The organism is Aquipuribacter aurantiacus, assembly GCF_051216895.1.
GTDB lineage: Bacteria > Actinomycetota > Actinomycetes > Actinomycetales > JBBAYJ01 > Aquipuribacter.
In genome coordinates, this window is record NZ_JBPKAO010000005.1 from 1 (window position 1) to 230,686 (window position 230,686).

Annotated in this window: 202 protein-coding genes and 2 tRNA genes (1 of these 204 cut by a window edge); 117 read left to right on the forward strand and 87 right to left on the reverse strand. The window is 73.7% G+C overall.

Annotation, left to right across the window (positions count from 1 at the left end; genetic code table 11):
* Positions 1-521: 521 nt before the first annotated feature.
* Complete coding sequence (locus tag ACR80Q_RS08285) at positions 522-875, forward strand: hypothetical protein (RefSeq protein ID WP_435377125.1); 354 nt, start codon at positions 522-524, stop codon at positions 873-875.
* A gap of 811 nt (positions 876-1,686) precedes the next feature.
* A complete protein-coding gene (locus tag ACR80Q_RS08290) occupies positions 1,687-2,754 on the forward strand; it encodes a hypothetical protein (protein ID WP_435377126.1) in 1,068 nt (355 codons plus the stop codon).
* Between the two features lie 105 nt (positions 2,755-2,859).
* Here the strand turns inward: ACR80Q_RS08290 and ACR80Q_RS08295 are convergent, their stop codons facing one another.
* Together ACR80Q_RS08295 and dcm are read right to left on the reverse strand one after the other, a co-directional pair.
* Positions 2,860-3,315, reverse strand: a complete 456-nt coding sequence (locus ACR80Q_RS08295; RefSeq protein ID WP_435377127.1) for a very short patch repair endonuclease — start codon at positions 3,313-3,315, stop codon at positions 2,860-2,862.
* A gap of 41 nt (positions 3,316-3,356) precedes the next feature.
* Positions 3,357-4,784, reverse strand: coding sequence for a DNA (cytosine-5-)-methyltransferase (gene dcm / locus ACR80Q_RS08300; protein ID WP_435377128.1), 1,428 nt, complete (start codon positions 4,782-4,784; stop codon positions 3,357-3,359).
* Between the two features lie 361 nt (positions 4,785-5,145).
* Here dcm and ACR80Q_RS08305 point away from each other — a divergent pair, with 361 nt between their 5' ends.
* The 6 genes from ACR80Q_RS08305 (at position 5,146) to ACR80Q_RS08330 (ending at position 18,176) form a co-directional block, all read left to right on the forward strand.
* Complete coding sequence (locus ACR80Q_RS08305) at positions 5,146-6,348, forward strand: hypothetical protein (protein WP_435377129.1); 1,203 nt, start codon at positions 5,146-5,148, stop codon at positions 6,346-6,348.
* Between the two features lie 314 nt (positions 6,349-6,662).
* Entirely contained in the window at positions 6,663-7,163 is a 501-nt protein-coding gene (locus tag ACR80Q_RS08310) for a hypothetical protein (RefSeq protein WP_435377130.1), read from the forward strand.
* 814 nt (positions 7,164-7,977) lie between these two features.
* Entirely contained in the window at positions 7,978-10,965 is a 2,988-nt protein-coding gene (locus ACR80Q_RS08315) for a hypothetical protein (RefSeq protein ID WP_435377131.1), read from the forward strand.
* Positions 10,966-10,972: 7 nt separating this feature from the next.
* A complete protein-coding gene (locus ACR80Q_RS08320) occupies positions 10,973-16,216 on the forward strand; it encodes a DEAD/DEAH box helicase (protein WP_435377132.1) in 5,244 nt (1,747 codons plus the stop codon).
* Positions 16,198-17,247 carry a PD-(D/E)XK nuclease family protein gene (locus ACR80Q_RS08325; RefSeq protein WP_435377133.1) on the forward strand — a complete coding sequence of 350 codons (1,050 nt, stop codon included), beginning with the start codon at positions 16,198-16,200 and terminating at the stop codon, positions 17,245-17,247. Before ACR80Q_RS08320 ends, ACR80Q_RS08325 begins: the two co-directional genes overlap by 19 nt.
* Positions 17,248-17,528: 281 nt before the next feature.
* Positions 17,529-18,176, forward strand: coding sequence for a hypothetical protein (locus ACR80Q_RS08330; RefSeq protein WP_435377134.1), 648 nt, complete (start codon positions 17,529-17,531; stop codon positions 18,174-18,176).
* A gap of 548 nt (positions 18,177-18,724) precedes the next feature.
* Here the strand turns inward: ACR80Q_RS08330 and ACR80Q_RS08335 are convergent.
* Positions 18,725-19,666: a hypothetical protein gene (locus ACR80Q_RS08335; protein ID WP_435377135.1), complete on the reverse strand. Its 942-nt coding sequence runs from the start codon at positions 19,664-19,666 to the stop codon at positions 18,725-18,727.
* A 5-nt stretch (positions 19,667-19,671) separates the two neighbouring features.
* Positions 19,672-21,153 (reverse strand): AAA family ATPase, encoded by a 1,482-nt coding sequence (locus tag ACR80Q_RS08340; protein WP_435377136.1) that lies wholly within the window; start codon positions 21,151-21,153, stop codon positions 19,672-19,674.
* A gap of 204 nt (positions 21,154-21,357) precedes the next feature.
* Between ACR80Q_RS08340 and ACR80Q_RS08345 the strand changes: the two genes are divergently transcribed.
* Positions 21,358-21,618, forward strand: a complete 261-nt coding sequence (locus ACR80Q_RS08345; RefSeq protein WP_435377137.1) for a helix-turn-helix transcriptional regulator — start codon at positions 21,358-21,360, stop codon at positions 21,616-21,618.
* Positions 21,615-22,796 carry a site-specific integrase gene (locus ACR80Q_RS08350; RefSeq protein WP_435377138.1) on the forward strand — a complete coding sequence of 394 codons (1,182 nt, stop codon included), beginning with the start codon at positions 21,615-21,617 and terminating at the stop codon, positions 22,794-22,796. Before ACR80Q_RS08345 ends, ACR80Q_RS08350 begins: the two co-directional genes overlap by 4 nt.
* A gap of 92 nt (positions 22,797-22,888) precedes the next feature.
* Here the strand turns inward: ACR80Q_RS08350 and ACR80Q_RS08355 are convergent.
* Together ACR80Q_RS08355 and ACR80Q_RS08360 are read right to left on the reverse strand one after the other, a co-directional pair.
* Positions 22,889-22,961 (reverse strand) — tRNA-Lys (locus tag ACR80Q_RS08355).
* 200 nt (positions 22,962-23,161) lie between these two features.
* Entirely contained in the window at positions 23,162-24,208 is a 1,047-nt protein-coding gene (locus tag ACR80Q_RS08360; protein WP_435377139.1) for an NAD(P)-dependent alcohol dehydrogenase, read from the reverse strand.
* A gap of 676 nt (positions 24,209-24,884) precedes the next feature.
* Between ACR80Q_RS08360 and ACR80Q_RS08365 the strand changes: the two genes are divergently transcribed.
* From ACR80Q_RS08365 to ACR80Q_RS08415, 11 genes are all read left to right on the forward strand, one after another.
* Entirely contained in the window at positions 24,885-26,411 is a 1,527-nt protein-coding gene (locus ACR80Q_RS08365; protein ID WP_435377140.1) for an anion permease, read from the forward strand.
* Positions 26,412-26,466: 55 nt separating this feature from the next.
* Positions 26,467-27,900 (forward strand): class II fumarate hydratase, encoded by a 1,434-nt coding sequence (locus tag ACR80Q_RS08370; protein WP_435377141.1) that lies wholly within the window; start codon positions 26,467-26,469, stop codon positions 27,898-27,900.
* Entirely contained in the window at positions 27,900-29,681 is a 1,782-nt protein-coding gene (gene frdA, locus ACR80Q_RS08375; RefSeq protein WP_435377142.1) for a fumarate reductase (quinol) flavoprotein subunit, read from the forward strand. The genes ACR80Q_RS08370 and frdA overlap by 1 nt, the downstream gene beginning before the upstream one ends.
* On the forward strand, positions 29,678-30,478 hold the full coding sequence (locus ACR80Q_RS08380; protein ID WP_435377143.1) for a succinate dehydrogenase/fumarate reductase iron-sulfur subunit: 801 nt from the start codon (positions 29,678-29,680) through the stop codon (positions 30,476-30,478). Before frdA ends, ACR80Q_RS08380 begins: the two co-directional genes overlap by 4 nt.
* On the forward strand, positions 30,475-30,885 hold the full coding sequence (locus ACR80Q_RS08385; RefSeq protein WP_435377144.1) for a fumarate reductase subunit C: 411 nt from the start codon (positions 30,475-30,477) through the stop codon (positions 30,883-30,885). Before ACR80Q_RS08380 ends, ACR80Q_RS08385 begins: the two co-directional genes overlap by 4 nt.
* On the forward strand, positions 30,885-31,244 hold the full coding sequence (gene frdD / locus ACR80Q_RS08390; protein ID WP_435377145.1) for a fumarate reductase subunit FrdD: 360 nt from the start codon (positions 30,885-30,887) through the stop codon (positions 31,242-31,244). The genes ACR80Q_RS08385 and frdD overlap by 1 nt, the downstream gene beginning before the upstream one ends.
* Positions 31,241-32,269 carry a nitroreductase family protein gene (locus ACR80Q_RS08395; protein WP_435377146.1) on the forward strand — a complete coding sequence of 343 codons (1,029 nt, stop codon included), beginning with the start codon at positions 31,241-31,243 and terminating at the stop codon, positions 32,267-32,269. The genes frdD and ACR80Q_RS08395 overlap by 4 nt, the downstream gene beginning before the upstream one ends.
* 80 nt (positions 32,270-32,349) lie before the next feature.
* Positions 32,350-33,498: a serine hydrolase domain-containing protein gene (locus ACR80Q_RS08400; RefSeq protein WP_435377147.1), complete on the forward strand. Its 1,149-nt coding sequence runs from the start codon at positions 32,350-32,352 to the stop codon at positions 33,496-33,498.
* Between the two features lie 99 nt (positions 33,499-33,597).
* Positions 33,598-34,770 carry a N(5)-(carboxyethyl)ornithine synthase gene (locus tag ACR80Q_RS08405; protein WP_435377148.1) on the forward strand — a complete coding sequence of 391 codons (1,173 nt, stop codon included), beginning with the start codon at positions 33,598-33,600 and terminating at the stop codon, positions 34,768-34,770.
* 59 nt (positions 34,771-34,829) lie between these two features.
* Positions 34,830-35,249, forward strand: coding sequence for an ester cyclase (locus ACR80Q_RS08410; protein WP_435377149.1), 420 nt, complete (start codon positions 34,830-34,832; stop codon positions 35,247-35,249).
* Positions 35,250-35,417: 168 nt separating this feature from the next.
* Entirely contained in the window at positions 35,418-35,834 is a 417-nt protein-coding gene (locus ACR80Q_RS08415) for a hypothetical protein (protein WP_435377150.1), read from the forward strand.
* 16 nt (positions 35,835-35,850) lie between these two features.
* On the opposite strand, the gene ACR80Q_RS08420 is transcribed toward ACR80Q_RS08415, so the two are convergent.
* Entirely contained in the window at positions 35,851-37,218 is a 1,368-nt protein-coding gene (locus tag ACR80Q_RS08420) for a hypothetical protein (RefSeq protein ID WP_435377151.1), read from the reverse strand.
* A gap of 176 nt (positions 37,219-37,394) precedes the next feature.
* Between ACR80Q_RS08420 and ACR80Q_RS08425 the strand changes: the two genes are divergently transcribed.
* A complete protein-coding gene (locus ACR80Q_RS08425; RefSeq protein ID WP_435377152.1) occupies positions 37,395-38,228 on the forward strand; it encodes a phytanoyl-CoA dioxygenase family protein in 834 nt (277 codons plus the stop codon).
* Here the strand turns inward: ACR80Q_RS08425 and ACR80Q_RS08430 are convergent.
* The 3 genes from ACR80Q_RS08430 to ACR80Q_RS08440 form a co-directional block, all read right to left on the reverse strand.
* Positions 38,212-40,005 carry an alpha/beta hydrolase gene (locus ACR80Q_RS08430; RefSeq protein ID WP_435377153.1) on the reverse strand — a complete coding sequence of 598 codons (1,794 nt, stop codon included), beginning with the start codon at positions 40,003-40,005 and terminating at the stop codon, positions 38,212-38,214. The two genes, ACR80Q_RS08425 and ACR80Q_RS08430, sit on opposite strands and share 17 nt — an antisense overlap.
* Before the next feature lie 122 nt (positions 40,006-40,127).
* Entirely contained in the window at positions 40,128-41,882 is a 1,755-nt protein-coding gene (locus ACR80Q_RS08435; RefSeq protein ID WP_435377154.1) for an aminotransferase class V-fold PLP-dependent enzyme, read from the reverse strand.
* Positions 41,883-41,887: 5 nt separating this feature from the next.
* Positions 41,888-42,370, reverse strand: a complete 483-nt coding sequence (locus ACR80Q_RS08440) for a nitroreductase family deazaflavin-dependent oxidoreductase (RefSeq protein ID WP_435377155.1) — start codon at positions 42,368-42,370, stop codon at positions 41,888-41,890.
* Positions 42,371-42,451: 81 nt separating this feature from the next.
* On the opposite strand from ACR80Q_RS08440, the gene ACR80Q_RS08445 reads away from it, so the two are divergent.
* Complete coding sequence (locus tag ACR80Q_RS08445) at positions 42,452-43,012, forward strand: mycothiol transferase (RefSeq protein WP_435377156.1); 561 nt, start codon at positions 42,452-42,454, stop codon at positions 43,010-43,012.
* Positions 43,013-43,039: 27 nt separating this feature from the next.
* Here the strand turns inward: ACR80Q_RS08445 and ACR80Q_RS08450 are convergent, their stop codons facing one another.
* The 4 genes from ACR80Q_RS08450 to ACR80Q_RS08465 all read right to left on the reverse strand — a co-directional run bounded on the left by ACR80Q_RS08450 (position 43,040) and on the right by ACR80Q_RS08465 (position 47,245).
* The gene (locus ACR80Q_RS08450) at positions 43,040-44,713 is read right to left on the reverse strand and encodes a hypothetical protein (protein WP_435377157.1); all 1,674 of its coding nucleotides are present in this window, start codon (positions 44,711-44,713) and stop codon (positions 43,040-43,042) included.
* 90 nt (positions 44,714-44,803) lie between these two features.
* Positions 44,804-45,589 carry an amino acid ABC transporter ATP-binding protein gene (locus ACR80Q_RS08455; RefSeq protein WP_435377158.1) on the reverse strand — a complete coding sequence of 262 codons (786 nt, stop codon included), beginning with the start codon at positions 45,587-45,589 and terminating at the stop codon, positions 44,804-44,806.
* A 5-nt stretch (positions 45,590-45,594) separates the two neighbouring features.
* Positions 45,595-46,377: an amino acid ABC transporter permease gene (locus ACR80Q_RS08460; RefSeq protein WP_435377405.1), complete on the reverse strand. Its 783-nt coding sequence runs from the start codon at positions 46,375-46,377 to the stop codon at positions 45,595-45,597.
* A gap of 70 nt (positions 46,378-46,447) precedes the next feature.
* Positions 46,448-47,245, reverse strand: a complete 798-nt coding sequence (locus tag ACR80Q_RS08465) for a transporter substrate-binding domain-containing protein (RefSeq protein ID WP_435377159.1) — start codon at positions 47,243-47,245, stop codon at positions 46,448-46,450.
* A gap of 209 nt (positions 47,246-47,454) precedes the next feature.
* Here ACR80Q_RS08465 and ACR80Q_RS08470 point away from each other — a divergent pair, with 209 nt between their 5' ends.
* From ACR80Q_RS08470 to ACR80Q_RS08485, 4 genes are all read left to right on the forward strand, one after another.
* On the forward strand, positions 47,455-49,239 hold the full coding sequence (locus ACR80Q_RS08470) for a tetratricopeptide repeat protein (protein ID WP_435377160.1): 1,785 nt from the start codon (positions 47,455-47,457) through the stop codon (positions 49,237-49,239).
* Positions 49,236-49,940, forward strand: a complete 705-nt coding sequence (locus ACR80Q_RS08475) for a hypothetical protein (protein ID WP_435377161.1) — start codon at positions 49,236-49,238, stop codon at positions 49,938-49,940. The genes ACR80Q_RS08470 and ACR80Q_RS08475 overlap by 4 nt, the downstream gene beginning before the upstream one ends.
* Positions 49,941-50,034: 94 nt before the next feature.
* Positions 50,035-51,006 (forward strand): S1C family serine protease, encoded by a 972-nt coding sequence (locus ACR80Q_RS08480; RefSeq protein WP_435377162.1) that lies wholly within the window; start codon positions 50,035-50,037, stop codon positions 51,004-51,006.
* Positions 51,003-51,830, forward strand: a complete 828-nt coding sequence (locus tag ACR80Q_RS08485) for a trypsin-like peptidase domain-containing protein (RefSeq protein ID WP_435377163.1) — start codon at positions 51,003-51,005, stop codon at positions 51,828-51,830. Before ACR80Q_RS08480 ends, ACR80Q_RS08485 begins: the two co-directional genes overlap by 4 nt.
* Positions 51,831-52,106: 276 nt before the next feature.
* On the opposite strand, the gene ACR80Q_RS08490 is transcribed toward ACR80Q_RS08485, so the two are convergent.
* From ACR80Q_RS08490 to mug, 5 genes are all read right to left on the reverse strand, one after another.
* Complete coding sequence (locus tag ACR80Q_RS08490; protein ID WP_435377164.1) at positions 52,107-53,696, reverse strand: SLC13 family permease; 1,590 nt, start codon at positions 53,694-53,696, stop codon at positions 52,107-52,109.
* A 112-nt stretch (positions 53,697-53,808) separates the two neighbouring features.
* Positions 53,809-54,516, reverse strand: a complete 708-nt coding sequence (locus ACR80Q_RS08495) for a M23 family metallopeptidase (RefSeq protein WP_435377165.1) — start codon at positions 54,514-54,516, stop codon at positions 53,809-53,811.
* 49 nt (positions 54,517-54,565) lie between these two features.
* A complete protein-coding gene (locus ACR80Q_RS08500; protein WP_435377166.1) occupies positions 54,566-55,111 on the reverse strand; it encodes a DUF8692 domain-containing protein in 546 nt (181 codons plus the stop codon).
* A 137-nt stretch (positions 55,112-55,248) separates the two neighbouring features.
* Positions 55,249-55,629, reverse strand: a complete 381-nt coding sequence (locus ACR80Q_RS08505) for a hypothetical protein (RefSeq protein ID WP_435377167.1) — start codon at positions 55,627-55,629, stop codon at positions 55,249-55,251.
* Positions 55,622-56,194 (reverse strand): G/U mismatch-specific DNA glycosylase, encoded by a 573-nt coding sequence (gene mug, locus ACR80Q_RS08510; protein WP_435377168.1) that lies wholly within the window; start codon positions 56,192-56,194, stop codon positions 55,622-55,624. Before mug ends, ACR80Q_RS08505 begins: the two co-directional genes overlap by 8 nt.
* Before the next feature lie 117 nt (positions 56,195-56,311).
* Here mug and ACR80Q_RS08515 point away from each other — a divergent pair, with 117 nt between their 5' ends.
* From ACR80Q_RS08515 to ACR80Q_RS08525, 3 genes are all read left to right on the forward strand, one after another.
* Positions 56,312-57,430: a ferredoxin reductase gene (locus ACR80Q_RS08515; RefSeq protein ID WP_435377169.1), complete on the forward strand. Its 1,119-nt coding sequence runs from the start codon at positions 56,312-56,314 to the stop codon at positions 57,428-57,430.
* Between the two features lie 72 nt (positions 57,431-57,502).
* Positions 57,503-58,783, forward strand: a complete 1,281-nt coding sequence (locus ACR80Q_RS08520; protein WP_435377170.1) for a fatty acid desaturase family protein — start codon at positions 57,503-57,505, stop codon at positions 58,781-58,783.
* A 63-nt stretch (positions 58,784-58,846) separates the two neighbouring features.
* Entirely contained in the window at positions 58,847-62,224 is a 3,378-nt protein-coding gene (locus tag ACR80Q_RS08525; protein ID WP_435377171.1) for a DEAD/DEAH box helicase, read from the forward strand.
* 10 nt (positions 62,225-62,234) lie between these two features.
* Here ACR80Q_RS08525 and ACR80Q_RS08530 read toward each other — a convergent pair whose 3' ends face one another.
* Positions 62,235-63,308, reverse strand: coding sequence for a zinc-dependent alcohol dehydrogenase (locus ACR80Q_RS08530; protein ID WP_435377172.1), 1,074 nt, complete (start codon positions 63,306-63,308; stop codon positions 62,235-62,237).
* 163 nt (positions 63,309-63,471) lie between these two features.
* Here ACR80Q_RS08530 and ACR80Q_RS08535 point away from each other — a divergent pair, with 163 nt between their 5' ends.
* The 6 genes from ACR80Q_RS08535 to fgd all read left to right on the forward strand — a co-directional run bounded on the left by ACR80Q_RS08535 (position 63,472) and on the right by fgd (position 68,834).
* Positions 63,472-64,317 (forward strand): HpcH/HpaI aldolase family protein, encoded by an 846-nt coding sequence (locus ACR80Q_RS08535; RefSeq protein WP_435377173.1) that lies wholly within the window; start codon positions 63,472-63,474, stop codon positions 64,315-64,317.
* A 104-nt stretch (positions 64,318-64,421) separates the two neighbouring features.
* The gene (locus ACR80Q_RS08540; RefSeq protein ID WP_435377174.1) at positions 64,422-65,618 is read left to right on the forward strand and encodes a DUF418 domain-containing protein; all 1,197 of its coding nucleotides are present in this window, start codon (positions 64,422-64,424) and stop codon (positions 65,616-65,618) included.
* A 335-nt stretch (positions 65,619-65,953) separates the two neighbouring features.
* Positions 65,954-66,202 carry an MBL fold metallo-hydrolase gene (locus ACR80Q_RS08545; RefSeq protein ID WP_435377175.1) on the forward strand — a complete coding sequence of 83 codons (249 nt, stop codon included), beginning with the start codon at positions 65,954-65,956 and terminating at the stop codon, positions 66,200-66,202.
* Positions 66,203-66,301: 99 nt separating this feature from the next.
* Positions 66,302-67,291, forward strand: coding sequence for an LLM class flavin-dependent oxidoreductase (locus ACR80Q_RS08550; protein WP_435377176.1), 990 nt, complete (start codon positions 66,302-66,304; stop codon positions 67,289-67,291).
* Positions 67,292-67,336: 45 nt separating this feature from the next.
* Positions 67,337-67,678 carry an STAS domain-containing protein gene (locus ACR80Q_RS08555; protein ID WP_435377177.1) on the forward strand — a complete coding sequence of 114 codons (342 nt, stop codon included), beginning with the start codon at positions 67,337-67,339 and terminating at the stop codon, positions 67,676-67,678.
* A 142-nt stretch (positions 67,679-67,820) separates the two neighbouring features.
* Positions 67,821-68,834: a glucose-6-phosphate dehydrogenase (coenzyme-F420) gene (gene fgd / locus ACR80Q_RS08560; RefSeq protein WP_435377178.1), complete on the forward strand. Its 1,014-nt coding sequence runs from the start codon at positions 67,821-67,823 to the stop codon at positions 68,832-68,834.
* A 16-nt stretch (positions 68,835-68,850) separates the two neighbouring features.
* Here fgd and ACR80Q_RS08565 read toward each other — a convergent pair whose 3' ends face one another.
* Complete coding sequence (locus tag ACR80Q_RS08565) at positions 68,851-71,001, reverse strand: putative bifunctional diguanylate cyclase/phosphodiesterase (protein ID WP_435377179.1); 2,151 nt, start codon at positions 70,999-71,001, stop codon at positions 68,851-68,853.
* Between the two features lie 337 nt (positions 71,002-71,338).
* On the opposite strand from ACR80Q_RS08565, the gene ACR80Q_RS08570 reads away from it, so the two are divergent.
* Positions 71,339-73,135, forward strand: a complete 1,797-nt coding sequence (locus ACR80Q_RS08570; protein WP_435377180.1) for an FAD-dependent oxidoreductase — start codon at positions 71,339-71,341, stop codon at positions 73,133-73,135.
* A gap of 79 nt (positions 73,136-73,214) precedes the next feature.
* On the forward strand, positions 73,215-74,237 hold the full coding sequence (locus tag ACR80Q_RS08575) for a methanogen output domain 1-containing protein (protein WP_435377181.1): 1,023 nt from the start codon (positions 73,215-73,217) through the stop codon (positions 74,235-74,237).
* Here the strand turns inward: ACR80Q_RS08575 and ACR80Q_RS08580 are convergent.
* Entirely contained in the window at positions 74,224-76,989 is a 2,766-nt protein-coding gene (locus ACR80Q_RS08580; protein ID WP_435377182.1) for an EAL domain-containing protein, read from the reverse strand. The genes ACR80Q_RS08575 and ACR80Q_RS08580 overlap by 14 nt on opposite strands.
* Before the next feature lie 96 nt (positions 76,990-77,085).
* Here ACR80Q_RS08580 and ACR80Q_RS08585 point away from each other — a divergent pair, with 96 nt between their 5' ends.
* Positions 77,086-78,108: a GGDEF domain-containing protein gene (locus tag ACR80Q_RS08585; protein WP_435377183.1), complete on the forward strand. Its 1,023-nt coding sequence runs from the start codon at positions 77,086-77,088 to the stop codon at positions 78,106-78,108.
* A gap of 37 nt (positions 78,109-78,145) precedes the next feature.
* Entirely contained in the window at positions 78,146-80,281 is a 2,136-nt protein-coding gene (locus ACR80Q_RS08590; protein WP_435377184.1) for an EAL domain-containing protein, read from the forward strand.
* A 57-nt stretch (positions 80,282-80,338) separates the two neighbouring features.
* Here the strand turns inward: ACR80Q_RS08590 and ACR80Q_RS08595 are convergent, their stop codons facing one another.
* The 16 genes from ACR80Q_RS08595 to ACR80Q_RS08670 form a co-directional block, all read right to left on the reverse strand.
* The gene (locus ACR80Q_RS08595; protein ID WP_435377185.1) at positions 80,339-81,397 is read right to left on the reverse strand and encodes a CopD family protein; all 1,059 of its coding nucleotides are present in this window, start codon (positions 81,395-81,397) and stop codon (positions 80,339-80,341) included.
* Positions 81,394-82,431: a hemolysin family protein gene (locus tag ACR80Q_RS08600; protein WP_435377186.1), complete on the reverse strand. Its 1,038-nt coding sequence runs from the start codon at positions 82,429-82,431 to the stop codon at positions 81,394-81,396. Before ACR80Q_RS08600 ends, ACR80Q_RS08595 begins: the two co-directional genes overlap by 4 nt.
* Positions 82,428-83,819 (reverse strand): hemolysin family protein, encoded by a 1,392-nt coding sequence (locus ACR80Q_RS08605; protein ID WP_435377187.1) that lies wholly within the window; start codon positions 83,817-83,819, stop codon positions 82,428-82,430. The genes ACR80Q_RS08600 and ACR80Q_RS08605 overlap by 4 nt, the downstream gene beginning before the upstream one ends.
* 157 nt (positions 83,820-83,976) lie before the next feature.
* Positions 83,977-85,038, reverse strand: a complete 1,062-nt coding sequence (locus ACR80Q_RS08610; RefSeq protein ID WP_435377188.1) for an ABC transporter ATP-binding protein — start codon at positions 85,036-85,038, stop codon at positions 83,977-83,979.
* A complete protein-coding gene (locus ACR80Q_RS08615; RefSeq protein ID WP_435377189.1) occupies positions 85,035-85,925 on the reverse strand; it encodes an ABC transporter permease in 891 nt (296 codons plus the stop codon). The genes ACR80Q_RS08610 and ACR80Q_RS08615 overlap by 4 nt, the downstream gene beginning before the upstream one ends.
* The gene (gene modA, locus ACR80Q_RS08620; RefSeq protein ID WP_435377190.1) at positions 85,903-86,724 is read right to left on the reverse strand and encodes a molybdate ABC transporter substrate-binding protein; all 822 of its coding nucleotides are present in this window, start codon (positions 86,722-86,724) and stop codon (positions 85,903-85,905) included. The genes ACR80Q_RS08615 and modA overlap by 23 nt, the downstream gene beginning before the upstream one ends.
* On the reverse strand, positions 86,721-87,119 hold the full coding sequence (locus ACR80Q_RS08625) for a TOBE domain-containing protein (RefSeq protein ID WP_435377191.1): 399 nt from the start codon (positions 87,117-87,119) through the stop codon (positions 86,721-86,723). Before ACR80Q_RS08625 ends, modA begins: the two co-directional genes overlap by 4 nt.
* 90 nt (positions 87,120-87,209) lie before the next feature.
* Positions 87,210-88,073, reverse strand: coding sequence for an ABC transporter permease (locus tag ACR80Q_RS08630; RefSeq protein WP_435377192.1), 864 nt, complete (start codon positions 88,071-88,073; stop codon positions 87,210-87,212).
* Complete coding sequence (locus ACR80Q_RS08635; RefSeq protein ID WP_435377193.1) at positions 88,066-89,016, reverse strand: ABC transporter ATP-binding protein; 951 nt, start codon at positions 89,014-89,016, stop codon at positions 88,066-88,068. The genes ACR80Q_RS08630 and ACR80Q_RS08635 overlap by 8 nt, the downstream gene beginning before the upstream one ends.
* Positions 89,017-89,020: 4 nt before the next feature.
* Positions 89,021-90,349 (reverse strand): LolA family protein, encoded by a 1,329-nt coding sequence (locus tag ACR80Q_RS08640; RefSeq protein ID WP_435377194.1) that lies wholly within the window; start codon positions 90,347-90,349, stop codon positions 89,021-89,023.
* Positions 90,350-90,437: 88 nt separating this feature from the next.
* On the reverse strand, positions 90,438-91,493 hold the full coding sequence (locus tag ACR80Q_RS08645; RefSeq protein ID WP_435377195.1) for a hypothetical protein: 1,056 nt from the start codon (positions 91,491-91,493) through the stop codon (positions 90,438-90,440).
* Positions 91,490-92,236: a GNAT family N-acetyltransferase gene (locus tag ACR80Q_RS08650; protein WP_435377196.1), complete on the reverse strand. Its 747-nt coding sequence runs from the start codon at positions 92,234-92,236 to the stop codon at positions 91,490-91,492. Before ACR80Q_RS08650 ends, ACR80Q_RS08645 begins: the two co-directional genes overlap by 4 nt.
* Before the next feature lie 77 nt (positions 92,237-92,313).
* Positions 92,314-93,429 carry a PHP domain-containing protein gene (locus ACR80Q_RS08655; protein ID WP_435377197.1) on the reverse strand — a complete coding sequence of 372 codons (1,116 nt, stop codon included), beginning with the start codon at positions 93,427-93,429 and terminating at the stop codon, positions 92,314-92,316.
* Between the two features lie 3 nt (positions 93,430-93,432).
* Positions 93,433-93,954 (reverse strand): 2-C-methyl-D-erythritol 2,4-cyclodiphosphate synthase, encoded by a 522-nt coding sequence (gene ispF, locus ACR80Q_RS08660; RefSeq protein ID WP_435377198.1) that lies wholly within the window; start codon positions 93,952-93,954, stop codon positions 93,433-93,435.
* A 7-nt stretch (positions 93,955-93,961) separates the two neighbouring features.
* The gene (locus tag ACR80Q_RS08665) at positions 93,962-94,732 is read right to left on the reverse strand and encodes an IspD/TarI family cytidylyltransferase (RefSeq protein ID WP_435377199.1); all 771 of its coding nucleotides are present in this window, start codon (positions 94,730-94,732) and stop codon (positions 93,962-93,964) included.
* Positions 94,733-94,882: 150 nt separating this feature from the next.
* Entirely contained in the window at positions 94,883-95,365 is a 483-nt protein-coding gene (locus tag ACR80Q_RS08670; RefSeq protein ID WP_380165248.1) for a CarD family transcriptional regulator, read from the reverse strand.
* Positions 95,366-95,605: 240 nt separating this feature from the next.
* On the opposite strand from ACR80Q_RS08670, the gene ACR80Q_RS08675 reads away from it, so the two are divergent.
* Complete coding sequence (locus ACR80Q_RS08675; RefSeq protein ID WP_435377200.1) at positions 95,606-96,148, forward strand: hypothetical protein; 543 nt, start codon at positions 95,606-95,608, stop codon at positions 96,146-96,148.
* Positions 96,149-96,152: 4 nt separating this feature from the next.
* Here the strand turns inward: ACR80Q_RS08675 and ACR80Q_RS08680 are convergent, their stop codons facing one another.
* Positions 96,153-96,833, reverse strand: coding sequence for a winged helix-turn-helix domain-containing protein (locus ACR80Q_RS08680; protein ID WP_435377201.1), 681 nt, complete (start codon positions 96,831-96,833; stop codon positions 96,153-96,155).
* Positions 96,830-98,071: a sensor histidine kinase gene (locus tag ACR80Q_RS08685; RefSeq protein WP_435377202.1), complete on the reverse strand. Its 1,242-nt coding sequence runs from the start codon at positions 98,069-98,071 to the stop codon at positions 96,830-96,832. The genes ACR80Q_RS08680 and ACR80Q_RS08685 overlap by 4 nt, the downstream gene beginning before the upstream one ends.
* Before the next feature lie 91 nt (positions 98,072-98,162).
* Here ACR80Q_RS08685 and phoU point away from each other — a divergent pair, with 91 nt between their 5' ends.
* Complete coding sequence (phoU, locus tag ACR80Q_RS08690; protein WP_435377203.1) at positions 98,163-98,834, forward strand: phosphate signaling complex protein PhoU; 672 nt, start codon at positions 98,163-98,165, stop codon at positions 98,832-98,834.
* Positions 98,835-98,850: 16 nt separating this feature from the next.
* On the opposite strand, the gene ACR80Q_RS08695 is transcribed toward phoU, so the two are convergent.
* From ACR80Q_RS08695 to mshA, 3 genes are read right to left on the reverse strand one after another with little or no spacing between them, the layout of a single operon-like run.
* Complete coding sequence (locus tag ACR80Q_RS08695; protein WP_435377204.1) at positions 98,851-99,609, reverse strand: phosphoglyceromutase; 759 nt, start codon at positions 99,607-99,609, stop codon at positions 98,851-98,853.
* Positions 99,610-99,622: 13 nt separating this feature from the next.
* Positions 99,623-100,192, reverse strand: a complete 570-nt coding sequence (locus ACR80Q_RS08700; protein ID WP_435377205.1) for a type III secretion system chaperone family protein — start codon at positions 100,190-100,192, stop codon at positions 99,623-99,625.
* Positions 100,189-101,529 (reverse strand): D-inositol-3-phosphate glycosyltransferase, encoded by a 1,341-nt coding sequence (gene mshA, locus ACR80Q_RS08705; RefSeq protein WP_435377406.1) that lies wholly within the window; start codon positions 101,527-101,529, stop codon positions 100,189-100,191. Before mshA ends, ACR80Q_RS08700 begins: the two co-directional genes overlap by 4 nt.
* 265 nt (positions 101,530-101,794) lie before the next feature.
* On the opposite strand from mshA, the gene ACR80Q_RS08710 reads away from it, so the two are divergent.
* Entirely contained in the window at positions 101,795-102,607 is an 813-nt protein-coding gene (locus ACR80Q_RS08710; protein WP_435377206.1) for a class I SAM-dependent methyltransferase, read from the forward strand.
* Here ACR80Q_RS08710 and ACR80Q_RS08715 read toward each other — a convergent pair.
* The 11 genes from ACR80Q_RS08715 to ACR80Q_RS08765 all read right to left on the reverse strand — a co-directional run bounded on the left by ACR80Q_RS08715 (position 102,531) and on the right by ACR80Q_RS08765 (position 111,313).
* Entirely contained in the window at positions 102,531-103,655 is a 1,125-nt protein-coding gene (locus ACR80Q_RS08715) for a hypothetical protein (protein ID WP_435377207.1), read from the reverse strand. The genes ACR80Q_RS08710 and ACR80Q_RS08715 overlap by 77 nt on opposite strands.
* A complete protein-coding gene (locus ACR80Q_RS08720) occupies positions 103,652-104,833 on the reverse strand; it encodes an ATP-binding protein (RefSeq protein ID WP_435377208.1) in 1,182 nt (393 codons plus the stop codon). The genes ACR80Q_RS08715 and ACR80Q_RS08720 overlap by 4 nt, the downstream gene beginning before the upstream one ends.
* A complete protein-coding gene (locus tag ACR80Q_RS08725) occupies positions 104,830-105,516 on the reverse strand; it encodes a response regulator (RefSeq protein ID WP_435377209.1) in 687 nt (228 codons plus the stop codon). The genes ACR80Q_RS08720 and ACR80Q_RS08725 overlap by 4 nt, the downstream gene beginning before the upstream one ends.
* 261 nt (positions 105,517-105,777) lie before the next feature.
* Complete coding sequence (gene dtd, locus ACR80Q_RS08730; RefSeq protein ID WP_435377210.1) at positions 105,778-106,236, reverse strand: D-aminoacyl-tRNA deacylase; 459 nt, start codon at positions 106,234-106,236, stop codon at positions 105,778-105,780.
* Positions 106,237-106,554: a DUF2516 family protein gene (locus tag ACR80Q_RS08735; protein ID WP_435377211.1), complete on the reverse strand. Its 318-nt coding sequence runs from the start codon at positions 106,552-106,554 to the stop codon at positions 106,237-106,239.
* Between the two features lie 109 nt (positions 106,555-106,663).
* Positions 106,664-107,602, reverse strand: a complete 939-nt coding sequence (locus tag ACR80Q_RS08740; RefSeq protein WP_435377212.1) for a hypothetical protein — start codon at positions 107,600-107,602, stop codon at positions 106,664-106,666.
* A complete protein-coding gene (locus ACR80Q_RS08745) occupies positions 107,599-108,126 on the reverse strand; it encodes a helix-turn-helix domain-containing protein (RefSeq protein ID WP_435377213.1) in 528 nt (175 codons plus the stop codon). Before ACR80Q_RS08745 ends, ACR80Q_RS08740 begins: the two co-directional genes overlap by 4 nt.
* Positions 108,127-108,210: 84 nt before the next feature.
* Complete coding sequence (locus ACR80Q_RS08750) at positions 108,211-108,798, reverse strand: RsiG family protein (protein WP_435377214.1); 588 nt, start codon at positions 108,796-108,798, stop codon at positions 108,211-108,213.
* Between the two features lie 68 nt (positions 108,799-108,866).
* Entirely contained in the window at positions 108,867-109,727 is an 861-nt protein-coding gene (locus ACR80Q_RS08755) for a beta-keto acid cleavage family enzyme (protein ID WP_435377215.1), read from the reverse strand.
* A 10-nt stretch (positions 109,728-109,737) separates the two neighbouring features.
* The gene (gene ygfZ / locus ACR80Q_RS08760; RefSeq protein WP_435377216.1) at positions 109,738-110,745 is read right to left on the reverse strand and encodes a CAF17-like 4Fe-4S cluster assembly/insertion protein YgfZ; all 1,008 of its coding nucleotides are present in this window, start codon (positions 110,743-110,745) and stop codon (positions 109,738-109,740) included.
* 28 nt (positions 110,746-110,773) lie between these two features.
* Entirely contained in the window at positions 110,774-111,313 is a 540-nt protein-coding gene (locus ACR80Q_RS08765) for a heme-binding beta-barrel domain-containing protein (RefSeq protein ID WP_435377217.1), read from the reverse strand.
* A gap of 133 nt (positions 111,314-111,446) precedes the next feature.
* Here ACR80Q_RS08765 and ACR80Q_RS08770 point away from each other — a divergent pair, with 133 nt between their 5' ends.
* Positions 111,447-111,830 carry a DsrE family protein gene (locus tag ACR80Q_RS08770; protein WP_435377218.1) on the forward strand — a complete coding sequence of 128 codons (384 nt, stop codon included), beginning with the start codon at positions 111,447-111,449 and terminating at the stop codon, positions 111,828-111,830.
* A gap of 57 nt (positions 111,831-111,887) precedes the next feature.
* Here ACR80Q_RS08770 and ACR80Q_RS08775 read toward each other — a convergent pair whose 3' ends face one another.
* The 3 genes from ACR80Q_RS08775 to ACR80Q_RS08785 form a co-directional block, all read right to left on the reverse strand.
* Positions 111,888-112,370: a DUF4395 domain-containing protein gene (locus ACR80Q_RS08775; protein ID WP_435377219.1), complete on the reverse strand. Its 483-nt coding sequence runs from the start codon at positions 112,368-112,370 to the stop codon at positions 111,888-111,890.
* A complete protein-coding gene (locus tag ACR80Q_RS08780; RefSeq protein ID WP_435377220.1) occupies positions 112,367-112,897 on the reverse strand; it encodes a TlpA family protein disulfide reductase in 531 nt (176 codons plus the stop codon). Before ACR80Q_RS08780 ends, ACR80Q_RS08775 begins: the two co-directional genes overlap by 4 nt.
* Before the next feature lie 81 nt (positions 112,898-112,978).
* On the reverse strand, positions 112,979-113,734 hold the full coding sequence (locus ACR80Q_RS08785; RefSeq protein WP_435377221.1) for a hypothetical protein: 756 nt from the start codon (positions 113,732-113,734) through the stop codon (positions 112,979-112,981).
* 74 nt (positions 113,735-113,808) lie between these two features.
* On the opposite strand from ACR80Q_RS08785, the gene ACR80Q_RS08790 reads away from it, so the two are divergent.
* Entirely contained in the window at positions 113,809-114,510 is a 702-nt protein-coding gene (locus tag ACR80Q_RS08790; protein WP_435377222.1) for a response regulator transcription factor, read from the forward strand.
* Positions 114,511-114,600: 90 nt separating this feature from the next.
* On the opposite strand, the gene ACR80Q_RS08795 is transcribed toward ACR80Q_RS08790, so the two are convergent.
* The gene (locus ACR80Q_RS08795; RefSeq protein ID WP_435377223.1) at positions 114,601-116,448 is read right to left on the reverse strand and encodes a bifunctional metallophosphatase/5'-nucleotidase; all 1,848 of its coding nucleotides are present in this window, start codon (positions 116,446-116,448) and stop codon (positions 114,601-114,603) included.
* 220 nt (positions 116,449-116,668) lie between these two features.
* On the opposite strand from ACR80Q_RS08795, the gene mshD reads away from it, so the two are divergent.
* The 20 genes from mshD to ACR80Q_RS08895 all read left to right on the forward strand — a co-directional run bounded on the left by mshD (position 116,669) and on the right by ACR80Q_RS08895 (position 142,820).
* The gene (gene mshD / locus ACR80Q_RS08800; RefSeq protein ID WP_435377224.1) at positions 116,669-117,676 is read left to right on the forward strand and encodes a mycothiol synthase; all 1,008 of its coding nucleotides are present in this window, start codon (positions 116,669-116,671) and stop codon (positions 117,674-117,676) included.
* Positions 117,677-117,688: 12 nt separating this feature from the next.
* Positions 117,689-120,190: an RNA degradosome polyphosphate kinase gene (locus ACR80Q_RS08805; RefSeq protein WP_435377225.1), complete on the forward strand. Its 2,502-nt coding sequence runs from the start codon at positions 117,689-117,691 to the stop codon at positions 120,188-120,190.
* Between the two features lie 174 nt (positions 120,191-120,364).
* Positions 120,365-121,384: a PstS family phosphate ABC transporter substrate-binding protein gene (locus ACR80Q_RS08810; protein WP_435377226.1), complete on the forward strand. Its 1,020-nt coding sequence runs from the start codon at positions 120,365-120,367 to the stop codon at positions 121,382-121,384.
* Positions 121,385-121,478: 94 nt separating this feature from the next.
* Positions 121,479-122,453: a phosphate ABC transporter permease subunit PstC gene (gene pstC, locus ACR80Q_RS08815; RefSeq protein WP_435377227.1), complete on the forward strand. Its 975-nt coding sequence runs from the start codon at positions 121,479-121,481 to the stop codon at positions 122,451-122,453.
* A 1-nt stretch (position 122,454) separates the two neighbouring features.
* Positions 122,455-123,369, forward strand: a complete 915-nt coding sequence (pstA, locus tag ACR80Q_RS08820; protein WP_435377228.1) for a phosphate ABC transporter permease PstA — start codon at positions 122,455-122,457, stop codon at positions 123,367-123,369.
* The gene (gene pstB / locus ACR80Q_RS08825) at positions 123,369-124,307 is read left to right on the forward strand and encodes a phosphate ABC transporter ATP-binding protein PstB (RefSeq protein ID WP_435377229.1); all 939 of its coding nucleotides are present in this window, start codon (positions 123,369-123,371) and stop codon (positions 124,305-124,307) included. Before pstA ends, pstB begins: the two co-directional genes overlap by 1 nt.
* A gap of 195 nt (positions 124,308-124,502) precedes the next feature.
* Positions 124,503-126,614, forward strand: a complete 2,112-nt coding sequence (locus ACR80Q_RS08830; protein ID WP_435377230.1) for an alkaline phosphatase — start codon at positions 124,503-124,505, stop codon at positions 126,612-126,614.
* A 202-nt stretch (positions 126,615-126,816) separates the two neighbouring features.
* The gene (gene cysS / locus ACR80Q_RS08835; protein WP_435377231.1) at positions 126,817-128,340 is read left to right on the forward strand and encodes a cysteine--tRNA ligase; all 1,524 of its coding nucleotides are present in this window, start codon (positions 126,817-126,819) and stop codon (positions 128,338-128,340) included.
* A complete protein-coding gene (gene rlmB / locus ACR80Q_RS08840) occupies positions 128,340-129,383 on the forward strand; it encodes a 23S rRNA (guanosine(2251)-2'-O)-methyltransferase RlmB (protein WP_435377232.1) in 1,044 nt (347 codons plus the stop codon). The genes cysS and rlmB overlap by 1 nt, the downstream gene beginning before the upstream one ends.
* Positions 129,384-129,703: 320 nt before the next feature.
* Positions 129,704-130,477 carry a sugar isomerase domain-containing protein gene (locus ACR80Q_RS08845; protein WP_435377233.1) on the forward strand — a complete coding sequence of 258 codons (774 nt, stop codon included), beginning with the start codon at positions 129,704-129,706 and terminating at the stop codon, positions 130,475-130,477.
* A gap of 68 nt (positions 130,478-130,545) precedes the next feature.
* A complete protein-coding gene (gene ngcE, locus ACR80Q_RS08850; protein WP_435377234.1) occupies positions 130,546-131,979 on the forward strand; it encodes an N-acetylglucosamine/diacetylchitobiose ABC transporter substrate-binding protein in 1,434 nt (477 codons plus the stop codon).
* Positions 131,979-132,908: a carbohydrate ABC transporter permease gene (locus tag ACR80Q_RS08855; protein WP_435377235.1), complete on the forward strand. Its 930-nt coding sequence runs from the start codon at positions 131,979-131,981 to the stop codon at positions 132,906-132,908. Before ngcE ends, ACR80Q_RS08855 begins: the two co-directional genes overlap by 1 nt.
* On the forward strand, positions 132,905-133,816 hold the full coding sequence (locus ACR80Q_RS08860; protein ID WP_435377236.1) for a carbohydrate ABC transporter permease: 912 nt from the start codon (positions 132,905-132,907) through the stop codon (positions 133,814-133,816). The genes ACR80Q_RS08855 and ACR80Q_RS08860 overlap by 4 nt, the downstream gene beginning before the upstream one ends.
* 16 nt (positions 133,817-133,832) lie before the next feature.
* Positions 133,833-134,996, forward strand: a complete 1,164-nt coding sequence (nagA, locus tag ACR80Q_RS08865; protein WP_435377237.1) for an N-acetylglucosamine-6-phosphate deacetylase — start codon at positions 133,833-133,835, stop codon at positions 134,994-134,996.
* Entirely contained in the window at positions 134,993-136,042 is a 1,050-nt protein-coding gene (locus ACR80Q_RS08870) for an N-acetylglucosamine kinase (RefSeq protein ID WP_435377238.1), read from the forward strand. The genes nagA and ACR80Q_RS08870 overlap by 4 nt, the downstream gene beginning before the upstream one ends.
* Positions 136,039-136,821, forward strand: coding sequence for a DeoR/GlpR family DNA-binding transcription regulator (locus ACR80Q_RS08875; protein ID WP_435377239.1), 783 nt, complete (start codon positions 136,039-136,041; stop codon positions 136,819-136,821). The genes ACR80Q_RS08870 and ACR80Q_RS08875 overlap by 4 nt, the downstream gene beginning before the upstream one ends.
* 81 nt (positions 136,822-136,902) lie before the next feature.
* On the forward strand, positions 136,903-138,726 hold the full coding sequence (locus tag ACR80Q_RS08880; protein WP_435377240.1) for a glycoside hydrolase family 3 protein: 1,824 nt from the start codon (positions 136,903-136,905) through the stop codon (positions 138,724-138,726).
* Positions 138,723-140,105 (forward strand): exo-beta-N-acetylmuramidase NamZ family protein, encoded by a 1,383-nt coding sequence (locus ACR80Q_RS08885; RefSeq protein ID WP_435377241.1) that lies wholly within the window; start codon positions 138,723-138,725, stop codon positions 140,103-140,105. The genes ACR80Q_RS08880 and ACR80Q_RS08885 overlap by 4 nt, the downstream gene beginning before the upstream one ends.
* Entirely contained in the window at positions 140,102-141,898 is a 1,797-nt protein-coding gene (locus ACR80Q_RS08890) for a serine hydrolase domain-containing protein (RefSeq protein ID WP_435377242.1), read from the forward strand. Before ACR80Q_RS08885 ends, ACR80Q_RS08890 begins: the two co-directional genes overlap by 4 nt.
* Complete coding sequence (locus ACR80Q_RS08895; RefSeq protein WP_435377243.1) at positions 141,888-142,820, forward strand: MurR/RpiR family transcriptional regulator; 933 nt, start codon at positions 141,888-141,890, stop codon at positions 142,818-142,820. The genes ACR80Q_RS08890 and ACR80Q_RS08895 overlap by 11 nt, the downstream gene beginning before the upstream one ends.
* Here ACR80Q_RS08895 and ACR80Q_RS08900 read toward each other — a convergent pair.
* Together ACR80Q_RS08900 and ACR80Q_RS08905 are read right to left on the reverse strand one after the other, a co-directional pair.
* Positions 142,817-144,079, reverse strand: coding sequence for a DUF4032 domain-containing protein (locus tag ACR80Q_RS08900; RefSeq protein ID WP_435377244.1), 1,263 nt, complete (start codon positions 144,077-144,079; stop codon positions 142,817-142,819). The two genes, ACR80Q_RS08895 and ACR80Q_RS08900, sit on opposite strands and share 4 nt — an antisense overlap.
* Before the next feature lie 101 nt (positions 144,080-144,180).
* Positions 144,181-145,311: an ABC transporter ATP-binding protein gene (locus tag ACR80Q_RS08905; RefSeq protein WP_435377245.1), complete on the reverse strand. Its 1,131-nt coding sequence runs from the start codon at positions 145,309-145,311 to the stop codon at positions 144,181-144,183.
* 376 nt (positions 145,312-145,687) lie between these two features.
* Here ACR80Q_RS08905 and ACR80Q_RS08910 point away from each other — a divergent pair, with 376 nt between their 5' ends.
* The 5 genes from ACR80Q_RS08910 to ACR80Q_RS08930 are packed head-to-tail and all read left to right on the forward strand — an operon-like array spanning position 145,688 to position 151,211.
* A complete protein-coding gene (locus ACR80Q_RS08910) occupies positions 145,688-147,295 on the forward strand; it encodes an ABC transporter substrate-binding protein (protein ID WP_435377246.1) in 1,608 nt (535 codons plus the stop codon).
* The gene (locus ACR80Q_RS08915) at positions 147,296-148,237 is read left to right on the forward strand and encodes an ABC transporter permease (protein WP_435377247.1); all 942 of its coding nucleotides are present in this window, start codon (positions 147,296-147,298) and stop codon (positions 148,235-148,237) included.
* Positions 148,234-149,127 (forward strand): ABC transporter permease, encoded by an 894-nt coding sequence (locus tag ACR80Q_RS08920; protein WP_435377248.1) that lies wholly within the window; start codon positions 148,234-148,236, stop codon positions 149,125-149,127. The genes ACR80Q_RS08915 and ACR80Q_RS08920 overlap by 4 nt, the downstream gene beginning before the upstream one ends.
* The gene (locus tag ACR80Q_RS08925; protein WP_435377249.1) at positions 149,120-150,160 is read left to right on the forward strand and encodes an ABC transporter ATP-binding protein; all 1,041 of its coding nucleotides are present in this window, start codon (positions 149,120-149,122) and stop codon (positions 150,158-150,160) included. Before ACR80Q_RS08920 ends, ACR80Q_RS08925 begins: the two co-directional genes overlap by 8 nt.
* Complete coding sequence (locus ACR80Q_RS08930) at positions 150,153-151,211, forward strand: ABC transporter ATP-binding protein (RefSeq protein WP_435377250.1); 1,059 nt, start codon at positions 150,153-150,155, stop codon at positions 151,209-151,211. The genes ACR80Q_RS08925 and ACR80Q_RS08930 overlap by 8 nt, the downstream gene beginning before the upstream one ends.
* Here ACR80Q_RS08930 and ACR80Q_RS08935 read toward each other — a convergent pair.
* Together ACR80Q_RS08935 and ACR80Q_RS08940 are read right to left on the reverse strand one after the other, a co-directional pair.
* A complete protein-coding gene (locus ACR80Q_RS08935; protein WP_435377251.1) occupies positions 151,201-152,793 on the reverse strand; it encodes a hypothetical protein in 1,593 nt (530 codons plus the stop codon). The two genes, ACR80Q_RS08930 and ACR80Q_RS08935, sit on opposite strands and share 11 nt — an antisense overlap.
* Positions 152,769-153,536, reverse strand: a complete 768-nt coding sequence (locus tag ACR80Q_RS08940; protein WP_435377252.1) for an ABC transporter ATP-binding protein — start codon at positions 153,534-153,536, stop codon at positions 152,769-152,771. Before ACR80Q_RS08940 ends, ACR80Q_RS08935 begins: the two co-directional genes overlap by 25 nt.
* Before the next feature lie 62 nt (positions 153,537-153,598).
* Here ACR80Q_RS08940 and ACR80Q_RS08945 point away from each other — a divergent pair, with 62 nt between their 5' ends.
* Positions 153,599-155,485, forward strand: coding sequence for a serine/threonine-protein kinase (locus ACR80Q_RS08945; RefSeq protein ID WP_435377253.1), 1,887 nt, complete (start codon positions 153,599-153,601; stop codon positions 155,483-155,485).
* A 13-nt stretch (positions 155,486-155,498) separates the two neighbouring features.
* On the opposite strand, the gene ACR80Q_RS08950 is transcribed toward ACR80Q_RS08945, so the two are convergent.
* Positions 155,499-156,185: a nucleoside/nucleotide kinase family protein gene (locus ACR80Q_RS08950; protein ID WP_435377254.1), complete on the reverse strand. Its 687-nt coding sequence runs from the start codon at positions 156,183-156,185 to the stop codon at positions 155,499-155,501.
* 35 nt (positions 156,186-156,220) lie between these two features.
* Entirely contained in the window at positions 156,221-156,523 is a 303-nt protein-coding gene (locus ACR80Q_RS08955) for a hypothetical protein (RefSeq protein ID WP_435377255.1), read from the reverse strand.
* 267 nt (positions 156,524-156,790) lie between these two features.
* Between ACR80Q_RS08955 and ACR80Q_RS08960 the strand changes: the two genes are divergently transcribed.
* The 7 genes from ACR80Q_RS08960 (at position 156,791) to ACR80Q_RS08990 (ending at position 163,179) form a co-directional block, all read left to right on the forward strand.
* Entirely contained in the window at positions 156,791-158,971 is a 2,181-nt protein-coding gene (locus ACR80Q_RS08960) for a fibronectin type III domain-containing protein (RefSeq protein ID WP_435377256.1), read from the forward strand.
* Positions 158,972-159,207: 236 nt separating this feature from the next.
* Positions 159,208-159,933 carry a DUF3592 domain-containing protein gene (locus tag ACR80Q_RS08965; protein WP_435377257.1) on the forward strand — a complete coding sequence of 242 codons (726 nt, stop codon included), beginning with the start codon at positions 159,208-159,210 and terminating at the stop codon, positions 159,931-159,933.
* Positions 159,934-160,139: 206 nt separating this feature from the next.
* A tRNA-Thr gene (locus tag ACR80Q_RS08970) sits at positions 160,140-160,215 on the forward strand.
* Between the two features lie 96 nt (positions 160,216-160,311).
* Positions 160,312-160,878 (forward strand): hypothetical protein, encoded by a 567-nt coding sequence (locus ACR80Q_RS08975; RefSeq protein ID WP_435377258.1) that lies wholly within the window; start codon positions 160,312-160,314, stop codon positions 160,876-160,878.
* A gap of 765 nt (positions 160,879-161,643) precedes the next feature.
* Positions 161,644-162,177, forward strand: coding sequence for a hypothetical protein (locus ACR80Q_RS08980; RefSeq protein WP_435377259.1), 534 nt, complete (start codon positions 161,644-161,646; stop codon positions 162,175-162,177).
* Between the two features lie 160 nt (positions 162,178-162,337).
* Complete coding sequence (locus tag ACR80Q_RS08985) at positions 162,338-162,700, forward strand: hypothetical protein (protein ID WP_435377260.1); 363 nt, start codon at positions 162,338-162,340, stop codon at positions 162,698-162,700.
* A 212-nt stretch (positions 162,701-162,912) separates the two neighbouring features.
* Positions 162,913-163,179, forward strand: a complete 267-nt coding sequence (locus ACR80Q_RS08990) for a hypothetical protein (protein WP_435377261.1) — start codon at positions 162,913-162,915, stop codon at positions 163,177-163,179.
* A 210-nt stretch (positions 163,180-163,389) separates the two neighbouring features.
* Here ACR80Q_RS08990 and ACR80Q_RS08995 read toward each other — a convergent pair whose 3' ends face one another.
* On the reverse strand, positions 163,390-163,728 hold the full coding sequence (locus tag ACR80Q_RS08995; protein ID WP_435377262.1) for a cupin domain-containing protein: 339 nt from the start codon (positions 163,726-163,728) through the stop codon (positions 163,390-163,392).
* Positions 163,729-163,933: 205 nt separating this feature from the next.
* Here ACR80Q_RS08995 and ACR80Q_RS09000 point away from each other — a divergent pair, with 205 nt between their 5' ends.
* The 9 genes from ACR80Q_RS09000 to ACR80Q_RS09040 are packed head-to-tail and all read left to right on the forward strand — an operon-like array spanning position 163,934 to position 173,105.
* Positions 163,934-164,611, forward strand: coding sequence for a GntR family transcriptional regulator (locus ACR80Q_RS09000; RefSeq protein WP_435377263.1), 678 nt, complete (start codon positions 163,934-163,936; stop codon positions 164,609-164,611).
* 42 nt (positions 164,612-164,653) lie between these two features.
* Positions 164,654-165,691, forward strand: coding sequence for an ABC transporter substrate-binding protein (locus tag ACR80Q_RS09005; protein ID WP_435377264.1), 1,038 nt, complete (start codon positions 164,654-164,656; stop codon positions 165,689-165,691).
* A gap of 5 nt (positions 165,692-165,696) precedes the next feature.
* A complete protein-coding gene (locus tag ACR80Q_RS09010; RefSeq protein ID WP_435377265.1) occupies positions 165,697-166,530 on the forward strand; it encodes an ABC transporter permease in 834 nt (277 codons plus the stop codon).
* The gene (locus tag ACR80Q_RS09015) at positions 166,530-167,384 is read left to right on the forward strand and encodes an ABC transporter permease (protein WP_435377266.1); all 855 of its coding nucleotides are present in this window, start codon (positions 166,530-166,532) and stop codon (positions 167,382-167,384) included. The genes ACR80Q_RS09010 and ACR80Q_RS09015 overlap by 1 nt, the downstream gene beginning before the upstream one ends.
* Before the next feature lie 39 nt (positions 167,385-167,423).
* Positions 167,424-168,185: an ABC transporter ATP-binding protein gene (locus tag ACR80Q_RS09020; RefSeq protein ID WP_435377267.1), complete on the forward strand. Its 762-nt coding sequence runs from the start codon at positions 167,424-167,426 to the stop codon at positions 168,183-168,185.
* A 14-nt stretch (positions 168,186-168,199) separates the two neighbouring features.
* Positions 168,200-169,786 (forward strand): aldehyde dehydrogenase, encoded by a 1,587-nt coding sequence (locus ACR80Q_RS09025; protein ID WP_435377268.1) that lies wholly within the window; start codon positions 168,200-168,202, stop codon positions 169,784-169,786.
* A complete protein-coding gene (locus ACR80Q_RS09030) occupies positions 169,786-170,526 on the forward strand; it encodes an enoyl-CoA hydratase/isomerase family protein (RefSeq protein ID WP_435377269.1) in 741 nt (246 codons plus the stop codon). Before ACR80Q_RS09025 ends, ACR80Q_RS09030 begins: the two co-directional genes overlap by 1 nt.
* A gap of 18 nt (positions 170,527-170,544) precedes the next feature.
* Positions 170,545-171,570: an amidohydrolase family protein gene (locus tag ACR80Q_RS09035; RefSeq protein WP_435377270.1), complete on the forward strand. Its 1,026-nt coding sequence runs from the start codon at positions 170,545-170,547 to the stop codon at positions 171,568-171,570.
* Positions 171,567-173,105: a CoA-acylating methylmalonate-semialdehyde dehydrogenase gene (locus ACR80Q_RS09040; RefSeq protein WP_435377271.1), complete on the forward strand. Its 1,539-nt coding sequence runs from the start codon at positions 171,567-171,569 to the stop codon at positions 173,103-173,105. Before ACR80Q_RS09035 ends, ACR80Q_RS09040 begins: the two co-directional genes overlap by 4 nt.
* A 45-nt stretch (positions 173,106-173,150) precedes the next feature.
* On the opposite strand, the gene ACR80Q_RS09045 is transcribed toward ACR80Q_RS09040, so the two are convergent.
* Positions 173,151-173,942, reverse strand: a complete 792-nt coding sequence (locus ACR80Q_RS09045) for an RNA polymerase sigma factor (protein ID WP_435377272.1) — start codon at positions 173,940-173,942, stop codon at positions 173,151-173,153.
* 160 nt (positions 173,943-174,102) lie between these two features.
* Here ACR80Q_RS09045 and ACR80Q_RS09050 point away from each other — a divergent pair, with 160 nt between their 5' ends.
* From ACR80Q_RS09050 to ACR80Q_RS09060, 3 genes are read left to right on the forward strand one after another with little or no spacing between them, the layout of a single operon-like run.
* Entirely contained in the window at positions 174,103-175,137 is a 1,035-nt protein-coding gene (locus ACR80Q_RS09050; protein ID WP_435377273.1) for a TIGR03885 family FMN-dependent LLM class oxidoreductase, read from the forward strand.
* A complete protein-coding gene (locus tag ACR80Q_RS09055) occupies positions 175,134-176,825 on the forward strand; it encodes an alpha-amylase family protein (RefSeq protein WP_435377274.1) in 1,692 nt (563 codons plus the stop codon). Before ACR80Q_RS09050 ends, ACR80Q_RS09055 begins: the two co-directional genes overlap by 4 nt.
* 52 nt (positions 176,826-176,877) lie before the next feature.
* The gene (locus ACR80Q_RS09060; protein WP_435377275.1) at positions 176,878-178,095 is read left to right on the forward strand and encodes an MFS transporter; all 1,218 of its coding nucleotides are present in this window, start codon (positions 176,878-176,880) and stop codon (positions 178,093-178,095) included.
* Between the two features lie 46 nt (positions 178,096-178,141).
* Here the strand turns inward: ACR80Q_RS09060 and ACR80Q_RS09065 are convergent, their stop codons facing one another.
* A complete protein-coding gene (locus ACR80Q_RS09065) occupies positions 178,142-179,689 on the reverse strand; it encodes a glycoside hydrolase family 3 N-terminal domain-containing protein (RefSeq protein ID WP_435377276.1) in 1,548 nt (515 codons plus the stop codon).
* Between the two features lie 55 nt (positions 179,690-179,744).
* On the opposite strand from ACR80Q_RS09065, the gene ACR80Q_RS09070 reads away from it, so the two are divergent.
* Positions 179,745-180,137, forward strand: a complete 393-nt coding sequence (locus ACR80Q_RS09070) for an MmcQ/YjbR family DNA-binding protein (RefSeq protein WP_435377277.1) — start codon at positions 179,745-179,747, stop codon at positions 180,135-180,137.
* 21 nt (positions 180,138-180,158) lie between these two features.
* Positions 180,159-180,884, forward strand: a complete 726-nt coding sequence (locus ACR80Q_RS09075; protein ID WP_435377278.1) for a hypothetical protein — start codon at positions 180,159-180,161, stop codon at positions 180,882-180,884.
* Positions 180,885-180,897: 13 nt separating this feature from the next.
* On the opposite strand, the gene ACR80Q_RS09080 is transcribed toward ACR80Q_RS09075, so the two are convergent.
* Positions 180,898-182,862: a S8 family serine peptidase gene (locus ACR80Q_RS09080; RefSeq protein WP_435377279.1), complete on the reverse strand. Its 1,965-nt coding sequence runs from the start codon at positions 182,860-182,862 to the stop codon at positions 180,898-180,900.
* Between the two features lie 319 nt (positions 182,863-183,181).
* Between ACR80Q_RS09080 and ACR80Q_RS09085 the strand changes: the two genes are divergently transcribed.
* Both ACR80Q_RS09085 and ACR80Q_RS09090 read left to right on the forward strand, forming a co-directional pair.
* A complete protein-coding gene (locus tag ACR80Q_RS09085; RefSeq protein WP_435377280.1) occupies positions 183,182-184,522 on the forward strand; it encodes a glycosyltransferase in 1,341 nt (446 codons plus the stop codon).
* Positions 184,515-185,444, forward strand: a complete 930-nt coding sequence (locus ACR80Q_RS09090) for a hypothetical protein (protein WP_435377281.1) — start codon at positions 184,515-184,517, stop codon at positions 185,442-185,444. The genes ACR80Q_RS09085 and ACR80Q_RS09090 overlap by 8 nt, the downstream gene beginning before the upstream one ends.
* Positions 185,445-185,490: 46 nt before the next feature.
* On the opposite strand, the gene ACR80Q_RS09095 is transcribed toward ACR80Q_RS09090, so the two are convergent.
* Entirely contained in the window at positions 185,491-188,028 is a 2,538-nt protein-coding gene (locus tag ACR80Q_RS09095) for a hypothetical protein (RefSeq protein ID WP_435377282.1), read from the reverse strand.
* Positions 188,029-188,247: 219 nt separating this feature from the next.
* Here ACR80Q_RS09095 and wecB point away from each other — a divergent pair, with 219 nt between their 5' ends.
* Together wecB and ACR80Q_RS09105 are read left to right on the forward strand one after the other, a co-directional pair.
* Positions 188,248-189,333 carry a non-hydrolyzing UDP-N-acetylglucosamine 2-epimerase gene (gene wecB, locus ACR80Q_RS09100; RefSeq protein WP_435377283.1) on the forward strand — a complete coding sequence of 362 codons (1,086 nt, stop codon included), beginning with the start codon at positions 188,248-188,250 and terminating at the stop codon, positions 189,331-189,333.
* 148 nt (positions 189,334-189,481) lie between these two features.
* Positions 189,482-190,753: an ATP-binding protein gene (locus ACR80Q_RS09105; RefSeq protein WP_435377284.1), complete on the forward strand. Its 1,272-nt coding sequence runs from the start codon at positions 189,482-189,484 to the stop codon at positions 190,751-190,753.
* A gap of 3 nt (positions 190,754-190,756) precedes the next feature.
* On the opposite strand, the gene ACR80Q_RS09110 is transcribed toward ACR80Q_RS09105, so the two are convergent.
* The gene (locus ACR80Q_RS09110; protein WP_435377285.1) at positions 190,757-192,112 is read right to left on the reverse strand and encodes a TrpB-like pyridoxal phosphate-dependent enzyme; all 1,356 of its coding nucleotides are present in this window, start codon (positions 192,110-192,112) and stop codon (positions 190,757-190,759) included.
* 41 nt (positions 192,113-192,153) lie between these two features.
* Positions 192,154-193,230: a fatty acid desaturase family protein gene (locus tag ACR80Q_RS09115; RefSeq protein ID WP_435377286.1), complete on the reverse strand. Its 1,077-nt coding sequence runs from the start codon at positions 193,228-193,230 to the stop codon at positions 192,154-192,156.
* 175 nt (positions 193,231-193,405) lie between these two features.
* On the opposite strand from ACR80Q_RS09115, the gene ACR80Q_RS09120 reads away from it, so the two are divergent.
* The 4 genes from ACR80Q_RS09120 to ACR80Q_RS09135 all read left to right on the forward strand — a co-directional run bounded on the left by ACR80Q_RS09120 (position 193,406) and on the right by ACR80Q_RS09135 (position 199,396).
* Complete coding sequence (locus ACR80Q_RS09120; protein ID WP_435377287.1) at positions 193,406-194,134, forward strand: response regulator transcription factor; 729 nt, start codon at positions 193,406-193,408, stop codon at positions 194,132-194,134.
* Complete coding sequence (locus ACR80Q_RS09125) at positions 194,131-195,165, forward strand: HAMP domain-containing sensor histidine kinase (RefSeq protein ID WP_435377288.1); 1,035 nt, start codon at positions 194,131-194,133, stop codon at positions 195,163-195,165. Before ACR80Q_RS09120 ends, ACR80Q_RS09125 begins: the two co-directional genes overlap by 4 nt.
* Positions 195,162-196,697: a DUF4153 domain-containing protein gene (locus ACR80Q_RS09130; protein ID WP_435377289.1), complete on the forward strand. Its 1,536-nt coding sequence runs from the start codon at positions 195,162-195,164 to the stop codon at positions 196,695-196,697. Before ACR80Q_RS09125 ends, ACR80Q_RS09130 begins: the two co-directional genes overlap by 4 nt.
* 119 nt (positions 196,698-196,816) lie before the next feature.
* On the forward strand, positions 196,817-199,396 hold the full coding sequence (locus tag ACR80Q_RS09135; RefSeq protein WP_435377290.1) for a glycoside hydrolase family 2 protein: 2,580 nt from the start codon (positions 196,817-196,819) through the stop codon (positions 199,394-199,396).
* 20 nt (positions 199,397-199,416) lie between these two features.
* Here the strand turns inward: ACR80Q_RS09135 and mftF are convergent, their stop codons facing one another.
* Genes mftF through mftA form a run of 7 tightly spaced genes read right to left on the reverse strand, consistent with a single transcriptional unit; the run spans position 199,417 to position 205,397 of the window.
* Complete coding sequence (gene mftF / locus ACR80Q_RS09140) at positions 199,417-200,892, reverse strand: mycofactocin biosynthesis glycosyltransferase MftF (RefSeq protein ID WP_435377291.1); 1,476 nt, start codon at positions 200,890-200,892, stop codon at positions 199,417-199,419.
* Positions 200,889-201,698 (reverse strand): mycofactocin-coupled SDR family oxidoreductase, encoded by an 810-nt coding sequence (locus ACR80Q_RS09145; RefSeq protein WP_435377292.1) that lies wholly within the window; start codon positions 201,696-201,698, stop codon positions 200,889-200,891. The genes mftF and ACR80Q_RS09145 overlap by 4 nt, the downstream gene beginning before the upstream one ends.
* A 5-nt stretch (positions 201,699-201,703) precedes the next feature.
* The gene (gene mftE, locus ACR80Q_RS09150) at positions 201,704-202,462 is read right to left on the reverse strand and encodes a mycofactocin biosynthesis peptidyl-dipeptidase MftE (RefSeq protein WP_435377293.1); all 759 of its coding nucleotides are present in this window, start codon (positions 202,460-202,462) and stop codon (positions 201,704-201,706) included.
* Entirely contained in the window at positions 202,459-203,646 is a 1,188-nt protein-coding gene (gene mftD / locus ACR80Q_RS09155) for a pre-mycofactocin synthase MftD (RefSeq protein WP_435377294.1), read from the reverse strand. The genes mftE and mftD overlap by 4 nt, the downstream gene beginning before the upstream one ends.
* A gap of 52 nt (positions 203,647-203,698) precedes the next feature.
* Positions 203,699-204,883, reverse strand: coding sequence for a mycofactocin radical SAM maturase (gene mftC, locus ACR80Q_RS09160; protein WP_435377295.1), 1,185 nt, complete (start codon positions 204,881-204,883; stop codon positions 203,699-203,701).
* Complete coding sequence (mftB, locus tag ACR80Q_RS09165) at positions 204,880-205,215, reverse strand: mycofactocin biosynthesis chaperone MftB (protein WP_435377296.1); 336 nt, start codon at positions 205,213-205,215, stop codon at positions 204,880-204,882. The genes mftC and mftB overlap by 4 nt, the downstream gene beginning before the upstream one ends.
* A gap of 2 nt (positions 205,216-205,217) precedes the next feature.
* Positions 205,218-205,397, reverse strand: coding sequence for a mycofactocin precursor MftA (gene mftA / locus ACR80Q_RS09170; protein ID WP_435377297.1), 180 nt, complete (start codon positions 205,395-205,397; stop codon positions 205,218-205,220).
* A 270-nt stretch (positions 205,398-205,667) separates the two neighbouring features.
* Between mftA and mdo the strand changes: the two genes are divergently transcribed.
* The 4 genes from mdo (at position 205,668) to mftM (ending at position 210,728) form a co-directional block, all read left to right on the forward strand.
* A complete protein-coding gene (gene mdo / locus ACR80Q_RS09175; RefSeq protein WP_435377298.1) occupies positions 205,668-206,960 on the forward strand; it encodes an NDMA-dependent methanol dehydrogenase in 1,293 nt (430 codons plus the stop codon).
* A 104-nt stretch (positions 206,961-207,064) separates the two neighbouring features.
* Positions 207,065-208,258 carry an AAA family ATPase gene (locus ACR80Q_RS09180; protein WP_435377299.1) on the forward strand — a complete coding sequence of 398 codons (1,194 nt, stop codon included), beginning with the start codon at positions 207,065-207,067 and terminating at the stop codon, positions 208,256-208,258.
* A gap of 26 nt (positions 208,259-208,284) precedes the next feature.
* Positions 208,285-209,790, forward strand: coding sequence for a VWA domain-containing protein (locus ACR80Q_RS09185; RefSeq protein ID WP_502306125.1), 1,506 nt, complete (start codon positions 208,285-208,287; stop codon positions 209,788-209,790).
* A complete protein-coding gene (mftM, locus tag ACR80Q_RS09190; RefSeq protein ID WP_435377301.1) occupies positions 209,787-210,728 on the forward strand; it encodes a mycofactocin oligosaccharide methyltransferase MftM in 942 nt (313 codons plus the stop codon). Before ACR80Q_RS09185 ends, mftM begins: the two co-directional genes overlap by 4 nt.
* Here the strand turns inward: mftM and ACR80Q_RS09195 are convergent.
* Genes ACR80Q_RS09195 through ACR80Q_RS09205 form a run of 3 tightly spaced genes read right to left on the reverse strand, consistent with a single transcriptional unit; the run spans position 210,725 to position 214,048 of the window.
* The gene (locus tag ACR80Q_RS09195; protein ID WP_435377302.1) at positions 210,725-211,375 is read right to left on the reverse strand and encodes a MadR family response regulator transcription factor; all 651 of its coding nucleotides are present in this window, start codon (positions 211,373-211,375) and stop codon (positions 210,725-210,727) included. The two genes, mftM and ACR80Q_RS09195, sit on opposite strands and share 4 nt — an antisense overlap.
* On the reverse strand, positions 211,372-212,802 hold the full coding sequence (locus ACR80Q_RS09200; protein WP_435377303.1) for a histidine kinase: 1,431 nt from the start codon (positions 212,800-212,802) through the stop codon (positions 211,372-211,374). The genes ACR80Q_RS09195 and ACR80Q_RS09200 overlap by 4 nt, the downstream gene beginning before the upstream one ends.
* Positions 212,803-212,830: 28 nt before the next feature.
* Positions 212,831-214,048, reverse strand: coding sequence for an iron-containing alcohol dehydrogenase (locus tag ACR80Q_RS09205; protein ID WP_435377304.1), 1,218 nt, complete (start codon positions 214,046-214,048; stop codon positions 212,831-212,833).
* Positions 214,049-214,354: 306 nt separating this feature from the next.
* Here ACR80Q_RS09205 and ACR80Q_RS09210 point away from each other — a divergent pair, with 306 nt between their 5' ends.
* The gene (locus tag ACR80Q_RS09210) at positions 214,355-217,249 is read left to right on the forward strand and encodes an FAD-binding and (Fe-S)-binding domain-containing protein (protein WP_435377305.1); all 2,895 of its coding nucleotides are present in this window, start codon (positions 214,355-214,357) and stop codon (positions 217,247-217,249) included.
* An 88-nt stretch (positions 217,250-217,337) separates the two neighbouring features.
* On the opposite strand, the gene ACR80Q_RS09215 is transcribed toward ACR80Q_RS09210, so the two are convergent.
* On the reverse strand, positions 217,338-218,933 hold the full coding sequence (locus tag ACR80Q_RS09215) for an NAD(P)/FAD-dependent oxidoreductase (protein ID WP_435377306.1): 1,596 nt from the start codon (positions 218,931-218,933) through the stop codon (positions 217,338-217,340).
* 126 nt (positions 218,934-219,059) lie between these two features.
* Between ACR80Q_RS09215 and ACR80Q_RS09220 the strand changes: the two genes are divergently transcribed.
* The 6 genes from ACR80Q_RS09220 to ACR80Q_RS09245 are packed head-to-tail and all read left to right on the forward strand — an operon-like array spanning position 219,060 to position 223,945.
* Positions 219,060-219,587: a gamma-glutamylcyclotransferase family protein gene (locus ACR80Q_RS09220; RefSeq protein WP_435377307.1), complete on the forward strand. Its 528-nt coding sequence runs from the start codon at positions 219,060-219,062 to the stop codon at positions 219,585-219,587.
* Positions 219,588-219,598: 11 nt separating this feature from the next.
* Positions 219,599-221,041 carry an NADP-dependent phosphogluconate dehydrogenase gene (gene gnd / locus ACR80Q_RS09225; protein WP_435377308.1) on the forward strand — a complete coding sequence of 481 codons (1,443 nt, stop codon included), beginning with the start codon at positions 219,599-219,601 and terminating at the stop codon, positions 221,039-221,041.
* On the forward strand, positions 221,041-221,829 hold the full coding sequence (locus tag ACR80Q_RS09230) for a DsbA family protein (protein WP_435377309.1): 789 nt from the start codon (positions 221,041-221,043) through the stop codon (positions 221,827-221,829). The genes gnd and ACR80Q_RS09230 overlap by 1 nt, the downstream gene beginning before the upstream one ends.
* A 1-nt stretch (position 221,830) precedes the next feature.
* The gene (locus tag ACR80Q_RS09235; protein ID WP_435377310.1) at positions 221,831-223,081 is read left to right on the forward strand and encodes an amidohydrolase; all 1,251 of its coding nucleotides are present in this window, start codon (positions 221,831-221,833) and stop codon (positions 223,079-223,081) included.
* A gap of 37 nt (positions 223,082-223,118) precedes the next feature.
* Positions 223,119-223,499, forward strand: coding sequence for a FluC/FEX family fluoride channel (locus ACR80Q_RS09240; RefSeq protein WP_435377311.1), 381 nt, complete (start codon positions 223,119-223,121; stop codon positions 223,497-223,499).
* Positions 223,496-223,945, forward strand: coding sequence for a CrcB family protein (locus ACR80Q_RS09245; protein WP_435377312.1), 450 nt, complete (start codon positions 223,496-223,498; stop codon positions 223,943-223,945). Before ACR80Q_RS09240 ends, ACR80Q_RS09245 begins: the two co-directional genes overlap by 4 nt.
* 20 nt (positions 223,946-223,965) lie before the next feature.
* On the opposite strand, the gene ACR80Q_RS09250 is transcribed toward ACR80Q_RS09245, so the two are convergent.
* Positions 223,966-224,652, reverse strand: coding sequence for a uracil-DNA glycosylase (locus ACR80Q_RS09250; RefSeq protein ID WP_435377313.1), 687 nt, complete (start codon positions 224,650-224,652; stop codon positions 223,966-223,968).
* A 25-nt stretch (positions 224,653-224,677) separates the two neighbouring features.
* On the opposite strand from ACR80Q_RS09250, the gene ACR80Q_RS09255 reads away from it, so the two are divergent.
* The 3 genes from ACR80Q_RS09255 (at position 224,678) to ACR80Q_RS09265 (ending at position 226,107) form a co-directional block, all read left to right on the forward strand.
* Complete coding sequence (locus ACR80Q_RS09255) at positions 224,678-225,097, forward strand: DUF6992 family protein (protein WP_435377314.1); 420 nt, start codon at positions 224,678-224,680, stop codon at positions 225,095-225,097.
* Positions 225,098-225,177: 80 nt separating this feature from the next.
* Complete coding sequence (locus ACR80Q_RS09260) at positions 225,178-225,435, forward strand: DUF3263 domain-containing protein (RefSeq protein ID WP_435377315.1); 258 nt, start codon at positions 225,178-225,180, stop codon at positions 225,433-225,435.
* Positions 225,436-225,510: 75 nt separating this feature from the next.
* Positions 225,511-226,107, forward strand: coding sequence for a LytR C-terminal domain-containing protein (locus ACR80Q_RS09265; protein WP_435377316.1), 597 nt, complete (start codon positions 225,511-225,513; stop codon positions 226,105-226,107).
* Here ACR80Q_RS09265 and ACR80Q_RS09270 read toward each other — a convergent pair.
* Positions 226,073-226,570 (reverse strand): hypothetical protein, encoded by a 498-nt coding sequence (locus tag ACR80Q_RS09270; RefSeq protein WP_435377317.1) that lies wholly within the window; start codon positions 226,568-226,570, stop codon positions 226,073-226,075. The genes ACR80Q_RS09265 and ACR80Q_RS09270 overlap by 35 nt on opposite strands.
* A 201-nt stretch (positions 226,571-226,771) precedes the next feature.
* Here ACR80Q_RS09270 and ACR80Q_RS09275 point away from each other — a divergent pair, with 201 nt between their 5' ends.
* A complete protein-coding gene (locus ACR80Q_RS09275) occupies positions 226,772-226,975 on the forward strand; it encodes a cold-shock protein (protein ID WP_380165426.1) in 204 nt (67 codons plus the stop codon).
* Positions 226,976-227,127: 152 nt separating this feature from the next.
* Here ACR80Q_RS09275 and ACR80Q_RS09280 read toward each other — a convergent pair whose 3' ends face one another.
* Together ACR80Q_RS09280 and ACR80Q_RS09285 are read right to left on the reverse strand one after the other, a co-directional pair.
* On the reverse strand, positions 227,128-227,691 hold the full coding sequence (locus ACR80Q_RS09280) for a type 1 glutamine amidotransferase domain-containing protein (protein WP_435377318.1): 564 nt from the start codon (positions 227,689-227,691) through the stop codon (positions 227,128-227,130).
* Positions 227,688-227,834 carry a hypothetical protein gene (locus ACR80Q_RS09285; protein ID WP_435377319.1) on the reverse strand — a complete coding sequence of 49 codons (147 nt, stop codon included), beginning with the start codon at positions 227,832-227,834 and terminating at the stop codon, positions 227,688-227,690. The genes ACR80Q_RS09280 and ACR80Q_RS09285 overlap by 4 nt, the downstream gene beginning before the upstream one ends.
* 297 nt (positions 227,835-228,131) lie before the next feature.
* Here ACR80Q_RS09285 and groL point away from each other — a divergent pair, with 297 nt between their 5' ends.
* Together groL and ACR80Q_RS09295 are read left to right on the forward strand one after the other, a co-directional pair.
* Complete coding sequence (gene groL, locus ACR80Q_RS09290) at positions 228,132-229,760, forward strand: chaperonin GroEL (protein ID WP_435377320.1); 1,629 nt, start codon at positions 228,132-228,134, stop codon at positions 229,758-229,760.
* Between the two features lie 129 nt (positions 229,761-229,889).
* Entirely contained in the window at positions 229,890-230,258 is a 369-nt protein-coding gene (locus ACR80Q_RS09295) for a hypothetical protein (RefSeq protein WP_435377321.1), read from the forward strand.
* Between the two features lie 58 nt (positions 230,259-230,316).
* Here the strand turns inward: ACR80Q_RS09295 and ACR80Q_RS09300 are convergent, their stop codons facing one another.
* Positions 230,317-230,686, reverse strand: the 3' portion of a protein-coding gene (locus tag ACR80Q_RS09300; RefSeq protein ID WP_435377322.1) for a hypothetical protein. 104 nt of this gene lie beyond the right edge of the window; only the last 370 of its 474 coding nucleotides appear in the window; its start codon lies beyond the right edge, outside the window; it ends in the stop codon at positions 230,317-230,319.

The window sequence follows — 230,686 nt, forward strand, 5'->3', positions numbered from 1 at the left end:
CGATGGTGCAAGAGGTGTGTGCCAGATGATCTTGGTCCTTCGATCCAGGGGGGACGAAGGACCTCGAGGGTGAACGCGGTCGGCCGGCGCGACGTGACGCCGCGCGCTCGGAATGCCCTGAGCAACGACCCGCCACAGTCCAGGGCTCGAAACGTTCACAGTCGCGGAATTCGACGCGTGCGGTCCCGCACCGGCCCGGCTCTGGCTGGGCTCGAACTCTGGCGCCCGTGGATGACCACCGGGCCGCCGGCTCGCCCCTACTCAGGTAAGGGCCGTGCGGCCAGCGTGATCGTGACGCAGATGCCGGGTCGGCTGGTCGTCGAGCGGCGCGACTCGGTACCGGCCACAGCGCGTGGCGAGGGCCCGGTGCGGAGCTAGAGAAGGAGGAGCGCATGAAGCGCCAAGACAACGGTCATGACGGGCCCTCCGTCCGGGTTGGCGCAGTCAAGAGCCAGGCTGTGGCTGGCCTCGGACCGTCGCCCCGTGCGCGACGGGATGGCACGGAGCCAGAGGCGACGGTCGTGCTGGCGCAGGTGCGATGGCTCCTGCAGGACGCCGCGGAGCAAGTTCGCCTGCAGGCGCAAGCAGAAGGTCTCTCGTCGGCCGGGCATCCGCTCGCCCTCGGGGCGGAGCTCGCCGCCTGCGAGGCGGCCAGCCTCCTCCCGGAGCCGCCTGTCGACGACTACGGGCCGGAACACCTCCCCGCCGGAGCCCTCCAGACCCTCTCCGCCGCGGAAGCCCTTTGTCGTTCGCTGCCCATAGACGCGTTCCCCGCCGGCATGTCTGGACTCGTGGTGCGGATCTGCGACCTCCTCGCCGAAGCCACCGTCTTTCTGGGCACCGAACAAGCGGGCTCCGTGAGGGGACAACCGTGACCTCGGCTGGGTGGCCGCGCCCGCCGGATCTCAACGACGACCCACACGTCGCCTGGGCCCATGACCGTCGCAGCGTCGGCGAGCTGCTGCGAGACGCGGACCACCTCGCCCGCGACCTCCTCCTCGACCTCAACGGCGACCAAGCCGCGGCCTTGCTTCGGACCTGGGGCGAGACGGTCCAAGCAGCAGCCGAGCTATGGCGCAGCCTTCCGGCGCCGACCCCCACCGCTCAAGGACGTGCAGACGCGGAGATCCTGACCCGCCTGCAGGCGCACGCCCAACGCATGCACCGCCGCCAACTCACCGTGGGCTGGCCCGGGGACGGGCCCGCCGACGAGCGGCTGCTCCGCATCGCGGAAACCTTCACCCGCGCCGCCGGCCTCGTGGACCGGTTCCACACGCAGCCCCCGAGGCCCGGCNCGTCGGCGAGCTGCTGCGAGACGCGGACCACCTCGCCCGCGACCTCCTCCTCGACCTCAACGGCGACCAAGCCGCGGCCTTGCTTCGGACCTGGGGCGAGACGGTCCAAGCAGCAGCCGAGCTATGGCGCAGCCTTCCGGCGCCGACCCCCACCGCTCAAGGACGTGCAGACGCGGAGATCCTGACCCGCCTGCAGGCGCACGCCCAACGCATGCACCGCCGCCAACTCACCGTGGGCTGGCCCGGGGACGGGCCCGCCGACGAGCGGCTGCTCCGCATCGCGGAAACCTTCACCCGCGCCGCCGGCCTCGTGGACCGGTTCCACACGCAGCCCCCGAGGCCCGGCCTGCTGCCTGCCGTGCGTGCGGACGTGTTGGCGGCGCGGACCAGGGTGATCCACACCCTGCACGTGGCCAGCCACGGCACCGGGCTCGCCGTGCGGCAGCACGTGCAGGACGAGCTACGCCGGACCCACGGCTCCCGCAACCTCAGAGAGACCCGCGCCGTGCCCCGGGGCACCGAAGCCCTCAGGCGGCTCGAGGTCTTCGAACGCCTCGCCGGTGCCTACGTCGGACGCCGCTTCGTCACCGCAGCAGAGGGTGAACACCAACCCCGCATTAACGGCGTCGGACGCCTGCACGCGGCGCTGGTCCGATGGGACATCCACGCCCACCGCGCTATCGCGTACGCACCCGCTCCCGCGAACCTCGCTCTCATCGCCGCGACCCAGGTGTACGTCAGCGCCGCCGCCTTCGCCGTCATCCGAGGCGGCGTAGACGCCGGGGAGCTCGACCCCTCCATCCGGCTCCGTGCTGAACCCGCCCTCGAGGCGACGCAGGCGGCCTGGGCCGACGTGGCCGCACAATGGCGCCGACTCACCGACGCCAGCACCGCCCGCACCGACCCAGACCTCCTCGCCACCGCAGCCGAGGTCCGTGCCGCCCTGCTCGAGATCACCCACCGCACCACGTCCCCGGAAAGCCCGGCCAGGATTGCAGCGCGCGTCGACCTCCCCGAGGCCGCCGACGGCCTGCAGCAGGCCCTCACCGCGGCCGCAGACTTGGCGCACCACCTCCAGGACACAGCGCCTCAGGCCAACGCCTACGTGCCGGCTCGGAACGCTCTCACCGCATACTTCGCCGCCGATGCTCCAGTCCGCGAAGGTGAACCCCGCAAGCGCGACGGACATCTAGGAGCTCTAGCCAGCCCCGTGGATCCAAGAGCGCTTCGCCACAACGACCTCGTCCCTCTCCCGCCCCCCGTGGCATCTCGGATAGGTGCGGCTACCGACGGCACGGTCACCGCAGCCGCAACCGCCATGTCAGCAACATCAGGTCTCGAACTCGGCAGACGAACGAGGTTGGGAGATGACCACGTGAGGCAACCTGCCGGCAGGCGCCTCGTTGACCTTCACGTCCAGACCGTGCTGCCACTCCCCGAACCTGGGTGGGCCAGGTAGCGGGGCAGGAACTCGTGCAACTGTGAGGACGGTCCCTTCGACGCAAAGCCTCCTGTATGCCTGTTGCCACGACCGAGGCATGTGGCTCCCGAGTGAACGTTGCGCCTATCGAACGCGGGGGCTCAATCCCCGTGCGCGGAGGGCGGCCTGCACGGCTGCCGTCGCGTCGTCCAGGTCGGTGTGCTCCCAGATCCGCACCACCTGCCAGCCAGCGGCGGCCAGGTGTGCGTTGGTGTCCAGGTCTCGGGCCACGTTCGCGCCCAGCTTGGTGGCCCACCACGTGCTGTTGGACTGTGGGCTGGTGCCGTGCTCGGGGCACCCGTGCCAGAAGCAACCATCCAGGAACACCGCGACCTTGAAGCGGGTGAACGCGACGTCAATGGATCGCCGGTTCAGGCCCGGCACGGGGTAGGACACGCGAAATCTCAGGCCGGTCCTGTGCAGCGCGCGGCGCAAAGCGACCTCACGAGAGTTGTCGCGTCGGCGCAGCGTCGACATGCGGCGTGAGACCTGCTCGCCGCTAGACCCCGGGTGAACGGGGACGTGGAACGCGGGTGGCATCGGGGTTTCTCGAGCAGCTGCTGCGTCGGACGCCCGCGGTGTCAGCCGGCCGCGGTGAGGCTCGTCCGGCTAAGCAGCGCCCGCCGTACCTCGGTCGTGGGGTCGGCGGGGGCGCTAGTGACGGCGGCGTGGATGGCTCGCCCCCGCTCGGTAGCGAGCAGCAGCTCCGTGTCGCGGCGCACGTGCGCCTTGAGGACGTTCCAGACCACGCCGACGTTGACCCCGTTGCCGAGCTGCTTGTACGTCAGGGCGTCGCGCTGGTCCCCGAAGTCGTACTCGTCGGGCAGGCCCTGCAACCGGGCGGCCTCGCGCGGCGAGAGGCGTCTTCCGCGGGGCCCGAGGATCGGGGTCTGAGTGATCGCGACCAGCGCCGGCAGGTGAGTCATGCGCTTGACGCGCAAGCCTGACGGACGCAGGGAGATGACGCAGTTCCACAACGACGTCTCGTCCTGGGCCTGCCACTCCAGCTTCTGGCGGCTCTCGGGGAAGGTCCGGGTCTTCTTCAGCCAGGTCGCCAGCCAGGGGCCGTCCGCGTCGCGGAGCCGGTCGTACAGCTGCCAGTTCTTCTGCAGGAACACCGCCTTCCACGCCGGCACCTGCACGCCACCCGGGTGCATGAGATCGCGGCGTTGCCGGGCCGACGACACCCAGACGTTGGCCCAGATCGGGAACCCGGGCAGTCGGCGGGCCGGCTCGCCGGCCGCGTCCGCGTCCGCGGCCCGCAGGGCGAGCATGACTTGCACCCACTCCTCCCAGTGCTCGATCCAGGTGACCTCGTCCTGGCTCAGGCCGGTGCCGGGGACGTAATGGGCGTCGTCGAGCGGCAGGTCCTCGGCGAGGTCCCACTCGCGCTGCATCAGGACCTCCGGTAGCAACGACACCGGGGGCACCATCGGGTCGGCGACGTGGCCGTCCGGCACAAGGGTGGCGGTGATGAATACCCGGTCACGGACCTGGGGAGACCCACCGAAGTCGGGGTCGATCTGGTGGGGAGAGAAGATCGCCGGCGTCTCAGACACCTGGTAGCCCTCAGCGCGCAGGCGCTCGATGATGACGGCCCACTCGTGGGTGTGGCGGGGGCCGACGAGGTTGCGGACGTTCTCCAAGACCACGAGGGTCGGGCGTCGCGCCTGGACGACCTCCATGATGTTGAAGAACAGCGTCCCGCGGATCTCGTCCATGCCCTTCTGGGCGCCGCTCTTGGAGAACGGCTGACAGGGAAACCCGCCGGCGAGGACGTCATGGGGACCGACCTCCATCACGGTGTCGGTCGCGTGCGTGGTGACGTCGCCGAGCGGGTCGTGGCCCCAGTTGCGGTGGTAGACCTGAGCCGCGGGGCCGTCTATCTCCACCGCATAGGCGTGCTCGCCACCAAGAGCGTTGAGGGCTGCCGCGAAGCCGCCGATGCCCGCGAACAGGTCGGCGTACCGAAACGGGGACGGCTGGTCCGCAGAAGCTGCTTCGAACACGTGTTGTAGCTTGGCACGGGTTGCCGGGTGGAGCAACATCGCCACGCGCGCAGCAGACGGGTAGGGGTCGCGTACGTCCCCTGGTTGGCCGGCCGGGGACACGTGGCGGCGCCCGCGGCGGCGGGTGGCGGGCGCACGGCTCCCGCCACGAGGTGCCGCGGCAGACGTCCATGCACGAGCGGTCGAACACGCTGTGGACCGGATCGAGGACCCACGCACCCGCCGAGAGGACCAGCGGTCGCGATGCGCGAGACCCCGTAGCAAGGTCAGGGCAACGGCTCCAGAGCGATCCGCTGCAGTCGCACGGCGTCACCGCTACTCTCCACCGGGCCGGGGCCGAGAGGGGGCTGCAGTGGGATCGATGTCAGTCGATCAGATCGGACCGAACGGCGAGTTGATAGAAGACGCCGATACGACCCTCAGCGACGCGCGCAAGAACCAGCTGCTCCTGGACGCGTTGCCAGGATCGGCCGTCACGACCTACGCCGGGGAGCGGGTCGTGAGGTTTGGCGACCAGGTGATCCTGAAGAAGCAAGTGACACACCTCGGGAAACCATGGCCAGGCTTCAAGAAGCGAATCCAGATCCCCACGGGGTGGCTAGAGGTGCAGCGCCAGGCCGCAGTCGCTGGCCTGGTGACACGCTTCGTCGGGATCTACCACTACGGCCAGGTCACGATCTTTGTTGATTTCGCCCCGAGCACGTACGTACGGCGCAAGGCAAACAACTCTGCGGCACACGTCTTAACCAATGACCTCTACCAGGCGCAGACGTCAGGGCAGTTTTCACGTGTTGACCGCAACGGCAACCGCTTGACGAGCGTCAAAGCCGTGGAGTTCGCCCGGTACCTGCGCGAGGGGTATGCGCCCAGGCACCCGCGTATCGGTGTGTTTCAGAAGTTCAACGACGAGTTTCTCAAGATGGGACGGCTGGATGCGCTCGTCACTGTCCAGGAGATGTTTGACGCCAGCTGGCCGGATACGTTTCAGGGCGAGTGGCCAGGGTTTTACCTCGAATACCGCCTTGATCTGTTCATCCGCGCCCACGGCCTCAGCCACCTTGTCGAATATCAGAAGATCAAGGGCAAAGGACAATTCGACTACGACCTCGTCTTCAAGAGCAACGGCGCGCTGGACTATTACGGCGACCTGAAGGCATCGAACGTCAACAAGCACGAATCGCCGGGCAATGACGCCGACGACATCGCACGATGCGTCCGCCAGTTCGGTCGTTTCTGGTACGTGATCTACGAGCACGAGACGACCCATGCTCGTGACAACGCCGACACGGCGACCATCGCGTGGAACGAGTGGAAACGGTCAACTGGCTTCCAGGCTAGGAAAGCCTACGATCCGCTCTCTTACGCCACACGGTTCAAGGAGTCGGTTCGCTTCCTAAAGATGTCCATCTTAGAGATCAACGAGGCCAATTTTCACGTCGTGCTAGGTGACTATGCTCAAGGCAGGCAGCCCGGTGGCGCCGCTCGCGCGCTAAAGGTCATGATCCGGAAGACGAACATCGACAACTTCCTCATCTACTCAGACCCCGCAGGGAGCGCGCCGTAACGTCCGGGCCCCCGTCGACTGCACGGGTCTCGCAGCGTGACCAGCGTGGAGCGAGGGCACGGCCGGTGGAGAGGTCCGACGCCCCGAGATGGGGAAGGCTCCTAGTGGCCATCCGACAATGGCCGTCCTCGCTGGCCGTCCTCGCTGGCCGTCCTCGCCGGCCGTTGTCGTTCAAGTCGCTTCTTCCAAGCCACCTAGACGCCGATGCTCGCCCGGCTGAGTGCCGCTGCGTGGTGAAGGGCGACCGTCGGTACTGTCCGCGAGGCTAACGGACGACCGTACGTCAGGTAAGCACGCGACTCTGGAGGATCAAAATGGTTGCAACCGCAGACGAAGTGATTGAGGCAATTGCGGCCGGTGCCTGGCAGACCGCCGATCTCGTTCGATTGGCTCACGCGGTCGCGAGCAGGGGGATCAACACGACGAGCATCCTCGGTCAGTATGGCGAGGAGCTAGTGGCTCGAGCGTTCGGAGGTCACGTAGAAGGCTTCGACACCAAGGCGTACGACGCGCGAACCCCGTCTGACGGCGACCTGCAAGTCAAGACCTTCTCGCGGGGCAAGCGACCCGGAAATATTCGCTCGTTCACGCACGACGTCATCACGCTCGAAATTGACCCGGCAACTGCGTCGGTGGTCCGAGCTAGGCGGTACGCCGCTGCTGAACTATACGAGTCATTCGGTCGCAAACACCGCGAAAAGTACGAGACCATTGGACATCCTTGGGGTGGCGCTCAGACGGATCGGTTTGAGCGTGGCTGGACGATCGGTCGCGACGTTCCCTTTCTCGATGTGACCGAACTGTTCGTCAGATAGTCGGCAGTTTAGAGGCCCTTGCCATGGCCTATCTCGCTGGCGGGTCGATACAGCGGACTTCGGCTTCGCCGCCGGGTGCGGCTGCCTGAGCGGGCGACAGCGACTCAGCGGCGGGCGGCGACAGAGCGCGTGGCGAAGCAGTCGAGTATCCCATCGTGACGAGCAAGGAAGCGCATAAGCCCGCCCGCTTGCAGGCGTCCGCAGGAGAGCGCCACCCCGACCTTGGCCGGGCAAGGCCAAGAGCGTGCTTCGTCGAGTGTGACCCCTAGGAGTAGGCCCCCGGACGAGTCGACAGCGGTAGGGAAACGACGTGCTGCCGAGCCTCCGCCACCCCCATCTACTGCAGCGATCGGCCCTACCGCTGTCCGGCACGAGCGACCCAGCGGCCCAACCGCCACAGAATGTCAACAGGTTCCAGGGAGCGACGGCGAAGTTGCCCCACCGCTGACCGACGCGCGCGGTTCACACAGGGACGTGGCAGCAGATCTGGTGGTGCTGACGTCGATCAGCCAGGAGCAGGTCCGCGCGAGCTTGGGGCGTTCCCTCCGCTATCGCGGCCCCCGGGTTGGGGGCTGCGTCGGTGCGCACGCATGCTCATGGCCCCAGCCTCGCGTGCAGCAGTTCCCGGTGTCAGGTCCGACTTGGGGGTGACGGAGGAAGACGCACGACGGCTTGTTTGTCAATCTGCCCATGAGGCCACCCGAGGCCCAGGTCGCCGGATAGCGTCTGCTGGAACGTTCCAGGGGTGTTGTGTCGGGGGCCACCGCAAGAGTCCTCTCGCTGTTCCGGTTTGTACGACAGAGAGGTGGAGGCCGTGATGCGCGTGGAGTATCTGCGTTGGAACGCTGCGGTCGCAGACGTCCTGTACCCCGAGCTGACCGAGACGAGCCCCGCGTACCTCGACATCGAAGCCGATGCGCTGGGCAAGATGGCAGCCGACGTCGGTTGTCCCCCCGAGCGCGCCCGGGACGCGCTTGTCGAAGCAGTGCGTGAAGCGGCCCTTCCCGACGGCCGCTGCGATTTCCGCGGCCTCGCACGTGAGCTGGCTCGCTGGCGCCGTGACGACCGCCTCGGCCCCCCACCCGTGCTGGCCTTCCTCGCCGTGACCGTGATGGCCGCTGAAGAGATGGGCCGGAGCGACGGGGACCTCCCTCCCCATGCCTACTACGCCCGGCTTGCACGCATCCTCGGGTTGCCGGACGTGGACGAGCGTCTGAAGGCCCACTACAGGAGCCACGCCGAAGAGTTCTGGTCAGCCGTCAACGGATGGCTTGAGCGGCTGGACGGCCGCCGCGGTCTACCGACCGCCTACGCACTGAGCCACCGCTATGTCAGCCTCCCGATATCGCAGGCCCTGGTGAACCGAGGGGACCGGGCACGACTGCCGTTGGTCTTCGACGACCTGGGTCTCGCTGCCGGGATGCGCTTGTCCACCTCTGACATCGAGCGCCACCTGGAGCAGTACCTCGCCTCTTCGCACCCCATTCTGTCGTCGGCCTTCCGCCGACTCTGGACGAGGGCGGCCAGCAGGGAGCGGCTCGCGTCGCTCGTGTCGGTCGAGCTAGCGCACTGGGACGGCACGCTCCCCGGGACCTCCGAGATCAGGTCCCAGGGCCGTCGCGCCCTCCTCGTGGTGGACGTCCGGCGCACCTTTCGTGGCGCCTCGGTCGACATCGGGATGGCCATGAGGGCTGGCAGCGACTTCGACGGCCAGGCCACGGCGCTGGCGGAGGACGCCTCCTGGGTTCCAGTGACTCTGGTCCCTGCGACGGCCGGGCTCTGGCGGACGATGTCCGGTGCCGGCATCGACGTCTCATCGTTGCTGGACTCAGTCGTCCGCCTCCGGGCTGACGGGGAGGTCGAGTTCACCCACCGCCCACGGAGCATTGTCCCTCTGGTGTACGACGAGCTCCAAGCCTCGTTCGTCGAGCAGGAGCGGGCGCAGCTCGCCGCCGACTCCGTGCTGCTCGTACGGACCGAGGGCGGCAGTCTCGTGCTGGACAGGGTCCGACGCGTGCTCGAGAGCTGTGCACGCCCTGGGTGGGACGTTGTCGAGGGCACGGGCGTCCCGCACGGCTGGGTCCTGGTCGAAGGGGTCCAGCTGTTTGCTTCGCCAGCCGATGCGGCACCGCAAGAGCTGGTCCCGATGTCCAGCACCCAGCTGACGCTCGCGGGCGGCGTCCGGATTCCCTCGCGGGTGCGGAAGTGGGTCGTCTCGGCTCCGCCGGAGGCCAGGGCTGTCGCTGAGGCCGGGGGCGAGGTGCATGTGGTGCTCCGGGAACGGGACTCGCAGGCCGAGCTCCACCGGTGGGCAGGCGACGGCGGGGTCCTGGTCGCTCCCCTCGGCGAGGCCGGGCTTGAGCAAGGCGACTACGACCTCGAGCTCTACACAGCGCTGAAGAGTGCCCCTGTCCAGAGGGTGTCGGTGCGGCTTCGATCGGCTGACGAACCAGACGCAGGTTTCGAGGACGTCGCGGCGCTCGTCTACAGCACCGGTTCGACAGCCGCGGGCGCTCTGTCCGCAACGCCGTTCCACGAGGAGGCGGACACCGTCTACGTCGACGGGTCGGTTGCTGCTGGGGCGATCAACCTAGATCTCGAGCCGCTGGTAGCACCGCGGGGCGCGCCATGGGCGACCCGTGAGAGCGCGGTGCCTGCGCGCCCGGTCGTGCGGCTCGGGTCGGTCGACCCCACGTCGTGCGTCGTCACCGGAGCACACCGGTTCGAGCTCCCTGACTTTCACGGTGGCCGGGCGCAGCGCTACGTGGAGGGCCAGTGCTCCTCCTGCGGGCTCGTGAAGCGGTGGCCCGGATGGCTGCGCTGGGGCCAGACTCAGCAAGCGTCCGCTCGTGTTGCCGAAGGTGTCAGCGTGGCTGACCTGCCACCCGCAAGCATCGACCGGGTCTACGACTGGCCGGCGGCACTCGGGGCACTGGGCCACCTCGGGGGAGGCAGCATCCGGCAGCTCGAGGCGGTCGCCACCCAGCTGGAGGGCACCCCCCTGTTCGTCGGGCAGTTCATCCGCGCCATCGAGGCGCTGGGGCACGTCGACATCCAGCGCGACAGCCGGCTCGTGCCCGTCAGGTGGGCGGTGGCGGGGACCGCGGTGGCCGAGGACTCGACCGGTCGGTGGCACCTCACTGGGTACTGGCCGGACAGCCTCGTCCACGACGTCGGTGTGGCGGCAGCAGCAGCCGGTGGGCTGCTCAGCTTTCTCGAGCGGGGCGAGGACCCTGGCGGGTGGGTGCTGACCGGGCTGCCCGAGGATGCGCTCCAGGGGGTTCTGCCCGAGGACGTGAGTGTTGCCCCCGACGCCGGTTCGGCGGTGGCCAAGACGCTCCCCCCGCTGAGCCAGGTCGCGGCCGCCCTCGAGAGGATCCCTATGCCGGGGTACGACGAGGCGTCCCGCTTCGACGTCCCTGCGGCTTCGTGGGTACTGGTGCACGACACCAGCGGTCCGGGTGCTTACCGGTTGCGGCGCGGCTACGAGACGGTCGACCTATTCCGCGACGAGGCGGATGTGCGGGCAGGGACCGCGTGCAGGGTGGACGTCTACCTGGCCAAGCACCTCGCCGCCAACCTGGAGGGGACCGTCCTGTTCGCGCACCTGCGTGCGTCGGAGCAGCTCGTCCTCCCGCGTGGTTGCCAGCTCCCCGGGCTCTACGGCCGATCGGTCGCACTTGCTTCCGGCGCCCTGGGTGTCGAGTCCCGCCTGAGCAGCGGCACCCGCCGCCACTGCCACCGGTACGCCGACGTGCCCGCTGGGCTCGCCGACCACCTTGCGACCGTCATGAGCAACTAGGAGACCCATGGACCAGCCACTGACACCGATGGGCCTCGCGGAGGACCTGCGGGACGCCTACCTGCGGTACTTCGACACGGCGTTCTGGCTCGCAGACGAGTCGTTGATGCGCGAGCGCCGTGATCTGCTGGAGGCGCCCGGGGCGCTGGTGGGCGAGACGATGATCGAGCCGGTGGTGCCCTACCCCGGGACAGAGGACTTTTCACAGGTCTTGGACCGGATCGGTGCAAGCCGGCGGGCCGGTGAAGCCGTCGCCAAGGCGTTGTTCCCGTGGGAGAAGCGGCTCGAGAACCTCAAGCTCCGCTATCACCAGGCGGTCGCGCTGCAAGGCAACCTGAAGGGCGGTGCCGCCGAAGGTCGCAACGTCGTGATCACCTCTGGAACGGGCTCCGGAAAGACGGAGTCGTTCCTGCTCCCGATCTTGTTGCGACTCGCCGAAGAGGCGACCACGTGGTCTTCCCAGCCGTCCCAGGACGAGTGGTGGGCATCCGCGGATCCGCAGTGGCGGCCGGCCCGTCACGGGGAGACGAGGCCGCCGGCGATGAGAGCCATGGTCCTGTACCCGACGAACGCCTTGGTCGAGGACCAGATGACCCGCCTGCGGCGAGCGGTGGGGGTGCTCCGCACAGAGCTCGGGCAACCGCTGTGGTTCGGCCGGTACACGAGCGGAACGATGGGCACGGGGGCGACCCCGTCACGGGCAGCGGCCCGGGAGGTCGGGGCTGACATCCGAGCCCTCGCCGCCGAACGCGAGAGCCTTGAGGCAGCACGCGCGGAGAGCATCGACCTGAGCCAGTTCGTCGACCCTCGCGGCGGTGAGGTGCTGACCCGGTGGGACATGATCGCCCACACGCCGGACGTGCTCGTAACCAACTACTCGATGCTCAACACCATCATGATGCGCGGGTTCGAGGCGCCCATGTTCGAGCAGACCCGCAGGTATTTGGCAGACGACCCAGCTCGGACGTTCACCCTCGTCGTGGACGAGCTCCACCTTTACCGCGGCACGCAGGGCAGCGAGGTCGCGATGATCGTCCGCTCGTTGCTGCGCCGGTTGGGCCTTGCTCCCGACTCACCCCAGATCCGGGTCATGGCTACCTCTGCGTCGCTCGAGGCCGACACGAAGGGCCTGGCCTACCTCGAGCAGTTCTTCGGCTTGCCGCGGGAGTCGTTCCTCGTCGAACCTGGCCGGCCACGGCCACTGCCCGAGCGGCCGTCCCTGGACCGGGCCGCGGTCCGAACCGGGACTGCTTCCCCCGCGACCGTGTCCGCCGCCATAGCCGCAGCCTGCTCTGACACCGGTCGCCTCCGTGCCACTAGCCCCGCTGTGCTGGCCGCCCGGCTCTTTGGTGATGACGATGACGCCGCCGACCTGTTCTCTCAGGCCGTGCGGATCCTGGCGGCCGCTGGCAGCGGAGACACGGCTGAGCTGGTCCCCCTACGAGGGCACGTCTTCGTCAGGAGTCCGCGAGGGCTGTGGGCCTGCTCGAACCCTGACTGTTCGGGGGCACCTGCCGACAGGTCCGCCGGCGTGGGGCGATTGTACTCCGCACCCACCTCCTCGTGCTCGGACTGCGGCTCGCGCGTGCTGGAGCTGCTCTACTGCTATGAGTGCGGTGACGCCAGCCTTGGCGGCTTTGTGCTGGGCCGGGAAGGCGACGACCTCCTCATCGGGCCGGGGCCGGTGGACGAGAAGCACGCGGGGAAGCTGGTCTTCCAACGGTCCAGCTCGGAGTACGTTTGGTATCGGCCCGGGCTGCTCCCCACGGGCGAGAGCTGGACGAGGGAGGGCGTGACCCTCGCCTTCGCACCCGTGACCATTGACCCGGTCCTTGGCCTGGTCCGGCGGGGCGGGGCCTCGGCAACCGGTCTGGCAGTGGTGCACTCCGGTGCCCACGAAGGCGACCGCATCCCGTCGCTGCCGACCCGCTGCCCCGCCTGCCGGTTCGACTCTCCGGCACAGAGCCGCAACGGCGCCAAGTTCCGCGAAGGGCAGGTGCGCTCGCCGATCCGGGCTCACACCTCAGGCCTGGGAGCGACGACACAGCTGTTCCTCTCCCAATTGGTCAGGTCGTTGGCCGCCGGCAAGGAGGGACGGTCTGCGGTCGAGGACAGCCGCACGATCGTCTTCACCGACAGCCGAGACGACGCCGCGCGCACCGCCGCGGGCGTGGCGCTGAACCACCACCGGGACGTCGTCCGGCAGCTGCTCAGGCGCTCGGTGTTGGACCAGGGCGACCCGCTGGAGGGGCTCGACACGATGGACGTGACCGAGGCCGTGTCCAAGGGGCTGGTGGAGGCGTTCTTCGCGCGGCAGAAGCAGCGCGGCGGGCTCGCGTTGGACGCCTCGGACGAGGCGGCTCTCAGTTCTGCCAGGGAGCTGCTGGGCCTAGACCCGGCCGTGCCCTTGTCGGGCGTCATCGACCGGGTGGCCGAGGAGCTGGTCTCGCTCGGGATGAACCCGGCCGGTCCGAACCCGTACGACCAGTACCTCGAGGCAGAGAGGGCCACACCTTGGTACCGAGCTTTCGCTCCACCGCGGCCAGGGCTGTGGGCAACACCCCCCATCCACACGGGGCGGGAGCGACTGCTTAGCAGCCTCCGCCAGGCAGTGACAGACGCCGTCTTCGACCGAGCGCGGCGTGACCTCGAATCGGTCGGTATCGCCTACGCGGTGGCGAAGGGGTGGCAGCCTGTCGAGGGGCCGATGTCACCGGAAGAGCAGGAGCAACTCCTCGCCAGCATCCTCCGGCTGCTGGGACTCCGGGGCCGCTGGGAGGGTTCACGCCGCGGCGGGGTGGAGCCGGAGGCTGCGGTACCCGCGTTCGTGCGTCGCTACGTCGAACGGTCCGTCGGCACCGGCGAGGGGGTGCTGCAGCAGCTGGAACGCCTCATGTCCGGGACGGAGGTGAACCGCGCGGTCTCGGGCTGGCTGCTGCGGCCGGCCGCGCTCGACACCACCCTCGCCCTGCAGCCCGCGGGCGGGCGCCGCTGGCGCTGCAGGAACTGCCGGTTCGTGCACCTCCAGCCCAGCCTCGGGACATGCGTGAACCCGCAGTGCCACCGCAGCGACTTGGAGGCGCTGGACGGTGCGCCTGAGGTCGACTACTACGCGTGGCTCGCGGGCGAGGAGCCCCGCCGCCTCGCGATCGCAGAGCTCACGGGACAGACGAAACCGCTCGCGCTGCAGCGAGACCGCCAAAGATGGTTCAAGGGAGCACTGACCTTGTCCGAGAACGAGCTCACCCACGAGCTCGACGTCCTGTCGGTGACGACGACCATGGAGGTGGGTGTCGACATCGGCACGCTGCGCGCCACCATGATGGCGAACATGCCGCCGCAGCGGTTCAACTACCAGCAACGAGTGGGTCGGGCCGGCCGCGCGGGGCAAGCGCTGAGTTTTGCCGTCACGATCTGCCGGGACCGGACGCACGACGAGTACTACTTCAGCAGGACCAGCCGCATCACAGGCGACGTTCCCCCTCAACCGTTCCTCGACCTTGCCCGGCGCCGGATCGTCCAGCGAGTCGTTGCCGCGCTGTGCCTCCGCGCCGCGTTCATCTCCCTGCCCACGGGCGACCGGCCCCGGTGGACCGGGGCGAGCAATCACGGCACCTTCGGGCAGCTGGCTGACTGGCAGACCGTCGCTCCGGCCGTCGCGGCTTGGCTGGCACACGACGCCGAGGTCGAGGACATCGTGGTCAGGCTCAGCCACGGGACCGAGCTCACGGAAGCGGACACCCGTGGCATCACGAGCTGGGTCCGTGAAGAGCTGGCGGACCGGGTCACCGAGGTAGTCACTTCGGAGCAAGGAACGGTGGACACCGAACTGAGCGCAGCACTCGCCCGCAACGGCATCCTGCCGATGTTCGGCTTCCCCACGCGCGTGCGTCAGCTTTGGGACAAGCCGATCCGATCCAAGCAGTGGCTCGAAGAGAGGGTGGTCGCCGACCGGCCCCTCCACATGGCCGTGTCCTCGTTCGCACCGGGCGCACAAGTTGTCAAGGATGGTCTGGTGCACGTCGTCGACGGGTTCGTCGCCTATCGGCCCAGAGGCAAGTCCGTCGAGGCGGTCAACCCTCTCGGACCCGGTCATGCTCTCTCGCGCTGTCCGTCGTGCGGGCGGAGCGAGCTGCGCCAGACCACATCGTGCCCGGAGTGCCACGCCGAGATGGACTCGCTGGTCCTCTACGAGCCGCGCGGGTTCAAGACCGACTACAAGGCGCGCCCGTTCGACGACGTGGTGGACCTGTCGTCGTCAGCCGGGATGCCGGTGCTGAGCCCACCGACCCAACCCCATGAGACCGTGCAGTTGCCCCACGCGGACCTCGCCGTGTTCGAGCAGAGCCAGCTCGTGACGATCAACGACGGCAACGGCCGCGGCTTCGAGATGGTGCCATCGCAGGAGGGCGGGATGGACGCCCGGCCCGGGCGCCCGGGTGCGGCTGAGGTGAGCGTGATCGGAGAGGTCCGCGTCACCGACGCGCTGGTGGTCACCCCAGCACGACTCGACCTCCCCACAGGCGCTATCGCGCTGTACGACAGTTCGCAGCCGGCTGGCCGAGCCTGCTACACCTCGTTGGCTGAGGTCCTTCGCCGCGGAGCGCAGTCGCTTCTTGACCTGGACCCGTCTGAGCTCACCGTCGGCTTGTTGCCCAGGCGCGTCCCGGTCATCGGTGCTGCGGAGCCAGACGTGCAGGCCCAGGTCGCGGCCGCGGTCTTCCTGGCTGACACGGCGGAGAACGGCGCCGGTTACGCGGTGGAGCTCGGCGACGAAGCAACGTTCCGGAAGCTCATCGAGACCACCTTCGACGATCTCACCGACCGCTGGGAGGGTGATGGTGGGCACTCTGCGAGGTGCGAGGTGTCCTGCCCGGACTGCCTGCGTTCCTACGACAACAGTCGGCAGCACCCGAGCCTGGACTGGCGTCTGGCCCTCGACATGCTGGAGGTGCTCGGTGGACGCCCGCTCTCCCTTGCCCGTTCGTTGCGCACCGGGGAGCGCGGGGTGGTCGCGGCAGCCAAGGAGCTTGACTGCACGTTCGACGAGATACACGGGGTGTGGATGCTCGCGCGCGGACAGAGCGCTGTCCTGCTGTCCCACCCGCTGTGGCGTACCGACGAGCGCTACCTCGACGAGGTGCAAGCCGATGCGCACGTGGTCGCCGAGTCGCGGTACGGCCGGGTGAGCTGGGTGGATGCCCGGTCGTTCCGTCTCAATCCGCTCGTGGCTTGGCCATTCCTGACATGAGCATCGCGGTTCTCGAGCCTGCGGCTCGACCTCTCAACAACGTGTCACCGTCGATGGCGAGCGAGGTCGAGGCCTGTCCCCGCAAGGTCGGGTACGGCCAGGACCCCGTTTTCCAGGGCCTGCGGAAAGGGACGCCGTCGTCAGCGTTGGGGCAGGTGGTGCATGCCGTCCTCACCACGCAACCGGGCGACACCTTCGAGGAGTCATGGCGGACGGCTGAAGCGACGGCATTCGATCGCTTGCGGCGGGCCTGGTCGCCCGCCACCCCTCCCGCCCCATATCGGTGGCCGGGCTGGGCGCTCGCCAGGGCCAGGGCGAGAGCGCGTTGGGTGCCGATCACGGCGCGGCGCGGGGGTGGTGGGGCCCGTGACGCGAAGGTGGGCGTTCCACCCCTGCCCTGGGTAGAGCGACGCCTCGAGCACCCCGACCTGCCGCTCTTCGGCCAGCCGGATGTCGTGGAGCAGATAGACGGCGAACTGCTGGTCCGTGACTTCAAGACCGGCAAGGTGGATGCAGGACCCGGAGGCAGCAGCTGGCGGCAGTTGCTCCTCTACTGCGCACTCGTCGAGGTTGTTCTAGGTCGACTGCCCGACGTGATGGTCATCGACACGCTGAACGTTCGGCATCGCGCCGATGTCCACAGGCCGGCTGTTGACGACGCGGTTGCGGCCGCGCTGTCTCTACGGGCCGCGTACAACGCGTCCGCTGCAGACGGTCTGGTCGCGGGGGCCCCGGGCCCCGAAACCTGTCGCTTCTGCCCTTTCCGCCTCGTGTGTGAACCGTTTCTGTCCACGGTCGGGGCCGACTGGGGCGTCGGGTTGCCGCTCGTGGGGACAGTCGACGCCGTCGATGAAGCGGTGACTCTTCGGCTGGAATGGCCTAGTTGGTCTCGAGAGCAGTTCGTGACGCTCATAGGCTTTCCCTTCCCCGACGGTGTCGCGCGCGGGCAGAGATGGGGGGTGCTGGGAGCGGCGCCCCGGGGCTCCACCGCAGTGGCGGGCTGGAGCAGCGTCGTCTACCGGTGGTCATGAGCCCGTAGCGATGACCAGCCCCAGGGCGTGACCCGGCCCAAGTCGCGGTGACCACCGAGGTGCGATGGGTCGGCCCGGAGCGGCAGGCGCACAGACGATTGGCGGATTGTTTCGGAAGACCGCTGGACGGCTGGGACTCCGACGGGCACCAGAGGGCAACGGTCCGACAGCAAGTGGTCAAGATCAGCGTCTCCTGGCCTCGACGTGCCCCACGGTCACCTAGGATCAGAAAATCGTGATGCAGACAAAGATGAACGGTCGCATATCAGGCGGGAGCCAGGATGAGTCACCTTGTTGCCTACTACGACGAGAAGCCCGTCGAACTCAAGGGTCAGGTCGAACTGCAGCAGATGCCGATCGTCTCCGCTTCGGCCTTGCGATCGGCCGAAGGCGCCATTCGGGCATCCCTCGTCTACGTTCGTGTTCCCAACGAGACCGGGCCCTTCCTTGTTCCGTTCGGTGAGTTTGACGATTGGTCGCTGCGCGATCGCTACAACGAGGCGATCCGAATCATGAACACGCTCGGGGCGTCTTCCATCATCTGCGAGACCTTCCGCGAGGTGGTCGCCCGCCGCGGGTTCCGCGCACGAGTGTTCACGCGTGGCGGCGTTGAGTTGGTCCAGCAGCGGATCGGTAACACGGGTTTCGACTTCCGGCACAACGGTGCAGGAAGCACGCCACGCGATCCGCGGCCACTCCGTTGGCCGAACGAACCGGGCTTCGCTGCCGCAGTCAGCAGCGTGTTGGAGAACGGGGCAAGCGAGGTCAGCCTAAACATCAAGAACAACCGGGTCTACTCCCTCGAAGGCGAGCTGGGGGTGAAGCTGAAGAAGATCGGGTTCGACCTTGGCGCCGGGACTCAGCACTCTGGCGCCACCAGCCTTCACATCCGCGCTGAGTTCCCTGTCGCCCGGCGAATCTGGAGATAGTTGCGCCACGAGATGCGCTTTGGCGACGGCTCATAGTGTTTACCAGAAGAGAACTCGTACTTGTCCCTACCCTCAAGACGTGCGCCCATGTGGCGTGCACCCCTGATTGGCGGCACACGTCCGCCGCGACAACAATTAAAGAGTAGCCTCTGGCGGCTCCTACTAGTTTGATGGTGAAGCTGACAGGCATGGAGCCGCGGAGGCGGGCGTCGCGTCGGCGCCCGGGTAGAGTTCGAGTCACCCAGGGATGGCGGTTACGGTGCCGCCAATCTCAGAATAGGGCGAAGTGGCCGACGCTACCTCTGTTGCCCCTGACATCATGACGTCTTCCTATCGCGGAGAACTCAGCCTTGTCCTGGCAGACGAGCATCCGCGCCGAACTGAGCGGCGCTCGATCGCGGGGGCGCCGGATCGGCAGGCGGGTTGAAACGGTGAGACTGGACAGCCCGATAATGTGCACTTCGAGGGTGACCGACGTTCTTCCGCGTTTCGCAGTTGCGGCCCCCCAAGGGTCCATATTTGGTCCCCCGCCCTGCGCGAGATTGGCCCTAACGAGCCTTCATCTTGAGTTGATCAAACTTGCGGTGCACCCTTTCAGCTAGGGGCGACACTGCCTTCAATTCAGCTTGTTCACTCAACTTGATGTTGTCGAAGGTTTGTAGGCCGTTGTGCACGCTGAACCCGGCCCATCCCTCGAACGAGAACTCACGCTGATGCTGAAACGCGCCGGGTACCAAAGCAAGGTCGACCTCTAGCGCCCACCCCTGACTTTGAGGCCATTCCTTGATTGTTTGCAGCACCGCGCCAGCTGCAAAACCTTTGTCCCTGACGCGCGCCTCGCTCGTGGCGATGTGCACGCGTCGAACACCCGCCTCCGCAAGGCGGTGTATGAACCATGCGGGCCCACCCTCGGTCAGGCGAGGGTTTCGGCGTTTGGCTAGTATGTCGTCGAACAGCACGTGTCCGAGTTCGCGTTCGACGACGTAGACTTCGCGGCACCGCTTAGCGAACGGCTTGAAGTGGCGTTCCCAGACCCAGTCGCGATCAACCCCCATCTCCAGGGAACTGTCCCAGCGCTTGGCTAACGTCTCCACCGCAAGGCTGTCTGCAGCGGAGTTGAAGGCTGCGAGCTCTGGATTTTCTGACCCTCCCTCTCTCTGAAAAGCCGCCACCTTGGACTCGGTTAGCAGCACCAGGTGAGCCCTTCCTTTCCAGCGAGTGAGATCGCCGAGTGAGACCACTGAGTCAAGGCCAGGGACCCCCGCTGGAAGCTCTTCTGAGCGCGAGCGGGCGGATAGAAGCAACTCAACAACCCTGTTCAAGGAATCGTTTCCGTGGGTCTTGAGCGCCGCCAGAAGCCTTGCGCGTCCCCCGTTCTCGTGAATCAGCACGCTACGGTTGGCAAGCTCAGCCAAGAATGCGCGCCCGATGGAGCGGGCCGTTGGGCTCTGTTCCAGGCCAGCCGGATCGATTCCGACGCGTAGGAGCACGCTAGTCAACCCCCAATTCGGGGTTCGAGTAGAGCGACGAGATCGTCCATGCGGTTATCAAAGAACCCGCCCGGCCACTGGTAATCGAGCTGCCCGTCGTCGTCCACGCCAACTTTATCTAGGGTGGAAGCGAAGTGACTTCTCCGAACGTGCGTCACAGATAGATCAGAGGGGTCGAGGCGTTGCTCGGCAATGCGGCGCTGCAAACGGAGGAGAACGGGCTCACTATGCGTCTCGACAACAAGTACGTTCCCGTACTCTTGAGCGCTCTCAATGAACAGGTCGGCCAGAATGGATTGAAGGCGCGGGTGAACGTGAGCCTCTGGTTCTTCGATCAGTATCGTCCGTTCCCGACTGGCAATTAATTGCACGACAAGCGGAAGCAGCTGACTCACACCGAAGCCGACATCTGGCAACTCGACCCGTTCACCACCACCACTGTGCCGTAGTGCGAGTCCAAAGGCAGCGTCATCGCCGTCGCCGCCGTAGTGGTCTACCTCCAACTCATACGGGATGTCGAACTTTGAGAGCCACAGATCAACGTCTTCCCGGAGCGCTTCGCTTTCATAGAGCCGAGCGACGTAAGGTGCTTCTCTGCGGGCCTGCCCAAGCGTCAAATCGCGGTCTGGAACGCGACGAAAAGGACCAATGTGAGTCAAGCCAGCAAACAGTTCACCCGCCTTGCCTACGACATCACTAATTTCCGAGAGGATTCGCTTGTCCTCTTGGTCCATTGCGCGTCGTTGGGCATCCCGCAAATTGGGGAATCCGGCTTCGTTGCTTTCGACCACGGTTTGCCAAAGTGGAACCGCCGAGTTTTTGTTGTCTGCACCTGTTCGCCTGGCGATGGACCAAGTGGAAGGGCGGCCAGTGGGATTAGTATAGTTGGGGAAAAGAGCAATCGAACTCTCACCGGTCGCGCAGGTTATCAATTGGATAGGCTGCGCCGGCCCGAAGGCCCACCGTTCGTCCTTTGAGGCCATGAGCGATACCCGCCATGCGCCCCAATGTGCCGTCAGGGTCAGTGTCCGATCAAGCTCGTGTCTATGGACTACCCGCTGATGGAATGCAAAAGAGGAACCCCCGCCGATTTCGTAAGCAAACTCAGAAGTTCCCCAGGACTGCTGCATAAGCAGCAGTGCTTGAATAAGGCTGGATTTGCCCGAGGAATTTTCTCCGAATAGCAACGTTATAGGTGCTACGTCGAGTGCTGCAGCATCGAAGATCTTCCAGTTCTCTACGCCTAGACCCGAAACTCGATGTTCAACACGCGGTAGTTCTCGCGGTGCCGATGCGGCCAAGGACCAGCGTGGAGGAACTGATCCGTCGGACGAAAAGTCAGAAAAACTATACAGAATGGAATTGACCTGGCTCCTGTCGACCTCCAGGCCGCGTCGGCGGAGCAAGCCCGCCAGCGAGCGGGCCGGGATGCTTGACCCCTCGCTCAGCAGGGTCAACAACTCTTGACGCAACTCATGCCCCTTCATCGGCACAACACTACGACCGAAGGCGCACTCTGCGGCGGATGTCTTCGATCAGTGATCACCAGTGGCACCACGTTTCCCTTGTAGTAGTACAGGTGGTTGCATCCGTGGCCCGCGGTTGACAGATGGGACACGGTGATCGGCCTGCCTGTGGACGGCTGCTGGGCATCCCCGCACAGCGGCAGGCTGACACTGGAGGTGGGCAGCATGGAGCAGAACATGATCGGGGCGCGGGTGGTGAGCCCGTCGGTGAAGCGGATCCCGACAGGTCCGACGGCGCCGGAGGACCGGCTCTGGACGGTGCACGACGTCTCGTCCTTCCTGGGCGTACCGGTGTCGACGCTGTACCAGTGGCGGGTGCAGAGCCGGGGCCCGGCGTGCAGGCGGATGGGACGTCACCTGCGGTACCGGCCGGAGGACGTGCGGGAGTGGGTCGCGGGGCTGGGTGATGCCCGGGTGGCCTGGTGAGCGCCCGTCGGCTGGTGATCGGGGAGCACGGCACCATCGGGTTCCGGGAGCGTCCGGGGGGCGGCTTCACCGCTTCGACGTACTACCGGGACCCCCGCGGGTTGCGTCGTCGGCTCGAGGCGTCAGCGCCGTCGAAGTCGGTGGCGCGGCGGCGGTTGCTGGCGCGCTTCGAGGAGACGATGCGTCTCGGTGGGTCGGCCGGCTACGACCCGCGCACAACGCTGAAGGACGTAGCCGAGGAGTGGCACGCGGGCATCGTCGAGCGGGTCGAGGCGGGCCGTCGGTCGCCGACGACGGCGGCGCTGTATCGCCACGCTCTGGACCGCCACCTGCTGCCCGAGCTGGGGGCGTTGCGGCTGTCGGAGCTGACGACCGCACGGCTCGACTACTGGCTGCACGACGTTCGTCGCCGGAAGGGGCACCCGACGGCGAAGCTCTGCCGGTCGGTGCTGTCGGGTGTCTGCGGCTACGCCGTGCGCCGCGACGCGATGCGGGTCAACCCGGTCCGGGACGTTTCGCCGTTGGAGAGCGACCTCGGCGAACCGGCGCGGGCTCTGACGAAGGCCGAGGCGGTGGAGTGGCTGGCCCTGCTGGACGGCGACGAGTACGCACGCCGGATGGATCTGCCGGACCTCGTGCGGTTCCTGCTTGGCACCGGGCTGCGGATCGGGGAGGCGGTGGGTGCCCGTTGGGACGACGTCGACCTCGACCGGGGCACGTTGTCGGTGCAGCGGACCATCGTCCGGGTGGTCGGCGTCGGCCTTGTCGCGCGCAAGCCCAAGACGCGAGCCGGGGTGAGGGTGCTCGGCCTCCCCGGCTGGCTCGTCGACCTCCTCCGCGCGCGGCGGCAGGTGTCGGCCCAGTCCCTTGAGGAGCCGCTGTTCCCGGACGCGCTGGGTGGCTACCGGGACCGGAACAACATCGAGGCCGCGTTCCGCGCGGTGCGCTCTGGGACGGCGTTCGAGTGGGTGGTGCCGCACACGTACCGCAAGACGGTCGCGACGTGGATGGACGCCGAGGGTCTGAGCGCACGGACCATCGCGGACCAGCTGGGGCACTCGCGCATCTCGATGACGCAGGACGTCTACATGGGCCGGCGGGCCGTCGACGCGTCTGCGGCGCGGGTGCTGCAGGCGGTCGAGCTGCCCCCTCGGATCGTCGCCGAGGAGTCGGCGTGACCGCGTCAGGGCCGCGTGACCGCATGGTGACGGCCGAGGGTGATCGAGGCGCTGAGAGGGGAGACCATATGGCCGTTGACCTGCGATAACGGTGGGCCCCGTGGGGCTCGAACCCACAACCCGCGGATTAAAAGTCCGCTGCTCTGCCAGTTGAGCTAGAGGCCCCGACCACGGAAGGGAGCCCGACAGCAAGGCAAGGAACAACCGGGGGCTCGCTTCCGTCCACGAGGTTAGCGTCGGACCGGGAGCGCGGTCGCTCCGTCCCGGGACAGCGGCTCAGCCACCAAGCAGGCCGTCCAGGGCTCGGCTGAGCGTGGAGCCGGTGACGGCACGGAGCAGCCGGTTGGCGACGGTCCGCGACCCGACTACGGGACGAGCACCGCGCGCCCGGCCACCGTGCCCTCGACCAGGCGCCGGTACACCTCGGCGTGGTCCTCCAGCCCGAACGTCGTCACCTGGGGCGTGAGCAGGCCCCGGGCCCCCAGGTCGAGGACCTCGACCAGCTCGGGCCGGCTGCCCCAGTAGGTCGTGGCGATGGACACCTCGTAGGGCACGGCGAAGAACGACACCGGCAGCGTGCCGCCGCCGATCCCGACGATCGTCAGGTCGCCCATCACCCGCACGCACGCAGCGCCCAGCGCCAGGGTGGCGTCCGCCCCGACGCAGTCGATCACCACGTCCGCGCCGCGCCCGCCGGTGGCCTTGCGGACGGCGTCCGCGGTGCCGCTGTCCGAGGTCAGCATGAGGTCTGCGCCGTGCCGTTCCGCGAGCTCGAGGGCCTCCTGGCGGGTGTCGACGGCGATGATGCGGGCCGCGGTGGTGGCCTTGAGGATCTGCACGCCGACGTGGCCGAGCCCGCCGACCCCGATGACCACGGCGGTGCTGCCGGGCGCCAGCTTCGACCAGGAGCGACGGACCGCGTGGTACGGCGTGAGACCGGCGTCGGTGAGCGGCGCCGCGTGCGCGGGCTCCAGGCCCTCGGGCAGCTTGACGAGCAGGCGGGCGTCCGGGACGAGCAGGTAGTCGGCCATCCCGCCGTCGAGCCCGAGACCGCCACCACCGCCGGGCGTGGGGGCGGCGGCGGGGTCCTCGCAGTAGTTCTCCAGGCCGAGCCGGCAGCGGGGGCAGCGACCGCACCCCCACGGTCCGTACACCGCGACGGCGTCACCGACCGCGACGCTGGTCACGCCCTCGCCGACCTCGTGCACCCAGCCGGCGTTCTCGTGGCCCAGGGTGAACGGCGGCCCCCACGGCAGCATCCCGGGCTCGAAGTCGTGCATCAGGTGCAGGTCGGAGTGGCAGGCCCCCGCGCCGCCCACCCGGACCACCACCTGTCCCGGACCGGCGACCGGGTCGGCGACCTCGACCAGCTGCGGTTCGGACTTCCACTCCAGCAGGCGCACTGCACGCATCGGGGTCTCCAGGTCGGTCTCGTCGCTCGGGCAGGCCGCGTCGGCCGCGTCGGTCCAGCGTCCACCGCGCCGGGCGGCCCGGGGCAGGCCCTAGGTCCCGGCCGAGGTCCGCCCCCTCACGCTCGCGGTGTGGTGGCGTGACCGCCGCACCTTCGCAGGTGCCCCTGCCCGGGTGGTCCCGTGCGTCCGCCCCCGCGGCCGGCACCGTTCCTGGTCCGACCGCGGGCCGAGTCATCCTCGTCACTGGATTGCGGGTCCCCGCTGGCACTGGTAGGGGCAGATCAGGAGTACGGTCCGAGCATCACGTCGATAGACGTGACCTGCCCGGACCCGCAGGCAACGCCATCTGCGGCGTGAGGTCCTCATGATCCGTCCGAGCGACGGTCGAGCGGTCCCACCGGGCGCGTCGTGCCCCTGGCCATCGGTGAGTCCTGGCTGTCCGGCCGTCCGGTCGGCGCCCGTCCTCACCGGTGCCGTCACGCCGCCACCCCGGACGTCCGCGCTCGACCGCAGGGGCCCAGGAACAGGCGTTCCAGGTGATGCCGCGTACCAGGTCGCGGACGGCCGCCAACCCCTGGGGGGCCCCGGACCAACGTCCTGACAGGTAGCTCCGCGTCGACCCAAGACTGGCTGCACGCAGGGCCGCTGGCCCGCGTGCCACTAACGAGAGCAGACCATGCAAACGGTCCAAGAAGTGCCCCCGAAACTCACCGGTGACGGCCCCGCTCTCCCCCCGAACGGAACGGATCCCGCTGGACCTCCGCCGGCAACCGGAGGACCACCCCCGGCCAGCGCGCTGTCCCGGATCTCCCTGATCCGCCTCGCCATCCCGCTGGCCGTCGGTGTCGCGCTGTGGTTCGTGCCGCCGCCCGAAGGGGTCTCCGCCGACGCGTGGCACCTCTTCGCGATCTTCGTCGCCACGATCGTCGGTGTCATCGCCAACCCGATGCCGATGGGCGCGGTCACGCTGGTGGGCCTGGTCGCCACGATCGTCACCGGCATCCTGACCCCGGAGATCGCCCTGTCCGGGTTCTCCAACACGACCATCTGGCTGATCGTCGTCGCGTTCCTCATCTCGCGCGGGGTCATCAAGACCGGCCTCGGCAACCGGCTCGGCCTCTTCTTCGTGTCCCGGCTCGGCCGCAGCACCCTCGGCCTGGCCTACGGGCTGGCCGCCACCGACCTGGTCCTCGCCCCCGCCACCCCGTCCAACACCGCTCGCGCCGGCGGCATCATCCAGCCGATGGTGCGCTCGATCTCGAGCAGCTACGGCAGCGAGCCCGGGCCGACGGCCCGCAAGGTCGGTGCGTACCTCACGACGACCTCGTTCCACATCAACGCGGTCACCTCGGCGATGTTCCTCACGGCCATGGCGGGCAACCCGCTCGCGGCCCAACTCGCCGGTGACCAGGGGGTCGAGATCAGCTGGGCGACGTGGGCGCTCGCCGCCCTCGTACCCGGCCTGCTCTCCATCGCCCTGGTCCCGCTCGTCGTCCGGGTGGTCTACCCGCCGGAGCTCAAGCGCACCCCCGAGGCCGCCGTCACGGCTCGCGCCGCACTGGCCGACCTGGGACCCATGTCGAACGCGGAGAAGGTGATGACGGGGACCATCGTCGGCCTGCTCCTGCTGTGGACGATGGGCGACCGGTTCCTCGGTCTGGGGGCGACCACCACCGCGCTGATCGGTCTCGTGGTGCTGCTGGTCTCGGGCGTGCTCACCTGGGACGACGTCAAGAAGGAGACCCAGGCCTGGGACACCCTGGTCTGGTTCGCCGTCCTGGTGATGATGGCCATGCAGCTCAACGAGCTCGGCCTCATCCCCTGGCTGAGCGGGGAGATGTCCGACCTGGTGAGCGGCATGGGCTGGCAGTCCGCGTTCATCATCCTCACGCTGGTCTACTTCTTCAGCCACTACCTGTTCGCCTCGAACACCGCCCACATCTCCGCGATGTACGCCGCGTTCCTGGCGACCGCGATCCTGGCCGGCGCGCCGCCCCTGCTCGCCGCGCTCGTGCTCGGCTTCATCTCGAGCCTGTTCGCCTCCCTCACGCACTACTCCTCGGGACCCGCTCCCGTGCTGTTCGGCGCGGGCTACGTGTCCGTCGGTGCCTGGTGGCGCACCGGGCTCATCGTCGCGATCCTCAACATCGCGATCTGGATGGGCGTCGGTGGCGTCTGGCTGAAGGTGATCGGCCTCTGGTGAGGCCGTGCACCTCGCCCCGCTCGTCCCACCGCTCCACGTTCTGAGGACATCTCTGATGCGCACCACCAACGAGTTCCGTATCGAGCACGACACGATGGGTGACGTCCGCGTCCCGGTCGAGGCCAGGTACCGCGCCCAGACCCAGCGGGCCGTGCAGAACTTCGCGATCTCCGGCACCGGGCTGTCCCGGCACCACATCGCAGCGCTCGCCCAGGTCAAGCGGGCCTCCGCCCTGGCGAACGCCGAGCTGGGCGTCCTCGCCCAGGACGTGGCCCAGGCCATCGTCGAGGCCGCCGACGAGGTCATCGCCGGCCGCTGGGACCAGGACTTCCCCGTGGACGTGTTCCAGACCGGGTCCGGCACGTCGTCGAACATGAACGCCAACGAGGTGCTGGCGACGCTGGCCACCGAGCGGCTCGGCGCGCCCGTGCACCCCAACGACCACGTCAACGCCTCGCAGTCGTCCAACGACGTCTTCCCGGCCTCGATCCACGTCGCCGCCACCCAGGCCGTCCTGCACGACCTCGTGCCCGCCCTGGAGCACCTCGCAGGCTCGCTGGAGTCGAAGGCGGCCGAGTTCGCGGACGTGGTCAAGGCCGGACGGACCCACCTCATGGACGCCACCCCCGTCACCCTCGGACAGGAGTTCGGGGGGTACGCCGCGCAGGTCCGCCTGGGGGTGGACCGCCTGCACGCCGCCCTGCCGCGCCTGGCCCAGCTGCCGCTGGGCGGCACCGCGGTCGGCACCGGCATCAACACCCCGGCCGGGTTCCCGCAGCGCGTCATCGCCCTGATCGCGGAGCAGACCGGCCTGCCGCTGACCGAGGCCGGCAACCACTTCGAGGCCCAGGGGGCGCAGGACTCGCTCGTGGAGACGTCCGGCGCGCTGCGCACCGTCGCGGTGTCCCTGGTCAAGATCTGCAACGACCTGCGCTGGATGGGCTCCGGCCCGCGCAGCGGGCTGGGCGAGATCTCGCTGCCCGACCTCCAGCCCGGGTCCTCGATCATGCCCGGCAAGGTGAACCCGGTCATCCCCGAGGCCGTGCTCCAGGTCGCGGCCCAGGTGATCGGCAACGACGCCACCGTGACGTTCGCCGGGGCCTCCGGGGCCTTCGAGCTCAACGTCATGCTCCCGGTGATGGCCCGCAACCTGCTGGAGTCCGTCACCCTGCTGAGCAACGCCGCCACGCACCTGGCGGACAAGTGCGTCGACGGCGTCGTGGCGAACCGGGACCGCTGCCGTCAGCTCGCGGAGTCGTCCCCGTCGGTCGTAACGCCGCTGAACCGGCTGATCGGCTACGAGGCCGCCGCCAAGGTCGTCAAGCACGCCATCGCGCAGGACCTCACCATCCGTGCGGCCGTCATCGACCTGGACCACGTCGAGCGCGGGGACCTGAGCCTGGACCAGCTCGACGCGGCCCTGGACGTGCTCGCCATGACCGTCGCCCCTGCCGCCCCGGCGGCGCTCGCGGTCGCGGCGGCCCGCTGATGCGGACCGTCAAGGCCGACGTCGTCATCATCGGCGGCGGTGGGGCCGGCCTGCGGGCCGCGATCGCAGCGACCACCGCGCAGCCCGACCTCGACGTGGTCGTGATCTCCAAGGTCTACCCGATGCGCTCGCACACCGTCGCGGCCGAGGGCGGCTCGGCGGGCGTGATCGGCGACGGCGACTCGCTGCAGGCCCACTTCGACGACACCGTGTCCGGCGGGGACTGGCTGTGCGACCAGGACGTGGTCCAGTACTTCGTCGAGCACGCCACGGAGGAGATGTACCAGCTGGAGCGCTGGGGCTGCCCCTGGACCCGCAAGGACGACGGCAACATCGAGGTCCGCCGCTTCGGCGGCATGAGCCAGCCCCGTACCTGGTTCGCCGCGGACAAGACCGGCTTCCACCTGCTGCACACCCTGTTCCAGACCACCCTGCAGCACGGTCGGGTCACCCGGCTGGACGAGCACCTCGCCCTGGAGCTCGTCGTCGACGAGGGCCGGGTGGCCGGGGTGCTCACCTACGACCAGCGCGACGGCTACCCCGTGCTCGTCGAGGCGGGCGCCGTCATCATGGCGACCGGCGGCGCCGGCCGGGTCTACGCCCAGAACACCAACGGGGGGATCGTCACCGGTGACGGCATGTCGATGGCCTACCGGGCCGGGGTCCCGCTGCGCGACATGGAGTTCGTGCAGTACCACCCGACCGGTCTGCCCGGCTCCGGCATCCTCATCACCGAGGGCTGCCGTGGCGAGGGCGGTGTGCTCACCAACGCCGACGGCCGCCGCTACCTGCAGGACTACGGGCTGGGCCCGGAGACCCCGGTCGGCGAGGCCAAGAACAAGCACATGGAGCTCGGCCCGCGCGACCGGCTCTCGCAGGCGTTCTGGCACGAGCAGCAGGCGGGGCGCACCATCCAGACGTCCCGCGGCGACGCGGTCAACCTGGACCTGCGCCACCTGGGTTCGGCCTTCCTCAAGCAGCGGCTGCCCCTGATCTGCGAGCTCGCCGAGCAGTACGTCGGCATCGACCCCGCCAAGGAGCCGATCCCGGTCTGCCCGACCGCGCACTACACGATGGGCGGCATCGAGACCGACGTGACGACGCAGACCTCGCTGCCGGGCCTGTTCGCCGTCGGCGAGTGCGCCTCCTCCGGGCTGCACGGCGCGAACCGGCTGGGCTCCAACTCCCTCGCGGAGCTGGTCGTCCTGGGCCGGGTCGCCGGTGAGAACGCCGCGCAGTTCGCCCGCGCCAACCCGGTCGGCCCGTCCGCGTCGGTCCGCTCCGACGCCGCGGACACCGCCGCCCGGTACCTGTCGATGATGGGTCGCGGCACCGAGCGGCCCGCCGCGATCCGCTCCGAGCTCGGCCGCGCCATGGACGACGGCGTCGGCATCTTCCGCACCGCCGAGGGCATGGCCGCGGCCGCGGCCACGGTGACCGAGCTGCGGGCGCGCTACGACGACGTGCAGGTGGTCGACACCTGCCCGGTCTTCAACACCGACTGGGCGTCGGTCGTCGAGCTCGGCGCGATGCTCGACGTCGCCGAGTCGATGGTCCACGCCGCGATGGCGCGTGAGGAGTCCCGAGGCGCGCACATGCGCCTGGACCACACCCAGCGCGACGACGAACGCTTCCTCGTGCACTCCCGGGCCTGGTTCCGTCCCGTGGGTGCCCCGGTGGTCACCCACGCCCCGGTCACCATCACCACCTCGCTGCCGGCCGCACGCGCCTACGGCGCCGCCGGCGCCACCACCAAGCTCCCGGAAGGAGCCTCGCGATGAGCACCGTCGAGCAGGCGGCCCGGAGCACGCACGACGTGCTCGGGACCATGACGATCCAGGTGCAGCGCTACCGTCCGGACGTCGACGCGGCACCCCGGCTGGACTCCTACCAGGTGCCGTGGGGCCCGGACACGTCCGTGCTGGACGCGCTGTGCTGGATCAAGGACCACCTCGACCCGTCGTTGGCGTTCCGCTGGTCCTGCCGGATGGCGATCTGCGGCTCCTGCGGCTTCATGCTGAACGGGGAGCCGAAGCTCGGCTGCGAGCAGTTCGTCCGGGACTACGCCCCGGGCCCGCTCCGGATCGAACCGCTGAAGAACCTGTCGGTCGAGCGCGACCTCGTCGTAGACCTGGAGCCGTTCCTGGAGTCGTTGACGGCGGTCAAGCCGTACATCATCCCGGACCCCCTGACGCCGCTGGACGGGCCCGGGAACCTGCAGACCCCGGAGCAGATGCTCGCCTACCACGACTACTCGATGTGCATCAACTGCATGCTCTGCTACTCGGCCTGCCCGCAGGTCGAGCTGAACCCGGCGTTCCTCGGGCCCGCCGCCATCACCGCAGCAGTGCGCTACGACCACGACTCCCGGGACCACGGGGAGGCCGAACGGCTGCCCCTGCTGGACCAGGACGACGGGCTGTGGTCGTGCACCTTCGTCGGTGCCTGCTCCACCGCCTGCCCCAAGGGGGTCGACCCGGCCGCCGCGATCCAGCAGGCCAAGGCCGCCGCCGCGGCGTCCTGGGCGGCCGAGTTCGTCCTGCCCCACCGCGGGCGCAGCGCGTCGGACGAGCGATGACCGGGTCCCTGCCGCTGAGCGCCCGGCGGCCCTACCGCGCACCGACAGACCGCTGGTGGTTCCTGCGGACCCGCGAGTACCGGTTGTACGCGCTGCGCGAGTTCTCCTCCGTCATCGTCGGGCTGTTCGTCTTCGACCTCGTCGTGGGCCTCGTCAGCATCAACCGTGGGCTGGAGGCGTGGCGCTGGTGGGTGGACCTGCAGACGCACCCCTTCAACCTCGTGCTGACGGTGATCGCCCTGGTGATGTCCCTGGTCCACGCGACCACCTGGTTCCAGGCCACCCCCAAGATCATCAAGATCCGCCGCGGTCGGCGCTACGTCGCCGACGGCTGGGTCGTCGCGCAGCACTACCTGCTGCTCGCGGTGTTCGCCGTGATCGTCTACGTCTGGCTGGGAGGCCTCTGATGCGTCGCTGGGAAGGGCGGACCAACGAACCGCTCCTGTGGGCCTTGTTCGGCGGTGGCGGCATGCTCGCGGTCTTCACCGTGCCCGTGCTCGTCCTCGTGTTCGGCCTGATGGTCCCGTTCGGTGGCTTCGGCGGCGCGGACGGCACCTACGACCGGATCGCCGGGTTCCTCACGCACCCGCTGGTGTCCCTCGGTGGGTGCGTTGCGCTCGGGCTCGTCCTGTGGCACTGCCTGCACCGCACCTACCACGCGCTGCACGACCTGGCGCTGCACCCCCCGGAGGTGGTGCGGGCCGGCATCTACGGCATCGCGCTGCTCACCCCGCTGGTCGCCTACGCCCTGATCCTCGCCTCATGAACGTGCAGTGGGCCACCGCCGCGCTGGTCCCTCGTGCCGTGCGGGCGGCTGTGCGCGACGCGACCCTGGCCGCCTCGGTGCACAACAGCCAGCCGTGGCAGTTCGTCCTGTCCCGCTCCCGGGTCGAGCTGCGGGCGCCGGGGCAGGAGGACCGACCCCGGGTGGTCGACCCCGACGGGCGGTGGTGGCTCGCCTCGCTCGGCGCCGCGACCGCGAACCTCGAGCTCGGCCTGCGCCGGAGGCTGCAGCGCGACGTCCAGGTCGTCGTGGACGCCGAGGCCGCGGGCACCCCGGGGCCGGTGGTCGTCGCGACCTGGGGTTCCGCCCGGGCCGAGCTCGACCCGGCCGAGGTGCGCCTGCACGACGCCGTACCGCTGCGCCGCACCGACCGTTCCTCGCTGCAGGGGCCGGTCGACGCCGTGGACCTGGCGGCGGTCGTCGCCGCAGCCGAGCGCGGCGTCGGTACCGGGCCCGCCGTCCGGGTCGTCGTGCCCGACCCGGCCGGCAGCGCCGAGCTGCTGGGGCTGGCGGGGGACGCCGACCGCCGCTGGCGGGACGACCCCGCGTACCTGGCCGAGGTGGGGCGGTGGACCCACCGCGACGACGGCCGCGGCGTACCGGCCTCGACGCACGGGGCCGGTGACAGCTCCGGGCAGGTGCCGGGGCGCGACTTCTCCGCGGGGCTCACGTCCCCCGGCGGGGACCGTCCGCAGCAGGACTTCGGGGGACCGGTACCGACGTTGCTGGTGCTGCTCACCGACGGGGACGGCCGGGCCGAGTGGCTGGCGGCCGGCGCCGCCACCGAGCGGGCGATGCTGGCGGCGACCGCCGCCGGCCTCGGGGTCGGTTTCGTCGGCCAGCTCGTGGAGCAGGACCAGACCCGGGACCGGGCGGCACGGGTGCTCGGCCTCCCGGCCGCGGCTGCGGTCGGGGCGACGGTGCAGCAGGTGCTGCGCATCGGCCCGCGCCCCCTGGAGCAGGGCGGTCGGACGCCCCGGATGTCGCCACCGGACGTGCGCGGCTGAGGGCCCCGGTCGACGTCCGCGGGTGGCTGGTGCCCCGGCTCCTACGCTGGGCGTCCCTCCACCAGCGACAGGGGCCGACGATGCCAGGACGCGGTCAGATCCCGGAGCGTCTCGACGAGCGGTTGTCCAGGCTGCTCGCCCGGGCGGTCGAGCGGCGTCGCCACGTCCGCCACGGGCTGCTGGCGGTGGCGCGGGTGGACGGGGCGTGGGAGTGGCACGGCAGTCACGGGGTGGCCGACGCGGCCGGCTCACCGGCCACGACCACCGTCCGCTACCCGATCGCCAGCATCACCAAGCTGTTCACCGCGACCGTCACCCTCCGTCTGGTCGAGCAGGGGGCCCTGTCCCTGGGCGACCGGATGGTGGACCTGCTGCCGCCCGACGTCACGCGGGGCCTGCACGTGCGCGACGGCGTCGACCGCACCGACGAGATCACCGTCGAGCACCTGCTCGGGCACACCTCCGGGCTGCCCGACTACTACGAGGAGGCGCCGCGGGGCGGTCGCAGCGCCCAGGCGAGGTTGTTGGCCGGTGAGGACGCGCCGATGCCCTTCGAGGAGGTGGTGCGGTTCGTCCGCGACGAGCTGACCCCGCACTTCCCGCCGCAGCCGCTCTCCTCCGCCCGACCCCGGGCGCACTACGCCGACACCAACTACCAGCTGCTCGGGGCGGTGGTCGAGCAGGTCGCCGGCGAACGGCTCCACCTGGTCGTCGAGCGGGCGCTGTTCGCCCCGCTCGGTCTCGACGACACCTCGTCGTACCCGCATGCGCCCCGATCGGGCCGGCCACCCGGGCCCGGGACCGACGTCTGGGCCCGCGACGTGGTCCTGCAGCCGGACGGCGCGCTGCGGCACCAGGTGCCCGACGGGGGCATCGTGTCGACGGTGCGCGACCAGGTCCGGTTCATGACCGCCCTGGTGACCGGTCAGGTGTTCGAGGACCCGGGGACATGGCCGCGGATGCAGCGCCGTCTCGCCCGGGTGTTCTTCCCGATCGACTACGGCCTCGGCGTGATGCGTTACGCCCCGCCGCGATGGATGTCACCGGTGTTCGCCGTCCCGCCGGTCGTGGGGCACACCGGTTCCACCGCGACCTGGCTCTTCCACTGCCCGCAGCTGGGGGTGGTCACCGCCGGAACCTTCGACGTGGCCCAGCCCGCCCTGCCCTTCCGGTTCCTGCCCCACGTGCTCCGCGCCGTCAGCACGCTGGATCCCTCCGGAGGTCCGTGAGACAAGTGGTGTCGGGTCCGCCGGGGGCTGCACCGGCCTGCCGTCGGGACCGCCGTGGCCTAGCCTCGGACCCCCGTCCGTCCGACAAGCGAGGACCTCATGGAACGACTCACCATCGGCGTGGTCGGCACCACCCGCAAGACGGACGAGCGCCGGCGTCCCGTCCACCCCGCCCACTTCGAACGGATCGACGAGCAGGTCCGGGCCCATCTGCTGGTCGAGCAGGGGTACGGCGCGCACTTCGGGGTCGGCGACGACGAGATCGCCCGCTGGGTCGGCGGTGTCGTGGACCGCGACGAGCTGACCCGACGCGCCGACGTGGTCCTGCTGCCCAAGCCCGTGGCGGCCGACCTCGCCGGGATGCGCGACGGTCAGGTCCTGTGGGGCTGGCCGCACCTGGTCCAGGACCCCGCCCTGACCCAGCTGGCCATCGACAAGCGGCTGTCGGTCATCGCCTGGGAGGCCATGAACCACTGGAACTCCGACGGCTCGTTCTCGCTGCACGTGTTCCACCTGAACAACGAGATCGCCGGGTACGCGTCGGTCATCCACGCGCTGCAGCTGCGCGGGACCACGGGTCACTACGGCCGCCCCCTGAACGCGGCCGTCATCAGCTTCGGCGCGACCGCACGGGGTGCGGTCCGCGCGCTGAACGCGATGGGGGTCCACGACGTCACCGTCCTGACGCAGCGCGACCGGTCCGCGGTCGCGGCCCCGTTCTCCGGCGCGGTGATGCAGCAGTTCGAGCGGCTCGAGGCCGACCCCCGCCGCACCCGCGTCCTCACCGCGGAGGGCCCGCAGGACACCGGCGAGTTCCTGGCCGGGCACGACGTCGTCGTCAACTGCATGCTGCAGGACACCGACGCACCGCTCGTCTTCGTCGACGACCCGGCCTCCCTGGCGCCCGGCACCGTCGTCGTGGACGTCTCCGTCGACGAGGGGATGGGCTTCGGGTGGGCGAGGCCGACGACCTTCGCCGACCCGATGTTCGAGGTGGGGGACCGGGTGCACTACTACGCCGTCGACCACACCCCGTCGCTGTACTGGGAGTCGGCCACCTGGACGATCAGCGAGGCCCTGCTGCCGTACCTCGACGCCGTGCAGCGCGGTCCCGCGGCCTGGGCCGACAACGCGACGCTGGCGCGGGCGGTCGAGATCGAGGGCGGCGAGATCCGCAACGAGCGCATCCTCGCCTTCCAGGGGCGCGCCGCCGGGTACCCGTACCCCCTCGGCGTGGGACCAACGTCCCGCGACAGCCCGGTGGGGTCCTGACGAGACTCGTCCCGAGGCCCCTCGGCCGTCGGGGGGCGGACGAGCCCCGGGAGGGATCCGTGCGAGCCGAGGACAACCGCAGGATGATGGAGGGCTACCTCGCGGCGCTGCGCAGCGGCGGGGACTTCGCCCAGTACTTCACCGAGGACGTGCGCTGGACGACGGTCGAGACCGGTGACCAGCTGCGCGGCCGCGACGCCGTGCGCGACCACATCGTCGCCCTGCACACGCAGGCGCTGGACGCCCACCCCGAGGTGAGGAACCTCGTCGTCGGCGACGGTGGTGCCCTCCTCGAGGCCGACCTGGTCGGTACCCACACCGGCGAGTTCGCCGGGGTCCCGGCCACGGGCGCGAGCGTCCGGGTGCCCTACGCCGTCGTCTACGACCTGTCGCCGAACGGCATCACGGCGATACGGGCGTACCTCCCGGTCATGCAGATGGCGCAGCAGCTGCGGGAGGCGCAGGCGCCGGCGCGATGACCGCGAAGGACGGTCGGGCCGTGGCGACGAGCACCTCCGACGCGGCGACGCGGCGGTCGGGCGGCGGGGACGGGTTCCTGCCCTGGTCGCCGTCCTGATCCTCGTGAAGGTGGTGCTCGGGGTGGGGTTCCCAGGTCCGGGTTCCCCGTGGTGCGGCACCATGGCGCCGTGCCCGAGGACTGGACCGACGAGCGCTCCCGCATCATCGCCGCGCAGGCCGCGGCCGCCGAGCGGGCCCTGGCCAAGGAGACCGCGCAGGCGCAGGCCCTCGTCGACGCGTTCGTGGTCGAGGCCCGCCGCCGGGGCGTGGCGCCCACACCGCTGCTCGCCCCCGGCCGCCGCGAGGGCGGTCGCCGCTACCGCACCGGGCTGACGGGCTGGTACCTGTCCCGTGACGACCGGGTGGCGGTGGACACGGAGGGCCGCTACTACGTTCTGCGCGCCCAGGGCGGCCTGCGGGAACGCCTGACGGGGGCGACGGTCCAGCCCAGCGACCCCCCGCTCGTCGTCGGCCGCGGCGCGCGCGACGGGGAGTCCATCGACCTGCAGCGGCTCCTGCAGCGCCGCCTGGACGGGGCCGGGTGAGCGCCCCCGCGGCTCGTCAGCCGATCGTGATCGACCGCCAGGTCTCGGCCACGACGTTGCCGCCCGACCACGAGTTGGACGTGACCGCCCGGTCGCGGATCCGGAAGAAGATGACGTAGCAGCAGGGGTCCACGCCCTCGGCCCACGGGTCCCACGGGATGTCGATGCCCGGCGCCGGTGCCCCCCGCTCGGCGAGGTCCCCGTCGTAGGTCGCCGAGTAGATCCCGCTGCTCACGCTGCAGCCGCCGTACAGGGTCACCGACAGACTCGAGTAGTGCAGGTCCTCGCCCTCGACGTGGACCACGATGGGCCCGCCGTCCCGGGTGACGGTCTCGCAGCAGTCGAGCTCGCGGTCGCCCTGACGGATGGTCATCACCGGTGTGCCGCCCGGCCCCGGCCCGTTCGGTCGGGTGTTGTCGACCACGACGCGCACCGGTGGGCTGACGCGTTCGGCACCGGACCCCGTCCGCACCACCACCCGGACGTCGTACTCGCCGTCGGCCACGGTCCGGGTGTCCCAGTCGGTGAGGTAGTCGGTGCCGAGCAGTCCCATGGCCGCGATCGAGTACCAGTCGGCCGTGGTCGCCCGCGTGTAGTAGACGTACAGCGGTTCGCCGGGTCCCGGCCACGCCGGGTTGAACCGGTAGTCGGTGACGGCCGTCGTCACCGCGAACGGCGCACCCCCGGCCACCGGTGTCACGTCGACCTTGTACTCCACCGCTCCCGTCGTGTTGAAGACCCCCTTGATGTTCGCCGTGCCCCCGTACGGGTGGTCACCGACCCCGCCGGGGGACTTGACGTCCGCCGGGGTCGGTCCGGGAGGGAAGCTGGGCCCCGCGGCGAGCCCGGTCGAGGCGATCTGACCGCTGGGGATCAGCCCGACCGCGGTCACCAGCGGCGGCGGGGGGCACAGGACCCGGCAGACCAGCCGGCACCGGACCCCGCACAGCCAGTGGCACAGCTGGTGGGCGAAGGACACCGCCTGGAGCTCGGTGAGGACGGCCTGGAACGTCTTCTCGTCCTCGCGGTCGACGACCTCGACGAGACGCCTGAGCAGGCTCTCGTCCTCGGTCAGGCGCTGCGTGAGCTGGGCGAAGCGACGCCACTCGTCGACGTCGAGCTCTGCGCGGCCCTCCTGCCGCCCGGCGAGCTTGTGGCAGACGAACACGCAGTGCTTGCTGCACAGGTACGAGCACACGACCCGGCAGTGGTCCAGCAGGCCGAGGCGTTCGAGCACGCCCTGGAAGCGCTGCGCGTCCTGGGCCCGGAAGGCCTCGACGGCCTCGGCGAACGCCTTCGGGTCGTCGGCCAGCTTGCCCATGACCTGACCCGAGAGCCTCAGCTCGTCGAACCGGTCCCGTCCTACGTCGTCGGTGGTTCCCATCGTCGTCGCCTCCCTGGTCGAGCGGTCCACGCGCTCGGGCGGGGCCCGGGTCAGCGCGTCCCTGCGCTGTGTGATGACACCGAGGAAGAGCCGTCCCGACGGCGCCCGATACCCCTCGGCGCGAGCCGTCACCGTTCAGGCTGGTGGTAATCGTTGGAAACGCCTAGCCTGCGGCGATGTCGACGATGACTGCACCGACGTCCCCGGAGCTGGCCCAGGCCGTGGCGGACCTGGCGCGGGACGGGATCACCGCCCGACGCGGCGCCTTCGACCCCGCCTGGGCCGATCGGATGCACGACGACGTGATGGCCGCGTTCGAGGAGGCCCGCGGGCGCGAGGGCGGGGCGGTGGGCCGCGGCCCGCAGCGCTGGTACGTCGAGATCCACCCCGAGCAGCTGCACGGCTTCGTCGACCTCGTAAGCCACCCGTGGGTGACCTCGGTCTGCGAGGCGGTGCTGGGGCCGGACTACCGGGTCGTCGAGCTGGGGTTCGACGTCCCGTTCGCGGGGGCCAAGGACCAGCCGTGGCACCGCGACTTCCCGTCCCCGCCGGAGACCTACGAGCAGGGCCGGCTCACCTCGCTGGCGTTCAACCTGACGGCGGTCGACACCACGCCGGACATGGGGCCGTTCGAGGTCGCCGTGGGCACCCACCTGGAGCCGGGGGACGACTTCGAGCACGGCATGTTCCCCGCACGCAGCGAGTGGCCCCGCCTGGTCGGACGGGCCCAGCAGAAGCTGCCCCGCCGCGGTGACGTGTCGGCCCGGTCGGCGTTGACCCTGCACCGCGGCACGGCCAACCGCTCCGAGCGCGCCCGTCCCGTCCTGGTCCTCGGGGTCGACGCGCCGGGCGCCGGGCACGACGAGCTGCACGACATGATGCTGACGCGGGCCTTCCACGACGGCCTGCCCGCCGAGGTCCGTCGCCACCTGCACGCCCGGGTGGTCGACGAGCTGGTCCCGATCGTGCAGAAGCACACGATCGAGGGGCTGGTCATGGGCGAGGAGTGACCGCGGGCCCGGTGCCCACGTGCTCCAGCACCAGGGCCCGGCGGCGGACCAGCTCGGCCACGTCGTCGTCGAGCGTCTCCTCGGCCTGCTGGACGCGGGCCTCCGTCGCCTCGTCCTGCAGCGCGCCCAGCTCCGGCTCGTCCGGGGCGGGCTCCTCGGGCACCTCGAACGGGACGAAGACCGGTGCGTCCTGCTCGCACACCACGTCCTGGGGCGGGACCTGTGAGGTGAGGAAGTACTGCGTGGTGATCGCGTCGGCGCACAGCGACAGCCCGAGGGCCGTGTGCCCCCAGCCCTCCACGAGCACCAGCCGGCTGCTGGGCAGCTCGTCCCGCAGGGCGAACGCGCCCGACACGTCCGTGGCGGGGTCGTAGCGGGTGTTGAGGATGAGCACCGGGTTGGACGTCTCGGCGTCGAAGGGGCCCAGGTACACGTCGTCCTGCGGGACCTGCCACGCCTCGCACGCACCGTCGCTCCAGGTCCAGTACGGGCCGAAGTAGCCGACCGAACGGTCCGACGCGGCCTGCCAGGCGCCGATCCGGTCCGGCGTCACGCCGTCGGCGCAGATGACCCCGGAGAACTGCGCCCAGGCGCCCACGTAGTCGGGGACCGGCACCGTCTCCTGCCGCAGCCGGGCCCGGTCGCCGGCCGTCCCGGCCTCGGCCAGCGGCACACCGGTCGCCAGGTCCTCCACCAGCTGCAGGACCAGGCCGAGGTCGGTGAACCCGAACACGCTGTTGTAGAGCGGGCCGAGGCTCAACCCGACCAGCAGCTGCTCGTCGATGACGAAGTCCCCGAAGTCCGGGTCGGGGATCACCAGCGGGTCGGCGGCCAGCTGGTCGTGCAGGACCGCGTAGCGCGCGGCCGAGTCGCCCGCGAAGGCGCACCGCTGCGTCCCGACCTCGTCGCAGAGCCGGAAGAACTCCTCCAGCGTGGCCTGCGCGCCGACGTCGCTGTCCAGCCGCGCCGAGGTGGGCCGGCGGTCGCCGTCCCGACCCGTCGCCCAGTCGACCGGGTCGATGACGGCGTCGACGACCAGGGCGCCGACCCGGTCGGGGTAGCGGGCGGCGTACATGGCCCCCAGGTAGGACCCGTAGCTGAAGCCGATGAAGTTGAGCTCGTCCTCGCCCAGGGCCCGCCGCATCAGGTCCAGGTCGTCGGCGACGGCCGTGGTGGACATGTGGTCACGGACCGGCCCCCCGTCGCGGTCGCAGTCGCGCTCCACCAGCGCGTTGGCGCGGAGCACCGGTCGCAGGTCGGCGCGGGTCTCCGGCCAGAAGAACGGGTAGTAGCCGAACTGGCCCTCCAGGCCCGTGGCGCAGTCCAGGCCCGCGCTGCGGGCGATCCCCCGCGGGTCGAAGCCGATGACGTCGTAGCGGGCGTTCACGGCCGGGGGCAGGATCGCCTCGCCCGCGAACAGGACGAACTCGAACCCCGACCCGCTGGGCCCTCCCGGGTTGACGAAGACGCTGCCGAGCGTGTCGTCGGGCTCGTCGGCGGGCCGTTTGATCAGCGCCAGCTCGATGGTCCCGGCGCTCGGGTCGGAGTGGTCGAGCGGCACGGGGTGCAGAGCGCACTCGTACCCCTCGGGGACGACGTCGACGGGCTCCTCACCCGGTTCGGGCTCGGGCACGAGGTCGGGGATGTCGCACTCGCCCCACTCGATGGGCGCCGCGCCCGCCGACGGCTCCGGGGCCGGCGGGGCGACCGGTGGCTGCGCGGTGGCGGTCGGGCCCGGCAGCAGCAGGGTTGCGGTCACCGCCGTCGCGACGAGCACGCTCGGAACAGGACGGCGACGACTCATGGGGCCCCCTCGGCCACGGCCGGCGACTGCCGGGATCTGCCTCGACCGCGGCGACGCTAGCGCGGGTGGCGTCCGGGGCGAAAGGGGTTTTTCGGTCAGCCCCGGGGGACCGGCGCGACCAGGCAGGCGGCAGGCAGCTCGAACCACCGCAGCCGTTCGAAGTCCTCCGACACGGCCGACCCGACCGACCCCGCCGACCCCGGCGCTCGCGGGGTCGGCGGCACCTCGGCGGCGCGGGCCTCGCGACCGGCCACCAGCCGCTCCGCCTCGAGCAGGTACCCGGCCAGGGCGCTCTCGGGCACCGGCTCGTCGTGGTGGGGGTAGCGCATCTCACCGGTGTCCGGGTCGTAGGTCACCTGGTCGAGGCGCAGCGGCGGCTCGACGGGGCCGTCCCGGTGCCGCCACAGCCCGGTCACCGGGTCGAAGGAGTAGTCGCCGAGCAGCCGCCAGCCGTGGCGGGCGACGAACGCCACGGCGGCCAGCAGGTAGTCGACGACCGCCTCGGACAGGAAGTAGTTGAGGTTGACCCGGACCCAGCCCGGCTTGATCCCCTCGCAGCCCGACGCGGCCTCGCGGTCCAGCGCGTGGGACCGCTCCAGGTCGATGCCGAGCAGCCGGTGCCCGTACGGGCCGGCGCACGAGCAGCCGCCACGGGACTGGATCCCGAACAGGTCGTTGAGCAGGGCCACGACGAAGTTGTGGTGCAGGTGGCGGCCCGGCCGGCCGTCGGGGCCGAGCCGCCGCACGACGAACGACACGATCGACAACCGCTCCGCGTCCAGGTTGCCGAGGATCTCGATCTCCGGGACCTCGTGCCAGAGGCCGACCGCGCGCCGGAGCAGCGTCTCCTCCCGGTCCCGGATCACGTCGACCCCGACGGCCTGCTTGAGCTGGAACACCAGTCCCGCACGGATGGACTCCACGATGGCCGGCGTCCCGCCCTCCTCGCGGTGCTCCGGGTCGGCGAGGTAGCGGTGCTCGGCCGCGTTGACGAAGGCGACCGTGCCGCCCCCGGGCACGACGGGCACCCGGTTGTGCAGCAGGTCGCGGCGCACCGCGAGCACGCCCGGGGTGCCCGGACCGCCGACGAACTTGTGGGGCGAGCAGAAGACGGCGTCCATGCCGACCTCGGCCATCCGCACGTCGACGTACGGTGCGGCGGCGGCGAAGTCCCAGAACGACAGCGCCCCGTGGCGGTGCAGCAGGTCGGTGACGGCGCGGGTGTCGGTCATGATCCCGGTGACGTTGGACGCCGCCGAGAACGAGCCGATGCGCAGCGGTCGGTCGGCGTGCACGGCCAGGGCCCGCTCCAGGGCCACGAGGTCGACGTGCCCGTCGCGGTCCTCGGGGATGCGCACGACGTCGGCGATGCTCTCGCGCCAGCCCAGCTCGTTGCTGTGGTGCTCGAACGGCCCGATGAGGACCACCGGGCGCTCGGCGGGCGGCACGTGCGAGGACAGGTCGTACGCGTCGTCGAGGCCGGCCGGCACCCGCAGCGCGAGCAGGCCGATCATCTTGTCGATCGCGGCGGTGGTGCCCGACCCGCAGAAGATGACCGCGACGTCGTCGTCGCCGCCGAGGCCGTCGCGGACCAGGCGGCGGGCGTCCTCGCGCAACCGGGTCGTCTGCAGGCCGGTGCCGCTGGACTCCGTGTGGGTGTTGGCGTAGCGGGGGAGGACCTCGTGGCGGACGAAGTCCTCGATGAACGTGAGCGCCCGACCGCTCGCGGTGTAGTCGGCGTACGTCACCCGGCGCGGGCCGTACGGCCCGTGCATGACCTGGTCGTCGCCGATGACCGACTCCCGGATGCGGCGCAGCAGAGCCGGCTCGCGGTCCTGCGTCGTCGGCACGTCGCTCACCCCCCGGCCCGCGCCGTGCGGACGACGAGGGCCTGCCGGATGCCGAACACCCGACCGACCCGCCGCTGCGAGGGGGTGAACGCGTCGGCGACCTCGTCGACGTCGGCGACCGCGGCGGTGAGCACGCGGTGCTCCGTGCCGTCGTGGACCACCGTCGCCGGCCCGCCGGCCACGACGTTGCGGACCCAGTCCGTGTCGGGCCCGTAGACCATCGCCACGACGAAGCCGTCGGAGGTGCGGACCGCGTCGACGGGGGTCTCGTAGGTCCGCCCGGAGCGTCGCCCGGTGTGCCGGACGAGGGCGGTGGTCGACCCGGGGGTGCCGGCGGTGCCGCGCACCCGGACGTTCATGTGGTCCCGGTTGATCCTCCGCTGGACCCGGACCACCGTCGAGTCCTTGTCCCGCATGCCCACCAGCCACAGCAGCACGAGCCCGACGACCGCCGCCACGACCGCCGCCAGTGCCCGCATCACGCTCATGGCTGGCCTCCGGGGTCCGTCCCGCGACGTGCGTCCAGGTCGATGCTCCCGCAGCGCGGTCTCCTTCGCTACCGTCGAGACGTGTCGGAGACCGACGACCGTCCGCCGTGGGAGCCGCCCCTCGCCGGCGACGAGGCCGCGCACCTGCTCGGTGCGCTCGACCGCCAGCGCGCCACCTTCCGCTGGAAGGCCGACGGCCTGGACGCGGCCGGGCTCGCGGTCCGGGTCGGTGCCTCGACGCTGACCCTGGGTGGTCTGCTCAAGCACCTGGCCGCCGTGGAGGAGGAGATCTCGACGTGGCGGCTGGCCGGGGAGCGACCCGGTGAGCCGTTCGACGTCGAGGCGGGGCACGACAGGAGCTTCGAGACCGCCGCCGAGGACCCGCCGGAACGGTTGTACGCCTGGTACGACGAGGCGGTCGCGCGGTCCCGGCGGCGGTTCGCCGCGGCGGTCGTCGACGGTGGTCTCGGTCAGCGCGTCCACCTGGGCGCCCCGGAGCTGCACGTCAGCCTGCGGCGGCTGCTGTGCGACCTGCTCGAGGAGTACGGCCGGCACACCGGTCACGCGGACCTGCTGCGCGAGGCCGTGGACGGCCGGGTCGGGGAGGACCCGGCGGAGGACTGGCGCCCCGCCTGGCTGTGACGGGCACCGGTCCGCGGGGGCGCACCGTCATCGCTCGGTCACCCGCCGCACCAGCACGTCCAGCTGCTCCGCGGACTCCCGCGCGGTCCGACGGGCCAGGTCGAGGCCGACGGCCACCCCGCGGGACAGCACCTCGTCCAGACGCTCGTCGAGGTCCTTCTCGTCGACCCGGCCGTCCTCGGCGAACGCCTCGTGGACGGCGGTGACCGCGGCCCCCAGGGCCAGGTCGAGCACGGGCGTCGGGTCGAACCAGGGCACCGGCTCGGGCTCGGGCCGACGCCCGTCCTCCCGGGGCAGCCACGGGTCGATCTCGGGGAACCGCTTCGGTAGGGCCTCGGCGTAGACCAGGTCGAGGACCAGGCGCACGGTCTGACAGGTACCCGTGCGGCGGCCCAGCACGTCACGCGCCTGCTTACCGATGTGCCACAGCAGGACGGGGTGGGCCTTGGTCAGCGCGACCTGGTCGGCGGTCGCGACCGCCTCCACGACGCGGTGGTGCCAGACCAGGTCCCACAGCAGGCGCCGGTTCATGCAGCGGATCGAACCGGGCGGGCTGAGCCACGTCGCCACGTTGCGGAAGTACGTCTGGATCCGGGCGAGGTGGGCCTGACCGGTGGCCGTGGCGAGGAAGCCCAGGTTCTTGGGTGGCACCGCACCCGCCTCGCCCACCAGGTTGATGTTGACGAAGTGGTGCCACGTCGCGTCCGTGACCACGCGTCCGACGCCCGCCAGGTGCCCGTCGTACGCCGCGATGCCGCCGAAGGTGTGGCCGTCGGTCGCGGCCTTGGTCCCGGACGTGGTGCCGGCCAGCACGGTCGACGTGGCGATGACCTGGGGGAGGGGCCGGGGGCCGCTGGTGCCCGGCGGGTACTCGACGAACGACGCCCCGCCGACGGTCACCGTCTGGGAGGTGTCGGTCGGGGCGTGGCACTCGCCCTCGTGCGGGTGGTCCGGCATCACCGTGATGGCCCCGTCGGGGCCGCACAGCAGCGGGTGGGGGTAGACCGCCTCGAAGACCCCCACCCGGGTCCGGTACCAGCGGGGCCGGATGGTCTGGGGCACGTCGTCGGACTGGTCGTCGAAGGTCGACTGCGCGTCGTGGCCCCGGCGGTTGGTGTCGTTGCGCCGGTGCCCGCCCATCGACACCTCGTCCACGCCGGGGGTGGAGTCCCACAACCGCATGGAGCGGACCCGGGGCACGCGCCCACCCATGGCCTGCCCCAGGGCCGCGTGGTCGCCGGTCGCGAAGACGCCCTTGCCGGCGTCCATGAACTCCGCGACGGCGCGGACCTCCGCGTCGGTGATGCCGGGTGCGGTCTCGATGCCGAACATCCACAGCTGGTCGTAGTCGTCGGTGCCGAAGTGGCTGGTGTCGTCGAAGCGGAAGTTCGGGATGCGCCGCTCGATTCGGGCGTCACCGTCCATCATCGAGTCGCCGTGGCGGGACCGGCGGTGCGCGAGGGTGACGTCGAACCACGCCGGGTAGGTGCCGCTCAGCAGCGTGCTCACGAACGTGCGGAGCCCGAAGCCGCCGGAACCGAAGTCCAGGCCGCCGTCGGTGACCAGCAGCACGCGCACCTTGCACGGTCGCCACCAGCGCAGGTGCAGCAGGTCGGGCTCGAGCACGTGCAGGGTGTCCCGGCGTTCGACGAAGTCCCGGAGCTCTCGTTCGGCGAACGGTGTCAGTCCTGGCTGGTCCATGGTCGTCTCCTCGCGGGTGCCGCGCCTCGGTGCGCGGTCGAGGGCAGGAGGCGCAGGCGGGCGAGGTCGATACCTCGCGGCGAGGAGGCCTCAGCCGGCGTCGGGCTGCGCGTGCGTCGGGTCCAGCACGCGCTGCAGGAACGACCTGGTCCGCTCCTCGCGCGGCGCGCCGATGACGTCGTGCGGCGGGCCCTCCTCGACGACCATGCCGTCGTCCATGAACACGACCCGGTCGGCGACCTCGCGGGCGAACGCCATCTCGTGGGTGACGACGACCATCGTCATGCCCTCCTCGGCCAGGCCGCGCATCACCGACAGCACGTCACCCACGAGCTCGGGGTCCAGCGCCGAGGTCGGCTCGTCGAAGAGCATCAGGTCGGGGTCCATGCTCAGCGCCCGGGCGATCGCCACCCGCTGCTGCTGGCCGCCGGACAGCTGCGACGGGTAGGCGTCGACCTTGTCCGACAGCCCCACCCGGTCCAGGTTGCGCCGGGAGACCTGCTCGGCCTCGGCCTTGGACCGCCTGAGGACCTTGTGCTGGGCGATGCTGCAGTTGCCGAGCACGCTCAGGTGGGGGAACAGGTTGAACGACTGGAACACCATGCCGACCCGCCGCCGCACCCGGTCGATGTCGCAGTCGGGGTGGGTGACGTCGGTGCCGAGCAGGTGCACCTGTCCCGCGCTGGGTTGCTCGAGCAGGTTGAGGCAGCGCAGGACGGTGGACTTGCCGGACCCCGACGGGCCGATGACGCACACCACCTCGCCCCGGTCGATGCGCAGGTCGATGCCCTTGAGCACCTCGAGGTCGCCGAAGGACTTGCGCAGCCCGGTGACGGTGACGACGGCGTCGGGGGTCGTGGTGCTCGTCGTGCTCATGCGGCTCACCGGGCCTTCTTCGTGCTGGCCTCGAGCCGGCGGGCGAGGATCCCCAGCGGGATCGTGATGATGAGGTACGCGCTGCCCGCCACCAGGACCGGGGTCAGGCTGCGGTACTCCGTCAGCGCCTGCCGGCCGAACTGCGCCAGCTCCTGCTGGGCCAGCGTCGAGCCCAGCAGGTAGGCCAGGGACGAGTCCTTGGTCAGCATGATGAACTCGTTGGTCAGCGGCGGCAGGACGATGCGGAACGCCTGCGGGATGACGATGGACACCATCGCCCGCCCCGACGACATGCCCAGCGAGCGGGCCGCCTCGACCTGCCCCTTGGGGACGGCCTCGATCCCGGCGCGCAGGGTCTCCGCGATGTAGGCCGCCCCGACCAGGCCCAGGGCCAGCATGACGATGACGTACCGGTTGAGGAACGTCCCCGGGAACGCGAGCGGGACGCCGGTGCCGATGGCGATGAACACGAGCAGGGCCGGCAGCCCGCGGAAGAACTCGATGTAGATGATCGCCAGCCAGCGGTACGGGCCGACCGTCGACAACCGCATCAGGGCCAGCACCAGCCCCAGCACGAGGCCGAACGCGAACCCGAGCAGGGTGTAGGCCACCGTGTTGGCCAGTGCGATCGTGATGACGCGCGGGAACTGCGCGACGATCACCTCGGGGTCGAAGAAGGCCCGCCGGATCTGCCCCCAGTCGGCGACCAGGGCGAAGGCCACCAGCACCACCACGAGCACGACGTACTGCGTCGCCCGCAGCAGCTGGCCGCGCCGACGCGGGGACATCCGTGGTGTGTCGACGACCGCAGCGCTCACCGTCGCGCTCCTTCCGTGGGCAGTGGGGCGGGGCGCGGGCTCAGCTGGTGGGGGTGGTGCCGAACCACTCCTCGTAGATCTCGTCGTACGTGCCGTCCTCCTGGATCCGGGCCAGGGTGGCGTCGACGGCCTCCAGCAGCGCGGCGTTGTCGGTCCGCACGCCGATTCCGTACGCCTCGCCGGTGTCGAACTCGGCGGTGACCTCGACGTCGTCGTTGTCGACGACGAAGTCGAGCAGCACCGAGTTGTCGTTGATGGCCGCGTCGACCTGGCCGGACTGGACGGCGGTCAGCAGCAGGCCGAGGTCCTCGAAGGTGACCAGCTCGGCGCCCGCGGCGTTCTCCTGCGCGTACTCCGCGCCCGTGGTGCCGGACTGGATGCCCAGCCGCAGCCCCTCGAGGGACTCCAGCGAGTCGTAGCCGGAGCCGACCGGGGTGATCAGGGCCTGCGTGGCCTCGAAGTACGGCTCGGAGAAGTCGAGGTTCTCCTCGCGCACGTCGTTGATGGTCATGCCCGCAGCGGCCAGGTCGCACTTGCCGGCGTTCAGGTCCTCACCGGACTGGATGGTCTCGAACGGGGTGTCGATGATCTCCTGCTCGACACCCAGGTCCGCGGCGATCTCGTCCACCACGTCCACGTCGAAGCCGACGATCTCGCCAGCCTCCTGGAACTGGAACGGCTCGTACGGCAGGTGGGTGCAGGTGACGAGCGTCCCGGCCTGCACCAGCTCGACGCCCGACTCGGTGGTGGCGGCCTCGTCGCCACCGCAGGCGCCCAGCGCGAGGGCGGCGGTGACGCCGACGGCAAGGGTGGTGATGGTGCGGCTCAGGTTCGGCACGTCGGTCTCCAGGGTCGTCCACGGCGGGTGGGCCCCCGCCGGCGTCGGACATGCTCCCACTCCCGGGGGTGCCGCGGAGCCGCCGTCCGTCCGGTACGTCCCGGTTCAGGAGGGGTGCCCGCGGTGACACCCCGTGGCCCGTGACGGACGGGAGCCGCCGTGTCACCATCGGTGCGGCTCAGGGACCACACCAGGAGGGCGACGGCAGCATGGCGGTGCTGGACGTGGTGCGTCGGGAGTCCGTGCTGGTCAGCGCCGACGTCGCGGGCTGGTCCCGGCTGCTCGCCGACGACGACCTCGCGACCATCCAGGCCATCACCACCTTCCGCGGCGTGGGCGAGGCGGTCGCCCGGGACCACGGCGGCCGCCTGGTGGACTCGCCCGGCGACAACCTGCTGTTCGCGTTCGCGACGTCGCAGTCCGCGCTGGACGCGGCGCTGTCGTTCCAGGCCCAGGTGCACGCGGCCAACGCCGACGTCCCCGCCGCCCAGCGGATGCACTTCCGGATCGGGGTCGACCGGGGTGAGGTCGTCGAGCAGGACCGACGGGTCTACGGCCACGGCGTCAACGTCGCCGCCCGGCTGGAGCGTCTCGCCCGTCCCGGCGGGATCTGCCTGTCGCAGGCGGTGCGGGAGGCGCTGACGGACCACCCGCCGCTGGAGGACATCGGCGAGCAGCGGGTCAAGAACATCCAGCACCCCGTCCGGGCCTGGTTCGTGGACGTGCCGGGGCAGGTGCGGACCGCGGTGGCCGCCGGGGGCGCGCGACCGACCGTGGCCGTCCTCCCCTTCGACGACCTCGGCGAGGCCCCGGCCCAGGAGTACTTCGCCGACGGGCTGGTCGAGGAGCTGCTCACCTCGTTGGCCGCCGCACGCCACTTCCCGGTGATCTCACGCAGCTCGTCGTTCGCGCTGCGCGGGTCCGGCTACGACACCCAGCAGGCCGGCACCGCCCTGGGCGCCCGCTACGTCGTCGTCGGCAGCGTGCGACGGGCCGGGGACCGGGTGCGGATCACGGCCCGGCTCGTCGACGTCGACGACGGCGTGCAGGTCTGGGCCGACCGGTGGGACACCGCGGTGGCGGACGTGTTCGACGCCCAGGCCGAGGTCGCCGAGGCCATCGCCGTCGCGCTGCGCCCGGAGCTGCTGCGCGCGGAGTCGGTCCGCGCGTTGCGCCGGGCCCCGGCCGACCTGGACGCCTGGGACTACGCGCTGCGGGGGCTGTGGCACCTGCACCGCCCCGGCGCCGAGGACAACGCGCGGGCCCGTGAGCTGCTCCAGCGGGCCGTCGACCAGGACCCCTCCTCGGGCTTCGCCCACGGGCTGCTGGCCCACGCGCACTACCTGTCGCTCACCCACTCCTGGACCGACGACGTCGAGGCCACCGTCGCGCAGCTGGCCGTGCACGCCGACCGGGCCGTGGAGTGCGACCCGCGGGAGGCCGGCGGGCACCTGTACCGGGGGCTGGTCGCGTCGGTGGCCGGCCGTCTCGGTGACGCCGTCGCGTCGTTCCGCCGGGCCGTGGAGCTCAACCCGAGCCTGCCCGTGGCCCGCTCCCTGCTGGGCCAGTTCCTGGCCGTCGGCGGCGACCACGAGGCCGGCGCCGCCGAGGTCGAGCACGCCATCCGGCTCAGCCCCGAGGACCCGCAGCTGGCCGCGCTGCTGAGCGGGCTCGGCGTGGTCCACTTCCACGCCGGGCGCCTCGCGGAGGCCCGGGCGGTCTGCGAACGGGCCCTGGTCGTGACCCCCGGCTTCGCCCCGGCCCTGACGACCGTGGCGTCCACGTCGGCGCTGCTCGGTGACCTGGACCGCGCCCGCACCGCCGCCCGTGCGCTGGAACGCCTGGCGCCGCGGCTGACCGCGGAGACGCTGCGCCGGGTGAGCGCCAGCGGTCGCCCCGAGATGGTCGAGCAGCTGCTCCGCGGGCTCGAGCTCGCGGGTTTCCGCGGGGCGACGACCGTCGCCGCGCCCGCCGTCACGAAGGAGACCGCGTGAGCACCCTGCTGGACCCGACCGTCCCGCCCGTCCCCTACGCCGACGTGAGGGGCACGCTGCAGACCGGCGACGTGCTGCTGTTCGCGGGTGGCAGCACGCTGGACTTCATGATCCAGACCCTCGACGAGGTGCAGGGGCTCGCCCCCTACTCCCACGTCGGGATGGTGGTCCGCGACGGCGACGACCTGTTCCTGTGGGACGCACCCGGCCCGCCCGGGCCCGACAACCCCGGTTTCCCCGACCCGTGGGCCGCGAACCCCGGCAACCGGGCCTACCCGCAGTCCGGCGGGCACGACGGCTGCCGGATCGCCCCGATGGACGCCGTCCTGTCGTTCTACTCCGGGCCCGAGCTGGGCACGGCCTGGGTGCGTCACCTGTCGCCGGGGGTCAGTGACGCGCAGACGGCCGCCCTGCGGATCTTCGTCGACCGGGTGGACGGGCTGCCGTTCCCCACCCCGCTGAACACCGCGTTCCCGGCCAACTACGCCGCCGGCCTGGGCGGCGGCACGCTGTACACGGGTACGTTCTTCTGCTCTCAGCTCGTCGCCGCGAGCTACCAGCACATGGGGTTGCTCTCGATGGATCGCTGGCCGGCCAACAGCTACGTGCCCGGTTCGTTCGCCACCGACGACCCCACCAAGCTGCCGCTGGTGCCGCCCGCGTCGCTCGGTCCGGCGGTGCACTTCGCGCTGCCCGGGTGATCGTGCCGGGAGTGAGGCCGAAACCCCTCCGGACCTGCGGAGCGGCGACCTAGCATCGCTGCGGGCGCGGAGGTCGTGTCCCGAGGGGGGACACATGACCGACACCACCCGGACCGCCGACGGTTCCTCCGCCGGCCGCCCCACCGAACCGCAGGACCCCCGCGGTCCTGCCACCCCTCCGGTCCCCGACGCCACGGGTGACGTCGCGCCGGTCCCCGAGGTCACCGCTGCCCCCGGTGCCCGGCGTCGACCTGCTGCCTGGGTGGCGGGCGTAATGGCCGTCGCCCTGCTCGCCGCGGCCGCGGGACTGGTCCTGGTGCACCAGCAGCTGACCCGTACGCAGGCCGCGCTCCAGGCGCTCGAGTCCCGGGTCGGCGCGGCGGAGGAGGTGGCCTCGGGGGCGGACGAGCGGCTGGGCGCGGCGGGCAGCAGGCTGGCCGAGGTCGACACCGAGCTGCAGGTCCTGCTGGGTGAGCAGGACGAGTCCCTGACCGCCGGGCTGGACGTCGCCCTCGTGGTCGCCGTGGCGGAGGACTCCGTCGTCACGGTGCTGTGCGGTGACTCGCTCGGGTCGGGCTTCGCCGTCGAGGCCGACGTCCCCGACGGCTACGCCTCGGCCGTGCTGACCAACCACCACGTGGTGCAGGCGTGCACCGACGGCGACAGCGAGCTCGCCGCCGGTCGGAGGGACGACGAGTTCGGTGCCGCGGCCGGTCCGACGGACGAGGACAACGACCTCGCGCTGGTGTACGTGACCGAGGCGCTACCCCCGCTCGAGCAGGCCGCGGAGGCCGCCGAGGTCGGGGACCCCGTCGTCGCGATCGGCTCCCCGTACGGCCTGGAGGGGACCGTGACCTCGGGCATCGTGAGCAACGTCGACGACCTCACCTACCAGACCGACGCCGCGGTGAACCCAGGCAACTCGGGAGGACCGCTGCTGGACCGGGAGGGTCGCGTCCTGGGCGTGAACACCTTCGTCGTCGGCGGCACGGGGCTCAACTTCGCCGTGCGGCTCGAGGCCGCCTGCGAACAGCTGTTCCCCGACGGCTGCGGGTGGACCGTGTGACCGGGGTCCGTCCCGTGGCGGCGTCCGCGGGCACCCTCGCCGCCGCCCTCCTGATCGCGGCGACCGCGTGGCTGTGGGACGGGTCGCGCGCCGTCGCGGCTGACGTGGAGGACCTGCAGGGGCGGGTCGGCGCGCACGAGCAGGGTTCGACGACGCGGGAGACGGCGCTGGACGACCTCGACAGCCGCTTCGCCCAGGTGGACCGGGCCGGGTTCCAGGTCCGGTCCGCGCAGGCGTCCGCCGAGCAGTCCACCTTCGACGCGGCGGCCCTCGCGGCCGACGCCATGCCCTCCGTCGTCCGGGTCACCTGCGGCGACGTCGTGGGCTCGGGCTTCGTCACCGACGTGGTGCCCGCCCCCGGTCACGCCAGCGTCGTCCTCACGAGCCTGGCGGTGGTCGACGCCTGCACCTACGACGACGGGCCCGGGTTCGCCGTGGAGCAGGCCGGCCGGTCGCTAACCGGTGAGCTGTGGTCCTGGGACGAGACCAACGCGCTCGCGCTGGTCATGGTCGAGGAACAGCTCCCGGCGCTGCCCGACGGGCTGGGTGCCCCTTTCGTCGGCGACGACGTCGTCGTGATCGGCAGTGCCCTGGGGATCGAGAGCACCGTCACCGCCGGTCGGGTCACGAACGTGCTGGACGGCCTGGTGCAGACCGATGCGGCGATCAACCCGGGCAACGAGGGTGGGCCGATGCTGGACCGCAGCGGTCGGGTGCTCGGCATCAGCGCAGGAGCCCTGGAGGCCGACGGCGTCGGGTTCGTCACGCGGTTGGGGGCCATCTGCGCCGAGCTCATGGAGTGCGACGCGCGCGTCCTGCCCTGAGCGCGACGGTCACGTGGCCCAGCTGGACGACGAGTCGACGACGACCTCGACCTGGGCCCGCTGGCCGAGGGCTGGCGCACCCAGCGCGACACCGCGGCCTACGCCTCGGTCTACGCCGCCGACCCGACGGACTGGTCCCAGGGGCCCCGGCCGGTGACGGCGCAGGAGCCGGCCGTGAAGGCCGCCGGGGCGCGCCGCTACCGGGACTCCTGAGGCTGCTCGACCGGGCGGGCCGACCCCGTCCGGTGGTCCGCGGTCGTCACCGAGGAGACGCGGTCAGAAGGCGACCCCCAGCACCCACGGCCCGAGCAGGTACACCGCGGCGGTGATGAGCAGCACGCCCAGCACGTTGAGCACCACCCCGGCCCGCATCATCTCCCCGATGGTCACCCGTCCCGTGCCGAACACGATCGCGTTGGGCGGGGTGCCGACCGGCAGCATGAACGCGCAGGTCGCGGCCATGGCGGCGGGGACGAGCAGCAGCAGCGGGTCGACGCCGATGCCGGTCGCGACCCCGGCCAGCACGGGCAGGAAGGTCGCGGCGGTGGCGGTGTTCGACGTGATCTCCGTCAGCAGCAGGACGCCGAGGGTGACCGAGGCGACCAGGAGCACCGTCGGCAGCACCGACAGGCCCTCGAACTGCGTGCCGATCCACTCGTCCAGGCCGCTGGACTGGATCGCCGCCGCGATGGCCAGCCCGCCGCCGAACAGCAGCAGCACGCCCCACGGCACCCCGCGCTGCACGGTCGGCCAGTCCAGCGCCGCGACCCCGCGGCGACGGCTCACCGGCACCAGGAACAGCGCGACCACGGCGGCCATGGCGATGCCTGCGTCGGACAGCCGGGCCACGAAGGGGAACGCCGCGACCAGCCACGCGGTGTCGGCCAGCACCTGGCGGAACACCCAGAGCAGGGCGGTGACGACGAAGATGACGGCCACGGTGATCTCGCCGCGCGACATCCGCCCCAGCTTCGACAGCTCGTCCCGGATGACGCCGCGTCCGCCGGCGATCTCGGTCATGCCGGTGCGGAACATCAGCTTCGTCAGCACCAGCCAGGCCACGACCACGAACACCGTCGCCAGCGGCACGCCGACCGACATCCACCCCGCGAAGCTGACCTCGACGTCGTAGCTCTGCTCCATGACGCCGGCCATGATCACGTTGGGCGGGCTGCCGATCAGGGTGCCCAGGCCCCCGATGGACGCCGAGTACGCCACGGCCAGCATGAGGCAGGTCCCGAACCGTCGGACGTCGCGGTCGTCGTCGCCCGAACCGGTGACCAGCCCCAGCACGCTGATCGCGATGGGCAGCATCATCAGCGCGGTCGCGGTGTTGGAGACCCACATCGACAGGAACGCGGTCGCCACCATGATGCCCAGCACCAGCCGAGACGGCTTGGTGCCGAACGCGCGCATCGTCACCAGGGCGATCCGGCGGTGCAGGTTCCAGCGCTGCATGGCCAGCGCGATGGCGAACCCGCCCAGGAACAGGAAGATGTTGGCGTCGCCGTAGGCCGCGGTCGCCTCGCCGATCTCCAGCACGCCCGCCAGCGGGAACGCGACGATCGGCACGAGGGCCGTGGCCGGCAGCGGGAGCGCCTCGGTCATCCACCAGACGGCGACGAGGGTGACGACGGCCGCGGTGACCCGGCCCGCCTCGGGCAGCGAGCCGTCGCCGGGCAGCAGCAGGTGGACGAGGACCGCGAGCACCGGCCCCAGCGGGATGCCGACCCACTGCCGGGTGGTGCGGACCTTCTCGGTCCCGGTCGGGGACTCCACCGGCAGCGCCCCGCACTCGGCGGCCTCCGGCGGCGGGGCGCCCTCGACGGGGGGTCCGGGCGTGGGGCGTTCGACGGTGGACGCCATGCGTGCTCCTCCTCGAGCGTGGTCGCCCCGTCACCGGTCCCGGCACGGGCGCTGCCGGGACGATAGTGACGTAACGGGCGCGGGGCGAGCACGCAGGAGGGGCCAGCAGCGGTCAGTCGCGGGCCCCGGCGCCGGGTCGGATCGTCTCGACCACCTCGGCCTCGCCGGGCACGCCCCGACCCACGACCCGTGCCTCCCCGCCGCGTAGGTACACCCGGTAGTCCAGGAACACCACCGGCAGCCCGCGGGCCGTCGTCCCGTCGGGGCCGTCCATGGCCTGCAGGTGCACGTGCGGCTCGGTCGAGTTGCCCGAGTTCCCGCAGGCGCCGAGCGGCTGCCCGAGCGCCACCCGGTCGCCGGGGGCCACGCGGAGCGACCCGCGGCGCAGGTGGGCGAGGAGGACGTGCGCGCCGCCGACGTACAGCCGGAGCACCACGTGGTTGCCCGCGAGGCCCGCCGCCCCACCTCGGGCCCGGGACCCCTGCGTCAGCGCGTAGGGGACCAGCGCGACCTGCGAACGGCGGGCCTCGTGATCGGGCTCGCCGTCGTGGACGTCGACGACCGTCGCGGCGGCCGGGGCGAGCACGGGGGCGCCGAAGCCGACGAACCGTTCGGGTGGCTCGGTCGCCAGCCACGTCCGCCAGTCGCGGGTCGACCCGCTGCGTCGCCGACCGTCCACGGCGACGAAGTCGATGGCGTAAGTGGTCGCGAACAGGTGGGTGCCGTGGCTGGGCACCCGGCGCGCCGGGCTGTTCTGCGTGAGCCACGTCCCGTCGAACGGCAGGCGGAGGGCGACCGCGTCGGCTCCTGCGGCCTGCACCCCACCACCCTTGCAGCAGGCGCTGCGGAGCAACACCCGCCGTTCCCCCTCAGTCGGTGCGCTCGCGCAGGTGGTGGTGCAGCAGCACCGGGACGCACACCCACACCGCCGTCCCGACGAGCATCGGTGCGAACTCCAGCAGGACGGCCCCGGGGCTGTCCGCCCCCCGCAGCTGGTCCACCACGAGAGAGCCCGCCAGCAGGCCCCCGGCGGCCAGCAGCGCCCACCCGGCCGCGCCGGTGCGGGAGGGGCGGAGCAGCCAGGCCACGGCGAGCCCACCGACCCCGTAGCCGAGGAGGAACAGCTGCTCGGGGACGCCCAGGCGCTCGCCGTAGGTCTTGACCTGCAGCATGTCCTCGACCATCAGGGCCAGCGAGAGCCCCGTGAACAGCAGCAGGCCCGGGCGGGAGCGACGGTGCAGCGAGGCGACGAAGCCGCCGAGCGCTGCGGCGACGCCCCAGAGGGTGGCGTTCAGCATCGCCCCGACCCCGACGACCAGGGACGACTGGAAGGTGGTGCTGGGGTCGCGGACCAGCATGCCCACGTCGCCCTCGCCGACGCGGGCCAGGAGCCACACCGCGGCGACGACCGCCACCGCCGCCGCGGCGGACGACAGGGGGAGCCACCAGGGTGACCGAGCGCGGACCTGACCCTCCCGGTGGCGGTCGGGGGCGGGCTGTCGTGTCGTGCGGACCTGGGGCATCTGCGTCCCGTACCCACCCGGGGGCCCGCTCACTCCTGCCCGATCCGGTCCAGGAGCCAGCCGGGTCCCCGGGCGCGGGTCCCGCTCGGCAGCCGCGCGAGCAGACCGCGGTCGGCGGTCACCACCGTGCACCCGGTGCCGAGGCGCTCGACCTGGGCGACCACCTCGTCGTCGCCGGACCCGGCTGCCCGCACCACCTGCAGACCCGGCACGTCCGGCACCGCGCGGGCCCGGCCCTCGACGACCGCGACGACCGGGTCGATCCCGACGAGCTCCGCCGCCGCCACCCGGGTCAGCAACCGCTGCGTGGCCCCGGCCCGGTCACGCCACCAGCCGTCCGGACGCGACCCGACGACGTTGGCGACGTCCACGACGAGGGGGCACGGCGACCAGTCGCCGGTCTCAGGCACCGTCGGCCTCGACGGCGGTCCGCAGCTCGCCGAACAGCCCCGCCAGGGACGTCGGGGTGTGGTGCGCGTTCAGGCCGCTCGGGTTGGGCAGCACCCAGACGCGGGCGTCGCCCACCGGGTCGTCCTGCGGCCCGAGCACCGCCTTGGGCCGGTCGAACGCCTGCCGGTAGGCGGTGATGCCGAGCACCGCGAGCCACCGCGGCCGGTACGTGTCGACCTCCCGCCCCAGGCGCAGCGCCCCCGCACGCAGCTCGTCCCGGGACAGCTCGTCGGCCCGGGCCGACGCCCGGGCGGCGACGTTGGTGATGCCGAGGCCCAGGGTCAGCAGCTGCTCCTGCTCCGCGGGCGCCAGCTGCCGGTCGGTGAACCCGGAGCGGTGAAGGGCCGGCCAGAACCGGTTGCCCGGCCGGGCGAAGTGGTGCCCGGTCCACGCCGTGTACAGGCCGGGGTTGATGCCGCAGAAGAGCACCCTCAGGTCGGGCGCCAGGAGCGGGGGGACGGTCCGGTCGGCCGCGGCCAGCAGCTGCCCGTGGTCGGGCCCGGTTCGTCGGGGACGGTCGGTCACCGCCCCAGCATGCCCGCGCGCGGTCACGGTGCCTGCAGACCTAAACCCCGAGACGCTGTGGGATACCGCACTACCTACGGCGTCGTAACTTACGCCTCCGTAGGTTAACGTCGTGCCGTGCCTCTCGCCGCCGCCCTCCTCCGTGCCGACGCCGGAGGTGGCTCCCGCCGCGGCCGTCGACGCCGCCTCGGTCCTGCGCTGCAGCGGATCGCGGCCTCCGCCGTCACCCCGCTGGTGCCCGGTGACTACCTGGACCTGTTCGCGCCGCTGCGCTCCGGCGCCCCGCTGCGGGCCCGGGTCGTGCAGGTGCACCGCGAGACGCGTGACGCCACCACCCTGGTGCTGCGCCCCGGCAAGGACTGGGCGGGCCACGTGCCCGGTCAGTACGTCCGCATCGGTGTCGACGTCGACGGCGTCCGCCGCTGGCGGGCCTACTCGCTCACCTCGCTGGTCGACGCCCCCGACGGCCTGGTCGCCGTCACGGTCAAGGCCATCCCCGACGGCGTGGTCAGCGGCCACGTCGCCCGGCGGCTGCGTCCGGGCGCCCTGCTGCACCTGGACCAGGCGACCGGGGACTTCACCCTCGGTGCGCACCGCGGCCCGACGTTGCTCGTCACCGCGGGCTCCGGGATCACGCCCGTGATGGGGATGCTGCGCAACCACCTGCACGAGCTGTCCGACGTCGTCCTGGTCCACTCCGCCCCCACCTCCGCCGACGTCGTGTTCGGCGCCGAACTGCGAGCCTGGGCCGCCGAGGGCCGGCTGCGGCTCGTCGAGCGGCACACCTCGGTCGACGGGCTGCTGTCGGTCGCCGACCTGACGGCGCTGGTCCCGGACTGGCGCGACCGTCAGACCTGGGCCTGCGGGCCGACCGCGATGCTCGACGACGTCGAGGCCCACTGGGCCGCCGCCGGGGTGCCCGAGCGGATGCACACCGAGCGCTTCCGCCCCACCGTCGTCGCCACCGGCGAGGGCGGCACGGTCACCTTCGCCGCCAGCGGCACCGTGGTCGAAGCCGACGGCGGCACGACGCTGCTGGACGCGGGCGAGGACGCAGGCGTGCTCATGCCGTCCGGCTGCCGGATGGGCATCTGCTTCGGCTGCGTCGTGGGGCTGCGCGAGGGCAGCGTCCGCGACCTGCGCTCCGGCGACCTGACGACCGCCGTCCCCGAGGACGGCATCCGGATCCAGACCTGCGTCTCGGCTGCGGCCGGACCCTGCGAGATCGACCTGTAGACCCACGGTCGACAGCCCCACCCCGCCCGAGCGACGAGTACGACGCACCGCCCACAGACCCGAGGAGTCCCCATGGCCACCAGCACCCGGCTGTCCACCGTGACCACCGAGCGCACGCTCACCCCCAAGCGCTCCGGCAAGCCCGACCCGACCGCGCACCTGGACGCCGAGCAGGTCGAGGCCCTCGGCCGCGAGCTCGACGCGCTGCGCAAGGAGGTCTTCGACTCCCGTGACTCCCACGACGCGGCCTACATCCGCCGCGTGATCAAGGTGCAGCGCAGTCTCGAGCTGAGCAGCCGCGCCGTGCTGCTGTTCTCGCTGTTCCCGCCGGCCTGGTTCGTGGGCACGGCCGGGCTGAGCGTGGCCAAGATCCTCGAGAACATGGAGATCGGCCACAACATCATGCACGGGCAGTGGGACTGGATGCGTGACCCCAAGATCCACTCCACCGCCTACGAGTGGGACCACGCGTCGCCGTCGGAGCTGTGGAAGCACAGCCACAACGAGCTGCACCACACCTTCACCAACGTGCTGGGCCGCGACAACGACCTGGGCTACGGGATCATGCGCGTCGACGAGGAGCAGCGCTGGTACCCCGCCTACGTCCTGCAGCCGTTCTGGAACTTCCTGAACGCCTGCTTCTTCGAGTACGGGATCGCGTCCTACGACCTGGAGCTGGGCAAGAAGATCCGCGAGGGTGGGCTCGACGACCCGGAGTTCAAGGCCGACGTCCGCAAGGTGCTCACCAAGATCCGCCGCCAGATGACCAAGGACTACCTGGTCCACCCGGCGCTGTCCGGGCCGTCGTTCCTGCACACCCTGGGCGCCAACATGGTGGCCAACCTGGTCCGCAACGTCTGGACCCACTCCGTCATCATGTGCGGCCACTTCCCCGAGGGCGTCGAGACGTTCGCCAAGGAGTCCATCGAGGGCGAGACCCGCGGCGAGTGGTACCTGCGCCAGATGATGGGCTCGGCCAACATCCGCGGCAGCAAGGCCATGCACGTGATGACCGGCAACCTCAGCCACCAGATCGAGCACCACCTGTTCCCGGACATGCCCAGCAACCGCTACGCCCAGATCGCCCCCCGGATCCAGGACATCTGCTCCCGCTACGGCATCAGCTACACGACGGGGACGCTGCCGCAGCAGGTCGCCAGCGCGTGGCGGCAGGTCATCAAGCTGTCCCTGCCCGACGACACGAGCGCCGCGCAGACCGCGGCCATGCTCGCGCGGGGTGCTGCCACGGGCGTCCGCCGTCGCGTCGGGGCGCTGCTGCGCTCCCGCAAGGGCTCCCCGGCGGGCCCCTCCGTGACGGCGGTCGTGCGCGAGCGCCTCCCCGCGGCCGCCTGAGCCCGGGACGCCCGACCACGGGTGCGGACCGCCGTGACCCCGGCGGTCCGTAGCCTTGCCCCCGTGACGGTGCACTGGACGGAGGCGATCGACGACGACGCCATCCGTGCCGTCGTCGGCGAGGCGACCTTCGACCGCGGCGAGGCCTACGCCCGCGAGGGGCGCGTCCAACGGGTCAGCGGCACCGGCGGGGGAGCGCTGCTCGGCGAGGTCCGCGGCAGCGGGCGCGGGACGTACTCCACGCTCGTCACCCCCGCCAAGGCCCCCACGGCGCGACGCCCCTGGACCGGCCGGTGCTCCTGCCCGATCGGCAGCGACTGCAAGCACGCCGTCGCGGTCCTCATCGCGGCCCGGGCCGTGTCACCCGGCTCGGCGTCGCGCGAGCAGCCGGCGGGGCCCGGCTGGGAGGACCGGATCGGGCGGCTGGTCCGCTCCGTCGCCGAGCCCGAGGCCGAGCCCCAGGGGGCGCCGCTGGCGCTGCAGCTGAAGGTCGTCGACCCCGCCCCGGGCCTTCGGGTGCTCGGTCGCTCGCCCGACGCGCCTGCGCCGCCGCGGCGGCGGGTGCTGCTGCGCCCCGTCGTGCAGGGCCTGCGCGGAGCCTGGGTGCGCGGCGGTGCGTCCTGGCGCGAGCTCGAGCACGGGTTCTCCGCCTACGGCCGTCCCGTGCCGGACCCGCGGCACCGCGAGGCGCTGCTGGAGCTGTTCGGGCTGCACCAGGCCCGGGCCCGCAGCCGCTACGGCGTCAGCGGTGAGCCGACGGTGCACCTGGACGAGGTGGGGCCGTCGGTGTGGCAGGTGCTGCTGCGCCTGCTCGACGCCGGCGTGCAGCTGCTCACCACGGACGGCGACGGCGACGTCGTGGTGGCCGACGCGCCGGGGGCCGCGTCGGTGGACCTGCGCCGGGACACCCCGGACGGCGACGCCACCCTCGAGGCCGTGCTGACGCTGGCCGGCGACCGGTTCACCGCCGACGCGGTGTGCGTCGTCGGCTCACCGGCGCACGGCTTCGTCGTCGAGGCGGGGCGTCGCCCGGGCACCGGGGCCGGGTCGCTGCTGGTGGACAGCCTGCTGCCCGCCGGGGGGCTGCTGCTGGTCGGTCTCGACGCCCCGGCCACCCCGCAGCTGTCGCAGATGCTGCACGAGGGGCACCGCCTCGACATCCCCGCCGACGACCTGCCCCGGTTCCTGCGCGAGTACTACCCCGGCCTGCGGCAGGTGCTCCCGGTCACCTCCTCGGACGACTCCGTCCCGCTGCCGCAGGTGCAGCCGCCCACGCTCGTGCTGGCGCTGACCTACCTGGACGGGCACCGCCTCGCGCTGTCCTGGCAGTTCGACTACCGGGTGGGTGAGGAGGCCGTGCGCATCCCGCTGGGGGCGGACGCCACCACCGGACCGGTCCGCGACCGCGTCGGCGAGAGCGAGGTCCTCCGGTCCCTGACGTTCCCCGACCGCCTCGACGCGATCGACCGGGCCCCGCTGCCCCAGCTGTGGACCGAGGTCGGCGGGGACCGGCTGCTGGTGCCGCGGCTCACCCTGGCCGGCCTGGACACCGTCGCCTTCACCAACGACGTCCTGCCGGTGCTGCGGGACGGTGAGGCGGCCGGCGAGCTGGCGCTGGAGGTGTCCGGGACGCCGACGGACTACCGCTTCACCGAGGTCTCCCCGGTGATCGAGCTCCGGACGACCGAGTCCGGCGAGCGCGACTGGTTCGACCTGGGCGTCACGGTGTCCGTGGACGGCGAGGACATCCCGTTCGAGCCGCTCTTCGTCGCCCTCGCCAACGGCGAGACCCACCTTGTCCTGGACAGCGGGACCTGGTTCAGCATCGACCGGCCCGAGCTCGAGCAGCTGCGCGTGCTGATCGACGAGGCCCGCGGTCTGCAGGACAAGGACACCGGTGGGCTGCGGATCAGCGCCTACCAGGCCGACCTGTGGGACGAGCTCACCCACCTGGGGGTCGTGCAGGAGCAGAGCGAGCGGTGGACCCGCGCGGTGCAGGGCCTGCTCGACGTCGCCGCGGTCCCCGAGGTCGACGTCCCCGACGGGCTGGACGCCACGCTGCGGCCCTACCAGGTCGAGGGGTTCCAGTGGCTGGCGTTCCTGCAGGAGCACGAGCTGGGCGGGGTGCTGGCCGACGACATGGGCCTGGGCAAGACCGTGCAGGCGCTGGCCATGGTGCTGCGGGCCGTCGAGCGGGGGGAGCGTTCGCCGTTCCTGGTCGTGGCCCCCACGTCGGTCGTGCCCAACTGGGTGCACGAGGCCGCCCGGTTCGCGCCGGGACTGGTCGTCCGCGAGGTCACCCGGACCACCGCCAAGTCCGGGGTGCCGCTGACCGAGCTCGCCGACGGCGCCCACGTCGTCGTCACCTCCTACGCGCTGTTCCGCCTCGACAACGACTCCTACGAGGCGCTCGACTGGGCAGGCCTGCTGCTGGACGAGGCGCAGTTCGTCAAGAACCACCAGGGCCGGACCCACGTCTGCGCCCGGCGGCTGCGGGCGCCGTTCAAGCTGGCCATCACCGGCACCCCGCTGGAGAACAACCTGATGGAGCTCTGGTCGCTGCTGTCGATCGTGGCGCCCGGGCTGTACCCCAACCCCAAGCGGTTCGCCCAGCAGTACGCCACCCCGATCAGCAAGGGTGACCCCGAGGCCCTGGCGCGGCTGCGTCGTCGGGTCCGTCCGCTGATGCGCCGGCGGACCAAGGAGCAGGTCGCCACGGAGCTGCCGCCCAAGGTCGAGCAGGTCCTCGAGGTCACCCTCAACGCCCGGCACCGCCGGATCTACCAGACCCACCTGCAGCGGGAGCGGCAGAAGGTGCTGCGCCTGATCGACGAGCCGGACCGCAACCGGTTCGCCATCCTGCGCTCCATCACCCTGCTGCGTCGGCTCTGCCTGGACCCGGCCCTGGTCGACGACACCTGCGCCGGCGTGGCGGCCAGCAAGGTGGACGTGCTGTCCGAGCGGCTGCACGAGGTGATCGAGGAGGGGCACCGGGCGCTGGTGTTCAGCCAGTTCACCGGGTTCCTGGCCTCGGTGCGCGCCCGCCTGGACGCCGACGGCATCGCCTACTCCTACCTGGACGGCAGCACCCGTGACCGGTCGCGCCGGCTGGAGGAGTTCCGGGCCGGCGACAACCCCGTCTTCCTCATCAGCCTCAAGGCCGGCGGCGTCGGGCTCAACCTGACCGAGGCCGACTACTGCTTCATCCTCGACCCGTGGTGGAACCCGGCCGTCGAGGCGCAGGCCGTCGACCGCACCCACCGCATCGGTCAGGGCAAGACGGTGATGGTCTACCGGCTCGTGGCCACCGACACCATCGAGGACAAGGTGATGCAGCTCAAGGAACGCAAGCTCGAGCTGTTCAGCTCGGTGATGGACGACGGCGGCGCCCTGGGCGGGGCCCTGACCGGCGAGGACATCGCCGGCCTGCTCGAGCCGTAGCCCCGCCGGCTCAGCGCCGGGGGTCGACGTGCACCTTGGGGCCCGGGCCCGCGCCGGCGGGGCGGCGCCCGGCGAGGACGTCGGCCACGTCGTCGAGGCCCACCGTGGCCGAGACCAGCGGGCGCGGGTCGACCGCCCCCGAGGCGTAGTGGGCCACGGCGTCGGCCAGCCCGCCCGAGCCGCTGAGCACGCCCACCGCCGTCACGTCGGCCAGCAGCAGTGACCGGGTGTCGAGCAGGCTCGGCGCGGTGGCGATCCCGACCAGGACGACGCGACCGCCCGGCTCCACCACGTCGACCGCCCAGGCGGGTACGTCGGGCCCGGTGGAGGCGTCGACCACCGCGTCGAAGCCCGCAGCGACGCCGGCGTCGTGGCCCGTCCCGAGCGCGTCCGGACCGACGCCCCGCCGGCCCGGTCCGAGGACCTCCGTGCGCGAGCCCGACGTCTCGAAGCCCAGCGAACGGGCGAAGGCCAGCGACGGCTCGTCCAGCCCGAGCAGCCGCACGTCCGCCCCCTCGGCCCGGGCCACCAGGGCGACCAGCAGGCCGATGGTGCCCGGGCCGACCACCAGCAGGCGTCCGCCCGGTCGCAGCGCCGCCCCGCGCACGGCCCGGACGGCGTTCGCCCCGGGCTCGACCAACGCCCCCGCCACGTCGTCGACGGTGTCGGGCAACGGTTGCAACGACGTCGCCGGGACGGCCAGCCGTTCGGCGAGGGCCCCCGGGCGGCCGTTGCGGATGCCGACCTCCTCGCGTCGGGCGCAGACGTGCTGGCGTCCTGACGTGCAGCGGTGGCAGCGGCCGCAGCCGAGCATCGTGTCGCCCGTGACGCGTCGACCGAGCCAGGCCGGGTCGACCCCCTCGCCGACCTCGGTGACCACGCCGCACCACTCGTGCCCCAGCCGGATGGGGTAGCGGGCCTGCCCGGAGGCCAGGTACGCCATCTCGCCGGTGAAGAACTCCACGTCGGTGCCGCACACGCCCACCCGGGTGACGTCGACGACGACCTCACCGGGTCCGGCCACCGGATCGGGCACCTCCTGGACGCCGGCCTCGCCGGGGGCGGTCACCACGAACGCGCGCATCGCCCTCCCCGGACCGACTTCCTCAGCAGGCACCACCGCGTGGTCCGGGGTCGATGCTAGGCGGGCAGCACCTCCCGATCCGGGCCGGGCGGCCGGTGCTAGACAGACCGTCCGGCGAACCGTCGTCCGACGAACCGTCGCCGGCCCGAGACCAGGAGCGCAGATGACCAGCGGCACGAGCGGCACCAGCGGCAGCAGCGGCACCAGCGGCACCAGCGGCACCAGCGGCACCGTCGCCCGCAGCAGCGGGCGGCTCCGGGAGGCGTGGGCGCAGGGCCGGCCGGCCGTGGGGGTGTGGAGCATGCTGGCCGACCCGGTCGTGGCCGAGCTGCTCGGGGCCTGCGACGCGGACTACGTCGTGCTCGACCTGCAGCACGGCGCGGCGACCTGGGCCGACCTGCCGTCCCTCTGCCAGGCCATGCGGGCCGCGGGCCGGGCCCCGCTGGTCCGGGTGCCCTGGAACGAACCGGTGCACCTGATGCGAGCCCTGGACTGCGGCGCCGCCGGGGTCGTCGTGCCGTTGGTCGACAGCGCCGAGGACGCCCTGCGCGCCGTGCGGGCCTGCTCGTTCCCGCCGTCGGGGGACCGCAGCTGGGGGCCGATGTGGGGTGACGTCCGGTCCGACGGGGCGCTGCCACCGGCCGAGCAGGACGCCGGCGTGCTGTGCGTCGTCATGGTCGAGACCCGGGCCGGGGTCGACGCCGTGGCCGAGATCGCCGCCGTGCCGGGTGTCGACGCCGTCTACGTCGGACCCAACGACCTGGCGCTGGGCTGCGGCCACGGGCGGGCCACGTACCGGGACTCGACCGAGGTCGACGCCCTGCTGCAACGGGTGGTCGACGCCTGCCGGGCCGCCGGGACGGTCGCAGGCCTGCACTGCTCCGACCCCGAGATGGCCGCCCACTGGGCCGGGCGCGGGGTCGGCATGGTGACCACGGCCACCGACACCACGGTGCTGCGGCAGGGCATGGACGCGGCCGTCGCGGGGGCGTCGCGCACCGGCCGCTGACCGGGCGTCACCGCGAGAAACGGGTTCCCCCGGCACCCCGGCCCCGTGTTGACTCACTCGGAGGCCCGTCCGGGGAGGGCCTGCCGACACCCAGGGAGATGACCGTGACCCAGCAGCAGGCGGCCGACCGTGTCACCTCGACCGCGCTCGCGGACCGGGTCCTGGCCCCGGACCTGGCCCGCGGGTCGATGCTCCTGCTCATCGCCCTGGCCAACGCGCACTTCTTCCTGCACGGTCACGAGATCGGGGTCCGCAGCTACCCGCTGGAGGGGAGCTCCGCCGACCGCGCGGTCACCTGGCTGCTCATGACCTTCGTGGACGGTCGGGCGTACCCGCTGTTCGGCCTGCTGTTCGGCTACGGGATGGTGCAGCTGGCCCAGCGGCAGGAGCGGGCGGGGTCGTCGGTCTCGGCCACGAAGGCCCTGCTGCGACGGCGTTCCCGGTGGCTGCTGCTCTTCGGGCTGCTGCACGCGCTGCTGCTCTTCTCCGGCGACATCCTGGGTGCCTACGGGCTGCTGGGTCTCGTCCTCGCGGGCATGGCCGTCACCGCGTCGGACCGTCGGCTGCTCGTCGGGGCCGCGGTCGGGCTCGTCCCGCTGGCGCTGCTGGGCGTCGGGCACGTCATGACCCCGGCCGGGGCGACCGCGGCGTTCTGGTCCTACGGAACGACCGACCCGCTGTGGGCCGCCGGTTTCCGGGCCGGGGAGTGGGTCATGCTCACCCTGTTCATGGTCCTGAGCGTGGCGGGGGCGGTGCTCGCCGGGGCCTGGGGTGCGCGTCGCCGGTTGCTGGGCGAACCCGCCCGTCACCGGCGCCTGCTGCGGGTGGGCGCGGTGGTCGGGCTCGGGCTGGCGGCCCTGAGGGCGCAGCCGCTGGCCCTGATGGCGGCACAGGTCTGGACGGACCCGCCCGTCGCGGTCGTACTGGCCGCCGCCGTGCTGCACGCGGTCAGCGGGTACGCCGGAGGCGTCGGCTACGCCTGCGTGGCGGGTTTGGTCGCGGTGGCGGTTCCCGACCGCCGGGGCCCGGTGGTGGGGGCCCTGGTCGCCACCGGGCAGCGCTCCCTGACCTGCTACTTGGCCCAGTCGGTCGTGTTCGTCGCCCTGCTGGCCTCCTACGGCGGGGGTCTGGGCGACGACCTGGGGGTCGCGAGCGTGGCCGTGGTCGCGGTGCTGACGTGGCTGGCGACCGTGGCCATGGCCGTCCTGATGGCGAGGGCGGGGATGCGGGGCCCGTTCGAGCGGCTCCTGCGGCACCTGACCTACCGCCCGACGAGTCGGCCCGGGACCGCGACCGCCTGAGGGGTGGGGCCGGGCGGACCGACTTCCGCCGTCGAACCGGACTCGTTGCTGTTGATCGGCAACGCCACGATGCTGCTCCGCGTCGGCGGGTTCACCGTCCTCGCCGACCCGACCTTCGTGCACCGGCACGCCTCGGTCGACCTCGGTTTCGGGATGAGCACCACCCGGCTCACGGACCCGGCCATGGACGTGCCCGACCTGCCGCCCCTGGACCTCGTCCTGCCGGACGTCATCGGCAGCGTGCTGGAGGGGTCGACGCCGCAGGGCGAGGTCCGGACGCTGTGCATCAGCGGGGACACCCTCGTGCACGACGCGCTGCACGAGGTACCCCTTCGGTGGCCCGACCTGGACGTCGGCGTCCTCCACCTCGGGGCACCCGCGTCCTCGGGCTGCTCGTCACCATGGACGCCGAGCAGGGCGTCGAGGCCGCCCGGTTGGTCGGCGCCAAGAGGGTCGTACCCGTCCACTTCGACGACTACGACGTGTTCACCTCCTCGCGGGAGGACTTCCTGGTCGAGGCGCAGCGGGCCGGGATCGCGGACCGGGTGCGCCCCGTCGACCGCGGCGAGACGATCCTGCTCTGACCGGCGGGGCTGGTCGCACCCGGTTCGGAATAGACGCGACGCGCAGACGGCTGGGAGTGAGTGCGGTCGAACCGGCCGCCGTCACCCAGAAGGGCTCCGATGCGACTCCCGATCTCCGTGCTCGACCTCGCCCCCATCGGCCGGGGGCAGACGCCCACCGACAGCATCGCGGCCAGCGTGGCGCTCGCGCAGGCCGCCGAGGAGCACGGCTACCGACGGGTCTGGTACGCCGAGCACCACAACATGCCCAGCATCGCCAGCTCCGCGACCAGCGTCCTCATCGCCCACGTCGGCGCGCACACCCGCGAGATCCGCCTCGGGGCCGGCGGGGTCATGCTGCCCAACCACGCCCCGCTGACGATCGCCGAGCAGTTCGGCACGCTGGAGGCCATGTACCCCGGCCGGATCGACCTGGGGCTGGGGCGGGCGCCCGGTTCGGACCAGAACACGATGTACGCGCTGCGCCGCGACCCGTCGTCGTCGAACGCGTTCCCGCAGGACGTCCTCGAGCTGCAGGCGTACCTGGCCGGGCAGACCCGGGTCCCCGGGGTCGACGCCGTACCGGGCAAGGGCACGCACGTCCCGCTGTACATCCTCGGCTCGTCCATGTTCGGGGCCTCGCTGGCCGCCGCCCTGGGCCTGCCCTTCGCGTTCGCCTCGCACTTCGCCCCGGCGATGCTCACCGACGCCGTCGCGTCCTACCGCCGCGAGTTCCGCCCGTCGGAGCAGCTGGACGCCCCGCACGTCATCGCCGCGGTCAACGTCATCGCGGCCGACACCCCGGAGGCGGCGGCCGAGCACCGCCAGGCCGCCCGGCGGATGCGCGTGCAGGCCCTGCTGGGCCGGGGGCGTGAGCTCTCCGACGCCGAGGCCGACGCGATGCTCGACAGCCCGGGAGGCCGTCAGGTCGACCAGATGTTCAGCTACGCCGCGGTCGGGACGCCGCGCGAGGTCGGCGACTACCTCGACGGGTTCGTCACCCACGCCGACGCCGACGAGCTGATCGTCGCCCACCAGCCGACCACCACCGAGGGCCGGCTCCGCTCCGTGGCTCTGCTGGCCCAGGCGATGGACACCGTCGCCGTCTGAGCCGTCCCGGGTGTGGCCGCGGCCGCCCCGGGGTACACCTGGCAGGTGGAGCAGGACGGAGCAGGGGGCGGCTCCGACGTGGAGCGGGTCCTGATGGCGGAGGCCGACGCGGGCCCCCGGCTGCTGGCCTCGGAGGCCCTCCGGCTGCGTCAGGTGGTCCGCCGGCTGGCCTCCGGCCACGCCCTGGTGCTGCTGCGCCTGGACCAGGTGGTGGCGTTCGACGCCGCCGGGATCGGCCTGCTGCTGGGCCTGCACCGGCTGGCCCGGCTCAACGGGGCCGGGCTGGTCCTGGTCCGCCCCGCGCCCCGGTTGATGGACGCGCTGCGCCGTCGGGGGCTGCACCGCGTGCTGGTCGTCGACACCTCCACCGCGCCCGAGGCGCGCTGAGCGACCCGCCCCGCGACGACCCGGCCCGCGACGACCCGGCCCGCGCCGACCCGACCCGCGCCGACCCGACCCGCGACCTGTCCCGACCGCTGAGAGACTGTCCCCGACCGGGGCCACTCCCCGTCAGCGAGGAGGCGGCAGCATGGTGCAGGCACTCAGGTTCGGCTACAAGGCGTCGGCGGAGCAGTTCGCGCCCCAGGAGCTCATCGACTACTCGGTGACGGCCGAGCGCGCCGGCTTCGACTCCGTGTTCGTCAGCGACCACCTGCAGCCGTGGCGCCACACCGGCGGGCACGCCCCCGCCGCGCTGCCGTGGCTGGGGGCGCTCGTCGCCCAGACCGAGCGGGTCGCGGTCGGCACGAGCGTCCTCACCCCCACGTTCCGCTACCACCCGGGGGTCATCGCCCACGCGTTCGCGACCCTGGGCTGCCTGGCCCCGGGACGGGTGATCCTTGGCATCGGCTCCGGCGAGGCGATGAACGAGGCGCCGCTGGGCATCCCGTGGCCGGACGGCAAGGAGCGGTTCGCCCGGTTCAAGGAGTCGATCCAGCTGATCCAGGAGCTGTGGGCGGGCGAGCGGGTCACCTTCGAGGGCACCCACTACCGGACCGAGAGCGCCACGATCTACGACCGTCCCGACGTCCCCGTCCCGATCTACGTCGCCGCGTCCGGACCCGCCGCGACCCGCCTGGCCGGTCGGCTGGGCGACGGCTTCATCACCACGTCGGGCAAGGGGCGCGAGCTCTACACCGACACCCTGCTGCCGGCGCTGGCCGAGGGGGCGGCCAAGGCCGACCGCAGCGTCACCGACATGGACCTGATGATCGAGGTCAAGGTCTCCTTCGACCGCGACCGCGAGCAGGCGCTCCGCGACACCGGCCACTGGGGGGCGCTGGCCCTGTCCAGCGAGGAGAAGACCTCGGTGGAGGACCCGATCGAGATGGAACGCCTGGCCGACGCGCTGCCGGTCGAGCGCACGGCGTCCCGCTGGATCGTGTCCGACGACCCCGAGGAGCACGTGGAGCGGATCTGGGAGTACGTGGACATGGGGTTCACCCACCTGGTGTTCCACGCCCCCGGACCCGACCAGGCCCGCTTCATCTCCCAGTACGAGGAGCTGGTGCTCCCGCGCCTGCTGGCGCGCGCGGGGCGGTAGGTCGCACCCGGGCACCTCACATCGGGGTCGGCCGCCCCAGCAGGAACCCCTGGGCGTACCGGGCTCCCGTGGCCCGGACCAGGTCCAGGTGGTGCCGGGTCTCGACCCCCTCGACCAGGCACTCGGCGCCGACCGCCCTGGTCAGCTCGACGGCCGAGCGGAGCACCGCGACCCGGCGCGGGTCCTCCACGCCGACCAGGAAGCTGCCGTCGACCTTGACGATGTCCACCGGCAGGTCGGCCAGGTGGCTGAGGCTGGAGTAGCCGGTGCCGAAGTCGTCCACCGCGACCCGCACGCCCAGGGCCCGGAGCTCCTCCAGCTGGGCGAGCACGCTGGTGCGCGAGGGGAGCAGCTGCGACTCGGTGATCTCCACGACGAGCGAGCCGGCCGGGGTCGAGGTGGCGGCGAGCGCGTCGCGCACGGTGGCGACGAAGTCGCTGCGGACGAGCTGCTGGGCGGCGACGTTGATGGTGACCAGGCCCGCCGTCGGCGAGGAGCGGGCCAGCGCCTCCCGGACCAGCCACGCGCCGACCTCGACCAGGTGGCCGCCGGCCTCCAGGCCCGGCAGGAACGCCGTCGGCACGAGCAGTCCCCGCGAGGGGTGCTCCCAGCGCAGCAGCACCTCGTGGCCGACCACCTCGTCGGTACGCACGTCGACGATGGGCTGGCGGTGCAGGACGAACTGCCGCTCGGCGACCGCGGTCCGCAGGTCCTCCTCGAGCGTCGCCTGGTCGAGGACGGCGCGGCGGTGCTCCTCGGTGAACACCGTGTAGCGGGCCTTGCCGTCGTTCTTGGACGCGTACATCGCGATGTCGGCGTTGCGCATCACGGCGTCGGCGTCGACCTCGCCGGCCGGCGCGAGCACCACCCCGGTGCTCGCGCGCAGCGACACCAGCTGGCCCTCCACCTGCAGCGGCTCGGCCAGCGCGCGGGAGACCCGTTCGTAGGCACGCTGCCAGCCGTCCTCGTCGACGCAGCCCTCCAGGACCAGGACGAACTCGTCGCCCCCGAGCCGCGCGACGGTGTCGTGCTCCCGCACGCTGCGGCTCAGCCGGTCCGCCACCTGACGCAGCACCTCGTCGCCGAAGCGGTGCCCGCGGGTGTCGTTGACCAGCTTGAACCCGTCGAGGTCGAGGAACGCGACGGTGACCGCCCCGCCCTCGCGCTGGCCCCGCTGCAGCGCGTGCTCGATGCGGTCGCGCAGCAGCACCCGGTTGGGCAGGCCGGTCAGGGCGTCGTGGGTGGCCGCGTGCAGCAGCCGCTGCTCGTCGCGCCGCTCCCGGGTGACGTCGCGGAAGGTGCACAGCGCGCGGTCGGCGTCGATCGGGACGACGACGTTCTCGAAGACGCCGGGCCAGCTGCCCTCCGGGCCGACCTCGACCAGCACCCGTTGGGTCTGCTGGGTGCGGAACGCGGCCATCGTCGCCGCGTGCAGACCGGTCTCCTCCGCCTCGGGGAAGTAGTCCCGCATCGAGCGGCCGGTCAGCTCCTCCAGCGGACGGCCTGCGGCCCCGGCGCGGCTCATCCGCACCAGGCGCGCGTCCACCACCACGCCGTCCTCGTCGCGGTGGGCGTGGAACAGGCTGAGCCCCTCCGGGCTGACCTCCAGCGCGGCGTCCAGCACCGACCGCTCGGCCTCGACCGCCGCGAGCAGCTCGTCCGAGACCAGCGCCGCGCGCGCCTCGGCCTCCACGTCCGACACGTGCAGCACGACGTGGCGCACCTCGCCCCCGCGGCCCTCGGTCACGGCTTCGGCCCCGTCGGTCCCGTCGGTCCCGTCGGTCCCGTCGGCCCCGTCGGCCCCGTCGGCCCCGTCGGCCCCGGGCACCATCGACCACGCGACCCGGGTCCAGCGGTGCTCGCCCGCGGCCGTCACGAGACGGCAGGTGACGACACCGGAGTCCCGACCCGAGTCGCGCGCGGCCATCTCGACCGAGAGCAGGTGCCGGTCCTGCGGTGCGACCAGGTCCACCAGGTCCGTCCCCGGCAGGCCCGAGGGGTCCTGGACGCCCATCACGGCCGCGAAGGCCGGGTTCGCCGCCACGACCCGCCCGCCCGGGCCGGCGACGAGCGTGGCCAACGGCGAGCTGCGGAAGGCCGCCTGCAGGGCGGCAGCCTGCACGACGTCCTCGTCGAGCCGTCCGGGACCGTGCGTGACCACTGCCATCCACCTCGTCCGTAGGCCGGCCCGGGGTCGGGACCGGCACGGGGATACACCTTGGCGTGCCGGCGGGCGATGAGCCAGCGCCCGCGCGTCCCACGCCCCCAGGACGTCCGAGATGTCCAGGTCGCACCCGTCCGCACCCGTCCGCACCCGTCCGCACCCGTCCGCACCCGTCCGCACCCGTCCGCTCCTGTCCCCCGTCGGTGGCGGCCCGGTCGTCCCCCTTGACAGCGTCCTGGCTCCGTCGCATGGTTGCTTCAACATTCAAGCGACCACCAGGCGGACGATCGTCCGGTGGACGCCCATCCCCACAGCGCGGTCGGCGATGGAGGCACCCAGCATGAGCACACCCCCCAGCACCACTCCCGGTACCCCCCAGGTGGACGTCCTGGTCGTCGGGTCCGGCCCGGCCGGTGCGTCGGCCGCGGTCTTCCTGGCCACCTACGGCGTGCAGGTCATGGTGGTGACCAAGTACGGCCGGTTGTCGGACACCCCCCGGGCGCACATCACCAACCAGCGCACCATGGAGACGATGCGTGACATGGGTCTGGAGGAGACCCTGCTGCGCGAGGCCACCCCGTGGGACCTGATGGGCAACACGACCTTCTGCACGAGCCTGGCCGGCGAGGAGCTGGGCCGGGTGCTGTCGTGGGGCACCGACGTGCGTCGCCACGCCGACTACGAGCTGGCCAGCCCGACGTCCATGCTGGACGCGCCGCAGACCGTCACCGAGCCGATCCTGGTGCAGGCCGCCCAGGCCCGCGGGGCCCGGATCCGGTTCGACACCGAGTACGTGGGCCACGTGCAGGACGACGAGGGCGTGACGACGACCGTGCGGGACCGGCTCAGCGGGGTCGAGTGGCAGGTCCGGTCGCAGTACCTGGTCGGGGCCGACGGCGCCCGCAGCAAGGTGGCCGCGGACCTCGACCTGCCCTACGAGGGGCCCGGTGCGGTCGGCGGCGCGCTCGGCATCATCTTCGAGGCCGACCTGTCCCGGTTCGTCGCCCACCGGCCGTCGGTCCTGTACTGGATGCTGCAGCCGGGTGCCGAGCGCGAGGGCGTCGGCCTGGGCGTGCTCCGCATGATCAAGCCCTGGACCGAGTGGATGCTGATGTGGGGCTACGCCGTCGCCGACGGCCCGCCCGACCTCACCGACGACTACATCCGCGAGCTCGCGGTCAACCTGGTCGGCAGCGACGACTTCGAGATGACCATCAGGTCACGCTCCCCGTGGACCATCAACCACCAGTACGCCACCACGATCGCCCAGGGGCGCGTGTTCTGCGCCGGGGACGCGGTGCACCGGCACCCGCCGACCAACGGCCTGGGGTCCAACACGTCCATCCAGGACTCCTACAACCTGGCCTGGAAGATCGCCCACGTCCTGCGGGGCACGGCCGACCCGGCGCTGCTGGCCTCCTACGACGCCGAGCGTGCGCCCATCGCCCGGCAGGTGGTCGAGCGGGCCAACCAGTCCATCGCCGACACCGGGCGGATCATGGCGGCGCTGGACCTGGACGACACCTCCGACCCCGACCGCCTGGCCGCGGCGCTGGACGCCCGCACCCGGCCCGGGCCGGCGGGGGAGAAGGTGCGGACCGCGCTGCGGGAGGCCATCGCCTACAAGTCCTACGAGTTCAACGCCCACGGGGTGGAGCACAACCAGCGCTACGCGTCCGGCGCCGTGGTGGGCGACGGCACCGACATGCCGCCCTACCGTCGCGACCCCGAGCTGTACGCGCAGCCGACGACGTGGCCCGGGGCCAAGCTGCCGCACACCTGGGTGACCGAGCAGGGACGCCGCACGTCGACCCTCGACCTGGCCGGCGGCGGCGAGTTCAGCCTCTGGACCGGGATCGGCGGGGAGGCCTGGGTCGAGGCCGCGGCGCGCCTGGGGGCCGAGCGCGGCCTCGACCTGCGACCGGTCGTCGTGGGGCCCGGGCAGGCGGTCGAGGACCCGTACGGGCTCTGGGCGGACCTGCGCGAGACCGACGACGGCGGGGTGCTGCTGGTGCGTCCGGACCTGTACGTCGCGGCCCGTCACCAGCAGGGCCCGGCCTCGCCGGAGCAGGCGGAGGCCTGGCTGCGCGGGGTGCTGGAGCAGGTGCTCGGGCCGGTGCGGGTGGAGGCGTCCTGACCGCCGCGAGGCGGCCGCGATGTCGGCGTCCTGACGGATACCCCTCGCACGACGCGGCCGGGTCGGGGAGGATCGAGCGGTGGACTGGTACCTGAACACCGCCGACGCGGCGGCGCTGTGGGCGCTGCGGCAGGAGGTCCGGGCCTACCTGCGGCGCCACGCGGAGCCGGGCACGGACACCGGGGACGCCGACCTGGTCGTCGAGGAGCTCGTCGGCAACGCCGTGCGCCACGCCGGGGGACCGGTCTGGGTCTCGCTGTCGTGGCGCGAGCTGAGCCCGACGATGCGGGTGCTGGACCTGGGGCCGGGCTTCGACCCGTCGCTGCTCGGCGAGGTCAGCGCCGCGCCCGTGGCGCGCCCGCCGCAGCACGTGCCCGAGTCCCTGGAAGACGTGGACCCGCTGCTGCTGGCCGAGAGCGGGCGCGGCCTGTTCCTGGTCTCCCACCTCGCGGAGTCGTTGCAGGCCCACACCCGCGACGCCGGTGGCATGTCCGTGCAGGCCGTCCTGCCCGTCAAGAAGCGGTTCGCCCTCAGCCACGACCCGCCCCGGCAGACGGTCGGCGCGCTGCCGCTGGCGGAGGAGTCCGCACCCGACGGGACGTTCGGCAAGGAGTCGTTCCTGCGGGCGCTGGTGGTCCAGCTGGCCCGCACCGTGGAGTTCCAGCACGGACCGGACGCCGCCGAGGCCGCCGTCGCCCAGGTCGGCGCCGACGTGGGCGGCCGGATGGAGGAGGAGTTCCGCCGCGCGGAGCAGGTCGTCGACCGGCTCAGCCCGCAGCAGGTCGGGGACTGCTACGTCCGCCTGAAGCACGCCATCGACGGCGGCTTCCGGCTGGAGCACGCGGACGAGGACGTCGTCGTGCTGACCAACGACCGCTGCCCGTTCGGCGACGTCGTCACCGCCGCGCCGTCGCTGTGCCGGATGACCTCCAGCGTGTTCGGCGGCATCGCCGCCCGCAGCTCGCCCACCGGGACGGCGGCCGTCCTGCTGGAGGAACGGATCGCGATCGGGGATCCCGGCTGCCGGGTGACCGTCTACCTGGGCGAACCACCCCCCGCGGTGCTGCCGCTGGTCCACGCCTACCGGGCTACCCGGGTCTGAGCGCGGGGTCGGCCCCGCCGGACGGTGCCTCGCCGGCCGGCGCCTCGCCCCCCAGCGCGCCGCCTCGCAGCACCGCGGTGAGCGCGGCCGCGGGGACCGGCCGGGAGAACAGGTAACCCTGCCCCTGCTCGGCGCCCGCGGCCGTGACCGCCCGGGCCTGCCGGGCCGTCTCCACCCCCTCCACCACCAGCGGCACCTGCAGCGAGCGGGCCAGCGCCACGGCGGAGCGCAGGGCCGCGAGCCCGCTGGGCTCCTCGAGGCGGCCGACGAACACCCGGTCCAGCTTGATGCCGTCCAGCGGCAGGGAGCCCATCCGCTCCAGGGTCGACCAGCCCGTCCCGAAGTCGTCCAGGTACACCCGGATGCCCTGCTCACGGACCTGCTGCAGCACCGTCGCGGCCATCGCGGCGTCCCTCAGCGCCGCGGTCTCGGTCACCTCCACCACCAGGGCCCGCCCCGGCAGGCCGTTGCGGGCCAGCAGCCCCGTGGTGCTGCCGACCAGCGACGGCTCGCAGACCTGCAGCGCGGACAGGTTGACCGTCACCGGGACCTCGTCGCCCCGGCGCCACCACGTCGCCGCCTCGGCCAGGGCCCGGGCCATCACGTGCTCGCCGAGCGCGATCGCGAGACCGGCCCCCTCGGCCACGTCGACGACCTCGACCGGTGACACCGGGCCCAGGGTCTCGTCGGTCCAGCGCAGCAGCGCCTCGACCGCGACGACCCGCCCGTCCACCAGGGACACCACGGGCTGGTAGGCCAGCTCGAGGCGACCGTCCAGGTCCAGACGGCCGCGCCCGTCGGCCGGCGCGCCGAGGGCGCCGCGCAGGTTGGAGGCCAGCACCATCCGACGGGCGGCGACGTCGTCGCTGCGGCGGTAGGCCCGGACCACCTGACCGGCGCGGCGCGCGCCGTGGACCGCCACCTCGGCCCGGCGCAGCAGCTCGGCGACCCCGGTCCCCGTGTCGACCGGGTGCTCGGTCGTGGTGCCGACGGCGGCGTCGAGGTCTGCGGTGCCCACGCTCACCTCGGGCAGGACCGTCACGGCCCGGACCCGGACGGGGCGGCCGAGCAGACGGGCCGCGGCCCGCGCCCACCCGGTCGACACGCTGCGGTCGGCGTACCCGACCAGCGAGAACTGGCCGGCGCCCACCCGGGCCAGCACCTCCCCGGTGCCCGGCAGCAGGGTCCGGAGCCGGCCCGCACTGACCCTCAGCAGCTCGTCGCCGACCTCGTGGCCGAACGACTCGTTGGTCTCCCCGAGCCCGTGCAGCCGCAGCGTGGTGATCCGCAGCGGGCGTCCGGGGGCCGCGGCCTCCAGGGCCGCGACCTCCTGCTCCAGACCGACCCGGCTCAGCAGCCCGGTCAGCGGGTCGGTCCGGTACGCCTTCTCGAGCTGGGCCTGGGCCTCGCGCACGTCGCTGATGTCGATGAGCGAGACCACCCAGCCGGAGACGTCGGCCCCGGTCGGGCGGACGGGGACCGCGCTGGCCCGCCAGGCCCGGCCCAGCACCTCCAGGTCGAAGCGGACCGGGCCGGTACCGTCGTCGGTGCCGCCGGCCGTGCCGCGGTCGCCGCCGTTGCTGCTGTTGCTGTTGCCGTCGTCGCCGCCGACCCGCAGCCGCCGCGTGACCTGGTGCCCGAGGACGTCGTCCAGGGTCATGCCCACCAGGTCGGCGCCGCCCAGCAGGCCGTGGCCCTCCGTCCGGCGCACCACCCCGGCCAGGTCGACCTCGAGGACGGCCACCGTGGCCTGGCTGAGGACCGCGTCCAGGCCCGCCTGCACCCGGGTCTGCGGACGCAGGTCGCGCAGGCTGCCGTTGTACCTGGTCCCCGCGGCGGACTCGCTGCGCGTGACCGACAGCTCGATCGGGACGAGCTCGCCGTCGCGAGCCAGGGCCAGGACCTGCAGCGGTCGGCCGACCACCACGTGCTCCCCGCCGCCGCGCACCCGGTCCAGGCCGAGGTCGTGCGCGGCCCGCATGCCCTCGGGGATGAGCACGTCGGCCACCCGGCGGCCGACCACGTCCGCCGGCTCCCAGCCCAGCAGGGCGGTCAGGGCGGGGTTGACCTGCAGCACGACGCCACGGTCGTCGATGACGACCGAGCCGGACAGGCTGCCGCTGACCACGTCGGCGTGCAGCCGGAGCATCTCGGCGTCGCTCCGCCGCTCCTCGACCAGCGCGACGTGCTCGCCCAGCAGGTGGGCGAGGTCCTCCATGGCCGTGACGTGCCCGGGCGTGAAGTCCCGCGGGTGGTCGTCGAACACCGACAGCGTGCCGATGACCGCGGCGTCCCCGGCCCGGAGGGGGACGCCGAGGTAGGCCACCAGGCCCAGCTGCCGGGCGGCCCCGGCGTGCGCCGTGCGGGGCTCCAGGGCCAGGTCGCGCACCACCATCGGTGTCCCGGCCCGGACCACCCAGCCGCACGTGCCCAGGGCGGCCGGCTCGGTGGCCCCCGCCTCGAGGCCGGTGGTGCGCCCGTCGGACGCCGCGACGACGACATGGGTCGCGGACACCACGGTCACCAGGGCCACCGGGGTCCCCGTCACGACCCGGGCCAGGCGGGCCACCCGGGTCCACTCGGGGTCGCCCAGGACGGTCGACATCCGGGTGTCGTCCACCCGTCGCAGCCGGTCGGGGTCCGCGAGCGGGTCGTCGACCCCTCGGACGCGGGCGAGCGCCTCGTCCAGCGCCGAGGCCGGCGCGTCCGGGGCGGGGGTACCGTGATGGTCCGAGGAGGTCCCGTGGGACACCGTCCGCACGTCCTTCCCTGGTGTCGGCCTTCCGTCACCCCCCGGTGCGGGACGGTGGACCCGGCCCCGGGGTTCAGGGTGCCCCACCCGGTGCCGATGGGAAAGCGGAACGGCTCGACCCGCGACGACGACGAGGAGCAGAAGGTGACCACGTCAGCAGGGCCTCCAGGGCTCCCGGCCCCGGGGTCGCAGTTCGCGGCCGCGGTGGAGTCCGTGCTGGCCCACCTGCGCGACCACCACCCGATGACGCTGTGGGCCGTCACCCGGGTGGAGGGCGGGGCGCAGACCCACCTGCACCTGGGCGAGAACGGCTACGGCCTGGTGGCGGGGGACAGCACGCCGTGGGCGGGGACCCTCTGCCGTCACATGGTGGCCGGCGACGCGCCTGCGGTGGCGCCCGACACGTCCCTGGTCCCGCTGTACCGGGACGCGACGGTCCAGCAGCAGCTGAGCATCAACGCCTACGCGGGCGTCCCGATCCGCGAGCCCGACGGCACGCTGTTCGGCGTGCTGTGCGGCCTGGACCGGCGCCCGCAGGACGAGGTCGCAGGACTGCTGCCCCTGCTGGAGCTGCTGCAGGGCATGCTCGGGCACGTCCTGGCCGCCGAGCGCGAGCTCGAGCGGGCCAGCCGGCAGACCTCGCACGCGGTCGAGGCGTCCGAGACCGACCCGCTGACCGGTCTGCTCAACCGGCGGGGCTGGGACCGGGCCGTCGCCGAGGCCCAGCAGCGCCTGGCCCGGCTGGGGGACCCGTCGGTGGTGGTCGTCGCCGACCTCGACGGCCTCAAGCGCATCAACGACGAGTCCGGCCACGGTGAGGGCGACCGCCACCTGGTCCGGACGGCGACCGTCCTGCGTGAGGCCGTCCGGCCCACGGACGCCGTGGCGCGTCTGGGGGGTGACGAGTTCGGGATCCTGCTCGGCGGGTTCCCCGGGACGTGCGCCTCCCGCAAGGTGGTCGAGCTCGCCGACGTGCTCGGCGCGGCCGGGGTGCCCGCCTCGTTCGGGTGCTCCGCCGTCCGGGTGGGCGGTGACTTCGCCACCGCGCTCGCCCTGGCCGACGCCGCCATGTACGCCCATAAGCGCAGCCGGCGTGAGGCGTCCACCGGTGCGGCCTAGGCGCAGGGACGGGGGGTCACCGGGCACCATGGCCGACATGCCCCGCCAGGCGTCCGGCCCGCACCCGTCCTCCGCGCTGCCCGGTGGTGGTCGGGGCCCCGCCGCGGACCTCCTGACGGGGCTGCCCGGACGGGCCGCGCTGACCGGTCTGCGGGGCGGCGCCGAGGCCGTCATGCACGTGGACCTCGACCGGTTCGCCGACGTCAACTCCCAGCACGGCTACCAGGTCGGCGACGCGGTCCTGGTCCAGTTCGCCGACCGGCTCCGGTCGCTGGTCGCCCCCGGTGACGTCGTGCTGCGCCTGGGGGCGGACGAGTTCGCCCTGCTGCTGCACCGTTCCCCGACGGAGGAGTCCGCCCGCAGCCTCGCGGAGCAGGTGGTCGACCGGGCCTCCGCACCCTTCGTGGTCCGGCTGCCCGGTGCGGGGGAGGTGGAGGTCCGGCTGGGGGCCTCGGTGGGGCTGGCCCGGCTGCCGGACCGCGACCCGGCCGGGACCGGGGCCGGGGACGACGTCGCCGACCTGCTGCGCGACGCCGACCGCGCCATGCGTCGCGCCAAGTCGGGCGGGCGGGGGACGGTCCGTGGCCCCGGTCCCCGTCGAGGGGGTGGTCCGGACGCAGGGGCCTCGCGCTCCCCCCACGCCGTCGAGCGCCGGCTCCGGGTGGCGCTGGACCGCGGTGACCTGCAGGTCCACTTCCAGCCCGTGGTGTCGCTGCCCTCGGGAAGGGTCGTGTCCTACGAGGCGCTGGCGCGGTGGACCGACGACGAGCTGGGGACCGTGCCCCCGGACGAGTTCATCCCGGTCGCCGAGCGCGGCGGCATGATCACCGACCTGGGGCTGTGGGTGCTGCGCCGGGCCTGCGCCACGGCGACACGGTGGCCCGCCGTGCCGGCCGCCGGGGAGGGGCCGCTCCTGCCCGGGTCGGTCCAGCCGGGGCCCCCGACCGTGGCGGTCAACGTCTCGGCGGTACAGCTGGCCGACCCCCGCTTCGCGGACGACGTCGTCGAGGTGCTGCGGGCGACGGGGCTGCCCGGGCACCGGTTGTGCCTGGAGGTGACCGAGACCTCCGACCTGGTGGACCTCGACCTGGCCGTGGAGCAGCTGGCCCGGGTGAGGGCCGAGGGGGTCAGGACCGCGCTGGACGACTTCGGCACCGGCCGGGCCGCGCTGTCGGTGATGCGCCGCCTCCCGCTGGACGTGGTCAAGATCGACCGGGACTTCGTCGCGGGGCTGGCGCGGGACGCCACCGACGCCGTCATGATCCGGGGCCTGGTGGACGCCGCCCACCACCTGGGCCTGGAGGTCTGCGCGGAAGGCGTGGAGGACCTCGAGCAGGCCCAGGCGCTGGTGTCGTTGGGCGTCGACCTGGCGCAGGGCTGGTTGTTCGGCCGGCCGGTGCCGGAGGTGTGCACGGCGGGGGCCCGTGCGGTCGAGGTGCCGCCGCCGGTCGTCGACGCCCACGTGGTGGACGAGTTCGTCGTCGTCGTCGACGCCGCCCGCCTGGTGCGGTTCGCGTCGTCGGGCGCGCGCTCCGTGCTCGGCGAGACGGTCCCCCTGGGGGCGGGCGCGATCCGCCTGGTGCACCCCGAGCACCGGACCGGGTTCACGGACCTGGTGGCGCGGGCGGCCCCCGGGACGACGTCGGAGCTGACGCTGCGGACGGCTGACGACGCGGCACGCGGGTCGCGGTGGCTCAGGGTCCGGGCGCAGGCGTTCCGGCGGCCGGGCTCGGACGAGCAGGAGGTCGTGCTGACCGTCCGCGACGTCCACGACCGGGTTGCGGCGCAGACCGCCGCCGCCGTGCTCGACCACGTCCTCAGCGCCACCATCGACGTCGCCCCGGTGGCGATCGCCGTGTCCGACCTGGCCGGTCGGCTGCTGCGGACCAACGCCGCGTTCGCGAGCATGGTCGGGCGTCCCATCGACGGCGACGACGGCGTGGTGGGCCGCACCGTCGACGACCTGACCCACCCCGAGGACCGTGGGCAGGACGCCGCCAACCTGGAGAAGGTGCACGCGGGCGAGCACCGTCAGGTGGTCCGCAAGCGCTACCTGCACCGCGACGGGCGGGTGGTGCCCGCGGTGTGCGAGGTGCTCGTGGTGCACGCGCCCTCCGGCGCCCCGGTGGCCGTGGTCGCCCACGTCCGCCCCCAGGCCGGGGTCGACGGCTGACCGGGTCGGACGGCTGACCCGGTCGGACGGCTGACCCGGTCGGACGGACGAGGTCGGTCAGAGCCCGGGCGGCGGGGCGGTGCGCGACAGGACGACGGCCGCGGCGATCGTCAGGACCATGACGAGCAGCTCCACGACGACCAGGCGCAGGAACGCGCCGCGACCCGCGTCGGTGGACATCGCCTGGAGGCTGCGGCGGCGGTGCCACCAGCCGAAGCCCACGAGCACCGCGAGCAGGACGGCCTTGGTCAGCAGCAGCAACCCGTAGGTGGACCCCAGGAGCGCCTCGACCGAGGTGACCCGCAGCGAGCCGTTGAGCAGCCCCGAGACCCCGATGACGACCACGCTCCACAGCGCGAGGGTGCTGTAGGACTCCAGCGTCGGCCGGGCCCGGTCCGTGCGCGCCCGCCGGTCCGCCAGCACCAGCACCGCCAGGACCGCCAGCCCGCCGACCCACAGCGCGCCGGCCACCAGGTGCACGGCCACGCTGGCCACGGCCAGCTCGTGGTCCTCGGCCGAGGCGGAGTGCCCCACGAACGCGGGCGGCACCAGCGCGGCGGCGGCCAGGACCAGCAGCACCCGGGAGGTGACGGCGCCCGAGGCGACCGGCAGCCGGGAGGCGACGAGGAGGACCACGGCGGCGAGCACCACGAGCAGCTGGGAGCGCGCCTGCGGGAGCGAGACGAAGGCCCCCTGCACCTGGGCGGTGAGGACCATCGGGAGCGGGCGGCCGGACAGGTCCGACGCGGTCAGCTGGTAGACCAGCAGGGTGACCAGGCCCCAGCCGGCGGCGGCCGGGCCCAGCAGCGCCCGGGCCCGGGCCCGCAGGTCGTCCCCGGCCGGCCCGGACGCGATCGCGGCGACCAGCGTGCACCCGACGACCAGCACGCCGAGCAGGTCCTGCAGGTAGCGCGCCAGCGGCAGCCCGGACGTGGTGGCGGGGCCGGGGTCGGCCAGCGTGGTGGACGTGGCCCCGCCGGTGAGCGCCAGCAGGCCGATGGTGACCACCGCCCCCGTGACCAGCAGCAGCAGGCCCACGGCCAGCACCGTCGGGACGTCGGGTCCGCGTCCGGACGCGCCGCGGGGACCGGTCGTGGTGCCCTCCCGGGTGCTCATCGGTGCGCGGGGTCCTTGACCTCGCCGATGAGCTCCTCCAGGGCGTCCTCCAGGGCCACGATTCCCAGCACGGTCCCACCCTGCACCACCCGGCCCAGGTGCGAGCCCGCGGCCCGCAGGACCTGGACGACCTGTTCCACCGACGCGGACGCCTGCACGTCGGGCAGGTGCCGGCGGCTGGCCGCCGGCACCGGCGCCTGCGGCACCCGTTCGCCCTTGACGGGCAGCACGTCCTTGACGTGGACGTAGGACACCGGGACACCGGCGGGGTCCAGCACGGGGAAGCGCGAGAACCCGGTCTCCACCGCCGCGGTGTGGACGTCGTGGGCCCGGGCGTCGTCGGGCACCGACCGCACGTCCTCGTTGGGGATGAGGATGTCCGCGGCCGAGCGGTCCTGCAGGTCCAGGGCCCCGCCGAGCAGGTCGGCCTCCTCGTCGTCGAGCAGTCCCTCGCGCTGCGACTCCGTGACCATGGTGGCCACCTGCTCGCGGGTGAAGACCGAGGAGACCTCGTCGGCCGGGGTGACCCGCACCAGGCGCAGCAGCAGGTTGGCGCCGCCGTTGAGGAGCAGGATGAGCGGCTTCAGCGCCGTGACCACGCTGTACAGCAGCGGGCCCAGGACCAGGGCGCTGCGCTCCGGGCCGGCGATGGCGATGTTCTTGGGCACCATCTCGCCCAGCACCATGTGCAGGTAGACCACCACGGACAGCGCGATGGCGAACGAGATGGGGTGGACGAACGCCTCGGGCACGCCGAGCAGCTCGAAGCCGGGCTCGAGCAGGTGCGCCACGGCGGGCTCGCCCAGCGCGCCCAGGCCGAGCGAGCAGGCCGTGATGCCCAGCTGGGCGCCGGCCATCATGAGCGAGACGTTCTCCATCGCCTTCAGGGTGGTCCGGGCGCCGAGCCGGCCGGCCTCGGCCAGCGGCTCGATCCGCGAGCGGCGCGCCGAGATGAGCGCGAACTCCGCGCCCACGAAGAACGCGTTGCCCAGCAGCAGGAACAGCGAGACGACGATGGCGGCCTGGTCGCTCATCGCGGCACCTCCTGCTGCGCGGTGCCGGCGGGTGACCCGGCACCCTCCAGGTCGTCGGGCAGCAGCGGCTCCGGCTCGGGGGTGTCGTGGTGCTCCTGCTCCACCGGCGGGGTGGCCCGGACGAGGTCCACGCGCATCCCGTCCATCAGGACCACCCGCAGGCGCCAGCCGGCCAGGTCGACCTCGTCGTCGGCCCGCGCGATCCGGCCCAGCAGGTCCACGACCAGCCCGCCCAGGGTGTCGTAGTCGCTGTCGTCGTCGGCCGGGATGCCCAGCTCGCGCAGCTCGTCGGTGCGGAGCAGGCCGGTGAGCTCCAGCGAACCGTCCTCGTGGCGGACGACCCGCGACTCGGGCTCGTCGTGCTCGTCCTCGACCTCGCCGACGAGCTCCTCGACCAGGTCCTCCAGCGTGACCACCCCCGCGGTGCCGCCGTACTCGTCCACCACCACGGCCAGGTGCGACTGGGTGCGCAGGACGACGAGCAGGTCGTCCAGGTCGATCGACTCGGGGACCACTACCGGGGCGTCCATCACGGCGTCGGCCGCGGTGGTGGGGCGCTCCTCCTCGGGGACCCGCAGGCAGAGCCGCAGCGACACGACGCCCACGACCTCGTCCGGCCCGCCGCGGCCCGTCACGGGGAAGCGGGAGTGCCCGCTGGTGCGCGACAGCTCGACCACGTCCTCGACCGTGGTCCGGGTCTCGATGAACAGCACCTGCCCGCGCGGGGTCAGCACGTCAGCGGCGTCGCGGTCGCCGAAGGACAGCGACCGCTGGAGCAGGGCGGCCATGGGGCGCTCGAGCGTCCCCGCGTCGGCGGAGCGGCGCACCAGCGACTGCAGCTCCTGGGGCGAGCGGGCCGAGGCCAGCTCCTCCTGCGGCTCGATGCCCATCCGGCGCAGCAGCCAGTTGGCGTTGCCGTTGAGGAACCGCAGCAGCGGGCCGGCGACCCGGCTGAACGTGCGCTGGAACGGCACCACGAGCCTCGCCGTGCGGAACGGCATCGCGATGGCGATGTTCTTGGGGACGAGCTCCGCGACGATCATCTGGAACGCGGTGGCCAGGACCAGCGCGAGCGCCAGGGACACCCCGGTGACGGCCGTCCGGGGCACCCCCAGCGACTGCAGGCCCGGCCCCAGCAGCGCGGCCAGCGACGGCTCGGCCAGGAACCCGACCAGCAGCGACGTCACGGTGATCCCGAGCTGCGCGCCCGACAGCTGCGTCGACAGCGACCGCAGCCCGGCCAGCACCCCGGCGGCGCCCCGCTCCCCGGCGGCGGCGCGGTCCTCGACCTCGCCGCGCTCGACCGTGACCAGGCTGAACTCCGCGGCGACGAAGAGGGCGTTGGCGGCGATCAGCAGCAGCGCCGCACCGAGGAAGACCCACTCCATCACGGTTCCCGGCGGACGGGGCGGAGCAGGGCGCGCCGGGCGGGGCGCGACGGGGCGGTGGTGTCCGACGGGGGAGCTGGCTCGGGGGTTCCGCTCATGGTGACCTCGAGTATGCGGGATCCCGGCGGCTGCTGCCGGTGCCGCTGCCTCCGCGGGGTCAACCGGGGTAGGCGCGGACCTCGGTGGCCTTGATGCTGGCCCAGACGTCCTGACCGGCGTCCAGGCGCAGGTCGGCGACCGCGGCCGTCGTGACGTCGGCGAGGACGTCGGGGGCGCCGTGCAGCCGGACCCGGACGGTGTCCCCCTGGTGCTCCAGCGCCACGACCCGCCCCGGCCAGGCGTTGCGGGGCGAGCCCTCGGGCCGGTGGCGGTGCAGGGCCACCGCCGACGGCGGGAACACGACGAGGACCTCGCCGGTCAGGGGGTGGGCCGTGGTGAGGGTGCCGCCGCCGACCAGGTCGACCGCGCTGCCGCGGGCGGTGCCGCGGTGCAGGTTGAGGCCCACCAGCCGGGCGACGTAGGGCGTCCGGGGGGTGCGGGCCAGCTCGGACGGCGTGCCCCGCTGCACCACCCGGCCGTCCTCCAGCACGACGACCTGGTCCGCCAGCACCATGGCGTCCAGCGGGTCGTGGGTGACCAGGACGGTGCACCCGGGGTAGCCCGCCAGGTGGTGGCGGAGGTCGGACCGGATGCCGGGACGGGTGCTCGCGTCCAGCGCGGACAGCGGCTCGTCGAGCAGCAGCAGGTCGGGGTCGGTGACCAGCGCCCGGGCCAGCGCGATCCGCTGGGCCTGCCCCCCCGAGGTCTCCCCCGGGCGGGCGTCGGCCAGGTCGGCCAGGCCGACCCGCTCCAGCCACGTCGCGGCCGCCCGTCGCGCGGCGGGGCGGCGCGTGCCGCGGACCTGCAGCCCGAAGGCGACGTTGTCGAGGACGCTCAGGTGGGGGAACAGCAGGTAGTCCTGGAAGACCATCCCCACGCGCCGCCGTCGGGTGGGGACCAGCCGGCCGGCGCGCGGGTCGTCCAGCACGCGGTCGCCCAGCCGGACGTGGCCGTCGGTCAGCGGCACCAGACCCGCCAGGGACGCCAGCGCCGTGGACTTGCCGGCCCCGTTGGGACCCAGCAGGGCGACGACCTGGCCGGGCCCGACCTGCAGGGCCACGTCCAGGCCGAACCGCTCGCGCACGAGGACCAGGCGGGCGTCCAGACCGCGCGCGCTCACGTCGCCGTCCCGCCGACCCAGCGGTCCCGCAGGCTGGCGAGGACCAGGACCGACACCGCCAGCAGCACCAGCGACAGCACGATCGCCGCCTCGGGGTTGGTCTCCAGCGCCAGGTACACCGCCAGCGGCATCGTCCGGGTGACGCCGGGGAAGTTGCCGGCGAAGGTGATGGTGGCGCCGAACTCGCCCAGCGCCCGGGCGAAGCAGAGCACCGCGCCCGCGGTGATGCCGGGCGCGACCAGCGGCAGCGTGACCCGGCGGAACACCGTCCAGCGGGACGCGCCGAGGGTGGCGGCGGCGTCCTCGTAGCGCCGGTCCGCCCCGCGCAGCGCGCCCTCGACGGCGATGACCAGGAACGGCAGCGCCACGAACGCCTCCGCGACGACGACGGCCGCCGTGGTGAACGGCAGGCTGATCCCGAACAGGAGGTCCAGCTGCGCCCCGAGGAGCCCGCGCCGCCCGAGCAGCAGCAGCAGCGCCACGCCCCCGACGACGGGCGGCAGGACCAGGGGCACCGTGACCAGCGCCCGGACGAGGCGCCGGCCGGGGAACTCGGCCCGGGCCAGCAGCCAGGCCAGCGGGACGCCGAGCAGGATGCACAGCAGCGTCGCCAGCGAGGCGCACAGCAACGACAGCCGCAGCGCCTGACCGACCTCGGGGCTGGTCAGCTGCGCGGGCAGCGTCGACCAGGGGGCCCGGACCAGCAGCGCCACCAGCGGCAGCAGCAGGAACGCCAGGCCCAGCAGCGCCGGGACCAGCAGCAGCAGCGGGATGCCGCTGCTGCGTCGCCCGACCTGCCGGCGGCGGCGGGCCAGGCGGCGGGCGGTCGACCCGGTCGGGACCGGCGCGACGGACCCGGTGGTCTCAGGGGGTGCCGAAGCCGGCATCGGTGAGGACCTCCAGCCCGGCGGGGGACAGGACGTGGTCGACGAAGGCCTGCGCCGCCACGGGGTCGGCCGCCCCCGCCAGCGTCGCCACCGGGTAGTCGTTGACGACGGCGGACGACTCCGGGAAGTCGACGCCGAGCACGGCGTCGCCGGCGGCGATCACGTCGGTGCGGTAGACCAGCGCCGCGTCGACCTCACCCAGGCCCACCTTGGTCAGGGCGGCCCGCACGTCCTGCTCCAGGGTGTCCGGGGCGGGGGTGAGGCCGGCCGTGTCGAAGACCGCCCGCGCCGCCGCGCCGCAGGGCACCTCGACCGCGCACAGGGCGACCGTCCGCGCCTCGTCCGTCAGGTCCACCAGGGCCGTCACGTCCCCGGGGTTGTCGGGCGGGACGGCGATCTGCAGGGTGTTGGTGACGAAGGTCGTCGGCTCGCCGCTGACCCCGCCGGCGTCCACGACGGTCTGCATCGTGGCCGGGCTCGCGGTGGCGAGGACGTCGCCCGGTGCCCCCTGGACGACCTGGGTGGCCAGGGCCGAGCTGCCGGCGAAGCTGAGCACCACCGTGGTGCCCGGGTGCTCGGCCATGAAGTCCTCGGCGATCAGGGTGAAGGTGTCGGTCAGCGACGCCGCCGCGTGGACGACGACCTCGCGGTCCACCTCGGTGCCTCCGCCCTGCGGACCCGTCGTGGGGCCGGCGCCGCACCCGGCGGCGAGGAGCGCGACCAGCACGAGGACGCCGAGCGGGGCCGTGCCCCGCGCGGCGGCGGTGCCCGCGCCGGTCGCGGCGGTGGCCGCGGTCACGGGGCCTCGACGACGACCGTGGTGGCCTTGACGCTGGCCACCGCCAGGCAGCCCGGCTCCAGCCCGAGCTCGTCGGCGGCCTCGCGGCTCATCAGCGACACGAGCCGGAACGGCCCGGCCTGCATCTCGACCTGGGCCATCACGGTGTCGCGGGTGACCTTGGTGACCAGGCCGCGCATCCGGTTGCGGGCCGACACGGTCGACGCGCCCGGCTCGTCGTGGCTCGCGGCGAGCGACTGCGCCAGCGCCGCCAGCGCCGTGCCGTTCACCACCTGCCGCCCTCCTGCCGACGGTTCGAGCCGCAGCCGGCCGGCGTCGGCCCAGCGGCGCAGCGTGTCGTCGCTGACGCCCAGCAGGGCGGCGGCCTCCCGCACGGTGAACTCGGTCGTGGCCACTGGTCGCCCCTCCTGCCGCAGGTGCGGCTGCAGGAGGAGATTAGCAGCGCATCTGCGGCGTCGAAGGCGGGGCGGTCCGGGGTGCCGGTCTCAGCTGAGGACGTCCTTGGACGTGAACCTCGCCCAGGCGAGCGCCGAGAACACCGCGACGTAGCCCGCCTGCAGCAGCGCGTTGAGCCGGAACGACTCCCAGGCCACCGGGTCCCGCAGCACGTCGGCCACGTCGAACCAGCGGTAGGTCAGCAGCCACGGGTGCAGCCAGTCGACCTGCGGGATCTGGCCGAGCACCTGCGCCACGACCGCGAGGGTGACCGTCGCCGCCATGGCACCCACCGGGACGTCGGTGAGGGTGGAGATGAAGAGCCCGACCGAGGCCAGCCCCAGCAGCGACACCGTCACGTAGCCGGCCGCCAGGAGCGCCCGTCCCACGGAATCCCACGGGGTGATCGTGCCGCCCGACAGCACGGCCACGTCCTGCGCGCCGAACAGCGCGAGGCCGACGAGGGCGCCGACCACCACCACCGTGAGCGTGGCCGCGGTGCAGAACACCGCGACCCCGGCGAGCTTGACCGCCAGCAGCCGGGTCCGTCCGGCCGGGCTCAGCAGCAGGTACCGCAGGGTGCCCTGGCCGGCCTCGCCGGCGACGGTGTCACCGGCGACCACGCCCACGGCCAGCGGCAGGAACAGCGGCACGCAGATGACGAGGGCCGTGATGCCGACGAACAGGCCGTTCTGGGTGACCCGGTCCAGGAACGGCGGGCCGTCACCGGAGTCGGGACCGTCGAAGAACCGGACGGCCAGCGCGATGAGCACCGGCACGGCCGCCAGCACGCCGAGGATGGCCAGGTGCCGCCAGCGGCGGAACATGATCTGCAGCTCGCTGGCCAGCAGCGAGGACCCCGGCCGCAGCCGACGGGACGGTCGGGACGAGGTGCCGGGGGCGGTCTCAGGCAACGACCTCGAACCCCTCACCGGTGAGCGCGACGAAACGGTCCTCGAGGCTGTCGCGGCGCACGTCGACGCCCTGCACCCGGACCCCGGCCGCCACCAGCGCGGCGACCAGGTCCTCGACCGCCGGACCGGGCCCCTGCCCGGGTGGCGGCAGCAGGGCGCGGACGGTGCCGTCGGCGGCCGCGACCGGCGACAGGCCGGTGCCGGCCAGGGTACGGGCGGCCTCGGCGTGGTCCGGTGTGCGGAGCACCAGGGTGGCGTCGCCGCCCGCACCGAGCTCGGCCAGGGTGCCCTGGGCGACGAGCCGGCCCCCGCTCATCACCCCGACGTGGGAGCAGACCTGCTCGATCTCGGCCAGCAGGTGGCTGGACACCACCAGGGTGGTGCCGTCCGCGGCCAGCGACCGGACCAGGCTGCGCACCTCGCGGGTGCCCTGCGGGTCCAGGCCGTTGGTGGGCTCGTCCAGGACGAGCAGGTCGCGGGGGCGCAGCAGGGCGGCGGCGATCCCGAGCCGCTGCTTCATGCCGAGCGAGTACGCCTTGACGCGCTTGGCCCCGGCGTTGGTGAGCCCGACCCGCTCGACCGCCTCCCCGATCCGGTCCCGACGGGTGCGGGCGTCGGCGTCGCGGTCCGCGGCGTCCAGCCGGGCCAGGTTGGCCGGTCCGGACAGCCAGGGGTAGAACGCCGGTCCCTCGACCAACGCACCCACCCGGGGCAGGACGTGGCGCCAACCGGAGGGCATCGGCCGACCCAGCAGCTCGACGTCGCCGGAGGTGGGGGCGGCCAGGCCGAGCAGGACCCGGATGGTCGACGTCTTGCCGGACCCGTTGGGTCCCAGGAACCCGTACACCGCCCCGGTGGGGACCGCCAGGTCGACGTCGTCGACGGCGACCTGGCGGCCGTAGGTCTTGCGGAGCCCTCGCGTGCGGACCGCGAGGTCGACCACCGCCTCAGCCCGCGTAGGACTGGAGCGTGGCCGCGTCGACCGGGCCCACGAGCACCCGGCCGTCGTCGGTCAGCAGCACCGTGAGGAGCGCGCTGGTGAGGACCCGGCCGCCGTCGACCTCGGTGGTCAGCTGCTCGAGCAGCGCGGTGGGGTCGAGCTCCTCGCCCCCGGTGGCGAACGGGTCGGTCTCCTCCGGCGCCGGGGCGGAGGTCTCGGCGCCCTCGGCGGCCGCGTCCTCGGCGGCCGCGGTCAGCTCCTCGACGGGCAGCGCGACCTCGACGGCGGTGGACCAGCCCTCGCCGTGCACGACGGGCTCGGTCTGCTCCCCGGCTGCGGGGGCCGAGTCGGGGCGGTCGGTGCGGCCGGCGTCGGGAGCCTCGGCGGCCTCGGCCTGGGCGGCCTCGAGCGCGTCGACGACCGTGGTGCCGGGGGCCGGGCTGAACGCGAACACGTCGGCGGCCGGAGCGGCCAGGTCCAGGTCGGTGAACCCGGTGACGAACGCGGGCGAGGACTGGTCGCGGGCGCCCACCTCGACCTGCAGGACGACCCCGGTCTCGGCGTCGACGGCGACCTCGATGGTCCCGACGAGGGTCGCGTCGTCCCGCGGGGTGGCGGTCAGCGTGTAGGCGTCGCGACCGGCCACGACCTGGGTGTCGCCGACGGCGACCTCGGTGGTCTCGTCGGCGTCGGCCAGCAGGGTGCGGGCCAGCTCGGCCGGGGTCAGGTCGGCGTAGGGGGACTCCTGCTCGGTGCGCGCCCGGGCCTCGGCGGCCTCGAGCTCCTCGGCCAGCTCGGCGGCCTTCTCGGGCTCGGCTGCGGCGAAGTCCTCCTGCGCCTGCGTCAGCCCGGCCTCGACCTCGGCGGCGATCGCCGGCAGGTCGTAGAAGGTGGCGGTGTCGTGGCCGGAGGAGTAGGTCCAGAGCTCGTCGCCGTCGCGGACGACGTCCAGCTCGGCGAAGTCGTCGAGCAGGGAGACCCGCTGCTGCTCGGGCCCGCCCACCCACACCCGCAGCTGGTTCTCGCCGGAGGCCAGACGCATCAGCACGGACGCGGGGTCCGTGGCCTGCTCGCCACCACCGGGCCCACCGCCGTTCGCGCCGCCGGCCATGCCGGCCAGGTCGCCGAGCGCGGGCAGGCCCAGGTCGGCCACCGTGCGGACCGTGCCCGAGAACGGGGTCGGCTCCGCCTCGTGGACCGCGACCAGCAGGTCCTCGGCGGAGACCTCGGGCAGGTCGGGGCTCGCGTCGGACGCGGCGGAGGCGGCGACGCCCCCTCCGACCACGAGTGCGGTGACGGCGACGGGGACGATCCAGCGAGCGTTGACAGCGGCCATGTCCCTACGGTACGTCGCCGAGGCGCGGCTCACCCGGGGGGTACCCCCCGAACCGGTCGGGGGAGCGCCGGACCGGGGTCCGTCGGGGTCAGACCCCGCGGTCGTCGGGCCGTGGGAAGCCCAGGTGCACGTGGTCCTGGTGGACCAGGTCGGTGAAGGAGCCGGCGGCGGGCTGCAGCAGCTCGGGCCCTCCCACGCTGCTGGCCCCGGCCTCGCGGGCCGCCTCCATGAACGCGCGCCACGGGGAGGCGGCCCGGTCAACGACGGGGATCCCGTCCAGGGCCCACACGTCGACGGCCCGCCCGACGGTGTGCGACGAGGGCCGGGTGGTGGGGAACACGTTGACCGGGTGCGCGGAGTAGAAGACGTGGACGGAGATCCGCCACGTCTGCGCCAGGGTGAGCAGCGCCGCCGCGACCGGGGCGGCGACCACGCCGGAGCGCAGGTCCGCCGCGGCGATGCCGGGCAGCTCGACGCGCTCCTCGCCCAGCAGCGTCTCGATCGCGGGGTCCAGGGGCGGCAGCGGTGGGTCGGGGAAGGCCGGGGTCGCCGACGTCACGACCCAGGCCCCCTCGACCAGCAGCAGCCGGACGTCGGCGGCGAACGGGCGTCGGACCAGGGCCCCCTCCTGGTCGAGCAGCAGCTGGTCGCCGACGACCATCTGGCTGGCGACGTCCTGGTCGGGCCCCAGGCCGCCGTACTGGGAGTAGCGCACCGCGAGCGCGGCCGGCCCCGACCCCGGCAGCAGGCCGAGCAGCGGCAGCGCCGGGCCGGGCGGCTGGCCGGTGGGCTCGAGCCGCTGCGCCAGCGCGTCGTCGTCGCGGCCGCCGTCGTCCAACGACATGGCCGCGACGAGGAAGTCGACGGCGGCCTGCTTGCAGGCGGGCAGGACCTCGCCCGCCGCGACGGTCCACGGCTCGGGGCGCTCGGGCAGGGTCGGGACCGGTGCCGGTTCCGGCGTGACGGTGACGGTGGTGGTCGGCCCGGGCGACGGCTCGGCCGTCACGGTCGCGGTGGCCGGAGCGGCCGCGGTGGCGTCACCCCGGGCGGAGCACGCCGCCAGCCCCCCGCCGCCGGCCGCGGCGGCGGCGATCAGCAGGCCGCGACGTGACCACCGGCCGTCGGCGGGGGTGCGCGGGCTCATGCGGTCCCCGGCTCGGACCCCGGGCGGTGCAGCGCGAGGCGGTACTCCGCCACCCAGCGACCGTCCCGGTGGCGCCGGACGGCCTCGCGGTGCCAGCCGAGCCGCTCGTACATGGCCGCGGCGCCCGTCGCGGCCGCGCCGGTCGACGGGTCCTCGACGTCCGTGACCAGGGCGACGTGGTCCGCGCGAGCGCGTCGCGCGGCGTCGGCGAACGTGTCCAGCAGCGCGCGGGCGCACCCGAGGCCACGGGCCTGCTCGCTCGTCGCCACGGCGTGGACCACCGCGACCCGGACGCGTCGCTCGTCGCGACCGCCGGGCGGGCCCTGGTCGGCGGTCCGCCTCGTCGCCCCGGTCCCGGGCAGCAGGTGCCGGGCATAGGTCCGGACCCGGGTCCGCAGGAACCGGAGCAGCACGTGCGGGCGGGCGAGCAGACCCAGCGCCCCCCGCCACATCAGGGCCCGCCGGTGGTGGCGCAGCGTGTGGTGCAGGTACAGCCGCTGGTCCAGCGAGCCCAGCAGGAACGCGACGACCTCGCCGTGGTGGACGACCGCCAGGCCCGTCGCGGCGGGGGTGTCCAGGAAGGTGCCGTGCCAGTGGCGCATGAACCGCGGCCCGAGCCCGGGGAACAGGCCGTTCGGCAGCAGCCGCCGGTGCAGCCGGGCGGTCGTCGCGGTGTCGCCCGTGCGCAGCCGTCGCAGGAGGTAGCCGGCAGGCAGTGTGGCGGCGGGCAGGTGGGCGGTCATCACGGACGACGGTACGCCAGCACCCTCCGGTTCTGGTGACAGGCCGCAGCGGGTGGTGGACGAAGCGTGGCGGGAGGTCAGTGCGCGTGCGTCCGTGCCAGCAGGTCGTCGAGGTCCCAGGTGTTGACGACCCGGGAGGCCTCGACCCCGGCGCGCTCGACCCGCTCGCAGCCCAGCACCTGCCAGTCCAGCTGTCCGGGGGCGTGGGCGTCGGAGTCCACGCTGAACACGCAGCCGGCGGCGTCGGCCACCGCGAGCAGGGCCATCGGGGGGTCGAGCCGCTCGGGGCGGGCGTTGACCTCGACCGCGGTGCCGTGCTCGGCGCAGGCGGCGAAGACGGCCTCGGCGTCGAAGCTGGACGGCGGTCGTTCCTTGCTGCCGCGGCTGGCCCCGGGGGAGTCGGGGTTGCGCCCGCCGAGCAGCCGTCCGGTGCAGTGGCCCAGCACGTCGACGAGGGGGTCGGACGCGGCGGCGACGAGCCGTCGCGTCATGGCGGGGGACTCCATCCGCAGCTTGGAGTGCACCGAGGCGACCACGACGTCGAGGCGGGCCAGCAGGTCACGGTCCTGGTCGAGGCTGCCGTCGTCCAGGACGTCGACCTCGATGCCGCTCAGCACCCGCAGGTCGACCCCGTCCGCGTCGAGCCCGGCCTGCACCTGCTCGACCAGCTCCAGCTGGGCCAGCAACCGTTCGACGGACAGCCCGTTGGCCACCCGCAGCCGGGGCGAGTGGTCGGTGACGGCCAGGTAGCGGTGGCCCAGGGAGGCGGCGGCGCGCGCCATCGTGCCCAGGTCGCTGCCACCGTCGCTGGCGTCGGTGTGGCTGTGCAGGTCGCCCTGCAGGGCCGCACGCAGCTCGTGGCCCCCGGCGACCAGGGGTCCCGCCAGCTCCTCGAGGTTGTCGCGGTACCCGGAGCGGCCGTCCGTGACGGCCTCCCCGATCACCTGGGAGGTGCGTTCGCCGATCCCCGGCAGCTCGCGCAGGGTGCCGGCGGCCACGCGGTGGGCGAGCTCTCCGGCGGGCAGGCCGGCCACCACGGCCAGCGCGCGTCGGAAGGCCTGCACCCGCGGCGTCGCGGCGGCCGCGCGCTCCAGCAGGAAGGCGATCCGGTCGAGCTCGGCGACCACCGTCTGCTCGGCGCCGGGACCGGTGCCGGGACCGCCGTCGGTGCCGCGGCCTGCGCCCTCGGTCACCGCTCAGCCCCGCCGCAGCAGCGCCGTGGCGACCGCCGCCGCACCCTCGCCCCGCCCGGTCAGCCCCAGCCCGTCGGTCGTGGTGCCCGAGACCGTCACCGGGGCGCCCACCGCGTCGGACAGCACCTGCTGGGCCTCGGCCCGCCGGCCACCGATCCGCGGTCGGACCGCGATCACCTGCACCGACACGTTCACCACCGACCAGCCGGCCTCGCGGACCAGGCGCGACGTCTCGCCCAGCAGGGCCGCGCCCGAGGCGCCGGACCAGCGCGGGTCCGACGTGCCGAAGACCGCGCCCAGGTCGCCGAGGCCGGCCGCGGCGAGCAGGGCGTCGCAGGCGGCGTGGGCGGCGACGTCACCGTCGGAGTGCCCCGCCAGCCCGACCGGCTCGTCGGGGAAGTGCAGCCCGGCCACGTGGCAGGGGACGCCGTCGGCGAAGGCGTGGACGTCGACGCCGGTGCCGACGCGCAGGTCGACCGGGGCCGCCGGCGGGGGTGACGTCGGCGGCGCCGGCTCGGGGGTCATGGTCACATCACAGCAGGTCGGGTGCCGTCGCGCCCAGGACCTCGGCCAGCAGCAGGTCCTGCGGCACGGTGATCTTGAGCGCGTGGGGGTGCCCCGGCACGACGTGCACGGCGTGCCCCGCCGCCTCGACCATCCCGGCGTCGTCCCCGGCCCCCGGGCCCTCGTCGGCCGGGGTCGCGCCGTGGACCTCGCGCAGCAGGTCGGCGGTGAAGCCCTGCGGCGTCTGCACCTGCACCAGCTGCGCCCGGGGCAGCGTCTCGCGCACGAGCCGCAGCCCCGGCCCGGCGACCTCGTCGGACGACCCGGCGCGGTCGGCCACCCGCTTGATGGTGTCGACCACCGCCAGCCCGGGGACCACGGCGACGACGGGGCCGGCCACTGCGGCCGCCACCTGCTCGACGAGCTCGACGGGGGCCAGGGCGCGAGCGGCGTCGTGGACCAGGACCACCGTCGTCGCCTCGTCCAACCGGGCCAGACCACGGGCGACGGACGCCTGCCGGTTGGCGCCGCCGTCCACCACGGACACCACGGCGGGGTGCCCGTCGGGTCGTTCCCGCTCCAGCAGCGCGGCGACGTCCGAGCCGTGGCCGGCGGGCACGACGACGGCGAGGGACGCCAGCAGGGGCGCGCCGTCCGGGGCGCGGGCCGCCATCAGCCGTCGGAAGGCGTGGACCAGCAGCGTGGTCCCGGCGACCTCGACGAAGGCCTTGGGTCCCGCCGCGCCGAGCCTGGTCCCGGACCCCGCAGCGACGAGGACGCAGCCAACGACCCGGATCATGGGAGCTCCTCGCGTCGACCGGCTCGCGGGCCGGGAGGTCGTGGACCGGCGAACCCACCCCCACCTCGGGGGCCACCGCGGACGCGGGGGGCCTCGGAGGCGAGGGTGGGCTGCGGACGGCCGGTGGGCCGGTGGTTCAGCGGTGACCGCTCAGGACGACAGGACCTCGTCGAGCATGGTCTCCGCGGCGACCTCGTCGGTCTTCTCGCAGAGCGCGAGCTCTGACACGAGGATCTGGCGCGCCTTGGCCAGCATGCGCTTCTCGCCGGCCGACAGACCCTTGTCGCCGTCGCGGCGGTGCAGGTCACGGATGACCTCGGCGACGCGGATCACGTCACCGGACGCGATCTTCTCCTGGTTGGCCTTGAACCGGCGCGACCAGTTGGTCGGCTCCTCGGCCTGCGGCGACCGGAGGACGGAGAAGACCTTGTCCAGCCCCTCCTTGCCGACGGCGTCCCGGACGCCGACGAGGTCGACGTTCTCGGCGGGGACCCTCACCGTCAGGTCGCCCTGAGCGACCTTGAGGACGAGGTACGCCTTCTCCACCCCCTTGATGGTCCGGGTTTCGACGGCTTCGATGAGAGCCGCTCCGTGGTGTGGATAGACGACGGTCTCGCCCACTGCAAACGCCATAGTTTTAGGCCCCTTTCCGAAGCACAGAGTACCACCGTCCGGACGGTCGGTGAAGATCGCATCAGTGCATCGCTGCTGGTCAGCGCCCCAGATGGCTCAGATGGAGGTCTTGACATCGAAGGACCGCGCCGCTACGCGCGCCCGGTCCCGGGCCGATCCTCACGTCCGCGGCGGACGTGACGGGGGTCCCACCGGCGGTGCCCACGACGGGCCGGGCCCGCTGATCGCTAGCATCACGGGGTGACCAGCCTGACCAGCACGACCTCTCGCCCCGGCCGCCGCGCCCTCGCCCCCGTCGCGGCCGCCGTCGCCGCCGGCCTGCTGCTGGGCGGGTGCTCGTTCACCTCCCGTGACCTGACCCTCGAGCCGTACGCGCCCTCCGACGGTCTCCAGGTGGACCTGGGTGAGGTGCTCGTGCGCAACGTGCTCGTGGTGTCCGAGGGCAGCGGCGCCCCCGGTGTCCTCAGCGGGGCGCTGGTCAACCGGGGCGACGAGGACGCCGTCGTGCAGGTGGAGGTCGGCGCGACGCTGGCCGAGGTCGACGTGGCCGCGGGCGAGACCGTCTTCATGGGGCCGTCGGGCGAGCAGGAGGGCGAGCTGGTGCTCGTCGAGGCGGTCGACACGGTGGCGGGGGGCGTCATCGCGGTCGGCTTCACCGACCCGGCCTCGGACTCCGCGACGCTGGAGGTCCCGATCGTCCTGCCGGAGGGCCCCTACGCGGAGATCACCCCGCCGGCCGGGACCGGCGGGGACGAGCCCGGAGCCGCGCCCACCGACTCCTGAGCGCTCAGGTCTCGAACTTGTAGCCCAGCCCGCGCACCGTGACGATGTGCCGCGGGCGGGACGGGTGCGGCTCGACCTTCGACCGCAGCCGCTTGACGTGCACGTCGAGCGTCTTGGTGTCCCCGACGTAGTCCGCCCCCCACACGCGGTCGATGATCTGGCCCCGGGTGAGCACCCGGTCGGCGTTGCGCACGAGCAGCTCGAGCAGCTCGAACTCCTTCAGCGGCAGGGCCACGGCGGCGCCGCCCACCGTGACGACGTGGCGGTCCACGTCCATCCGCACCGGGCCCGCCTCGACGAGCGCCTCGCTGTGGTCGTCCGTGTCCTCCTGACGCCGCAGCACCGCGCGGATCCGGGCGACCAGCTCCCGGACTGAGTACGGCTTGGTGACGTAGTCGTCCGCGCCCAGCTCCAGGCCGACGACCTTGTCGACCTCGCCGTCCTTGGCGGTGAGCATGATGATCGGCACCTTGCTCCGCTGCCGCAGCTGCCGGCACACCTCGGTGCCCGGCGTGCCCGGCAGCATGAGGTCCAGCAGCACCAGGTCGGCGCCGTCGCGGGCGAACGCAGCGAGCCCCTCGTCACCGGTCTCGGCGACCGTGACCTCGTACCCCTCCCGCGTCAGCTGGTAGCTGAGCGCCTCGTGGAACGAGGGCTCGTCCTCGACGACCAGGATGCGGGTCACGCTGCTCCTCCGTGGGGGGCTGGGGCGGGTGGTGCGGGGGTGTCTGCGGGGGGCCGCGAGGACCCTCGACCGCCGGGCGGGTCGCCGTCCGGGGGAGGGGGGGCGGCGTCGGGCAGCCTGAGGGTGAAGGTCGAGCCCTGGCCCGGGCGGCTCCACAGGGTGATGTCGCCCCGGTGCTGCTCCGCGATGTGCTTGACGATCGACAGCCCCAGGCCCGTCCCCCCGGTGGCACGGGAGCGGGCGGGGTCGACGCGGTAGAAGCGCTCGAAGACCCGCTCCTGGTCCCGGACGGGGATCCCGATGCCCCGGTCGGTCACGACCAGGTCCACCCGACCCTCGCGACGGCGGACCGCGCACGACACCCGGGTGCCGGACGGGCTGTACGTGACCGCGTTGACCAGCAGGTTCCTGGCCGCGCTGAGCAGCAGGTCGGGGTCGCCCTCCACCACCCCGCCGGGCCGAACCCCCGCCACCAGCTCGATGCCGGACGCGTCCGCGAGCGGTCGGACCTGGTCGACGGCCTGCAGGGCGATCTCGTCCAGGGGCACCTGCTCGCGGCGCGGTGGCCCGTCGTGCCCCTGCACCCGGGACAGCTCGATGACGCCGATGACCAGCCTGGACAGCCGTGAGCACTCCTGCTGCATCCGCGCGCTGAAGCGACGGACCGCGTCCGGGTCGTCCGCGGCCTCGGTCATGGTCTCGGCCAGGACGCTGATGGCCCCGACGGGGGTCTTGAGCTCGTGGCTGACGTTGACGACGAAGTCCCGGCGCACGGCCTCGACCCGTACGGCCTCGCTGCGGTCCTCGACGTCGAGGAGCACGTTGCCGTCGGCCAGCCTGCTCGCGCGGACCTCGACGTGCATGGCCACGGGGCTGAAGGCCCCCACCTGGACCACCTCGCGGGCCGGGGTCGGGCGACCGTCCGTGGCGGCGAGCGCGGCCGAGGCCGCCGCCCGCAGGGCCGGCTGGCTGACCTCCTCGCCGCGTCGCAGGCCGACCTCGACCGCCTCGCCGGAGACCGCGACCACCCGGAGCCGGGGGTCGACCACGGCCATCGGCCGGCGGACGTGGGGGAGGATCTCACCGGCCGGCGACCGGTCCTGCTCGCCGCGGCCGGCGACCGCCTGGCGGTGGCGACGGGCCCGCCCGGTGCCCGGCAGGGACCAGCCGACGACCGTGCCGACGGCGAGGCCCAGCAGGCACGCGACGACGACGATCAGCACAGACGGGCTGTCCACGGACCCGAACGATACGGGTCGGGGGATCGTCCGCCGTCCGTTCTGCGTCCGGGCGGGACATCGAGGGCGCGATGCACCAGGATGGTGGTCCGTGAGCCGCTTCGACGAGGACCTGGCTTCGCTGACCGCGGGCATGGTCGAGATGACCGGCCTGGCAGCGAGGGCGATCTCGCGTGCCTCGACCGCCCTGCTGGAGGGTGACCTCGAGCTGGCGGAGAGCGTCATCGCCGACGACGAGCGCATCGACGCCTGGCAGTGGAGCCTGGACGACGACATCGTCACGATGATGACCAAGCACGGCGCGCTGGTCGGTGACCTGCGCCGGCTGGTGTCGGGGCTGCGCGTCACGGCCGACCTGGAGCGGATGGGGGACCTGGCCCGCCACCTCGCGCAGGTGACCCGGCTGAAGTACCCGGAGCCCGTCGTGCCCGAGCCGGTGACACGGCACATCGCGCACATGGGCGAGGTGGCCGAGCGGATCGCGTTCAAGACCGGGGACGTGCTGGCCCGCCAGGACGTGCAGCTGGCCCACGAGGTCGACCGGATCGACGACGAGATGGACCGGCTGCACCGCGAGCTGTTCACCGTGATGCTGTCGCCGCGCTGGGAGCAGCCGGTGTCGGTCGCCATCGACGTGACGCTCATCGGCCGGTTCTACGAGCGGTTCGCGGACCACGCGGTGAACGTGGCCAACCAGGTGCTCTACCAGGTGACGGGGCAGGACCCCGACCGCATCAGCGGCCGGGGCCTGCCGCCCGTCTGACGGGCCTGCCGACCGCTCAGCGGCCCTGGTTGGCGACGGCCGCGATCGCGTCGGCCGCCGCGGCCGGGTCCAGGTAGGTCCCGCCCTTCTGCGTCGGGACGAGCTCGCCGTCGACCTCGGTCAGCGTGTACACCAGCGGGATCCCGGTGGGGATGTTGAGCCCGGCGATGGTGGCGTCGTCGATGCCGTCCAGGTGCTTGACGAGCGCGCGCAGCGAGTTGCCGTGCGCGGCCAGGAGCACGACCTTGCCGGCGCGCAGGTCCGGCACCACGTCGGAGGTCCAGTACGGGAGCATCCGGGCCACGACGTCCTTCAGGCACTCGGTGCGGGGCATGTCGTCGCCCAGGTCCGCGTAGCGGGGGTCGTCGGCCTGGGAGTACTCGTCGGCGGCGTCGATGGGCGGGGGCGGGGTGTCGTAGGACCGACGCCAGAGCATGAACTGCTCCTCGCCGAACTCCGCCAGGGTCTGCTTCTTGTCCTTGCCCTGCAGCGCGCCGTAGTGGCGCTCGTTGAGCCGCCAGGACCGCTTGACGGGGATCCAGTGCCGGTCGGCGGCGTCGAGCGCCAGGTGGGCGGTGGTGATCGCCCGCCGCAGCACGGAGGTGTGGACGACGTCGGGCAGGATCCCCGCGTCGGTCAGCAGCGTGCCGCCGCGCGAGGCCTCGGCGGTCCCCTTCTCCGACAGGGGGACGTCCACCCAGCCGGTGAACAGGTTCTTGGCGTTCCACTCGCTCTCGCCGTGGCGGAGCAGGACGAGGGTGTACGTCTGCGTCATGGGGCCGAGTCTGTCAGCCCTGCCCGGCCTCGTCAGGTCCGGTCTCGTCAGGTGCGGTGTCGTCGGGTGCGGTGTCGTCGGGTTCGTCCACCAGGCGCTGGAAGGCGGCCAGGTTGGCGGAGTCCATCCCCCGCTCGGCCCGCCAGCGCGCCTCCCGCCGGATCGAGGACGCGAACCCGAGACGCAGCAGGGAGTCGAACGCGCCGTCGGCGGTGTCCAGGACCGTGCCCATCAGGTCGTCCAGCACCGCCGGGCTCATGGCCGCGGTGGGCAGCCGACCCACCAGGTACACGTCGTCGTCGGGGTCGAGCGCGAAGGCCACGCCCCGCAGCCGGGTGTTGCGCTGCAGCAGCCAGCGCATCACCGCCTCGTGGTTCTCCTCGGCGTGGCGGACCACGAACGCGGACACGCTCACGGTGTGCTCGCCGACGAGCACCGACACCGTCGTGACGAGCCGGTGCTCACCGGGCAGACGGACCACCAGCTCGCCGGGGCGCAGGCCCCGGTCGTGGTCGACCCCGGTGTCGGCCAACCACTCCTGCGCGACGGCCAGGGCGCGGGCCGCGTCGGGTCCCGGGCTCACCCGGAGGCCCGCAGCAGGTCCAGCGCCGGCACGGACGTCGCGGGGCCCGCGACGGGCGCGACCGGCACGACCGGCGCGGGGGAGGGGCCGCCGACGGGGCGCCGGCCGGGTCGCCGGGCGAAGGTCTGCTCGGCCCGGTCGTACTGCTCCAGCATCCGCCGCGCGGTCACCTGCCAGCCGAAGCCGGACGCGTGCTCGACGGCGGCCCGACCCAGGTCGGCTCGTCGCTGCGGGTCTGCCAGCAGCGGGCCGATCGTGTCGGCCCACCGCTGCGGGTCGTGCCCCTGGACCAGGACGCCGGACACCCCGTCCCGGACGGCTGCCCGCAGGCCGCCCACGGCCGCGGCCACCACGGGGGTCCCGCAGGCCTGCGCCTCGAGCGCCACCAGTCCGAAGGACTCGTTGTAGGACGGCACGGTGACCAGGTCCGCCGCCCGGTACCAGTCGGCCAGCTCGGCCCTCGGCACCGGCGGCCGGGTGATGAGGACGTCGTCCAGGCCCAGGGCGGCGGCCTGCTCCAGCAGGGCGGTGGGCCTGGCGAGGCCGGAGCCCGACGGCCCGCCCAGCACCACCACCACCAGCGGGCGGGCCGAGGGGCCGCGGTCGGCCCGCAGCCGGGCCGCGGCCGCGACGAGCACGTCGGGCGCCTTGAGCGGCTGGATCCGGCCGACGAACAGCAGGACGTCCGCGTCGGCCGGCAGCCCCAGCCGCGCCCGGGCGGCTCGTCGGTCGCCCGGGCGGAAGAGCTGCAGGTCCACCCCCGGGGGGACCGTGCCCACGTGGGCGGGGTCGGCGTCGTAGTGGCGCCCCAGGTCGGCGGCCTCGTCGTCGGTGTTGGCCACCAACCGGTCGGCGGCCCGGACCACCTGCTCCTCACCGATGAGGCGACCCCGGGGCTCGGGGACGTCCCCGGTGGCCAGGGCCTCGTTCTTGACCTTGGCCATGGTGTGCATGGTGTGCACCAGCGGGACCCCCCAGCGCTCCGCGAACAGCCACCCCACCTGACCGGAGAGCCAGTAGTGGCTGTGGACCAGGTCGTAGTGCCCGTCGGGGGCCTCGGCCGCGGCCCGCATCAGGCCCGCGGTGAACGCGCAGAGCTGGCCGGGCAGGTCCTCCTTGGCCAGGCCCTCGTAGGGCCCGGCGTCCACGTGCCGGACCTGGACGCCGGGCGCGAGGTCGACCACGTCGGCCTGGGCGCCGGAGGTGCGCCGCGTGAACACCTCGACGGCCACGCCCAGGGCGGCCAGGCGTCGGGACAGCTCCACGACGTAGACGTTCATGCCGCCGGCGTCCCCGGTCCCCGGCTGCTCCAGGGGCGAGGTGTGCACCGACAGCATGAGCACCCGACGACCGGCCCACCGGGACGCGCCCTCGGTGCTGCCGGTGCTGCCGGTGGTGCCGGTGCTGCCGGTGCGGTCGCCACGGGGGGCCGGCTGCGGCCCGTCGAGGTGTGTCGCAGTGCTGCGGCGTGCCCTTCCCACCCGAGGACCGTACGCCCGCCGTGGGGCCACGCGCCCCCCGAGGAGTCCCGGGGCCGTACCCGGGGCCCCGTGCAGTGCGGTCCCGCGTCCCGCCCGGCCCGCGGCTGCCTAGGCTGGACCGGTGCCCGACAGGACCCGTGCGGCGCGGCGACCCGCCGGCCGGATCACCCGGGGCACCACCAACCCCAACCGGCTGCGCCGCTTCGACGGCTGGTTCGTCCGCCGTCACTGGCCGCTGCTGCGGACCGCGCCCGACCCGCTGGTCGTGGACCTGGGCTACGGCCGGGCCCCGGTCACCGTGGTCGAGCTGGCCGCGCGGCTGCGCGTCGTCCGCCCGGACGTGGAGGTGCTCGGCGTCGAGATCGACCCGGAGCGGGTGGCGGCGGCGGCGCCGCTGACCGCGCCCGGTCTCCGGTTCGCCCACGGCGGCTTCGACCTGGCGCCGTTGCAGGGCCGCAGGGCGACCATGGTGCGGGCGTTCAACGTGCTCCGTCAGTACGACGAGCCGGAGGTCGCCGGGGTGTGGCAGCAGCTGGGGGGCTCGCTGGCCCCCGGCGGCCTGCTGGTGGACGGCACCTGCGACGAGCTGGGGCGGCTGGCCTCCTGGGTGGTGCTGGACGCCACCGGCCCGCGCTCGCTGGTGCTGGGGTGGCGCCTCGCCGGGCTGCAGCGACCCGGGCTGGTCGCGGCCCGCCTGCCCAAGGCGCTGATCCACCGCAACGTGCCCGGAGAGCCCGTCCACTCGTTCCTGACGGCGCTGGACGCCGCCTGGGACGGCGCGGCGTCGTTGCAGTCGCTGGGGGCCAGGCAGCGCCTGTCCGCGGCGGCAGCCGGGCTGCTGGCCGAGGGCTGGCCGGTCAGGCGGGACCCGTGGCACTGGCGACGGGGGCTGCTCGAGGTGTCCTGGCGGGCGGTGGCCCCCGCCGGACGGTGACGACGAGCTCGTCCGCGGCCTCGCTGACGTGCTCCACGTCCACGTGCGTCCGGTCCTGCCCCTGCTGGGCCAGCCCCGCCCGGCAGGTCTCGGCGAGCTCCGCCGCCTGGTCCCCGATGACCACCAGGGTCGCCTCGTCGGGCCCGGACAGCCGGACCGTCACCACGCCGCGCTCGAGCTTCTCGACCAGCTCGACCGTGCAACGGCGCACCACGTCGGCCACCTCGGGCGCGTCCGCACCGGCCTCGGTCCCGGAGTCGTCGAGCAGCGTGACGTCCACCCCGCGGGTGCGCGCCGCCCAGAGCGTCTCGCGCACCGCCGGGTCCACCAGGTGCCGGCCGCGGATCCCGTCGCGCAGCGCCGCCTCCAGCAGCCGGCACTCGGTCGCCAGCCGGTCGTCGACGGGGCCGCCGTCGCGCAGGCGCAGCAGGACCGGGGCGGCGATCTGCTCGATCTGGGCGAGCCGGACGCGCCTCTCCTCCTCCGCGGCCCTGGCCCCGGCGGACAGCCGGGCCGCCTCCAGCTGCTCGGCGTGGGCCTGCTCGACCACCTGGCCGTAGTGCCGGACCAGCCGCTGGATGCCGACGGCGACCACCACCGCGGCCGTGGGGGACACCACCCGGTAGATGCCGTCCTCCAGGCCCACGTCGGGGGCCAGGTGGGCCCAGGCGAGCGTGGTGGCGACGCTGATCGCGGTCCCCAGCAGGGCCAGGGCGGGCCAGCCGCGCAGGGCGAGCCCGCTCAGCGGGATCCACACGAATCCCGGGTACCAGAGCGCATAACCGGGACGCCCCGCCGGGAGCACGGCCACGACGGCCACGCCGAGGGCCACGACCGCGACCACCACCCCGACCGCGACCCACAGGCCATGGCGCGGCGGCCAGGGCAGCAGCACCGCCACGACGGACCCCAGCCCGAGCAGCAGGGCCAGCACGTAGAGGGCGGGCATGGTGACCGCACCGATGCTCAGCGCGCCGAGCGCTCCCATCGCCACGACGAATCCGATGATGCCGAGCACCACCACCCGGCCGGGCAGCTGGCCGATCACGAGGCCTCCTCCGGTCGCCAGGTCAGCCGGACCGTCGTGCCCGATCCGGTCGCGGTGACGACGTCCGCGCGGCCGCCGACCCGCGCCATCCGGCCGACGACGGACACCGCCAGGCCCATCCGTTGCGGGGGGACCAACGACGGGTCGAAGCCGACGCCGTCGTCGACCACGACGACCTCGAGCCCGCGGCCGTCGTCGGTGCCGGACACGAACACCCCGATGTCGGGGACCGTGCCGGCGCCGCCGCCGTGGCGGCGGGCGTTGCGGGCGGCCTCCAGGGCTGCGTCGACCAGCGCCCTGGCCGCGTCCGCCGGGACGTCCGGTCCGGGCCGGACGTCCAGGTCGGCGTCCGGCGCGACCGCGCCGAGGCACTCCTGCAGCCGTCGGCCCACCTCGACCGCCGGGACCGGGCGCAGCCCGTCGACCCGGTGGTGCCGGGCGCTGTCGAAGGTCTGCAGCGCCCCATCGGCCAGCCGGGGCAGCTCCCCGGCCCGGGGGTCGCGGACCGCGGTGTGCAGGGCGGCGAGGACGGTGTCGTGGACCACGGCGTCCAGCTCGCGCCGGGTGGCCACGGCGGCCGAGGCGCGGGAGGCGGCCGCGCTGGCCTGGGCCGCGTCGTCGGCGATGGCGTCCAACCGGGCGGCAGCCCGGGAGGAGCCCACCACCAGGACGGCGGGACCCACGGCGAGCGTGAGCAGCAGGAACGCCTCGAGCACGGCGACCGGGACCGACGTGGACCCGCCGATCGGCTGGAGCCGCAGCAGGCCGTAGACCACTCCCACCGTGGCGCCGTAGACCGTGCTGAGCGCCACCGAGCCCACCGTGGCCAGCACCGCCAGCGTGAGCGGGAGCACCAGCCACAGCCACGGCAGCCCCTGGTCGGCCCCCTCGACGTCCACCACCCCGGGCGGCCACAGCAGCAGGCAGAGGGCGACCCCGGCGGCCAGGGCCACCGACGGCAGCCGGACGTCCGTCGTCCGCCACGACGCGAGCACCAGCCAGACGGCCGGCCCGCCCACCACGAGCAGGGCGAGCAGGTTCCACCACAGCGCCAGCAGGGGCTGCTGGTCCACGGCGGACGCCACCCAGGCCGGCGCGGTGAGCACGACCAGGAGCCCGGCGAGCCGCTGGGTCATGCGGCGCACGGCCACGGTGCCCGGCCGGGCCGATGAGGTCATGGCGTCCGGTCCTGCGGCACGGCCGCCAGGCCGGGGGTGCTGACGTAGCCGTCCTCGACGGCCCGGTGGTAGAGGTCGAGCTTGGTGGTGGCGGGGCGGTCGACGTCGGCGTACTTGCGCCGCACCCGCAGCAGGTACTCCCGGAAGGAGCCCAACGAGATCTCCATCCGCCTGGCCGCGGACTTCATGGGCAGACCGCTGGCGTAGAGCGAGAGCGCCTCGGCCTCGCGCTCGGACAGCGCGGGCCGGCTGTCCCCGCGGGCCGCGTCGAGGGTGGCGGCCCACTCGGTCGTGAGCAGGGGGAGCCCGGCGGCCACGTCGCGGATGGCGTCCAGGAGCGCAGGGGTGTCCTGGCCCTTGTGGACCACGCCGAGCGCCCCGGCGACGAGCGCCTCACGCAGCAGGCCGGCGTCGGTCAGGCTGGAGTAGACGAGCACGTCCATGCCCGCCGCGACCAGGCGCTTCACGTTGCCGGCGGGGCGTGAGCCGTCGGCCAGGTGCAGGTCGAGCAGCACGACGTCGACCGCCGGGTGCACCAGCAGCTCGTCGACCGTCCCCACCGTGGTGACCACCAGGACGTGCGGGCTCTCGGCGAGCATCGCCGCGACGCCCCGTCGCACGGGTACGTGGTCGTCGACGGCCGCGACCCGGACCGGGCCGTCGGCATCGCTGCCACGCGCCATGGGTCTCCTCCTGCTGATCGGCTCGGGCCAGCCTGCCAGGGACCGCCCGCGTCCACCCGGCGACCGGCCGTCACCGCCGGTGACAAGTAAGGGCGGTACCCGAGGCTCTCGCCCTGGATACCGCCCTTGCTTCCCCTTGCCCCTGCCTGCCGGCTGGTAGGTCAAGAGTACGACGATGTCGCAGCGAGCAACACCGGTCCGACGACCGGATCGTGTCCTCTCTTTTGCGGACGCGCAGCCCAGAGCATGTCGAAGGAGTTGTCATGGTGTGTCGATGACAAGGGTGACCGGACCGTCGTTGACCAGGTGCACCCGCATGTCCGCCCCGAAGGAGCCCGTGGGCACCGCGACGCCCCGGTCGCGGAGCGCTACCGCGAGCGCGTCGACGAGTGGTTCGGCCACCCGGGACGGCGCCGCGGCCGACCAGGTGGGGCGTCGGCCCTTGCGCACGTCTCCGTGCAGGGTGAACTGGCTGACCAGCAGCACGCCTGCGCCGGCGTCCAGCACCGACCGCTCGTCCCGCATCACCCGCAGGCCCGCGACCTTGTCGGCGAGCCAGGCGACCTGCGTGGGGCCGTCGTCGTGCCCGACACCCACCAGCAGGACCAGCCCGGGGCCGGTGAGCTCGCCGACCCGCCGGACCGAGGGCGGGCCCTCGTCCGAGCCGGGGTCGACGACGTCGACGTGGGCGCGCTCGACCCGTTGCAGGACGGCGCGCACTCAGTAGCCCCCGTACGGCCCCCGGCTCGGTCCGCCGCCGTACGTCCTGACGGCCGGCCGGACGTCGGCCAGGTAGACCCCGGCGGCGACGACGGACAGGATCACGAGCAGGCTGACCCCGCGGCCGATCGACACGAAGGCCAGCGCGAGGGCGACGCCCAGCAGGATCGACCAGAACGTCTTGGTCTTCTTGCTCGCGTACTCGAACGCCGCCGCCGGGCGGCGCAGGGCGTCGACGAACGAGTAGGCCGTCAGCGCGAACGCGGCCAGGGTGAGCACGAGCATCACGATGCTCTGGGCGGAGTCGATGACGGGCACGGACCCAGAGTAGGTCAGCGGGCACGACCAAGGGCCCCGGCACCTGGGGGTCCCCCTGGTCGGGGGGGCCGCCCGGGTGGTGCCGGGGCCCTTCGGTGGGACGGGTGGGTCAGCTGCCGATCTTGTCCGCGCCGTCCTGGACGGCGTCGGTCGCCGCGTCGGCGGCCTTGGTCGTGGCCGTGGTCGCGGCCTTGACGGTGGACTGCGCGGTGGCGGTCCGCTCCGCGGCGGCCTTGCGGGCGTTGGTCGCGGCGGCCTTGGCCGGGGCGGCGGCGGCGCGGGCGGCCGTCGCCTTGCGGGGGCTGGTCGCGGAGGACTTGCGGGCGGTGGCCTTGCGGGTGGTGCCCGTGCCGGTCGAGCTCGTCGTTGCGGCCGCCGTCTTCGTGGCGCCGGTCTTCTTGGTGGCCTTGGTGGCCTTGGTGGCCTTGGTGGTGCCCGAGGTGGTCCCACGCGTGGTGGTGGTGCTCGCGGCCGTCTTCTTGGCGGTGCGCTTCGCGGTGGTCGTGCGGGCGGTGCCGGTGGTGGCGCGGGTGGTGGTGCGGGTGCCGCGGCGGGCCTCGGCGGAACCGCGCGAGGCGACGTCCTGGGCGGTGTCGGCCGCGTCGGCCGCGAGGGTGGCGGCGCGGGCGGCGGCCGTGGCGGTCCCGGCGGCGGCGGTGCTGGAGGCGGCGCCGCGGACGGTGGTCACGGCGGCCTTGGTGCGGCTGACCGCGACCTGGCTGCGACGGACCAGCTCGTCGGTGGCCTTCTGGCCGCGGATCCGACGGGCGACGTCCTTGCCGCGGGCGGCGAGGTCGTCGTAGGACTTCTCGGCCCGGCCGGCCAGGTCCAGCGCGGTGCTGACGGCGGCGGTGGGCAGCGACTGCAGCTGCTCGACGGCCTTGGTGGGCAGGGTGCGGACGTCGACGTCCTTGGCCTGGGCGCCGCGGAGGCGGGCCACGACGAGGTCGGTGGCGCCGAGCGCGGCGTAGGCGCCGGACGTGGCGGCGTCGACGACGAGGTTGCGGGAGCCGGTGGTGTCGGCCTTGCGGGTGGTGGTGGTGGTCATGGGGTCCTCCTGGTGCTGGTGTGGTGGTCTCTGTCGGTGTCCGTCGGGTGGTCGCGGTCGGCCGTGGCCGCCGCGACGAAGCTGGCGTAGACGTCGAGGAGCGCCCGTTTCTGGCGCTCGTCGAGGTGGGGGTCGGTGGCGATGGCGGCGGGCACGTCGCTCGCGCCGACCTCGTCGAGCAGCCCGGCCCGGACGTACAGGGCCTCGGCGGAGATGCGGAGGCCCTTGGCGATCTGCTGCAGGACCTCGGCGGAGGGTCGGCGCAGGCCGCGCTCGACCTGGCTGAGGTAGGGGTTGCTGACCCCGGCGACCTCGGCGAGCTGCCGCAGCGACATGCGTGCCTGCTGCCGCTGCTCGCGCAGGAACCCGCCCAGGTCCTCGACCTTGGTGCGAGCGCCGTCGACCGCGCCGCCGACCGATCCGGCCACCGTGCCGGCCATGGTGCCCGCGACCGATCCGGCCGCTGCTCCTGCCCGCTCGGCCTTGCCGGGGCGACCCGGGTCGGCGCTGCTCTCGTCACTCACATGACCAGTGTGCAAGCAAAGTGCTAACAATTGCAAGCGAAACGCTGGTGGCGCTGGTCACACGGACCGGCCCGCCCGTCGAGGTCAGGTGCCGGTGGTACCCGGGTCCTCCCGGTCGAGGACGTCCTCGACGTGCAGCACGCCCTCGCGGTAACGACGGCCGAGCTCGGCGCTCAGGGCGTCCGAGGCCCGCTGCACCGCGGAGCGCATCTCGCCGATCTCCTGCTGCAGGGAGTCCAGGTGGGTGATCGCCCCGATGAGCTGCTCGTCGTCCAGCCCCGCGGGGTCGCTGGTGGCCGGGTCGGCGACCGCGGCCTCGGCGGCCCGGCGGTGCTCGCCCACCCGGCTCGGCTCGGCGACGACGTGACGGCCCAGGCCGTGGCTGGGTCCCGGCGGGTCGGCGAGGGTCCGGGACAGGCTGGCCACCAGCTCCTCGGTGCCCGAGCCGGTGCCGGACCCGGGACCGCCGCCGGCGGCACGCGCCTCCTGCTCGGCCTTGAGCAGGTCGATGCGGCCGTGAAGCAGGCGACGGGCGAAGCTGAGGTCGGTCTCCTCCTGCTCGGCCTCGGATCGCCGCGAGCGGAGCTCCTCCACGGGGATGTCGCGCAGGCCCGTGAGGAAGTCGTCGGACAGCACGTGGTCGATCCGTCGGCGGCCCCCGGTCTGCTGCATGCTCGCGATGGTAGGCCCTCACCACCGTGGACGCGGGGTCTGCGGCGAGTCCGACCGGCCCGGCGGCGCTACCGGGCCGGCAGGCCCAGCAGGTCGCGGGCGGCGTGGACGGCCATCGGTGGACGCTGCAGCTCGGTCGCCACCCGCGCGGCCCGGTGCACCAGGTCGGCGTTGGAGGCGACCGGGACGGGACCGTCCGGTCCACGCCCCCACACGACGGTGTCCTCCATGCCGACACGCAGGTGACCGCCGGCCGCCAACGAGGCCGCCAGCACCGGCAGGTGGCTGCGACCGATGCCGGTGGCCGACCACGACGTCACCTGCTCGGGCATCGCGGCCACGCAGGCCACGAGCGCGTCCGCGGTGCCGGGCATCCCGCCGGGGACGCCCATCACCAGGTCGACGTGCACCTTGTCGCCCGCGGGCAGGCCCTCGCGGTCCAGCAGGCGGCGCAGCGTGCTCAGCTGGCCCAGGTCGAACACCTCGAACTCGGGCACGATGCCGCGGTCGCGGCTGCGGCGGAACAGCTCGACGACGAACCCCCAGGGGTTCATGAAGACGTCGTCGCCGAAGTTGACCGTCCCGAGCGTCAGGCTGCAGGAGTCCGGCTCGGCGTCCAGCACCGCCAGCCGGGCGTCCATGGGGTCGTGGACGCTGCCGCCGGTGGACAGCTGCACGACCAGGGAGCAGGCCTCGCGGACGGCGGCGACCGTCTCGCGGACGCGGGGCAGGTCCAGGGTGGGGGCGTGGTCGGCGTCGCGGACGTGGATGTGGATCATCGCGGCGCCCGCGGCCTCGCAGGCGGCGGCCTCGGCGGCGATCTCCTCCGGCGTGGTCGGCAGCCGCGGGACGTCGGCCCTGCGGCTCTCCGCACCGGTGGGGGCCACGGTGATCATGGTCGTCGCCGGTCGGACGAGGAAACGGCTCACGTCGGGTCCGTCACGGTGCGACCAGCACGTCCTGCGAGGCGGCGACCCCGCCGGCGTCGAGGACGGCGTCCACGGGGGTGTTGCGCTTGACGACGGCGAGCGCGATCGGGCCGAGCTCGTGGTGACGCACGACGGTCGTCAGCCGCCCGACGACCTTCTCGCCGTTGCGCAGCTCGTCGCCCTCGGCCGGCAGCGTGTGCCCGGACCCGTCCAGGTGCAGCAGGACGATGCGACGCGGCGGGCGGCCCAGGTTGTGCACCCGGGCGACCGTCTCCTGCCCCCGGTAGCAGCCCTTCTGCAGGTGGACCGCGGTGCGCAGCAGGTCCAGCTCGTGGGGGATGGTGCGGTGGTCGGTCTCGTGGAGGTGGCGGGGGCGGCCGGCGGCCACCCGCAGCGCCTCCAGCGCCCAGGTACCGGCGAGCGGTCGGTCACCCAGCGCGGCGCCCAGGTCGGTCCGCGGGACGAGCACCTCGCGCCAGGCCCAGCCGAGCCCCGGGTGGAGGTCGTCGGGGCTGCCGTAGGCCACGGACAGCGGGCCGGTGCGCGGCCAGGGGTCCACCCAGGCCAGCGGCTCGCCGTCCACCGACTCCCGGCCCACCGGCTCGCCCAGCACGGCCCAGCCGTCGGTGACGTCGGCCACCTCGACGCGCAGCATGAACCGCATCCGGTCCAGGTAGGTGACGAGGTCCGCGGTGGTGCTGCCCTCGACCACCAGCCAGGTGGTGGTGCCGTCGTCGACCACGTGCAGGTCGTGCTCCACGTGCCCGTGCGGGCTCAGCAGCAGGGCCTCGACCGAGCGGCGCGGGGTCAGGTCGTCGAGCTTCTGGGTGGACAGGCTGTTGAGCCAGGTCAACCGGTCCGGCCCGGTCACCGTGACCACGCCCCGGTGGCTGAGGTCGACGACGGCCAGGCCCTCCTCGAGGAGCTTCTGCTCCTTGAGCGGGTCGCCGTAGTGCGCGGCCACCCCGGCGTCGGGGCCTGCGGCGCTCGTCACGGCGTCGGCGGCGGTGCCGCTCATGCGACTGACCTGATCATCGTGACCGACCTCATGCGACCTTCTTCAGACGGGCGGAGGCGTGCGAGCCCATGCCGTGCCCGACGGCGACCATGTCCATCGCCCACAGCAGGTCCCCGGCGACGTAGCCGTACAGCCGTGTGGCGGCGGAGTACTCCTTGGCGTCGCGGGACCGCGCCACCAGCTCGGTGCTCAGCTCGATCTTGCCCGCGTGGGCCTGGCCCAGGTACTGCTCGACGTAGCCCATCGGGTGGGCCAGGAGCAGCTCGACCTCGGTGCCGTCCAGACCCGCCTCGCCCGAGGGCACGCGCCAGAAACCGGTCTCGGTGGCCAGGGGCTCCGCGAGCGCGCCGTCGTCGCCCAGGGCCCAGGTGCGGGAGTCCCACCGCAGGAACGCCCGGCCGTCGTGGCTGACCACGACCTCCTGGCCGAACGGGACGGGGGCGTCGATCGACGGGTAAACCACCTCGCCGGCGCCCTGCCAGGTGCCCACCAGCCAGCCGATCGCCACCAGGGGACGGGCGAGGTCCTCGGGGAGCTCGATCGGTCGGGGGCCGGAGGGGTCGCCCACGCTCAGCGCTGGCCGGCGAACAGCTTGTAGAGCACGACGAGGCTGACCCAGCCGATCGCCAGCGACGACAGGACCAGCAGTCCGGTGAACACGACCTCTAGCCACAGCACCTGGGCATCGTAGCCTCGACGGCATGACGACGACGGCCCCCGGGGCGCAGGCGGCACGGCTGGTGGTGAAGGTCACGTGCGGGGCGGAGGCGCCCGAGCGGTGCAACCAGGCCCTCACGGTGGCGGCGACGGCGCTCGCGGCCGGGGCGGAGGTGTCGCTGTGGCTGACCGGGGAGGCGGTGGACCTGGCCCGGGTCGGCGCGACGGGGTTCACCCTCGAGCACGCCGCCGACCCGCTGGAGCTGCTGGCCGCGGTCCTGGCCGACGGTCGGGTGACGGTCTGCACGCAGTGCGCGGTCCGCCGTGGGCTGGCGGGTGAGGACCTGCTGGCGGGTGTCCGCATCGCCGGCGCGGCCGTCTTCGTGGCCGAGGCCCTCGACCCGGCAGCCACCGCCCTCGTCTACTGACGACCCGCCCGCCCGACCCGCCCGCCCGACCCGGCAGCAGGGCGGGGCGGGACGTGGTCAGGAGGTGACGGGGGAGCGGGTGGGCAGGCGGAGGAGGAACCGGTACACGGCGCAGCCCAGGCAGATGCCGAAGACGGCGTTCAGGCCGGCCGCGAACAGGGCGACGGCGGCGGAGGCGACGACCGCCCCGGGGACGCCGAGGGCCGCGAGCAGCAGGCCCACCCCCACCACGAGCAGCCCGACGAGCTGGGCGAAGCGGGGGGCGGCGGGGTCCTCCCACCAGGTCGGCGGCGCGAGCCGCGGCCGGACCAGGGTGCGGAAGAGCACGCCCCAGGGGCCGCGGCCGGGGCCCAGGGCGACGGTCGTGGCGAACAGCAGGGCCTGCAGGGCCAGCAGCCACCACGCGCCGGTGACCACGACGGCGGCCAGCACCAGTGAGGTCATGACCGCGGCGAAGCGGGGCCCGCGGGGGTCGATCGCTCCGGGCGGTCGGGAGCCGGGGGTGGCACCGCTCGCCGGGGGGCCGCTCGGCGACGTCACCGGTTCACCACGGTCGGGTCGGGGGCACCGGCGACGTCGGAGCCGGCCGCGGCGAACGGGGTGCGGCCGGCGGCCAGCGCGACGAGCGCCTGCCGGGCGACGTCGGCGTCGACGGGGCCGGGGTGCACGCCGACCACCTGGCCGTCCGCGTCGGCGAGCAGGACCGTCGGGGCGGTGCGCACCTCGAACCGGTCGACGAGCCCCGGTGCCCGTTCGGCCAGGACGTGGTGCACGGCGACCCCCACGTCGTCCTGCACCTCCCGGCGCAGCAGTGCGAGGGTCCGGGCGCAGTCGCTGCAGCTGCGGGTCCCGACCACGACCAGCGTCGCGGTCCGGCCCAGCCCGCCCAGCCCGGCCGGAGCCGTCTCGGTCGGCAGCACCAGCGGCCGGGTGCGGGGGTCGTCGGCGGGCGGGGCGAACGCCTGCCGGCCGCGGCGGTGCTCCCGCACCCGCCAGAGGCCACCGACCACGAGCACGACGGCGATCACGCCGACGAGGAGGAGGAGACGTTGGGAGAGCGGGTCCACGGCGGCGCCAACACCCGCCCCGGGCCCGGTCTTCCCCGGGTGTCCGAGGCGTGGGACGGCCCGCCCCCTACGTCAGCCCGGTCAGCCCAGCGTCAGGCGGGCGCCGACGTGGACCGCGAGGCCGGCCGCGAGCACGCAGGCCGCGCCCGCGGACACCGCGGCGCGCCGGTGGGACGTGGTGGGCTGGCGGTACAGCAGCACGTGCAGCCCCGCGGTGGTGACGCCGGACACCGCACCGATCACGAGGGCCTCCAGGACGCCGACGGGCAGCGAGGGCACCGACGAGGCGACCGCCCCGGCCAGCAGCCCGCCGCTGAGCACCGACAGCGGCAGGGTCAGGGCCCGCGGCCAGGGCAGGGTCATGGTGAGGGCCGCCGCGGTGCAGCCGAGCCCGCCGGCCACGGCCGGGCCCACGCTGCCGGTGCCCGCGTCGGCGACCAGCCAGCCGGTGCCGAGCAGGACGAGCGCCTGACCCGTGACGCTCGCCGACACGGACTCGACCAGCCGTGGCCGCCCGTCCCGACGTCCCATCTGGTGGACGAACGCGGCGATCACCCCCAGGGCGAAGGTGGTCGGGATCCACCGGAGCCCGTCCTCGCCACCGACGCCGACGACGAGCGCGCCGACGGCCCCGGTGATGGTGACGACCCAGCCGACGCCCCAGCCGACGGGCACCTGCAGCAGCCGCGTCCAGCCGTAGCCGACGGCGGCGACGACGGCCACGAACGCCACCGGGGCCCACCAGCCGCCGTAGGCGCCGCGCGCCAGGAGCGGGACGAGGGCCACGGCGGCTACCGCCACCAGCGCGCCGAGCAGGACGAGCAGGCGGGCGAGCACGCGGGCATCGTGCCACGACCGCACGCCCTATCCTTCGACCGCAGCGGGGGGACACCGGTAGCGAGGAGGATCGTGTGGCACGACTTGTGCTGCTCGGCGACGCGCTGAGCCCGTCCGCGCGAGCCCTGCCCGCACTGGCGCTGCTGCCGCACCGGGTCGACGTCCTGCCGGGTGTCCCGGGGGCGCTGGTGGACCTGGGTGACGCCGACGTCGTGCTGGTCGACTGCCTGCGTGACCTGGCCGCGGCCCGCGCCCTGTGCCGCCTGCTGCGCACCACGTCCCCGGAGCTGCCGGTCCTCGCGGTCATGACCGAGGGCGGCCTGGCCGCCGTGTCCGGGGACTGGGGCCTCAGCGACGTGGTCCTCAGCGACGCCGGGCCCGCCGAGGTGGACGCCCGGCTGCGCCTGGCCGTCTCCGTCCGGGTCGCGCAGGCCTCGGTGGACGAGACGCCGGGGGAGGTGGTGGCCGGTGACGTCGTCATCGACGAGAGCACCTACACCGCCCGGGTCCGACGTCAGGTGCTCGACCTGACGTACAAGGAGTTCGAGCTGCTGAAGTTCCTGGCCACGCACCCCGGTCGGGTGTTCACCCGGGCCCAGCTGCTGCAGGAGGTCTGGGGCTACGACTACTTCGGCGGCACCCGGACGGTCGACGTCCACGTCCGTCGGCTGCGGGCCAAGCTCGGCCCCGAGCACGAGCACCTGATCGGCACGGTCCGCAACGTCGGCTACCGGCTCGTGGTGAGCCGGGCGGCCGCCGAGGAGGACGCCGGCTGAGCCGGTCGTCCCCGCAGCAGCACCCCCCCCCGACACGAGGAGGGCCCCGACCGTCACCGGTCGAGGCCCTCCTGCTGCGTCAGCCGTGCGTCACGGCAGGATCGTGATCCTGCCCTCGCCGGCCACCGGGTAGTCGGCCGCGGTGACGACGCCACCGAGGTCGCCGGTGAGGTACTGGGCCAGCGCCTGCTGGTACTGCACGCCCAGGCGGACGAACGCGCTCGGCGGGTAGGCGTCGCCGCCCCCGAGCGAGAAGTCGTTCGAGGCGACCGACAGCGTGCGGTCGAGCACGACGACGCCGTTCTGGACGACGACCGTGCCGTCGTCCAGGACCACGCTGCGGATCCGGTCGCCGGGGACCGTCTCGACGAAGTTCGGGGCGCCGGAGTGCACGCGCGCCTGCCGGGACGGGTCGATGACGTAGGACGCACCGGAGATCTGGACGAACGCCCCGTCACCGGTGGAGGGCAGCGACGCCGCGCCCTCCTCGAGGATGCCCTTGAGGACCTGGGGCGTCATGGCGGGGGCGATGGACACGAAGTTCGTGAACGCCGCGATGCGGAACGTGTCGGCCTCGGTGAACGGGCCGACGGGCTGGTCGACGTTGCCGCGGATGCCGCCACCGTTGTGGAAGGCCAGGTCCGGGGCGGGGACGCCGAACTCGGCGGCCCGCTTCTCGGCCGCGGCGAACATCATGTCCGCCATCAGGTTGCCGCCGTTGGACTCCCGACCACGGACGTCGGGGGTCTCGAAGTCCAGGTTGACCTCGCTGGTGGCGAGCACGTTGGCGTCGAGGGCGTCCAGGTACGCCTGGACCGGCGCCTCGACGTCGGCCAGCAGGAACGCGTCGGGCTCGACGGCGTCCGGGCCGACGGGGCTCACCCGGTTGATGCCGGAAGCGGCCTCGTCGACGCTGATGACCTCACCGTCGCGGTCGAAGTTCAGCACCAGCTGGCCGGCGTACTCGTAGTTGCCGACCGTGGTGACGACCGGGACCTCGACGCCCGCGGCGTCGGTGGCGTACAGCGGGTACTCACCCGCTGCGGTGTCACCGGGGACGAGCAGGTCGCCGGGGGAGGCCAGCAGCTCGGCCCCGCCGCCGCCGATCACGGCGTCGACGCCGGTGACTTCCTCGACCAGGGCCAGCTCGGCGTCCAGGCCCTGCAGGTGCGACTGCAGGATGATGATGTCGACGCCCTCGGCGGTGAGCGCGTCCACCTGGGCCTGCGTCACGGCGACGACGTCGGGGTCGACCTCGACGGCGCCGGGGGAGGAGATGCTGGCCAGGGCCGGCGTCGTCAGGCCGATGACGCCGATGCGCTCGCCCTTCTCCCGCACGATGGTGCTGGCCACGATCCGGCCGTCGTCGGCCAGCGCGGCGAGCGCCGGCTCGCCGGAGACGTCCAGGTTGGCGGACACGAACGGCGTGCCCTCGACGGCCTCGATGAACTCCGCGAGGGTGTCGGGACCGAAGTCGAACTCGTGGTTGCCGATGGCCAGGACGTCGTAGTCCAGGTACTCGATGGCGACGGCGTCGTAGAACGGCGCCCCCTCCTGCTGGCCGGCGTTGAACGTGGCCCCAGCGAGGTAGTTGTCACCGGAGTTGAGCAGCAGGAACCCGCGCTTGCGCGACTGGCCCGCCGGCGGGCGACCCGTGACGGACTCCCGCTCGATCCGGTCGATGACCGACGCGAACCGGGCCACGCCGCCGTAGGCGTTGCCGTCGGCCGCCTGGGTCGGCACGAGGACGGACTCGCCGTCGTTGTTGTGCGCGATCGTCAGCGTGAACGCCGGCGTCGTGGTGCGCGCCTGCTGCGCGGCGGCCTTGCCGCGTTCGTTGCCGGGGGCGGCGGAGGCGGTACCGGCGGTCGCGGCGCCGGTGGCCGCGAGGGCGACGGCGGCGACCACGGCGACCGTGCCGCGTAGAGCCTGAGACATGTTTCTCCTGGGGGGTCGGTGACACGGGGTCTGACCCGGCCGCCCGGGGAGGGCGGGCCGGACATGTGCACACCCAACCTGGTGCATCCGGGTGAGCACCGGGTGAACGCTGCGACAACCCGGCCGGGAATTCCAGGGGCCTCGGTGAGCCATGACGCTGCGTGTCCGTCTGCTCGCTGCGCGTGGGGCCCTCGTCGGGCGGTCCGGCTAGGGTCCACGGATGGTCCCGCCCACGTCCGGCCGCACCCCCGACGCCCATGACGAGGTCATGGTCGAGCAGGTGGACCGGTTGCCGACGGACGACGTGCGGGACGTGCTGGCCCTGGTCGCCCGGGCCACGGCGGTCGACGGCGTCGCGCCGCTGTCGGAGCACGTCCTGCTGCACCTGCGCCAGGGCGGGCAGGAGCCCGGCCGCCACCTGCTGGTCCGGGACCAGGACCCGGGCCGGTCGACCGTGGTCGCCTACGCGCACCTGGACCCCACGGACCCCGTCGAGGGTGCCTCGGCGGAGCTGGTGGTCGACCCGGACCACCGCCGTCGCGGCCACGGCCGCCGGCTGGTCACGTCGCTGCTGGAGCTGTCGCGGGTGCTGGCCGACGGCCGGTTGCGGCTGTGGGCCCACGGCGAGTCCCCCGACGCGGGGGCGCTCGCGTCCGCCATGGGGTTCGACCGGGTCCGGGAGCTGTGGCAGATGCGGCGCAGCCTGTACGCGGCCCTGCCCCAGGTGCAGGTCCCCGACGGGGTCGCGCTGCGCTGCTATGAGCCCGGGGACGCCGACGCGGTCCTGGCGGTCAACACCGCCGCCTTCGTGGACCACCCGGAGCAGGGTCGGTGGACCCGCGCGGACCTGGACGCCCGGCTCCACGAGGACTGGTTCGACCCCGCCGGGCTGTTCCTGGCCGTCCGCGCCGACGGCTCACCGGCCGACGGCGAGCTGCTCGCCTTCCACTGGACGAAGGTGCACGGGGCCACCCGGCACGGCGACGGGGAGGCCGAGCACGCCCACGAGGCGATCGGCGAGGTCTACGTCGTGGGGGTGTCGCCCGCGGCGCAGGGGCGGGGTCTCGGTCGGCTCGTGACGCTGGTGGGGCTGCGGCACCTGCGCGAGCGCGGGCTGAACCAGGCCATGCTCTACGTGGACGCGGACAACCGGGCCGCGGTACGCACGTACGAGGGTCTGGGCTTCGCGCGCTGGGACGTGGACGTCCAGTTCTGCCGCCAGGTCTGACAGCATCGCCCCATGGCAACCGCGCGCCGACCCGCCCGTACCCCCTCGCCCGCGACGAAGCGGGCCCCCGCGGCGAAGCGGGCCCCCGCCAAGAAGACCTCAGCCAAGAAGGTCGCCGTCGAGAAGGTCCCCGTCGACAAGGTCCCCGTCGAGGAGGTTCCCGTCGAGACGGCCGCCACCGGGCACCCCGCGGCCACCGGGCTCACCTCGGGCGAGCCGGTGCTGGCCACCCAGGTCGACCCGGGCGCGGAGCCGTCGAGCACCGCCCGGGCGAGGCGGGCGCCCGCGCGACGGGCCACCGACGTGCCCGCCACCGACCCCCGGGGCGGCGACGACCTCGCCGAGCACCTGGGCGCGCCGTCCCCGCCGCACGCCGAGGAGCCCGACGACCTCCCCGAGGACCGCTTCGCCGACCGCGAGGTGTCGTGGCTGGCGTTCAACGAGCGGGTGCTCGAGCTGGCCGAGGACCCGGACATGCCGCTGCTGGAGCGGGCCCGGTTCCTGGCCATCTTCGCCAGCAACCTGGACGAGTTCCACATGGTCCGCGTGGCCGGGCTCAAGCGGCGGATCGCGACCGGGATCGCCGTCCGGGCCGCCTCCGGGCTGGAGCCGCGCGAGATCCTGCACGAGATCTCGCAGCGCACCGACACCCTGATGGCCCGCCACGCCCGGGTGTACCGCGACGACATCGCCCCGGCCATGGCGAGCCAGGGCATCACGGTGCTGCGCTGGGACCAGCTGGACGACCACGCCTGCTCCCGGCTCACCGAGCTGTTCCGGGCCCAGGTGTTCCCCGTGCTGACCCCGCTGGCGGTCGACCCGGCGCACCCGTTCCCCTACATCTCGGGGCTGTCGCTCAACCTGGCCGTGGTGGTGTCCAACCCCGCCACCGGCAAGCAGCACTTCGCGCGGGTCAAGGTGCCGCCGGTGCTGCCGCGGTTCCTGCGGGTGCCCCACGAGCTGGGCGAGGACGACGACCGCGCCGACTTCGTCCCGCTGGAGGACGTCATCGCCGCCCACCTGGGGATGCTGTTCCCGGGCATGGACGTCGTCCGGCACTCCACGTTCCGGGTCACCCGCAACGAGGACCTCGAGGTCGAGGAGGACGACGCGGAGAACCTGCTCCAGGCGCTGGAGAAGGAGCTGCTGCGCCGCCGCTTCGGTCCGCCGGTGCGCCTGGAGCTGGCCGACGACATCGCCGAGGAGGACGCCGAGCTGCTGCTGCGCGAGCTGGGCGTCACCCCGGACGAGGTCTACCGCCTGCCCGAGCCCTTGGACCTGCGTGGTCTGTTCATCATGGCCGACGTCGACCGGCCCGAGCTGCAGTTCCCGACGTTCCTGCCGCGCACCCACCGCGACCTGGCCGAGGTCGAGTCGGCCAAGGCCAGCGACGTGTTCGCCGCCGTGAGCCGGCGCGACGTGCTCCTGCACCACCCGTACGACTCGTTCTCCACGTCGGTGCAGGCGTTCCTCGAGCAGGCCGCCGCCGACCCGGACGTGCTCGCCATCAAGCAGACGCTGTACCGGACCAGCGGTGACTCCCCGATCGTCGACGCCCTGATCGACGCGGCCGACTCGGGCAAGCAGGTGCTGGCCCTGGTCGAGATCAAGGCCCGTTTCGACGAGCAGGCCAACATCAGCTGGGCCCGCAAGCTCGAGCAGGCCGGTGTGCACGTGGTCTACGGCATCGTCGGGCTCAAGACGCACTGCAAGCTCAGCCTGGTCGTGCGGCGCGAGCCCGGTGGGCTGGCGCGGTACTGCCACGTCGGGACGGGCAACTACAACCCCAAGACGGCCCGGCTGTACGAGGACCTGGGTCTGCTGACCAAGGACCCGCAGGTGGCCGACGACCTGGCCGTGCTCTTCAACCAGCTGTCCGGCTTCGCGCCCAGCTCGTCCTACCGGCGTCTGCTGGTGGCCCCCCGCACCGTGCGCCAGGGCCTGGTCGACCTGGTCGAGCGCGAGATCAGCAACCACGAGAAGGGGCTGCCCGCGGGCATCCGGCTCAAGCTGAACTCGATCGTCGACGAGGCCTTCATCGACTCGCTCTACCGGGCCTCGCAGGCCGGGGTGGACGTCGACCTCGTGGTGCGCGGCATCTGCGCCGTCCGCCCGGGCGTCCCGGGCCTGAGCGACAACATCCGGGTCCGCAGCATCCTGGGGCGGTTCCTGGAGCACTCGCGCATCTTCGCCTTCGTCGGCGGCGGTGACCCGGTGGTCTACATCGGCAGCGCCGACATGATGCACCGCAACCTGGACCGCCGGGTCGAGGCCCTGGTCCGGCTGGGGGACCGGCGTCACGTCGACCAGCTGATGACCCTGCTGGACACGTCCATGGACCCCGGCACGGCGTCCTGGCACCTGCAGCCGGACGGGCAGTGGGTGCGGCACCACCTGGACGACGAGGGCCGGCCGCTGGCGGACCTGCAGACCATCATGATCGCCGCCCACGGCGGGCGTTCGTCGGCGCGTCGAGGGGCCCGACGGCCGTCACCGGGCGTCCGGAGCCGGTGACTCCCTGACGTGTTCGTTATCGGACCGTGACCACGGTCCGGTGTGGTCGGGCAAGGTTCGACCTCCGTTCACCTCCTGGACATCTGAGGGGCTCTGCAGGGCTCTGCGGCGCGGTTAGTTTCGTGCTGCACCAAGCCCCAGCCCGGCCCTGACGGGCCCCCCCAGGAGGTAACTGTGAAGCGCTCCACCCTGACCCGCGGCGCCATCCCCGTCGCCGTCGTGCTGTCCTTCGCCCTCGCCGCCTGCGGTGACGACGGCGACGCGACCGACACCGCGACCGACGCCGGCGCAGCCGGCGCCGAGGACACCGAAGGCGGCGACGCCGGCGGCGAGGCCGTCAGCGGCTCCATCGCCATCGACGGGTCCTCCACGGTCGGCCCCCTGACCGACGCGCTGTCCGAGGAGTACGCCGCGGTCCAGCCCGACGTCATCATCAACCTCGGCATCTCCGGCACCGGCGGCGGTTTCGAGCGGTTCTGCGGTACCGGCGACACCGACATCTCCAACGCCTCCCGCGCGATCGAGGAGGACGAGGTCGCGCTCTGCGAGGAGAACGGCATCGAGTTCACCGAGATCCGCGTCGGCACCGACGCCCTGACCATGGTCGTCAACCCGGCCAACGACTTCGTGACCTGCCTGACCACCGACGAGATCGTGTCGATCTGGGGTCCGGACGGCGTCAGCAGCTGGGACCAGGTCAACCCCGAGTTCCCGGCCGAGCCGCTGGAGGTGTTCGCCCCCGGCGCCGACTCCGGCACCTACGACTTCTTCAACGAGACCATCCTCGAGCCGAGCGAGATCGAGGAGCCCCGGCAGGACTTCAACGCCTCCGAGGACGACAACGTCATCGCCCAGGGCGTCATCGGCACCCCCACCGCCTGGGGCTTCTTCGGCTTCTCCTACTTCCAGGAGAACACCGACACCGTGAAGGCCGTCGAGTTCGACGCCGGTGAGGGGTGCGTCGCGCCCAGCGTCGAGGCCGCCCAGGACGGCAGCTACGGCCTGACCCGTCCGCTCTTCATCTACCTGAAGAACGAGGCCCTGGAGCGTCCCGAGGTCGCCGACTTCGCGACGTTCTACCTGGACACGGTCAACTCGGTGATCGAGGACGTCAACTTCATCCCCGCCACCGACGAGGAGATCTCCGAGGCCCAGCAGAACGTGGCCGACGCGATCGCCGCCTCCGAGGGCTGATCTGCCCCTGGCCCCCGCCGAGAGGGTTCTCTACTCTCTCGGCGGGGGCCGACGGTCGTCCGCCTCCTACCAGCCGCTGGGAGAACCCACGCGCATGTCTGTCACCACCGCACCTCCCCGCACCACCCCGGACCCCGAGGGCGCCCGGCTGACGGCCCGCAAGCCGCGCTACGGCGAGAAGGTGCTCACGGCGCTGCTCTTCGCCTGCGCGGCCGTGTCCGTGTTCACCACGGTCGCGATCGTCTACGTGCTGTTCGAGGAGGCCATCGACTTCTTCCGGCTCGACACGATCTCGTTCGTCGAGTTCATGACCGGCACGGTCTGGCAGCCCTTCGGCGACCCCGAGGGGAACGCCTTCGCCGTCGGCGTCCTGCCGCTGCTGAACTCCACCCTGCTCATCACCGTCATCGCGATCCTCGTCGCCACGCCCCTCGGCCTGGGTACCGCGATCTACCTGTCGGAGTACGCCAAGCCCAAGGTCCGCCGGGTCATCAAGCCCGTGCTGGAGCTGCTGGCGGGCATGCCGACCGTCGTGCTGGGCTTCTTCGCCCTGACGTTCGTGACCCCGCTGCTGCGCGACCTGCTGGGCATCGACCGGGTCCCCATCTTCAACGCGCTGAGCGCGGGCCTGGTCGTCGGCGTCCTGATCGTGCCGACCATCGCCTCCATCTCCGAGGACGCGATGACCGCCGTCCCTCGTGCGCTGCGTGACGCCGGCTACGGGCTGGGTGCCTCCCGCAGGCACGTCGCCCTGCGGGTGGTGTTCCCCGCGGCGCTGTCCGGGATCGCGGCCGCCATCCTGCTCGGCTTCGGCCGGGCGATCGGTGAGACGCTCATCGTGTCGCTGGCGGCCGGCAACCTGCCGCCCCGGGACATCCCCACCGCGGACCCGCTGCAGCAGATCCAGACCATGACGGCCTACATCACCCAGGCCGTCGGCGGCGAGAGCTCCCGGGGGTCGGTGACCTTCCAGTCCATCTTCGCCGTGGGTGCGCTCCTGTTCCTCATCACGTTCCTCATCAACCTGATCGCCATGCGGATCGTCCGTCGCTACCGGGAGGTGTACTGAGATGGTGCTCACCAGCCCCGCCAGCGTCGTGCGCAAGCACAACGAGAACCTGGACCTGCGCCCGCCCGCCGGGCGCAAGGTCCGCGAGACCACCACCGTGACCGTCCTGGTCGTCGCCACCGCGCTCGCCCTGGTGGTCCTCGGGACGCTGATCATCGACATCCTCATCGACGGGTCGGGGCGGTTGAGCCTCGACTTCCTCACCACCTACACCTCTCGCGACCCGGACGTCACCGGGATCCGGGCGGGCCTTACCGGGACCCTCTCCCTGATGGTCCTGGTCGCCCTCATGACCTTCCCGGTGGGGGTCGGGGCCGCCGTCTACCTCGAAGAGTTCGCCCCCAACAACCGGATCACCCGGCTGCTGGAGACGAACATCAACAACCTCGCCGGGGTCCCGTCCGTCATCTACGGGCTGATGGGTCTGTCGATCTTCATCGTGACGTTCGGCCTCGGACGGTCCTTGATCGCCGGAGCCCTGACCCTCACGCTGCTGGTCCTGCCGGTCGTCATCGTGGCCAGCCGCGAGGCCCTGCGCTCGGTCCCGCGGGAGATCCGCAGCGGCGGCCTGGCCCTGGGGGCGACCCCGATCCAGGTCGCCTTCCGGCAGACGCTGCCCGCGGCGATCCCGGGCGTCATGACGGGGACGATCCTCGCGCTGTCGCGGGCCATCGGGGAGACGGCGCCTATCCTCGTGGCCGGCGCGGTGTTCTCCCGACGGGCCGACAACGAGCCGTGGAACCTGTCCGAGGCCTACACGGCGATCCCGATCCAGATCTACGACTTCATCAAGCGGCCGCAGGCGGAGTTCCAGATCGAGGTCGCCGCCGCGGCGATCATCGTCCTCATGGCGCTCCTGCTGCTCATGAACTCGACGGCCATCTTCATCCGCAACCGCTACACGAGGACCTACTGATGAGCGACAGCATGGACACCAAGACCTCCGTGACCGCCCAGGGCTCGACGGCGGCTGCCCCCGACACGACGGGAGCGGGCATCAACCTCGACGTCAGCGCCCCCGTCACCCGACGGGTCCGCTCCGACCGGCCGGCCATCGACCCCGGGCACTCCGGTGACGACGTCGTGTTCGGCGTGGACAAGGTGTCGGTGCACTACGGGTCCAACCTGGCGCTGACCGACGTGTCGATGAAGATCAAGCGGCGCGAGATCACCGCGTTCATCGGCCCGTCCGGCTGCGGCAAGTCGACGTTCCTGCGGTGCTTCAACCGCACCAACGACCTGATCAGCAGCGCCAAGGTCGGTGGCCGGATCGACTACCACGGCCAGGACCTGTACGCGAAGGACGTCGACCCGGTCGAGGTGCGTGCGCGGATCGGCATGGTCTTCCAGAAGCCGAACCCGTTCCCCAAGTCGATCTACGACAACCTCGCGTTCGGGCCCAAGGTCAACGGGATGAAGATCGACATGGACGCCACGGTCGAGTCCACGCTCAAGCGGGTCGGCCTGTGGGACGAGGTCAAGAACAAGCTCAAGGACAACGCCTACAACCTGTCCGGCGGCCAGCAGCAGCGTCTGTGCATCGCCCGCGCCCTGATGGTCGAGCCCGAGGTCATCCTCATGGACGAGCCGTGCTCGGCCCTGGACCCCATCGCCACCGCCAAGATCGAGGAGCTCATGCACGAGCTCAAGGGCGACTACACGATGGTCATCGTCACGCACAACATGCAGCAGGCGGCCCGGGTCAGCGACCGCACGGCCTTCTTCACCGCCGAGGTCGAGCAGGAGCACGACGTCCGCTTCGGCCGGCTCATCGAGTACGGCGACACGACGAGCATCTTCAGCAACCCGGTCGACCCGCGCACCGAGGACTACATCTCGGGCCGCTTCGGCTGAGCTCCACCCGTCGCAGCACGGCCGTCGGGGCCGCCACCGTCACGGTGGCGGCCCTGCTGCTGTCCGTCCCGGCCCGCCGGGGGGCCCTCCTGCGTTCGTTGTCCAGACGTTTGTCATGCGTTCACCCGGATGGATGCGCTCCTGCATAGGTTGCGGGAGCAACCCGACCTGGCAACGCGACGAGAGGGGTGTCGGGTGACCGACAACCAGAAGCACGACGGCACGCACGACGACGACCACCAGCAGTCCGGCCGCGGGTTCTCCCGGCGCGGCTTCCTCGGCGCCGGGGCGGGTGGCCTCGCCTCCGCCGTGGTCGTCGGGACCGGCCTCCGCCCGGCCGGTGCGGCGGTGGCCCCCGCCGGGGCCTACGTCCCGCAGGGCGCGCTGAGCGCCGCGGACCCGCACGCGGCCACCGCCGCCCTGAGCCCGCGCGTGGCCGCCCGTCGCGCCGCCCGGGAGGGCCTGGGCGTCAAGATCCTGCCCCTCGACCGGGCCACGTTCCGCCCCGGCGCGCGTTTCGACCTGCGCGTCGAGGTCACCGGGGTGGACCCGGAGTCCAGCCGGATCCGGATCACGGTCGAGGGCCCGAGCGGCCCCGTCCCGCTCCTGACGGGCGACCCGGTCCGCACCTCCAACCTGCCCGACAGCGTCGAGGTCGAGTACGAGGGTCTGTCCTACCCGGACGCCGGCACGTTCACCGTGTCGGTGAACGTCAACTCCCGCACCGGGCGTGGCGTCGGCAGCGTCACGCACGAGGTGCTCGCCCTGGACGCGCCGGCCCGCCCGGCCAAGAACGTCATCTTCTTCCTCGGTGACGGCATGGGCGCGGCCCCCATCACCGCGGCGCGCATCCTGTCCAAGGGCATCACCGAGGGCAAGTACAACGGCTTGCTCGAGATGGACCGGATGGACTACCGCGGTCTGGTCATGACGTCCGGCGACGACTCCATCGCCACCGACTCGGCCAACTCGATGTCGGCCTACATGACGGGGCACAAGTCGTCGGTCAACGCCATGGGCGTGTACGTCGGCAACTCCCAGGACCCCGACGACCACCCCCGGGTCGAGACGCTCGCCGAGATCCTCAAGCGCACCCGCAACATGGCGGTCGGGGTCGTGACGACCAGCGAGATCCAGGACGCCACCCCGGCCGCGGTGTGGGCGCACACCCGCCGCCGCGCGGAGTACGTCGACATCATGGACCAGGCCCTGCTGCCGGAGCAGATGCCCGACGTGCTCCTGGGTGGTGGCCGGGCGTCGCTGCTGCCCCGGTCCACGCCCGGCTCCCGTCGGCAGGACGAGCGCAACCTCATCGAGGAGTTCCAGGACGAGGGGTTCGCCTACGCCGCCGACCGGAACCAGCTGTCCGCGGCCCTGGGCGGCAACCCCGAGAAGCTCCTCGGGCTGTTCCACAACGGCAACCTCAACGTCTACGTCGACCGCGAGGTCACCCGTGACGCCGCGGTGCTTGGTCAGTTCCCCGACCAGCCCACCCTCATGGAGATGACCGAGGCCGCGCTGGAGGTGCTGTCGCGCCGCGACGAGGGGTTCATGCTCATGGTCGAGGCGGCCAGCATCGACAAGATGTCGCACCCGCTGGACGGTCCCCGTGCCGTCTACGACACCATCGAGTTCGACCAGGCCCTCGGCGTCGCCAAGCGCTGGGCCGAGGCCAACGGCGACACCCTGGTCGTCGTCACCGCCGACCACAACCACTCGATGAGCATCGTCGGCACCCACGACCGCCGCGACGACCCGACCCCGGACCGACAGGGCAACGGCGTGTACGCGGAGGCCGGCTTCCCGACCTACACCGACACCAACGGTGACGGGTTCCCCGACGACCCGAACCCGGACGTGCAGCTGTTCTTCGGCTGGTCCAACCACCCCGACCACTCCGACGACTTCCAGCACAACGCCCGGTTCGCCCAGCCGGCGCTGATCGACGCCACCGGCCGCGCGGTCGACAACCCGGCGCGCGACCCGGGGGCCCTGGTCCAGATCGGCAACCTGCCCTACAACCAGACCAACTGCGTGCACACCGTCGAGGACGTGTACGTCATCGCGTCCGGGGCGGGGGCCGCGAAGTTCAACGGCGTCCTCGACAACACCGAGGTGTTCCACGCCATGGTCGACGCGCTCGGGCTGGAGATCCCGCAGGTCGCGGGGGCGTCCGCGCGGGCCGCCAGCGCGACCACGACCGCGGCGCCGGTCACGCCCGCACCCGCCACGCCCGCACCCGCCACGCCCGCACCCGCCGCGCCGGCGCCGGCCGCCACGCGCGTCCCGGCCCGCAGCCGGGGCTGACCCACCCGGCACCGCACCGCACCAGCGGCCGCGCCGCCCTTCCCGGGGCGGCGCGGCCGTCGTGCGTGCGGACCCGGTTCGCCGTCGCCTCGCCCGCGTCGACGGCGTCGGGCTCACCGTGGTCGTCGACGTGGTCGTGCGCCCCGCCGCGGCGGCTGCGTCAGCGGCGCGGCCGCACCCCGCTCGCCCGTACCCTGGGCGGGTGCCCGAACCGACCGTGTCCTCCGGCCTGCGCCTGCACGACAGCCTGAGCCGCACCACCGCCCCGCTGGACCCCGTGGTCCCCGGTCACGTCGGCATCTACGTCTGCGGCGCGACCCCGCAGACCAGCCCGCACATCGGCCACGTGCGCGCCCAGGTCGTCTACGACGTGCTGCGCCGCTGGCTGCTGCACTCCGGCTACCAGGTGACGCTGGTCCGCAACGTCACCGACGTCGACGACAAGATCCTGGCCAAGGCCACCGAGGCCGGGCGGGAGTGGTGGGCCCACGCCTACCGCTACGAGCGCGAGTTCACCGCGGCCTACGACGCGCTGCGGGTGCTGCCGCCGACGTACGAGCCGCGCGCCACGGGCCACGTCACCGAGATGGTCGAGCTGATGCAGCGTCTCGTGGACGCCGGCCACGCCTACGCCGTGCCCGGCACCGCCGACGTCTACTTCGACGTCCGCAGCTTCGCCGCCTACGGCCGGTTGACCCGGCAGGGCCTGGACGAGCTGGAGCCCGCCGACGACACCGACCCCGCCCTCGCCGGTCGCAAGCGCGACCCCCGTGACTTCGCGCTGTGGAAGTCCGCCAAGGACTCCGAGCCCGCGACCGCGTCCTGGCCGACGCCGTGGGGCCGCGGCCGGCCCGGCTGGCACCTGGAGTGCTCGGCCATGGCCACCCGCTACCTGGGCGCGGAGTTCGACGTCCACGGCGGCGGCCTGGACCTGCGCTTCCCGCACCACGAGAACGAGATCGCCCAGTCCAACGCGGCCGGGGACCCGTTCGCGCGGGTCTGGCTGCACTCCGCCCTGCTGACCACGGCGGGGGAGAAGATGAGCAAGAGCCTGGGCAACTCGCTCGGCGTGGCCCACCTGCTGCAGCAGGTCCGCCCCGAGGTGCTGCGCTACTACCTGGTGTCCGCGCACTACCGCAGCAACCTGGAGTTCTCGGACACCTCGCTGACCGAGGCGGCGGCGGCGTGGGAGCGAATCGAGGGGTTCCTGCGCCGGGCGGGGGAGCTGCTGGGACCCGACCAGGTCGGGCCCGGAGCCCCGGCCCCGGACGTCGTCGCCGCGGGCCGACCGAGCGACGACTTCGTCGCCGCGGGCCGACCGAGCGACGACTTCGTCGCCGCCATGGACGACGACCTGTCGGTCCCCTCGGCCCTGGCCGCGCTGCACGGGGTGGTCCGGGACGGCAACGCCGCGCTGGCCGCCGGTCGGCGCGACGCCGTCTCCGCTGCCGCGAGCAGTGTCTGGGCCATGGCGTCGGTGCTGGGGATCGAGCCGTCGAGGCTCGACGCCGGCTCCTCGGACTCGAGGACGGCGCTGGACCGGCTGGTCCGGGCCGAGCTGGACGCCCGAGCCGCCGCCCGCGCCGCCAAGGACTGGACCACCGCCGACGCCGTCCGGGACCGCCTGGTCGCCGCGGGCGTGGTCATCGAGGACACCGCCGAGGGCGCACGCTGGTCCCTGGCCGACCGCACCACCACGAGCACTTCACAGCAGGGAGACAGCTGATGGCTGGCCAGACCGGACGACGAGGTGCGGTCCGCCGCGGCAAGAAGGGCCCCAGCGTCGGCAGCGGCGGGCAGCGTCGCAAGGCGCTGGAGGGGCGCGGGCCCACGCCCAAGGCGGCCGACCGGCCCTCGCACCCGGCCAACGACCGCAAGCTGGCCATCGAGTCGGCCGAGAAGAAGGCCGAGCGCGACGCCAAGGCGCTCGCCGGCATGCGCAAGGGGCGGCCCGGCAGCGGGCCGGGCGGCTCGGGCGGCGGTGCGTACCGTCCCGGTGGGCGACCCACCCGGGCCGGGCAGGGTCGTCGCTCGGGCACCGGCTCGGAGTACGTCGCCGGTCGCAACTCCGTCCTCGAGGCGCTGCAGGCGGGCATCGGGGCGACCGGCCTCTACCTGCAGGACGGCCTTGACTCCGACACCCGGGTCCGCGACGCCGTCCGGCTCGCCTCGGACGCCCGGATGTCCGTGCTCAGCGTCGGCAAGGGCGACCTCGACCGGCTCACCGACGGTGCCGTCCACCAGGGCATCGCGCTGCAGATCCCGCCGTACGACTACGCCCACCCCGACGACCTGCTGCAGGGCCGCACACGCAGCGACGTCGTGATCATCGCCCTGGACGGCGTCACCGACACCCGCAACCTGGGCGCCGTCGTCCGCTCCGCCGGGGCGTTCGGCGCCGCCGGCGTCGTGGTGCCCTCGCGGCGCAGCGCCGGGATGACCGCCGGGGCCTGGAAGGCCAGCGCCGGCGCGGCCGTCCGGGTGCCCGTGGCCCGGGCCGCCAACCTGGCCCGTGCGCTGCAGGCCTACAAGGACGCCGGGCTGATGGTCGTCGGCCTGGACGCCGAGGGCGACGTCGAGCTGCCCTCGCTGGACGTCGAGGGCACCGGGGTCTGCCTGGTCGTCGGGTCCGAGGGCGAGGGCCTCAGCCGGCTGGTCCGGGACCTGTGCGACACCGTCGTCTCGATCCCGATGGCCGCCGAGACCGAGTCGCTCAACGCCGGCGTCGCCGCCGGCATCGTCCTGTACGCGGTCGCCCAGCAGCGCTGAAGGCGCCCCCGCAACACCGCTCCACGAACGCAGCACGCCCCCGACCGGCCGGTCGGGGGCGTGCTGCGGTGACCCCTCCCGGCGTGCCCTGACCGCGGGGGGACAACCGTCTGCGGGCGGGTGGCAAGGATTGACCTGATGGGCACCTCGATGGAAAGTTTTTACCCAAAGGTCCTTCCGGACCGCGTGCGGCCGGTGCTAGCGTCCGGAAGCGATCGAACGTCAGAGATTCGATCAGAAGCAGTCATCAGGCGCATGACTACGGGCGTGCCCCCGCGCTGTCCGTCGTCCCGCGACGCCACGACCCCTGGAGCCCCCCTGTGCAGCCCTCGGCACCCACCGGCCACGTCCCCACCTTCGAGCACGAGGTCGTCAGCCGGCTGCAGCAGCTGTCGGTGCTCGCGGAGGACGGGGGCCTGGACGCGGCCGTCGAGCTGCTCGCCACCGCCATCGCCCGCGGTGGGGTGGTGCACGCGTTCGGCACCGGTCACTCGGAGGCGTTCGCGATGGAGGTCGCCGGTCGCGCCGGGGGCCTGATCCCCACCAACCGGATCGCCCTGCGCGACGCGGTGCTGTTCGGCACGCACGCCCTGGACGAGCTGGGCGGCAACCCCCCGCTGGAGCGCGACCCCCGCATCGCCGAGGACCTCTTCGCCACGGTCCGCCGCGAGCCCGAGGACGTGTTCGTCATCGCGTCGAACTCCGGCGTCAACGGCTCCGTGGTCGGGATGGCGTTGCTGGCCAAGGAGCACGGCCACCCCGTCGTGGCCGTCACCAGCCTGCTGCACACCGCCGGCGTCGTTCCCAAGCACCCCAGCGGCAAGCGGCTGTCCGAGGTGGCCGACGTCGTGCTGGACAACCTCGCCCCCTACGGCGACGCCACGCTCGACCCCGTCGGTGGGGTGCCGGTGGGGGCCGTGTCGTCCATCACGTCCGCCTACCTCGCCCAGCTGCTGACCATCGGGACCGCGACCCGCCTCGCCGAGCAGGGCCTCGAGGTGCCGCTGTACGTGTCGGCGAACGTGCCGGGCGGCGACGAGCACAACCACGAGCTCGAGGCGAGGTACGCCGGACGCATCCGGCGCGGTGCCTGACCCCGGTGCCCGGCCAGCGGGCCGGGCAGACGACCTGACCCACCCACCACCGACCGACGGAGCCGACGATGACCGACACGACCGCCCGAAGCCCCTTCCACCGGCGACAGTTCCTGCGGGCGTCCGCGGCCGCGGGGGTGGCCGCCCCGCTCAGCATCACGCTCGCCTCGTGCGCAGCCTCCGGCAGCGGGCCGTCGACCCCCGAGTCCGGGGCGGCGGCGCCCGCGACGGGGCCGGTCGACGCCGACAACCCGTTCGGCGTCACCGAGGGCAGCATCGACGCGGTCATCTTCGACGGCGGCTACGGCGTGGACTACGCGGAGTTCGCGGGCGGTGTCCTCGGTGAGCTGCACGCGGGCTCCACCGTCGACATCACCGCCTCCACCACCATCGCGCAGCAGATGCAGCCGCGCTTCGTGTCGGGCAACCCGCCGGACCTGCTAGACAACTCCGGCGCCGGCGCCATCGGGCTGTCTGCCATCGTCGACGACCTCGAGGACCTCCAGCAGGTCATCGACGCACCCAACGTCGACGGCGACGTCATCGCCGACACCCTGTACCCGGGCGTGCTGGACGTCGGGATGTACAACGGCAAGCTGGCCGCCATCAACTACGTGCTGACCGTGTACGCACTCTGGTACTCCCAGTCGCTGTTCGAGGCCAACGGCTGGGAGCCGCCGCGCACCTGGGAGGAGGCGCTGACCCTGGGCGCCGCCGCGCAGGAGCAGGGCAAGTACCTGTTCACGTGGGGCACCGAGGCCGCGTCCTACTACCTGACCCTGGCCGTGGACTCCGCCATCAAGCAGGGCGGTGACGAGGTCCGCCTCGCCATGGACAACCTGGCCGCCGACGCATGGAGCCTGCCGGCCGTCACCGACGTGCTGGCCGCGATGGAGCAGGTCGTCGAGCGCGGCTACATGCGCCCCGGAGGTGCGGGCACGCAGTTCACCGCCGCCCAGGCCCAGTGGAGCCAGGCGCAGGAGGCGCTGCTGTACCCGTCGGGGTCGTGGATCGAGAACGAGATGAAGGAGCAGACGGCCGAGGACTTCGTCATGACCGGTGCACCCGCGCCCCTGGTGAGCGACGACTCCGCGCTGCCCTACGAGTCCATCCGCAACACGCCCAACGAGCCCTACGTGGTGCCCAGCGACGCCGCCAACGTCGCCGGCGGCAAGGAGATGCTCCGCGTCATGCTGTCGCCGGAGACGGCCACGGAGTTCGCCCGCACCAAGCTCGCCTCCACCATCGTGCGCGACACCGTGCCGGAGGACGCGTTCGGGTCCACCGCTCTCGCGGCCCAGATCGACATGCTCGAGGCCGCCGGCGACCAGACGTTCTCCTGGAACATGGTGTCGACCTACGGCATGACGGCCGAGGTCAACGTGCTGTTCAACAGCTTCCTGTCCGGGGAGTCCGACGCGGCCACCCTGGCCACCGGCATGCAGGAGCTGTTCGACCGGATCCGTGAGGACGACGCGATCGTGAAGATCGAGATCGCCTGATGGTCGGGCGGGCCGGGTTCGACCGGGTGAGCATGATCGTGGTGTTCCTGGGCCTGCCCTTCGCCCTCTACGTCCTGCTGGTGCTGTACCCGTTCACGCAGGCGGCGTACTACTCGCTGACCGCGTGGACGGGCTTCAGCGCCGAGCAGCCGTTCATCGGGCTGGGCAACTACGCGCGGCTGGCCTCCGACGACCGGTTCCTCACCGCACTCGGCAACAGCGCGACCCTGCTGCTGGTCGTGCCCGTCGTCACCCTCGTGCTCAGCTTCGCCCTGGCCGTCCTCGTCACGTTCGGCGGGTCGACGCACGGCGGGGTGCGCGGGCTCGGCAGCTCCGGGTTCTACCGGGTGGTCTCGTTCTTCCCCTACGTGGTGCCGGCCATCGTCATCGGCATCATCTGGAGCCAGATCTACAACCCGGCCAACGGCCTGCTCAACGGGGCCCTCACCTCGCTGGGGTTCGACCGGTTCGCGGACTTCGCGTGGCTGGGGGACCCCGACACGGCCATGACCGCGTCCATGGTCGTCATCGTCTGGTCGTTCATCGGCTTCTACATGGTGCTGTTCGTCGCGGCGATCAAGGGCATCCCCGCCGAGCGGTTCGAGGCCGCGCGCCTGGACGGCGCGGGGCGGTTCCGCTCGGCGGTGCACGTGGCCCTGCCCGGCGTGCTGGGCAGCGTCCGCACGGCCTACGTCTACATGGGCATCCTCGCCCTGGACGCGTTCGTCTACATGCAGGCGCTCAACCCCAGCGGCGGCCCCGACAGCTCGACGCTGGTCATCACCCAGCAGATCTACACCACGGCGTTCTCGCAGGGTCAGTTCGGCGTGGCCTGCGCCATGGGCGTCGTGCTGGCCCTGGTGACGTTCGGCTTCGTCACCGCCGTGCTGTCGGTGTCCCGCCTGCTCGAGCGGCGGCTCGGCGCATGAGCGCCACCGACGTCCGCCGGCCGGGGACCCACCCGGGTCGCGCCGGGCGCCCCGGTCCCGGACGCACGGGCGCCGTGCCCCGGGGTGAGCGCGCGGTCTCGACCACGTCGCACGCCATCCTCGTGGTGTGGACCGTCCTGGTGATCGCCCCGCTGCTGTGGACCCTGATGTCGTCGCTGAAGACCTCGCAGGAGATCTTCGCGTCGCCGTTCTCGCTGCCGGCCTCACCGCAGTTCGGCAACTACGTCAGCGCCTGGAACACCGCCGGCATCGGCCGGTACTTCCTCAACTCGGTGCTCGTGGTGAGCAGTGCGCTGGTCATCACCATGCTGCTCGGGGCGATGTCCGCCTACGTCCTGGCCCGGTTCACGTTCCCCGGCCGGGCCGTCGTCCGGACCCTGGTCGTGGCCGGGCTCACGTTCCCGGTGTTCCTGGCCGTGGTGCCGCTGTTCTTCATCCTGCAGCAGCTCGGGGTGCTCAACACCCTGCCCGGCCTGATCGCCGCGTACGCCGCCTACGCCTACCCGTTCACGGTCTTCTTCCTGATGAGCTTCTTCGCGGACCTGCCGGGCGAGATCGCCGAGGCGGCCGCGCTGGACGGGGCGGGGGAGTGGCGGACGTTCTTCCAGGTGATGCTGCCCATGGCGCGACCGGGCATGGCGTCGGTGGCCATCCTCAACTTCGTCGGGCTGTGGAACCAGTTCCTGCTGCCGGTGGTGCTCAACTCCGACCCGGACTCCTACGTCCTCACGCAGGGCATGGCCTCGTTCGCGTCGCAGGCCGGCTACTCGGTGGACTTCGGTGCGCTGTTCGCCGGGGCGGTGCTCACCATCATCCCGGTGCTCGTGGTGTACCTGGTGTTCCAGCGCCGGCTGCAGGGGTCCGTGGCGCAGGGGACCCTGAAGTAGTGCGCGAGGTGCAGCCGTGACCCCGGGCCGGCCCGGGGCGCCGCGGGTCGTGCGCTCCACGACGGTCGTGGACGCGGCCGGGACGGTGACCGACGCCTGGGTGAGCAGCCGCGACGGCCGGATCACGGCCACGGGGTCCGGGGACGGCTGGCGGGAGCACGCCGACGGCGCCGAGGTGGTCGACGGCGGCGGTTGCTACCTGGTGCCGGGCTTCGTCGACCTGCACGTGCACGGCGGTGGGGGCCACTCCCACGAGGACGGCCCGGCGGGCGTCCTGGGGGCCGCGGCCGCGCACCGCCGCCACGGCACCACCCGGTCGGTCATCAGCTTCGTGTCCGACACGGTGGACGCGCTGTGCGAGCGGCTGGCCACGGTGGCGGAGCTGTCGCAGACCCACCCGCAGGTGCTCGGCAGCCACCTCGAGGGGCCGTTCCTGGCGCAGGCGCGCAAGGGCGCCCACGACCCGATGCGGCTGGTGGACCCCACCCCGGAGCGGGTGCACCGGCTGCTGGACGCCGCCCGGGGCACGCTGCGGCAGGTGACGCTGGACCCGCTGCGTGAGGGCGCCGAGGCGGCGGCGGCGACGTTCCGCGAGGCCGGCGTGCTCGTCGCGGTCGGGCACACCGACTGCGACCACGGCACCGCCTCGCGGGCCTTCCGTGCCGGGGCGAGCCTGCTGACCCACGCCTTCAACGCCATGCCGGGCATCCACCACCGTGCGCCCGGTCCCGTCGTCGCCGCCCTCGACGACCCCTCGGTCACCCTGGAGCTGATCCTGGACGGCGAGCACGTGCACCCGCGCGTGGCTGCCGTCCTGCTCGCGGCCGCGCCGGGCCGGGTCGCCCTGGTCACCGACGCCATGGCTGCGGCGGCGGGCGAGGACGGTCGTTACGACCTCGGCGGGCTCGAGGTGGTCGTCGCGGGCGGGCGCGCCGTCGTCGCCGGTACCGACACCCTGGCCGGGTCGACGCTGACCCTGGACCGGGCGCTGCGGGTCGGCGTCGCGGCCGGTCTGCCGCTGGTGGACCTGGTGGCCGCGGCCACGTCCACCCCGGCGCACGCGCTCGGGCTGGGGTCGGTGCTCGGCCGGGTGCAGACCGGGTTCGTCGCCGACCTGGTCCTGCTCGACGCGTCGCTGGAGGTCGTGCAGGTCCACTCGTCCGGGTTGCGGCTGCCGTGACGAGGCCTCCGGGAGCCGAGACGGAGGACCGGAGGCTGCTGCTGGCCGTCGACGCGGGCGGGTCCAGCACCCGGGCCGTGCTGGTCGAGCCCGACGGGCGCTGCCTCGGGTACGGGCTCGGTCCGGCCGGCAACCCCACGTCTGCCGGACCGCAGGGGGCCCTGGCGGCCATCGCGGGGGCCGCCGGGGCGGCGCTGGCCCAGGCCGGGCGCCCCGCCTCGGTCGTCACCGACGTGCTGGTCGCCCTCGCCGGGGCCCGCGGGCTGCTGCCCACCGACGTGCTCGCCGGCTCGCTGGGGTTCGTCGGACCGCCTGAACGGCTCCGGACGGTTTCCGACATCCTCGCGATGTACCACTCGGGCGCGCGCGAGCCGAGCGGCGGCGCCGTGGTCGCCGGCACCGGGTCGGTGGCCGCGCGGGTGGTCGGCGGCGAGGTCGTCCGGGTCCACGGTGGCTCGGGCTGGCTGCTGGGCGACGCCGGGTCGGGCTTCGACGTCGGTCACCGCGTGGTGCGGGCGGTCGTGGGCGAGCTGGACGGCATCGCCCCGGCCACCGTCCTGACGCCCCTGCTGCTCGCCGAGCTGGGGATCGACCGCGACGACTCGCTGCGACGCGGGCGGGTCGTGGCGTTGGACCGCTTGATGGGCCTGCTCTACCAGCGACGGCCGGCTGAGCTGGCGCAGTACGCCCCGCTGGCGTTCGCGGCCGCGGGTGACCCGGTCGCGGAGGCGGTCGTCGAGCGGGCGCAGGACGACGTGGCCGTGCTCGTGAGGGTGGCGCGGGCCGGCGCCGGGCCGCTGGTGCTGGGCGGCGGGGTGATGCTGCACGGCTTGCTCGCCGCCGGGCGCCCGCGGTCGGCGGCCCTGGCCGAGGCCATGTCGGGTGCGGACGCCCGGTACGCCCGTGACGGCGCGGTCGGGGCCGCCGTCGCCGGGCTGTCCCGTCCCGGCTGGCCGCTGGACGCGACCGTCTTCCAGCGGCTGCGGTCCGGCGTGGCCGATCAGGAGCAGGTCCGGGTGGCGGTCGGGCCCGGTCCGGACGCATGAGGTCGGAGCGCCTGGTCCGGGTGCTGGGCATGGTGGAGGAGGCGGGCCAGGTCACCGTCGAGCAGGTCACCGACCGGCTGCAGGTGTCGGCCGCGACCGCCCGCCGGGACCTCAACGCCCTGGCCGAGCGGCGGCTGGTCCTGCGGACCCACGGCGGCGCCGCGGCGGCCCGACGCGGGTACGAGGTTCCGCTCGGGGCGGGTTCGGGCGTCCGGGCGCGCGCCGAGCGGGCGATGGCCCGGGCCGCGGTGGCGCAGGTGGGGGTCGGCGACGTGGTGGGGGTGAACGGAGGGCCGGCCACGGCCGAGGTGGCCCGCCAGCTGGCCTCGACCGACCGCCTCGCACCGCCCGGCGGACCCGGTCTGACCGTGGTGACCAACGCCGTCGACATCGCGTACGCGCTGTGCGCCCGGCCCCACGTCCGCCTCGTCCTGACCGGGGGCACGGTGCTCCCGCGCTCCTACGAGCTGGCGGGTGGGGCCGCCCGCCGAGGCATCGAACCCCTGGTGCTGGACGTCGCGGTGCTCGGGGCGCACGGGGTCAGCGACCGCTTCGGGGTCACCGCGTCCGGCACCGACGAGGCCGACGTGGCGCGGGCCCTGGCGGCCGCGGCCCGTCGGGTCGTCGTCGTCGCCGGCGCCGCCACCCTGCAGGTCGACGCCCCGGCCCGGTTGCTGGGGCTGGCCGGGGTCGACGTCCTCGTCACCGACACGACCCCCGACGCCCGACTGCGCGACGGGCTGGACCGCGCCGGGGTCAGGGTCGTCGTCGCCGGGTAGCGCCGCGACCGGAACGTGAGGCCGTTGACCTCAGGTGTGCCGGGAGGTAATTTCCCTTGTCATGCAGATTGAGGGAACAAAGTGACAACGCCGTCCGGTCCCTGCGCCCCCAGCCGTCGTGGTGTCCTGGGCGGTCTCGCCGCGCTGGCAGGCGCCGTGGCGGTGGGCGGCCCCGCGGCCGGGGCGACCGCTGGGCCCGGTCGTGCGCCGGGCCGGGAACGGGCCTACGCCCGCACCACCATCCGGCGGATGACGCTGGAGCAGAAGATCGGCCAGCTCATGACGGGCTACGCCTACGGCGCCACGCCCGACACCGCCGACGCCCGCAACGTCGCGCTGTACGGGGTGGCGACCCCGGCGGAGGTGGTGCGCGAGTTCCACCTGGGTGGGGTGATCTACTTCGCCTGGACCGACAGCGTGCGGGACCCCCGGCAGATCGCGACCCTGTCCAACGGCCTGCAGCAGGCGGCCCGGGGCAGCGGTGCCGGCGTCCCGCTGCTCATCTCCACCGACCAGGAGCAGGGTGTCGTCACCCGCGTCGGCCCACCGGCCACCCCGTTCCCCGGCTCCATGGCGCTGGGCGCCGGCCGCAGCCCCGACGACGCCCGCACCGCTGCGGCGATCACGGGACAGGAGCTCGCCGCGATCGGCATCAACCAGGACTTCGCGCCCGTCGCCGACGTCAACGTCAACCCGCTGAACCCCGTCATCGGGGTGCGGTCGTTCTCCTCCGACCCGGACCTGGTCGCCGAGATGGTGGCCGCCCAGGTCCTCGGCTACCAGCGCGACGGCGGCATCAGCGCCTGCGCCAAGCACTTCCCCGGCCACGGCGACACCGCCACCGACAGCCACACGGCGCTGCCGACCATCGACCACACCCGCGCCGAGTGGGAGGAGGTCGACGCACCGCCCTTCCGTGCCGCGATCGAGGCCCAGGTCGACAGCGTCATGACCGCGCACATCCTGGTCCCCTCGCTGGACGCCTCGGGAGACCCGGCCACGTTGTCGGCGCCGATCATGAGCGGGGTCCTCCGCGGTGAGCTCGGCTACCGCGGCGTCATCATCACCGACAGCCTCGAGATGGCCGGGGTGCGGCAGCAGTACGGCGACGCCGAGGTCGCGGTGCGCGCTCTCGAGGCGGGCGCCGACGTGCTGCTCATGCCCGCCGCCCCGATGGCCGCCCGGCAGGCGCTGCTGGACGCGGTCGCCTCGGGCCGGTTGACCGAGGACCGGCTCGACGAGAGCCTGGAGCGGGTGCTGGCGCTGAAGTACCGGCGTGGCCTCGTGGCCGGGTCGGAGGTGGACCTGGCCGGGATCGCGGGCGTGGTGGGGACGGCCGAGCACCTGGCGACGGCCCAGCGGGTCAGCGACCGGACGGTCACGCTGCTGCGCAACGCCGACGACGTGCTGCCGCTGACCGCCGGGGCCAGGTCGGTGCTGGTCACCGGTTGGGGCGTGGCCACCACCGCCGCCGTGGGCCAGGCCCTCGGTCGCCGCGGCCACACCCCCGTCGTGCTCGAGACGGGTGCCCGGCCGACCGCCGCCCGGATCGCGGCCGCCGCGGCCGACGCCGCCACCCGCGACCTGGTGGTGGTCCTGACGCAGAAGGCCTGGGACGCCGGGGTGACCGACCCCGGGCGGCAGCAGCAGCGGTTGGTGGCCGAGCTCGTCGCCACCGGGACACCGGTGGTGCACGTCGCCGTACGGGACCCCTACGACATCGCCTACCTGCCGGACGTCACCACCTCGCTGGCCACGTACTCCTACACCGCGGTGTCGATGGAGTCCGCAGTGAGGGTGCTCCACGGCGAGACGCCGCCCGAGGGCCTGCTCCCGGTCGACGTGCCCGTGGCCGGCGAACCCGACGAGGTCCTGTTCCCCTTCGGCTTCGGGGGGACCTGGTGACCGGGCCCGCGCGCCCCGGCCCGGACCACGGCTCCTCGGGCGGCGCCCCCACAGCCGGCATCGGCCGGCGTGGGCTGCTCGGGGCCCTGGGGGCCGCCGGGGCGCTCGTCGCCCTTCCCGGCCTGTCCACCCCGGCGGCGGCGTCCTCCGCCGGCGCGGCCACCCGTCCGGGCGGCGTGCGACCGGGGCGGGTCGTGCCAGGGGTCGACGTCCTCGCCGCCCGAGGGTGGTCCGACCTGGCCGGGCAGCGGGTCGGTGTGATCACCAACCCGACCGGCGTCCTCATGGACCTGCGCCACGAGGTCGACGTCATGGCCGCGAGCGGCGTCGTCGACCTGGTCGCGGTGTTCGGGCCCGAGCACGGTTTCCGGGGCACGGCCCAGGCCGGCGACTCCGAGGGCACCTACGTCGACGAGCGGACCGGCGTCACGGTCTACGACGCCTACGGCGCCGACGCCGCCGCACTGGCGGAGCTGTACCGCACGGCCGAGGTCGACACCGTGGTCTTCGACATCCAGGACGCCGGCTCCCGGTTCTACACCTACATCTGGACGATGTACGACGCCATGGTCGCCGCGGCCCGCACCGGCGTCCGGTTCGTCGTCCTCGACCGCCCCAACCCGGTCGGCGGGTACGCCCGCGGTCCGATGATGACGACGCCGTTCACGACCTTCGTCGGCAAGAAGGAGATCGTCCAGCAGCATGGCATGACCGTCGGCGAGCTGGCGCGGTACTTCGACGCCGAGTTCCTGCCCGCCGAGGCCGGCAACCGGTTGAGCGAGCTGCACGTCGTGCAGGTCGAGGGCTGGCGCCGCGAGATGGTGTTCACCGACACCGGCCTGCCGTGGGTCGCCCCCAGCCCCAACATGCCCACCCCCGACACCGCCCTGCTGTACCCGGGGACCTGCCTGTTCGAGGGCACCCTCAGCTCGGAGGGCCGCGGCACCACGCGGCCGTTCGAGTGGGTCGGCGACCCGGCCTTCGACTCCCGCTGGGCCGAGGCGGTCGGGACGTACGACATCCCCGGGGTGGCCGTGCGGGAGGCCTACTTCACCCCCACGTTCAGCAAGCACGCCGGTGCGGTGTGCGCCGGGATGCAGGTGCACGTCACCGACCCGATCCGGGTCGAGGCCATCACCGTCGCCGTCGCCATGCTCGTCGAGGCCCGACGGCTCTACCCGGAGTTCGCGTGGCGCCGGGACGCCTGGGACACCGCGCGGCCCTTCTGGGTCGACAAGCTGAGCGGGTCCACCCGGCTGCGCGAGATGGTCGACGCCGGCGCGAGCGTCGCCGAGGTCGAGGCGGCCTGGGCCGACGAGCTGGCCGGCTTCGAGCGACGGCGTGGACCGCACCTGCTCTACCGCGGGCGACGTCGGTGACGGGCCACCGGGGCGCCGGGACCGGCACGGTGGCCGTGGTCGCCGGTCTGCTGGTGACCGCGTTGCTGGTGACGGCAGCCGGGGTCGCCCCCGTGGCGGCGAGCAACCGTGCGGAGGTTCCTGCCGCCCGCTTCGACGACCCGCACCGGGGCTTCGCGCCGGCCTCGACGCTCCTGCACGACAGCACCCCGGCCGCGGCCGGGCTCGACCCCGCCCCGATCCGAGCCGCGCTGGCCGCGGTCGAGGGCTGGACCGAGCCGTCGGGACCCACCGGTCAGGTGCGCCCGCTGACCGCGGGCGCCATCACGGTGATGGCGCACGACGGGGCCGTCGTGGCCCGCGAGGCCACCGGCTGGGCGCTGCGCTACGCCGACGGCGCGGGTACCGAGCTGCCACGCGAGCAGTGGGTACCAGTCACCGAGGACACCGTCTACGACATGGCGTCGGTGTCCAAGCTGTTCACCTCCGTCGTGGTCATGCAGCAGGTCGAGGCCGGTCGGGTCGACCTCGACGCCCCCGTGGCGACCTACCTGCCCGCGTTCGCAGCCAACGGCAAGGGCGAGGTCACGGTGCGGCAGCTCCTCACCCACACCGCCGGGCTGCCGTCCTGGCTGCCCCTGCACAGCGCCTACCCGGACCGGGCCTCGCGCCTGGCCGCCGTGCTGGCCGCCGCGCCGGTGTCCGGACCGGGGGAGCGGTACCTGTACAGCGACATCGGGCTGATCACGGTGGGCCTGGTGGCCGAGCAGGTCACCGGCCAGGGCCTGGACGAGCTCGTCGCGGAGGGCATCACCGGACCGCTGGGCATGCTCGACACCGGGTACACCCCGACCGGCAGCCAGCGCGACCGCGCCGCCGCCACCGAGTTCCAGGCCGTCCCGGCGCGAGGCATGGTGCGGGGCGAGGTCCACGACGAGAACGCCTGGTCGCTGGGCGGGGTGGCCGGTCACGCCGGGGTCTTCTCGACCGCGGCCGACATGTCGGTCCTGGCCCAGGCCGTGCTCAACGGCGGCACGTACGCGGGCGCGCGCGTCCTGTCCCGCGCCTCGGTCGAGGCCATGGTCACCGACGAGAACGCGGCCTTTCCGGGGCAGGACCACGGGCTCGGGTTCGAGCTCGACCAGCGCTGGTACATGGCTGGTCTGTCAGGTCCGCGCACCGCCGGGCACACCGGGTACACCGGCACCTCGCTCGTCCTGGACCTCGACTCCCGCTCCTTCGTGGTCCTGCTGAGCAACCGTGTGCACCCCTCACGGGCGTGGGGCTCGGTGAACCCCCTGCGTCGTGCGGTCGCCCAGGGGCTGGCGACGGCCATGGCCGTACCGCCCCGCCACGGTCCCACGGCCTGGGCCGCGGCCTCGACCGACTCGACCACGTCCACCCTGCAGGTCCCGCTCGACCTGCCCGCCACCGGTGGTCGGCTGACGTTCGACGTCTTCGTCGACACCGAGAGCACCGACGTCCTCGCGCTGGAGTCCTCCTCCGACGACGGCGACACCTGGCAACCCGTCCCGTTCACCACCCGGCAGCGGGGCGGGAGGGTCGAGCACGACGGCACGGTCGCCGCGTCCGGGCACCGCACCTGGTGGCCCGCCCGGGCGGACCTGCGACGGGCGGACGGGACGGCCGGCGAGCTCCTGCTCCGCTGGCGCTACAGCACGGATGCGGCCAATCTGGGCCGCGGCGTCCTCGTCGACGGGGTCCGGGTCGTGACCCGCGGCGGAGCCGTCCTCGACGGCGAGCGTCGCCCCGAGGCCTTCACGACGACGGGATGGACGGCGGTTGAGCGCTGACACCGAGGCCGACGTCGACGTGGTCCTGCCCGCGCAGGCCCGGGCCCGGACCACGACGACCGCGCCCCTGCTCGTGCGGCTGCGCACGCTGCTGCCGTCGCTGGCCCCGGCGGCGCAGCGGGTGGCCCGTCGGGTCCTGGACGACCCGATGGGCGCGTCGTCGTTGACCATCACCAGGCTGGCCGAGGAGGCGGACACCTCCGTCACCACGGTCAACCGGTTCTGCAAGGCGCTCGGCCTGCCCGGCTACCCGGAGCTGCGGCTGTCCCTGGCCGCCGAGACCGGTGGCCCGGCCCCGCGGGAGCAGGTCGGCGCCGACATCGGTCCCGACGACACCCTCGACGACGTGGTCGCGAAGGTGGCCTACGCGGACGCGCGGGCCGTCGAGGAGACCGCCCAGCAGCTGGACACGGGCGTGCTGCGCGACGTGGTGCAGGCGCTGGCCGACGCGGCCCGGGTGGACCTGTACGGCGTCGGCGCCTCGGCGTTCGTGGCGATGGACCTGCAGCAGAAGCTGCACCGGATCCGGCGGGTGTGCTTCGCCTGGGCCGACCCCCATGTGGCGGTCACCAGCGCTGCGCTGCTCGGGCCCGGTGACGTCGCCGTCGCGTTCTCGCACACCGGCACCACCACCGAGCCCGTCGAGGCGCTGCGCCAGGCGGCCCGGGCGGGCGCCACGACCGTCGCCATCACCAGCCACCCCGGATCGCCGTTGGCCGCGGTGGCCGACCACGTCCTGACGACGGCCGTCCGGGAGACGACGTACCGGTCGGGGGCGATGGCGAGCCGGATCGCGCAGCTGACGCTGGTGGACTGCGTGTTCATCGGGCTGGCGCAACAGGACCTCGAGCGCACCCGAGCGGCCCTGGAGGTGACCTACGCCGCGGTCCGCGACCACCACGTGGACCCCCGGCAGGTCTAGTCCAGGTAGCCGACGATCGGCACGGGCTCGGTGTCGTCGCCACCCAGCACGGCCTTCTCGTCGCGGCGGTGGGGCAGCTGGTCGGCCAGGTAGTTGCGCATCGCCTCGTCCAGGCCGACGTCGTGCCCGGCCGCCTCCGACATGAACCAGCGGTGCTGCAGGACCTCGTGGAACACCTCGGCGGGCTCGAGCTTGCCCCGCAGCTGCGGTGGCACGGATCGGACCGTCGGCTCGAACACCGTGCTCAGCCAGGTGTGCGCGACGATCTCCTCGTCCTCGCCCTGCAGGTCGTTCGCGGCCGAGAACGAGTCCATGTCGTTGAGCAGGCGACGGGCCTGGTTCTCCTCGACGTCCAGGCCGGTCAGGCGCAGCAGCCGGCGGGTGTGGTGGCCCGCGTCGACCACCTTGGGCTGGATCTGCACCGACGTGCCGGTGAAGTCGGTCGTGATGGCCAGCTCACCCACGTCGAAGCCCAGCTCGTTGAGCCGGCGGATCCGGGCGTCCACCCGCCACCGCTCGCCGAAGTCGAAGGACTCCTCGTCGGTCAGCTCCCGCCACAGGCTCTCGTAGCGGTGCACGATCCGGTCGCTGGCGGCGAGGGGGTCGAAGTCGGCGTCGAGCAGCTCACCGGCCTGCAGGTCGAACATCTCGCCGGCGATGTTCACCCGGGCCAGGTCGACGTCGTACGCGCGCTGGCCGTCGGTGAGCGACGGGTGCAGCTCGCCGGTCTCGGCGTCGACCAGGTACGCGGCGAACTCGCCCGCGTCGCGGCGGAACAGCGTGTTCGACAGCGAGACGTCCCCCCAGTAGAAGCCCGTCAGGTGCAGCCGCACCAGCAGCACAGCCAGGGCGTCGATGAGCCGGGTCGCGGTGTCGGGTCGCAGGGTCTGGCTGAACAGGGCGCGGTAGGGCAGCGAGAACTGCAGGTGGCGGGTGATCAGGGCGGCCTCGAGAGGTTCGCCGTCGGCGTCGTGACGCCCGGACACCACCGCCGTCGGCTCGACCGACGGCACGGCGAGTCGCCGCAGGTTGCGCAGCATCTGGTACTCGCGCCGGGCGACGTGCTCGGTGATCTCCTTGACGGCGTAGACCTTGCCGCTGATCCGGACGAACCGGACGACGTGCCGGCTGATGCCGCGGGGCAGCGCGGCGATCCGGTCCTCGGGCCAGGTCTCCAGCGGCAGCTCCCAGGGCAGGTCGAGCAGGCCGCCTTCGGCGGTGGTCGACGTGATCTGCAGGGAGCTGGTCACGGGGGTCATGCTTCCTCATCGTGGGGCGTCGCTGTCGCTGGGGCGAGCGGTGGACGACGACGGGCGCCCCGCGTGGTCGCGAGGCGCCCGTCGTCGAGCATCGGGTCGGCTCAGGCGTTCAGCCGGGCCCCGCTGTTGATGTCGAAGAAGTGGGCGTGGTTGGCGTCGCTGGGGACCAGGTGGACGGTCTCGCCGCGGGTCGGGGGACGACGGCCGTCGGTGCGGGCGATGACGTTGTTGCCGCTGTTCTTGTCCTCGCCGCGCAGGTCCGGGTCGTCGATGTCGACCTTCTCGGCCGCCTCGGTCGTCCCGTAGATGTAGGCGTCCGCGCCGAGCTCCTCGACGACGTCGACCTGCACGGGCAGGCCCTCGCCGGTGGTGGAGATCTCCAGGTCCTCGGGGCGGACCCCGACGGTGACCCGGTTGCCGGACGTCTGGGCCAGCGCCTCACGCGAGATCGGCAGCAGCATGGTGCCGAACTGCGCGCCCTGGTCGGTCAGCGGCAGCGTCATGAGGTTCATCGCGGGGGAGCCGATGAACCCGGCGACGAAGACGTTGTTGGGCTTGTCGTACATGCTGCGGGGGCTGTCGACCTGCTGGAGCAGGCCGTCCTTGAGCACCGCCACGCGGTCGCCCATCGTCATGGCCTCGACCTGGTCGTGGGTCACGTAGACGGTGGTGACGCCCAGGCGACGCTGCAGCGAGGCGATCTGGGTGCGGGTCTGCACCCGCAGCTTGGCGTCCAGGTTGGACAGCGGCTCGTCCATCAGGAACACCTGGGGGCTGCGGACGATGGCGCGGCCCATGGCCACGCGCTGACGCTGGCCACCGGACAGCGCCTTGGGCTTGCGGTCCAGGTAGGGCGCCAGGTCGAGGATCTTGGCGGCCTCCTCGACGCGCTTGCGGATCTCGTCCTTGGCGACGCCGGCGATCTTGAGCGCGAAGCCCATGTTGTCGGCGACGGACATGTGGGGGTAGAGCGCGTAGTTCTGGAACACCATCGCGATGTCGCGGTCCTTGGGAGGCATGTCGGTGACGTCGCGGTCGCCGATGTAGATGCTGCCGCTGGTCACCTCCTCCAGGCCGGCGAGCATGCGCAGCGAGGTGGACTTGCCGCAGCCGGAGGGCCCGACCAGGACGAGGAACTCCCCGTCACCGACCGAGAGGTCGAGCTGGTCCACCGCGGGCGTCTCTGCCCCGGGGTAGAGCCGGGAGGCCTTGTCGAACGTCACTGTTGCCATGACCGTGTGTTCCCTTCACCGGCAGGTACGTGCCGGACGATCCGTCGTGAAGGCGGCCCGGATGTCCCGGGCCTCCCGCCAGGTGCTGCCGTCGTCGTCGACGTGCGCCGAGGAGCGGTACTGGTGGTGCGGGTGGTGCTGCGGTGCTCCGTCGCACGAGGTGCCGGACGGCGGTGCCCGACCCGCTGATCCTGCCCCATAGCGCCTCCGCGGTCCACAGGCCCGCCCCCGACCGTCGGGGTCCGAGGGACGGGACAGGGGTAAAGAAGCCGTAACGAAGGCCGCGCGGGGACGTCGTTCGGTTGGTACGGGCCCGGGCACCCCGGTAGGCAGGACGTCAAGCCCCACGTCCTGCCTCCGACAGAAAGGCTCGACCGTGCGCCCTTCGACGTCAGCCGTACGACCCGTCCGTCCCCTCCGCCGCGCCTCGGTCCTCGTCGCCGGCGCCTCCGCCCTCGCGCTCGCCCTCGCGGCCTGCAGCTCGGGCGAGGGTGTCGACGCGGAGGGCCTCGAGGAGGCCCCCGACCCGACCGCCTCCGCCGAGGACGGCACGGCGGGTGACGCCCCCGAGGGCGTCCTGGTCGCGGCGCTCGCCAACACCCCGGACCAGTTCGACCCGCACGCCACGACCAGCCAGGCCAGCTTCCAGGTGCTCGAGAACGTCTACGACACCCTCGTGGTGCCGAGCGCGGAGGACCTCAGCTTCGAGCCGTCGCTGGCCACGGAGTGGACGACGAGCGAGGACGGCCTGCAGTGGGTGTTCACCCTGCGCGAGGGCGTGACGTTCCACGACGGCAGCGACTTCGACGCGGAGGACGTGGCGTACTCCCTCAACCGGATCATCGACGAGCAGCTGGCGAACGCGTTCCGGTTCGGCAACGTCGCCTCGGTCGAGGCCACGGGCGACCTCGAGGTCACCATCACCGTGACCGCGCCGACCCCCAACCTGCTGGCCAACGTCGGCGGGTTCAAGGGCATGGCCATCGTCCCCAGCGAGTCCGCCGAGCTGGACCTGGCCACGCAGGCCGTCGGCACCGGCCCGTTCGAGCTGGTCTCGACGTCGGCCGGGGGTGTCGAGCTGGCCGCCTTCGACGGGTACTGGGGCGAGGGCCCGAGCATCTCCGGCGTCGAGTACCGCTACGTCGGCGAGTCCGCCGCGGCCCTGACCGGCCTGGAGAACGGCGACATCGACTGGACCGACAACGTCCCGGCGCAGTCCATCGAGACCCTGGCCGACACCGAGGGCGTCGAGCTGGGCCAGACCGGCGGCAGCGACTACTACTACATGGCCTTCAACCAGACCCGGCCGCCGTTCGACGACGTCGAGGTCCGCCGGGCGGTGGCGTACGCGATCGACCGGGAGGCGATCACCGAGGCCGCCACGTTCGGCGCGGGCACCGTCAACCAGACCGCCATCCCCTCGGAGTCGTTCTGGGCCACCGACTACGCCCCGTTCGAGCAGGACCCGGCGCAGGCCGAGCAGCTGCTCGCCGACGCCGGCGCCGAGGGGCTCGAGTTCTCGGTGATGGTCCCCGACTCCGACGAGCCGGCCGTCGCCTCGGCCCAGGTCGTCGCCTCGCAGCTGGCCGACGTCGGCGTGACGATGAACGTCGACACGGTCGAGACCGGCGTGTTCCTGGACCGGCAGGGCCAGGGCGACTTCGACGCCTTCAGCTGGGCCTGGGTGGGCAACATCGACCCGTTCGACTTCTACCAGGCGCAGCACGCCACCGACGCGAGCTCGAACTTCCAGGGCTACAGCAACCCCGAGGTCGACGACCTGCTCGCCCAGGCCGCGGCCGAGACCGACGAGGACGCCCGGCAGGACCTGTACCGGCAGGCCGAGCAGGTCATCGTCGACGAGGTGTCGTACCTCTTCTACTTCAACCCCGACGTGGTCGAGGCCTGGAGCTCGTCGGTGAGCGGGTACACCGCCCGCCCCGACTCGGCGGTCAACTTCGAGACCGTGACGCTGACGGACTGAATGACGACCTACATCGCGTCCCGGCTGGCCCAGGCGGCCGTGGTGCTGGCCGGGGTCGCGGTGCTGGTCTTCTCGATCATGCAGCTCGTCCCGGGCGACCCGGTCCGGATCGCCCTCGGCACGCGCTACACCGAGGAGGCCGGGGCGGCCCTGCGCGAGCGGGCGGGTCTCGACCAGCCCGTCCTGGTCCAGTTCTTCACCTGGGCCGGCTCGGCGCTGACCGGTGACCTAGGGGTGAGCTTCCGTTCCGGCGAGCCGGTGACGGCGCTCATCGTCGAGCGGCTGCCCGCGACCATCAGCCTGGCCCTGGTCTCGATCCTGGTGGCGCTGCTGATCGCCGTCCCCCTGGGCACCATCTCGGCGCTGCGTCCTCGCAGCGTCGTCGACGGCGTCGCCACCGTGTTCAGCCAGGCCGGCATCAGCATCCCCGACTTCTGGATGGGCATCATGCTCATCGTCTTCGTGGCCCCGCTGCTGGCCCTGCCGACCGGCGGCTACACCCCGCTGAGCGAGGACCCGGCGGCCTGGGCGCGCTCGGTCGTGCTGCCGGCGGTCACCGTCGGGGTGACCAGCGGCAGCATCCTCACCCGGTTCGTCCGCTCCGCGCTGCTGGAGGCAGCCGACTCCGAGCACGTCCGGACCGCCCGGTCCAAGGGCCTGGGCCGGGGGACCGTGCTGGGGTGGCACGTCATGCGCAACGCGCTGCTGCCCTTCGTCACCGTGGTCGGCGTCCAGCTGGCCTACCTGCTGTCCGGGGTGGTCGTCGTCGAGATCGTGTTCAGCTACCCGGGCCTCGGCGAGCTGGCCCTGCAGGCCGTGCAGGCGCGCGACTTCCCGCTGCTGCAGGGCGCGGTGCTGCTGTTCGCGCTGGTGTTCCTCGTCATCAACCTGCTCGTCGACCTGTCCTACGCCGCGCTCGACCCGAGGGTGGGCACCCGGTGAGCGGGCTGGCCCGGGCCGGACGCACCCTGCGTCTGGTGGCCGGTCGCGCCGGTGGGGCGTTCGGCCTGGCCGTGATCGCGGCGGTCGTGCTGCTGGCCCTGCTCGACGACCTGCTCGTCCCCGGCGGGCCCAACCAGGTCGACATCCCCAACCGGCTCCAGCCGCCGTCGACCGCCGCGCCGATGGGCACCGACGAGCTGGGACGCGACGTGCTGGACCGCGTCGTCCTGGGCGCGTCGGTGAGCCTGCAGGTGGGTGTCGTCGCCGTCGGCATCTCGCTGGTGGCCGGCGTCCTGGTCGGGCTGCTGGCCGGCTACTACCGCGGCCCGCTGGACGCGGTGCTGATGCGGTCCATGGACGTGCTGTTCGCGTTCCCCGCGATCCTCATGGCCATCGCCGTGCTGGCGCTGCTGGGCCCCGGGACCCGCAACGCGATGATCGCCATCGGGATCGTCTACATCCCGATCTTCGCCCGGGTCACCCGGGCCGCGGTCCTGTCGGTGAGCCAGGAGGTCTACGTCCGTGCCTCGCGGTCGGTCGGCTCCCCGGACGCCCGCATCCTGCTCACCCACGTGCTGCCCAACGCCGCCCCGTCGATCATCGTGCAGACCTCGGTCAGCCTGGCCTTCGCGATCCTCTCCGAGGCGGCGCTCAGCTTCCTCGGGCTGGGGACCCAGCCCCCCGCGTCGTCGTGGGGGCTGATGCTGTCGCAGGGGCGCGGCTTCCTCGAGCAGGCGTGGTGGATGGCGTTCTTCCCCGGGTTCGCCATCTTCCTCACGGTGCTGGCGTTCAACCTGCTCGGCGACGCGCTGCGCGACGTGCTGGACCCGCGGCGCCGGTCCGTGATGACGGCCGGGACCGGCGAGCCGAAGGTGGGCACGGATGGGTGAGTCGAGCTCCCCGGCGCTGCAGGTCGACGACCTGCACGTGTCGTTCCCGACCCCGCGCGGCCCGGCCCACGTGGTGCGCGGCCTGGACCTGGTCGTCGCGCCCGGCGAGACGCTCGCGGTGGTCGGGGAGTCCGGGTCCGGCAAGAGCGTCAGCATGCTCGCGGTGCTGGGCCTGCTGCCCGGCTCCGCCACCGTCAGCGGGTCGGCCGTCCTGGGCGGGCGTCAGGTGCTCGGGGCGAGCGAGTCGGAGCTGCGGTCGCTGCGCGGACCGGGCGTCGGGATGGTGTTCCAGGACCCGATGACGTCGCTCAACCCGGTCCTCACCGTCAAGCGCCAGCTGGTCGAGGGGCTGCGCGCCCACGCCGGGCGCGACGGGGCCCGGCGGGGCACGGACGCCCTGCTGGGCCGGGCCCGGCAGCTGCTGGACGAGGTCGGCCTGCCCGACCCCGACCGGGCGCTGCGCTCCTACCCGCACCAGCTGTCCGGCGGGCAGCGCCAGCGCGTCATGATCGCCGTCGCGCTGGCCCACGACCCCGCCGTCCTGGTGGCCGACGAGGCGACGACCGCCCTGGACGTCACGGTCCAGGCCCAGATCCTCGCCCTGGTGCGGCGGCTGCAGGACGAGCACGGGACCGCGGTCGTGTGGATCACCCACGACCTGGGCGTCGTGGCCGGCATCGCGGACCGGGTGGCCGTGATGTACAGCGGGCGGGTCGTGGAGACCGGCACCACCGACGCGCTGTTCGCCGCGCCGACCCACCCCTACACCCGGGGGTTGCTGGCCTCGCTGCCCAACATCGACGACCCCGCCACCGGCCAGGACCGGGCGGACCTGCTCGCCATGCCGGGCCTGCCGCCGGACCCGGTCGACCCGCCGGCGGGGTGCGCCTTCGCCCCTCGCTGCCCGATCGCCCACCCCGACTGCGTCGGGCACCCGGAGCAGCTGCGCGAGGTGGGCCCCGACCACGCCGCGGCGACCCGCTGCCCCGTCCCGGACCGCACCGACGAGCAGCAGGAGGTGGCCCGTGGTTGAGCCCGCGCGCACCGGGTCGACCGCGGTGACCGGACCCGCCGGCACGGGCCAGGACGACGAGGTCCTGGTCCGTGTCCGTGGCCTGGAGGTCCACTTCGGCGGTTCCAAGCGGCCCCTCCGAGCGGTCGACGGCGTCGACCTGGACATCCGGCGCGGCGAGACGCTCGGCCTGGTCGGGGAGTCCGGGTGCGGCAAGTCGACCCTGGGCAACGCCCTGCTGCGGCTGGTGGAGCCGACCGCGGGCACCGTCGAGCTGGACGGCATCGAGCTCACGACCCTCGGCCGGCGCCGGATGCGGGCCGTCCGGCGCCGGGCCGTCATGGTGTTCCAGGACCCCTACGCCAGCCTGGACCCGCGCCGCAGCATCGGCGACGCCGTCGCCGAGCCGCTCGTCGTCCACCGCCTCCACGGCGACGGCGCGTCCCGCCGGCGCCGTGTGGGTGAGCTGCTGGAGCTGGTGGGGCTGCCCGCGACCGCGGCCGAGCGGTACCCGCACGAGTTCTCCGGCGGTCAGCGTCAGCGCGTCGGGATCGCCCGGGCGCTGGCGGGCGAGCCGGACCTGATCGTGGCGGACGAGGCCGTCGCCAGCCTGGACGTGTCCATCCAGGCGCAGGTGATGAACCTGCTCCGTCAGCTGCAGCGCGACCTGGGCCTGACCCTGCTGTTCGTCAGCCACGACCTGGCGGCGGTCCGCCACGTCAGCGACCGGATCGCCGTGATGTACCTGGGCCGCGTCGTCGAGGTCGGCCCGGCCCAGCAGGTCACCAGCGACCCGCAGCACCCCTACACCCGGGCGCTGCTGTCCGCGGTGCCCCGCCCCGACCCGGTCGCCGAGCGTCGGCGCGAGCCGGTGCTGCTCACCGGGGACGTCCCCAGCCCGACCGACGTCCCGTCGGGCTGCCGGTTCCGGACCCGTTGCCCGAGCGCGTTCGACGCCTGCTCGCGGGTCGACCCGTCCCTGCTGGACGTGGGCCCCGGGCACCGCGCCGCCTGCCTGCTGCACGCCCGTGACCTGGACGACCGGGCCGGCGTCGCCCCCGTCAGCGGCTGAGCCGGGCCAGCAGCTCCGGTCCGCGCCGGTCGAACAACCCGCCGCCCAGCCGCACGCCGACGACCAGCACGACGGTGCCGTAGACCGTCCCGACCGCGACGAGGGCCCAGCCGACGACAGGCGTGAACCAGGCCCAGGCCGCGAGCCCGACCAGCGGGGCCAGCAGCGGCACCAGCACCAGCATGGCCAGGCCCTGCTGCACCAGCGCCGCCGTGCTGGAGCCCGGGTTGCCCGCGAACGGGTTGGACCCGGCCGGCGGCACGGGGAACGGCAGCGCCACCGACGACACCGCCGCGACCCCGTTGCCCACCAGCAGCGTCCCCACCGCCAGCCCCACCGAGGCCGGCACCAGCTCGGCCCGACCGGCGACGAGCGGGCCCACCACCGCCACGAGCACCGTGGAGGGCGCGGCCCACAGCAGCAGGGCGAGCATCCGGGCGCTGCGCTCCTGACGGCCCGTGAGCGCCGACGCCAGCGTGGTCCACAGCCCCGTCCCGTCGAAGGCCAGCTCGTTGAGCATGGTGAAGGCCAGCAGCAGCCCCAGCAGCGGGCCGGTGGCCAGGGCCAGGCCCGCCGGGGCGTCGCTGACCAGCGGCAGCACCAGCAGCAGCCCGACCACCACGGGCAGCGCGATCACCGACACCACGTACCGGGAGTCGCGCACCCAGTACCGCAGGCACCGCTGGACCAGGGCCCCGAGCGGGGTGTCGGGCAGCACGCCGCGCCGGGGCACCACCGCCCGACGCTGCTCCGGCGTGCGGCCGCGGGCCCGGCCACGTCCGGAACCGGTGGGGCGCAGCCGGGCGCGGACGGCGCGGACGTAGGCCAGCCACAGCAGGACCAGGGTCGCCACGGCGACGACGGCGCGACCGGCCACGACCGGCCAGCGGCCCTCGGCCGCCGCCCACGGCATGGACCAGACCGCGCCGAGCGGGGTCCAGGCCATCACCTGGACCGCCGCGTCCACCGCGCCCGTCTGCAGCCGCTCGCCCAGCTCGGCCAGGACGGGGCCGCTCAGCCCGAGCAGCGACACCACGAGGACGCCGATGCCGATGCTCGTCTCCCGGCCCCGGCGCCCCGCCAGCACCGACGCGGCCGACGTCAGCAGCGCCCGCGACGCCAGCAGGCACGTCAGGGTGCCCAGGACCGCGGCGAGCAGCCCGACGAGCCCCGCGGCGACCGGGGCCGGGCCGCGGGCGAACGTCACCGCCAGCGCGAGCGAGGCCACGGCCGTCGCCACCGCGAACGGCGAGAGGGCCGAGGCCACGAACAACCCGGCGGCCAACGACCGGGACCGCAGCGGGAGCAGGGCGAACCGCACCGGGTCGTTCATCACCTCGTCGGCGCTGGTGAGCAGGGGCAGCAGCGCCCACGCGAGGACGACGACCGACCCGAGCACCACCACGCCGGCGCCGGCCAGGTCGAGCGTCGTGAAGCGGAGCGCGACCAGCAGCGCCGCCCCGCCGAGCGCCGTCCCCGCCGCCACCAGCAGGCTGACCACGAGCAGGAGGACCTTCTCCAGGCCGCCGCGGGCCTGGTTGCGCAGCAGCGTGAGCCTCAGCCGGACGAGGACGCCAACCACGACAGGCCACCCCCCAGGTCGCGGGAGCCGCCGGACAGCGCGACGAACCGCTCCTCGAGGCTGCCGTCGCCCCTGACGTCGGCCACGGTCCCCGCGGCCACCACGCGCCCGGCCACGATGACGCCGACGTGGTCGCACAGCTGCTCGACCAGGGCCATCACGTGGCTGGACACGACGACCGTGCCGCCGCCGGCGGCGAACCGGGTGAGCAGGGCGCGGATGGTGGTGCCGGACACCGGGTCGACGGCCTCGAACGGCTCGTCCAGCACCAGCACGCGCGGGCCGTGGACCAGGGCGCAGGCCAGGCCCACCTTCTTCTTCATGCCGGCGGAGTAGTCGACCACCAGGGTGCGGTCGGCGTCGGCCAGGTCGAGCACGTCCAGCAGCTCGGCGGCGCGCTCGGCCGCCTGCGCGCGGGGCAGGCCGTGCAGGCGGCCCGTGTACTCAACCAGCTCGGGGCCGCTGAGCCGGTCCATCGTCGCGAGGCCGTCCGGCAGCACGCCCAGGACGCGGTGCGCCCGCTGCACGTCGGCCCACACGTCCTGCCCGTCCACCACGACGGTGCCGGAGTCCGGTCGCAGCAGGCCGGTGGCCATCGACAGGGTCGTCGTCTTGCCCGCCCCGTTGGGTCCGACCAGGCCGAACAGCGACCCGGTCGGCACGGTCAGGTCCAGCCGGTCCACGGCCAGGGTGGTCCCGAAGCGCTTGGTCAGGCCGTGGCACGACAGCGCCCCCGAGGTCATGGCACGACCGTATCGGCTGGCTCACGCCGTACCGTTGGTCGGGTGAGCGGCAGGAGGGGTCGATGAGCGGGACGCAGCGGGTCGGTCCGTACCGCCTGCTGCGCGTCATCGGCGAGGGCGGCATGGGGGTCGTCCACCTGGGCCTGGACCCCAACGACCGGGCCGTGGCGGTGAAGGTAGTGCGACCGCACGTGGCCGCCGACCCGCAGACCCGGGCCCGGCTGGCCCGCGAGGTCCGGTCCCTGACCAAGGTGCGCCACCCCCGGGTCGCCGAGGTCCTCGACGCGGACTTCGACGCCGACCTGCCCTACGTGGTGATGCGCTACGTCCCGGGCGAGGCGCTGGACGCCGTGGTGCGCCGTGACGGCCCGATGGCCGGGGCCGACCTGCACGAGATGTGCACCGGGTTGTTCGAGGCGGTGTCGGCCATCCACTCCGTGGGCGTCGTGCACCGCGACCTCAAGCCGGGCAACGTGCTGGTGCTGGACGGCTCGCCCGTGGTCATCGACTTCGGCATCGCCCGCGCGCTGGACGACGTGGCCCTGACGTCGACGGGGCTGATGGTGGGCACCCCCGGGTACCTGTCGCCGGAGGTGCTGGACGGTACCGACGTCGGGACCGCGGCCGACTGGTGGGGCTGGGGCGCCGTCGTGGCGTTCGCCGCCACGGGGCGCCCGCCGTTCCGCTCCGGGCCGATGGAGGCCGTCTGGGACCGGGTCCGTCGGGGCGCGGTGGACCTGGACGGGCTGGACCCGGACCTGACGCGGCTGCTGACGGCCACCCTGCGTCCGGACCCGTCCACCCGTCCCTCGCCCGCCGACCTGGCCGACGCGATCGCCGGCCTCACCGGTCGTCGACCGCAGCCGGCCGCGGCGCCCGGCGGCGTCGGCGCGGTCGCGGGGTCCGGGGCCGTGATCGCCGAGCAGGTCGTGGCGGGCACGCGCGTCACGCCGCGGCCGGCTCCGGCCCGGGCGCCCCGCCCCGCCGTCGACGCACGCCCGGACCCCACCCGGCAGGCGCCGCGGCCGGACCCCACCCGGCAGGCGCCGCGCCCGGACCCCACCCGGCAGGCGCCGCGCCCGGACCCCACCCGGCAGGCGCCGCGCCCGCTCCAGCGGGAGCCTGCCCCGACCACGCGCGTCATCGAGCGCCCGCCCCCGCCCGCCCCGGTCCGACCGGCCGCCGGCACGGCCGTGCAGCAGCCGGTCCGGACCGACCCGCGCCCGCCCCAGGTCGGTGCGCCGGCCTCGGCCGACCGGTACCCCGGTGCGGGGTCGTCGGTTCCGGTGGCCGGGTCCGCGCTGGCGCAGGTGCCGTCGGGACCCGGCCCCGCCGACGGCCGTGCCGTGCAGCCCCACGCCCGCTACGGCGAGCCCCCGGTCGCCCCGCTGCCCCGGCGGCACGGGCTGGCCCTGCTGGCACTGGTGGTGGTGGTCGCCGTGGCCGCGGTCACCCCGCTGGGTGCGGCGGTCGTGGGGCTGCTCTGGGCGTCGGTGGCCCGCGCCGTCCAGTGGTCGCGGGTGGCGGCGGCCAAGACCCGCTGGCGCGCCGGACGCCTGGGGGCCGGTGCCCGCACGGGGCTGACCCTGATGTACCCGCTCCGGCTCGTCGGGGCGCTGCTGGCCAGCGCCGGCTACCTCATCGTGGGGGCGCTGGTCGTGTCGCCCCTGCTGCTCATGGCCGCTGCTGCGGTCGTGGTCGTGCGCGACGTCCCGTGGGACGACTGGACGCTGGTCCGGGCCGTGCTGCTGGACCCCCGGGTGCTGACCGTGCTGGTCGCGGTCGGTGCGGTCGTCGCCTGGTACGGACCCGGCGGGGCGGCGGTGCGAGAGGGCTCGCGCGCCATCACCGAGCCCGTCGCCCGGTCCCGCAACGGGCGGATGGTGCTGGCGGGCCTGGCCGGGCTGGTCGTGGTCGCGGCCGTCCTGGTCGTCACCGCCGGCCTCTGACGCCGGATCCGGCTCAGTCCCAGGCGACCACGCCGTCGGCGCGGTGCCTCGTGCCGTCGACGAGGGCCGCGTTGGCCTCGTCGGAGCGCTGCACCCACTCCCGGGCGGCCTCGGGGGAACGGCCGTGCGCGACGTGCCGGGCGAGCAGCCGCTGCAGGCGCAGCCCGGGGTCGGTCGCCACGAACCAGCACCGGTCCAGCAGGGGGCGGACGTCCGCCCAGGCCGCGCTCGCCGGGTCGGCCCCGGCCGGGGTCCCGGCCAGGTCGGAGCGGTCCAGCAGCAGGTAGTTGCCCTCGGTGACGACGACCTGGACGTCCGCCGGCACGGCCAGGGCGGAGCCGACCGACTGCTCCAGGTCCCGGTCGAAGCGCGGGCCGTAGGTGACCGGCTCGCGCCGCTCCCGCAGCCGGCGCAGCAGGGACACGTACCCCGCGGGGTCGAAGGTGTCGGGCGCGCCCTTGCGGTCGGCCCGGCCGAGCCGCTCCAGCTCCTGCTGGTCCAGGTGGAAACCGTCCATCGGCACGAGCGCGGTCGAGGTGCCCCGCGCCTGCAGGGCGGCGACCAGCAGCGCCGCGACGGTCGACTTGCCCGTCCCCGGGGGCCCGACCAGCCCCACGACCACCCGCTCGCGGGCTGCCGCCAGGTCGACCACCGCGCCGACGAGCGGTCGGACGGCGGGGTGCACGGACGTCTCGGTCACGGAGCCGAGTCTGCCGGGGCCGCCACCCGGACGCCTCAGGGGTTGTAGAGCAGCGCCAGGGTCGTGCCCGCGGCCAGGACCAGCAGCACCACGGTGAGCCGGTCCAGCCTCGCCGGGCGGTGGCGCCGCACGGCTGGGATCACCGACAGCCACAGACCGGCCGGCACGAGCCACCAGCCCCAGAAGCCGTGCTCCTCCCAGGGCCAGTGCGACACCTCGCCGGTCGCCATCACCTGCGGGGTGAGCGCGACGACCGAGGCCAGCGGTACGACGACGGCGAGCAGCACCACGAGCGCGGTGAGGTGACGGCGGCGGTCGGCAACAGCTGCGCGGGTCATCGCGGCCTGCGCCGGTGCGCTCCGTGTCGCGTCATCGCGGCAGCATGCCGCAGGGCCCGTGACGCCGACCGCTTCGCGGCGCGGGGGCGGTGGCCCACCTGGGTGTCCCGCTGCGCCTTCATGGGTCTGCGGTCACCCGTTCGGGCGTGATCTGCACCCAGAGTCGCGCCGGTGCGCCCGTGCGGCTCAAGTCCGGCCCTCAGCCGGCCGAGTGGTTCGTGAGCCCGGGACCGAGCCCGGCCGCGTGCCGCCCCAGGAGGGCCACCCATGAACCCCAGGACAACCCGTACGTCGCACCAGCGCCGAGCCCTTCGCGCCGTGGCCGCTCTCGCCGCCGCCGTCGTCGTCGGGAGCACCGGGGTGTCGGCCGCTGTCGCCTCCGGCACCGAGGACGGCGCGGTCGAGGCCGCCGTCGGCTCCGGAGCCGAGGCTGCTGCCGAGCCCGAAGCGGTCGCCGAGCCCGAGGCTGCTGCCGAGCCCGAAGCGGTCGCCGAGCCCGAGCCAGAGCCCGAGCCCGAGCCCGAGCCCGAGCCAGAGCCCGAGCCAGAGCCCGAGGCCGAGCCCGAGCCCGACCCCGAGGCCGTCGACGGGCCTGTGCCTCCGGTCGACGAGCCGGTCGAGGACGAGGTGAGCGAGCCCGTCGCGGACGACAGCAACGAGGAGGGCGGCGTCCAGGGCGAGGGCGGCGACCCGGTCGAGCCGGCCGCGGACCTGGGGCAGGACCCCGGCAACGACCCATCGGACGGGGGGGACGTCGGGCAGGACCCCGGCACCATGCCCACCGACATAACGGCGGTGGTCGAGGACGGTGTCCTCACGGTCACCTGGAAGCACGTCGGCGGCACCGTCATCATCGGGCTGGTGGGGAACGACTCCTGGGCCAGGGACGGGGCGGTCGGGACGTTCTCGACCGCCTTCCCGTTCGTGCCGGGTGACTACACGGCGTTCGTCGAGGACTTCCAGACGAAGGAGCGCGCGGTGATGGCCTTCACGGTGGCACCGACCGTCTACCTCCCCATGCCCCCGGGCGACCTCGCCGCCGGTCAGACCGGTGTCGGTGAGGTGCTGGTCAGCTGGACGGAACCCGGGTGGGACGGCGACGCGCCCCTCACCGGCTACGAGGTCGTCGTCGACGGCGGCGCCCCGGTCACCTACGGCCCCGAGATCACCCAGGCGACGGTGAGCGGCGTCGCCGGTGGCGTGCGCACCGTGAGCGTCAGGGCTGTGAACACCAAGGGGAGGAGCGAGCCGGCGACGACGCAGGTCGAGGTCCTCGCGGCGCCCTCGGCCCCCCGGGACGTCACCACGACCCTCGGCGCGAACCCGGGCGAGGTGACGGTCACCTGGCAGGCCCCGGTCGACCTGGGGCACCCGACCTTCGGCGCGTACGTCGTCACGCTCCAGGGCCAGACCTGGTTCACCGACTCCGGCACCCTGGACCTCACGATCGAGGACCTGGCGCCCGGCACCTACGAGGTCGCGGTCCAGGCCGACTCCGAGGCCGGCATGTCCGCGCCCGCCACCGCGACCTTCGAGGTGCAGGCGCCGGTCCAGGCGCCCACGGACATCACCGCGGTCCAGGTCGGCCCGCAGTCGATGCGCGTCAGCTGGGTCGACGACAGCGACGACGACCGGATCTCCGGCTACCTGGTGGTCGGCACTCCGAGCCCCGTGCTGGGCGACTTCCCCGTGCTGCTGCTCGGGGTCTCCGCCGCGGCGCCGGCACCGGGCACCGTGGCCGCCGAGGTCGGGCCCGCTGACCGGTCGGTCGTCCTGGCCGGGCTCCTGGAGGGGACGCCGTACACGTTCACGGTCACCCCCCTCACCGCCGACGGCACCGGCCCGTCCGGTACGGGCAGCGCCCCCACCGCCGAGGAGTGGCGAGCCCCCTCGGGGGTCCGCGACGCCACGGTGGTGCAGACCGGCCCGCGCCAGGTCACCATCCGCTTCTCGGCCCCGGCCGACCCGGGGACCTCGGCGATCCTGCGCTACGTCGTGGGGCTGTCGAGCTCGCAGTCCGCCGGGTACCAGCCCTTCGACGCCGAGACGCGTGAGGTGGTCATCGACGACCTCGACCCGTTGACGTACGACCTCGGCATCACCCCCGAGAACAGCGAGGGCAGTGGCCCGCGGGTGGACCTCAGCATCACGGTCCGCGCGGACTGGTCGGCCCCGGTGGCCTCTCCGGTGACGGGTCCGGAACCCGCACCGGTCGCGGACCCGGAGACCCCGTCCGACGTGTTCACGCCCGCCACCCCGGCCACCCCGGCGGCCGGACCGTCGGGTGCTCCGGCCGTCCAGGGCCGGGTGGCCCCCGCGGTCACGTCCGAGCGGGCCGAGCTGGCCCGTACCGGCGCCGAGACCGGGACCCTGGCCGCCATGGGCATGCTCCTCGTCGGCCTGGGCGGGGCGCTCGTCGCCGGCACCCGTCGCCGCCGCACCGGCTGACCGCCGGAGGACCGGCAGGACCCCGACCGTCCGGCGGTCGGGGTCCTGCCGCGTCCGGGCGAGGTGAGCGCTCCGCCCGAGGGCGACGCCTGCCGGAAAGCCGCACCCGGGGCCGGCCGGTGGGCCATCCTCTGCAGGTGGACGAGGTGAGGAGCCGCGCGCGTCCGGGCAGCCGGCGCCGCCGCCGATACGGTCTCCCGTCGAAGCGATCGGGTCGGGACAGGTCGCCGGCGCAGGTGGTCCTGGCGTGGCTCGCGGTCGGTCTCGTCTTCGGCGGCCTCGGCGCGTTCGAGCTGCACGAGACGTCGCAGCTGCAGCGGTACGGGACGGTCACGACGGCCGAGGTCACCTACGTGCGGGACGGCAGGAACCCGATCCTGACGGCGGAGTACGAGGCGCAGGGACGCGGCTGGGAGTCCGACACGAGTCGGTTCACCGACGAGCAGGTCGGGGACCGCGTGGAGATCTTGTACGACCGGACCGACCCCTACCGGTTCCAGACGCAGTCCTGGACCGGGTGGACGGAGGACTACGCCTTCGCCGGTGTGTTCCTGGTCGCCGGGGCCGCCGCCGCGGTCGTCGGGGCCGTCCTCGGGATCCGGATGCTCCGCCCGGTGCGGCACCGACGGCGTGGCCCGCGGTGGCGCGGCGCTCGGGGTGAGGCCCTGGCCTCGGCGGAGCTGGTGAGGACGGTCGGGGCGCTGCTGCACCGGCACGACCCGATCGGGCTCACCGCGCGGGGGGCGAGCGACCTCGAGGAGTACCAGCCGGAGGCCCGGACCATCGTGGCCCGCCTCGACGGGGCCCGGTCCACCGCGGACGTGCGCACGGTCGTGCACCAGGAGTTCGTGCACTGGTTCGACCCGGACACCGCCGGCCCGCCGGCGCGCTACGAGCTCATCGCCCGCGAGCTCTGGGACCTGCGGAGTCAGTGGCGGCACGACGTCCCGAGGACCGGCTGAGCAGGTCCGGGAAGGGCGATCAACGGCCACCTCGGTGAGGTGGGGCCGGGCTGATGCGACGGTTGCGGTGCGCGGTCCACGTCGACCGGGGCCGGTAGCCTGCAGTCCACGCCTTCTCCGCGCAGCGGTGGGGACGGCGGGCGGCTCGGTGCGGGCGGGTGAAGCATGCCGGCGTCGCTCCGCTGGTCCGATCACGGTCCGATCCCGCTGGCGTGGCGCAATTGGTAGCGCACCCGACTTGTAATCGGGCGGTTGTGGGTTCGAGTCCCACCGCCAGCTCCACCCTGACCTGCAGGTTTGTCCCCGCCGAACGCTGGCCTCTGCTGGTGACAGCACGACTGACAGCAACGGCACCTCGCGAACGGCAGAATCCAGAGCGTGTCCAGCATCCGTGAGCTCTCGGACTGGCGGCAGGACTTCGCCTTCGAACCCACCCAAGAGCCGATGCACCCGCATGACGGCACCGTTGTCTGCCAGACCATCCTGACCCGCCTGCGGCCCCACCTGGTTCGAGCCGAGGTGGACGCGTACAGCGACTACGCCGAAGACGTCCCGCCCGACGTCCGCGACGTCGAGGCGAAGCTCACCGAACTCGGTCGCACACAGAGCCGGGGACGTCAGGATCCCGGGATGGCCGTGGTGCTCGACCTCCTCGACGTCGAGCAGTGGGAGGCGCTCGTGGCCTACGCAGCGTGGTCGATCAACGCCGAGCTGTGGGGCCCGGACGCCCGGGACATGGGCACGTTCCACGACAGCTCGCAGTCCATCGTCGCCGCACTCACAGCGGCGGACCTCGAAGCACTCAGCGAGCCGCTCCGGACCTACGGTCACTTCACCGCCATAGCGGAGCTCGACGCCAAGAGGCTCGCCGACAAGCAAGCACGACGAGCAGCCCGCAGAGCCAGAAGGGCAGCGTTCCTGCGGGCCCTGATCCGACGCCCTTAGGCTCCCGGAGGGCAAACGACGACCCCGCACGTCGTCACCAGTCCAGCCCCGACGATCTCCTTCACCACGCGCGGATGAACGACAAGCGTCAGGAGCTGCGACACGCTGGTGTGCCGGAGGTCGTGCAGACGCACACGCGGGACGCCGGTCGCCTTGCACCAGCCGCCGAAGCGACGGGAGGAGTTGTTCGGGTCGACAGGGGTCCCGATGGTGGTAACGAGCACCAGCTCCGCCGGTGGCCACGGGGGCAGAGACGCGGCACGCTCGGCGGCCTGTCGCCCGCCGTGCTGCCCGAGCGCATCGGCGCACAGGTTCGGTAGCGGCACCGTCCGCCGGGACCGGCGCGTCTTGGGAGGCAGGAACTCCAACTGCCCTCCGGTCCAGTGCAGGCCTCGGCGCCCCGGAGGACACCGGCGTCGACGTCCTGCCACCACGAACCGAGGTCCCCGCGGAGCACGTCCTCGAGCGCCACCCTGAGTGTCGCGTGCCCGTACCGCGTCGACCGACACGTGCGCCGCAGGTCTGTCCGGGCACGATGGCGTCCATGCAGATGCGGCCACCCGTAGACGACACTGCCGAGCCCCCGCGCGGGCTGGAGGTCGCGCCGCTCAGCGCGGTCTCGAAGTCTGCGAGTCCGCCGCCCCGGCCTGACTGCCCGAGATGGTGAGGGCGGACCCTGACGACCCGGGAGCCGACCTCCGTCCTCAGTGGACGAGTAGGCACGTCCGTCCGTCCCCGTCCCCGGCGCAGGCCCGACGGCGCGATGTGTTCGCCACGGTCGTCATGGTCGGTGGTCTGCTGGCGGGCTTGGTGGGCCTGGCGTCCATCCCCCTGTTCTTCGTCATGGCCAACCTGATGAGCGCTCCGGAGCCAGGTTCCGTCATCGGGCTGACCGTTGATGAGGAGGGTCGGATGACCGCTGCCGTGGCGGTGTGCAAAGGCGAAGCCGACATGCTCGATCTAGCGAAATGGTCGATCAGTCAGAAGGCAGGTGACCGGATACGCGAGTGGCCCATCAGCGCCGACGGAGGACTTCGACTGGTCCAGCTGGCGGAGGACGGGTCTGTCGGCCGAGCAGAGCAGCTCGGCATCGACCTGGACCAGGGGGCCATGCTGAGCGCCTACTACTCGACCCGGTGGGGGAGTGACAGCCTGGTGTTCTACGGAGCCGACCTGCAGGCTGTCCGCGAGGGCCAGGTGTGGCTGAGGGGGACGCCTGGAGGTGAGCAGGAGGGGGAGGAGGAGCTCATCCCGGTCGACACGTTCCACGCGGTCGCATGCGAGCGGCTCGCGCCCTGATCGACAGCTCTGGCCGGAGCGACTGAGAAGGCCCCGCGGCCCTCGCCGAGTCGGTCGAGCTGGGGTGCGCGTGCGGCGCAGGCGCCTTTCGCGCCCCCCGCTCGGCTGAGTGTGATCATCCGGGGGCCCACGACTGCTCGTCTGCTGCCACGCTGGTTGCATGTCTGCAACCGGTGTCGACGTCGTCGCCTCGCCGTGGGGACCCTGGCGGGCACGGCTCATCCTCGTCGGGCTGATCAGCTGGCTCGGGGGCTGCAACTTCATGCTGCTCAACGTGTTCGACGAGGTCCGCTGGGTCTCCGGTTGGTTCGCCAGCGTGATCGGTCTGGGTCTCGCTGTTGCCACGCTGCTGAGCGCCCTGGTCAGACGCAACCCGACGCGCTGGTCCTTCCCGGGCACCGTCTTGGCGGTCCCACGGGCGGCGGGAGTGCCGGCCCGGGTGTACTTCACCGTGCTGGCGCTGTTGGCCGCAGGCATTCCGATTCTCATGGGTGTGTTCCTGCTGCGCCTGATCGCGGACTGAGGGGCTCCACCCCGAACCCCGGGTCTCCCCCCCCCGGAGTGCGGGGAAGCCTCAGGTGGTCGGCAGGACCGAAGTTCGCGCGCCCGTCGCTGGCCCCGAGTCATCATGACCACGTGGCGGGTGGAGCGTTCCGAATCGACGGGGTCGAGGTTGGAAAGGAGTGGTGCCGGCTCGTCCTCTTCGCAGTCGACCGGCCGAGTTTCGTAGCCCGAATGGGCAGTCTCGACCTACGACTACCGCGCGGCTGGCGCAAGACACGACCCGAACCTCTGATCGACCACACGTGCGGACTCGACGAGCTGGTCCACCTGTCGCCGATCGAGGACACTCTCCAGAGCTACGCCGGCTCGCTGGCGGCCCTCACCGCATTGCTGGCCGCCGCTCAGGAAGACCCCGAGCGAGGGCCGGCGTGGTGGCGCATCGAGCAGGCCGCACTCGGCGCGAAGGGCGTCGTGCGGTGCGAGGTGGACCACACCTAGCAAGTCCGGCGCCGGCACCTGGTCCACCGGTGACAGCAGAACTCGACAGCAACGCCCCCGCCAAACCGTGCACTCACGCGGCTGTTCTGACCGGATCGTTGCAGGTCAACGACCTGTACTTGCCCGGGACTCGCCGGCGCGCTGTGATCGGGCGGCTGCGGGTTCGAGTCCCACCGCCGGCTCCACCCCCTTGGGGTCGGCCGCCGTGGCTCAGGCCAGCTTCTTCACCACCGTGAGCAGCACCACGGAGTCCTCGCTCGCTGCCAGGCTGTGGCGTCGGTCCGGGACCACCAGCACGTCACCGGCGGCACCCTCGACCGACTCCTCGTCCGAGGCGAGCGTGACGCGGCCCTGCAGGACCTGGACCGTGGCCTCGCCGGGGCTCTCGTGCTCGTCGAGGCCGCGGCCGGCCGCCAGCGCGATGAGGGTCTGGCGCAGCGAGTGCTCGTGACCGCCGTAGACGGTGACGGCGCTTCGCCCGGCCGAGGCGTCGTGCGCCTTCGCCAGGTGCTCGGTGGCCAGGTCGGTCAGGGACAGGGCGGCGGTCATCGTCGGTCCTCACGTCGGGGGTGCACGGGCCCATCATCGGGCCGCGGTGAGGACCGGACGGGGGACCAAGGTCCATGGCCCTTCCCGTCGGGGGTGAGCGTGCGCCACCGGCCTTCACCCACCCGCCGGCGGGTCTGGACGCGCGCTGCCTACACCTGTATACAGGTGCATGTCAGATCCCATCAGCGTAGACAGGATCGAACGGATGAGTACAGCCGCTACCCGCGTCGCCGACGCGCTGCGCAACGACATCCTCGAGGGACGTCTGGGGCCCAGCTCGAAGCTGTCGCAGGTCCGGCTGGCTGAGCAGTACCGCTGCAGCCGCATCCCGGTCCGTGACGCCCTGCAGTCGCTGTCCGCGGAAGGTCTGGTCGACCTCGTGTCGGGCACGACCGCCGTGGTGCGCGGCATGTCCATCGACGAGCTGCAGGAGCTGTACGAGATGAGGCTGGCGCTGGAGCCCGTGGCGACGCGGCTCGGCGTCCCGAACATGGGGCGCGCCGCCCACCTGCGGATGCAGCACGAGTTCGACGTGATGGGCAGCACCGACGAGGCGCCGGTGTGGCTGCGGGCCAACGCCGCGTTCCACGCCGCCGTCTACATGCAGGCCAACCGACCGCGGATGGTCGAGCAGATCGAGCGGCTGCGCAAGCTCACCGACCGCTACCTGCTGCTGCACCTGGAGGTCATCGGTCAGACCGACCACCTCCAGCAGGAGCACGCCACGATCCTGGCCGCCGTCACCGCCGGCGACGCCACCCAGGCCGCCGAGGTCACCCGGGTCCACCTGGAGACCTCGCACGAGTTCATCCTGCGCTACCTGCTGGAGAACGCCGTCTCCCCGGACGGCGAGCACGCGCAGCTGAGCACCCGCACCGACTGACCGCTCCTGCCGGAGCGGCTGTTCTCAACGAGGAGGACCCCCGTGACACGTCACACCTGGACACCCCGCGCGGTCGTCGCCGCCACCGCGGTCGCCGCGCTCGCCCTCGCCGCCTGCGGGGGTGGCGCCGCAGCGTCGGAGGCCGAGGGCGGTGGCGACGACGTCGTCCGCTTCACGTTCGCGCCCGACCCCGTCTGGGACTACATCACCGACGAGGGGATCCTCGCCGAGATGGAGGAGGAGCGGGGCATGCGGGTCATCGCCTCCTCGACGTGGGACGAGTTCGGCATCTTCGCGGGCGGTCACGCCGACGTCGTGTCCACCGCGACCTACGAGATCCCGATCATCGAGGAGCAGACCGGTCGCGACACGCTGACCATCGGTCGCTACAACAAGGACCGCAGCGTCATCATCGCCCGCGCCGACAACCCGGCCGAGACGCTGGAGGACCTGCAGGGCGAGGACATCTCGGTGTTCACCGCGGTGTCGGCCACGCTGGTGTGGAGCGCCTACGCCCAGCAGATGCACGACGTCGACTTCCGCACCGGCGGTGGCGACTACAACCTCGTCGTCGCCGACCCGCAGAACCAGGCCGACCTGGTCGAGCGCGGCGAGGTGGCCGCCTGCGTCTGCCTCCCGGAGTTCGCGGCGCCCGGCCTGCGCAGCGGTGAGCTCAAGGTCCTCTACGACGGCCGGTCCTCCAGCGACCTGTACTCCGAGCTGGTGGTCGAGGGCCACGAGGGCCCGATGATCAACGTGTTCCTGGCCGGCAAGGACTGGGCCGAGTCGCACCCCGAGGAGGTCGAGTTCTTCCTCGACGTGTGGCAGCGCGGGCTGGAGGAGTGGGAGGCCAACCAGGCCACCATCATCGAGACCTACCCCCAGCACTTCGCCGTCGAGGAGCCCGAGGACGTCGCGTTCGTCCAGGAGTACGTCGCCGAGCACGACTGGTTCGTCGACGACGTCCGCTTCGACGAGGCCTGGGTCGAGGGCGAGTCCGGGATCTTCGACCTGCTCCAGGACACCGGCCACATGGACGAGGGCCAGGAAGCACCCGACTTCCTGACCTCGACGAGCTGACCCGCGTGGCCGCCGTCACCGAACGGCCGCCCGCCCGGTCGGAGGGTCACCCCTCCGACCGGGCGCCCCGGCCCGGTGTTCCCCCGTTCGTCCGCCGCCTCGGCTCGGTGCTGGTCGGCTACGTCGCCCTGCTGACGGTGTGGACGTTCTTCTCACTGGTCGTCTTCACCCCCTACGTCCTGCCCGCCCCGTGGACCGTCGCGGCGAAGATGTGGGAGCTGCTGCTCAGCGGCGCCGCCTTCGTCCACTTCGGGTCCTCCATCGGCAAGATCGTCGCCGGTTTCGCCCTCGGCGCGGTGCTGGGTGGACCAGTCGGTCTGCTCATGGGCCGCAGCCGCTACTGGACCAACTTCTTCACCCAGCCCGTCCTGGTCCTCGGCAACGTCCCCGGTCTGACGTACGCGGTCTTCGCCCTCATCCTGTTCGGCATCGGGGCCGTCGGGCCCGTGGTGGCGGTGGCGCTGGTCTCCATGCCGTACGTCGCGCTCAACGTGGCCGAGGGCGTCCGTGCCGTCGACCCGCGGCTGCTGCAGATGAGCACCGTGTACGGACGCAGCCACGCCGACGTCGTGCGTTCTGTCGTCGTCCCGACGGTCCTGCCCTTCCTGTTCGCCGCCCTGCGCTACGGCTTCGCCATGGCGTGGAAGGTCGAGGCCCTCACCGAGGTCTTCGGCGGCCGCAGCGGCATCGGCTTCATGATCCGGGCCGAGTACCAGGAGTTCTCGGTCACCGGGGTGCTCGCCTGGACCGCGTTCTTCGTCATCTTCATGCTGTTCATCGAGCGGGTCGTGCTCGCCCGGCTCGAGCAGCGTCTCTTCGCCTGGAGGGGGAGCCGCTGATGGCTGCCGACACCACGACCGCCCATGCCGGGGGCCCCGCGCCCGACACGACCCGACCCGGACGCGGGGGACTGCGCGAGTTCCTCGTCGGGCCGACCGGGGCCTCGCTGACGGCCTTCGTCGTCTTCCTGCTGGGCTGGGTGCTCCTCGGCCTGCTCTCCCGGACCTTCCCCGGTCCGCTCGAGGTCGTCGCCGCCATGGTGGCGGAGACGGTCGACGGGCAGGTGGCCGCCAACTTCCTGATCAGCATGCAGCGCTTCGGCATCGGCATGCTGCTCTCCGTCGTCATCGGCGTCGTGCTCGGCCTGGCCATCGGCACGTCGAGGATCGCCGCCGACGTCCTCGGTGACATCAACCTCACCGGCCTGGCGATCCCGGCCGTGATCTGGGCGCTGCTGTGCGTCATGTGGTTCGGCTTCGGCAACACGGCCCCGATCGTCACGGTCGTGCTGTCGGCGGTCCCGTTCGTCGCGGTCAACGTCGCGGCCGGCGCGGCGGCGATCCCCAAGGACCTCACCGAGATGAGCGCCTCGTTCGGTGTCGGGCGCCGGCGACGCACCCGGCACGTCGTGCTGCCCGCGGTCTCCGCCTACGTCTTCAACGGCATCCGGTTCGCGGTGATGTCGGGCTGGAACGGGCTGCTGCTGTCGGAGTGGTTCGGCGCCAGCGAGGGCGTCGGCTTCCGGGCCCGCTACTGGTACGACGCCAGCCGGATGCCGGGCTTCCTGGCCTGGGTCGTCCTGTTCATCGTGTTCATGCTCGTCCTGGACCGCTTCGTCCTCGAGCGCATCAGCCGTCGGGCCTTCGCCTGGCGCGACTCCGCCGACCTGCCTGCGCAGCGTGCCGCGGCCTGACGCCGCAGCGCCCACCGACCCCCGAACCGAGGAGCCACCATGGCCATCGTCTCCGTGCAGAACCTGACCAAGACCTTCCGCTCCGCGGGCGGCACCCAGACCGTCCTGGACGACATCAGCTTCGAGATCGCCGACCGGTCCTTCGTGTCGCTCGTGGGCCCGTCCGGCTGCGGCAAGACCACGCTGCTCAACATCATCAGCGGCGTCGACCACGCCAGCGACGGGGCGGTGCGCCACACCGCGGGCGACCACGAGGCGAAGCTCGCCTACGTCTTCCAGGAGCCGCGCCTGCTGCCGTGGCGCACGGTCGCGGACAACCTGATGTACGTCCAGCCGCAGGGCGACCCGCAGGCCCACGACCGGGTGATGGAGGCCCTCGAGCTCGTCGGCCTCGCGGACTCCGCCAAGAAGTGGCCCTCCCAGCTGTCCGGCGGGCAGCAGCAGCGCATCGGCATCGCCCGGGCGTTCAGCGTGCAGCCGGACGTGCTGCTCATGGACGAGCCGTTCAGCCACCTGGACGCCATCACGGCCCGCGGCCTGCGCGAGCACCTGCAGGAGCTCTGGGGCCGCACCCGCAAGACCGTCGTGTTCGTCACCCACGACGTGGGGGAGGCCGTGCAGCTGTCCGACCGGATCATCATGCTCGCCGGTGGCCACGTCGTGGAGGACCTCGCCATCGACCTGCCCCGTCCCCGGCGGGCCAGCGACTCCGACGTCGCCGTCCTGGAGTCGACCGTGCTGCGCCGCTTCGAGGAGCTCGAGGCCGCCCGCCGCACCCCCGCCATGAGCGCCCGAGCCTGAGGAGACGCACCGTCATGACCACCACCACCACCACCGGCAGTCCCGCCGAGGCCGGCGAGAGCCGACGGTCGGTCCAGGACGCCGTCCTACCCCCCTCGACCGACGGCGTGCAGCCCCACGTGCACGGTCTCCTGATCGACGGCCGCGACGTCGACGGTCACGGCGAGGTCCTCGAGCTCGTCAACCCGGCGACCGGTGCCGTCTTCGCGCGGGCCGCCTGCGCCGACGCCTCGGACGTCGACACCGCCGTCCGGGCCGCCCGGGCCGCCTTCGACCGCGGCGAGTGGCGGACGATGCCGATCCACGACCGCGCCCGGGTCACGAACCGCTTCGCCGACCTGCTCGCCGAGCACATGGAGGAGCTGTACCTGCTGGAGACGGTCAACAACGGCCGGCCCATCACGGAGACCAAGGCGCAGATCACCCGGCTGCCCGAGTGGTACCGCTACAACGCGGCCCTGCTGCTGGCCGACCGTGACTCCGTGGTGCCGATGTCCGGTCAGTACCACTCGTACACGTCGCGGTTCCCGATCGGCGTGGTGGGCATCCTGTCCAGCTTCAACCACCCGTTGATGATCGCGTCCAAGAGCCTCGCGCCGGCGCTGGCCACCGGCAACAGCGTGGTCCTCAAGCCGTCGGAGCAGACCCCGCTCACCGCGCTGCTGGTCGGGCGGCTGGCCCTGGAAGCCGGCATCCCCGCCGGTGTCCTCAACGTCGTCCCCGGGCTCGGCCCGGTCGCCGGCGCCGCCCTGGTGGAGCACCCGCTCGTCGCCAAGGCCGTGTTCACGGGTGGGACGGAGCCGGGTCGCGCCGTGGCCGTCGCCACCGCCCGCCGGTTCGCCAAGTCGACCGTCGAGCTCGGTGGCAAGAGCCCGGTGCTCGTCTTCGACGACATGGACCCCGACGTCGCCGCGCGCGGCACGGCGTTCGGCGGCTTCATCGGCGCCGGGCAGACCTGCATCGCCGGCACCCGGCTCATCGTGCAGCGCAGCATCCACGACGAGTTCGTCGAGCGCCTGGTCGCCCAGGCCGAGCGGATCGTCGTCGGCGACCCGTCGCTGCGAACCACGCAGCTCGGGCCCGTGATCTCCGAGCGGGCCCGCACCCGCATCCTCGACTACGTCCAGGTGGGCGTCGCCGAGGGGGCCACCCTGGCCACCGGTGGGCACCGCGTCGAGGTACCCGGGCTCGACGGCTACTTCGTCGCGCCGACCGTCCTCACGGGCGTGACCAACCAGATGCGGGTCGCCCGCGAGGAGATCTTCGGCCCCGTGCTGGTCGTCATCCCGTTCGAGGACGAGGACGAGGCCATCGCCATCGCCAACGACTCCGACTTCGGCCTGGGGTCGGGCATCTGGACCCGGGACGTCGCCCGGGCCCACCGCGTCGCGTCCCGCCTGGAGCAGGGCATCGTCTGGGTCAACGACCACCACCGCCTCGACCCGTCCAGCCCGTGGGGCGGGGTCAAGGACTCCGGCCACGGTCGTGAGGGCGGGTGGGAGTCCTTCCACGACTTCACGCACGTGCGGGCGGTCACCGTCCGCACGGCGGTCGACGACGTCGACTGGTACGCCGGCCGCGCGCAGGAACGGCTCAACTGATGACGACGCAGACCGACCCGCCGGCGACGGCCGTGGCCACCGTCAGGACCGCCCTGACCGTGCGGACCCAGGGCGCCGTGGTCACGGTCGAGCTCGACCTGCCGGACGGGCTGCTCCCGCTCGCGGCGGCCACCGAGCTCGCCCAGCTGCTCCGCCGCCCGCCGCAGGGGGCCCACGTGCTCGTCCTGCGCTCGGTGGGCGACGCCTTCTGCCTCGGCCGCGAGCGGACGGCGGCCACCGCCCACGAGCTGCCGGGCGAGGTCGACGTCCTCGTGGAGGTCAATGACGCGCTCGCCCGGTCCTCCCTGGTGACCGTGGCCGTCGTCGGCGGGGACGCGGCCGGGTTCGGGGTGGGTCTGGCCGCCCTGTGCGACGTGGCCGTGGCCGTGGACACCGCCCGGTTCTGCTTCCCGGAGGTCGGCATCGGTCTGGCCCCCACCCTGGTCCTGGCCTGGCTCGAGCGGGTCGTCGGCCGCCGGCAGGCGTTCTGGCTGACCGCCACCGGCGAGCAGGTGGACGCGGCCCGTGCGGTCGAGCTCGACCTGCTCAACGAGGCCGTGCCCGCCGCCGAGCTCGAGCAGGCGGTCCAGGCTCGCGTGCAGGCGCTGCTGCGGCACCGGCCGCGGGTCCACGCCGAGATCCGCGACATGCTGCGGGTCGCCGCGGGCCTCGACGCCCAGCAGGCCCACGAGCTGGCCCGTGACCGGCTCGTGGTCGGCTCGCTGCGGCGGGGCGGCTGAGGCGTGACCCCCGCAACCGTGACCGCGGGGCCCGCGTCGGACGTCCCGGTGGTGGACGCGCACGCGCACCTGCTGCCGCGTGAGGTGTGGGACCTGCCCCACACCGCGGCGGGCCTGCGGTCCGAGGGCGACCGCGTCCTGCTGGGCGCGTTCGACCTGGCCGTCACGCCCGCCCGGCTGGCGGAGGTGGACGTGCTGCTGGCCGACATGGACGCCCACGGCATCGACGTCCGCGTGGTGTCCCCGCCGCCGTACGCGTTCCCGGTGGGGGTCGAGGCCGCAGCGGCCGCGGACTGGTGCGCCCGGGTGAGCGCGGCCCTCGTGGCCGCGTGCGCCACCGCACCGGACCGGCTGGTGCCGTTCGGGTGCGTCCCGACCCAGCACGAGGACGAGGCCGTGAGCGCCGTCCGGGCCCTGCCGGGTCTCGGTGCGGCCGGCGTGGCCCTGCCGCCGCTGGTCGGTGACGTACCGGTCGGCGAAGGGCCGGGCGCCGCCACGGTGCTCGCGGCGGCCGCGCTCGGGCTGCCCGTGCTGCTGCACCCGATGCAGCAGCCAGGCCCCGGGCTGTCCGCGCACTACCTGCGCAACCTGCTCGGGAACCCGGTCGAGACCGCCGTCGGTCTCGCGTCGCTGCTGCTCGGCGGGCTGACCGCCACCCCGGGCCTGCGGGTGCTGGCCGTCCACGGCGGCGGCTGCGTCCCCGCGGTCGTCGGCCGGTGGGACCACGGTCGGCGGGTGCGGGGTGAGACCGGTGCCGGCCTGGGGGACGACCCGTCCCGGCTGCTGCTGAGCCACGAGGTGTACGCCGACCTGCTGACCCATGACGCCCGCACCGTCGCGACGACCACCGGCGCCTTCGGCGCCGACCACGTCGTGCTGGGTTCGGACTACCCGTTCGACATGGGCGACGCCGACCCGCTGACCACCGCCGTCCGCGCCGGGGTCGACGTGACCGCCACCACCCGCAACGCCCGCCGCTGGCTGGGCCTGCCGCTCGACACGACCCCTACCCCGACCGCACGCGCCCTGGAGGCCATGACATGACCAGCTCTGCACTCCGCGAGCACACCGACGACGTCCGCGACGGGCTGCCCGTCCGGGGCCACTGGCTGTCCGGGCAGGAGGTCGAGGGCCGCTCCGGGCGCACCCACGACGTCTACGACCCCGCGACCGGGCAGGTGGCCTCCCGCGTCGCGCTCGCGGACGACGCCGAGGTGGACACGGCGGTGGCGACGGCCGTCGCGGCCGGGGCCGAGTGGGGACGGCTGTCCCTGGGCCGGCGCAACAAGGTGCTGTTCCGCTTCCGCGAGCTGCTGGAGACCCACGCCGAGGACGTCGCCGCCGTCATCACCGCGGAGCACGGCAAGGTCCTCAGCGACGCCATGGGCGAGGTGTCCCGCGGGCTCGAGGTCGTCGAGTTCGCGTGCGGGCTGCCGAGCCTGCTCAAGGGCGAGGCCAACGAGAACGTGTCGACCCGCGTCGACATCCGCAGCCTGCGTCAGCCGCTCGGCGTGGTCGCGGTCATCACCCCGTTCAACTTCCCGGCCATGGTGCCGCTGTGGTTCCTGCCCGTGGCCATCGCCGCCGGCAACGCGGTCGTCCTCAAGCCCAGCGAGCGCGACCCGGGGGCCGCGCTCGTGCTGGCCCGGCTGTGGCAGCGCGCCGGTCTGCCCGACGGCGTCCTCACGGTGCTCAACGGTGACGTGCAGGCCGTCAACGGTCTGCTGGACCACCCCGACGTGGCCGCGGTGTCGTTCGTCGGGTCCACCCCGGTGGCGCGCGCGGTGTACGAGCGCGGCACCCGTGCCGGGAAGCGGGTGCAGGCCCTCGGCGGTGCCAAGAACCACATGGTCGTCCTGCCCGACGCGGACCTCGACCTGGCCGCGGACGCCGCCATCAACGCCGGGTTCGGCTCCGCGGGCGAGCGGTGCATGGCCATCTCGGCCGTCGTCGCGGTGGGTGGCGTGGGTGACGAGCTCGTGTCCCGCATCGCCGACCGCGCTCGCGGGCTGCGCACCGGTGACGGTCGGCGCGGCTGCGACATGGGTCCCCTGGTCACCGGGGAGCACCGCGACCGCGTCCGCGGCTACGTGGACGCCGGGGTCGAGGCCGGGGCCCGGCTCGTGGTGGACGGGCGCGACCCGGTGGTCGACGGTGCCCCCGACGGCTTCTGGCTCGGCCCGACCCTGTTCGACGCCGTCACCCCCGACATGACGATCTACACCGACGAGATCTTCGGCCCGGTGCTGTCGGTCGTCCGGGTGGACACGTTCGACGAGGCGCTCGACCTCGTCAACGCCAACCAGTACGGCAACGGCACGGCCGTGTTCACCAACGACGGCGGGGCCGCGCGCCGGTACACCGACGAGGTCCAGGTGGGCATGGTCGGCGTCAACGTGCCGATCCCGATCCCGATGGCCTACTTCTCCTTCGGGGGCTGGAAGGCGTCGCTGTTCGGCGACACCCACGCCCACGGCGTCGACGGGTTCAAGTTCTACACGCGCACCAAGGTCGTGACGACGCGGTGGCTGGACCCCAGCCACGCCGGTCTGGACCTGGGCTTCCCCACCAGCAGCTGATGCGGCGCAGGTGCAGGCCCGGTCGCGGGCCTGCACCTACCCAGGTCACCGGTCACGGCGGCGGGTCAGCTCCCACCGCCACCGGTGCCAGGGGCGGACGCCCCGCTGCCGGCGCCAGGTCGCGAACAGCCGCTGCAGTTCGCGGTCGACCACCGGCGGGGGGTGCACCGGTCGGAGCGAGGCGAGCAACGTGGCGACCCCGTCGGTGCGGAGTCGTCCCTCCCCGTGGGGGTCGGGGTCCGCGCCCACGTGGTCGGCGACGGCGGCGGCCAGCGCCGCGCGACCCGCGACCAGGAGCTCACGGCCCTGCGCGGCGGTGAGGCCGAGGGCGTCGAGCACCTCCCGCCAGGGCCAGGTCTCCACGTCGCGCAGCCACAGCACCTCGCGGACGTCCAGCGGCTGGGTGGCCATCACGTCCTCCAGCAGCTGCCAGCCGTCCGGACCCCACCGCCCGGACCAGCCGAGGCTGCCCCAGGGCACGGGGTCGGGCGACACCTCGGGACCGTCGGGCGCCCGCGCGGTCGGTGGGCCGAGGGCCGGTGCACGGGTGTGGGCCGCGGTCGCCGGGGCGGTCCCGGCGGCGCTGCTGCGCCAGGCCCGGCCGTAGGTGACGAAGATGCCGGTGACCCAGGCGCGCAGCGTGGTGTGCCAGGTGAACATGTCCAGGCCGGGCAGCGCCGTGGACCAGGTCTGCCGCAGCAACGCCCCCACCTGGTCCTCGGGCACGTACAACCGGGCCAGGCGCCTCATCGACGCGTCGTAGGAGTCGAGCACCTCGCCGAAGGCCTGCGTGCTCCCCAGCCGGAGCCCTTCGAACACGACCCCCTCGTCCTCCACCCGGACGAGGCTAGCCCGGGCCCCGGCGGGTGAGCCGGGGCCGACCGACCGGACACCCGGTCCCCACCGGTGGGTGCCGCTGCCGGACTCCTCGCCCCAGTGCGCACCGGGCCGGGGTCGGGTCGTTTCGCGGCGGGGGGCCCCGGGTACAGAGCGACCGATGACAGTCATCGGCCTCCACGCCTCCCACGAGCAGGTCCACCCCTCCGACCTGCTGCGCGCCGTGCAGCTCGCGGAGGAGGTGGGGTTCACCGGCGGCATGTCCAGCGACCACTTCTCGCCCTGGAGCGTGCGGCAGGGCCACTCCGGGTTCGCCTGGTCCTGGCTCGGCGCCGCGATGGCCAGCACCAGCCTGCCGTTCGGCGTGGTCAACGCCCCCGGGCAGCGGTACCACCCCGCCATCGTCGCGCAGGCGATGGCGACCCTGTCGGCCATGTTCCCGCAGCGGCTGTGGGTGGCCCTGGGCTCGGGTGAGAACGCCAACGAGCACATCACCGGGGGGGCGTGGCCGCGCAAGAGCGTGCGCAACCAGCGGCTCCTGGAGTGCGTGCAGGTCATCCGCGCGCTGCTCGCGGGCGAGGAGGTCAGCCACGACGGTCTCGTCACCGTCGACCGGGCCCGGCTGTGGACCCGGCCCGAGGTGCCGCCCGCGCTGATCGGTCCGGCCGTGACGCCGGAGACCGCTGCCTGGGTGGCCTCCTGGGCCGACGGCCTGGTCACCACCAACGCCTCGCACGACAGGCTCCGCACGATGGTCGACGCGTACCGGTCCAACGACGGGCCCGGCCCGCTGCGGCTGCAGGTCCACGTGTCGTGGGCGCCCACCGAGGACGAGGCCCTCGCCCTGGCCCACGACCAGTGGCGCACCAACGTGTTCGCCCCCCCGGTGTGCTGGGACCTGGAGACCGTCGAGCACTTCGACGAGGTCGGTGAGCAGGTGACGGAGTCGCAGCTCCGCGAGACGGTCCTGGTCTCCAGCGACCTGGCCCAGCACGCGGCCTGGTTGGCGGGCTTCGCCGAGCTCGGCTTCAGCGAGATCGCCGTCCACCACGTCGGCCGCGAGCAGGAGGCCTTCGTCGACGCCTACGGCGAGCACGTCCTGCCGCAGCTGGACGTCACCCGCGCCGAGCCGGTCGTCCCGGCCCGCACCACGGCCGGCGGCGGCACCACGGACTCCCGGGAGCTGCTGACGTGAGCACCTCGGCCCGGGCCGACATGTGGTGGAAGAGCGCGGTCCTGTACTGCCTGGACGTCGAGACCTTCGCCGACGGCGACGGCGACGGCACGGGCGACTTCCACGGGCTCACCCGGCGGCTGGACCACCTGGCCGACCTGGGCGTCACCTGCCTGTGGCTGATGCCGTTCTACCCGACGGCCGAGCGGGACGACGGCTACGACATCACCGACTTCTACGGCGTGGACCCGCGCCTCGGCACCCTCGGTGACGTGGTGCCCTTCGTCCGGATGGCCCGCGACCGGGGGATGCGCGTCATCGTCGACCTGGTCGTCAACCACACCTCCGCCGACCACCCCTGGTTCCGCTCCGCCCTGCAGGGCAAGGACGCGCCGTTCCGCGACTACTACGTCTGGCGGGACACCGAGCCGGAGGACACGTCCGCCGAGGTCGTGTTCCCCGACCAGGAGGGCGGCATCTGGACCCTCGACGAGGCGTCCGGCGAGTGGTACCTGCACCGCTTCTACTCCCACCAGCCCGACCTGAACGTCGCCAACCCGGCCGTCCGGGACGAGATCACCAAGATCATGGGGTTCTGGCTGGAGCTGGGGGTGTCCGGGTTCCGCGTCGACGCCGTGCCCTACCTGATCGAGACCAGGGGCATGAGCGCCGAGGACGCCGAGCAGCTGTCCGAGCCGCACGACCTCCTGCGGGACCTGCGGGAGTTCCTCGCGCTGCGCCACGGCGAGGCGATCCTGCTGGGTGAGGTCAACCTGCCCCGTCCCGAGCAGCTGGAGTTCTTCGGCGGCGCCGACGGCGACGAGCTGGACATGCAGTTCGACTTCGTCGCCATGCAGCAGATGTACCTGTCGCTGGCCCGCTCCGACGCCCGTCCGCTGGCGCGGTCGCTGGCCGAGCGGCCCCGGACCGCGGCGCGCTCGCAATGGGCGACGTTCGTGCGCAACCACGACGAGCTCACCCTGGACAAGCTGGACGCCAACGAGCGGCAGGAGGTGTTCGACGCCTTCGGACCGGAGCCGGAGCACCAGCTGTTCGGCCGCGGGCTGCGCCGTCGGCTGCCGTCGATGCTGGGCGAGGAGCCGGGCGGCGACCAGCGCCGGACCCGGATGGTCTACAGCCTGCTGTTCAGCCTGCCCGGCACACCGGTGCTGTTCTACGGCGAGGAGATCGGCATGGGTGAGAACCTCGCCGCCGACGACCGGCAGGCCGTCCGCACCCCGATGCAGTGGACCAGCGGCGTCAACGGCGGCTTCTCGACCGCCGCCGAGGATGCCCTGCCCAACCCCGTCGTCGCCGGGGCCTGGTCGCCGAAGCACGTGAACGTGGCCGCCCAGCAGGACGACCCGGACTCGCTGCTGACGTTCGTGTCGCACCTGGCCCGGCGCTACCGGCAGAGCCCCGAGCTCGGCTGGGGCGAGCTGGAGGTCCTCGACCAGCCGCACCACCACGTGCTGGCCCACGTCGTCCGCCACCGGGGCGCGGTCCTGCTGGCGCTGCACTCCTTCGCCGACGAGCCCGTCGAGGTGGCCGTGACGTTCGCGCAGGACGAGCACGACGGGTCCCTGGTGGACCTGCTCGCCGGGGACGAGGTCCGGGTGTCCGCGGACGGTTCCGCGACCGTCCCGCTGGCGGGCTACGGGTACCGGTGGCTCCGGCTGCGTACCCCGGCGGACCACCGGCTGCGCTGAACGACGCCCGGTCGGTCGATGGGCCGGTGACGGCTGCGGCATGATCACGGGGGTGGGCAGCCCCTCGACGGCCACGGCCGTGCGCGAGCCCCTGCCCCGCCCGGTCTGGGTGCTGGGTGCGGTGGCGTTCGTCGTCGCCCTGGGGTTCGGCATCGTGGTGCCCGCGATCGCCCTGTACGCCGACGGCTTCGGCGTGGGGCGGACCGCCGTCGGCCTGGCCGTGAGCGCGTTCGCGTTCTTCCGCTTCGTCAGCGGGCCGGCCGGAGGGCGGTTGGTGGCCCGCTACGGCGAGCGTCCCGTCCTGGTCGGCGGCTGCCTCGTCGTGGCCGTCACCAGCGGTGCGGCCGGGTTCGCCCCCAGCTTCGTGGTGTTCGTCCTGCTGCGGGCCGCGGGCGGGGCCGGTTCGGCCGCGTTCACCATCGCCGCCCTCACCCTGCTGCTGCGTGTCGCCCCGGCGGCGTCGCGGGGCCGGGCCACCGCGACGTTCCAGGGCGGGTTCCTGCTCGGGGGCACGGTCGGCCCGGGCTTCGGCGGGCTGCTCACCGACGTCGCCGTGTGGCTGCCCTTCGTCACCTACGCCGGGTTCCTCGCCGTCGCGGCGACCGTCGCGCGGCTGGGTCTGCCCGCGCCGCCGGCCCGGGACACCCAGGCGGTACCGGCGGCGCTGCCCCTGGGCGAACGGCTCGCCGAGACCCGTCGCATGATCGCCCACCCGGTGTTCCTCGTCGCCCTGGTGGCCAACCTCGGGGTCGGCTGGATGCTCTTCGGGGTGCGCAACTCGCTGGTGACGCTGTACGTGGTGGACCTGGGCGGCACGGCGACCGTGGCCGGTGTGGTGCTGCTGCTCGGCGCGCTCGCCCAGGGCCTGACCCTGCGGTTCGCCGGTGGGCTGGCCGACACCCGGGGCCGCCGCCCCGCCATCGTCCTGGGCTCCTGGCTGGGCGCGGCCTTCGTCGGGCTGCTCGCGGTACCGGTGACCGGCACGGTCGGGCTCGTGGTCGCGGGGGTGGCGATGGCGGGCTTCGGGGCCGGTGCCGCGTTCCTCGCCAGCGCCCCGGGTGCGCTGGTCGGTGACCTGGGCCGGACCGGGGCCCGCGTCGCCGTGTTCCAGATGGCCAGCGACCTCGGCGCCATCTGCGGACCGCTCGCCGCCGGCGCCCTGGCCGACGGCAGCGGCTACCCGCTCGCGTTCGCGGTGAGTGCCGTCGTGGTGTCGCTCGCCGGGTTCGCCGCGCTGCGGATGCCGGAGACCGCTCCCGGCCGCAGCTGAACGGGGCCGCCGTCCGTGCCCCACGGCCGGGCGGGGCCGTCGTCCGTCAGCGGGGTCGGGGCGCGGCGCCGGGGCCGGCGAGAAGGTCGGCCACGGCGGCCGCGGACGCCGGGCCGGCGCCGTGGGCGCGGACCAGCGCCCCGGCCGGCGGCACCGGGGTCGCCTCCGCGGGCCAGCCCAGGTCGACCAGCACGGTGTCGGGCCGGTGCCGCAGCACGGCGGCCAGCCAGCGGCGCACGTCGGGGGAGCGGTGGCTGTCGCGGCACACGACGACCAGCGGTCGACCCGCGCCGCCCGCGAGCACGGCGGCGGGGTCCGACGACGGCAGGGCGTCGCACCCGGTGACCCCGTCGACGCGCTCCTGCAGCGGTCCCAGCAGCCCCCACGGGACCTCGCCCACGGCGGCGTTGGCCCGGTCCACCAGCCTCACGACCACGGCCCCGGCCACCGGGGGGACCTGCCCGCTCACCCGGGTCGCCGTCCAGGCGGCCGTGGTGACGGCGGCCCGCGCGGCCGCCTCCGCCTGCGGGGTCCGGCGGGTGGGCGACCTGCGCTCGCGTCGCTGCCGCGCGCGGTGGCCCAGCGCCGACACCCGGCCCGCCGCCTCGACGAGGCGCTCCTGCTCGAGCCGGCCGTCGCCCACCGCCCGTACGACGGCGTCGACGACCCGGTGCACCCGGTCCCGGTCCCAGTCCGCGCCCAGGCAGAGCAGGTCCGCCCCCGCGGTCAACGACGCGACCGCCGCGGCCTCGACCGACCCGTGCGCCTGAGGACCGCTCACCCCGGCCATGTCCAGCGCGTCGGTGACCACGACGCCGTCGAAACCGAGCTCGTCCCGCAGCAGGGACGTGGTGCGGGCGCTGGTGGACGCCGGGTGGTCCGGGTCCAGCGCCGGCACCCGGACGTGGGCCGTCATCAGGGCCTCCGCGCCGGCCGCGACGGCCGCGGCGAACGGCAGCAGCTCGCGCGCCCGCAGCAGCTCCAGCGGGACGTCCAGCACCGGTGCCTGCACGTGGGAGTCCTGACGGGTGTCGCCGTGGCCGGGGAAGTGCTTGACGCAGGCCGCCACCCCCGCGTCCATCAGCCCTCGTACCGCGGCGGTGCCGTGGTGCTCGACGTCCGTCGGGTCGGCCCCGAAGCTCCTGCTGCCGATGACGGGGTTGTCGGCGGCGCTGTTGACGTCCAGCACCGGGGCCAGGTCGAGGTCGACGCCCACCGCCGCCAGCCGCTCGCCGAGGTCGGCGTGGACCCGTCGGGTCAGGTCGACGTCGGCCGCGGCCCCGAGCACCGCGGCGCCGACGGTGCGGCTGCCGACGTGCTGGTCGAGCCGGGTGACGTCACCGCCCTCCTCGTCCAGGGCCACCAGGCAGTCGGGTCGGGCGGCGTGCACCTGCGCGACCAGGTCGGCGGCCTGCTGGTCGTCCCCGGTCAGGTTGGAGCCGAACAGGCACACCGAGCCCAGCCCGTCGGCGAGGTCCTGCGCCACCCACGCCGGCAGCGCCGTGCCCTCGAAGCACCCCATGAGCACACCCAGCGCCAGCCGTCGGAGGCTGCTCGTCGCCTCGACCCGGTGCACCTGCTCGACGTCGTCCACGGGGCCAGGATGCCTCCTCCGGTGCCTGTCGGAGGTCGCTGCCACGCTGCCCGGCATGGGGCACCGACGCATGTACGACGAGGACGACCCGCTGCTCGCCCGTACCCGCAGCGTCTGCCTGGCGCTGCCGGAGACCAGCGAGAAGGAGTCCCACGGGCGGCCCACCTTCTTCGCCGGTCGGCGGGTCTTCGCGCAGCTCGGCATCGCCGGCGAGGGCGACACCCGCCTGGTGGTCCGCCCGGACGGGACCGACCGCGAGGCCCTGCTGCACCACCCGCGGGCGTCGGTGCCGCCGTACTACGGCCCGAGCGGGTGGCTGGCGTTCGAGCTGCGGCCGTTGCCCGGGCAGGCCGACGCGGACTGGGAGGAGCTGGCCGAGCTCGTCGAGGACTCCTACCGGCAGGTCGCGCTGGTCCGGATGCTCCGGGTCCTCGACGCCCGCGGGTGAGGGAGCAGGCACGATGGGTGGGTGTCCGCCCTGCGCTCGCTCGCCGCCCTGCTCGTCGTCCTCGTCCTGCTCGGGGGCGTCGCCCTGGGGGCTGAGTGGTTCGCCCGGGGGCAGGTCGAGGCCGTGGTCGCCGAGCAGGTCGAACGTCAGCTGCGGCAGGCGAGCGACGACGGGGCCGGGTTCGGGGACGTCACGGCCGACGTCGAGGGCCTGGCCCTCGTGGCCCTGGTGACCGGTCGGTTCGAGGGGATCCGGGTGACCGCCTCCGACGGTGTCGTCGAGGGCGTGCCGGTGGAGGGGTTGCTGCTGGACGCCACCGGGGTGTCGACGAACGGGCGGTCCGTCCGCGGCCTCGACGCCACCCTCCGGCTGGACGCCGCGACCGCCGTCGCGTCCCAGCTGGACCCCGCCCTGGCCGAGGCCGTCACCGGGTCCGCGGTGGCGGTCCCGCCGGACCGGGTCCGGGTGAGCGCGCCCTACGAGCTCCCGCTCCTGGGTGAGGTGCCCGTGGAGGTCGAGGTGCTCGTCCGGGTCGGCGACGGCGGCCTGGTGGTCGAGCCGGTCAGCGCCGTCGCGGCCGGGCTCGACGTCGACCTGACCGGCACCGACCTGCTGCCCAGCTACGGCATCGCCGCCGACCAGCTGCCCGTCGGGCTCCGGGTGGACACCGTCGAGGTGGTGGACGACGCCGGACGCCCGGTCGTCGTGGCGCAGCTGTCGTGCGCCACGGGCTGCTCGTTCGGCTGAGCCGCCTGCCCCGTCAGCGGGCCAGTCGCATGGTGGACCAGCCGACGCCGATCTGGCGGGAGCCGCGGAAACCGCCGTTGCCGGTGCTGGGGTACAGCCGCAGGGTCCCGGTGCTGGTCACGGCGAGCAGGTCGGGTCGGCCGTCGCCGTCGAAGTCGCCCGGGCCCAGCAAGGAGGCCATGGTGGCCCAGCCGCTGCCGACCTGGACCCGGCCGGACAGGAACCGGCCCTGCCCGTTGCCGCGGTACAGCCACAGCCGCCCGTCGGCGCCGCGGGCGATGACGTCGGGGCGGCGGTCGGTGTCGAAGTCCCCGGCGACGGAGACCAGGTCGACCTGGCCCCAGCCCTGCCCGACCTGCGAGGCCCTGAGGAACCCGCCCCGGCCGTTGCCGGGGTACAGCCACATCGTGCCGTCGGTGCGGCGGGCCAGCAGGTCGTTGGTGCCGTCGCCGTTGAAGTCGCTGGGCGACAGCAGCGCGTCGAAACCGCCCCAGCCCTGCCCGATCCTCACCGAGCCGAGCCAGCCGCCCCTGCCGTTGCCGCGGTACAGCCACAGCGACCCGTCGGCGGGGTTGCGGGCGATCAGGTCGCCGCGGCGGTCGCCGTCGAAGTCCCCGACCTGCACCAGCAGGTCACGTGCGCCGAACCCCACCCCGACCTGACGCCGGCTCGAGAAGCCGGTCCCGGTCCCGGGGTACAGCCACAGCCGTCCGGCCCCGTCCACGCCCAGCACGTCCGCACGGCCGTCACCGCTCAGGTCCCGCGGCAGCCCCGGCAGCCGCGTCGGCGCCGGCGCCGGCGGGGCCGGCGGGACCGGGCAGGCCCCGTCGACCGCCAGCAGCGCGGCGACCGGCGCGATGCGGCCGTGCCCGGACCGGGTGTCGGTCCCCGCCGCCTCGATGTCGACCGCCGTGCAGGTCAGTGCGCGACGGATCGACGCCACGGACGCGGTCGGGCTCGCCGACCGCAGCAGGGCTGCCGTCGCGGCGACGTGCGGGGTCGCCATCGAGGTGCCGCTGTACCAGTCGTACCCGCCGTCGAGGACGGTGGAGACGATCTCGTCACCGGGCGCCGCCACGGCCACGTAGGGGTGCCGGCTCGACCACGACGGCACCCGGTCGTCGATGTCGCTGGCGGCCACGGCGATGACCCCGGCGGTGGCCGCCGGGTACTGCACGGGGTTGCCGACGTCCCCGGCGTTGCCGGCCGCCGCCACGACCACGACCCCCTCGCCGAGGGCGTACTCGACCGCTTCCGCCACCCACGGGTCGTCGTAGTCGCTCGACAGCGACAGGTTGATGACGTCGACCCCGTAGAGCGCGGCCTCGACCACCGCGTCGGCCACGTCCGAGGAGTACCCCTCGCCGTTCTCGTCCAGCACCCGCAGCGGCAGCACCTGGCTGCCGGGGGCCAGACCCACGACACCGATGCCGTTGCCCGGGACCGCGGCGACGACGCCGGCGACGTGCGTGCCGTGGCCGTCGCGGTCGGCCCAGCCGTCCCCGCCGGCCTCGACCCAGTCCGCGCCGGGCAGCACCCGTCCGGTCAGGTCGGGATGGGTGCCGTCCACGCCGGAGTCGATGACGGCCACGACGGTGCCGTCGCCCCGGCTGCTGGACCAGACGTGCTCGGCCCGCAGCGTCCCCATGCCCCACTGCTCGACCCGGAGGGGGTCGGTGCTGACCGCGTGGTCGGCCGTCCGCACGACCGAGTCCAGCCCCAGGGACACCACGTCGTCGTCCGCCGCCCGCTGCACGAGCAGGTCCTCGGCGGCCGACGGGTCGGCGGCGGTCTCCACCGTCACGACCGGGCGGTCGTCGTCCAGCTCGACGGACACGACGCGGACCTCGCCGTCGTCGGGCAGGTCGGCGACCGCGGCGGTGACCCGCTCGTCCACCGGCGGGGCGACCGGGACGGTGGCGCCGGCGGGACCGGTCAGCGTCACGACGAGCACGGCCCCGGTCAGGGCGGAGACCACCGGGCGACAACCGCGGGGAAGGGGCAGGAGAGGCATCGTGGTCCACCAGGGGGCAGGCGCTCGCGCGCGTGGTCGGGAGGAGCTGCGCCGAGCCGGCCGCCGGGCGTCGGGCCAGCGTAGGTTTGGGCCCGCGCGCCGCGGGCGGTTTTGCCCCGTACCGGCGAAGGACGGACCGGTTCGGCCCAACGCCCGCCTCGGCCGGCATCGGTCTCCGCCCGCAGGTCGTGGACCTGCGTCGGGGGTCCGCTAGGGTGACGCGACCGGCGGCCGTCCCGCCCGGTGACCACCGCCCGAACGTCGTCTTCCCCGGAGCCCATCCGTGCCCTCTGCGCGTCGACCCGCCACCCCGGGGGGGCGCCCCCCGCACGTGGTGCTCGTGGTCCTCGGCTTCCCGCCGTCCAGCGGCAGCGGGGCCTACCGGGGCCTCGGCACCGCCAACCACCTCGCCGCGCTCGGGTGGCGGGTGACGGTGCTGACGGTCGCGGAGTCCTTCTTCGACGACGTCACCGGCTCGCGCGACGACAGCCTGCTCGACCACGTCGACCCCCGCGTCGAGGTGGTGCGGGTGCCGATGCGCCAGGACCACCTGGTCGGCGACGTCCGCAAGTGGGGCTGGCTTCGCGGCACCTTCCGCCAGGTCCACGACGACGTGTGGAACCTCGTGCAGACCCGCGTCTTCCCGGAGCGCTACGCCGGCTGGATCCCCGGTCTGGTGCGGGCCGCTCTCCGCACCCACCGCACGGACCCGGTCGACGTCGTGCTCGCCAGCGGGAACCCGTGGAGCGCGTTCGCGGCGGCGTGGGCCGTGCACCGGTTGTCGGGCATCCCCTACGTGCTCGACTACCGCGACGCCTGGACCCTGGACATGGTCACCGAGCAGCCCGGTCTGCCCCCGGACCACATCGCCTGGGGCTGGGAGCGACGGATGATCGGCTCGGCCGCGCGGGTGGTCTTCGTCAACGAGGGCCTGCGCCAGTGGCACGCCCAGCGGTACCCGGACGCCGCCGACCGGATGCGGGTGGTGCACAACGGCTACGACCCCGAGGTCACGACGTTCGCGGACTACGCCCCGCCGCAGCCCGGGCGGACACCGCGTTTCGGTTTCGTCGGGACCGTCACCGAGCTGCACCCCCACGAGCAGGTGTGGGAGGGCTGGCGACGGGCCCGTACGGGCGACCTCGCCGACGCCGAGTTCGACATCTGGGGCCGGCTCGGGTTCTTCGCCCGGTCCCGCGCCCGGATCGAGGCGCTGCTGCCCGACCCCGCGAGCTCCGGGGTCGTCTACCGCGGACCGGTCCCCAAGCTCGAGGTGCCCGAGGTGTACGGTAAGCTCGACGTCCTGGTCCTGCTGGTCGCCGGTGGCCGCTTCATCACCTCCGGCAAGATCTTCGAGAGCATGGCGGTCGGCAAGCCGATGGTGCTCGCGTGCGACCCGGCCTGCGACGCGGTCAACGTCAGCCGCGGGCACCCGCTGGTCCACGTCGCGGAGAGCCTGGAGCCCGACGCGCTCGCGGCGGCGTTCCGGTCCGCGGCCCAGCAGGCCGCGACGCTGACGGAGGCCGACGTCGAGGCCGCCCGTGACTACGCCCGCCGGTTCGAGCGCGGTCGCCTCGTCGGCCTGGTGGACGTCGAGCTGAGAGAGGTGGTCGCCGGTGGGTGAGCCCGTGCTGCTGGGGTCCACGGACCCCGCCGAGGTGGGTGCGTGGCTGCCGGTCCTGCGCGAGGGGGGCTCCGTCGTCCTGCCGGACGTCCCCGGGGCCGCCACCGCGGTCCGGGAGGCGCTGTCGTTCGGGCTGCTCCGGCTGGTGGCCGACCCCACGGACGCCGACCTGGTCGCAGCCGCCCAGGAGGACCTGGCGCGGCAGGACGTCGTCGAGGCCGACCGCACCGCCGTCGTCGACCTGCTCGAGCGACGCCTCGCAGGTGAGACCGGCCTGCCGGACACCGAGCCCCATGTCCTGGTGGTGGCCGTCCAGCCGGGCAACGCGCGCCTCGCGCACCAGGCGCAGACGTTCGTGTCCGAGGTGGGGGGTCGCCTCACCGTGTGGGCGACGACCCACGTGGCGGCCGGCGGAGGCCTCCCGGTCGCCGCCGACGTCGTCGACATCGGCACCGCCCCTTCCCGTTGGCTGCCCGACCGGCTCGAGCGGCTGCTCGTGCTGCGCGGGCCCGCGGTCGTGCTGCGGCTGGCCCGACGGGCCGCGCGGCTGGCCGGTCGGGTGCTCCCGGGCCCGGCGGGGCGCGCGGCCACGTCCCTGCTGCCGCGGTTGGACGCGCTGGACCGCTGGCGCGACGCGGGCGCGCAGCGCGTGCACCGGCCCTGGTCGGGGCTGATGGTGCGCATCGGTCCTGCGCTGCTGGCCCGTCGGGCGCTGTCCCGGGTGCCGGTCACCTCCCCGCACGACCTCGGGGTCGACGTCGTGGTGGCGCCGGTGGAGGCGCAGGCGCTCGTCTGGCGGCTGCTGCGGTCAGACCCGGGGCTGGCCTCCCGGGGCTCGGTGAACTCCGCGGCCGTCCGCGCGGCGGTGCGGCACCGGGTGAGGACCTGGGCGAGCAGTCAGGACGTGGCGGCGCCCCGGTGAGGGAGCGTGGGCGGGCCGTTCCCCACGGGGCCCGGGCCGCCCGACGTCACTCGTCCGGCTGGCGGTCCAGCAGGTGGGTCCGGAGCAGCTCGCCGGAGAGTCGCCCGTCGTGCAGCTCGCGCACGAACGACGTCCCGGCCGCCGCCAGCTCCCGGGCCCCCGCCGGCTCGGAGAGCACGTCCAGAAGCACCTGCTCCAGGGTGTCCGGTGTCGCCTCCCGGATCGGTACCGGCCGTCCGACGCGTTCGTGGACCTCGGGGCGCACGTGCCCCACGACCACGCGGCCGGCGGCCATCGCCTCGCACGCGAGCACGCCGTAGCTGCCCAGCGCGAACTGGTCGAGCACGATGTCGGCCGCGGCCAGCTCGGTGGCCATCTGCTCCGGACGCACCCCACGCAACCGGCGGTACTCCACGACGCCGCGCTCGTGGAGGCGGCCGAGGACGTCGTCCACCACCGCGCTGCCCTTCAGCCTGGAGCTCGACGCGGCGTGCACCACGACGGGGCGCTCACCGAGCAGCGGGACCTCGCCGACCGGGCCGTCGGTGTCGACGACCACCGGCAGCCAGATGCCGTCCGGGACGTCGTCCAGCAGGTCCGGGGTGGACACGAACACCGGGCCGTCGAACGACTCGACCAGCGCCTTGGTCCGCGCCACGAAACCGGCCATCGCGTCCACGTAGGTCTGGTCGTCCTCGTCGCGGACCGCGAACGGGGACCACGGGACGCGCTCGGCGTGGGCGACCGGGTCACGGACCTCCGAGCCGTGCAGCGCCAGACCGACCACGACCCGGTACCGCCGCAACGCCGGCAGGTCGCCGGACAGGTCGTCCCCGTTCAACCCGCCGAACACCGGTCGGTTCGCCTCGGCCAGCAGGTGCGTGTACGAGGACAGGACGTGCTGCTGCTCGGCCACCTGCGCCGCCAGCCCGCGCAGGGCGCGGCCCTCGAGCAACCGGTCCGCCGGGAAGGTGAGACCGGGCCGACGGATGGCGAACACCTCCGTGCGCAGCCCCGGGACCGCCCTCCGGGCCGCCGTCGCCCAGAGATGGCCCTGGCCGGCGAAGTTGGCCGGCCCGACGCCCAGGAAGCGGTGGTCGACCGGGACGCCGTCCTGCCGCTCCAGCCCGTTGTCCACCCCGGTGCCGCCCGCGGCGACCGGTGCCGGGGCCCCGGTGACGCGCTGCAGGACCGTCGACAAGGCGGCGTCGTCCCACGTGGGGACCACCGGCGGGTGCTCGGCGAGCCGGCGCCGGACGACGGCGGACCAGCGGACCGAGCGCTGGAGGGCCCGCCGCAGCGCCCGGGCGTCGCCGGTGTCCACGACGTCCCCGGACCCGTCGTGCACGACCGCGTCGCGCAGCAGCGGGTCGGCTGCGACCAGCACCGGCACCCCCGCGGCCACGAGCGAGGCGTAGGTCGAGGGCGGCACGAGGCCGCGCTGCCCACCGGGGGGCCGGGCCACGAGGCCGAGGTCGGCGTCGTCGACACGCCGTAGCAGCGCCACGTCCGGCGGGTCGTGCAGCAGGTGCACGCGGCTGTGCACACCGAGCTCCCAGGCCCGCTCCCGGAGCTTGCGCAGCGCCCGCTCCGACCGGGTCGTGAGCAGCACCAACCGCACCTTCGGCAGGTCCGGCAGCGTCTCCAGCACGGTGCGGGCGGCCTCGGTCACGTGCCGGTGGTGCGCGTCGGGGACGACCACGAGGGCGTCCCGCTCGCTAGCACCGACCTGCTCCCGCAGCCCGGGTGCGTCCTCGGGGGACGCGGCCGCAGGCACGGGGGCCTCGGGGACCAGCGCCGTCGGTGCCTGCCAGCGGGAGGTGACCCGCCGGGCCAGGGGAGGGGACGGGACCACGAGCAGGTCGACCGCACCGACGTGGCGGTCCTCGGCGGCCCGGCGACGCTGCCGGGTCCCCGGCCGGTCGGCGTCGGGGGAGGTGAGGTCGGACCGGACGTCGTAGACCAGGGCCGGTCCCTCGTCGCCCAGCCGGGTCACGGCTCCCGCGGCTGCGGCGAGGACGAGGTCGCCCACCACCCACACCACGTCCGCCTCGGTCACCAGACCGTCCAGGCGGCGTCCCCACTCGAGCTCGACGGCATCGGCCGCGGCGGCGGAGCGGTGGGTGTCGCGCCGACGACGGGCCAGCGCCGACACCTTGGTGGCGGACGTCAGACGGGTGCGGGCCTTGTGCAGCCCGCCGGCCAGCACGACGGCGACGTGGGCGGGGGAGGGGGCCGGACCGTGGCCGGTGCGGGAGACCACCACCCGTCGACGGCGGACCGCGAGGCCGCGGCCGACGGCGGCGGCAGTGGTCCGGTCCGGGTAGCCGAAGGCCGTGATGGCCCGGTAGACGGGGTCACGACGCAGCAGGGCGTCGTCCGGGTCGGTGCTCGTGGGCCACGGCAGCCGCAGCAGGTCGGCACCGCGCCAGCGGGACCGGACCACGTCGCCGTCGGTGGGGGCGCCGTGGTCGGCGGCGTCGCTGCGGCCGACGAGGGTCACCTGCCACCCCGCGGCGCTCGCCGAGACGGCGACCGCGGCGGCGCGACGGTCGACCAGCGGGTCGTCCCCGGACACGACCATCAGGCGGTGCTGGCTCAGGTGTCGCCACCTCCACTGTCAGGTGACGCGTGCGTCACCAAGGGCTGGTCGCGACCCGTTCACGAGGCGGTCGTCGACATCGGTCCACGGCGAGGCCCCCCGGCGGGCGACAGAGCCGCGGGCGTCAACATACCGGCCTGCGCGCCCAGCGTCGTTCGCCCGGATCGTCCCTCGGGCGGCCGTCCGATTAGGGTCGGCGCCATGAAGATCCTCAGCGTGGTCGGGGCCCGGCCGCAGTTCGTCAAGCTCGCCCCCGTCGCCGAGGCGCTCGCCGCCGTGCCCGGCACCGAGCACGTGATCGTGCACACCGGTCAGCACTACGACGCCGGGATGTCCGACGTGTTCTTCGCCGACCTGCGGATACCGGTCCCGGACGTCGACCTGGGCGTCGGCAGCGGCAGCCACGGTCGGCAGACCGGCGCCATGCTGGCGGCGCTGGACGGCGTGCTGGAGGAGCACCGCCCGGACTGGGTCCTGGTGTACGGCGACACGAACTCCACGCTGGCCGCCGCGGTGTCCGCGGTGAAGATGCACCTGCCGGTCGCGCACCTCGAGGCGGGCCTGCGCTCCTTCAACCGGCGGATGCCCGAGGAGCACAACCGCGTGCTCACCGACCACGCGGCCGACCTCCTGCTCGCGCCGACCCTGCTGGCCGCGGAGCACCTGGGCCGCGAGGGCCTGGCCGCGCGTACCCAGGTCGTCGGTGACGTCATGGCCGACGTGTGCCTGCGGGTGCGCGACGCGGTGCTCGCCGGCGAGGTGCCGGAGGCGGCCTCGATCCGCCCCGAGGGCCTCGGCGAGGACTACCTCCTCGCCACGCTGCACCGGGCGGAGAACACCGACGACCCGCAGCGGCTCCGTGCGCTCGTCCAGGCGATGGCGACGCTGCCCGTGCCGGTGCTCCTGCTGGTGCACCCGCGGCTGCGGGCCCGGGCCCTCGAGCACGGCATCGACCTGACCGCGGGCTCGCTGGTCCCCGTCGACCCGGCGCCCTACCCGGCGACGGTCGCGGCGGTGCTCGGCTCCCGCGGCGTGGTGACCGACTCCGGCGGGCTGCAGAAGGAGACCTACCTGCTGGAGCGTCCCTGCACGACGCTGCGCACCGAGACGGAGTGGACCGAGACGCTCGCCGACGGCTGGAACGTGCTGGCGCCGGAGCCCGACGGGCTGGCGGACGCGGTGCTGCGCGACACCCCGTCGGCGCCGCAGGGGCGGCCCTACGGCGACGGCCACGCCGCCGTCGCCGTCGCCGCCGCCCTGACCGGAGGGGTGGAGCGCCGCTCCTGACGCGACGGCCTCGCCCGGACGCCCGCTCGGCAGGAGGAGACCCCGCCGCACGCCCGGTCGGTGGGCCTGCCTAGAGTCCCCGCAGCAGAGCTTGTCCGACCCACCCCGTCGTGGACCCGCCGTCGCCGACGGGCCGAGGAGGCACTCCATGGTCGTTCGCGTGCGTGACTTCCACCCCGGTGACCTGGACGGCGTGCTGCGGCTGTGGTCCGAGCAGCGGGAGACCGCGGGGGAGCCGGTCTACTCCCTGGCGGAGGTCCTGGCGTCCTGCCGCTCCGACCACGCCGTGGTCGCGGTGGACGGTGGTGAGCTGGTGGGTGCCGCCGTCGGTCGGGCGGCGCGCTCGCAGGGCTGGGTGGTGTTCGTGCACGCCGCGGGTGGTGGCCACGAGGTGGCCGCCGCGCTGCTGGCCGCGCTGGAGGCGTCGATGGCGCCGGCCGGGCTGTCGACGCTGTCGGTCCTGCTGCCGGAGGAGGTCGCCCACGACGAGGCGTTCACCGAGCGCGGGTTCGAGGAGAAGAAGCACCTGCGCTACCTGGAGCGCGAGCTGCCGGTGCAGCACAAGGAGCGCGAGTCGCTGGCCGAGCTGGGCGGACGGCTGCTGCCGCACGGGTTGTGGGACGCCATCGGCGGCATGACGCACGAGAAGGACGTCCTCGAGCGGCAGCTGGTCATGCCGCTGGCCCAGCCCGAGCTGGCCGACGAGATGGGGGTGGTCCCGCCGCGGGCCGTCGTCCTGTTCGGGCCGCCCGGCACCGGCAAGACGACGTTCGCGAAGGCCATCGCCAGCCGGCTGGAGTGGCCCTTCGTCGAGATCTTCCCGTCCCGCCTGGCCTCGGACGCCGCCGGGTTGGCGGCCGCGCTGCGGCAGACGTTCCAGAAGGTGGCCGAGCTCGAGCACGCCGTGGTGTTCATCGACGAGGTCGAGGAGATCGCGGCCCGGCGCTCCGGGGAGCCGCCGTCACCGCTGCAGGGGGTCACCAACGAGCTGCTCAAGACCATCCCGGCGTTCCGCGAGCAGGAGGGCCGGCTGCTGGTGTGCGCGACCAACTTCGTCCGTGCCCTGGACGAGGCGCTGCTGCGGCACGGCCGCTTCGACTACGTCATCCCGATCGGGCTGCCCGACGCCGACGCCCGCGGGTCGATCTGGGCCCGCTACGTCCCGGCGGCCGCGCACGCCGACCTCGACCTGGCGGCCGTGGTCGCCGCGAGCGACGGGTTCTCCCCGGCCGACATCGAGTACGCGGCCCGCAAGGCGTCGCAGCGGGCGTTCGAGGCCGCGCTGCACGAGGAGCCGGGCGGGCGGCGCGGACCGGCGACGAGGGACTACCTCGACGCGATCCGCGCCACCCGGGCCACCGTGTCGCCCGAGCAGGCCGCGCAGTTCCACGAGGACATCGCGACCGTCGGGCGGGTGTGACCCTCAGACGACCGGCACCGTCGCGAGCCCCTCGGCGAACCGCTCGGGGCTGACGTCCTCGTCGGTCATCCGCCCCGACAGGTAGCTGTCGTAGGCGGCCAGGTCGAAGTGGCCGTGCCCGCACAGCGCGGTGAGGATCACCTTCTCCTCCCCGGACTCCTTGCACTCCAGCGCCTCGCGGATGCAGGCGGCCAGGGCGTGGGTCGGCTCGGGCGCCGGGAGGATGCCCTCGGTGCGGGCGAACTGCAGCCCCGCCGCGAACGCCTCGGTCTGCTGCACGCTGATGGCCTCCATCAGCCCGAGGTCGTAGACGTGGCTGATCAGCGGAGCCATGCCGTGGTAGCGCAGGCCGCCGGAGTGGATGGGGTCCGGGACGAAGTCGTGGCCGAGGGTGTGCATCTTCATCAGCGGCGTGAGCCCCGCCGTGTCGCCGAAGTCGTAGGCGTAGACCCCACGGGTCAGCGACGGGCACGACGAGGGCTCGACGGCCCGGATGACGGCGTCGTTGCGACCGGCCAGCTTCTCGCGCAGGAACGGGAACGCCAGCCCGGCGAAGTTGGACCCGCCGCCGGTGCAGCCGACGATGACGTCGGGGGTGTCGCCCACCTTGGCCAGCTGCAGCAGCGCCTCCTCGCCGATGATGGTCTGGTGCAGCAGCACGTGGTTGAGCACGCTGCCCAGGGCGTAGCGGACCTCCGGGTCGGGGGCGGCCATCTCGACCGCCTCGCTGATGGCGATGCCGAGGGAGCCGGGGTGGTCCGGGCGCTCGGCCAGGATGGCCCGGCCAGCCGCGGTGAGCGCGCTGGGGGAGCGGTGCACCACGGCGCCGAACGCCTCGATCATCATCCGGCGGTACGGCTTCTGGTCGTAGCTGGCGCCGACCTGCCACACCTCGCACGTCAGGTCGAACAGGGCGCAGGCGAAGGCCAGCGCCGTGCCCCACTGCCCGGCGCCGGTCTCGGTGGTCAGCTTCTTCACGCCGGCCTGCGCGTTGTAGTACGCCTGCGGCACGGCGGTGTTGGGCTTGTGCGACCCGGCCGGGCTGACGCCCTCGTACTTGTAGTAGATCTTGGCCGGGGTGCCGAGGGCCTTCTCCAGGTTGTGCGCCCGGTACAACGGGCTCGGCCGCCACAGCCGGTAGACGTCGAGGACGGCCTCGGGGATGTCGACGTAGCGCTCGGTCGTCACCTCCTGCTCGATGAGGGCCATCGGGAACAGGGCCTCGAACGCCTCGGGGCCCACCGGCTCGTGGGTACCGGGGTGCAGCGGGGGCGGCGGGGGCGACGGGAGGTCGGCGACGAGGTTGTACCAGCGGGTGGGCATCTCGGACTCGTCGAGGAGGATCTTGTGCTGAGGCATGGCGGACGTTAACCCGACCCCGTCGCGGCGGGAAGGGCGGCCTACGTGCGCGGCCGGTACTGCGCCACCAGCGGGCACTGGAACAGGTCCGGCCGCGCGCCGCCGACGCGGTTGAGGTACCGGGTCACCCGGGCGTAGGCCTGCCCGAGCGAGGGCTGGGAGTAGGGCACGGCGTGGCGCTCGCAGAAGGCCTGGACCACCGGCTGGGCCCGACGCAGGTGGGGCCGGGGCATGCTCGGGAAGAGGTGGTGCTCGATCTGCAGGTTGAGCCCGCCCATGAAGACCTCGACGCCGCGCCCGCCGGCCACGTTGCGGCTCATCAGCACCTGCCGGCGCAGGAAGTCCAGGCTGAAGTCGGCGGGCACGACGGGCATGCCGATGTGGTTGGGCGCGAACGCGAGCCCCATGTAGAGCCCGAACAGCGCGACCTGCACGCCGAGGAACGCCGCGGCCTTGCCGGGCGGCAGGACCAGCAGGAGGACCGTGACGTAGCCACCGAGGCGGGCCACCAGGAGGGCGGCCTCCACCCGGCGGCGGGCGAAGCTGCGGCGCCCGAAGACGGCGCGGACGCCGTGGGCGTGCAGGGCCAGGCCCTCCAGCAGCATGAGCGGGAACAGGAACCAGCCCTGCCGTCCCGCCAGCCGGCGGCCGAGCGCGGTGCGCGAGGCCACCGCGCCCGGGGTGTAGGCGATCACCGAGGACGTGATGTCGGGGTCCTTGCCGATCCGGTTGGGGTTGCCGTGGTGGCGGTTGTGCTTGCCCGTCCACCAGCCGTAGCTCATCCCCAGCATCAGGTTGACGACGACCAGGGCGGTCCAGTCGTTGGCGCGCCCGCCCGCGAACACCTGCCGGTGCGCGGCGTCGTGGCCCAGGAACGCGACCTGCGTGAGCACCACGGCCGTGACCCCGGCCAGCAGCAGCTGCCACCAGGTGTCGCCGAGCAGCACGTGCACGACGACCAGCGCGAGCAGCACGACGCCGCCGACGGCGATGCGCGTGAGGTACCAGCCCGGTCGCCGGGTGAGCAGGCCCATGCCCTTCACCTCGGCGGACAGCTCGGCGTAGAGCGTCTGCTGGTGGTCCCGCGGCGGGCGGCGGTCAGGGGTCAGGGTGCTCATGCAGGGCCTCCGTCAGCGGGGTTCGCGTCCTGTGCCCCACGGGTCCGGGTGCCGCACTCCTCGTCAGTGTGCGCCCTGCCGCGGCGCCCGGCGACCCGTGGCGGGCGGTGATCTCCACGGGATCTCCACGGTTCCTGCCGGTGGTCCGCGGGCGCCCGCCGATAGCGTCGACGTCATGCAGAGCAGGGGGACGACGGGTCGTCGCGTGCTGGTGGTCGAGGACGACCCGGCGATCGCCGACGCCGTGCGACGACGGCTGGTCAGCGAGGGGTACGTGGTCGAGGTGGTGCACGACGGGCGCTCCGCCGTGACGGTCGCCGAGGCCGACCCGCCCGACGTGGTCGTGCTCGACGTCATGCTCCCCGGCCTGGACGGCATCGAGGTCTGCCGCCGGGTCCAGGCCCGCCGCCCGGTGCCGGTGCTGATGCTGACCGCCCGGGCGGAGGAGACCGACCGGCTGGTCGGTCTGGCGGTCGGCGCCGACGACTACCTGACCAAGCCGTTCAGCCCGAGGGAGCTGGTCGCCCGGGTGGCCGCGCTGCTGCGACGCGTCGAGCGGGCGGCCGTGCTGGCCGCCGAGCAGCAGGCGCCCGTGGCCGCCCTGGACGTCGGCGGACTGCGGGTCGACCCGGGCGCCCGCCGCGTCGTCGTGGGCGACGTACCGGTCCACCTGACCCGGACCGAGTTCGACCTCGTGCTGGCCCTGGCCCGCCGCCCCGGCACGGTGGTCGAGCGGGAGCGGCTGCTCGTCGAGGTCTGGGCCTGGCCCGACGACGGCTCGGGGGCCCGTGCCGGCGCCGCCCGGGCGGTCGACAGCCACGTCAAGGCGCTGCGCCGCAAGCTCGGTCCCGACCGGATCCGCACCGTCGCGGGCGTCGGCTACGCCTTGGAGGTCGTGGCGTGAGGGGCGAGCCGGGGCACGGGGTGGACCTGCGGCCGCTGGACCCGGTGCGCTCGATCAAGGTCAAGCTCGGCCTGGTCGTCGCGGCCAGCCTCGCGGTCGGTCTGCTGGTGGCCCAGCTGGGCCCGCGGGCGCTCGGCGTGCCGGTGCTGTGGACGCTGGTGCTCGCGATGGCGGTCGCCCTGCTGATCACCCACGTGCTGGCGCACGGCATGACGTCGCCGCTGCGCCAGATGACCGCCGCCGCCCGCGAGATGGCCGCCGGACGCCCCGCGACCGAGGTCGCCACCAGCAGCCGGGACGAGGTCGGCGAGCTGGCCCGGGCGTTCACCACGATGGCCCGGGAGATCGCCGAGGCCGACGAGCAGCGGCAGGCCCTGCTCGCCAACGTCGCCCACGAGCTGCGGACCCCGGTCGCCGCGCTGCGCGCCGAGCTGGAGAACCTCGTCGACGGGGTGCGCGTCGCCGACGACGAGGCGCTCGGCGACGCGCTGGTGCAGGTCGAACGGATGGGGCTGCTGCTCGACGACCTGCTCGACCTGGCCCGTACCCAGGGCGGGGCCGAGCAGCTCGACCCCGCCGACGTCGACCTGGGGGTCCTGGTGAGCGAGGTGGTGGCGCAGGTCCGCAGCGCCCACCGGCACCGTCCGGTCGACGTCGACGTGCCGGCCGGCACCCGCGCCTGGGCCGACGAGCCGCGGCTGCGCCAGGTGCTGACCAACCTGCTGGACAACGCGTGCCGGCACGGTGGGACCGACGGTCGGGTGCGGGTGTCGGCCCGACCGGGGCCTGCCGCTGGCGCAGTGGTCGTCGAGGTGCAGGACGACGGCCCGGGCATCCCCGCCGAGCACCGGTCGGAGGTGTTCGAGCGGTTCCGGCGCGGCGGGGCCGGCCTGCCGGGCGACGGTGGCACCGGCCTCGGCCTGGCCATCGCCCGCTGGGCGGTGGCGCTGCACGGCGGGCGGATCGCGGTCGTCCCCGGCGAGGTGGGCTGCCGGGTGCGCGTCGAGCTGCCGGGGCGGGTGGACGCGTGAGCGGCTTCGCTGGACCGGTCGCGGGCCCGTCGGGGGAGGGGGTCGCGGTGACGGCCGTGCCCGCCGCGGCACCACCCCCGGGGGTCCCGCCCGTCCTGGGCCCGCCGCGTCCGCCCTGGTGGCCGGCCCCGCAGCGCCGCACGCCGTGGTCGCTCCTGGCGGCCTGCGCCCTCACCGGGCTGCTGGCCTCGGCCACGCTGCTCGACCAGCGGGCCGGGCTCCCGCTCACGGTGCTGCTGCTGGGGGCCGTGGTCGTGGTCGTGCTGCACCGCCGCGGCCGCGCCGGGCTGCCCGGTGACCGGGCGGCGCTGGGGCTGGCCGGGCTGCTCGCCCTGGTGCCGTCGCTGCGCGCGGAGGGGCAGCTGGCCGCGCTGGGCACCGCGGCGTGCCTGGGCCTGCTGGCCATGGTGTCGCTGGAGCGAAGGGCCTGGTCCGGGCTGGCGGCCGCGCCCGTGCTCTGGGCCGTCTCGGGGTTCCGCGGCCTGGCGTGGCTCCTCCGGCGTCCCCCGGTGGCGGTGGGCGCACCCGCGCACCCGTGGGCGTGGGCCCGCGGGGCCGCCGCGGGGGTCGTCCTGGTCGTCGTGCTCGTGCAGCTGCTGGCCGCCGCGGACCCGGCGTTCGCGCGGCTGGTGGCCCTCCGGGTCCCCGACGAGCTCGGTCCCCGACTGGCGCTGGGGGTCCTGGCGGCCCTGATGGTGCTCGGGCTGGGTGTGGCGTCCCTGGCGCCGCCGTCCCCCGAGCGCGGCACCCCGCGTCCGAGCCCGTCCGCCGCGGAGTGGGCGCTGCCGCTGCTGCTGGCCGACGCCGTGCTGCTGCTGTTCCTGATCGTGCAGGGCGCGGTGCTGTTCGACCCCGAGGCCGCGCTGGCCGGCACCGGGGTCACCCCCGCGCAGTGGGCGCGCGAGGGCTTCGGGCAGCTGGTGGCGGTGACGGCCCTGCTGCTGCTGACGCTCGGCTGGTCGGCCCGTCGGGTCGACCGCGGCGACGCCCGGCAGGTCCGCCTGCTGCTGGTCGGGGGCGGGACGATGTCCCTGCTGGTCCTGGCGGTGGTGGCCGGCGCGCTGTCGCGGATGGCCTTCTACACCGGGCAGCTCGGCGCCACCTCCATGCGCCTGTACGTCGTGGTGTTCGAGGTCTGGCTCGCGGTGGTCGTCGTCCTGGTCGCCCTCACCTGGCTGACGCGGCGGTCGGGGCTGCTGCCGCGAGCCGTCGCGGTCACGGCGGGCGGCGCGGTGCTGCTGCTGGCGCTCGTCGGGCCGGACGCCACGGCGGCCTCGTACAACGTCGACCGGTTCTCCCGCAGCGGCGCCCTCGACCTGGCCTACCTGCAGGGCCTGTCCGCCGACGCCGTGCCGGCCGTGGCCCGGCTGCCCGAGCCCGAGCGCTCCTGCGTGCTCACCGCGATGGTGGGGTCGCCGCCGGACGCCTGGTACGCCGTCAACGTCGCCCGGCTGCGAGCGGCCCCGGTGCTGGACCCCGCGGGCCTCGCTGCGGGCGCGACCTGCCCGGCCGCCGGGAGCCGGACCCGCTGAGGGGCCGGTCCCGCTGAGGGGCCGGTCCCGTCGTCCGACGCGGCGTCGTCCGCGTGCCGCGGTGGTGGCGCCGGTGCCCCAGGGCCCAGGGTGGGTGGTCGTCGACGAGAGGTGCCCCCATGTCCGTCACCACCCGGTCGCTGCACGACGGCTGGACCCTGCGCCCGGCCGACGGCCCGGTCCCCGACCACGTCCGTGACGCCGGCGTGGTGCCCGCGACCGTGCCGGGGACGGTCCACACCGACCTGCTCGCCGCCGGGCTGGTGCCGGACCCGTACCTGGACGACAACGAGGCCCTGCTGGCCTGGATCGGGCTCACGGACTGGGTCTACGAGACGACGTTCGACTGGCAGCCCGGGGCGGGCGAGCGGCGTTCGCTGGTGTGGCACGGGCTGGACACGGTGGCGGACGTCGAGCTCAACGGCTCGCCGCTGCTGGAGGCGGCGAACCAGCACCGCACCCACGTCGTGGACGTCACCGACCGGCTCGTCGTCGGTGCGAACACCTTGACGGTGCGGTTCGCCAGCGCCGTCCGGTACGCCGACGCGCAGTCCCTGGCGCTGGGTACCCGCCCGCACGTCAACCACCACCCGTACAACGCGGTCCGCAAGATGGCCTGCAACTTCGGCTGGGACTGGGGCCCGGACCTGGTGACGGCGGGGATCTGGAAGCCGGTCGAGCTGCTCGAGTGGTCCACGGCCCGGGTCGTCGGCGTGCGGCCGACCACGTCGCTGGTCGACGGGGGAGGACGGCTGCGGGTGGCGGTGGACCTGGAGCACGCGCCCGGGGCGTCCGGGGACCTGACGGTGCGGGTGTCGGTCACGGGACCCGGTGCGACCGGTGCCGGTCAGGTGCAGGTCTCGTCCGGGGCGACCACCGTGGACCTGGACGTCGACGTGCCGGGTGCGCAGCCGTGGTGGCCGCGCAGCCACGGCGACCAGCCCCTGTCCGACGTCGTGGTCGGGCTCGTCGACGACCGCGGTGAGGTGATCGCCGACTGGCACGGCCGGGTCGGGTTCCGCGACGTGGAGTGGCGCAGCACCCCCGACGAGGCCGGTACCGCGTTCACGCTGCTGGTGAACGGGGAGCCGGTGTTCGTGCGCGGCGTCAACTGGATCCCCGACGACGCGTTCCCGCACCGCGTCGACCGGGCCCGCTACGCGCGTCGCCTTGAGCAGGCCGAGGATGCCGGGGTCAACCTGGTCCGGGTGTGGGGCGGCGGCATCTACGAGGCCGACGCGTTCTACGACGAGTGCGACGAGCGGGGGCTGCTGGTCTGGCAGGACTTCCTGTTCGCGTGCGCCTGCTACGCGGAGGAGGAGCCCCTGCGCGGCGAGGTCGTCGCCGAGGTCCGCGACAACGTCACCCGGCTGTCGCCGCACCCGAGCCTGGTGCTGTGGAACGGCGGCAACGAGAACCTGTGGGGCTTCGTGGACTGGGAGTGGGAGGTGCGCCTGGACGGCAAGACCTGGGGGGAGGGCTACTACTCCCGGCTGCTGCCGGACCTGCTGGCCGAGCTGGACCCGGGCCGGTCCTACGTGCCGGGCAGCCCGTTCTCCCCTGCCGGGCCGGGCGGCGAGGTCCGTCATCCCAACGCCGACGCCCACGGCCTGACGCACGTGTGGGACGTGTGGAACGAGCGCGACTACCTGGACTACCGGGCGCACCGGCCGCGGTTCACGAGCGAGTTCGGCTGGCAGGGCCCGCCCACCTGGTCGACGTTGCGACGGTCGGTGTCCGACGAGCCGTTGACGCCGCAGTCGCCGGGCATGCTCGTGCACCAGAAGGCGATGGAGGGCCAGCGCAAGCTCGAGCGGGGCCTGGTCCGTCACCTGCCGGTGCCCGACCACATGCGGGACTGGCACTGGGCGATGTCGCTCAACCAGGCGCGCGCGGTGCGGACCGCGGTGGAGCACCTGCGGGCGCTCGGCCCGCACTGCTCCGGCAGCATCGTGTGGCAGCTGAACGACTGCTGGCCGGTGACGTCGTGGTCGGCCGTCGACGGCGACGGGCGCGCGAAGCCCACGCTGTACGCGCTGCGCCACGCCCACGCCGACCGGCTGGTCACGGTGCAGCCGCGCGGGGACGACCTGGCCGTCGTGGTGGTCGACGACCACGCCGACGCGCTGGTCGGTGAGCTGGTCGTGCGGCGGCTCGGGCTGGACGGCACGGAGCTCGCGTCGGTGACGCTGCCGGTGGACGTCCCGGCCCGGGCGACCCGTGAGGTCGTCGTCCCGGCCGACGTGGCCGGACCGGGCGACCCGCGGGGCGAGGTGCTCGTGGCGACGTTCCAGGACGGCGGGGGCGGGGGCGGTGCGGTCGGTCGGGCCGTCGCAGGCTCGGCCGCTCGGGTGCCCGGCGAGACGGTCGGGTCGGAGCCGGCGGTCGCGGCGAGGGCGTTCTGGTGGTTCGCCGAGGACCGGGACCTCCCGCTGCCCGTCCTGCCGTTCCGCGCGACCGTGACGACGGTCCGGGACGGGTACCGGGTGGACGTCGAGGCCCTCGACCTCGTCAAGGACCTCGCGCTGCTGGCCGACGGCGTCGACCCCGAGGCGGTGGTCGACGACATGCTCCTGACCCTGCTGCCGGGGGAGCGCGTCTCGTTGCTCGTGCGCTGCCGCCCGCTCGCCGACCCGGACTCCCTGCTCGACCGTGAGGTGCTGCGCTGCGCCAACGACCTGCTGGGCGGGCGCGGCTGAGCGTCACCGCCGGGCGGGGCTCAGCGCAGCCGCGGCAGCAACGGCCCGGGCCGGCGTCGCCGGAGGCAGCCCTGCCACACGCCCCAGCCGTAGGCCAGGTCGTCCAGGCGGCGGGCCAGGACGTAGCGCGGCAGGTCGAGGGCGGGTCGGGTGCGCCGGTGGTCCAGGACGCCGTCCACCACCGCCGCGACCAGTACGGCCCGGCGGGCCCGGCGGGAGACCAGGCAGGCCAGGGCCGACAGCGGCCACCAGGTGCGCACCAGCGCCGACGCCGTCTGCAGCAGCGCCCCCACCGTGGTGCGCGGCGCAGTGCGCACCGCGGCCTCGACCGGGTGGGGGCAGGCCCGCAGCCGCCGGGCCAGCCGGGCCGTCGCCGCGGCCTGGACCGCCACCGCGACCGGCACCGACCAGGGCCGCTGGGCCAGCAGGGCCGCGACCAGCAGCGCCGACCACAGCGGGGTGGCCAGCGGCGGCACCTGGCCGGGGTGGCGCAGGTCGAGCTCGGCGGCGCCCGTGCCGTAGAACGCCTTGCGCCGCAGCCACGCCCCGACCCGGGTGCGGTGGTCGTGACGCACCGTCGAGGCGGGCTCGTAGCGGCACCGCCAGCCCTGCTCGTGGACCCGCCAGAGCAAGTCGACGTCCTCGGCCACCCGCAGGGTCTCGTCGAAGCCGTCGCCCAGCGCGCGGACCCGGGCCACGAGCGCCGCGCTCGGCACGTAGGACACGCGCCCGCCGGGCTGCACCCGGGCCGGGCGCGGGCCCAGGTCGAGCGACGAGCGGGCGTGCTCGTAGGCCGCGACCCACCCCGACCCGGCCGTCGTCCCCGCGGGCGGCCCGGACGCCCCGGACGCTCCGGACGCCCCGGGCGGCCCGCCGACGAGTCCGGCGATGCGCGGGGCGACGAGGCCGACCAAAGGGTCCGCCAGCTGGCCGAGCAGCGGGTCGAGCCAGCCCGGGTCGGGCACGACGTCGGAGTCCAGGAACGCGACCACGTCCGTGCGCACCTCGCGCAGGCCCGTGTTGCGGGCGGCGGCCGGCCCGCGGGACGTCGGGTGGCGCAGCAGGGTGCGACCGGGGCCGGTGACGACCCGCGCCGTGGGTCCGGGGTCCGACGACCCGTCGTCCACCACCACGACCTGGCCGACCGGCGGCAGCGACGCCAGCAGCCGCGCCAGCCCGGCCGGGTTGTCCCGGACCGGGACCACCACGGTGACGTCGGCCGCCGTGGGGCACCCGGGCAGGCCGGGGTCGGCCTCGGGGTGGGCGAGGCCGCGGTCGGTGAGCCGCCGGGCCAGCACCCCGGCGACCCGGTCGGTGACGACCACGCGCCCGTCGACGACGCGGGACACCGCCGCCGGGCGCAGCACCAGCATGACCGCGGGGGACCCGCCCAGCAGGATGCGGCCCCCGTCGCCGCTGACGACGTCGGGGTCCAGGACGCACACCGTGCCCACCGGCACCGGGCCGTCCCCCGGCCCGCGGGCCGTGGTGCTCACCCCGCGAACCCGCCGTCGGCGTGGACCACCGTGCCCGTGACCGCCGAGGCGGCCGGGGAGCACAGCCACGCCACCGTGGCCGCGACCTCGGCCGTGTCCAGCACCCGTCCCCCCTGCCGCTCGGCCAGCTGCGTCAGGCCCGCGTCGCCCGCCAGGCCGTACAGGTCGGCGGTGGCCCGCAGCATGGGCGTGGCCGTCGACCCGGGGGACACGGCCGTCGCGGTGACCCCGGTGCCCACCAGGTCCGCCGCCAGCCCGCGCACCAGCCCGAGCACCGCGTGCTTGGCCGCGCAGTAGGCCGCCAGGTGCCACAGGCCGGTGTGCGCGGCCGCCGAGGCCAGGGCGACGACCCGCCCCTGCCGCGGTGCGGGGCGCTCGAGCATCACGGGGACCGCGGCCTGCACCAGGTGCAGCACCCCCAGCACGTCGACGTCGAGCAGGGCGTGCACCTGCGCCGCCGGGGTCTGCCACAGCGGCTGCCCGCCCGCCACCACGGCCGCGGCGGCGACAGCCACGTCGAGGCCGCCGAAGCGCTCGCGGGCCACGTCCACGGCGCCGCGCACCGCGTCCGGGTCGCGGACGTCGGCGATGACGGTGACGACCTGGCGCGGCCACCGCGCGGCCAGCGCGTCCAGGTCCTCGGGCCGGGACAGCGGGTAGCCGACGGCGGGGTCGTCGGCGCACGAGTCGACGGCCACGACGGACAGCCCGTCGGCCACGAGCGCCGCGACGGTGGCGGCGCCGATGCCCCGGCCGGCCCCGGTGACCACGGCCACGCGACGGGCCCCGGGCGGTGCGGCAGCCACGGCCGTCACGCCGACCGGGGCGACGCGACGGCCAGCAACCGGCCGTCCGCCCCGACCTGCCAGGCCGTCGTGGCCCTGCGCGCGCGCACCAGCATGTCCGCCAGGGCTGCGGCACCTTCGGCCGGGTCGGCGCCCGTGGGGTCGCCCAGGACGCCGTTGGCGCTGACCCCCCGCACCCCGTCGGCGCGCAGCCGACCGAGCAGCTGCTCGACCGGGGCCACCACGCCGGGCCGGGCCCGACCGGTGCGCACGTCGGCGGGGGCCAGGTGCAGCAGCAGCGAGGTCTCCGTGCGGCCGGCGTGCGCGTCCGGGGCGGGCACGGCCGACCGTGGCACCGTGCACGGCCACCAGGCGGCGTCCGACCCCTCCTGCCGCAGCAGGTCGACGGCCCCGGCCAGCGCCCGGGCGTTGCCGCCGTGCCCGTTGACCAGCAGCAGCCGCCCGGACCACGACCGCGCGGACCGGCCGAGCTCGACCACGGCCAGCCGCAGCACCTCCAGGCCCACCGACACCGTGCCGGGGAACCCGTCGTGCTCCCCGCTGGCGCCGTAGGCGAGGGGAGGCGCCAGCACGGGGTCCAGGTCGGGGTGGTCCGCGTGCAGGTCCTGCACCAGGGCCCGGGCGAGCGCCTCCGCGACCACGGAGTCGGTGCCCAGGGGCAGGTGCGGTCCGTGCTGCTCGGTCGAGCCCACCGGGACCACCAGCAGCGGCCGACGACCCTCGAGCTCGGTCCAGGTCAGGCGGGCGAGCGTGGGGACGCTCACGCCGACGTCCCGACCCCCAGCTCCCGCACGAAGCCGGGAGGGACCAGGACGTCGTCGGGGGTCAGGTCGCGGATGCTGCCGTGGCCGAGCGCGAGCAGCGTGGAGTCGATGCCGCCCCGCAGCACGTCCAGCACGTTCTCGACCCCGGCCTGGCCGTTGGCGGCCAGCCCCCACAGGTAGGCGCGCCCGATCATGACCGCCCGGGCCCCCAGCGCGACGGCCTTGACGACGTCGCTGCCCCGGCGGATGCCGCCGTCCAGCACCACCTCGACCTGGTCACCGACCGCGTCGACCACCGAGGGCAGCATGCGGATGGGGGCCGGGGTGCCGTCGAGGTTGTTGCCGCCGTGGTTGGACACCGAGATCGCCGTCACGTCCGCGTCGACCGCGCGCCGGGCGTCGTCCACGCGCGAGATGCCCTTGAGCATGAACGGCCCGCCCCACTGCTCGCGCAGCCAGGCCACGTCGTCCCATGACGGCGGCGGCGTCATCATCCACTCGCCGTAGGCACCGAAGAACGTCGGCGCCTGCTTGCCGGGCTCGCCGATGTTGGGGGCCCGCAGGTCGGGGATGCCGCCGGAGCGCAGGAACCGGTACAGGAACCGCGGCCGCACGAGGGCCTCCGGGGCGAACCGGGCCATCGCCTTGAGGTCCATCGTCTCCGGGATGGTCGGGCTGCCCCAGTCCCGGCCGTGGCTGAACGACCAGTCGAGGGTGACGATCAGCCCCTTCGCGCCGGCCGCCCTGGCCCGGTCCAGCCGCCGCACGATCGTGTCCTTGTCGCCCTGCCAGTACACCTGGAAGAACGTCTGCGGGTTCGCCGCCACCACCTCGTGCAGCGGCTTGCTGGCGAACGAGCTGAGCCCGATGACCGTGCCGCGGGCGGCCGCGGCCCGGGCCACGGCGACCTCGCCGTCGGGGTGCACGGCCTGCACCCCGGTGGGGGAGCAGATCACCGGCAGCGAGATGGCCTGGCCCATGACGCTCGTGCTCAGGTCGCGCTCCGCGTGCGCCCCCGCCACGTGGGGGGCGAAGCCCAGCTCGCCGAACGCGGTGAGGTTGTCCTGGTAGCTGACCCCCCGCTCCGAGCCCGCCAGCAGGGCCTTGTAGACCGAGCGGGGCAGCCGCTTCTTCGCGCGGCGCTGCGCCTCGGCCACCGTCTCGAACCAGGCCGCGTTGCCCATGGGGGTTCCTCCGTCGTCTGTGGTGCGCGGGGTGGTGCGGTCGGTCCGGGGCTCAGACCGGCCTGGTGTCGCAGGCGCGGTCCACGCGCCGGGCCGGCATGCCGAGCGGCACCGGGACGCGCGCCCCGGGCTTGGAGTGGTCCACCCCCGAGCGGGGTGGGACGACCCCGGCCGAGGCGGCCAGGGCGCTCTCGCCGTGGCCCAGGACGCACTCGGGGTCCGGGCCGTCCAGGGGCAGGCCGGTGAAGAACTTGGCCGCCATGCAGCCGCCGCGGCAGGAGTCGAACGCGCTGCAGCGGGTGCAGGCCCCGCCGGTCTGCGGGTTGCGCAGGTCGGCGAACAGCTCCGAGTCCCGCCACACGCCCGTGAAGCCGTCGGGGCTGCGGACGTTGCCGGCCAGGAACGAGTCGTGGATGGCGAACGGGCACGCGTACACGTCGCCGACGGGGTCGATGAGGCAGACCACGCGTCCCGCCCCGCACAGGTTGAGCCCGGGCAGCGGCTCGCCCAGCGCGGACAGGTGGAAGAACGAGTCACCGGTCAGCACGCCCTCGCCGTTGGCCAGCAGCCACGCGTACAGCTCGCGCTGCTGGGCCGCGGTGGGGTGCAGGTCGTCCCAGGAGTCCGCACCGCGACCGGACGGGCGCAGCCGGGTGACCCGCAGCACCGCGCCGTACCGGGCGGCCAGGGCGGCGAAGTCGTCCAGCTGGCCGACGTTGTGCCGGGTGACGACCACCGACAGCTTGACGTCGCCCGCTCCGGCCTCGGCCAGGTTCTCCAGCGCGCGCAGCGCCGTCGCGTAGGACCCGGCGCCGCGCACGGCGTCGTTGACCTCGGCCGTGGCGCCGTCCATGGACACCTGCACGTCCACGTAGTCCGTGGCGGCGATCCGCTGCGCCCGCAGCCGGTCGATGCGCACCCCGTTGGTGGAGAACTTGACGCCGACCTGGTGGTCGACGGCGTAGTCGAGCAGGTGCCAGAAGTCGGGCCGGATGGTGGGCTCACCGCCGCCGACGTTGACGTAGAACACCTGCATCGCCTGCAGCTCGTCGATGACGTGCTCGGCCTCCGCGGTGCTCAGCTCGCGCGGGTCGCGGCGGCCGGAGCTGGACAGGCAGTGCACGCACGCGAGGTTGCAGGCGTAGGTGAGTTCCCAGGTCAGGCAGATGGGCGATGTCAGGCCGTGCTCGAAGCGGTCGAGCAGCCGGCGGGACGGGGCGGCGGGCGTGAGGGTCATGCGGGGACCTCCTGGTCGGTGGTGGCCCGGCCGCGGAGGCGGACCATGCCGCCCGCGGCCAGCGCGAGCAGGCCGCGCTCGAGGGCGGCCCGCTCGCGCGGCGGGGCGTCGGTGCCGAGGACGTCGTCCAGGGCGGCCGCGGCGCTCGGTGCCCCGGCCAGGGCGCGCACCGCCCCCAGCAGGGGCAGGCTGGTGACGAAGCTGAGCCGGCGGGTGCCGAAGTGGTAGAGCAGCGCCCCGAAGTCCTCCTCGCGCACCGACACGGCCGGGTGGACCTCCCAGGCGTCGTCGAGCCCGTCGGGTCCCGGGGGTGCGTCCGCTGGCCCGGCCACGGTCAGTACACGCCGCACATGCCGTCGATGGACACCTCGTCGACCAGCGTCTCGTCCAGCAGGTCCTCGGTCGCCGGAGCACCGGCCGGCTGGTCGGCGGCCTGCGCGTCGGTGGCCTGCGCGTCGGCGGCCGGCACGTCCTGCTCGGCGGTCCGGTCGTCCAGGGCCGTCGTGTCGTCCATGGCTGTCCTCCTCGTCGAGGGCCGGGCGGCTGCGGTGCCGCCGACGTGCCCGTGGGGTGCCGACGGTAGGGACAGCGACCGGCCGCCGAACACCCTCCCGGGACCGGAACCGTCCCAACGGGCACCCCTACCTGCCCGGTCGGGCAGGTGCCCTCCCCACCGTGCGGAGGGACCCCGGACAGGGTCTCGCCGGAGCCCTTTCTGCCTCCGCCGCGGGCGTCCTACGTTCACCCCGACCGCAACGGTGCGGACGACGGAGAGAGGATCGCCATGCAGGTCGAAGAGCTGCTCAAGCCCTTCCCGATCAAGGAGTTCCACCCGTTCCCGCGAGCCCTCATGGGCCCGGGGGCGCACGAGCTCATCGGTCCGGAAGCGAAGAAGCTGGGGTTCCGCAAGACCCTCGTCATGACGTCGGGCCTGCGGGGCACCGACATCGTCCACAAGATCGTCGAGTCGATGCGCTACCACGGCCTCGAGGTCGTGGTCTACGACAAGGTGGAGTCCAACCCCAAGGACTACAACGTCATGGACGCCGTCGCGATGTACCAGGAGAACACCTGCGACAGCTTCGTCTCCATCGGGGGCGGCTCGTCGCACGACGCGTGCAAGGGCGCCCGCATCTCGGTGGCCCACGACGGTCGCAACGTCAACGAGTTCGAGGGCTTCAACAAGTCCGAGAACCCGCAGAACCCGCCCCACATCGCGGTCTCCACCACGGCCGGCACCGGCTCGGAGACGTCGTGGGCCTACGTCATCACCGACACCACGACCGACCCCGACAACCCCCACAAGTACGTCGCCTTCGACGACGCCTCGGTCGCGACCCTGGCCGTCGACGACCCGGTGCTCTACTTCGACTGTCCGGTCGACTACACCGCCCAGTGCGGGTTCGACGTGCTGGCCCACGCGAGCGAGCCGTACGTCTCGCGGCTGAACTTCCAGCCGTCGCTCGGCAACGCGCTGCACGCCATCAAGCTGACGTCCGAGCACCTGCGGGCGGCCGTCTGGAACGGCCAGGACCTGGTCGGACGGGAGGGGATGATGTACGCGCAGTACATCGCCGCCCAGGCGTTCAATTCCGGTGGGCTCGGCATCATCCACTCCATCTCGCACGCGGTGAGCGCGTTCTACGACACCCACCACGGCCTGAACAACGCCATCGCCCTGCCCCGGGTGTGGGCGTTCAACATGCCCTCGCAGTACAAGCGGTTCGCGGACATCGCCCGGGCCATGGGCATCGACACCCACGGCATGACCGACGTGCAGGCCGCCGACGCGGCGCTGGGCGCGGCGATCCGGCTGCTGCGCGACGTCGGCATCCCCGAGAAGTTCACCGACGTGACGGCGACGTCGTACTCCAAGAACCGCCTCGGCCAGGGGCCCACGGCGTTCTACGAGAACGCGGCGGTCATCACCGGGGACGACAAGGACGTCGACCGGATCACCCACCACGTGCTGGGTGACGCGTGCACGCCCGGCAACGCGAAGGAGTGCACCTTCGAGACGGTGCGCCCCGTCGTGGACCACTGCATGAACGGCGACCTGGACGACCTGCTCACCTGAGCCGCGTCCCCCTCGCCCCCGACCTGGTGCGGGCGCGCGTGCCCCCCGCGCGCGCCCGCACCCGGACACCCGAACCGGCCACCCGAACCGACCACGGAGAGCCCATGCCCGACGACGTGCCCGATGACGTGCCCGACTTCGCCGACGTCGACGACGTCCTGACCCGCTTCGAGGAGCACGGCTACCTGGCCGACCGGCGCCTGGCCACGACCGTGTTCCTGCAGACCCGGCTGGGAAGACCCGTCCTGCTGGAGGGTCCGGCCGGGGTGGGCAAGACCCAGCTGGCGCTGTCGCTCGCCGCGGCCACGGGGCGCCGGCTGATGCGGCTGCAGTGCTACGAGGGCCAGGACGAGACCAAGGCGCTGTACGACTGGGACTACGGCAAGCAGCTGCTGTACACACAGATCCTGCGCGAGAAGATCGGCCAGGTCGTCGGGGACGCCACCAGCCTCCACGACGCCGTCGAGCGCATCGGCGCCGAGGACAGCGTCTTCTTCTCCGAGCGGTTCCTCGCGCCGCGGCCGCTGCTGGAGGCCATCCGCTCGCCCGAGCCGGTGGTCCTGCTCATCGACGAGGTCGACCGGGCCGACGAGGCGCTGGAGGCCGTGCTGCTGGAGACGCTGGCCGAGAACCAGGTGTCGGTGCCGGAGATCGGCACGTTCGTGGCCCGCCACGTGCCGTACGTCGTGCTGACGTCCAACAACACCCGCGACCTGTCCGCCGCGCTCAAGCGCCGCTGCCTGCACCTGTTCATCGACTACCCGGACCCCACCCGCGAGCTGGAGATCGTCCGCTCCAAGGACACCGGTCTGCCCGACGCGCTGGCGCAGCGCCTCGTCGACGTCGTGCGGGGCATCCGCGACCTGGAGCTGCGCAAGCCGCCCAGCATCTCCGAGACCGTCGACTGGGCCCGGACCCTGGCGGTGCTGGGGGTGGCCGAGCTCGACGCCGCCGTGCTGTCGGAGACCGCCAGCGTCGTAGTCAAGTACGAGCGCGACCTGCAGCGGACCGTGGCCGCGCTGCCTCGGCTGGTCGACCCCAACGCGGACGTCCCCACGCACCTGCCCGGCGCCCACGGTCACCACCACGACGCGGACCACGACCACGGCCCCGGCCACGACGCGGACCACGGCCCCGACGGTGTGGCGGTGCGGGCGGCCAAGGACACGCCCGGTCGGCACGACGAGGCGTACTACGGCGCGCCCGCCGCCGCCGGGCCCGCCCGGCGCCCGACCACACCGGCGGGTCAGGGCGCACGGTCCTTCGCCGCCGGGCTCGGCCGGCGCCGGAGCGGGTAGCCGTGGACGGCGCGGTCCACCGCTTCGTGCGGTTCCTGCGGCTGCACGGTGTCCGGGTGAGCACCCCGGAGCTGGTCGACGCGGCCGTGGCGGCCGCCCAGCCGGGTGTGCTGCACGACCGGGCCACGCTGCGGGCCGCGCTGACGGTGACCCTGGTCAAGGAGCGGCGCGACCTGGAGGTGTTCGACCGGGTCTTCGACGCGTTCTTCGGCCTGCAACGGGTCCTCGCCGGTGAGGACGGCGGCCACGGCCACGCCCACGACGACCTCAGCGACGAGGAGGACGTCGAGCAGTTCACGCTGTCGGAGGAGCCCTCGCAGAGCCCCCAGCAGGGTCACTCCCACGGCAAACCGGCGGACATCCGCGACTTCTTCGACCGGGAGGACCTGGCCGAGCAGTACAACCGCCACCAGGAGGCCGACAAGCTGGACCTGGCCTCGATGACGGACGAGGTCGTGCTGTCCACCGACCAGGAGAGCACGGCCGACCAGGCCGCCCGGGTGCAGCTGAGCACCGAGCGCTTCGCCCACGACGGCCCGCCGGGGGACCTGGCCACGGACCCCGGGCCGTCGGTCGACGTGGCCCTGACGGCCGGGCAGGAGCAGGCGCTGCTGGACTGGCTGGAGGCGGCGGGCGAGGACGGCGGCGACGTGGACCCCGACGAGCTGGCCGAGCTGCGGCGGCGCCTCGGCGGGCTGCTGTCGGACCTGCCCGAGCGCCTCCGGGAGTACCTGCAGCGCCTCGTCGAGCTCGAGGACCGGCAGGTGGAGACCCGCGACGTCACCACGAGCCAGCGTCGTCGGGTGGACGAGCAGGAGCGCGCCGCGCTGGAGGAGGCGCTGCGCCGCGTGGTCCGCAGCCTGCACGGCGCGCCCCGGCCGCGGCGGCGCGAGTCCGCCCACGGCCGGATCAGCGGGGGCCGGACCATGCGGGCCAACATGCGCTACGACGGCGTCCCGTTCCGCCCGGTCACGGTGTCGCGGGTGGAGGACCGGCCGCGTCTGGTCGTCCTGGCGGACGTGTCGCTGTCGGTCCGGGCCTCCACGGCGTTCACGCTGCAGCTCGTGCACGGCCTGCAGAGCCACGTCCGCGCCGTCAGGAGCTTCGCGTTCGTGGCCGACGTGGTCGAGATCACCGACCTGTTCGCCGAGCACCAGGCCGAGGAGGCGCTGGGCCTGGTGGTCGCGGGCCTGCCTGCGGGCGGGGTCCTCGACGTGGACGCCGACTCCGACTACGGCAGCGTCTTCACCGCGTTCCTGGACGAGCACGGCCCGGCCCTCACCCGGCAGAGCACCCTGCTGGTGCTCGGCGACGGCCGCGGCAACAGCCGGGAGCCGGGTCTGGTGGCGTTCGAGGAGATGACCCGGCGGGTCCGGGAGACGGTCTGGCTGACCCCGGAGCCGCGCTACTCCTGGGGCCTGGGCAGCTGCGACCTGCCGCGCTACGCCGAGCTCTGCGACCGGGTGCAGGTGGTGCAGGACCTGAGCGGCCTGGAACGAGTGTCCCTGCAGGCGTCGGGGGCACGGGCATGAGGTCGGTGCCGCTGGACCGGGCCGGGCCGCGCCCGATCGACCCGTTGGCCCCGATGCCCCCCGGTCGGTACGAGGACGACCTGGTCGTGGTGGTGCGGGCGGCCGTCGGGCCGGTGCCCGGTCCCGCGGCGCCCGTGGTGACCGAGCACTTCGAGACCGCGTCCGACCCCGACGGGCGGCTGCTGCTGCGGCACCGGCTGCGCCCGGACCAGGTCGACGACGACCTGGCCGGGCTGCTGCAGGCCGAGCTGTTCGGGCCGGGCTGGCTGACCGGCAGCGAGGTGTTCGAGCGCTGCTTCACCGGGGTGGTGCGCTCCTGCCACGACGACGCGCTCCAGGCGTGGGAGCGGTTCTACCGCAACACGCTGGCGCGGCTCCAGGCCCCGGCGGGGCCCGAGGCCGCGGACCGCAGACCGTGGCACGGCTCACTGGAGGAGTTCGCGCCCGTGCACCGACGCGGCCTGGCGGAGGTCACCCTCGGGCCCGTCCTAGACCTGGGGTCCTGCTTCGGCTTCTTCCCCCTGCAGCTGGCCGGGCGGGGGGAGCAGGTGACGGCCAGCGACGTGAGCGAGGGCACGATGCGGCTCCTGGCCGCGGTCGCGCCGCGCCTGGGAGGGGCCCTGGACGTGCTGCGCTGCGACGCGGCGCGGGTGCCGCTGCCCGACGGTGCGGTGCGCACGGTGACGGCGCTACACCTGCTGGAGCACGTGCCCGAGGACCACGGCCGGGCCGTGCTGGCCGAGGCGTGCCGGCTGGCCACAGACCGGGTCGTGCTCGCGGTGCCCCTGGAGGACGAGGCCACCGCGGCGTACGGGCACGTCCGCACGCTGACCCTGGCGGACCTGCGCCGCCTCGGCCGCAGCAGCGGCTGGGCGTGGCGGGTGACCGAGGACCACGGCGGCTGGCTGGTGCTGGACCGGCCCGGCCCCATCACCTAGATCAGACCCCGCTTGCTGGCGGCGTAGACGGCCTCGGCTCGCCGGGACACCTCCATCTTGCGCATCAGGTTGCCCACGTGGAACTTGACCGTCGTCTCCGACACGAACAGCCGTCGGGCGATCTCGCGGTTGGAGTGCCCGCGGGCCAGCAGCCGCAGCACCTCCAGCTCGCGCTCGGTCAGCGCCCTGGCCCGCCCGCCCCCGGGGGTGGCCTGGCTCATGCTGCGCACCATCGCGGCCGCGGAGCGGGAGTCGAAGGCGCTCTCGCCGCGCTGCACCGCCCGGATCGCCCGCACCAGCTCGGAGGTGTCGACGTCCTTGACCACGTAACCGGTCGCCCCGTTGTGGATCGCCTGCACTACGAGGCGCTCCTCGAGCAGGCTGGTCAGCACCAGGATCCCTAGGTCCGGGTGCGCGCGGTGCAGCCTCCCGCACAGCTCCAGGCCCTCGGTGTCCGAGGTCGGCGACAGCTTGAGGTCCAGCAGCACCACGTCGGGCCGGGTGGCCGCCACCACGTCGAGCGCGTCCTGGCCGCCGCCGGACTCCCCGATCACCCGCAGGTCCGGCTCGCGCTCCAGGACCAGGCGCAGTCCGTGGCGGACCACGGCGTGGTCGTCCACGACGACGATGTCGACGCCCGGGTTCACGGCGATGGCCTCGCCGGGCCGGTCTGCTCGCGGACCGCCTCGACCGGCAGGTCGACGTCGATCCGGACCCCGCCCATCCGTGACCGGTGCACCGCGAAGCGGCCGCCCACCTCGCGGGCCCGCTCCGCCATGTTGACCAGACCCCGGTGGCGGCCGTCGCCGTCACCCACCTGCTCCAGGCGCAGCAGACGGCGCAGCGCGGCGGGGTCGCCCTGGCCGTCGTCGGCGATGCTGAGCCGCAGGCCCCCGTCCCGGCCGTGCACCAGCCGCACCACGGCCCGGCGCGCCCCGGCGTGCGCGGCGACGTTGAACAGCGCCTCGCCGGCGATGCGGGCCAGGGCGTGGCAGGTGTCGGGCGTGAGGTCGTGGGGGGAGCCCTCGATGCGCAGGGCGGTGTCCAGGTGCATGCGGTGCTGGTCGGTGACCCGTTGCAGCAGACCGGGCAGGTCGTGCCCGGCCGCGCCGTCGCCGTGCTCGTGCGACAGCGCCCAGATGGCGTGCCGCAGCTGCTCGACCGCCTCGGCCGTCAGCGACCGGGCGTGGTCCAGACGGGCCGCGACCTGCTGCCCGGTCTCGCCCAGGGCGGCCGCGTCGGTGGCGCAGATGTCCACCAGCATCCCGGCCGACAGCACCTGCTGGGTGACGCTGTCGTGCAGCTCGCGGGCGATGCGGTGCCGTTCCACGTCCAGCAGCTCCCGCTGGGTGGCGGCCACCAGCCGGGCGTTGACGTCCTCGAGCTCCCGGTTGCGCTGGGCCAGGTCGGCGGCCTGCCGCGAAGCCTCCTCGTACAGCCGCTCGCTGCGGGTCCGGAGCCGGACGCTCTCCTGGTACAGCGCCGCGTTGTGCACCGCGACCGCCGCCTGGTTTGCCAGCGTGCGCAGCACCGGCAGGTCGGCGGGCTGCACGGCCATCCCCGGCTGCGGGGCCAGCGAGAGCGCCCCCACGGAGCGCCCGTCCAGGGTCGCCCGGACCCGGTGCCACGGCCCCGCCGGGGTGGCCGCGGCCGCGTCGCTGGGACGACGGTCCTCGGCCCAGCGGCCCTCCCGCAGCCGCTCGACCTCCGCCGCGACCCACGTCGGCAGCCGGGGGTCCACCACGTCGGCCAGCGACCCGTCGGGCCGCACCACCAGGTAGCGGGGCGAGGCCGCCGGCAGCTCCCTGCGCCCGAAAGCCAGCACCACCGCCTGCGCGGGCACGTGCTGCACAGCCGCCCGCAGCACCGCCTCCAGCACCGTCCTCGGTCCGGCGACGGTCTGCACGAGCGCGCGGGAGATGTCGTCCATCGAGGCCACGGCCGTCGCCAGCCGTTCCGCGGTGCGCCGGTACTCCAGGTAGTAGCCGTGCTTGCCCGACCGGACGCCCGTCAGGACGGCCAGGCTCGGTGCCGGGACCCCGGCGGTGCCGTCCCGCACCGGCTCGGGAGTCATCACCCGGACCGTGACGGCACTTCGGGTGTCACAGCGCGGCCCGGAACAGCGCCTCGATGTCGCCGTGCGTCGAGTCGCGGGGGTTCGTCGTCAGGCAGGCGTCCTCCAGGGTGGTCCGGGCCAGCTGGGCGACGTTGGCGTCGCAGACCCCCAGCTCCCGCAGCCCCCGGGGCACACCGACCCGGTCACCGAGCTCGCGCACCACGTCCGCCAGCGCCCACGCCGCGTCCGTCGCGTCCAGCCGCGAGGTGTCGATCCCGACCGCCGAGGCCAGCGGCACGAACCGGGTCGCGTCCTGCTCCGCGTTCCAGCGGATCACGTGCGGCAGCAGGACCCCGTTGACCACGCCGTGCGGGGCGTCCAGCAGACCCCCCACCTGGTGGCTCATGGCGTGCGTCGCTCCCAGGATCGCGTTGCTGAAGGCCAGCCCGGCCTCCAGGCTGGCCTGTGCCATCGACGCCCGCGCCTGCAGGTCCGTCGGTCGGGTGACCGTCAGGTCCAGGTTCGAGGTGACCAGGCGCACCGCGTTCAGGGCGTGGCCGTCGGCCAGCGGGTTGTGAGCCCGGGAGACGAACGCCTCGATGCCGTGGGTCAGCGCGTCCAGGCCCGTGGCCGCGTTCAGCAGCTCCGGCATGGTCGTGAGCAACCGTGGGTCGGTGATGGACACGTCGGGGACCAGCGCGCGGCCGATGATGGTCACCTTGACCGAGCGCACGGTGTCCGACACGACGCAGAACTGCGAGACGTCGGCCCCGGTACCCGACGTCGACGGGATCATCACCAGCGGCGGGATGGGCTGGGACACCCGGTCGATCCCGGCGTAGTCGAGGATGCTCCCGCCGTTGCCCGACAGGATCGCCACGCCCTTGGCGGCGTCGATGCACGACCCGCCGCCGATGGCGATGATCACGTCGCTGCCGGACGCCGCGTAGCACTGCGACGCCGCCGCGACCTCGTGGTCCTTCGGGTTGGGCGTCACCCCGGACCAGACGGTCGGGTGCAGGCCGGCCTCGCGCAGGTGGCCCAGCAGCTCGGCCACCCACCCGGCCTCGATGAGGCCGGGGTCGGTGACGACGAACGGGCGGGCGGCGCCCAGGCGAGTGGCTACGAAACCCGCCTCGGCCAGCGACCCGTGGCCGAAGACGACCTCGGGGGCGTGGAACTTGACCAGCGGCAGCGGGGCGTGACCGTGGTTGGCCTCGCGGGCGGTGCGCTGCCTCGGCGTCGTCGCACTGAGCACGGCCATGGTCCTCCTTGCGGTGCCCACCTGTCGTCGGGGGGACCGCGCCCACGTCGTAGGGGGTACGTGTGGTGACGGTACACGCGCAGGGACCTCCCGAACGGGGGTCCGTACCTTCGACCAGGCCCCACCTGCCCGATCGGGCAGGTGGCCCGGGCCGCCGGCTCGGGGCCACCGCCGACCGCCCCGGCGACGTGGGACCGGTCGGGGTGGGACCGGTCGCTGGGCCCGGTCGCTGGGCCCGTGCAGCCTCAGGGCACACTGGCCGCAGCACGGACCGGCCGGTCCGAGAGACCCCGGAGGGCTGCAGCCGTGACCATCCTCGAGGAGTCCCCGGCCGTGGGGGCGGACGGCCGTGAGGTCGTCGACCGGCTGCGACGCGTGGTCGGCCCGCAGGTCGACGACGGCGTCCGGGTCCGGGCCGAGTACTCCACCGACGCGTCCAACTACCGGGTCGTCCCGGCCGCCGTCGTGGTCGCACGCGACGTCGACGACGTGCTCGCCGTGGCGCAGGTGTGCCGCGAGACCGGCACCCCGCTGACCATGCGCGGCGGCGGCACCTCGGTCGCGGGCAACGCGGTCGGGCCCGGGGTCGTCCTGGACGTCAGCCGGCACCTGACCCGCATCCACGACGTCGACCCCGAGGCCCGCACCGCCACCGTCGACCCCGGTGTCGTGCTCACCTCGCTGCAGGCGGCCGCCCGCCCGCACGGGCTCCGCTTCGGACCCGACCCGTCGACGCAGGCCCGCTGCACCCTCGGCGGCATGATCGGCAACAACGCCTGCGGTCCGCACGCCGTGGCCTACGGCCGCACCGCCGACAACGTCGTCGCCCTCGACGTCCTCGACGGCACCGGGCGGCGCTTCACCGCCGGTGCCGGCGACGAGCCTGTCCCCGGCGTCCACGCCCTGGTCGACGCCCACCTGGGCCTGGTCCGCACCGAGCTCGGCCGGTTCGGCCGGCAGGTGTCCGGCTACTCCCTGGAGCACCTGCTGCCCGAGAACGGTCGCGACCTGGCCAAGGCCCTGGTCGGCACCGAGGGCACCTGCGGCGTCGTCCTGGGCGCCACCGTCCGGCTCGTCGACCTGGCCCCGGCCACCGCGCTCGCGGTGCTCGGCTACCCCGACATGGCCTCGGCCGCCGACGCCGTCCCCGCCCTGCTGCCCCACGCCCCGCTCGCGGTCGAGGGCATCGACGCGCGCCTGGTCGACGTGGTCCGCCGGCACAAGGGCGACGCGGCTGTGCCCGCGCTGCCCGAGGGCGGCGGCTGGCTGTTCGTCGAGGTCGGCGGGGCCGACGAGGCCGAGGCGTTCGCCGCCGCCCGCCGTCTCGCCGCCGACGCCGGCACCACCGCCGTCCGCGTCGTCCCGCCGGGCCCGGAGGCCCTGGCGTTGTGGCGCATCCGCGAGGACGGCGCCGGGCTGGCCGGCCGCACCGCCACCGGGGCGCAGGCGTGGCCCGGCTGGGAGGACGCCGCCGTCCCGCCCGAGCGCCTCGGTGACTACCTGCGCGGGTTCGAGCAGCTGATGAAGGCCCACGACGTCGACGGCCTGGCCTACGGCCACTTCGGCGACGGCTGCGTCCACGTCCGGATCGACCTGCCCCTGGCCGAGGCGCCGGCCCGGCTGCGGCCGTTCCTCGAGCAGGCCACCGACCTGGTCGTGTCCCACGGCGGGTCGTTGTCCGGGGAGCACGGGGACGGTCGCGCCCGCAGCGAGCTGCTGGGTCGGATGTACTCCGCGGAGGCGCTGCAGCTGTTCGCCGGGTTCAAGCACCTGTTCGACCCCGACGACCTGCTCAACCCCGGCGTCCTCGTCCGCCCCGACGCCGTCGACGTCAACCTGCGCCGTCCGCAGGCGCACCCGACCATGCCCGCCGGCGGGTTCTCGCTGCTGCACGACTCCGGCGACCTGACCCGGGCCGTGCACCGCTGCGTCGGGGTGGGCAAGTGCCGCGCCGACACCGGGGCCGCGGGCGGCTTCATGTGCCCGTCGTTCCTGGCCACCGGTCAGGAGAAGGACTCCACCCGGGCCCGGGCCCGGGTGCTGCAGGAGGTCACCAACGGCACCCTGGTCGGCGGGGTCGACCACCCGGCCGTCGCGGAGTCGCTCGACCTGTGCCTGTCGTGCAAGGCGTGCGCCAGCGACTGCCCGGCCGGGGTCGACATGGCCACCTACAAGTCCGAGGTGCTGCACCGGACCTGGAAGGGGCGGCTGCGCCCGGTGACGCACTACTCGCTCGGCTGGCTGCCGCGCTGGTCCGCCCTGGTCGGGGCGGTGCCCGGGCTGGCGGCCGTGCTCAACGTCGTGCTGTCGGTCGGTCCGCTGCGCCGGCTGGTGCTACGGCTGGGGGGCATGGACCCGCGTCGGTCGGTGCCCCGGTTCGCGACCCGGACGCTGCGGCAGCGGTGGGCGGGCGACCGGGAGGGCGGGCGGCAGCCCGACGGGGTCGCGGGCCTCGCGACCCCCGCGCCCGTGCGGGACCGGGTCGTGCTGTGGGCCGACTCGTTCACCGACGGCTTCAGCCCCGACGTCGGCGGCGCCGCGCGACGGGTGCTCACCGACGCCGGGTACGACGTGGTGCTCGCCGGTCCGGGCGCCTGCTGCGGCCTGACCTGGATCTCCACCGGACAGCTCGACGGCGCCCGCACCCGGCTGCGCGGCACCCTCGACGTGCTGGGCCCGTTCGTCGACGCCGGTCTGCCGGTCGTCGGGCTGGAACCGTCCTGCACCGCGGCCCTGCGTGGCGACCTGCCGGAGCTGCTGCCCGAGGACCCCCGCGCCGCCCGGGTCTCGGCCGCCGTCCGCACCTTGGCCGAGCTGCTCACCGACCGGGTCGCCGCCGGCTGGAGCCCGCCCGACCTGAGCGGTCTGGACGTCCTGGCCCAGCCGCACTGCCACCAGCACGCCGAGATGGGCTACCGCGCCGACCTGGCCCTGCTCCGCGGCGCCGGCGCCCAGGTCCGGGCGCTCGCCGGCTGCTGCGGGCTGGCCGGCAACTTCGGCATGGAGGCAGGGCACTACGACGTCTCGGTGGCCGTCGCCGAGCACGCCCTGCTGCCCGCGCTGCGCGAGGCCGCCCCGGGCACGGTCCTGCTGGCCGACGGCTTCAGCTGCCGCACCCAGGCCGACGACCTGGCCGGCGTCCAGGGCCGCCACCTGGCCCAGGTCCTGGCCGACCGCCTGCCCACCCCCGCCCACCCATGAGGGGTGGCACGCGGTGGGGTCGTGATCCGTCGCCCGGACGGGCCTGATCGCGACCACTGCGCGTGCCAGCCACGCCCGTGACCGGTGGCTACCGGTCCTGCGTCGGGTCGGGGTCCGGGAGCGTGCCGGCCGCCTCGGTCAGCGCCCCGTCCTCGTCGACCGGCAGGTCGGCGGCGCCCTCACCGGCCCGGCCGCCGTGGATGCCCTGGTCGACGTCGTCACCCGTCACCGGGGTGGTGGACGAGGCGTGGTCGGCGTCCTCGCCCTGCGCCGGGGACGTCTGCTCGGGGGACGTCGGCGCCGGGGCCGCCCCCGTGAAGGCCGCCACCGACGCGCGCGGACCGGTCCGCTTGATGACCGTCCGGGCGATGATCTGCTGCTGGGTGACCGCGCGCTCGGACCGGCCGCGGCCGAGGAACGTGATGGTCCACTTCAGCAGCGTCGTCACCCGGTTCTTGAAGCCGACGAGGTACAGCAGGTGGACCGCCAGCCACAGCACCCACGCGACGAAGCCCGACAGGTTGAGCCGGCCGACGCTCGCCACGGCGTGGAACCGCGAGATGGTCGCCATCGACCCCTTGTCCTTGTAGCGGAACGGCTGACCGGTCGGCTCGCCCAGCAGCGACCGGCGGATCTCGCGGGCGGTGTGCTGACCGCCCTGGATGGCGACCTGGGCCACCCCCGGCAGCCGGTCCAGGGAGGCCATGTCGCCGACGACGTGCACCTCGGGGTGGCCGGGCAGCGTCAGGTCGGGCTCGACGCACACCCGGCCGGCTCGGTCGAGCTCGGCCCCGGACTGCTCGGCGAGCGTCCGTCCCAGCTCGCTGCCCTGCACCCCCGCGGCCCACACCTTGCAGCGGGAGTCGATCCGGCGGCGCGTGCCGTCGCCGTCCTCCACCTCGATCCCGAACCGGTCGACGCCCACGACCTTGGCGCCCAGCTGGACCTCGACGCCCATCTTCTCCAGCCGCGCCCGCGCGCGTTCTCCCAGCGCCTCGCCGAAACCACCCGGCAGCACCCGCGGGGCGGCGTCGAGCAGGATGATCCGCGCCGACGTCGGGTCGATGCGGCGGAAGTCGCGGCGGAGCGTCTGGCTGGAGAGCTCGGCGATCTGGCCGGCCATCTCGACCCCGGTCGGCCCGGCCCCCACCACGACGAAGGTCAGCAGCTTCTCGACCTCGGCCTCGTCCCACGCCAGCTCGGCCAGCTCGAACGCGCCGAAGATGCGCCCGCGCAGCTCCAGCGCGTCGTCGATGGACTTCATGCCGGGGGCCCACTCGGCGAACTGGTCGTTGCCGAAGTAGGACTGCCCGGCCCCGGCCGCCACGACGAGGTGGTCGTAGCTGGTGACGGTCGTCCCGTCGAGCACCTGCGAGGTGACCGTCCGGGCGGTCAGGTCGATCGCGGTGACGTCCCCCAGCAGCACGGTCGCGTTGGGCTGGTTGTTGAGCACCTCACGGGTGGACGGGGCGATGTCGCCCTCGGACAGGATCCCCGTGGCCACCTGGTAGAGCAGCGGCTGGAACAGGTGGTGGGAGGTCCGCGAGACCAGGGTGATGTCGACCTCCGCCCGGCGCAGCCCCTGCGCGGCGAACAGGCCGCCGAACCCCGACCCGACGACCACCACGTGCGGGCGGCCCGTGTCGCGGACCGGTGCGACCCGGGTGGGCGTGGTCTGGCTCATGGTGGCCTCCGATGCCGGCCTGGTGGCCTGCTGCTCGCGGGTGGCTGGACGACCCAGCCTCCCAGCGCGGGGCCGCCGGTGCGAGACGTGGGGCGAGCCGGGCCGGGAGTGCAGCACCCTGTCCGGGTGAGCCGTACCCCGCACCCGCCTGCCGTGGCCGACCGCGACCTGCCCGTGCTGCTGGCCGTGTACGGCACCCTGCGCCGCGGCTGCCGCAACCACCACGTGCTGGCCGGGAGCGAGCACGTCCGGGACGGTGCCGTCGCCGGTGTCCTGCACGAGATCGTCGTCCCGCTGCGCCTGGACTACAGCTACCCGCTGCTCGTCGTGCCGTCGCCCGGCGCCGACGTCCCCCGCGCCGACCACCCCCGCGCCGACGGCCCCAGGGTGGTGGTGGAGGTCTACCGGGTGACCGACCCGCAGGTCCTGGCCCGCCTCGACGTCCTGGAGGCCTACGACCCGGACCACCCCGGCACGTCGGAGTACGTCCGCGCCCGGGTGCCGCTGCTCGGCCGCGACGGCGCCGACGCCCACGACGGCCTCGACGAGCCCGACCGCCAGGTGCAGACCTACGTCTACGCAGGTGCCGTGGCCGAGCAGGGCCCCGTCCTGCCTGGTGGCGACTGGTGCACGCACAAGGGTGCCCTCGGGTAGACAATGCCAGCATGAGCGCAACTGCTGACGTCGGAGTTGTCGGGCTGGCCGTGATGGGCAGCAACCTCGCGAGGAACCTGGCTCGCAACGGCCACACGGTGGCCGTCTACAACCGGACGACGGCACGGACCGACGAGCTGATCGCCCAGCACGTGGCCGACGGCAACTTCGTGCCGAACGCCGAGCTGGCCGACTTCGTCGCCTCCCTCACGACCCCGCGCTGCGTGATCGTCATGGTGCAGGCGGGGCGGGGGACCGACGCGGTGGTCGACGGCCTGGCCGAGCTGATGGAGCCGGGTGACATGGTCGTCGACGGCGGCAACGCCCTGTTCGGGGACACCATCCGCCGCACCGAGGCCCTGGCGGCGCGGGGCCTGCACTTCGTCGGCGCCGGGATCTCCGGCGGTGAGGAGGGGGCCCTGAACGGTCCCTCGATCATGGTCGGCGGCTCCGCCGAGGCCTACGAGACCCTGGGCCCGATCGTCGAGAGCATCGCCGCGGTCGTCGACGGGACGCCGTGCGCGGCCCACCTGGGCACCGACGGCGCCGGGCACTTCGTCAAGATGGTCCACAACGGCATCGAGTACGCCGACATGCAGCTCATCGGCGAGGCGTACGACCTGCTCCGCAACGTGGCCGGCCTCGAGCCCGCCGCGATCGCGGACGTCTTCCGGGACTGGAACACCGGCGAGCTCGACAGCTTCCTCATCGAGATCACCGCCGAGGTCCTCGGCCACGTCGACGAGGCCACGGGCCGGCCGTTCGTGGACGTCGTCCTGGACCAGGCCGGCATGAAGGGCACCGGCACCTGGACGGTGCAGACCGCCCTCAGCCTGGGCACCCCCGTCAGCGGGATCGCCGAGGCCGTGTTCGCCCGGGCCCTGTCCAGCCACCGTGAGACCCGTGACGCCGTCCAGGCCGCCTACGGCGTCTCGACCGGGTCCACCGTCCCCGTCCCCGACGACGTCCCGGCCTTCGTCGAGGCCGTCCGGCGGGCGCTGTACGCGTCCAAGATCGTCAGCTACGCCCAGGGCTTCGACATGCTCGCGGCCGGCGCGCAGGAGCACGGCTGGGACCTGGACATGGGGCAGATCGCGACCATCTGGCGCGGCGGCTGCATCATCCGGGCGCGCTTCCTCGACCGGATCACCGAGGCCTACGCCGACGAGCCGGGGCTGGTGAGCCTGCTGGCCGCCCCGGTCTTCGTCGAGGCCCTGACCGGTGCGGGCGAGGCGTGGCGCGAGGTCGTCGCGACCGCCGCGCGCGCCGGGGTCCCGGCCCCCGGGTTCTCCGCCGCGCTCGCCGCCTTCGACGGTGCGCGCCGCGACCGGCTCCCGGCGGCCGTCATCCAGGGCCAGCGCGACCTGTTCGGCGCGCACACCTACCGCCGCGTGGACCGCGAGGGGTCCTTCCACGTCATGTGGGGAGAGGACCACCGCGAGGTGGAGGTCTGATGGCCCGCAACCTCGACCCCAGGGCCCGCGAGGCCAAGCTCGAGGCCATCCGCCGGCAGAACGCCGCCGACGCGAAGCGGGCCCGCACGCTCTCGATCGTCGCGGCCGTGGTCGTCGTCGTGCTGGTGGTCGTCGTGGTGGTGGTCATCGCCCTGACCTCCCGCGGCGGGGGCGACGACGAGGCGGCCGAGGTGGTCCTGCCGCAGAGCACCCGGCTCACCGTCGCCGACGACGAGAACAGCGGGGGCTTCGTCATCGGCGAGGAGGGCCCCGTCGAGCTCGTCGTCTTCGAGGACTTCCAGTGCCCCGCCTGCAAGGCCTTCGAGGAGACCTCGGGCGCCTACCTCGCGGAGCTGGCGGCCGGGACCGACGTCACCGTCGTCAAGCGGCCCATCAGCATCCTCGACCGGGTCAGCGACACGCAGTACTCGACCCGGTCCGCGGCCGCCGCCGCCTGCGTGGGCAGCACGGGCGACGACGAGGCGTACGAGGCGTTCGCGGCCGCGCTGTTCGCCGAGCAGCCCGACGAGACCGCCGCCGGTGAGGGGCTGAGCGACGAGCGCCTCAGCGAGATCGCCACCGACGCCGGCGCCGACGTCGGCGACTGCATCGCCGACGGCACCTACCTCGGGTGGGTGAGCGTCACCACCGAGTCCGCGGACGCCCAGCTCGAGCGGCTCAGCACGCCGACCGTCCTGGTCGACGGCGAGGTCGTCGCCGGCACCGAGAGCTCCCCGCCCGGCCCCGACCAGCTGCGGGCGGCGGTCGCCGCCGCCGCCGCGGGCTGAGGTGGCCACCGAGGGGTTCACGGGAGCCCCCGTCGGCCCGGGCCGGGACGTCGCCCTGGTCGGCGGTCGCGTGGTCCCGGTCGACGGCGAGGTGCTCGAGCGCGGCACGGTGCTCGTGCGCGACGGCCGCATCGCCGCCGTCGGCCCCCTCGACGACGTCCCCGTGCCCGACGGGGTGCCGGTGCACGACGTGGCCGGGCGCTGGGTGCTGCCCGGCTTCGTCGAGGCCCACGGCCACCTGGGCATCTTCGAGGACGGCGAGGACTGGCCGGGTCGCGACCACAACGAGATGACCGACCCCAACACCGCCCGGCTGCGGGCGATGGACGCGGTCAACCCCGCCGACGTCGCCTTCGTCGACGCGCTCGGCGGGGGGGTGACCTCGGTCGTCGTCAAGCCGGGGTCCGGCAACGTGGTCGGCGGTCGGACGGTGGCCCTGAAGACCTGGGGTCGCACCGTGGACGAGATGTGCTTCCGCGAGCCGGCCAGCCTGAAGAGCGCCCTGGGCGAGAACCCCAAGCGGGTCCATGGCGACAAGCAGCGGCTGCCCAGCACCCGGATGGGGGTCGCCTCGGTGGTCCGGGACGCCCTGGACCGGGCGCTGTACCACCGGGCGCAGCAGCTGCAGGCGGCCGACCGCGGTGAGATCGGCCCGCCGCCGGACCCCACCAGCGACACCCTGCTGCTGGCCCTGGACGGCGAGGTGCCGTGGTGCCAGCACGCCCACCGCGCCGACGACATCGCGACGGCGCTGCGGCTGGCCCGGGAGTACGGCTACCGGCTGGTCCTCAACCACGCCACCGAGGGCCAGATGCTGGCCGAGGAGCTGGCGGCCGCCGACATCCCCTGCCTGGTCGGGCCCACCCTCGGCTCACGGTCCAAGGTCGAGCTGCGTCACCGCACCCTGCGCACCCCGGCATTGCTGCACGCCGCCGGGGTCCGGGTCGGGCTGAGCACCGACCACCCGGTCGTACCGATCGCGTTCCTGGTCCACCAGGCCACGTTCGCGGTCAAGGAGGGCCTGCCCGCCGAGGAGGCGCTGCGGGCGATCACCGTCAACCCCGCCCGGTTCCTCGGCCTGGACGACCGGGTCGGCTCGTTGACGCCGGGGCTGGACGGCGACGTGGTGGTGTGGGACGGCGACCCGCTCGACGTGATGAGCCGGGCCCTGACGACCTACGTGCAGGGTCGCCGGGTCTACGACTTCGACGTCGCGGCGATGGTGGGCCGCGCGGCCGACCCGTGGCCGTGACGCCGCCCTCCGGGGTCCGGACCCCGTCGGGCCGCGGGTGAGCCGGTACCTGCCCTCGGGCCAGGTGCTGCTGGCGGTCGGGATCGGTGGGGCGGTGGGCGGCGCGGCGCGGGTGGGGGCGGGCCTGCTCGCTGCGTCCTCGGTACCGGACCTGCCGGTCTGGGTGGTGCTGGTCGCCGTCAACGTGGTCGGCAGCTTCGTCATGGGCCTGCTCGTCGCGCGGGGCGGCGCCTGGGCGAGCCCGGCCCTGACCACGGGGCTGCTGGGCGGGTTCACGTCGTTCTCGGGCTGGGTGCTGGACGTCATGCGCCTGGCCGAGGCGTCCCCGCTGCCGGCCCTGCTCGTCCTCGTCCTCGTCCCCGTCGCCACCGTGGCCGCCTGCCTGGTCGGGCTGGTGGCGGGCGGGGAGACAACGTGACCGGCCTGGAGGACGACGGCGGCGGGTCGGTCGGGCTGGCGGTCGCGCTGCTGGCCGTGCTGGTCCTGGCCGCCGGTCTCGGCGCCACCCTGCGAGCGGTGGTGACGGCCCGGGCGGCGGCCTCGCCGTCACACCGGGTACGGGCCCTCGGCTCCGCGTGGGTCAACGTGCCGGCGTCGGCCGCGGCGGCCTTCGCGCTGGTGCTGCAGCTGCAGCTGGACCTGCTCCCCGGCCGGGCGCCGGCCGCGGTCGTGGTCGCCGTGGTCGGTGTCATCGGCCTGTGCGGCGGCTTGTCGACCTACTCCACGCTGGCGCTGGAGCTGTCGCGGTCGGTGCTGGAGCGTCGCCGCCGGGACCTGGTGCTCCAGCTGGGCGGGGTGGCGGTGGGCGTCGTGGCCGGGCTGTTCGGCGCCGGGCTGGCCGGTGTCGCCCTGCTCCTGCTCTGACCGGCGGCCCCTGAGCCCGCTCAGGCCTCGCCCGCCAGCCGCCAGTCCAGGGGCTCGGCGCCCTGCTCGCGCAACGCGGCGTCGACCCGGCTGAACGGCTTCGAGCCGAAGAACCCGCGGGCGGCCGACATCGGGCTCGGGTGGGCGCTCTCGATCCGTGGGGTGTCACCGAGCAGCGGGGCCAGGGTCCGGGCGTCCTTGCCCCAGAGCACGGCCACCAGGGGGCCGCCGCGGTCCGCCAGGGCCCGGATCGCCGCCTCGGTCAGCTGCTCCCAGCCCTGGCCCCGGTGGGACCCGGCGTCACCCGCGCGCACCGTGAGCACGCGGTTGAGCAGCATCACGCCCTGCTCGACCCAGGGGGTCAGGTCGCCGGTGCGCGGCACCGGCAGACCCAGGTCGGACTCCCGCTCGACGAAGATGTTGCGCAGGCTGCGCGGCAGCGGCCGGACGTCGGGGGCCACCGAGAACGACAGCCCCACCGCGTGGCCGGGCGTCGGGTAGGGGTCCTGCCCGACGACGAGGACCCGGACCTGCTCCAGCGGTCGCTCGAAGGCGCGCAGCACCGCCGGACCGGCCGGCAGGTAGCGGTGCCCGGCGGCGACCTCGGCCCGCAGGAACGAGCCGAGGGAGCGGACCGTGTCCTCGTGCGGGGCGAGGGCCGGCAGCCAGGACGGGTGGACGAGCTCGGAGAGCGGGCGGGCGGTCACGCCGCCGATCCTGCACGATCGGGTGATGACCACCCTCGAGCAGGTCCGTCACGACCTCACCCGCACCCTGGCCGCGTGGTCGGTGGCGTCGATCGCAGGCGGCGCCGTCCTGGCGTGGCGTCGGGGTGGTCCTCGGGCCGCGGGGTTCGCGCGGCAGAGCATGGCCTGGGGCGGGATCGACCTGGCGATCGCCGCCGCGGGCGCGGTCGGGGCGCGCAACGGCGTGCAGGACCGTGAGGCGGAGACGGCGTCGCTGCGCCGGCTGCTCCTGCTCAACGCCGCCCTGGACGTGGGCTACGTCGCGGTCGGTGCGGCGCTGCTGCGGGCTCGCACGGTGCGCGGCCGTGACAGCGTGGGCGACGGTGCGGGGGTGGTGGTGCAGGGCGCCTTCCTGCTGGTCCTCGACCTCACCCAGGCCGCCCGGTTGCGAACTACAGACGTGTAGTTCGTTGCTAGTCTCGTCAGGACGGTGCCGGTCCGGTCGGACCCACGGCGCAGGACGCACCGGGACCAGCGAGGTGAGGCGTGGACGACGAGCTGAGCGAGCGTGACCTGGCCCTGCTCGACTTCGAGCGGCAGTGGTGGAAGCAGCCGGGCTCCAAGGAGCAGGCGGTGCGCGAGCGGTTCGGCATGAGCTCGACCCGCTACTACCAGCTGGTCAACGCGCTGCTGGAGCGCGAGCCCGCGATGCGTCACGACCCGATGCTCGTGAAGCGGCTGCGCCGGGCCCGGGGCGAGCGGCTGCGCTCCCGGGGCGCTCGTCGCCTCGGCGTGCAGGCCTGACCGTGAGGGCTTGGTCGCCAGGCCGGTGAGGCGTCGGGCGGGCCGCGCCGGACGGGGGCGGTAGCCTCCGACCCGATGGACGACCTCGCGCTGCCGCAGCATCACCGGTCCGGTGCCCACCGCGCCCGCCGCCACCCGCTCCTCGTGCTGCTCGTCACGCTCGGCACCGTGGGCCTGGCCTCCGCCGTGCTGCTGTGGGGCCTGCTGACGCTGGACGTGCTGGGCGTGGGTGACGAGCTCCGGCGCGCCGGCGGGGCGTCGTCCGCGGCCCCCGTCGACCCCACGGTCGCGGCCACCACCGCTGCGCCCGCGGCCGCCCCGACCGCCGCGGCGCCCAGCGTGCTGCCGACCACCGAGCCCGGGGCGAGCGTGGAGCCCAGCGAGGAGCCGGAGCAGGTCGTCGACCGGTCCGCCCCGCTGGACGTGCTCAACAGCACCGTGACCGTCGGCCTCGCCGCCGCCGCCGCCGCGGAGCTGCAGGAGCTGGGCTGGACCACCGGCGAGGTGGGCAACTACCCCGAGGGCGAGATCCCCACCACCGTGCTGTACCCCGAGGACTCCCAGCAGGCGACGGCCGAGGCCGTGGCCGACGAGCTGGGCGTCGGCGTCGTCACCGCGTCGCAGGACGTCGACGTCGTCACGGTCGTGCTCGGCCCCGACTACCCCGCCTGAGCCGACGCGACGGGCGCACCCGGTACCCGCCGTCGGCCAGCCCGGCGGCCTGCTCGAACGGGTTGGCCGAGTGGGTGTCACCCGTGCGCAGCCACGACCAGGCCGAGGCGACGCCGTAGGCCGGCAGGAACCCCAGCGGCCCGCCCCACCGGGCCCACTGCGCGGCGTGCCTGGCCTCGTGGTCCAGCAGGCGGGGCTCGCGGTCCATCACGTCGACGCCGGCCAGGCCGCGACGCCCGCGTCGGAGCAGGACGACGTCGCCGACGCAGACCGCGCCCGCCGCCGGGGCGGGGAAGCGCCGTGGGTAGCCCGGCGCGAGCCACAGCCCGTGCGGTCCGGGTCGGAGCGTCACGCCGTGGCGGCGGGCCAGCCGGAGCCCCAGCAGGGTCGAGCCGTTGAGCAGGTTCAGGGTCCGGCGACGAGCGGCGAGGCGTTCCCCGTCGACTCCGACAGCACCGGTCACGACGTCATGGTGCACCGCGAGGCGTTCAGGCACTACGCTGGCATCTGGTTGAGCACGACGGCCCCTCCGGGGGCTCGAGGAATGAAGCACCGCTCCGGTAGCTGAAGACCGTTCGCGTGAGACCCGGTGCCCCGATCCCGGGACACCGACGACCCGGGATCTCCGGGGCCGCGCAGCGGCACCATCAGCAACAGGAGCAACATGGCTCAGGGCACTGTCAAGTGGTTCAACGCCGAGAAGGGCTTCGGCTTCATCACGGTTGACGGCGGCGGCGCCGACGTCTTCGTCCACTGGTCCGCGATCCAGGCGCAGGGCTACAAGTCCCTCGACGAGGGTCAGCGGGTGGAGTTCGAGATCGGTCAGGGCCAGAAGGGCCCCCAGGCCGAGGCTGTCAACCCGATCTGATCCGGCCTCCGGCCCTCGTGGTCGGTAGCGCGGAGACGTACGGAGACACCAAGAAGGGCGGTACCCGAGAGGGTGCCGCCCTTCTTGCCGTCCTCACCCGTGCGGGCTGCGTGCCCCCGGCCTGCGTCGTCCGGTACGCAGACCGGGGCGTCTCAGTCGGCGGACGCCCGCACCGCGTCCACGAGCTCGCGGCAGAACGCCGGCAGGTCGTCGGGGTTGCGGCTGGTGATGAGCGCCCCGTGCCCGAGCCGGTCGACGACGACCTCCTCGTCCACCCAGTCCGCCCCGGCGTTGACGAGGTCGGAGCGCAGGCTCGGCCACGACGTCAGGCGTCGCCCGGCCAGGGTGCCGGTCTCCACGAGCACCCACGGGGCGTGGCAGATGGCCGCGACGGGCCGGGTGGTGCGCAGGAACGCCTCGACGAACGCCACGGCGGCCGGCTCGGTGCGCAGCGCGTCCGGGTTCGCCACGCCGCCCGGCAGCACGAGGCCGACGTAGTCGTCCGCGTCGGCGTCGGCCAGCGTCACGTCGACCGGGAACGTCGCGGCCTTGTCCAGGTGCTCGAACGCCTGCACCTCGCCCGGGTCGGGGCTGATGAGGACCGGCTGGAGCCCGGCGGCCTCGACGGCCTTCCACGGCTCGGTCAGCTCGGCCTGCTCGATGCCCTCGCCGGCGACGAGGAACGCCACCCTGCCCGTGCGTGCCTCGCCGCTCACGGCAGGAGGCCCTCGGTCGCCGGGGTGACGTCGCCCCGGTGCCGCGACGGAGGGCGGAGGAGGCTGTCCTCCAGGCGGGCCATGCCGAGCACCAGGCCCAGGGCCGTGGTCGGGACGAGCAGGAGGAGCAGCGTCGTGAGCATCGTGTGGGTCTCCGTGAGGTTCCGGGGTCCGTCGTCGGGCTGGCAGCCGGGTACCCGAGGCCCCGGGACGCCAAACCTGACGGCGCAGCGCGTTTGCACTCTCGATGCCCGAGTGCCAATAATGAGGGCTGGCACTCTCATGCCGGGAGTGACAAAGACCTAGGGGTCCTGCACGGGCCCCGGGGACCGGCCAGTCGAGGCCAGCGGCAAGGCGGGACGTGACCGTCGGCCGCTGTCCGTCCGTCGCGGGCGACACCGGTCCATGCCACCCACCGTGTGCGGAGGGATCACCACCAGATGGCCAAGATCATCGCTTTCGACGAGGAAGCCCGGCGCGGCCTCGAGCGGGGAATGAACCAGCTCGCTGACGCCGTCAAGGTGACGCTCGGCCCCAAGGGCCGCAACGTCGTCCTGGAGAAGAAGTGGGGCGCACCCACGATCACGAACGACGGCGTCTCCATCGCCAAGGAGATCGAGCTCGAGGACCCGTACGAGAAGATCGGGGCCGAGCTCGTCAAGGAGGTCGCCAAGAAGACGGACGACGTCGCCGGTGACGGAACCACCACCGCGACCGTCCTCGCCCAGGCGCTCGTCCGCGAGGGCCTGCGCAACGTGGCGGCCGGCGCCAACCCGATGGCCCTCAAGCGCGGCATCGAGAAGGCCACCGCGGCCGTCTCGGCCCGTCTGCTGGAGATGGCCAAGGACGTCGAGACCAAGGAGCAGATCGCTTCGACCGCCTCGATCTCCGCTGCTGACACCCAGATCGGCGAGATGATCGCCGAGGCCATGGACAAGGTCGGCAAGGAAGGCGTCATCACGGTCGAGGAGTCCCAGACCTTCGGTCTGGAGCTCGAGCTCACCGAGGGCATGCGCTTCGACAAGGGCTACATCAGCCCCTACTTCGCCACCGACACCGAGCGCATGGAGGCCGTCCTCGAGGACGCCTACGTGCTCGTGGTCAACTCGAAGATCTCCACCGTGAAGGACCTGCTCCCGCTGCTGGAGAAGGTCATGCAGTCGGGCAAGCCGCTGTTCGTGATCTCCGAGGACGTCGAGGGCGAGGCCCTGGCCACGCTCGTCGTCAACAAGATCCGCGGCACCTTCAAGTCCGCCGCCGTCAAGGCCCCGGGCTTCGGTGACCGTCGCAAGGCCATGCTGCAGGACATCGCGATCCTGACCGGTGGCCAGGTCATCTCCGAGGAGGTCGGGCTCAAGCTCGACACCGCGACCCTGGACCTGCTGGGCCACGCCCGCAAGGTCGTCATCACCAAGGACGAGACCACGATCGTCGAGGGCGGCGGCGACGCCGACGCCATCGCCGGCCGGGTCAACCAGATCCGCGCGGAGATCGAGAACAGCGACTCCGACTACGACCGCGAGAAGCTCCAGGAGCGTCTGGCCAAGCTCGCCGGCGGCGTCGCCGTCATCAAGGCGGGCGCGGCCACCGAGGTCGAGCTCAAGGAGCGCAAGCACCGCATCGAGGACGCCGTCCGCAACGCCAAGGCGGCCGTCGAGGAGGGCATCGTCCCCGGCGGCGGTGTCGCCCTGGTCAACGCGCTCCCCGCGCTGGACGACCTCGGCCTGTCCGGTGACGAGGCGACGGGCGCGAACATCGTCCGCGTCGCCCTCGAGGCCCCGCTCAAGCAGATCGCGACCAACGCCGGTCTCGAGGGTGGTGTCGTGGCCGAGAAGGTCAAGAACCTGCCCGTCGGCGAGGGTCTCAACGCGGCCACCAACACCTACGTCGACATGATGGCCTCGGGCATCGTGGAGCCGGCCAAGGTGACGCGTTCCGCGCTGGAGAACGCCGCCAGCATCGCGGCGCTGTTCCTCACCACCGAGGCCGTCGTGGCCGACAAGCCGGAGAAGACCCCGGCCGGTGGCGGGGGCGACCCCACGGGCGGCATGGGCGGCATGGACTTCTGAGTCCCGCCACCCGCACCACCTGAACCACGCACCACCTGCACGCAGCACCAGGGCGAAGGCCCCCGGGATCTCCCGGGGGCCTTCGTCGTCCGAACGCGAGGGGCGCCGGGGTGTGGTCGGATGGTCACCATGAGCACCGACCCGCTGGCAGGCCCGATCGAGCCGTTCCCCGAGGACACCGCCGTCCCGGCCCACACCCACGACCCCGAGACCTACGTGGACCCCGTGCACCAGGAGGTCGAGACCCACGTCGACCCCGCGGTCGCCGACGCGGTCCACCACGTCCGCGACCGCTTCGGTGCCCGCGGGCTGCGTGACCTGATCACCCTGGCCAGCTACGAGCTCGAGGTCGCCGAGACCGCGTTCGCGGCGCTCAACGCCCCGGCCGGCCCCGACGAGGCCCAGATCGAGCAGGCGTTCGTCGGCTACGTCCAGGAGGGGCAGGACGAGGGGGACGTCGAGGGGACGAGCGGGTCGGAGCCGACCCCCACCCGCTGAGCGCGCGGACCTGACGGGCCGGCGCGGTCCGGGCGGCCTGGCCGACGCGCTGGTCGCGTCAGAAGTTCCACTCGTCGATGTTCGCGGTCGCCACGGGGGCACCCGTCAGGCTGGTGTCGCCGGCGATGACGGTCGACGCCGTGGCGTTGAGCGTCAGCGTCAGACCGTCCAGGTCGAACAGCTCCACCCGGCCGGCCCCGCGGACCGAGGCGCTGACCGTGCCGTTGTCCAGGTCGATGGTGAAGTTGCGCAGCCCGACCTCGTCACCGGCCAGCGTGCGGATGGTGATGCCCCCGACGTGCTCGATGGTGCCGTCGTCGGGGTTGCCCACGATGCCGAACTCGACGCCGCCCTGGTCCCCGGCGGTGAACGGCTGCTGGACGGACACCAGCAGGCTCGCCAGCGTCGCGTTGGGGATGATCTCGGTG

Coding starts and splice junctions, on each gene's coding strand:
- ACR80Q_RS08295 (WP_435377127.1), bottom strand. CDS start 3,315: ATGCCACCCGCGTTCCACGTCCCCGTTCACCCGGGGTCTAGCGGCGAG.
- ACR80Q_RS08305 (WP_435377129.1), top strand. CDS start 5,146: ATGTCAGTCGATCAGATCGGACCGAACGGCGAGTTGATAGAAGACGCC.
- ACR80Q_RS08310 (WP_435377130.1), top strand. CDS start 6,663: ATGGTTGCAACCGCAGACGAAGTGATTGAGGCAATTGCGGCCGGTGCC.
- ACR80Q_RS08320 (WP_435377132.1), top strand. CDS start 10,973: ATGGACCAGCCACTGACACCGATGGGCCTCGCGGAGGACCTGCGGGAC.
- ACR80Q_RS08330 (WP_435377134.1), top strand. CDS start 17,529: ATGAGTCACCTTGTTGCCTACTACGACGAGAAGCCCGTCGAACTCAAG.
- ACR80Q_RS08340 (WP_435377136.1), bottom strand. CDS start 21,153: ATGAAGGGGCATGAGTTGCGTCAAGAGTTGTTGACCCTGCTGAGCGAG.
- ACR80Q_RS08345 (WP_435377137.1), top strand. CDS start 21,358: ATGGAGCAGAACATGATCGGGGCGCGGGTGGTGAGCCCGTCGGTGAAG.
- ACR80Q_RS08360 (WP_435377139.1), bottom strand. CDS start 24,208: ATGCGTGCAGTGCGCCTGCTGGAGTGGAAGTCCGAACCGCAGCTGGTC.
- ACR80Q_RS08365 (WP_435377140.1), top strand. CDS start 24,885: ATGCAAACGGTCCAAGAAGTGCCCCCGAAACTCACCGGTGACGGCCCC.
- ACR80Q_RS08370 (WP_435377141.1), top strand. CDS start 26,467: ATGCGCACCACCAACGAGTTCCGTATCGAGCACGACACGATGGGTGAC.
- frdA (WP_435377142.1), top strand. CDS start 27,900: ATGCGGACCGTCAAGGCCGACGTCGTCATCATCGGCGGCGGTGGGGCC.
- ACR80Q_RS08380 (WP_435377143.1), top strand. CDS start 29,678: ATGAGCACCGTCGAGCAGGCGGCCCGGAGCACGCACGACGTGCTCGGG.
- ACR80Q_RS08385 (WP_435377144.1), top strand. CDS start 30,475: ATGACCGGGTCCCTGCCGCTGAGCGCCCGGCGGCCCTACCGCGCACCG.
- frdD (WP_435377145.1), top strand. CDS start 30,885: ATGCGTCGCTGGGAAGGGCGGACCAACGAACCGCTCCTGTGGGCCTTG.
- ACR80Q_RS08395 (WP_435377146.1), top strand. CDS start 31,241: ATGAACGTGCAGTGGGCCACCGCCGCGCTGGTCCCTCGTGCCGTGCGG.
- ACR80Q_RS08400 (WP_435377147.1), top strand. CDS start 32,350: ATGCCAGGACGCGGTCAGATCCCGGAGCGTCTCGACGAGCGGTTGTCC.
- ACR80Q_RS08405 (WP_435377148.1), top strand. CDS start 33,598: ATGGAACGACTCACCATCGGCGTGGTCGGCACCACCCGCAAGACGGAC.
- ACR80Q_RS08420 (WP_435377151.1), bottom strand. CDS start 37,218: ATGGGAACCACCGACGACGTAGGACGGGACCGGTTCGACGAGCTGAGG.
- ACR80Q_RS08425 (WP_435377152.1), top strand. CDS start 37,395: ATGTCGACGATGACTGCACCGACGTCCCCGGAGCTGGCCCAGGCCGTG.
- ACR80Q_RS08440 (WP_435377155.1), bottom strand. CDS start 42,370: ATGAGCGTGATGCGGGCACTGGCGGCGGTCGTGGCGGCGGTCGTCGGG.
- ACR80Q_RS08450 (WP_435377157.1), bottom strand. CDS start 44,713: ATGGACCAGCCAGGACTGACACCGTTCGCCGAACGAGAGCTCCGGGAC.
- ACR80Q_RS08455 (WP_435377158.1), bottom strand. CDS start 45,589: ATGAGCACGACGAGCACCACGACCCCCGACGCCGTCGTCACCGTCACC.
- ACR80Q_RS08460 (WP_435377405.1), bottom strand. CDS start 46,377: ATGTCCCCGCGTCGGCGCGGCCAGCTGCTGCGGGCGACGCAGTACGTC.
- ACR80Q_RS08470 (WP_435377160.1), top strand. CDS start 47,455: ATGGCGGTGCTGGACGTGGTGCGTCGGGAGTCCGTGCTGGTCAGCGCC.
- ACR80Q_RS08480 (WP_435377162.1), top strand. CDS start 50,035: ATGACCGACACCACCCGGACCGCCGACGGTTCCTCCGCCGGCCGCCCC.
- ACR80Q_RS08490 (WP_435377164.1), bottom strand. CDS start 53,696: ATGGCGTCCACCGTCGAACGCCCCACGCCCGGACCCCCCGTCGAGGGC.
- ACR80Q_RS08520 (WP_435377170.1), top strand. CDS start 57,503: ATGGCCACCAGCACCCGGCTGTCCACCGTGACCACCGAGCGCACGCTC.
- ACR80Q_RS08530 (WP_435377172.1), bottom strand. CDS start 63,308: ATGCGCGCGTTCGTGGTGACCGCCCCCGGCGAGGCCGGCGTCCAGGAG.
- ACR80Q_RS08535 (WP_435377173.1), top strand. CDS start 63,472: ATGACCAGCGGCACGAGCGGCACCAGCGGCAGCAGCGGCACCAGCGGC.
- ACR80Q_RS08550 (WP_435377176.1), top strand. CDS start 66,302: ATGCGACTCCCGATCTCCGTGCTCGACCTCGCCCCCATCGGCCGGGGG.
- fgd (WP_435377178.1), top strand. CDS start 67,821: ATGGTGCAGGCACTCAGGTTCGGCTACAAGGCGTCGGCGGAGCAGTTC.
- ACR80Q_RS08565 (WP_435377179.1), bottom strand. CDS start 71,001: ATGGCAGTGGTCACGCACGGTCCCGGACGGCTCGACGAGGACGTCGTG.
- ACR80Q_RS08570 (WP_435377180.1), top strand. CDS start 71,339: ATGAGCACACCCCCCAGCACCACTCCCGGTACCCCCCAGGTGGACGTC.
- ACR80Q_RS08585 (WP_435377183.1), top strand. CDS start 77,086: ATGGGAAAGCGGAACGGCTCGACCCGCGACGACGACGAGGAGCAGAAG.
- ACR80Q_RS08590 (WP_435377184.1), top strand. CDS start 78,146: ATGCCCCGCCAGGCGTCCGGCCCGCACCCGTCCTCCGCGCTGCCCGGT.
- ACR80Q_RS08595 (WP_435377185.1), bottom strand. CDS start 81,397: ATGAGCACCCGGGAGGGCACCACGACCGGTCCCCGCGGCGCGTCCGGA.
- ACR80Q_RS08600 (WP_435377186.1), bottom strand. CDS start 82,431: ATGAGCGACCAGGCCGCCATCGTCGTCTCGCTGTTCCTGCTGCTGGGC.
- ACR80Q_RS08605 (WP_435377187.1), bottom strand. CDS start 83,819: ATGGAGTGGGTCTTCCTCGGTGCGGCGCTGCTGCTGATCGCCGCCAAC.
- ACR80Q_RS08615 (WP_435377189.1), bottom strand. CDS start 85,925: ATGCCGGCTTCGGCACCCCCTGAGACCACCGGGTCCGTCGCGCCGGTC.
- ACR80Q_RS08640 (WP_435377194.1), bottom strand. CDS start 90,349: ATGGCCGCTGTCAACGCTCGCTGGATCGTCCCCGTCGCCGTCACCGCA.
- ACR80Q_RS08645 (WP_435377195.1), bottom strand. CDS start 91,493: ATGAGCCCGCGCACCCCCGCCGACGGCCGGTGGTCACGTCGCGGCCTG.
- ACR80Q_RS08650 (WP_435377196.1), bottom strand. CDS start 92,236: ATGACCGCCCACCTGCCCGCCGCCACACTGCCTGCCGGCTACCTCCTG.
- ispF (WP_435377198.1), bottom strand. CDS start 93,954: ATGACCCCCGAGCCGGCGCCGCCGACGTCACCCCCGCCGGCGGCCCCG.
- ACR80Q_RS08665 (WP_435377199.1), bottom strand. CDS start 94,732: ATGATCCGGGTCGTTGGCTGCGTCCTCGTCGCTGCGGGGTCCGGGACC.
- ACR80Q_RS08670 (WP_380165248.1), bottom strand. CDS start 95,365: ATGGCGTTTGCAGTGGGCGAGACCGTCGTCTATCCACACCACGGAGCG.
- ACR80Q_RS08695 (WP_435377204.1), bottom strand. CDS start 99,609: ATGACGCAGACGTACACCCTCGTCCTGCTCCGCCACGGCGAGAGCGAG.
- mshA (WP_435377406.1), bottom strand. CDS start 101,529: ATGCTGTCGGTGCACACCTCGCCCCTGGAGCAGCCGGGGACCGGGGAC.
- ACR80Q_RS08720 (WP_435377208.1), bottom strand. CDS start 104,833: ATGACCTCATCGGCCCGGCCGGGCACCGTGGCCGTGCGCCGCATGACC.
- ACR80Q_RS08725 (WP_435377209.1), bottom strand. CDS start 105,516: ATGGCGCGTGGCAGCGATGCCGACGGCCCGGTCCGGGTCGCGGCCGTC.
- ACR80Q_RS08740 (WP_435377212.1), bottom strand. CDS start 107,602: ATGACCACCACCACCACCCGCAAGGCCGACACCACCGGCTCCCGCAAC.
- ACR80Q_RS08750 (WP_435377214.1), bottom strand. CDS start 108,798: ATGCAGCAGACCGGGGGCCGCCGACGGATCGACCACGTGCTGTCCGAC.
- ygfZ (WP_435377216.1), bottom strand. CDS start 110,745: ATGAGCGGCACCGCCGCCGACGCCGTGACGAGCGCCGCAGGCCCCGAC.
- ACR80Q_RS08770 (WP_435377218.1), top strand. CDS start 111,447: ATGACGACGACGGCCCCCGGGGCGCAGGCGGCACGGCTGGTGGTGAAG.
- ACR80Q_RS08795 (WP_435377223.1), bottom strand. CDS start 116,448: ATGTCTCAGGCTCTACGCGGCACGGTCGCCGTGGTCGCCGCCGTCGCC.
- mshD (WP_435377224.1), top strand. CDS start 116,669: ATGGTCCCGCCCACGTCCGGCCGCACCCCCGACGCCCATGACGAGGTC.
- ACR80Q_RS08805 (WP_435377225.1), top strand. CDS start 117,689: ATGGCAACCGCGCGCCGACCCGCCCGTACCCCCTCGCCCGCGACGAAG.
- pstC (WP_435377227.1), top strand. CDS start 121,479: ATGTCTGTCACCACCGCACCTCCCCGCACCACCCCGGACCCCGAGGGC.
- pstA (WP_435377228.1), top strand. CDS start 122,455: ATGGTGCTCACCAGCCCCGCCAGCGTCGTGCGCAAGCACAACGAGAAC.
- pstB (WP_435377229.1), top strand. CDS start 123,369: ATGAGCGACAGCATGGACACCAAGACCTCCGTGACCGCCCAGGGCTCG.
- rlmB (WP_435377232.1), top strand. CDS start 128,340: ATGGCTGGCCAGACCGGACGACGAGGTGCGGTCCGCCGCGGCAAGAAG.
- ngcE (WP_435377234.1), top strand. CDS start 130,546: ATGACCGACACGACCGCCCGAAGCCCCTTCCACCGGCGACAGTTCCTG.
- ACR80Q_RS08855 (WP_435377235.1), top strand. CDS start 131,979: ATGGTCGGGCGGGCCGGGTTCGACCGGGTGAGCATGATCGTGGTGTTC.
- ACR80Q_RS08860 (WP_435377236.1), top strand. CDS start 132,905: ATGAGCGCCACCGACGTCCGCCGGCCGGGGACCCACCCGGGTCGCGCC.
- ACR80Q_RS08875 (WP_435377239.1), top strand. CDS start 136,039: ATGAGGTCGGAGCGCCTGGTCCGGGTGCTGGGCATGGTGGAGGAGGCG.
- ACR80Q_RS08900 (WP_435377244.1), bottom strand. CDS start 144,079: ATGACCCCCGTGACCAGCTCCCTGCAGATCACGTCGACCACCGCCGAA.
- ACR80Q_RS08905 (WP_435377245.1), bottom strand. CDS start 145,311: ATGGCAACAGTGACGTTCGACAAGGCCTCCCGGCTCTACCCCGGGGCA.
- ACR80Q_RS08915 (WP_435377247.1), top strand. CDS start 147,296: ATGACGACCTACATCGCGTCCCGGCTGGCCCAGGCGGCCGTGGTGCTG.
- ACR80Q_RS08925 (WP_435377249.1), top strand. CDS start 149,120: ATGGGTGAGTCGAGCTCCCCGGCGCTGCAGGTCGACGACCTGCACGTG.
- ACR80Q_RS08940 (WP_435377252.1), bottom strand. CDS start 153,536: ATGACCTCGGGGGCGCTGTCGTGCCACGGCCTGACCAAGCGCTTCGGG.
- ACR80Q_RS08945 (WP_435377253.1), top strand. CDS start 153,599: ATGAGCGGGACGCAGCGGGTCGGTCCGTACCGCCTGCTGCGCGTCATC.
- ACR80Q_RS08955 (WP_435377255.1), bottom strand. CDS start 156,523: ATGACCCGCGCAGCTGTTGCCGACCGCCGCCGTCACCTCACCGCGCTC.
- ACR80Q_RS08960 (WP_435377256.1), top strand. CDS start 156,791: ATGAACCCCAGGACAACCCGTACGTCGCACCAGCGCCGAGCCCTTCGC.
- ACR80Q_RS08985 (WP_435377260.1), top strand. CDS start 162,338: ATGTCTGCAACCGGTGTCGACGTCGTCGCCTCGCCGTGGGGACCCTGG.
- ACR80Q_RS08990 (WP_435377261.1), top strand. CDS start 162,913: ATGGGCAGTCTCGACCTACGACTACCGCGCGGCTGGCGCAAGACACGA.
- ACR80Q_RS08995 (WP_435377262.1), bottom strand. CDS start 163,728: ATGACCGCCGCCCTGTCCCTGACCGACCTGGCCACCGAGCACCTGGCG.
- ACR80Q_RS09000 (WP_435377263.1), top strand. CDS start 163,934: ATGAGTACAGCCGCTACCCGCGTCGCCGACGCGCTGCGCAACGACATC.
- ACR80Q_RS09015 (WP_435377266.1), top strand. CDS start 166,530: ATGGCTGCCGACACCACGACCGCCCATGCCGGGGGCCCCGCGCCCGAC.
- ACR80Q_RS09020 (WP_435377267.1), top strand. CDS start 167,424: ATGGCCATCGTCTCCGTGCAGAACCTGACCAAGACCTTCCGCTCCGCG.
- ACR80Q_RS09025 (WP_435377268.1), top strand. CDS start 168,200: ATGACCACCACCACCACCACCGGCAGTCCCGCCGAGGCCGGCGAGAGC.
- ACR80Q_RS09030 (WP_435377269.1), top strand. CDS start 169,786: ATGACGACGCAGACCGACCCGCCGGCGACGGCCGTGGCCACCGTCAGG.
- ACR80Q_RS09040 (WP_435377271.1), top strand. CDS start 171,567: ATGACCAGCTCTGCACTCCGCGAGCACACCGACGACGTCCGCGACGGG.
- ACR80Q_RS09050 (WP_435377273.1), top strand. CDS start 174,103: ATGACAGTCATCGGCCTCCACGCCTCCCACGAGCAGGTCCACCCCTCC.
- ACR80Q_RS09070 (WP_435377277.1), top strand. CDS start 179,745: ATGGGGCACCGACGCATGTACGACGAGGACGACCCGCTGCTCGCCCGT.
- ACR80Q_RS09095 (WP_435377282.1), bottom strand. CDS start 188,028: ATGGTCGTGTCCGGGGACGACCCGCTGGTCGACCGTCGCGCCGCCGCG.
- wecB (WP_435377283.1), top strand. CDS start 188,248: ATGAAGATCCTCAGCGTGGTCGGGGCCCGGCCGCAGTTCGTCAAGCTC.
- ACR80Q_RS09105 (WP_435377284.1), top strand. CDS start 189,482: ATGGTCGTTCGCGTGCGTGACTTCCACCCCGGTGACCTGGACGGCGTG.
- ACR80Q_RS09110 (WP_435377285.1), bottom strand. CDS start 192,112: ATGCCTCAGCACAAGATCCTCCTCGACGAGTCCGAGATGCCCACCCGC.
- ACR80Q_RS09115 (WP_435377286.1), bottom strand. CDS start 193,230: ATGAGCACCCTGACCCCTGACCGCCGCCCGCCGCGGGACCACCAGCAG.
- ACR80Q_RS09120 (WP_435377287.1), top strand. CDS start 193,406: ATGCAGAGCAGGGGGACGACGGGTCGTCGCGTGCTGGTGGTCGAGGAC.
- ACR80Q_RS09135 (WP_435377290.1), top strand. CDS start 196,817: ATGTCCGTCACCACCCGGTCGCTGCACGACGGCTGGACCCTGCGCCCG.
- mftD (WP_435377294.1), bottom strand. CDS start 203,646: ATGGGCAACGCGGCCTGGTTCGAGACGGTGGCCGAGGCGCAGCGCCGC.
- mftC (WP_435377295.1), bottom strand. CDS start 204,883: ATGACCCTCACGCCCGCCGCCCCGTCCCGCCGGCTGCTCGACCGCTTC.
- mftA (WP_435377297.1), bottom strand. CDS start 205,397: ATGGACGACACGACGGCCCTGGACGACCGGACCGCCGAGCAGGACGTG.
- mdo (WP_435377298.1), top strand. CDS start 205,668: ATGCAGGTCGAAGAGCTGCTCAAGCCCTTCCCGATCAAGGAGTTCCAC.
- ACR80Q_RS09180 (WP_435377299.1), top strand. CDS start 207,065: ATGCCCGACGACGTGCCCGATGACGTGCCCGACTTCGCCGACGTCGAC.
- mftM (WP_435377301.1), top strand. CDS start 209,787: ATGAGGTCGGTGCCGCTGGACCGGGCCGGGCCGCGCCCGATCGACCCG.
- ACR80Q_RS09200 (WP_435377303.1), bottom strand. CDS start 212,802: ATGACTCCCGAGCCGGTGCGGGACGGCACCGCCGGGGTCCCGGCACCG.
- ACR80Q_RS09205 (WP_435377304.1), bottom strand. CDS start 214,048: ATGGCCGTGCTCAGTGCGACGACGCCGAGGCAGCGCACCGCCCGCGAG.
- ACR80Q_RS09215 (WP_435377306.1), bottom strand. CDS start 218,933: ATGAGCCAGACCACGCCCACCCGGGTCGCACCGGTCCGCGACACGGGC.
- gnd (WP_435377308.1), top strand. CDS start 219,599: ATGAGCGCAACTGCTGACGTCGGAGTTGTCGGGCTGGCCGTGATGGGC.
- ACR80Q_RS09230 (WP_435377309.1), top strand. CDS start 221,041: ATGGCCCGCAACCTCGACCCCAGGGCCCGCGAGGCCAAGCTCGAGGCC.
- ACR80Q_RS09255 (WP_435377314.1), top strand. CDS start 224,678: ATGACCACCCTCGAGCAGGTCCGTCACGACCTCACCCGCACCCTGGCC.
- ACR80Q_RS09265 (WP_435377316.1), top strand. CDS start 225,511: ATGGACGACCTCGCGCTGCCGCAGCATCACCGGTCCGGTGCCCACCGC.
- ACR80Q_RS09275 (WP_380165426.1), top strand. CDS start 226,772: ATGGCTCAGGGCACTGTCAAGTGGTTCAACGCCGAGAAGGGCTTCGGC.
- ACR80Q_RS09285 (WP_435377319.1), bottom strand. CDS start 227,834: ATGCTCACGACGCTGCTCCTCCTGCTCGTCCCGACCACGGCCCTGGGC.
- groL (WP_435377320.1), top strand. CDS start 228,132: ATGGCCAAGATCATCGCTTTCGACGAGGAAGCCCGGCGCGGCCTCGAG.
- ACR80Q_RS09295 (WP_435377321.1), top strand. CDS start 229,890: ATGAGCACCGACCCGCTGGCAGGCCCGATCGAGCCGTTCCCCGAGGAC.